A 230,686-nucleotide genomic window follows, 5' to 3' on the forward strand; every position below is an offset into this window, starting at 1 on the left:
TTTAGGGGTATCAATACGTACATCGGCACTTAAGCTAACTTTTTTACCTTCAGCATTGGTTGCAATAACGGTGACTTCATCGGTTTTATCATACAAGCCATCAATATCAAATTGCTCTTGCCCTGTTAGCCCATGTGACTCGTAGCTTTCACCTTCTTTAAATTGCAGCGGTAATACACCCATACCAATTAAGTTAGAGCGATGAATTCGCTCGTAGCTTTGCGCTACAACCGCTTTAACGCCTAATAAAAGAGAACCTTTAGCTGCCCAGTCGCGAGATGATCCCGTACCGTACTCTTTACCGGCCAAGATAATTAACGGAGTTCCGTTTTTTTGATACTCCATAGCTGCATCATAAATACTTGCTAAGTCATTTTCTGGCTGGGTACGTGTTACACCGCCTTCAGTTCCCGGTGCTAATAAGTTTTTAAGGCGAACGTTGGCGAAAGTACCGCGCATCATTACTTCGTGATTACCACGGCGTGAACCGTACGAGTTAAACTGGCCTTTATCTACGCCGTTTTCTTGCAGGTATAAACCTGCTGGTGCGTCAGCTTTAATAGCGCCCGCCGGGGAAATATGGTCAGTGGTTACTGAATCCCCAAGCTTAGCTAGACAGCGCGCACCTTCAATCGTCGGAATGCCCGGTGGTTCTACTTTCATGCCATCAAAAAAGGGTGCTTTTTTAATGTAGGTTGATGCATCGTCCCAATCATAAAGTTTACCATCAGGTATTTGAATTTGCTGCCAGCGGCTGTCACCTTCATAAACGTTAGCGTAGCTTCTTGCGAACATTTCTTTAGTCACTGTTTCTTTAACTAAGTCACTAACCTCTTTAACGCTTGGCCAAATGTTTTTAAGGTAAATATCGTTGCCGTTAGCATCCTGTGCGAGAGGTTCGTTGTATACGTCAATATCTGTTCTACCTGCAATAGCGTATGCAACAACAAGCGGAGGAGACGCTAAAAAGTTCATCTTAACGTCTTGGTGAATACGCCCTTCAAAGTTGCGGTTACCTGATAAAATAGAGCTGACCACTAGTTTATGTTTTTGAATCGCGTCTGATATTTCAGTTGCAAGTGGCCCTGAATTACCAATACACGTAGTACAGCCATAGCCTACTAAATTAAAGCCTAGACTTTCTAGGTCGTCCATCAAGCCTGCTTTTTCTAAGTAGTCGGTAACTACTTTAGAGCCAGGTGCAAGGGATGTTTTAACCCAAGGTTTTACATTAATACCTAATTGCTTCGCTTTTTTAGCGACCAAACCTGCGGCTAAAATTACACTCGGGTTCGAGGTGTTAGTACAACTGGTAATCGCGGCAATAACACATGCGCCATCGTTTAGCTCAAACTCTTGCCCTTTAAATTTAACTTTAGCGGCGCCCATAAACTGCGCTTCATCAACAGGTTCATCGGGGTTTGTTGCCGGGCCTTCACTTTCGATACGCGCTTGTTCTTCATCGCTTTTATCACGACGAGCCATACGCTCATCTTGAAAGCCTTTTAAATGCTCGCTAATAACTTTGCCAGCCTCATTTAAGGCAATTCTGTCTTGAGGACGTTTAGGTCCTGCAAGGCTTGGTACAACATCATCTAATTTAAGCTCGAGTGTGTCGGTGTAATTAGCTTCGTCGCCATCGTTACGCCATAAGCCTTGGTGCTTAGCGTAATCTTCAATGAGTTTAAGTTGCTTCTCATCGCGGTTTGTTAAGCGAAGATAGTTAATAGTTTCATCATCAATCGGAAAAATACCACACGTAGCGCCGTACTCTGGTGCCATGTTAGCTATGGTTGCTCTATCAGCGAGTGGTAAATCGGCAAGACCGTCGCCATAAAACTCGACAAATTTACCCACTACACCATGATTACGTAATATCTCTGTTACTGTTAATACTAAATCAGTTGCGGTGGTCCCTTCAGGTAGGCGGCCGCTTAGCTTCATACCCACTACTTGTGGGATGAGTAAGCTAATTGGCTGCCCAAGCATTGCTGCTTCGGCTTCAATACCGCCTACACCCCAACCAAGCACACCTAAGCCATTAATCATGGTGGTGTGAGAGTCAGTCCCTACAAGCGTATCTGGGTAAGCGAATTTTTTGCCGTCGCGCTCTTCATTAAAAACAACGCGCGCTAAATATTCTAGGTTTACTTGGTGAACAATACCGGTTGCGGGTGGCACTACTTTTAAATTATCAAAAGCGGTTTGCCCCCAACGCAAAAATTCGTAACGTTCTTTATTTCGGTCGTATTCAAGCTTTGCATTTAAATCAAAAGCACCCTCGTTACCATAGCCATCTACCTGTACCGAATGGTCAATCACCAGTTCAGCAGGCGATAACGGGTTTATTTTTGCAGGATCCCCACCTAGTTTTTCCATTGCGTCACGCATCGCGGCTAAATCTACAATAGCGGGTACGCCGGTAAAGTCTTGCATAACAACACGGGCGGGAGTAAAGGCAACTTCTGATGCAGGCTTTGCTTGAGGATCCCAATTGAGAAGGGCTTGAATGTCTTGTTCTTTAATGTTTGCGCCATCTTCGTTACGAAGGAGGTTTTCGAGTAATACTTTTAAGGAAAAGGGCAATCGTTTTGCTTTGTCACCAAGTCCTTTTAGAGAATGAATATGGTATTGCTCACCATTAATTGTGAGCTGATGTTGGGTGTCGAAACTATTATTCATTATTTGCCCCTTTATGAATTATAAAAATATTTTGAAGAGTGACCTCTGTAGTGCTTGAGTTGCAAAGTACATACCAGCGTAAAAAACCGTACTTAGAGAACGAAATTTATACAGTTACCATGATAGAGATGATGCTGAAAACTTTATTTTCAAGGATGATTTAAAAGAGGGAGGGGGGCCAAACGTTATTCGGTCCATACTGATACCTACTTGATTAAAAAAATGATCATTTTATCGCATTAAATAGCGCACTCACTGCGTTAAAAATTATTTTATAGAACAACTATATATCGTAATTTCGCCTCGTGATTACGCTATTTTCTTAGCGTTATAATAGCCCACTAATTTAATGCAATTGGTATAATTACTGTAACCAGCCTTGTTGCGTAACTTTAACACTCACACAAAGTAAAACCGGCCAAAAGTGCCTCTTAATACGGCAATAGTAAATGTAATGGTTAACTAAATAGGAATGTTAGAATGCGCAGCTTGTTGATTTATAGTTGGTTTAATTATCATCTTGGGAGTCATCATCTGCATAAAAATACAATAACGCCAAGTAAGTTCCATACGAGTTAATGCCTATACAGCAGGTTTAAACCAATGTTGGGATGTATTGACAGGCATGTAACCACCTTATTTTTATTATTTACTAACACGCCCTAGGTTATTGAAGAGTAAAAAGGCCAACTATATAAGTTGGCCTTTTTATATAAAAAGAGGGGGTTTTAAATACTTAACCAAATGAAATAGGACGACGTCCTGTTTTGTCATCTACTTTTGGCTTTTTAGTTCGCTTACGCTTACTTTTAGCAGGCTGAACTGTTGGTTGAGAGACCGCCGGCTTTGGTTCAGTGTGAGTTTGTACAGCAGGTTTTTCTGCAGGGATTGCATCCGCACTTAGTGATAGTTGAAAAAACTCACCATCAAACTCTAACACATCACCACTGTATAATTTTTTCCGTTTAATTGTACAAATTTCATGGTTAACACCCACATAGCCTTCAGTTATTAGGTTTTTAGCTTGGCCGCCACCTTCAACTAAGTTTAGTACTTTTAATAATTTACAGAGCTCAATCGGCTCTTCTTCTAATTCTATTTCTATGTATTCTTCGTTCATATTTGCTCTCGGTGGGGTAACGCACAAGCTTTAGTATAAAGGCTTGCAGCTACTTTTGCACCAAAGCAAGTGACTTTAGCTAATTGTAATAGGTAAATAGTTATGAAAGTTTTTATGTATTTTGTCTGTCTTTAAAAAAACTGAAGCAATTGAAGGTTAAGCTTTGCGGCAGTTAATTTTACGTATGGCCTGCTAATTGCTAAAACTTTGGCGGAATAAATATTTTTCATTAAATGGAGTAGGAAATGGGCGTAAGATTAGCAATGAAAAAAGAGCTAATGGGATTAGATAATTCAGGTATGTTAACTGCTGACGATGTTAGAGAGCACCTTGCTAATTCTGTAAAAAAGCAAGCTGATCAAGATGAGCGCGGTTTTTCTGTAATTTCAAAATTCAATGATACCCATAGCCGTTTAGTTAGTGGTGATGCCACGAGAAAAACAAAACTTGAATTTGAACGTCATCGTTTGTTTAAAGAAGTTTTATATACTCGTAAAAGTGTTGATGCTTGGTTAGATAGCCAAACAAATTAAATTGCCATAAATAGTTACCTTTAATAGACTACAATTGTAATCAAAAGGGGGAACTATGAAAAATGGATTTTAATATGTGTGTTGGCATTACTATTAGCTGCGTGCCAACAACCTACCGTGTATGTATTTAGTGAAAACTTGCAAGATGAACAGCGCAATCAGCTCGATGCTGCGCTAAAAGCACAATCGCTCCCTTATGAATATGTTGAGCTGCAAATTCAATCACCAAAGTTCAACACGCCCTAATATTATCAAGTGACAAAATTTACCCAAAAGAGACTGAGAAGTTAGCTACTATTATGCAGGGGATAGGTTACGAGCCACAAGTTAACTATACAACGCGTTCAAATCATTTTTATTGTGATGGCAATATAGGCTTTTATCTAAAAAATGCAGTGGCGGGTACAACCTTTGTTATGCCTAAAAAGTTACGAACAACTCAATGTAGCGAAGACAAGTACAATGATTTAGCGGTCAAATTTGCAAATGAACATGTTGAATTTACACTACCAAGTGGCGCAATAGTTAGGCTGAGTTGGGAGTATTTATATGGTTATCTTGTTATTAATTACAAAAATCCTTCGCAAACATACAGTCACTCACGACCACTTATAAATACGCCCTTTGGCGCCAAACCATCCGATACTTACAGGTTTACAGCTCACGTTAATAACCCCAACTGGCTTGATTGCTCACTACAAATTGTTTATATGGACTGAGTGATAGAGTTAACCGTGGGTTTCTATATGCTCACTTAGTTTTGCAATTCGTTCGCTCATGCCCTCGATAATACGGTCTTTAATTTTTTCACGTATAACATTAGGTAAACGAGTCAATGCTTCAGGAGTTATAGCGAGTACGATAGTGTCGCTTTTAGCTTGGGCATTGGTACTTCTTTGTCTGTTACCAATAAAGGCGCCTTCACCTATAAATTCACCGGGCTCAATGGTACCTAATTCTAATAAGTGATTATGCTTAAAGACTAAAAGGGCGCCACTTAGTACAATGTATAAATGTTTGTCGTTATCAAACTGCTTAAATAAAAATTGCTGTTGGTTAACTAAATACAACAGGCCAAACGATTCTAATAATATTTGACGTTCGTTGAGCGTAAACTCTTTAAAAAAGTGTAGCCTGTTTATAATTTCCATTTGTTTGAATAATGGAATATGTTCGATTAGCTTCATCAATAACCAAATTTGTTAGACACGTTTAATTAGCTAATATTGCGCTCTTTTAACTTACGGGTCAACGTGTTGCGTCCCCAGCCAATTTTTATAGCTGCATCTTGTTTATGGCCAGAACAATTGGCGAGAGCTGTTTTTATTAGCCGAGTTTCTAGTTGTGCTTGAATATCGGGCCAAATATTTTCTTTGCCTTGTTTAAGTTCGTGGTTAAGCCATTGTTGAAATGCATCAAGCCAATCACCTTCCTCTTGAATTGGCGACGCATCAAGGATCTCAGGCGGTAAATCTTGTTCTGTAACAAGTTCACCTGGCGCCATCACAGTAAGCCAACGACACGTATTTTCGAGCTGACGTACATTACCTGGCCAATTAAAGAGTTTAAGCTGCTCTGTTGCTTTAGGGCTGAGTACTTTGCTTTCTACTTGTAAGTCTTTAGCGCTTTTGTGCAAAAAATGTTGCGACAAGCGATCAATATCTTCAGTGCGCTCCCGAAGAGCTGGCAAGCGTAGGCGTACTACGTTTAAACGATGAAATAAATCATCCCTAAATTTACCTTGTTTAACTAAGTCTTCCAGATTTTGATGCGTAGCTGCAATAATGCGTACATCCACCTTTATGCTTTGATGCCCGCCCACACGATAAAATTCACCATCGGCAAGCACGCGCAATAAACGTGTTTGCACATCAAGAGGCATATCACCAATTTCATCTAAAAAAAGCGTGCCGCCATTGGCTTGTTCAAAACGCCCTTTACGCACACTATCAGCGCCCGTAAATGCGCCTTTTTCGTGGCCAAATAATTCTGACTCAACAAGTTCTTTTGGAATTGCGGCCATGTTAAGTGCAATAAATTGATTTTCTTTACGTGGACTATGATTATGTAAGGCGCTGGCGACCAGTTCTTTGCCTGTGCCAGACTCACCATTTATTAATACACTCATGCTAGAGGCTGACAGTTTACCTATTGCTCTAAATACCTCTTGCATAGCGGGTGCTTCACCAATTATGTGTGCACTTTTAGGTGGGGCCTGCTTACGTTTAGTTTTTTTTGTAGAGTTTGCTCTAAATGCACTTTCAACAAGAGCAACCGCTTCGTTTAAATCAAACGGTTTAGCTAAATACTCAAAAGCACCTTTTTGAAAGGCATTAACGGCCGAATCTAAATCTGAGTGCGCGGTCATTATAATAACCGGTAGCCCAGGGTTTTGCTCTGCAATAAGCTCAAGTAAAGCCATGCCATCCATGCCAGGCATTTTTACATCAGACACCAAAACAGCTGGTTGGCTAAACTTTAATGCACTTAATACATCTTGCGCATTAGCAAAGCTTTCCGTGTTAAACCCTGCTCGGGTAAGTGCCTTTTCAAGTACAAAGCGAATTGAGGCATCATCATCTACAAGCCAAACTGTTTTCATGCAAACTCCAAACATTAATCTGCAAAGGGCAGATAGATATTAAATTCAGTATGTCCAGGCCAGCTATCACATTCAATATAGCCGTCATGCTGATCAATAAGCGTTTGCGCAATAGAAAGTCCAAGTCCTGAACCACCTTCTTTATTGGTGATCATCGGGTAGAACAATGTTTCGCGTATGCTGTGGTCAATGCCTGGTCCGTTATCAGATATTTGGATCAACAAGGCTTTTTTAGGTGCTTTACCTGGGCGACGATGTTGATGGTTTATGCGGGTTTTTATTTTTATTTCACCGCCATCAACGAGCGCCTGTTGGGCATTACGAACAATGTTTAATACGACTTGTTGTATTTTGCCTTGGTCAATATATACATCAGGAATACTCGGGTCATAATCCTTCACTAAGCCAATATTAGAACAATTATCTAACGTACTTAGCCTGACAACCGACTCTAGGGTTTGATGAATATTGCCATAAGACTTTTGCGGTAGCTGATTTGGCCCTAAGAGCCTATCTACTAATTCGCGCAATCTATCTGCTTGCTCAATGATAAGCTCAGCGCATTGGTCTCTTTCTTGTTGATCAACTTCATACTGCAATAACTGCGCCGCTCCGCGAATTCCACCTAAAGGATTTTTAATTTCGTGCGCTAAGCCACGAATTAAGTTTCGTGCAGCTTGATATTGATGCATTTGGTTTGATGCTTGGTCGTGCTTTATTTCATCATCTGTTTGGCGCCATTCTAATAATATATATAACGTGTCTTTAAATTTAAGCTGTCTTGAGCTGACTGCTACCTTGGCATGACGAGAATCGCTAAAAACCACGTCAGCTCTATGTTGCTGGCAATCAACGCCATCAATTAATGAATACTGTTCAATACGTTTCAAGTCAATAGAATGGTAATTAAAAAGGCTATCGAAAGGTTGATCTAACAAGCGTTTAGTACCAAGACCAAGTAACTCACTCGTACTGGTATTAGCATAAACAACAGTAAATTTTTTATCGAGCAACATGACCGCTGTTGTTTGGTTTTGCCAGATAGCGTCAAGCAGTTCTGGGCTGAAAATTTCATTATTAATCATAGTTGCACCATTTTAGTGCGCTAATATTTACAGGCAATTAATATTAATAAAATGCACTGCTGCGCCTCAGTTTTAAACTTAAATTTAGTTCTTGAATGTTATACCAATCTGCTTAATTAAGTGAGCTATTTTGAGGTATGAAAACCGTGTCGATAACAGGGCAAAAAATTCGTTATTTAGTTGTTCTATATCAGAAATTTTTAACACAGTTAGCGTCAAGCTTAAGCCCTCAAATTGATCAAGTATTATTGCGGATTGGTATTAAGCCCTTTCTGCGCATAAAAAACACATAAGGTTGGCTCACGGCAATAATTTGGTTTTTATTATTCAACAGCTTTACTTGCAATGTATGTTCACCGCGTTCAACATCTTTTATAGCAAAGGTTGAATCATGACTAGCAGGGCCATGTGTTTGACCATCAACAAACAGCTGTATTGTTAACCCACTTTCGAACCGTGGTGTTATACGGCTGGTAACATATACCGTGCCTGTATTTTCATGAATTGTCTGATTATGCTCTGGTGACAAAATAGCAATGTTAAACGCTGCTTTTTGGGGTTGAGGTTGGTTATTTAAAATATAAGTATTGGTCGCAGGCATTGTAAGGTGCTGACTTGTAAGCTTTACCTCCGTCGCGCCTTTATGCGGTGTATCTGAGAGCACTAACACGCCATTTTTATCTTCCCAAGCGTATATTTTTTTTTCAGCAGCATAGCCATAATTACTTAATCCTAAAGTAATTGTTAGTAATAAAATGTAATTATTCACTCGGCGGTCCTGCGTTTTAGAGTAACTTTACTCTAGTGGAGATTGCTTTGATTTACCATTAAAAAAGCCCGCAGAGCAGCGGGCTTGAGAACACACATATTTTTTACAGCTTAATTAACAGCTGTAGTACATTTCAAACTCAACTGGGTGAGTTGTCATGTTAAGTTTTTCAACTTCTTTAGATTTAAGTGAGATATAAGCATCAATTAAATCATCAGTGAATACACCACCTTGAGTTAAGAATTCACGGTCTGCGCTAAGTGCAGATAGTGCTTCGTCAAGTGATGCTGCAACCGTTGGAATTTCTGCTGCTTCTTCAGCTGGTAAGTCGTATAAATCTTTATCCATAGCATCGCCAGGGTGGATCTTGTTTTTGATACCATCAAGGCCAGCCATAAGCATTGCTGAGAAAGCAAGGTATGGGTTAGCAGTTGGATCTGGGAAGCGTACTTCAATACGACGACCTTTTTCAGATGGAACCACTGGGATACGAATTGATGCAGAACGGTTACGTGCAGAGTATGCAAGCATAACTGGTGCTTCAAAACCTGGTACTAAACGCTTGTACGAGTTAGTAGAGGCATTTGCAAAAGCATTGATTGCTTTAGCATGCTTAATGATGCCGCCAATGTAGTAAAGTGCATCTTCAGAAAGACCGCCGTACTTATCACCAGCAAAAAGGTTTACACCATCTTTAGCAAGTGACTGGTGACAATGCATACCAGAGCCGTTATCACCAACAACTGGCTTAGGCATAAACGTTGCTGTTTTACCGTATAAGTGAGCCATGTTATGGATAACATATTTCATTTCTTGAATTTCATCCGCCTTTAATACCATTGTATTAAAGCGAGTAGCGATTTCGTTTTGACCTGCTGTTGCTACTTCGTGGTGATGTGCTTCTACTACTTGGCCCATTTCTTCTAGCACTAGACATGTAGCTGAACGCCAATCTTGGAAGTCATCAACTGGAGCAACTGGGAAGTAACCGCCTTTAACACCTGGACGGTGACCTGTGTTGCCATCTGCATATTCTTTATCTGAGTTCCAAGCAGCTTGCTTAGAATCAATTTTATACATAGAACCAGACATGTCTGATTTGTATTTAACATCATCAAATACGAAAAATTCTGGCTCTGGGCCAAATAACACAGTGTCTGCAATACCAGTTGAACGCATGTAATCTTCAGCACGCTTAGCAACTGAGCGTGGGTCACGTTCATAACCTTGAAGTGTTGAAGGTTCAACAACGTCACAACGAACAATTAGTGTTGTTTCTTCTGTGAAAGGGTCTAATTTGATAGAGTCTGCATCTGGTAATAAAACCATGTCTGACTCATTAATGCCTTTCCAACCAGCGATTGAAGAACCATCGAACATTTTACCGTCTTCGAAAAAATCTTCATCAACTTGATGATGAGGAATAGAAACATGTTGTTCTTTACCTTTAGTGTCAGTAAAGCGTAAATCAATGAACTTAACGTCATTTTCTTTAATAAAATCTAAAACCGATTGTGACATGTGTCCTCCAAGTGTGGGGTTTTGTTATTGCTGCATAATTGCTTTAGCATTTATTAAGCTGATTTTGTGCCATTTTTATAACTGCATGTTTATAAATTAAAAAAAATAAGTTGTTATAAAATTCAGCATAGTGGCGCACTAGTTTGGTGCGTAAAATATCCCTTTTGGTGCAATATTTACACGGTGCAATTTGCTGATAATTTAATCGCTTAAAATTAGCATAAACTAAATGCAAAAGAGTACCAAAAAGATCGGAAAAATAGCCAAAATGGCTGTTTCTCGAAAAAATATCGAAATTTAATTCATATAATTGTCATATATAAAACAGATACTTAGTGAAAGTATTGAGAAAGTTTTAAAATTTGTATTGGATAAACTTTCATCCATGTCATTAATGAGGGATAATATGCGCCCTTTTAAATCCTATGCTTGGACATCTCGTGAAAACGCAGATGAGTGCGTAGATCTTGCAGGATCATTGAGAATTTAATTTCTCTGAGTAAATATATGAGCATCGAAAAGTTAAGAAATATAGCGATTATCGCGCACGTTGACCACGGTAAAACAACACTGGTTGACAAACTACTTGAGCAATCAGGTACATTAGAAACACGCGGCGGTAACGAAGAGCGCGTGATGGACTCAAACGACATTGAGAAAGAACGTGGTATTACCATTTTGGCTAAAAACACAGCCATTTCTTGGAACGACTACCATATCAATATCGTAGATACTCCGGGACACGCCGATTTCGGTGGTGAAGTTGAACGCGTACTTTCGATGGCTGACTCAGTATTATTACTTGTTGATGCTCAAGAAGGTCCAATGCCACAAACGCGTTTCGTTACGCAAAAGGCATTCGCGCAAGGCTTAAAGCCAATCGTAGTTATCAATAAAATTGATAAGCCAGGTTCACGTCCTGATTGGGTTATGGATCAAATCTTTGATTTATTCGACAACCTTGGCGCAACTGACGAACAGTTAGACTTTAAAGTAATCTACGCTTCAGCAATCAACGGCTGGGCAACACTAGATTTAGACGAGCCATCAGAGAACATGGAACCTATGTTCAAGATGATCGTTGAAGAAGTATCACCACCGGATGCAGATCCTGAAGGTGACTTCCAAATGCAAATTTCTCAACTAGATTACAACTCTTATGTTGGTGTAGTTGGTATTGGTCGTATTAAACGTGGTTCTGTTGCTCCTAACCAACAAGTTACTATTATCAGTGCTGATGGCACTACACGTAATGGTAAAATTGGCGCAGTACAAAGCTACCTAGGTCTTGAACGTATCGAAACTGATAGAGCTTACGCTGGTAACATCGTAACTGTAACAGGTATTGGTGAGCTTAAGATTTCTGACACAGTTTGTTTCCCAGGAAACGTTGAAGCATTACCACCACTAAGTGTTGATGAGCCAACTGTAACAATGACATTCTCTGTAAATAACTCACCTTTCTGTGGTAAAGAAGGTAAGTTTGTAACGTCACGTAATATCCGTGAGCGTTTAGACAAAGAATTAGTACACAACGTAGCACTTCGCGTTGAAGATACTGCTAGCCCAGATAGCTTCCGTGTTTCTGGTCGTGGTGAATTACACCTAGGTATCTTAATCGAAAACATGCGTCGTGAAGGTTACGAGCTTTCAGTTTCTCGTCCAGAAGTTATCTTACGTACTGTAGATGGCGTTCTAGAAGAACCGTTTGAAACAGTGACTATTGACTGTCAAGACGAGCATCAAGGTTCTGTTATGGAACAAGTTGGCCTACGTAAAGGTGAACTTACTAACATGACTCCAGATGGCAAAGGCCGTATGCGTTTAGACTTCATGATCCCTAGCCGTGGTTTAATTGGTTTCCAAACTGATTTCATGACGCTTACTTCGGGTTCTGGTCTTATGTACCATACGTTCGATCATTACGGTCCTCACAAAGGTGGCGACATCGGTGTTCGTAAGAACGGCGTAATGATTGCAAACGCAACTGGTAAAGCACTTACTAACGCGTTATTCAACTTACAAGAGCGCGGCCGTTTATTCATCGGTCACGGTGTTGAAGTATACGAAGGTATGGTTATCGGTATTCATAACCGTGATAACGACCTTACAGTTAACGCCCTTAAAGGTAAGCAGTTAACTAACGTACGTGCATCTGGTACTGATGAAGCGCAAACGCTTTCTCCGCACCTTAACTACTCACTTGAGCAAGCGCTTGAGTTCATCGATGATGACGAACTAGTTGAAGTTACTCCACTAAACATTCGTATCCGTAAGAAACACCTTACAGAAAACGAACGTAAACGTGCGGGTCGTGCACCTAAGTCATAATCTATTAATTTAGAATAATGATTTTAAAAGCCGCTGTATTGCAAAATACAGCGGCTTTTTTGTATTTGATAAAACATCTCGAAGCTTTAAAGTCAAGGCAACTATTTGCGGCAAGGCTAGAGTCGCTTTTAGAAAAAAAAGTATTATTTCTAGGAGTACACTGCTAAATTGCTATGGGAGTTATTATGGAATTTGATGAAATAGTTTTAGGTGATAGAACTATTGCAGGTTTTAAATCTGATTTTGAGATTGACGTAATTCAGATTTTGAAACATTTAAATACTTGTGAGACCGCTTTTAAAAATTTCATACTTACAAATGAGAACCCTAAATTTAAGTGGGTTCAAGAATATGTATTTTTGTCTTTAGAGACTTCTGTTACTTCATTGAGGTTATTAGCCGAAGGTCATATTAATGCCGCTGGTAATACTATGAGAATATCTTATGAATCTCTCTGTATGTCTATCTTGCTTTCATCCCCAGTAAGGTTAAAAGTTGGTCGTGGTAAACAACAAAAAGAGATAGATTTTTATTCTGGCTATTTAAATAAAGATGCCTTCACTAAAGCGCACTTATCAATTGATTTAGTAGTAAGAAATGCAAGCGTGTTAGGCGTTACATCGGGAAAAGGTTGGCTCAAACAAGCTAAAGACTTTTATAATGGTTATAGTCATGCTTCTGAAATGGTATTTTCTTCTTTAGTACTTAAGTCCGGTAAATCGATTATAGGTGGTGGTTATAATGAAGAAAAACGAGAAATAATTTCAGCTCATTTAAAGCAAATTCATAAATTAGCCAAACAACTTCCAGAACTTATTAAGGAAATTTCTTTGCGTAATCAATTAAAATAATAAATAAAGTTATTCTTTGATAGGTAATTTTTTCGTTGGGTTTCGCTGCGCTCAACCCAACCTACGTGTTCAATTATTTTATTGGTAGTTACTTACTTTTTAGGGAGTAGGGTGATTTTGCCAAATACGTCGGCATCTATAAAGCCACGATTTCTGTCGCCATTTACTGGTTGTACTTCGTGTGAGCCCATAAAGTGCTCGCGCACGTCGCTGCCATCGTTATCGCAATACGCTAGCATAAAGCCGATTACTTGCTTTTCGCTAAGTGTAATAGGGGGGTTTTTAGCCCCTTCTTTATAATCATTTGGGTAGAGTTTTATTGCTACTTCCCACGTAATGTTAAAAGGTGCGGTGGTGTTGCGCTTCCAGTTACTCACTAGGTGGTCGGTATACAAATGGGCTTGTTTATCAGGTCCGTAATCGGCGGCTTGGTTATCAAGGCCAATATGGTACGCCAAAGCGGTGTGATTAAATTGGTGGTTTCCACCGGATGCATCGCTATCAATAAATACTTCAAGCGCATCGTCATCCCAATATTTATACGTTGGATCAGCGTGTGTATCTATTAAAACATCATCCACAATATCGGCTTGTAGATATAAATAGTTTTGATCCCACAGTAAGCGATAACGCCCTTTAAAGTCGGCATCGTTTGATGGTAGTGTGCCATCCATTAAATAAGGCATGTCGTGCCAAGTGGCTTTATTCCACGCATCTTCTGATACGCCATCAATAGTAATTGGAGTTGATGTATGTTCAACATCAATAGCCATTGCTGGCGTGCTTAATAAAAAGCTTAAGGCGAGTGCTAATTTTTTCATTAATTTCTCAATCTTATTATGTATTTTTATTGATGTAACACCATCTTAAAGTAGCTAAGTGATTAGTTACAGTGAAATACTTTCGCCTTCGTTTAAAATATACAGCGGTGTTTTAGCATCCATTTTTTTAACCATGTGCAATAAGCGCAGCAAGGCTGAATGACTGCTGTGGTCGCCCATTTTCCAACTTGAGTTACCGTATCCCCACGGTATCATTACTCTACAATTAAGCTCTTGTGCTGCATTAAGCGCGTCTTCTGGTGTGGTATGCACGTAACGGTACCAGTTAGGATCGTCTTTACTGTAGTAAGAAGCGATTGGCATTAAGCAAATATCGATATCGCCGTATTTTTGCTGTATATCTTTAAAGTGTTTTGAGTAGCCTGTATCGCCTGCAAAAAATAAGGTGCTACCGTTCTGTTCAAGTAACCAGCCATTCCAAAGGTCTTTATCGTGATCTTCGTAAATAAAGGGCACTAATACACGAGCGCTAAAATGATGAGCTGGCACGGCATTAATAGCTAAGTCGTCAATACTCGTTTTTGCATACCAGGCCATTTCGCTAATGTTAAATCCACCTGTTGGGAAGTTATCAGCCATTCCCAGTGGCGTTAAGTAGCGTGGTTTGTTACCTATTTCGGCTATATCTGCTTTATTAAAATGATCATAATGAAGGTGAGAATATATAACGGCATCTAAATTAGTTAGTTCGCTGTTAGTTAGCCAGTCACCGGGCTTACGATAAAACCCTGAGGCAAGTTTAAAGGCTAAATCAACAGGGGAGTCGAACTGCTCTTTTACAGGATCAAACACCACTTGCTGCCCGTTTGGTGTGCTGATCATAAACCCTGCATGGCCAAGCCAGCGAACAGTGTATCCGGTATTTAATTTTGGAGTTACTTGCCCCGCAATATATTGGCAGTTTTCACTTCCTTCTTCACATTGCAAATGAGTGTTGCTTGGATAGCAGTCATTTTCACAACTAATAGGGTACGTTTTTTTGCCTGGGTATAGATTATGGTAGCGCCCTTCGCGCTCACCATCTTTATGTAGTGGTACAACAGTATCAGGCCCTGCGATTCTTTCTATGTGATTAGCAGTTCCGCAAGCGGTTAGTAAGCTAGAGATAGCCAAAAGAGTTAAGGTACTTATTTTCATTGTAGTTTTTTATTTTAATTCTAATTTTATGAAAGTGTACCAAAAACGTTAGATTAATAAGTGGTTAAAAAGTAACAAAAAGTAAAAATAAATAAGCCTGCGAAATTGCAGGCTTATTTTTGTTTGTTTGTAATATATTAGTTAGCCTGCGCTATTCATTTGTTCAATAAATTTGTTTGAATCGGCAATCGATTTGTTCATGTCGTTCATTAACACTTGTATGTCGCGTTTAAGGTTAGTGAACTCGCCTTTAATAGCCGATACCGCTTGTGCGTTTAAGTTATGCTTTAAATATAAAACATTATCGTGAAGCGACGTTAATACTGGCTCCATTTTACTCTCTGCGCTGCGCATCGAGCGTAATAACTGTTCAAATTGACGCTTAGTCGCGGTTAGCTTTTTGCTGCTTTCACGCTTAAGTGATGCGCTTTTGTATTGCTCTAGCTCATCGCTCCACTCATCAAAAAGTGCTTCTGCTACGTCTTCTACTTTATTGATGTTAGTTGAGACTTCGTTTGCGGCTTTTAAGCTCGACTCGTAATCGTCGTTTAATTGATTGTAAGTGTCTTGTAGTTCGCCACCATTAAAATCGATTAGAGTAGTTAAGCGCTCTAGTGCCGATTTAAATTCTTCTTGAGACTCTTGCTGCGAGTCTTTGGTTTCTTCTACGCGATCGATAAGGATGTCGCGTTTGTGAATACCTACTTTTTCCATTGCAGAGTAATAAGCTGTTTGGCAACCTGACAAAGTAAGTGTTAGTACAAGCATTGAAACACTAAGTAATGTTTGTTTTTTCATCTGAATTCCTGTTTACGCGTGTTAGTGCTGTAAATTATGGCGCTGATTGTTATTATAATCAAAACCACATAAGCACAAGTCAATTGTATGAATGATAAGCTCTCCAATTACAAACAGCAAGTTAAGACCTTTATACGCCAGCAGCCAAGTTGGTGGATGCAGTATTTTAATCGCTGTATAGATGATCAAATAACGGTTAATGCCGGCTATTTAGCCTATGTAACGTTACTTTCTTTGATACCGCTTATTGCAGTGGGTGTTGCTATATTTTCGGCTTTTCCAGGTTTTGAGTCCACTCGTATGGAGATTGAGAGCTTTTTGTTTACTAACTTTGTGCCTACTTCTACCGATGTTATTAGAGAGCACATTAGCTCTTTTGCCGGTAACGCAAACCAAATGACCGCAGTAGGTATTGGTTTTTTAGCTGCAATTGCATTGTTGCTAATACGTAATGTGGATGCCACGCTAAACCGCATTTGGCGAATAAAGAAAAAGCGCCCGATGATGATTTCCTTTGCAGTATATTGGATGGTTTTGAGCTTAGGGCCTATGTTACTTGGTGCCAGCATTGGTGTTACCTCTTATATTGTATCTTTGGTATCGTTTGCTGATCAGGGTATTCCTGGGTTTAGCGGGTTTTTGTTAAAGCTATTGCCGTATGGTATTTCGATGGTGGGCTTTATTATGCTCTACACCTTAGTGCCTAATACGCGCGTATCGTTTAAAGCGGCGATACCGGGAGCATTATTTGCGGCACTTTTGTTTGAGCTAACTAAAAAAGGGTTTGCACTTTATATTAGCCATTTTCCTTCATACGAAGTGATTTATGGTGCAGTGGCGACGATTCCTATTTTGTTTGTTTGGGTGTATTTATCGTGGGTTGTTGTTTTGCTTGGCGCTGAATTTACAGCATGTATTAGCCCAGATGAAATACCAGAGATTGAGTTTGAAGATGACAAGCCAACAGTAAAGGACACAGTTTAAATGCAAGGGTTAATACAGCGCGTAAAGCATGCCAAGGTAGAAATTAATAATCAAGTTGTAGGCGAAATTAGCCAAGGTATACTGCTGTTGCTGGGTGTTGAAAAACACGACGATACGCAAACGGCCGATAAGCTTTTACACAAAGTAAGTAACTATCGTATTTTTACTGACGAAAACGACAAAATGAACTTAAGCCTCAAAGATATTAAAGGTGAGTTGCTGGTGGTTTCGCAATTTACCTTAGCGGCTGATACTAAAAAGGGTATGCGCCCTAGTTTTTCATCTGCGGCAACGCCAAGCCAAGCTAATGAGCTTTACGAGTACTTTGTTGCTCAAGCTAAAGAGTTGGGGCTTACAATAGCCACCGGTGAGTTTGGTGCCGATATGCAAGTAAGCTTGTGTAACGATGGACCCGTTACGTTTAACTTATCTGTTTAAGTTTTTTGGTTACCACGACAATATGATTCACGTAGCCCGTAATTTTTTGCGGGCTGACTGTACAGTCAAACACATCGAGTAATAGCTGCTTAAGTTGCTTTAATTGCGACTCATGTTGCGATAAAAAATTAATAAATAGCACACCGTTGTTATTTAAAGCCAAGTAGATTTTTTTATAAAATGCCTCTTCAAATAAAAATCGAGGTGCGTCTATTTGGCTAAATAAATCTAAGATAATCCAGTCAATATTTTGTGCACTTTTTAAAACCTGTTGTGCATCGGCGCATAGCAATTGATCATTTTTATTTGATGAAAAAAATTGAGTGTAGCAATCAATAATATCAGCGTTTTTTTCAACGGATGTTATGTGTGCTTTGGGGTATTTGTGTTGTAAATAATTACGAATAGCACCGCCGCCAAGGCCAAGTTCTAGCACCTTTTTTGGCGCGCTAAGAGCTTGCCAGTGCTTACCTAAGCACAATAAATGTGGAAAAAGTAATAAACTCGGGTCATTTAAATCAATAACAGATTGGAGTGTGTCGTTAATGAGTAACCAGCGCAACTGCTCATGACCACGTATCTGAATGTGATCGCCACTGCATTTATGCCAATAGATTAACTGACCAATGCTGTGGCTATTCTCAATAAACTGATCGCTTAGCAAGCCCGTCAGCGAATTTATATAATTGATTTTTTCTATCATATTCTCAGCATAAACTAGCACCGTTAAAGCGCAATGCCTTGTGTTATTAATTTTTAGATATTTTATGGACATCACCAAAGTCGTATTTGCAGTTTTTTAAAGATGGAGTATGGTATTTACAATAAAAATACCAAGCGATTTAATTATTTGAGCTTTCTAGCTTGTAGATAATCAATATGATTAGTATAGCGCCGTAGCCTTTTTGATTTTTATTTACGGCTTATATAACAACAGGAGTATGTATGTTTCAGGTAAGCACCCCACAAAGTAGCGAAGATTGGCAGGCGTATTACCAATTGCGCTGGCAGGTATTACGCGCGCCTTGGGGCGAGCCGCGTGGCTCTGAGCAAGATGATATGGAGCAAGATTCTGAGCATCGGTTTATAAAAAATAAAGAAGGTGAAGTGCTAGGCGTAGCACGTTTGCACTTTAACAATCATGAACAGGCACAAGTGCGTTACATGGCCGTTGCTGAAGGGAATCGTAATCAACATATTGGTAGTCGTTTATTACATGAGCTTGAAAAAATAGCATGGACGCAAAATGCTGATGAACTGGTTTTATTTGCTCGCGAACGTGCGCTTGAGTTTTATAAACGCCACGGTTACGAACTAAAAGAAAAAGCACATTTAGCGTATGGCGATGTACAGCATTTTAAAATGGTAAAGCAAAAGCCGTGTGAGCCAGGTTGGTTTCGTCACCCTAATTGGACGCAGGTACTACAAAATACGTGGCGGGAGTCTATTCCAATTAGTGACGCGATGGGCATTAAGGTAGAAAGCTACACCGATTGGCAATTTACAACCAGCGCCGACCTAGACGCTAACTTAAACCTACATAACACTATGTTTGCAGGTTCTATTTATAGCTTGGCCACGCTAACAGGTTGGGGCGCTACGTACTTAGCACTCAAAGAAGCTGGGCTTGAAGGTAATATTGTATTAGCCGATGCTAACATTAAGTACTTAAAGCCGCTTACTACCGACCCACGTGGCTGTGTAGATTTGCAAGCCTGCAAAGGTAAGTTGAGCGATTTAGAAACCGAAGGTAAAGCAAGCTATGTTGTGCCTGTTACTATTTATGATGGTGATAATATAGTTGCGGAGTTTGAAGGGCAGTTTGTAGTAAAAAAATAACTGTTTAGTTGTTCAAAACATTAAAAAGCCAAGCAATGCTTGGCTTTTTAATGCGTAAAACTTAGGGAAGTATTACAGCAGATCGGTTAATAATATACCTACACCAATACGTTCTATATCGGCATTATAGTCAATTAAGCTTTCGCCATAACCATTGAAGTATTGTGCATAACCACGAACTCGGCCCCATAATGGAAATGACCAGTCAAGCTGAATAGCACCACGATTGTCTGAATTTAAGTTATTACGCGACATAAAGCTAAATTCATGATCGTTAAGACGGTATGCACCGCTAAATTCAAAATAGCCCATGTATTTGTATATGTCTGGATTATCGTCGCCTTTAGCTTCTAAAACGTTGTCTTTTTCGTCCTCGGCTATGCGATACCAAGGTTTAAAACTAAAAACAAACCCTTCATTTTCCCAAATGAAATCAGCGTAAATACGGTTCCATGAGCGTGAGTTGGGCTGGCTACGACCATTTGATTGATGTGAAATACCTAAAACAATTGCCATTTCATCGCCCCAAAGTACATTTTCTGGGTCGAGGTAGTTTATCCAAAAAACTTCAGGTTCGTAGTTCGTTTCACGAAATGGTGAGGAGATTTCTGAATTATATATTTGCCAATATGATTGCAGCGTAAAACCAAAAAATAATGCTTGGTCTTCATCTGAAAAATCATCGTACAAAGGTACTTTAATAGAAAGCTGGTACTTTGCCTCTAAGTTATCGAGCGGTTCACCATCATTATCATCAGTTAATTCGTCGAAGCCATCGAAAGGACGATCATTGGGATGGGATACGTACGAAAGTGGTAAAATATAATTACGTTTATGTGGCGTAATAACATTACGATTTTTTTTACCCACTTCTTCACGTGCTTGGCGTTTATCAAGCGCGGTAAGTTGTTTGTTTTCTTCAAGAGCTGAACATTTTTTACGAAGATCGTCTAGAGTTTGTTTACCGTCTCCACCAATAACTTCGTTTAAAATACACTGTTTTACAAGGTTTATTTCGTTGTCTTGCTCGTTTGTAGCAACCTCTTCTTGTGCTAAGGTAGCTGTACTTATTAAGGCAGAAAGTGTGATCCAGTGGCGCCAGCTCATTGTAGTTCCTTTGTGAGTTTAAGTTATTGTATGCGTTAATTTAATTATAACGTCTTTTTACATATGTAACGGTGAACTTTTACTGAATTTTTTCTTATACTTCGTATTATACGTATTTGAGATAAACACAGATCAAAAGAAAAGCGGCCTGGGCCGCTTTCTAATGCAAATTAACTACTTTAGTTAATTTATACCAATTTTATTAAAAACATGATCATTCTAGCGTATTAAATAACTCACTAACTACGTTAAAAATTATTTATATAGAACAACTATGTACCATAATTTTAGCCTTGTTATTAAGCTATTTCCTTATCGCTATAATAGATCACTAATTTAATGCAATTGGTATTACTCTCACGCAATGAGAAGGGTGAGCTAAAGCTCAAATATGTTAGTAAAAAACTTATAAAGTTCGGTACCTTGGTTAACACTCGCTGAGGCAAAGTGCAAAATAGCAATTGCATCGCAATCAAGAGTGAGTGTTTGCAGTGGCTGCTCGCTTAAGTAGCGCTCCATGCGTAAAATATGTGCAATAGGCTCACCGGCTTTAATGTGCCCGCCAAGTGGGGCTATGTATTCAACCATACCGCCAATAGGGGCGTAATAAGCAAAGTAGTCATCTAAATTACATGCATAGCGAGTGATGTTAGCTGGCGTATGCGGTGCGTTTTGTAATACGCCTTTGTGATTTAAGTAACTTAAAATGCTGTTTGCATCGTTTAGTGCTTCTTTTAAGTCTATTTTTTCTTGGCTGCCTAGCTCTACCGTAAATGCTTCTACAGGTATTGATAATTCACGACCTTGCTCGCTAAGTGCATCACTTAAATGCCACCATGGGCAAAAGTTAGCTTCATCCATAGCGCCGTCAAAATCACTGGGGATAAGCAGTACATGTTCAATATTAAAGTAACGTGCGCTGTCGGTTGCATAGGTTGGGCAGTACAAATGCTTGCTGGAAATAGGGCCTGTGTGTAAATCGAGTACTATATCAGCCTGATGAGCGAGTTTTTGTAAGTTAAGCGCAATGCGTTTACCCGTATTGAGTAAATAAGCAGGGCCGTTAAGTTTGCTGTCTACTTCGTCAATAAGCGCCTGTTTGAAGTTACTTTTTAATGTAGCGTTGTCATACTGAGTATGATTTTGCGCAAACTGTGTCACTAAATTTTTATTGTAATGATACATGCGATTCCAATTAGTGCCCGTAATCGGATCGAACCTGCCAAGGGTAAACTCGCCAGATTTTTGATTACAACCAATCGGATTTGCATAAGGTACAAGGGTAATATCGCCATTAAGATTAAGGTGTTTTAATTGCTCAAGCAGCTGAAAAATAACTGCGTTACCTTGCACTTCAGCGCCATGCATATTGGCCTGAATGTAAACACTAGGCCCTGTACCATCGCCTTTTAAACGATACACAGGAATTGTAAGCGGTAAGCCGTTTGCAACTTCCCCTACTACAATGTTCTCTTGGCTAATGTGTGTTGTATTACTCATACTTATTACCTTAAATAATAGCTGGCATTTTCGGCTTGGCGAACACAGGTAAGTGTACCGTTTTGCAATGTGTACTCGGCGGCTAGCTCATGGCATAAAAAATACGGCATACTTTCGGTAAAGCCGTAAGCACCGCATTGGCTAAACACTAGCCAGTCGTGCTCATTTAAATCGCTTGGCAGGTTATGCTCACCTAGACAATCAAGCGCTGTACAAAGCGGGCCGTATAAAGTGACCGCTTGAGTTTTAGCACTGGATTCACGCAGTAACGCAGCAGGAAAATCTTGACTGGTAACAGCAGGGCGTAATAAGTGGTTTATACCGCCGCTTAAAATTACTTGTTCTTGATTATAGTTTTGTTTGCGCTCTACTACTGGGTTTGCGTAATGACCGCATTCGCCCACGGCATAGCGACCAAGTTCCATCCATAATTCTTCTACACCCGCATCATTTTTAATTTTAGCGAGCGCAGCAATTAAGTCATCCCAATCAAGCGTTGCTTCATTTTGTGTATAAGGAATACCTAAGCCGCCGCCTAAATCGAGAATTTTAAGGCTAATATTTAAATCGCTGGCAAGTTGACTAAGTGGTGCAATCATTTGTGACCACAAATCGCTTAGTTTTTGCGTGCTAAGCATGTTGCCCCACTGAAAAATATGTAAGCCGTCAAACTTAAGTGCAGGGTAGTTGGTTACATTGAGTGCTTGCCACTCATCACAACCCAAACCAAATGGTGTGAGGCTGTCGCCGCCCAGTGGGTTTTTTTCACCTTCAGGCCAGCGTAATTGTACACGCAGTAATACTTGTAACTGTGTATTTTGTAATTGTGCTTGTTGGTTTAACCAACGTACTTGATTGAGGCTTTCGGCTACGAATATACGCACGCCGCGCTCAATAAAGTGTTTAATTTGTTTAGGGCTTTTTGCAGGCCCTGTGTTGAGCACGCGCTGCGAGCTAATACCTTGTGCGAGTACTTGCTCAAGCTCACCTTTACTTGCTACGTCAAAATTAAAGCCAGCGCTGTCTAAGCTTTGAATTATTTTAGACAGTGGATTTGCTTTTACCGCGTACCATAGTTTTACATCGGTTTGCGCCACTAAACGCGCAAGATGCGTGTTTAGTTGATCTAGGTCGTAAACAAAAAAAGGTGTATCAAGTTGTTGTGTAATAGTATTTACAGCGGTTTTGATAGGCGTGCTCAAAAAGCTCATTATCGTAAAACCTCTTCAAGCAATAACGATGCATCGCTTTTCTCGTCGCGGTATTTAACTATTAACGCACACGACATGCTTAAGCCTTGCTCGCGCGCCCATTCGTTTGACGCAGGGCGAGAGCCCGGTATTACAATGGCGTATTCAGGGATTGGCTCGCCTTTATCAAGTTGGCGCTCGTTTACGCAATCGTATACTGGAATAGTTGCTGATAAACGTACGCCAGGGGCAAGTACTGCGCCTTTTTTAATGACTACGCCTTCAACAATAATGCAGCCCGCACCAATAAAGGCGTCGTCTTCAACCACTACTGGGCTTGCACCAATTGGCTCAAGTACACCACCAAGCTGAACTGCAGCACTTAAATGTACGTTTTTACCTACTTGTGCACACGAGCCAACTAATGCGTGGCTATCTACCATTGTGCCTTCGTCGATATATGCACCAATGTTTACATACGCTGGTGGCATAATAATCGTGCCTTTAGCCACATAAGCACCACGGCGAACACTTGAGCCACCCGGCACCATTCGCACGCCATCTTCAGTATTAAATTCTTGCGGAGCTAAGTTATGTTTATCAACAAAACCACCTGTAAACTCAGTATTAGTGCCATTTTTAAAGGCTTCTAAAATACCTTTTTTTACTTCTATGTTAGCTTGCCATTGGCCGCTTTCGTTTTGTGATGCTGCGCGTACAGCGCCCGATTCTAAATTATTTAATAGTTCTAACCAGCTCATTATAAAAACCTGTATTTAATGCCAAGATAAAATGGTGTTGTTTGCAGTTGTGATGCAATCGGTTTGAGTTAACTCAAGATGTGTTAAAGGTGGACGAAGTTGCGGGCTGCTTAAGCGGCCTTGCAAATGCATCAGTACCTTTACGGGAATAGGGTTTGCGACAGCAAATAGGCTATTAATAGCGCTTGACCACTGGGCAAATAAATTAGGGTGTTGACCACTTAAACAGCGTTTAACAAACTCGTGAGTTTGTTCAGGCCATGCGTTTGCAGCTACCGACACTAATCCTTTTGCACCGGCTTGTGCAAAATAAGGCATTAGCGCATCGTCGCCACTAAAAATAGCTAAATTAGGGGCCGCTTGGCGGTAAGCTTCAAACTGAGCAATACTGCCGCTCGCTTCTTTTAACGCCCATAAATTTTTATTGTTTTGTAAGTTTTGAATTGTTGCCGCTGGGATGCTAACAGCGCTTCGACCCGGTACGTTATAAAGCATACATGGGTGAGCGCTTGCATTAAGTAGGCTTTCAAACCAATGAGTTTGACCTATAGCACCAGGCTTTGCATAAAGCGGTGAGCCAAGTAAAAAGCTATGAATTGGTAGTGTATTACAGTAATTAACCCACTCAATTTGTTGCTTTAAGTTACTACCGCCCACAGCAACCATGAGTGGTACTGTTGGTTTTAGCTGGCATACGTGTTCAACAATGGCTTGTTGCTCTTTTAGCGTTAGTGCTAAACCTTCGCCCGTACTGCCAAGTAGCAAAATACCGTTATGTGCCGCTTCTTGATCGCTAACCAGCTTAGTTAACGTGTTGTAGTCAACATCGCCGTGTTGATCAAATGGCGTAACGAGCGCGGTCCACAGTGAGTAGTCGTTTAAATTGAAGTTGTTGATCATCTCTCACGAACTTATAATTTGTACCAACTTTATTAAAAACGTGATCATTTTAGCGATAACTAATTTAATGCAATTGGTATTATTCGAAGAGTTAAAAAGCTTTATGGAAGGAGCCGCATTAACGTCGTTCGAACTAATAATTCGAAGAGCGAATGGGCTTAAAATAATAGGGCGCACGGCCTTAATATTTAAGACCAGAAGCTCTCCACCAAACTAACAAGCTGCTTTTTATAAGCAGCTATTGGTGACAGTCGCTAGGGTTCAACCTAGTCGCCCGAAATAAACACCTCGCAAAAGTGGTTACTTCTCGGCGTTAATTCCCCTCACGTATGCTTACTGGAGTTTGCGCTCCTAACATACGCTACCTGAATAACGCACCTCTTCTAGCCCTTTGCACCTGTTTGTAGGGTAAAACTTACAAACCTGTGCAATTTAAATAGGGTAATTACGGCGATTAAAGCATTTTAGCCGTCTAGGTGTCAAGCGAATAAATACAGATTAATTCATCGAAAAGAGGGGTGGTTACGTATTAGGTGCTTTTCTCGTACACTAGCAATATAAGTAGTGAGGTATTTAATTAGTATGGAAAAATTTAGCGATATTTATAAGCGAGCGGTAGAGCGAAAAGGCTCTGAAAAAATGCTTAAGTTATTACTTGCAAAACCGCTATCTAAAAAACAACTAAGCACGTTAAGTGACGACGATTGGCTTGAAGAATTTACTCGAAAAGTATTTCAAAGCGGCTTTTATTGGTCAGTCATAAATAATAAGTGGGCAGGCTTTAGAGAGGTTTTTTGGGATTTTAGCGTTGATAAGTTATTAATGATGCCACCCGATATGCTGGAACAAAAAGCAACGGATGAGCGCATTGTTCGTAACTATAAAAAAGTAAAAACAATTACCGAAAATGCTTACATGATCCACGAAATAGCAGGGGAACATGGCAGTTTTAGTCAGTTTGTCGCTAATTGGCCAACAGACGATATTATTGGTTTGTGGGCGTATTTAAAAAAACATGGTTCGCGTTTAGGCGGAAATACAGGGCCTTACGCGTTGCGAGCACTTGGTAAAGATACATTTTTACTATCACGCGATGTAGAGAATTATTTGCGTGCCCATAAAATTATAGACGGCGGCTTACAAACTAAAAAGTCACTAAATGCAGCCCAAGCTTTTTTTAACGAAATGCAAAAGCAAAGCGGCTTAAGTATGCAAGAGTTAAGCTTAATTGTTGCTTATGGCGTAGGTGACAACCGTGTTGGTATAAGTCAGCAATAATAGGAATTACCATGAAATTAGTGCCAAGATACACAGACATTGCGGAAAACTTCGCGATTGAAGATTTCCCTGCAAGTGTCGCCTCTCCTCAGTTATTGCTGTGGAACGAGAGTTTAGCAAAACAATTTAATATTAACGTTGCGGCTGATTTGCGTGCCAGCACTTTTAGCGGTAACGAAAAACAGGCGATTCCTGCAGTAGCACTTGGTTACTCTGGGCACCAATTTGGACATTTTTCACCACGTTTAGGCGATGGGCGAGCGCATTTACTGGGCGCTATTAATGATGATAAAAACCAGTTGTGGGATATTCAATTAAAAGGCTCTGGTGCTACTCCTTACTCAAGAGGGGGAGATGGACGTTGTGCACTTGGTCCTGCTATTCGTGAATACGTAATGAGCGAGGCAATGCATGCGCTGGGAGTTAAAACCACACGCTGCTTAGCGGTTGTTGGCAGTGGCGAAACGGTTTACCGTAATCCGCCACAAGCAGGGGCTATCGTTACTCGCGTAGCAACGAGCCATATTCGTGTTGGTTCATTTCAATATTTAGCGACGCAAGGCGATGTTGAAGGGCTTAAAAATTTAGCCGATTTAGCTATAGAGCGACACTACCCAGAAATAACCGATACAGGTTCGCAGCGCTATTTAGCCTTTTTAGGCGCAGTGATTAAAAACCAAGTTAAGCTAATTGTGAGCTGGATGCGTGTTGGTTTTATTCACGGAGTAATGAATACAGATAATACGCTAGTAAGCGGAGAAACCATTGATTACGGCCCATGTGCCATGATGAACAGTTTTGATTTTGATACTGTATTTAGTTCTATTGATAAACAAGGCCGCTATGCATTTGGTAACCAGCCGAATATGGCTAACTGGAACTGTGCCCGTTTAGCTGAAAGTCTTATACCACTAATTCATGACGATGATGAGCAAGCTGTTTCGCTAATGACGCCACATATAAATAGCTTTGCTGAACAGTTTAATACTGAATTTACGGCTATGTGGGCAAAAAAGTTGGGCTTAGTCGGTATTGATGAAAATGATACAAGGTTAGTTGCAGAATTGTTAACATTATTAAAGGTTCATGAACTCGATTACACCAATACCTTTGATGCATTAACCGAGTCGTTAAAACAGGAAGCGCTTATTCCTGAAGCATTAGCGCAATGGGCATGTAAATGGCAAAGCCGGGTTGATGGAAATAGTTATACAGTAATGCGAAAAGCGAACCCTCGAGTAATACCACGCAATCACATCATTGAATCAATTATTACTGACTACAGCGAAATGGGGTCAAGTGCGCTATTAAGTGATTTTTTAAAAGTACTGAGCAATCCTTATAATGAAGTGAATAAGCTTGTCGATTTTCAGACGCCTCCTAAAAGTGATCAGGGGTATCGTACTTTTTGCGGTACTTAACTATTAATTTTAGATGTAAGTTTATGATTATAAATATTCATTTTTCATTTTTAGAAGTGTTCATTGATTGAGCAAAATAAATTCTAGTGTTATCATCCATTTTATAAGGATAAGTAAGTTTTGCTGTGTATAAAAGTGCATTTAACTGAATTGTTCCTGTTTTTGTCGCAGGCTATCGATTTATAAAAAAACCACAACTATAAATTATTTGCAGAGTAGGTAATATTTTTGATTTCACCTACAATGGGTGGTTGGATGTCGTTATAGATAATTAAAAAAATTTATAAACTTTATTATTCGTTAAGTATTGATTAACAAAGGTTCGGTTAGTCTGTATAAAACAGATTGAGCTAGTATTGATTAGCTACAATTTTTAATTGTTAAAATGGGAAGAAAACAATGAAATTAAAATCACTTACAATCGCAATTGCGTTAGCTGCAACTAGCGTATCTACATTTGCTGCAGATAAAGAAGAAGGTTTCTACATTGGCGCATTTGGTGACTACTATGACGCATCTTGGAAAAACATGCGTGCCCAAGCTGGTCTTGATGTAAATGAATCAACTGGTTGGGGTGTTGAAGCTGGTTACCGTTTCAGTGATTACTGGAGCGCACGCCTAGAATATGCAGACATGGATTTTAATGCTTTTGATAAAGTTGCTGGCAACCGCAACAGTATTGATGGCGAGCGTTACGGTATTGATGCTCTTTATCATTTAAATGGCGGTCCTTTCTACGGTCTTTTCGGTATTAAAGAAATGGACGTAGTAGATGACAACACATTCTTAAATGCAGGTGTTGGTTACCAACATTTCATTACAGATGGTTTATTTGTAAATGCTGAAACAGCTGTATACCAAGGTCTTGACCGTGGTTACACAGATGTAGGCGCTAAAATTGGTATTAACTACTTATTTGGCCAAAACTCAGCACCAGTTGAGCCAGTAAAACCAGCTCCAGAAGTAGTTGAAGTTGCAGTTGCTCCTTCAGACAGCGACAATGATAATATTTTAGATGCTGACGATAGATGTCCAAACACGCCAATGACTGACGCAGTTGATGGCACTGGTTGTACTTTATATGAAGATAAAGAAGTAACTGTAAGCTTATTAGTGACTTTCCCTAATAATACATCAGCAGTATCTACTCAGTACTTAAATGATATCGAAAAAGTATCTGAGTTCTTAAAAGAGTACCCAGGTACAACAGTGCTTTTAGAAGGTCACACTTCAGCTGTAGGTAAAGCAACTTACAATAAATGGTTATCTAAAAAGCGTGCTGATGCTGTAGCTAAGCAACTTGTTGCTGATGGTATTGCTCAAGATCGCATTACTACAGTTGGTTTAGGTGAAGAGCGTCTTAAAAATGATGCAAACACTAAAGCTGCAAACGCAGAAAACCGTCGTGTAGAAGCGCATATCAAAACTATCAAAAACGTTAAAGTTTTACGTTAATTAAATAGTTTGTAATAGAAACCCAGCCAAGCGCTGGGTTTTTTTATGTCTGTAATAAATTAATATTGGTTAATGGTAATGATTATTACTTAACAAGTATTCATGGGAATAGTTTTTACTACAACCACTATTCATAGTATTTATAATCGGTATAATCAGTTGCGTAACTGGATGGATTTTCATCTATCCATAAAAGCTTTATAATTACGCGTTAGAATACTATAAGTATTGGGTAACTTATTTGCGCTTGAAGCGCTACCGGATACTTTCACGTCACCAAGAGGGCAATATTGTGCTACAAGAATATCGTAAACACGTAGAAGAACGTGCCGCGTTAGGTATCGTACCAGCGCCATTAGATGCTCAGCAAACTGCTGATCTTATTGAATTAATCAAAACTCCACCTGCAGGTGAAGAAGAATTCATTTTAGATTTGTTTATTCAGCGTATACCAGCGGGTGTTGACGATGCTGCTTATATTAAAGCGGGATTTTTAGCAGCTATAGCTAAAGGTGAAACTAATTCTCCACTTGTTTCTAAAGAAAAAGCGGCAGAATTATTAGGTACAATGTTGGGCGGTTACAATATCGCACCAATGATTGACCTACTTGATGACGAAACACTTGCACCAATCGTAGTTAAAGGCCTTTCAAATACATTACTTATGTTTGATGCGTTCTACGATGTTGAAGAAAAAGCAAAAGCGGGTAATACATTCGCTAAGCAAATTATTGAGTCTTGGGCAAATGCGCAATGGTTTACTAATAAGCCAGCTGTTGCTGAAAAGATCTCAGTTACTGTATTTAAAGTAACTGGCGAGACAAACACTGATGACTTATCACCAGCACCAGATGCATGGTCTCGTCCAGATATCCCACTTCATGCTTTAGCAATGCTAAAAATTGAACGTGATGGAATTACACCAGACAAGCCAGGCGAAGTAGGTCCAATCTCTCAGCTTGAAGAATTAAAAACTAAAGGCTTACCACTTGCATATGTAGGTGATGTTGTTGGTACTGGTTCTTCTCGTAAGTCTGCAACTAACTCTGTACTTTGGTTCATGGGCGATGATATCCCATTCGTACCAAATAAGCGTGTTGGCGGTGTATGTCTAGGTAATAAAATTGCTCCAATCTTCTTCAATACAATGGAAGATTCAGGTGCATTACCAATCGAATTAAATGTTGATGAGCTTAACATGGGTGAGCAAATCGATATTTACCCGTACGAAGGTGTTGTTAAGAGCCACGGTACTGACAAAGTAATCTCAACTTTTGAACTTAAATCTGATGTAATTTTAGATGAAGTTCGTGCTGGTGGTCGTATACCACTTATCATTGGTCGTGGTTTAACTGATAAAGCACGTACATCACTTGGCCTAGGTCCAACTGATGTATTTAAAGTACCAACAGTGACAGAAGTTTCTGAAAAAGGCTTCACACTAGCGCAAAAAATGGTTGGTAAAGCGTGTAACGTTCCAGGTATTCGCCCAGGCCAATATTGTGAACCTAAAATGACAACTGTTGGCTCGCAAGATACAACAGGTCCTATGACACGTGACGAACTTAAAGACTTAGCATGTTTAGGTTTTTCTGCAGATTTAACAATGCAGTCTTTCTGTCATACGTCGGCTTACCCTAAACCAATCGATGTAAACACTCACCATACGCTTCCTGATTTCATCATGAACCGTGGCGGTGTGTCACTTCGCCCAGGTGATGGTGTAATTCACTCATGGTTAAACCGTATGTTATTACCAGATACTGTAGGTACTGGTGGTGATTCACATACACGTTTCCCATTAGGTATTTCATTCCCAGCAGGTTCGGGTGCAGTAGCATTCGCAGCAGCTACAGGTGTTATGCCTCTTGATATGCCTGAGTCAATTTTGGTTCGCTTTAAAGGTGAAATGCAACCAGGTATCACTTTACGTGACCTTGTACATGCAATCCCTTACTTCGGTATTAAAGAAGGTTTATTAACAGTTGAGAAAAAAGGTAAAATTAACGAATTCTCTGGTCGTGTACTAGAAATTGAAGGCGTTGAACACCTAACTGTTGAGCAAGCGTTCGAACTATCAGATGCATCTGCAGAGCGTTCTGCAGCAGGTTGTGCGGTTAAACTTTCTAAAGAGTCTATCGCAGAATACCTAGAATCAAACATTGTTATGCTTAAATGGATGATCTCTGAAGGTTACGGCGATGTACGTACTATTGAGCGTCGTATTACTGCAATGCAAGATTGGTTAGCTAACCCAGAACTAATGGAAGCTGATGCTGATGCAGAGTACAAGCATGTACTTGAAATTGATTTAGCTGAGATTAAAGAGCCCGTTCTTTGTGCTCCAAATGACCCAGATGATGCGCGCTTACTATCTGACGTTACTGGCGAGAAAATCGACGAAGTGTTCATCGGTTCTTGTATGACTAACATCGGTCATTTCCGCGCAGCGGGTAAATTACTAGATGGCTTTAAAGGTCAGTTACCAACTCAACTTTGGGTTGCTCCACCAACTAAGATGGATAAAGACCAGCTTACTGAAGAGGGTTACTACGGTATCTTTGGACGTGTTGGTGCACGTATCGAAACACCAGGTTGTTCACTTTGTATGGGTAACCAAGCACGCGTTGCAGACAAAGCAACGGTTGTGTCTACCTCTACACGTAACTTCCCTAACCGTTTAGGTAATGGTGCAAACGTATTCTTAGCATCAGCAGAACTTGCTGCTGTAGCGGCTATCTTAGGTAAATTACCTACTCCAGCTGAGTACCAAGAGTATGCAGCGAAGATCAATGCAACGGCTGCAGATACTTACCGTTACTTGAACTTCCACCGTATGCCTGCTTACACTAAAAAAGCAGACAAGGTTATTATTCAACAAGCTGTATAATTTTTAAAGTTTGTTTAAAAACCCGCTTCGGCGGGTTTTTTATTGACTAAAATAAATATTAGATAGTTCATGCTTCTTTTTTTGTATTTTTGTATTAACTCTGGCCTTAAGTTGTTTTTAAGTTGAGTAATAAAGCAAAAAATCCTCTCAATATGCATTAAAATCCTCACCAATATTCTCATTATTTTAGGCGAGATTTTATGACAGCATTAAACAACCAGAATTTACTGCAACTACGTTTTATTAACCAAGTAAATATTGATTTGGTTAAGCCTTCTTTTGATAACCTGCCTGCAAATCCATATGCAGATGGTGCTTTTCGTAAACGTCGTTATTCAGTAGTTAAAATGCAAAATGGTGAAATAAAGTTACAAAAAACCAAAGCATTTGTTCAAGACGATTCAATTAATACTTTTCAGGGTAATGTAGAGCGTACTTACGAAAACCTAGAGCAAAGTTTACTTGAATCAGAGGGTATGAAAAATATCGTCAATGAGTTTCGCCAACTTACCGGTATTGATGAGCAGCGCGATATTGAAATTCATCAGTTCCGCATGCTTGCCATTGATAGCGATACACCTGCAGCGCCAGAAGGCGTTCATCAAGATGGTTTTGACCATGTATGTATATGCGGCGTATCTCACGAGAACTTAGAAGGTGGCGAACTGCTTGTATACGAAAACAAGCAAGCTGAGCCTTGTTTTAAAATGGAAATAAAAGACGGCATGTTTGCATTAATAAACGACCGTCAAGTGTGGCACAACGCAACACCGATGAACAAAATTGATGCTAGCAAACCAGGTTACCTGGATTGTTTTGTATTAACGTCTTAAGGAATAAGCATGAACATAACGCAATTACGTGAGCAGTTTCCAGCATTAATGCAAGACGTTGATGGTAAATCGCCAATATTTTTAGACGGACCAGGCGGCTCGCAGGTACCAACATCGGTGCTTACTGCGATGACTGCTTATTTAGGTCATTATAATTCGAACTTAGGTGGCGCGTTTTTTTCAAGTGATAAAACGGTTGAGTTGATGGCGAATGCGCGCCAAGCCGCCGCTGACTTACTTAATGCACCTAGCTCACAACAAATTGTGTTTGGTCCAAACATGACCAGCCTCACATTTAGCTTTAGCCGTGCAATTTCGCGTGATTGGCAGGCTGGCGATGAAATAATTGTAACTAACGCTGATCATTTCTCGAATGTATCGTCGTGGCAACAAGCCGCAGAAGATAAAGGTGTTGTTGTAAATACTGCGCTTATTAACGAAGCTGATTGCAGCTTAGATATGGCGCAGTTTGAAAGCTTATTAAACAGTAATACTAAGCTTGTTGCGGTAACGTATGCGTCAAATACCACAGGTTCAATTAATAATATTAAACGCATTGTAGAGCTTGCTCACAGCGTAGGCGCACTTGTTTATGTTGATGCAGTACATTACGCACCGCATGAACTTGTTGATGTACAAGCACTTGATTGCGACTTTTTAGCTTGCTCGGCGTATAAGTTTTTTGGTCCGCATTTGGGTATGGTTTACGGTAAAAAAGAGCATTTAGATGGGTTTACACCGTACAAAGTTGAGCCAGCTAAAGACATAGCACCAGGTCGCTGGGAAACCGGCACACAAAGCTTTGAAGCAATGGCTGGTTTTATCGCGGCTGTTGATTACATTGCGGCGATTAGTGAGCTTGATGATAGCCATTCACGCCGCGAAAAGTTAAGCATAGCTTTTGCTAAAACTAAACAGCACGAAATGGCGCTTAGCGAACACTTTTTAACGCGCTTAGTTAATTATCCACGCATTAATTTGTTTGGTATTGATGATTTTGATCGCCTTAATGAGCGTACACCTACCTTTGCGCTAACTTTCGAAGGGCTTGAGCCACGCGCAGTTTCAGAATTTTTAGGCAAACAGCATATTTGTGTGTGGGACGGTAACTTTTACGCGCAAGGTTTGTGTAAGCAGTTAGGTGTACTCGACAAAGGCGGTGTAGTGCGTATTGGTTGTATGCACTACAACACCATTGAAGAGCTAGATCAGTTGTTTAATTTATTTGATGAACTGCTCGGTTAAATAATACTGATTTTGGTGCGCTAACTCTTAGGCGCACCATATATTTGTTCTGCTCGATTAAACAGTACCCACGATGTTAAAATATACTTATCGTTTGATACTGGCTTATTGCCTCTATGAGTATGTGTAAAGTAGCCAGGTGCTATTACCATAGTGCCTTTTTTAGGGGCTATTTTACGGTTTTGATAATAAAACTCTGTTTCACCACCTTCTTCTACATCGTTTAAGTAAAACATAAATAGCAACACGCGATGTAATGCTTCATTGTGCTGTAGCTGCGGATAAACTTCACTGTGCCAGTAAGGGTAGCCACCTTTGTTTACTTCGTATTTTTGCGCTTGAATATTGCCAAGTCTAAAAATCTGCTGCACTAAAACGGGGAGTTGCGGCTTTCCTACTTCTTCAAAATTAGCATGAGTTAAATCAACTACTTCCCCCGTTTTTGGATGATATACCTTTAAACCAAACGCCCCAATCATCATAAAAATATGCTCTTCAACATACTTAAAAACATGCTGTGCAGTTGTTTGTTGTATATGTTTTAATTGCTGAGCATATTCGGGGTGATTATTTAAGTGTAGATCGTGGCTGTCTTTTTTCTTTAGATCGACACCGCCCGATGTCACCCCTTGTCTTACATGCGGGCTTTGCGCGAATGTGGTAATAAATTCATCGCAAAAATCATTGCTTAGCGCGTTATCGTATACGCGAATAAAGTCCGTCATGAGTAACCTTTATATAATTATTATTGGATTTTTATGTTTATTGAAAAAGTGATGCCGCGCTTTAGTGAAACTGATGCGCTCGGACACATTAACAATACCGTACTCCCGGTATGGTTTGAAGTTGCACGTGCACCTATTTTTAAGTTTTTTACGCCTGATTTAAATCCACATGATTGGAAGTTGATAATTGCCAAAGTTGAAGTGTCGTTTGTAGGCGAATTATTTTATGGCCACGAAGTAACAGTAAAAACCTCTGTAGAGCATATAGGCACTAGCTCTTTTACGCTTAGGCAAGAAGCATGGCAACATGATAAATGCTGCGCAATAGGTAAAGCCGTTATGGTGAGATACGATTTTATCGCAAAATCAAAGCAGGCCCTTAGTATTGACGAAAAAACAGCGCTTAATGAGCATATATGCCAAAGAAGCTGACCTTGAGGAGCCTATATTTTATATAACCTCCGGCGAAGCTTAATTATTGTAAATAAATAATGGCAGCTGTAAATTTTTATCGAGAAATTTTAACGTATTTAGATTGAGTTACAGGCTTCAGTTATATACTATTTATAATATATATTGTTGCGCCGTCATAACAGAAAATGTTAATTCGGTAATTTGATTGGAGAATACATGTGGTAGCTATTGCCAATAACCAGCTTTTACAAGTTATTCAGCTCAGTGATGGTAAAGATTTAACCGCTGAAATTTTGCCATTTGGTGCAATAATTAAAAGCATAAAGTTTAAAAAGCAAGAAATGACACTTTGCGTCGATGACCCTCAATACTATCTTGAAAACCCATTTTACCTTGGCGCTACAGTAGGTAGATACGCTAACCGTATTGCAAAGGGGCGTTTCAGCTTATCTGGTACGCAGTATCAATTAGAAACGAACAACGGCCCTAATAGCTTACATGGCGGTGTTAAAGGCTTTAATAAAGTACTTTGGCAAGTAACCAAACAAACTGAAAGTGAAGTTGAGCTTTATTATTGCTCGCCCGATGGTGAGCAAGGCTTCCCCGGTGAGTTACAGGTTTGGCAAACGATTAGTGCTAAAAATGGCGAGCTTGCATTACGCTTTAAAGCTACGACTAACAAAGAAACACTCGTTAATTTTACTAACCATTGTTATTTTAACCTTGATGGCAGCGAATCAATTAATGATCATTCTGTTCAAGTAAATACCAGTCACTACCTTCCCATCGATAAAACCAGCATCCCGCTTAATGAAGCGGCATTAGTGACAGGTACTTGTTTTGATTTTACTAAACCAAGTCAAGTTGGGGAGGCATTAAGCGCCATTCATCCTCAGCTAGAAGCTGGAAATGGCTTTGACCACTGCTATATTTTTAATGATGACAGCAGTTTAAAGACGATGGCTACATTAATCTCGCCACACACGAAGGTTAATTTAACGCTCAAAAGCACTCAGCCAGGTATGCAGTTATACACCGCTAACTTCGTCGGTGCGCCGTTTAAAGCACGACAAGCTTTGTGTTTTGAAGCGCAAAATTGGCCTGACGCGCCAAACCGTGAAAATTATCCAAAAGCTAATTTATTACCTGATGAAGTTTATGAGCAGGTTATTATTTACGCATTTTCGTAATTAACTCAATATGTTGATGTTAATTTAAAGAAAATAAAAAGAAAAAATACGGTAATAAATAACGCCCTACAATCAAGGAAAAGGTTGCACTTCAGCTTGATTTAAAGTATTTATAATATAAATAGTATTTGAAACTATTTGCACTACCACAACGACACAACGACTACACACAATCAGGAGTTTTTAAAAAATGATAATTAACAATAAGTTATCGTTCAACAAGAAAACCGCGATCAGTATTGCTATCACTGGCATATTGGCAAGCGGAAACGTTGCAGCTCAAGGCGCTGAAGGCGATACGCCTACAGTAGTAAATGAGGATGTTGAAGTTATCGCAGTAACGGGTATCCGCAGCAGCTTACGTTCATCAATGTTAGATAAAAAAGCATCTAATGTTGTTACAGACGGGATTAAAGCAGAAGATCTTGGTAAATTTCCTGATTTAAACGTCGCAGAATCTCTACAACGTATTACAGGTGTAGCAATTGACCGCAGTGGTGGTGAAGGACAAGCGGTAACTATTCGTGGTTTTGGTCCACAATTTAATACTGTACTTGTTAATGGTCGTCAAATTGCGACAGACAGTGCAGGTCGTGAATTTAATTTTGATGTATTAGCCGCAGATCAAATCACCGGTGCTGATATTTATAAAAGTAATACAGCAACGCTTCAAGAAGGCGGCATTGGTGGTACGGTTAACGTAACTACAGCACGTCCTTTTGATTTTGGTGGTTTACATATTTTAGGTTCAGTTAAAGGTATGTACGAAAGCCTTTCTGAAGAAGTATCCCCATCAACATCATTTTTAATAAGTAATACGTTTAACGATGACAAGCTAGGTGTGCTTTTTGCCATCACTAATCAGCAACGTAAACTTCAAAATAACCAAATTTTAACGGCAGGTTGGCGCGGCGGCCAAACAATCTCTAATCCAACTGATGGTGTATTGTTTGAAAATGCCTATATTCCACGTAACTGGGACCAAGTTGTTGATGAGCAAGACCGTGAGCGTACAAATGCAAGTTTAGTACTGCAATATGCGCCATCTGACGATGTTACGATTACGGTTGATGGCATGATTTCAAAATTTGAAGTTGATTCAACAGTACGCGATTTAGCATCTTGGTTTGAACCAGACCGCGTAGGTAGCGCAACGATTGATCCAGAAACAGGCACGCTTTTAACTTTCTCTCAAGAAGTGGGTTTAGGTGCGCCAAGTGGCGACCCTGCAAGTGATTTTGTATCACACACGCGTAACTCACGTGATGTAACTAACAAAGCATTTGGTATTAATGTTGACTGGCAAGTAAACGAGTCACTAAAAGCAAAGTTTGATGTATCTCGCTCAACAGCTGAAAACGACCGTGCAGGTACTGACCGTTTTAATGTTGTAGGTATTATTAATAGCTATAGCTTTGATGGTACAGGCAGTGTTCCTACTGTTCAGCATGACGGGTTTGAAAATGGTTCACTCCCAGATCCTAGCCTTGCGCGCCTTCACTACAATGAAGTCGGTCTTCAGTTTACAGATGAAGATGAAATCACAGAAGTAAAAGCCGATTTTGAATACGTGCCAGATAAAGGCCCTGTAGATCGAATCAACTTTGGTGCTTATCGCCAAGAGCGTGAAAAATCAAGTTTTCAAGTTTATGGTACTCAATGTCAATTTTGTGGTTATGGGACGCAAGCACCACTTGATGCAATTGATTTTGAAGCCTATCAAGCAAGTAACTACTTCCCAGGTTTGATCGATACATTTTACACCTACGACGGTGATAAAATGCTTGATTATTTAGCCGATCAAGGTTTCCCAGTAGAGCCAACATTACAAAATAACCGCTACACAATCAACGAAGACATCACCAGCCTATACATGGACTTTACGCTTGGTTTTGACCTTGCGGATATGCCTGTAACCGTTAACTTAGGTGCACGTTATTCTGAAACTGATATTGAAGTAGCTGCAATACAGAGCTTTATTAGTGATGTAATCCCAACGACGGATGCAACTTTGTTTGCTAACGTATTTGGTCCGGCTACAAGCATTGAACAAGGGACTAGCTACTCAAACTTACTACCATCTTTAAATGTTAAGTTAGAACTGCAAGACAATATGATTTTACGTTTTGCTACGTACGACAGTATTACTCGTCCAACGATGTCGCAGTTATCACCAGCGACTACGTTTAACGAGCCTCGTCGTCAAAACTTAACGGCAAATGGTGGCAACCCTGCTCTTAAGCCATTCCAATCAGAAAACTGGGATATTTCTTACGAGTGGTACTACAACGATGCTAACTTATTTAGCTTTGCAGTATTTAGTAAAGAAGTTGACGACTTCATTGTCACGCTAACAGGTGCAGAAACATTTGAAATGTCTGACCGTTCGGGTCCTGATTTTGCGTGTACTACATGTACAGACCAAGCTGATGATGAACTCAATGGTAGTTCAGAGGTATACACAGTAACTCGCCCTCAAAATGGTGAGTCAGCTAAAGTAACGGGCTATGAAGTTGGTGTGACGCACATATTTGATAATGGCTTTGGTATTATAGCCAATGCCACAGTCGTAGATAGTGACATTAGCGTAGGCGCAGACACCACACAAACGTTTGCACTTGAAGGTTTAGGCGATTCGCAAAACTTAATATTGTTTTATGAGCAAGATAACTGGCAAGCACGTGTTGCATTTAACAACCGTGAAGGCTTTTTACGCTTAGTTGATAATGGCTTTAACGGTGAACCAGTGAACGTAGAAACTTACGGTCAGTGGGATATTAGTGCAAGCTACGATATTAACGAAAACTTCACTATTTTTGCTGAAGGCATCAATATCACTGAAGAAGAGCTAGTACAAACAGGTCGTTTTGCTAACCAAATCTATTCAGTAGAAGATAATGGCTCACGTTACGCGTTTGGTATTCGTGGATCGTTTTAATTGATAGCAGAGGCAGCGACTGCCTCTTAGTTTTCATTGCAGTGCATTATAAGTCCTGTTACTAATAAAGTTAGTAGCTATTTTGCACAAAATGAGACTAATTTAAACAAATGCCCGAAAGGGCATTTGTTGTCTAGCCGGTTATCAATAAAGTACTCAAAGAGTAGTCCGTTATGAATAAAACAATAAAAACAATCGCCGTAATTGGTGGCGGCACAGCAGGATGGCTGAGCGCTGCAATTATAGCTTCGTATCACCAAGGTAAAAATGGTGACGGCTTAAAAGTGATGTTGGTTGAATCGTCAGATATTCCAACAATTGGTGTAGGTGAAGGTACCTGGCCCACTATGAAAAACACTCTTCAGCAAATAGGTTTGCGTGAAGTTGATGTATTTAAAGCCTGTAACGCTACCTTTAAGCAAGGTGGTAAATTTGTAAATTGGACGCACGGCAACAACGATTTTTACTACCATCCATTTACTGTACCGCTAGGCTACGGCCGCATAGATTTAGCCCCTTATTTAGATAATGTTGAAGACTTTGCACAGCAAACTAATTTTCAACATGATATTTGCGAAGCAAGCTTAGCCCCTCGGGGTATAGCGCAAGGTGAATATCAAGGTAATTGTAATTACGCTTATCACTTAGATGCCGGCGCTTTTGCAGAAATGCTTAAACAGCATTGTAAAAGTAAGCTTGGCGTAGAGCATATTATTGGTACTGTTGATCAGGTAAAACTTGATGACGATGGTGCAATAAATGAGCTTACTCTAAAAGATCAAACCCGCACTATAAGCGCTGATTTATTTATAGACTGTACTGGTTTTTCATCATTGTTATTAGGCCAAGCGCTCAACGTACCGTTTAAAAAAATGGACCACGTGCTATTTAACGACAGCGCTCTGGCGATGCAAGTCCCTTATGATGAAAACGATGACTCCTTAGCCAGCCATACCATAGCAACAGCGCAAAACGCTGGATGGATTTGGGATATAGGTTTAACGCACCGCCGAGGTGTAGGGCATGTATATTCAAGCAAGTTTCTATCAGACGATGAAGCAGAGCAAAACCTAAGAAACTATTTAGGCGATGCAGCAAACTGTTTAACTGCCCGTAAGATTAGCTTTGAGTCGGGCTACCGTGAAAAGTTTTGGCATAAAAACTGTGTTGCCATTGGTATGTCGGCAGGGTTTGTGGAGCCGCTTGAAGCAACCGCTATTATGCTTGTTGAAATTTCAGCACGCTTTGTAGCAGAGCATATGCCAGCAGATACACAAGTAATGCCTATTGTAGCTAAACGCTTTAACGAGCAAATGGATTACCGCTGGCAGCGTATTATCGACTTTTTAAAGCTACATTACATGCTAACCAAGCGCCCAGAACCTTACTGGCAAGCACATGTACAGCCCGATACTATTCCACAAACCCTGCAAGAAGACTTACTTCTTTGGGGAAGCCGCGGTCCACTTATTCAAGACTTTCATGGCGCATTAGAGTTATTCCCTGCTGCCAGTTATCAGTATGTTTTGTACGGTATGGGCTTTAAGCCAGACTTTACTAAACAAGCATATTTGTATTCACAACATGCGCAAGCCAAACAAATAATTGAACGTAACAGCCAGCTTACACAGCAGATGTTACAAACTTTGCCGCCACATCGTGCTTTTATAGAGCAGTGGCTAGCAGCTAACCCAGTTTAAGGATGTGTAACTATGGCTATTAGTGAACTCGTAAACACTAAACACCAAACATTAAAAATTAACCCCAATGCAGCAGTTGAATACGCAAAAACGCAGCATTTAGTTAATTTAAGAGCAAATGAAATAGCAAAAGTAGCCTGCGACTTACCTATTTTTTTAGCCCGTAACGCACAAAATGGCAGCTACACAATATCAGCGTTAACAAGTTTTAACGCCGGGCAAAGTTTATTGGTGAATAACAACCAATGGCAGGCACTTTACACACCGGTATGTATGCAAACTCACCCTCTTCATTTAATGACCCGTGAAGCAAACAGTAGCGATTACTTTATTGCGATTGATGAGCAAAGCTCAGCTGTAAACTCGCAGCATGGTGAGGCATTATTTGATGCTAAAGGTAACCCAAGCTTATTTTTAAATTCGCAACAAAAGCTACTTGAGAGCGATTTAAAAAATGACTATCAAACGTATCAATTTACCCAGGAAGTAGTGCGCTTAGGGCTCATTAAAAATATTGATATTGTTTTACAGTTTGAACAAGGCGAAACCCAAACCATTCAAGGTTTGAGCACCGTTGATGAAGACAAACTGCAAACATTAGATAGCAATACCATTGCAGAACTACAAAAGAAGGGTTACTTAAGTGTGCTTAACAGCATGCTTATTTCACTGTTTCAGCTTAACGCCTTAGTGAAACTTCATAATCAGTATTCAGACCTCAAGCCTTTAAAGCAAATTAAATTAGAACTAAGTCGAGATTCACACGCGCTATAGCGTGTCTATTTTCACACACATATAAGAGACACACACATGTCAGATAATATTTTACAGCTGGTGGTTTTTGTTTTTGTCACCGCTTTAATTGGTGGCCTTACTTATTGGAAATGCCGAGGCCAAAATCGTAATAACGGACAAAGCCAAACTAAAGAGTACTTTTTAGCCGGCGGTGGCCTTACTTGGATGTTTGTTGCAGGTTCAATCACACTTACTAATTTAAGTACTGACCAGCTTGTTGGCATGAACGGTAACCAAATGGCCTTACTGGTTTGGTGGGAGCTTGCTGCAATTATAGGTTTAATTATTTTAGCTAAAGTATTCATCCCTGTTTATTACAAATATAACTGTACAACTACCACAGAGCTTTTAGAAAAGCGCTATAACAACAAACATATTCGCGCTGTTATTGGGGGATTATTCTTTTTAGGTAATGCACTTATTTATATGCCAGCGGTTATTTATTCTGGCGCGCTGTTTATGCAAACCATGTTTAAGGTTGATATTCCACTAATGTATATTGCCACCGCGTTTGCCATTATTGGTGCTGTTTATGCATTTTTTGGTGGTTTGCGGGCAGTTGCTGTATCGGATACCTACAATGGCATACTTGTACTGGGCATGGCTGTTTTAGTAGTCTTTTTAGCGCTTAATGCGATTGACTATGACTTTTCGGGTATTCCAGAGGAGCGTTTAACACTCATCGGCGATGCTGATTCACCTATTCCGTGGCCAACACTTTTAACCGGTATGATCTTTATTCAAATGTATTACTGGGGTACTAACCAAACAATTACGCAACGAGCAATGGCAGCGCCTAATGTTAAAGAAGCGCAAAAAGGTATATTTGCAGCAGCAGGTATTCGCTTTTTAATCGTCCCTGCAATTGTGGTATTACCGGGTATTATTTCGTTTAAACTTTATGGCGATATTGGCGACGCTGCTTATGGTCGAATTGTTGGTGATGTAATGCCTGCATGGTTAACTGGTGTATTTGCAGCGGCAATGGCGGCGGCAGTGCTGTCTACTTACAACAGTTTATTAAATTCAGCCACAGCACTATATGTGTGTGACATTCACGAAGCTTACTTTAATAAAGAGCCAAGTGTAGTAAAGCTAAGTGGTTACGTAACATTATTGCTAACGAGTTTAACGCTGGTACTTGTACCAATTTATCAGCAAGCCGACAGTATTATTAACTTACTACAGCAATTAAACGGCTTATTAAGTATGCCTATATTCTCTATTTTTGTAGTGGGCTTATTATTTAAAAATGTTGATGCCCGTGCGGGTATTGCAGCGGTAATTTTAGGCGTGGTTATGTACGGTATGCTTACGTTTGCAAACTCACCACTACATACCGACATTCATTACATTCACTTAATGCCAATTACACTCATTGTATGTGTGACTTTTGCATTAGTAGTAAATAAAGTGGTATTTGGCTTAAACGCGCAGTGGGCAGGTAAAACTCCTGATCTTGATGGCGCAACGCAGACGCTAATACAAAAATAAACTACAGATAAATTAAGCTATTAAAATCGGTCACAGGTAATTCTTGGCCGATTTTTTTATCCAGCAAAAAGAGAGTAATTGGATTTTTGAGTTAAGGTTAGTTTAATGTCTTTTATTGCAGTGGTACTTCCAGTGAGTTTATCTAACTATTTGTAGTGCAAAGGCTATCAAAAGCTAATTTATATGATATATACTATTATTATTGAGGGCCACTGTCTGACCGGTCGTATCTCAAGCAACGGTAAATGAGTTCACACACAAAATAACTGACTCACATACTCACATTATTTAACTCGTAATAGATTAAAAGGATAGGAGAATTATGGCCGATATTAAACCATTTTTTCGATTAGATAGCGCTAATAGCACGGTTATTTTCGACTGCCAAAGTAAAACACCGGCGTTATTGTACTTTGGTAAACGCCTATCTGAGCAAACAACCGAGGCAATGCTAACTCAACTTGCTACCCGTCAAGAAGTTAAATGTGCCGTGGTTGAAGAAGCGCCTATTTCTCTATCTCCGTTATTAGGTGAGGGCTTTACTGGTGCGCCAGGGCTTGAGCTAGTAAATGATTCAATTGCATGGTCAGTAGGGCCAGAGCTTCAAGAAGTGCGTCAGCCTTCAAGTGCGACCGTTGAGTTTGTAAGTGTAGATAAGCTTCGTGGTATTGAAGTCGTGCATAGCATTACACTTGATAAAAGCACTGACGTACTAAGTGCACATACTGTATTAACTAATTTAGGTGACTCACCACTGGGCGTTAATTTTTGCGCCGCGCCAACATTTCAATTGCCAGATAGCGTAAGCAAAATAGTGAGCTTTGAAGGTCGTTGGTCAAACGAATTCCAGCGTCAATCGGTTGATTTAGTCTTAGGTAGTTTTGTTCGCGAAAACCGTAAAGGCAAAACATCACACGATGTATTTCCTGGTTTATTAGTGCATAACGAAAATGCAGGCGAGCAACACGGGGAATGTTACGGCTTTCATTTAGGTTGGAGCGGCAACAATAAACTACGTGCAGAGCTTTTAGCTGAAGGGCGCCGTTATGTACAAATGGGCGAGCTATTACTTCCTGGTGAGCTTACACTTGCTAAAGGTCAAACGTATCAAAGCCCGAGTATTTATGGCTCGTTTTCAAGTGAAGGTTTTAGTGCGCTTTCTCGTAATTTCCATCGTTTTGTTAAAGCTAATTTACTTAGCCAAGCACAGCGCGAAAAAACACGCCCTGTGCATTACAACACATGGGAAGGTATTTACTTTGATCACGACGTAGACACGCTTAAGCAACTAGCCGACAAAGTAGCGCCGTTAGGTATTGAGCGTTTTGTACTTGATGATGGCTGGTTTAAAGGCCGCCGTGGCGACAATGCAGGCTTAGGTGATTGGACAGTAGATTACAAAATTTACCCAGATGGTTTATCGCCAGTCATTGATCATGTTAATAGCTTAGGTATGGAGTTTGGTATTTGGTTTGAACCAGAAATGGTTAACCCAGATAGTGATTTATACCGCGCGCATCCAGATTGGGTTTTAGGCTCCCAAAACAACGAACAGTTAAGTTTTAGAAACCAGCTAGTGCTTGATTTAACGCGCTCTGAGGTTGTTGAGTACTTATACAAAGCCATTGACGATATTTTAGTTGAATACCCAACCATTAAGTACATTAAATGGGATATGAACCGCGATATTAACCATGCGGGTAATTTTGATGGCAAGCCTGCTGTGCATCAGCAAACATTAGCACTTTATCGTTTAATTGATCGTATTAAAGGTGCGCACCCAGGGCTTGAAATAGAAAGCTGTTCGTCAGGTGGTGCACGTGTAGATTACGGCGTACTTGCACACACAGACCGTGTATGGACGTCAGATTCAAACGATGCGCTTGATCGCCTTGAAATACAGCGTGGATGTTCGTTCTTTTTCCCATCGTCGGTAATGGGTGCACACGTAGGCCCACGTGATTGTCATATCACAGGGCGTAATGTGAGCATTGAAATGCGTGCTGCGGTATCAATGTTTGGCCACATGGGCATTGAAATGGACCCACGTGAGCTGACCGATCACGAATACAATACACTCAAAGCGGCAATAGTACTTCACAAAGAGCATCGGGAGTTTATTCATAGCGCCGATTTATACCGCCTTGATAGCGACGATTTATCAATTAACTTTGGTTTAATCGATGAGCAAAAAACAAAAGCGTTATTTGCCTATAATAGCGTTCGCGAAACACCGCGTACAGCGCCTAATAAATTACGCTTTGTTGGCCTAGATACCGATGCACAATATACACTTAATTTAGTGTGGCCGGTAAAATTTGAAGAGTATCGCCCATCTTCTATTGCTGTGGTAAATGGTCAAACATTTACAGGTGAAGCGTTAATGCAGTTTGGCTTACAAATGCCAATTTCATTCCCGCAAACATCGCTTATTTTTGAACTTACAAAAGCGTAATTTTAAATATGGGCAGCAAAAAGGGAGCTAATTAGCTCCCTTTTTTAATCTGTCAAAAGTAACTTTTTACTACACCAGCTTTGATTCGATAAGCTCAAGCGCTTCTTCTAAAATAGTTTCTACTGCTTTTTTAGCCAGCTCTGGGTTACGTGATTTTATGGTATTTAAAATGTCTGCATGCTTTGCTACATCAGCGCCGGGTACACCTTTAATATGGTTAGTGTAGCGAATACTTACACGTAATGCGGTGCTAATAAACTCAGTCAATTGTACAAAAAATCGGTTGTTGCTGGCCACTAATATACTGGTATGAAAGGCAATATCAGCTTCGAGAGGATCATCTAATCCTTCATCGGCATCGGCCATACGCGCTAATGCATTATCTATTTCAACGAGTTGTTCAGCAGTTGCATTCACCGCTGCAAGCGCTGCAGCTTGAGGCTCAAGTGCTACACGGACTTGGGTAAATTCTTTTAATAAAGAAAGTGACGGTTTGCTGCTTAAAATCCAACGCAGTACGTCGGTATCAAACATGTTCCAGCTACTTTCAGGTAATACACGAATACCCTGCTTAGGACGCGACGAAATTAATCCTTTAGCAGAGAGCATTTTTACCGCTTCGCGAGTGGCACTACGGCTCACATCGTATTTTATACATAAGTCAGCTTCCGACGGCAGACCTTCACTTACAGGGTACACGCCACGCACAATAGCAAAACCCAAATCATGGGTTAGTTGGTGTGTTAAGTTTTGACGAGGTTGGCTTTTCATTGTGCGAGTTTCCGAGTTCATATTGCTAGATTATATATCATATATCATATTAATGTACGTAAGGATATGGTATAAACTTTTTATTAGTTAAGTATTTTAACACAGTAATAACAATTTGGTTTGGCCCTTTATGTTGTAAGTATCAGTTTATAAAGGGTTTAAATAAGATTTTATATGTGCTGTATGGAGAGTTGAATTTGAACACCCTCGCTCAATATCATAGTCTTTCTGGTAAAGTTATTTTTATTACTGGTGGTGCATCAGGCATCGGTAGAGCAATGGTCGAATCATTTACTAAGCAAAATGCCAAAGTTGCTTTTATCGATATAGACGACGATGCTGCGCAGGCGCTCATTAACAATCTCCCACAAGCTAACTTATGGTACAGGCAAGTTGATGTAACTGATTCCCATGCTCTGCAGCAATCATTAGTTGATGCGTGTGCTGCCCTTGGTAGCGTCAATGTACTGGTCAATAACGTAGCAAACGATCGCCGTCAACCTAGCGAAGACGTTACAGTGCAAGACTGGGATCAGTGTCTGCAAATTAATTTAAATCCAGCCTTTTTTGCTTCCCAAGTCGCTATGTCATTTATGCAGCGAGAAGGGGCGGGCAGTATTATAAACTTTAGTTCTATCAATGCCATAATGGGCCAACCGCAAATGGCCGGTTACGTTACCGCTAAAGCAGGTCTTATAGGCATGACTAAGGCACTTGCTCGTGATTATGGCGAGTTTGGTATTCGCGTAAATGCTATTTTACCTGGGTGGGTGGCTACCGACCGTCAATTAGCAAGCTGGTTTACAGAGGCCGAGCAAGTAAAATGGATGGAAGCTATGGCGCTTAAAAAGCTAGTTTCACCTGAGGATGTTGCTAATTTAGCGATGTTTTTAGCGGCAGATGAAAGCAGTATGATTACCGGGCAGGGCATTAAAATTGACGGTGGGAGACTTTAAAGTTTGACTACTTCATCTCTTTTTATAGCCGTTGATTGGGGTACCAGTCATTTACGTGCTTATTTGTGCCGCGTTAACGCAAAACAACCGCTTACATTACTTGAACAACGTGATGGGCCAGGTGTTGTAAAAGTTAACCAAGACTTTGAGCAAACGCTTCTTAGTGCTATCGAGCCTTGGAGTCAGCAGTATGGCAGCGTACCTGTATATATAGCAGGGCAAATCACATCAAGTATAGGTTGGTACGAAACGCCCTATTTAGAGTGCCCTATAAACCCTGAGAGTTTGCTTGATGCTGCTATTAGCTTTAATTGTGCAGGGCATACTATTAAAGCGTTGCCGGGTACTAAATGTACCCTACAAAATTCTTTATTTGATGTAATGCGCGGTGAAGAGCTGCAAATTTTAGGGTTTTTAAAACAAAACCCAGAGTATCAACAGGGTAAAATATTACTGTGTTTACCAGGTACACATACTAAGTGGGTACTTATAAACCATGGTGAAATAATCTGCTTTAAAACCGCAATGACTGGCGAGTTATACGATTTACTGTGCCACCAAAGTGTATTGATACCCAGTGACTGTGAAGAGGGCGACTTTGATTGGAAAGCATTTGATCAAGGGTGCAAACTCACGCTTGGCAGTGATAGTGGTAATTTAGCGCATGGTATTTTTAGTGTGCGTACTCGTCAGCTTTCAAAGGAGTTAACACCTGTACAAGCTAAAGCGTATTTATCGGGTGTGTTAATTGGCAGTGACGTACGAGCAGCACGCCATGCCAGTGAGTGGCAGTTGCAAAGTAATACACAAGTTGTGGTAGTGGGAACCAAACAGCTTAATAAATGTTTTTCTACGGCACTTAACCAAATAGGCGTTAAATGTGTTGAGTTTGACATTAAAATGGCTACGTTGAGCGGTTTTAATTTTTTATATCAATCAGCTTAATTAAGTGAGCGATTTTGAAGTAAGAAAATCGGGTCGATAACAAGGTGAGAATTTCGTTATTTAGTTGTTCTATATCAGAAATTATTCACATAGTTAGCGCCAGGTTTAAGCCCTCAAATTGACCAAGTGTTATTGCGGATTGGTATTATATAACCGAGAAAATTAAACCCCTTCATAATGATTAAATTATAAAGGGGTTTCGTAGAAAGCTTTTAGGGCTATTGCAGCCAATTTCTTTAGCGGTTATTAAGCAATTTTGGCCGCTTTGCTTTGTTCAATATAATTATTAAGGGTGGTAGTTTGGGTTTCACTAAAGCGCAGTCCTAACTTTGTGCGGCGCCATAATATGTTATATGCGTTTTGTGCCCACTCTTCATTTAATAAAAAATCGACCTCTGCTGCAAATAAGTTATGCCCAAAATCTTGACCTAAATCGCTTAGTTGTTTTGCATCACCCAAAATATTTATAGTGCGCGTACCATAGGTGCGTACAAAGCGATTTAGCAGTATTTGTGGTAACCAATTATAGGTTGTTTGTAATTGCGCTTTAAGTGCTTCTACAGAGCTAAAATCGCCACCTGGTAACGCACTATGTTTAGTCCAAGCTTCACTCATTTGCGGGTAAAAGTCTTCAAGCTTGTTAACCGCAGCTTCGGCAAGTTTGCGGTAAGTTGTAATTTTTCCGCCAAACACACTCAGTAGAGGTGTTTGTTTAGCATCACTCGAAAGCTCTAGTTTATAATCGCGAGTAACGGCTTGTGCATTAACTGATTCATCATCAAGTAATGGACGTACACCTGAAAAAGTATGCACAATATCTTGGCGTTTAATCGGAGTTTTAAAGTAGCTATTAGTAATCTCAATAAGGTAATCGATTTCTTCTTCACTAATTTTAACGTCTTGTGCCTCACCTTTGTGCTCAACATCAGTCGTGCCAATAAGTGAGTAATCATCTTCAAACGGAATAACAAACACAATACGCTGATCTTTATTTTGTAAAATATAAGCTTGCGGTTCGTTATGAATGCGTGGCACGACAATGTGGCTACCTTTTACAAGGCGAATATTTTGTGGTGATTTTTCTTCGAGTGCTTCATCAAAAAGCTTAGCAACCCAAGGACCCGCTGCATTTACTATGCCTTTAGCAGCAATACTATAATGCGATTTTGTACTTTGTTGCTCAAGCGTTACTTGCCATTTATCTTGCTCACGATGCGCTTTGACACATTTAGTTTGTGTGGCAATTACTGCGCCTTTTTGCTGCGCTGCAAGGGCGTTTAAAATAACTAAGCGAGAGTCATCAACCCAGCCATCAGCGTATTCAAAACCTTTAGTAATTGAAGGTTCTAGTACGCTATGCTCGCCAAATTTAATGCTCTTCGATGCAGGTAACGTAACTCGTTTTGCTAGGTTGTCATACATAAATAAGCCAATGCGGATCATCCATGCAGGGCGTAAATGCTTTTGATGGGGTAATCTAAACGTAAGTGGCCACATAATGTGAGGGGCATTTTTTAGCAGCACTTCTCGCTCGGCTAAGGCTTCTTTTACTAATCTAAATTCGTAGTGCTCAAGGTAGCGCAGACCACCATGGATCAGCTTGGAGCTGTTTGAAGACGTTGCAGAAGCTAGATCTGACTGTTCGCACAAAAGTACTTTAAGTCCTCTACCAGCAGCATCTGCTGCTATGCCTGTGCCGTTTACGCCGCCACCGATGACTAGTAAGTCATATTCGTTATCTGCTAATTTCACCGAGCACCCTTTTATTTATAATATAAATAATACATATAGCATCATAAAGCTGCTGTTTTCATTTGACAATAGAAAACCCAGTTTTTTATTTGTTAATTTTGACGCGAATCCACTTTCAATTTGGAGCAGTAAAGTGTGCCTTTTAAATCGAGCATTTAGCTAAGTTAAAAAAGACAAAGTGACTAAAGTATTAGCCTTAGCCACTTAGTATTTACTACGGGCAATTTTTATTTGTTAAGCACACTTGAGCTACACAGTGCTGCCATTTTGCATATAAATCATTACGCTCGTCGGCACTCATGGTGGGCTCAAAACGACGGTCACATGTCCACATTTTCGATAACTGCTCAGTTGATTCGTAAACGCCGGTTTGTAAGCCTGCTAAATAAGCGACCCCTAAAGAGGTGGTTTCGGTCACCGTTGGACGCTCTACTGTTGCACCTAAAATGTTTGATAGGAAGGTCATAACCCAATTGTTTTTTACCATGCCGCCATCTACACGAAGCACACTTGGCCGAAGGCCATCACGCTCCATCGCTTTTTGTAAATCTTTGGTTTGATAACCCACTGATTGCAAAGCAGCCGCAACAATAGTGCTAATTCCTGAGTCGCGTGTAAGACCTAAAATAGCGCCACGTGCATTTGGGTCCCAATAAGGTGCACCTAAACCCGTGAACGAAGGTACTAAAAATACACCATGATCGAGGGGGACATCTTTAACCATCGATTCACTTTCGCCAGCATGACTAAGTAGTTTTAAGCCTTCCACAATCCACTGCATAGTCGCGCCAGCCATAAAGATACTGCCTTCAATGGCGTAAGTTGGTTTGCCGTTTAGTCTATAGGCAACAGTAGTCAGTAAGCGGTTTTCTGAGGTAAGTGCTTTTTCGCCGGTGTTAAGCATTAAAAAGCAGCCAGTGCCATATGTACTTTTTGCCATGCCTTGCTCAAAACATGCATGACCAACAAGGGCTGCCTGTTGATCACCAGCAATACCGCATACACGAATTGGTGCACCAAAAATATCAGCGCTCGTTGAGCCAAATTCGTCAGCTGAGTCCATTACTTCTGGCAGCATAGATTCTGGAATATCGAATAACTCTAGAAGCTCTTGATCCCACTGCTGGGTATGAATATTAAATAACATAGTACGGGATGCATTCGTTGCATCAGTGCGATGTTCTTTACCACCTGTTAGTTGCCAAAGTAGGTAAGTGTCAACCGTACCAAAAGCCAGTTCGCCAGCGAGGGCTTGTTCGCGTGCGCCTTCAACATTATCTAAAATCCAACGAACTTTAGTGGCTGAAAAATAAGGGTCAAGTAGCAAGCCTGTTTTTTCGCTAATAGTTTGGCAAAGTTCATCGGTCGTAAGGCTTTCGCAATAGTCACTAGTGCGTCTATCTTGCCAAACAATCGCGTTATAAATCGTTTTGCCTGTTTTTTTGTTCCATACTAGGGTGGTTTCGCGTTGGTTAGTGATACCTATAGCGATAATTTCTTCAGGCTTTACATCTTGTTTAGCGAGTACTTCGCGACTAGTGCTAAGCACTGTTTGCCAAATATCGTTAGGATCGTGCTCAACCCAGCCGTTCTGTGGAAAATGCTGAGGAAATTCTTGCTGTGCTGTACCAAAAACGTCTGCATCTTTTGTAAACAAGATGGCACGAGAGCTTGTGGTTCCTTGATCAATTGAGAGTATGTATTTGGACATATTTATTAATATTATTTATCTTATATATAGCTAGATTGCCTTTAACGTTAGCTAATGGCAATGGTTTTTCTTAAAATATCTTACTAAAAAGTAAACTCGCCTGTTTTTATTGATAACTTTTAAAAAGCAGGGCGTTTTACTTTGAGTAAATTTTAAGTGCGAGCGCGACTATTTAAGAGAAACAGTCGCTTTTAGTGAGTTATTTAACTTGAAATCTGACGGACTATTGCAAGTAAATTCAACGCAGTTAACGCTGAACATAGCTGCTTGAGATAGATTTATTATCCAGAGCTCAGTTACTTAACGTGTGGTTTAGCTTGCTGCCAATCCATACCAGTGGAAAAGCGATTATCAAATCCGTGCCACTGTGGTAGTGGCTTACCATCAACAACAGCTTGGTCGCCGTTTTGTGGTAAATCTAAGTATTTACACTCACTGGCTATACCTTTTACGTGGCAATCCATCATAGCAAGCACAAAGTGTTTATTGATTTCGTTTAGTGTGCGCATAGACCACGATGGCTCGTAGTAATGGCCTATATCTAACTCACTGCTGCTTTGTGCAATAGCAGGGGCTGGGTGTGGTGCAATATTATGGCGCGCATTTTTGTAAGTAAGCATGTACTTATCTTCGCTGCCTGTTTGGTTATATAGGTTTTTAATGCCCTCATAACCCGAAATGTCATCTAAGTTACCAGCTATATAAAGCGAAGGTACTTTAATATTTGCCATTGCTTTGGCATCAAATATAGCGTGCTGTCCGCCCCACGGTGCAAAGGCAACCATGGCTTTTATACGTGGGTCTACTTTTGGGTTTTGGTATTGTCCACCAGCGCAGCTGTTGAGTAGTTGCTGTACTTGTTTAATCTGAGCTGGGTCTTTTATACCCGTAAACATGGCCGTAGTTTGCTCATTAAAAGCGTAACAACCACCTATCGTATTTACCGCGCCATAGCCACCCATTGAGTAACCAATTACACCAGCGCTTTTGTTATCTACTTGCTTACTTGCAAAGTTATTTTGCTCGTTGAAGTAATTAATAACAAACTGCTGATCGCGAGAGCGATTTATAAGCGTACTGAAAAAGCCAGAGAACGGCGCATTTTTAAAATCAACATCTGCGTTAGTTGAATCAGTATGATCAATCGCTACAACTATGTAACCGTGTGACGCTAAGTGCTCGCCAAGGTAGTACATAATTGTACGGTAACCGGTATAACCGTGCGAAAGCACAATGACAGGGTAGTGCTCTTTACTATTTATGGCGACATCACGCATTGCATCGGCTTGCAGAGTAAACTCTTTACCTGAGCGAGTTTGATCAGTGTAGCTGCTAAGTGGTGCTTTTGCTGTATTTGCAGCCGGATACCACACTTCTACTTTTAAAGGACGATCTTTTTGACCTTGTGTAGCGGGATCAAATTGCGCAGGGTTAACTAAACCAAGTGTTTGCACACCTACATTGTAGCTACCTTTAGCTGCAAGTTCTGGGAGTACTTCGCTAGTGATTGGCGGGTATAGCTGCTCTGGTTTATTAGATTCAGCAACAGCTACACTGGCAGATAAACTGCACGTAGCAAGTAATATAGCTTTTGAAAGCGCCTTGAGTGTGTGTGTCATTGTGTGTCCTTGTTGTGTATTTTTATTTTTTAATTAGTCAGTTCAGCCGACTCGACGGCATTGCTATATTGCAACTGCCATTGTGCTCGTAAGGTATCCATTATGTTCATAACTCGTAAGCTAGTACCCAGTGGTAATACGCTGCTTTGGGTTTGTTTTTGTAATATACACTGCGTGACATGTGCAATTTCAAACTTGAAATTTTCATTGTCGCTAAAGTTGTATTCAAAGTACTGAGGGTCTTGGTCGTTTATGTGTAGCTCTAGCGTTTGTGCACCTACAAACTGAGGTATTCGAATATAGCCAAGCTCACCATTAATACATGCTTCTGTTGGGCCATTTTGCTGCAGTGCGCTGGCAAGAGATGCAAATTGCCCATTACCGTAATCAACTATAGCAGTGCTTCGCTCATCAACACCGGTTGTGCTTTTATGTACAAAGGATTTGATGTGTTCAGGGGCTTTATTAAATACCACATCAGCAATCGAAATAGGATAAATACCTAAATCGAGTAGGGCGCCACCCGCTGTTACAGGGTTCATTAATCGATGAGTGTCGGCAAAGCTGCCAGGTAAACTAAAGTTGGCATTAACACTGTGTACATTACCAATAACACCTTCATTTAGGAGTTGTTGTAATTTTACTATGGCTGGTAAAAATCGCATCCAAACGCCTTCCATTAAAAAGCAGTTTTGTTGTTTTGCAAGCTCAGTGAGGCTTTGCAACTGCTTAGCATTAACGGTAATTGGTTTTTCGCTTAGCACGTGCTTATTGTGCTTTAAGCATTGGGCTATCGTTTTAAAGTGTTGATCGTGCGTATTGGCAATATAAATAGCATCTATATTTGGGCATTGCATAAGAGCTTGATAGCTCTCATAGCCTTGAATATTGTACGGTGTGGCAAATTCTTTAGCGCGCTGCATACTCGTTGATGCCGCGCCAATAAGCTGTGCATCACTACAATGTGCAATGCTTTTAGCAAAGGTGTGAGCTATATTGCCACACCCAATAATTCCCCAATTAACCTTTGCCATGCTTATTCCTTAAATTTATTTAAAAAGACGTAATTTGTAATCCTGAACCCGCTGAACATACGTAAATATCAGCATTTAGGCTAAAACGCTCAAAGTAATGCTTTTCTACCGCTGCTTTAATTAGTGGTACTTCAGCATCACGACACAAACATACAATTGCACCACCAAAACCACCCCCTGTCATACGTACTGCGCCGCGCTCGCCCATCGCTTCTTTACAAATTTCTACTAGGCCATCGGTTGCCGGTACGGTTACTTCAAAGTCGTGTTTAAGTGATTGGTGCGATGCTGCCATTAGCGTACGAAGTGCATCCATATCGTTATTTTGCAGTGCAGTAGTTGCTGCAATTACGCGGTCGTTTTCGCTAATTACGTGGTGTGCACGTTTATATTCGTTTTCGCTTAATGTCGCTTTTACTGCTTGCAAGCCAGTCATGGTTGCTTGGCGAAGTGTTTCTACACCCATTTTTACAGCAGCTTGTTCGCAGTCAATACGGCGCTGGTTGTATTCGCTATCAACTAATTTACGCGGGTAGTTTGAATTAACAATAACAATGTTTAAATCATCTGGTACTTTTACCGCCGTAGTCGCTAAGTTTTCGCAGTCAATTAAAAGTGCGTGACCATTCTCGCCTTTAGCCGAAATAAGCTGATCCATAATACCGCATTGGCAATGCATAAAGTCGTTTTCGGCTTCTTGGCCAAATAACGCAATTTTCTCTGGTGGTAAACCAAGCTGTGCAATATGGTTAAACATACCGCCAACAGCAACTTCGAGTGCTGCCGATGACGACAAGCCACTGCCTTGCGGCAAATTACTATCAATAAGTAGGTCAGCGCCACGTAATGTATGGCCTGCTCGTTTAAGTACAAAAGCCACCGCGCGAATGTAGTTACCCCATTGCGATTGGCCTTCAGTGATTTCTTCATCAACGCTAAAGCGGTCTTGCTCGCCTGGGTAATTTAAAGAGCGCACAGTGATAATATTATCGTCGCGCTGTTTAAACATAACTTGGGTACGAAACGCTAACGAACACGGTAAAACAAAGCCATCGTTGTAGTCGGTAAATTCGCCAATGAGGTTTACACGCCCCGGTGCTGCTGCAATACCTTGAGCAGGAGCGCCATACAGTGACAAAAATTGTTGTTGGAATTCGTTAAGCTTCATCTATGTGTCCTGCTGTATCTTTATAATGTGTGGTACTGGCTGCTTTTAAAATAGAAGCGGCGGTTTCTGCGCTTAAATCGCGTTGGCTTTCGCCTAGCATTTCGTAGCCTACCATGTGTTTTTTAACGGTAGCAGAGCGAAGTAGCGGCGGATAAAAATGTGCATGCAAGCGCCAGTGCTGCTCATCAGAGCCTCTATTGGCCGGTGCATTGTGCCAACCCATTGAGTAGGGGAAGCTGCAATTAAATACGTTGTCGTATTTAGTGGTTAATACTTTAAGAGCCTGAGCTAAAGAGTCGGTTTGTGCATCGTTTAGCTGGCTAAAGTTTTGAATGTTATCTTTAGTTACTAGCATTGTTTCAAACGGCCATGCAGCCCAAAATGGCACAACCACAAGCCAGTGCTCGTTTTCAAATACTACACGAGTTTGATCTGCTTGCTCTTTTTGCGCGTAATCGGCAAGCAAGGCTGTGCCATGCTTTTCATAATAGGCGAGCTGCTGGTTATCTTCGGCTTCAATTTCCGTTGATAAATGCGAATGCGCCCATACTTGACCGTGAGGATGAGGTTGCGAACAACCCATGATCTCGCCTTTATTCTCAAAAACTTGTACGCATTCGTACTGCTGTGCAAGCTCTGTGTAATTTTGTTTCCAAGTTTTTACTACTTCGTGCAATGCATTTTGGCTAAGCTCTGGTAGTGTTTTATTGTGCTCCGGAGAAAAACAAATTACGCGGCATTCGCCACTGGCTTCGTCGGCAATAAATAAATCGCTGCCTGACTCTAAGCTTTGTAATTGCTCGCTGGCATTAGGTGTGAGTGCGCCAAAGTCATTTCTAAATACATGGGTGTATTTGTAATCTGGGTTACTGTCGCCATTTGCACGGGTGTTGCCAGGACAAAGTGGGCAGCTGTCATCGTGTTTTGGTAATACGTTTTCGTTAACAGCTTCTGTTGCGCCTAACCATGGGCGATTATTACGATGTGGTGACACTAATACCCAACGACCCGTTAGCGGATTTTTACGTCTGTGAGTACTTTCTAATAAAGTCATATTAACTCTCCAACCCACTTGGGTAATTAGTTTGCCAGCGCCATGTGTCGTTTGTCATGTCGCTAAGTGTTAGTTCTGCGTGCCAGTTAAGTGTGTTTTGCGCTTTTGTGGCATCGGCGTAATTACAGGCAATATCACCTGCTCGGCGCGGTGCAATCTTATACGGAATATCTTTATTGGCTGATGCGCTAAATGCTTTAATCATATCAAGCACAGAATAACCTTGCCCTGTGCCTAAGTTATAAGCATGAAAAGCTGTGTCTGTTTTGTGCTGCATAAAAGCGGCAACGTGGCCTTTCGCTAAATCTAAAACGTGAATATAGTCGCGCACGCCGGTGCCATCTTCGGTGTCGTAGTCGTCACCAAAAATATTTACCACGTCGCGCTTACCTACTGCAGTTTGGGCAATAAATGGCATTAAGTTATTAGGAATACCATTAGGACTTTCGCCTAGTAAACCGCTTGGGTGTGCACCTACTGGGTTAAAGTAACGAAGCGCAATCCCCATAAATTGACTGTTGGCATTACATACGTCTTGCATGGCTTGCTCAACCATGACTTTAGTCCAACCATAGGGGTTAGTTGCGCGTATAGGATGCTTTTCGTCAATAGGGAGGTAGTCTGGCTCGCCGTACACAGTAGCCGATGAGCTAAATATAATATGGTTAACGCCTGCCTCTTGCATGCTCTGTAACATGCTTAATGTGCCCGACACATTATTTTGATAATAACGCAGCGGTTGCTCAGTTGATTCGCCAACGGCTTTTAAAGCTGCAAAGTGAAAAACAGCTTCGGCTTTAGTATGTTTTAGAGCGAGTTTAAATTGTTGCTCGTCTTGAATGTCACCCAAAATAAACTCAAACCGAGTACCTGTAATCTTTTCGAGTTGGTCAAGTACCCGCGCACTTGCATTAGATAAGTTATCATAAATAACAGGTGTAATACCTGCTTCATGCAATGCAATACATGTGTGGCTACCTATATAACCCATGCCGCCAGTAACTAAAACTTTCATGTTATTTCTCGAAAAGTATATTTATATGATAAATACTACTATTAAGGGGGTGTAAAAACAATAGTAATGATTAGAGCAAAATTCAAATAGAAGAATAAAAAACATTCGCTCATCAGATCCTCGCTTTATCAATTTATTTTATAAACTGATTCTATTACATGGCTAATTATCACGACGGTATTGGGGTGCTACGATAGCTGCATAATTTACTTTAAGACTGTAACTGGGCTTTAACTAACCACAACCCTGGTTAAGATATTTATTATCTAGAGTCCAGGTTAACTACTTTAATGTTGCACTGAGAGGGCATACACATGAAAAAAATCATTTTAATCACCGGTGCAACAGATGGCATTGGTTTAGAGACGGCAAAAATGTTACTAGCCCAAGGTCAGACTGTATTACTGCATGGTCGTAATATAGAAAAGCTTAATAATGTACAGACAATGTTAAACGAGCATTACCCGCAAGCAAGTACTCAAAGCTATGTGGCCGATTTAAGCGAAATGTCACAGGTACATTATTTGGCAGAACAGATAAGCGCAGATCATAAACAAATTGACGTACTTATTAATAACGCTGGTGTATTCAAGCTTGAGAACGTAACAACACCTGATGGCCTTGATGCGCGTTTTGCCGTAAATACATTTGCACCTTATTTACTGACTAAATTACTGTTACCACTATTAAATAAAAATGCGCGTGTAGTTAACGTATCATCGGCCGCGCAATCAAGCGTTAACCTTGATGCACTTATTGGTAATAAGGCGCTTTCGGATGGTGACGCTTATGCACAAAGTAAGTTAGCTATTACGATGTGGTCGCGCTATCTAGGACTTAAATTAAAAGAGGTAGGCCCGTTAGTTGTATCAGTAAATCCAAAATCGTTACTGGGTAGCAAAATGGTTAAAGATGCATACGGATTAGACGGTGGAGATCTAAAACTAGGAGCTGATATTTTTTATCGTGCTGCGCTTAGCGATGAATTTAACAACGCCACAGGTTTGTATTTTGATAACGATGCTGAGCGTTTTGCACCGCCACATATAGATGCATTAAACGAGACTAAAAACCAACAACTAGTTGATACATTAGATAGTGTTTTAGCACAGCTTAAATTAGGTGAATTATAATGAATAAACCTATACGTGGACTGCTGAGTGCGCGCTTTATGACAACTTTAAAGCCCTGCTACTGTGTTTATGAATCCAGTGGGTGATTTTGTAAAGTAATATAGATTTTTGATTGAAGACGAGTAAAGAGTTCACTGTTTACAGCGAACTCTTTTTTACTTTTTAGTGTTGTTCGGCTTGAAGTAAACGCTGGTATAGCCAATCTTTTAATTCTGAGCGAACATGCTTTAATTGATGCATTTGTTCATCGCTAATTGGCGCATCTTTAAGCTCCAATACTCTTATTTCTTTGTCTAACTTATCGTATTGTGTTGCCTTTTCGGCAAATTCAGAATCGTCAGTATTGAGTGTTGCAATGGCATTTAAATGATCTGGAAAGTCGTTTGTTAATGAGTGGTCTTCGCCTAACATATTCGCTCCTTAATAGGATATAAATGAGCTCACAAGTAAGTGAGTTGTTTAAGTGAATTATTACCTTCACATAATACACTGGGGTTTAAACAATCATAAATCAACCATTGCCAACTTAATTTGATATAGCGCAAACAACCGCTTTTACTTTTTAGCAGTTATTGTTTTTTCTAATAAGGGACTTCACCAAAGCAGGCAATAAAATGATCGATAAACGCACGTACTTTAGCGGTCAATAATTTATGGCTGGGGTATACAGCTGAAATAGTCGTATTAACTACTCGTGAAAAGCTTAGGGCTTGATATTATTGCTCAAGATGCGAGGAAGTAGAATAACCACAGAAGTTAAGCGACTATGAGTGGAATTAAACTTAAGTAACCTGAACTCTGGGCAATAAATCTATCTTGAGCTGCTATTTTAGTTAAAAGAGCAAGTTTTTAACGCTTTTTGCTAATTTATGTTGGTTAATTAATAGTGGTAGAATGCAGCGCTTAGTACCACTTGTGTGAAGTAGTGGTCAATAATTTATAAGGTCTGTTGTGTAATGCTGTTAATGATCGATAACTACGATTCGTTTACTTACAACTTAGTGCAATATTTTCAGCGTTTAGATCAAGACGTTTTAGTAAAACGTAATGACGAGCTAAGCATTGCACAAATAAAACAGTTAAACCCGAAACACATCGTGTTATCGCCGGGTCCTTGCTCACCTAACGAAGCTGGTATATCGTTAAGCGTGGTTGAGCAGCTAAAAGGGCAATACCCAATTTTAGGCATTTGTTTGGGACACCAAACCATCGCACAAGCTTTGGGTGGTGATGTCATTCGTGCTAAAAAAATTATGCACGGTAAAACATCGCCCATCGTTCATACCAATAAAGGTGTATTTAAAGGTTTAGCCAACCCATTAACGGTATGTCGTTATCACTCTTTAGTCGTTAAAGCACAAACACTGCCTAAAGAGCTTGAAGTAACCGCGTGGAGTCAAACCGAATTAGGTGAATTTGACGAAATTATGGGGTTACTCCATAAAGAGTTAGCGATAGAGGGAGTGCAGTTTCATCCTGAAGCTATTTTAACTGAACAAGGATTAGCACTGCTTGATAACTTTTTAATGCGCTTCTAATTTTTAATACCGATACTTATTTTATATTTACTAATGAATGGATGTTATGACTGAACTTGTAGCGCAACAACGAACAGCTAAAATACTTGACCAACGAGCACATGATTTATTGCTTGGTCATAGCTTTGCGCATCAGCAAATTGGTTTTATTCATACATTAGAAATAGAATATGGCGAGCCAATGAAGCAACGTACGTTGCTTCAAGTTGAGGTCGCAGCACAACATAAACGTCAGCAGAGCAGTACTGCGCATCATAAGTATCGAGCTCAGGCGAGTGAAGTACTTCACAAAGCAATAGAAACAGCTATTTTTAGGCAACTAAGCGACATGGATGCCGTAATCCTAAATACGTTAGGGATTGAAGATGGTATTGCAACTATTCTTGATCTTTTAGCGGTTAAGTCTGCAACTGTAGGGCGGCTAGAGCCTCTAGTAAACGATTTAAGCTGGCTTGGGCGTGAGTTAGTCACACTCGTTAATTTACCTTACTATCGAAAACAGCGTAGTAAAAACACCTCAGTAAAAGTAGATAGCCCCGCGCTTGCTCTGCGCTACATTGGCCTTGATAATTTACAGTTAGTCATACCTACTTTTGCAGTACGTCATTGGATGCCACACAGTACTGAACCATTTTCACTGCTAAAGCGCAGGCTACGTGATAGTGCAATGGCTAATGCGATTGCAGCACAAAAAATAGCGCAAATTAACAATGTAAACGATATTCATGCATTTACCCTTGGTATGCTTTTAGATGTAGGGCGAATCGCATTAGTGCGTTTATATTTAAAAACTTTTGAGCAAGTATGGCAACGTAAAGTACAAATAGCGCGCCAAGAGCAGCGCAAAGACTTGCACACTGCGTTATTAGAGTTAAAACCCGACCCGCTTTTTTTAACTACGTTACTTAATAACCAATCTTTAGCTATCAGTGCTAAAGTTATTGAGAAGATGAAATTTAAGTATTTGCCGTTTCAAGGGGTCATGCAGCAGTTGGTTAATGGAGTCGATAAGGGCGATACAATGCTACCTTTAACCGAGGTAATGTTAAAAGCGCGTTGCTACTCTCAATATCTAAATTTAAAAGAACACCAGCTTATTGAATCTGATGAAACAACAGCATGGTTTTCGTACTTTAAGTTCACTAAAACGGAACTAAAAACCCTCGAAACAAGTAATTTTACCAATCTAGCTATTCAAATTGACTAAAAACTTAAAATTTTTGTTAATTTTTTAGCGACTAATCATTCATTCTCACTCTATTGTTATATTGCATATTTAACACTTAAAGTGTGTGCGCCTCAGTGCTCATGCGGTTAGTTGTCTAAAAATGAACATAATTGACTATGCAAATAGTTATTCACTATCTATGAAATAATATCTTTAGCCCTTTATTTTAAAGGGATACATGAAAGTTTTTAACGAGACAGATTTAAGTAATTCTGAAATAATGTGCGTCTGAAAATTGAACCACAAAGCAATTTTGCGCAATTATCAGGTTACTGATCTTGCCTATAAAGTTGGTTACAAATAGTAACCAAACACCTATTTTGATGTTTTGTGTTGCTCACAATTAAGAGGAAATAAAATGACAGTCAATCGCGAATTATTTGATCACGTAATGGTTCCTAACTACGCACCTTCAAGCGTAATTCCTGTTCGAGGCGAAGGCTCTCGCGTATGGGATCAACAAGGTCGAGAGTTTATCGACTTTGCTGGTGGTATTGCCGTTAACTGTCTTGGCCATTGCCACCCTGCATTAGTAGGCGCATTAAAAGAGCAAGGCGAAAAAATCTGGCATCTATCTAACGTAATGACCAATGAGCCGGCACTTCGCCTAGCTAAAAAAATGGTTGATGCGACATTTGCTGAAAAAGTTTACTTTGCGAACTCTGGCGCAGAAGCAAACGAAGCCGCGCTTAAATTAGCGCGTCGTTTTGCACTTGATAAGTTTGGCGCAGAAAAATCACAAATCATCGCGTTCAACAAAGGTTTCCACGGTCGCACATTCTTTACCGTAACTGTTGGCGGCCAAGCTGCATATTCAGATGGTTTTGGCCCTAAGCCTGGCGACATTGTACATTGCGATTACAATGACCTTGCTGCATTTGAAGCACTTATCAGCGATAAAACATGTGCCGTAATGATGGAACCTCTACAAGGTGAAGGCGGTATTGTTTCACCAACTGATGAGTTTGCTCAAGGCGTTCGCGATTTATGTACTAAACATAACGCACTGCTTATTTTTGATGAAGTTCAAACAGGTGTTGGCCGTACTGGCGATTTATACGCATACCAAGGCTTAAACATAGTACCTGATATTTTAACTTCGGCTAAAGCACTTGGCGGCGGTTTCCCTATTGGCGCTATGATCACAACAACTGAAATTGCACAGCACCTTAAAGTAGGCACACATGGTTCTACTTATGGCGGTAACCCGCTTGCGTGTGCTGTTGCAGAAGCGGCATTTGATACAGTAAATACCCCAGAAGTACTGGCTGGCGTAAAAGAAAAAGCAGCATTATTTAATGAACTACTTAGCGCGGTTAACGAAAAATACAACGTATTTAGCGAAATCCGTGGCCAAGGTTTATTAATTGGTGCAGTAGTGAACGAGAAATACAAAGGTCGTGCAAAAGAGTTTTTAGTGGCAGGTACTGAGCAAGGTCTTATGTCATTAGTTGCTGGTGCGGATGTAGTACGTTTCACTCCATCTTTAGTAATTCCTGAAGCGGACATTCGCGAAGGTATGGCGCGCTTTGAAAAAGCAGTAGCAAGCGTAGTAAACGCATAAGCGACTTAAGCCAACCAATTAAGGGCAAGCACCGCTTGCCCTGCAATTCCTATTTACCGTTATTTATAAGGGAGCAAGCGGACTCATGATGATCCTTCGCCCAATCCAGCAAAATGATTATTCAGCATTACTGAAAATAGCCCACGAATCAGGGCATGGTTTTACGTCTTTGCCATTAAACGAAGAACTATTGCAAAAAAAGATTGACCATTCAGTAAGCTCTTTTGCTAAACAAACGTCACAACCTGGTGACGAAGGCTACCTGTTTGTTCTTGAAGATAGCGAAACCGGTGACGTTGTAGGTACGTCTGCAATTGAAGCTGCGGTAGGGCTTGATGATGCATTTTATCATTATCACTTAAGTAAAGTGATTCACTCTTCGCGTACATTAAACGTCTACAAAGCGGTTGATATTTTAACGCTATGTAACGACTACACAGGTGCTACAGAGCTTTGCACATTGTTTTTAAAAGATGGCTATCGTAAAAATTGTAACGGTAAGCTACTTTCAAAAGCGCGCTTTATGTTTATAAAACAGCATCAAGAGCGTTTTGCACAAACAGTGATCGCAGAAATGCGCGGTGTGTCTGACGAAAACGGCAGTAGCCCTTTTTGGCAGTGGCTTGAAGAGCACTTTTTCTCAATGGATTTTCCAACAGCCGATTACTTAACAGGTATTGGCCAAAAGGTTTTCATTGCTGAATTAATGCCTAAATACCCAATTTACGTAAACTTGCTAAGTAAAGATGCGCAAGCCGTAATAGGTAAAGTACACGACAACACTCGCCCAGCAATCGAGTTATTAAAAAGCGAAGGCTTTACGTTTAATGGCTACGTAGATATTTTTGACGGCGGCCCAACGGTTGAAGCCAAAGTAGATAACATTGCGACGATTCGTAATGCAAATCACTTTAACGTTGAAATTGGCGAAATGACTGGCGACACCATGGTGTTACTAGCGAACGAAAAGCTTGAAGATTTTAGAGCAACTGTTGCGCCAATGACATTTGACGAGCGCGCAAAAAGCCTTATTTTATCGCAAGAAATAGCAGATGCATTGCATTTGCAAGCTGGCGATATTGTTAGTGCAACCACGATTTAATTTAGGAGAAAGTATATGACTCATCCTGCACAATTTATAAATGGTCAATGGTCACAAGGCCAAGGCACAGAATTTAATTCGCTAAACCCTGCAAATAACGACGTTATTTGGCAGGCATCATCAGCAACTGCGGCGCAAGTAGATACCGCAGTAAATGCAGCGCGCGAAGCGTTTTACGCATGGGCTGATAAAAGCTTTACTGAGCGTTTAGAAATAATTAAAGCATTCGCAGCGCAATTAAAAGAAAACAGCGAAGAGCTCGCTATTACTATCGCACAAGAAACTGGTAAGCCACTGTGGGAAACGCGCACAGAAGCGGGTGCTATGGTTGGTAAAATTGCCATTTCTGAAAAAGCATTTTTAGAGCGCACTGGCGACGTAGAAAACGCAATGCCACTTGGCCGTGCGATGATTCGTCATAAGCCACATGGGGTTGTAGCCGTATTTGGTCCGTATAACTTTCCGGGTCACTTACCTAATGGCCACATTGTGCCAGCACTTTTAGCAGGTAACACGGTTGTATTTAAACCGTCTGAACTTACTCCTAAGGTTGCTGAGCTTACGCTTAAACTGTGGGAAAAAGCAGGCTTACCAGCTGGTGTAATTAACTTAGTTCAAGGTGAAGTAGAAACGGGTAAAGCCCTTGCTGCTCACAAAGGGATTGATGGCTTGTTTTTTACGGGTTCTTCGCGTACTGGTCATATTTTACATGAACAGTTTGCGGGTCAACCGGGTAAAATTTTAGCGCTAGAAATGGGTGGTAATAACCCACTTATTATTACTGACGTTGAAGACACTAAAGCGGTTGTTCACGATATTATTCAATCAGCGTTTATCTCAAGCGGCCAGCGTTGTACATGTGCACGTAAATTGTTTTTACCTAAAGGTAGCAAAGGCGATGCAATTTTAGAGCGCCTTATCACTGCAACTAAAGCGATTAAAGTAGGCAACTACGATGATGCAGACCAGCCATTTATGGGCTCTATGATCTCATCAGCGGCAGCAGCAGGCATGGTTAAAGCGCAAAACGAGCTTGTTGAGCTTGGCGCTCAAGTATTAGTAGAACTTGAGCACACAGCCAATACCGGTTTTGTAACACCGGGCATTATTGAGTGTACAAACATTAGTGACTTCCCAGATGAAGAGCATTTTGGACCACTTTTAAAAGTATTCCGCTTTGACGACTTTGACCAAGCAATTGATAAAGCAAACGATACAACCTTTGGTTTATCGGCTGGTTTATTAAGTGATAGTGCAGCAGATTATGACCACTTTTTACGTCGTATTCGTGCCGGCATTGTTAACTGGAACCGCCCAATTACTGGCGCATCAAGTGCAGCACCGTTTGGTGGTATTGGTGCGTCGGGCAATCACAGAGCAAGCGCGTATTACGCTGCTGATTACTGTGCATACCCAGTTGCTTCAGTTGAGCTTGAAAAAGTAGCGATGCCAGCAACGCTAAGTCCAGGTTTAAAAATAGATTAAGTACTACTTAATAACTACAAAAGCAGCTTCGGCTGCTTTTTTTGTATTGCTATCGTGCAAAGCTAGTAATTCGCGTCGCTTTCTGATTAAATCATGGCAATTAATTATTTTAAGGTGGTATAAAAAATGGTTTTAGATAGGCAAGGGTACGATGATTTGATCATGTATCTAACTCAAAATTTAGCATTGTTTGAGAAGCCAGGCGAGATAAAACCAGGTGCCCCAACAGTAATGGAATTAATTGAAGACGTCATTGCGCAAAATGTTATGCTTATTTGTGAGCAGCACACAGAGCTTAATACAGAGCAGCGTAGCTTAATTGTACGCGAAGTTGACGGCATAGTTTACGATTTAGAAGAAGTCCTCAGTAGTATCACCACACAGCCTGTCACGGTTGAGCAGCATGCATTTATAGATGAATTTGCTGGTTTAGTTAAAAACTTATTCGATAATGCAGTCTCGCAACAGTATTAATCAATTGCTTATATAGCCGCCTAGTACATTTTCATTTGCAACTGCGGCTAAGTTGCTTACAATCAAGAAAATATTTTTTGAGATAAGCACATGCAAGCAAATGTAAAATGGGTTGAGGGCGATACGTTTATCGGTCGTTCTAATTCTAATCATAATGTTGTTTTTGACGCCGGTAGCGATAGTGCCGCGCCAAGCCCTATGGAAATGGTTTTAATGTCGGTTGGCTGTTGTTCATCAGTCGATGTTGTCAGTATTTTAAAGAAAGCCAAACAAGATTTTTCAGACGTGCAAGTGCAACTCAGTGCAGAACGCGCCGAAACAGCCCCACGCGTATTTACTAAAATCAATTTACACTTTGTTGTTAAAGGTAATAATGTGTCTGAAAAACACCTTGCACGCGCCGTTTCCCTCTCTGCTGAAAAGTATTGTTCGGTTGCATTAATGCTTGATAAAACAGTAGAAATTACGCATAGCCACGAAGTTGTGCAAGATCAAGCAAAATAACGCTTTTTCCATAAGGAAAATTCGTATAAAATCCGCGAACTTTTCATTCTGCAGGTGCAGAGTTCACTAATTTATAGGTTGGTTTATTATGAACAAACCCTTCGATAAACTTAAACTTCATGGCTTTAACAATTTAACCAAAAGTTTAAGCTTTAGTATTTACGATATTTGCTACGCAAAGACCGAGCAACAACGTAAAGAATATATTGAATATATCGATGAGCAGTATAGTGCAGATAGACTAACCGACATTTTAGGTGAAGTTGTTGATATAATTGGCGCTAACATTTTAAATGTAGCGCGCCAAGACTATGAACCACAAGGCGCTAGTGTAACTATTTTGGTTTCAGAAGAACCAGTAGAAGAGCAGCAAAATTACGATGCTGACGAAGCACCAGGGCCATTACCTGATTCAGTTGTTGCGCACCTAGATAAAAGCCATATTTGTGTACACACATACCCAGAAGCTCACCCTGATGATGGTATTTGTACATTCCGTGCTGATATTGAAGTGTCTACTTGTGGCATTATTTCGCCACTTAAAGCGTTAAACTTCTTAATTCATAGCCTTGAGTCAGACGTGGTAACAATTGACTACCGTGTTCGTGGTTTTACCCGCGACATAAATGGCGTTAAGCACTACATTGATCATGCTATTAGCTCGATTCAAAACTTCATGACAGAAGATACTAAAGAAGCGTACCAAATGATGGACGTGAACGTGTATCAAGAAAACCTGTTCCATACCAAAATGATGTTAAAAGAAACCGACTTAAATACCTATTTATTCGGCCTTTCTACGGCAGATTTATCAGAGGGCGAAGAAGACGAAATTCGCTCAAAACTGACCCGTGAAATGCAAGAAATATTCTATGGCCGTAACCTGCCAGATACAGAATAATAGCAACGAATTAAATTAAAAATGGCGCTCAGTGAGCGCCATTTTTTTTGCTTTATTTTACAAGCAATAATTGTGTTTGTCGGCCATTTAAATACCAGACACCGCTTTTATCAAAAATAGCGTCCTCTTCTAGCATTATTCTTATTTCTTTGTTCCACTGTTTTATAAACACCGCATTGTTGAGCTCAATAGAGTAAGCCGTATTTAAATGCAGCGGATAGTCACCATCTCCCGGTACACCTTGCTGAGAATCCCACATACCTAATGTAGTACCAGCAGCGTGACCATGATAGCCAAGAGGATGAGTATAAATAGTGGGCTTTAATCCCTGAGCAATAGCGGCTTTTCGTGCTGCAGCTAACACTTCATTACCTGTTTTTCCTACCGCAAATTGATTGGTAAATATATCTTGTAGTTTATTACCGCTTTTTAGTGCTTCAACTAAGTAATTAGGCGCACTCGTTTCGTTTTCTTTGAGCACATACGCATGCTGCTGCGTGTCGGTATTTAAGCGTAAATAAGTAATACCAAAATCGACATGAAGTAAATCGCCGGCTTGTATAACGTTATCATCGTAGCCATTGGTAAAGCTTTCTTCATGATTAAACGACTTCGCATCGGCGCGCTGAATAGCAACGCTTGGGTGAAACCATGTTTGTAGTTTTAGCTCTTTTACGCGCTCTCTAAACCACCATACCAAGTCATCGCTAGTTGTTTTACCTACCGTAATTGTTTTACCCGAAAACCCCTCTGCAATAATATGATGGGCAATAGCCACAATGTGTTTATACATTTCAACTTCTTCAGGAATGCGTTGCTCTAACCACGCGACAGCAAGCGGCTCTGCAGAAATTATTTTATTGTGATAATTGGCGGGCAAGTTAGCCATTAAGGTTTTGTAATCGCCTAGCACAAGGCCATCGGCATGTGCCCAGTCGGTAGAAGTATTAAGCGCAATGTTACGAGGTTTGTATTGCTCAATAAGCGTATTGAGTGCCTGCCACTGGCTAGGTTGTGTTTGCTTATCCCAACCTTTTTTAAATACATTACCTATTTTATAAGGTGCAATAGCGTAAGCATCAACCTCACCTTGTTTATTAAGCGCAAATAGCAAAATAGTAGTGCGTCTGGCTGAGAGCCATGTTGCAGGCAGCATTGTTTTTAATATTGGATCTTCATTGTATTCGCGGCTTATAAGAAGCCACATATCAGTGTTGTGCTGCTTCATTAACGAGGGCATTAAGGTGTTAACCCTAAGCTCAGTTATTTTATTAATAAGCGCAGCGCGCTCTTTCATTGATAAAATTGTTGGGGGTTCTGAAGCTTGAACTAAAGGGCTTACAAATAGTGTTGCGAGCAAACATGCGCTTATTAGTAATAATTTATTGTATTGCATAGTTGGGCTATTTTTAGGCTAATTTATACTTAACATGCCAGAACCCACACTATAAAAAAATAATTTGAGACAAACCGTACAAACAAAAAAGCCCAGCTAATTAACTTAGCTGGGCTTTTTTGTATATAGCGTATTAATTAATCATGCTGTAAATAAGTGCAAATACAGCAAGTGAGCCAACCGCTAATATAAATAGCGTGCTTAAACGGTTACGGTATTTATGAAGTGCAGGCACTTTATAAACTGCAATCATTGGCATGATGAATAAAATCATCGCGATGATAGGGCCCGATAACTGATCCATCATATCTAAAATACTTGGGTTTTTAACAGCGCAAAACCAAATAGCTAAAAACATAATTAACACACCAATTTTATCGGTAACGCCAGCGCTTAAGCTTGTTTGTTTAGTTACTAAACCTGTAAAGCTTTCGCGTGCACCTAAAAAATGACCCAAAAACGACGATGTAATAGCAATAAAGGCAACAAGCGGCCCAAGTGTGGCAATAAACGAGTTATCAGTAATGTTAGCAAGATAGGACAGAACCGATACGTTAGCCGCTTTAGCAGCGGCCATTTGCTCGCCTGTAAGCGACAGCACGCAAGAGAACACAAATAACAGTACAAAGGTAATAAGTAGTAAGCTAGTGCGCTTTAAAATCGCCTCAGACTTATGTGTTGCTTGGTTACCGTAATGGCCGCGTTGCACGTTTACAAAGCTTGAGATAGCCGCTGCGTGGCTAAACGAAAATACAATAATAGGAATCGATAACCACAACGTTTTACCAAAGCTGCCCATTTCAGGCATGCTCATATCGGGCACTTGCCAGCTTGGGATTAAATAAAGTGATAAAAACAATAATATACCCACAAGCGGATAAACTAAGATAGCAAAGGCACGTAGCATTAAGCGCTCGCCGCCCATCATTAAGCTAATCATACCTGCAACTAATACACCCGAAAGTAATACGCGAGAAGGTGATTCCATCCCCATTTGATTAACCATAAAGCTATCCACAGTATTGGTTAAGCCCACACCGTAAATAAGCAAAATTGGGAATATAGATAAAAAGTACAACAAAGAAATTAATCGACCTGCAGTCACACCAAAGTGCTCTTCAACTACATCGGTAAAGTCGGCATCTTTATTTTTCGATGAAAGTACAAAGCGTGCTAAGCCTCGGTGGGCACAAAAGGTCATTGGGAATGCTAAACACGCCATAATAATTAATGGCCAAAAACCGCCAATACCAATATTAATAGGTAAAAATAAAATACCCGCACCAACGGCCGTGCCAAATAGACTTAGCGTCCATTGTGTATCGTGTTGGTTCCATTTTGAGGTAGAAGAGTGTGTGTTATTTATTGGTGCATTTGAAAGCGTTGCACCTTGAGGTGTTGTCATGTGTGTGCTCATCCATTATTTGTAATAATAATTGCGCCGAAGAATATAGTTTTTGACTAAATTTTTCATGTTTTGAGCTGGTTTTAGAATGAATTAGTTGTAGTGGTTTAGTGACTAACTGTCATGAATATGAAACACCGATTTAAAAGTGAGCAATGTATAAAGTAATAATTATACAATGTGTTGTTTATTTGAACGAAGTAACTGCTGTCAGGTTTTTTTGTATGAAACAAAGTTTTTTATACGCTGCAGATATTACATAATTTATCGCGATAAGAGCTTTAGCTTATTAGAGCGTGTTGATCTTTGGTCGTTGAATTTTCAACAGCATGTTTGCATGTAAGCCAACAAGGTAACGCAGGAGCTGTTACCGAGCTGGCTATGTTATAAATCTCGTGCCGGGATTAAATTTCCCCTAGATAGAACAAACTTTAATCTTGAGAGGTCACAGACCTTAACTAATAGCAAAAGATGATTTTTCATTTGAACTGCAAAGGTTACTTTTATTTACTTCTTTAGGCACTCGTTTTGCAGCCAGTTTTACGTAAAAAGCAGGCAATACAAAAAGAGTAAAAAGGGTTCCTATAAGCATTCCTGCTACTAATATAATGCCAATACTATTTCGGGCTTCAGCCCCAGCTCCAGATACCATTAATAATGGGAAGTGTCCAAGAACAGTGGCAGTAGTGGTCATTAAAATAGGCCTTAATCTAGTTGATGCAGATTCAATTACGGCTTCTATGCGGCTTTTACCTTGCTCTTGTAGGTGATTTGCAAATTCGACAATTAAGATACCGTTTTTTGCAATCAGACCAATGAGTGTGATTAAACCGATTTGAGAATAAATATTGATAGTCGTTAATTCAAAATACGACAGCATCAACGCGCCAGCCATTGCCAAAGGTACACTCCCAATTAACACAACTAGAGGGTCTCGAAAGCTATTAAATTGGATACTAAGCAGTAAGTAAACAATGACCAGTGAAATTAGCATAACGCCTAATAAACTATTACCTTGTTGTCTTATTTGTCTAGACTCTCCGGCATAATCAACAGTGTATGAAGGGGGGAGTAATTCTTTTGCGGCATTTTCTAATGCTGAAAGTGCCTCTTCTTTTGTGGAGTTAGGTAATACGGCTCCAAATATGCGAAAGGCATTTTGCTGTCCAAAGCTATTTAATTGTCTAGGAACTGTTGCCCATTTAACTTCAGCTATTGCAGATAATGGCACGCTGGTTCCATTAATTGATTTAATGTTTAAGCTTAGTAATTTTCCAGGATCTGACTTTACATTTCGGTCAATAACAGGGATTACCTGATAAGCTTTTCCTTGCGCATCAAATCGATTAACGTAGTTATTTGATAAAAGAACACTCAGTTGCTGATTGACATAAGCGAGATCCATTCCTAAATCGGCAATTTTATCGCGCTTTAATTGTAATTGTATTTGGGGTAAATCGATTTTTAAATCAGTGTCTGCGTATAAAAAGTGCCCACTAGCAAATGCTTTACCTATAAGTTGCCCCGCATAGCTTTGCATTATTTCAAAACTATCGCTGGACTTAACGACCATTTCTACATCGAATTGGCCCGCAGTAGGAAGTGGCGCTGGAAGAATGGGCAACGGGTTGACTCCAGGGGTTTTAGCCAAGCGTCCATAAACCTCAGGAAGAATTGATTTAGTAGTGTAATCTCGTTCGCTAGCACTTATAAATTCAATACCGCCAAAAGCACTATTGGTAAAAATGTTCTGCCACATTTGAGTTGTGCCGGGTATTTCTAATAAGCTATCAACCATGCCACGAATGTTATCTTCATTATAAGTTAACGATGACTCAGGGGGGGATTGTACAAGTACAAATATGCTGCTTTGATCCTCAACTGGCGCAAGCTCTTTTTGTGCACCTTGGTAAAATGGTATTATCATAAGGCTTAACGCAATTGCAGCAACAATCACTTGATTTCGCCACGACAATAAAAGAGTAAGTAACAACGCATATTTATTTCTTAGCTGATCAAATACCCAGTTTACTTTTTTTGTTAATTTAGTTTCTTGCCCTTCAGCAGGGATAACATACGCGCTCATTATTGGTGAAAGTGTGAGGGCAACAATGCCTGATATAAGCACTGATATTGCTAGGGTAAAAGCAAATTCTTTAAATAATACGCCGGTAAGTCCAGACAGAAAGCCAATCGGTAAATACACCATTGTTAGTGTGAGAGTCATTGATACAATTGGTACAAACAGCTCTTTGGAGCTTGTGAGCGCAGCGTCAATTTTAGATTTTCCTGCACGAATATGACGTGAAACATTTTCTACAACAACAATCGCATCATCAACCACCAAGCCAACAGAGAGAACAATAGCAAGCACGGTTAGTAAGTTTAACGAAAAACCGACGACATACATTGCGGCAATAGCACCTAATATTGAAATAGGAATAGTCACTAAAGGTACCGCTGAGCTTCTAAATGAACCCATCATAAAGAGAACAACAACGCCTACTAGAATAACCGTCTCAATAAGTGTTTTAAAAATCTCATTTAATGCATCGCGCATATATAAAGTACCATCATAGGCATAACCAATGCTGATACCATCCGGTAAAGTCTTATTAATTTTATCGGTTAATGCGTAAAGTGCGTCACCAACTTCAATTTCATTTGCACCTGGCTGCGGCCAAACTGAAATATAAACAGTATCATGCTGATTTAAGCGAGCACTTACCGTTGGCTGCTCAGAGCCAAGTTCAATATGGGCTACATCTCTCAGATATATAACATCATTATCTATACGTTTTACAATTAACTGCTCAAATTCATCGATACTTTTCAATTGTGTATTAGCGACCAGATCAATTTTTTGTTTATTAGTTTCTATATAACCTAGCGTAGCTATTGTATTATTTGCAGCCAACGCGGAGTAAATATCGTCAGCGCTAAGATCAAATGCTTCTAACTTTGCAGAATTTAAATGCACGCGCATCGCAGGCGTTCTACTGCCTTCAATTGCGACTCTTTGAACACCCTCAATATCTGTAATTATAGGAGTCACTTGCCTTGATAAAAAGTCGGTTAGTTGTGTAAGTGATTCGCCCTGATGCCCTATATTTAAATAAAATAGCGCATGAGGTCGATCGGTACGCTTAACGCTAACAATGGGATCCTCAGTATCATTCGGGAGCATATATTTAACTTGGCTAAGACGAGCAGTAAGCTGTGATAAAGCCCGAGTACTATCTTCGTTTAAATTTAAGTAAGCTGTTACAGTGCTATTCCCTGCAATTGTGACTGATTCAACATAATCAACACCTGGAACCGTAGCGGAAATACGTTCTATTGGTTCTGTAATAAAACCTTTAACTGTATCAGCTGATGCGCCTACGTAGTTAGTTGAAATAACTAAAGATGAACTTTCAATTTTTGGAAACTGTAGCACAGTCACCTTAAGCACTGACCAAATCCCAGCAATACAAATAATAGCGGATAAAACGATTGCAAGTGTTGGTTGTGTTATGAATCGATCCATAAAATGATTGTTTTTCATAATGATACCTTAGGAGATAACGTATCTTCCATAGCTACAGTACGCTCTGAATTAAGCAAGTATGCTCTTAAACCGTCACGCAATTTAAATGCTCCATGACTTGCGATTAATGCGCCTGAGGTTAAGCCATTGGTGATCATAACGAGATCCCCAATACGTTCGCCTAATTCAACTTGTGTACGCTTAGCGTATGTTTTTCCTTCCTCGTCTTTATTTAATAAATATACATAGTTCCCTAATTTACCTTTAATAACTGCTAAATATGGGATTGCAACAACCTCTTTTTTGTTGCCAATAGGTACCTTAATTTTAACGAGTTGATTTGAATTTAGTTTAGTATTTCCTAATGTAATTTTTGCACGGTATTTCAGCTGTCTTGAGTGTTTTGACATTTCTGGTGCAACAGAGGCAACTTGTGCAATTATTTCTGTCTGTGTGTCATCAAGTAGCGTTAATACTACCGGCGTATTAATTGCTAGCTCTGTATAGGTTTGCGGGAGAGAAAAATCGACCCACATATATTTTTCAATACCAATGAGCTGAGTTAGATTTGTATTAGCAGGTAAAAACTGACCGACTTGCAAGTCATGTATACCAACGCGGGCTGTAAATGGTGCTGTAATCACTTTTTTAGCAATTTTAGCTGAGAGTAGATTTATTTCTGCTTGGTATTGAGCAAGTAAAGCCGTTGATTCATCTAATTGCTGAGCGCTCAATTTATTTGAATTATAAAGGCTTTTATATCTCTTTACGGTGGTGTTTTGTAGTTCAAAGCGTGATTTAGCTATTTGCAGTTGTGCTTTTTCCTCCTCGTGTTCTATTTCGAGTAACGTATCGCCTGCATAAGTAATACCGCCAGATTGCAAATAGAGTTTTGTAACTTTACCTGCTGATTCATTAATTAACGATAATGTTTTAGGGGCTTTTACGATACCGCTAATATCTATATGTGACTGATGAGCAACTTTTTCTACATACATAGCTTCGACATTAGCCGATTGTTCATTGCCTATATTGCTGCGCGCATCAATGATGTTACTTTTAACTGCAAAGCTGCCCGCTATTAAAATTGCTAGTATGCCTGTCGTTGTAATCCATGGAATGAAATTCATAATTAGCTCCTTGTGTGCATCTAGTAGGTAATATGCTTGGGTGAAGTTTGTTTATGTAAAGTATCTTTGTATAAAGATATGTAATTAAAAAAATTTGTCAATAAACTTCACCCATTATTTTTACGCTACTTCTCTTTTATTACTAGATTGCTTTGCATGGGCAACAGCTAAATGCCCTGCAACACGCGCTGTATTGATCAAAACGGCACTGTTAGCTTTAGCTGAACGCCCTTTAGTTACTTCATCAATTGCTTTCATAATGTACTTAGTGACTTTATTTCCACTGATCCCTTGCGCTTGAGCCGAGCTAATTGCCGCGTTGATAGCATCATTAACATCATCACTATCAATGGCATCTTCGAGCTTAGTGGGTGTTGTAATTAATACACTGCGCTTATTATCAAGCAGCCATTGGGTTTCAATTATGTCGGCTAAAATAGATGCATCATCTATCCGTTGTGGTGCTTTATAGCCACTTGAGCGACAGTAAAATGCAGGGAAATCATCAAATTGATAAGATATAATAGGGACATTGTGGGTCTCTAAGTATTCAAGTGTTAAACCTAGATCGAGTATGTTTTTTGCACCAGCACATACAACGGCAACCCGTGAACGTGTAAATTGCATAAGATCTGAAGAAATATCCATCGTATTGTTTGCTCCTCTATGAACGCCACCAATGCCGGCAGATGCAAAAAAGCATATTCCTGCTAACTCAGCTGCAATAATAGATGAGGCAACGGTGGTTGCACCCAATTGCTTAGTCGCTAATACAACGGGTAAGTCACGCGTGCTGACTTTAGGTATATTTGCGGTTGTTGCAAATAACTCAATCTCACTTTCATCCATGCCAATTAGTAATTTACCATTAGCGACTCCAATGGTTGCAGGGATTGCCCCCGATTCACGAACTGCTGCTTCTACTTGTAACGCGGTGTGTTTATTTTCAGGGTAATCTAAGCCATGCGTTATAACATTAGACTCAAGTGCCACGACCGCAAGCCCTAACTCAAGAGCCCGTTTAATTTCAGGCTTAATAACAAGATTTATCTTTGTATTGTTCATTTTATTTTTCCTCTAATAACTTGGTTTTTTAATTAATTTATATTTTTGCTGAATAATATGTTTGTTATAAACACGTTGTCGCCAATTTTTCGGTTGCTCTGCATGCAGTGCGATTGAAATAAAGTCGTTATTGCATTTAAACTCTTTACTTATCAGTGCCGAAATTTTTTTCACGAGCCTATTCTTGGTAGAACTGGATACGTGAGAATCAAAATAATGTATGTTGATATGCGGCATGTTGCGTCCTTACGCTATTAATAATGAACGATGGCTCTCGTAAGAACCTTGAGATTGCACAATGCAATTAAACAGCTCATCAACACCTTGATGTTTTAATAATGCGTAATGATCTGCTTGTAAGTGTTGTGTTATCGCTTCTTTTTCGTTGTACTCAGGAATGTTTTCAATAAATGAATAATCATCTCCTTGTGCTTTAAATATCACTTTTGGTGCTTTTACTTGGCGTTCAAGCAACTCTGTGAATGTATATTTAAACTCATAAGTGCGCATGACTACTTCTATGATTTTACTGACAACATCTCGATTCAAAGTGCGATGATTCATACATACAAAGTCAATAAACTGTTGTTTATTAGTCACTGCCGATAAACATTGTTCTAATACCGGGCCTTGTATTTTTTGAAAGAACACTGAAAATAAAATGGTGACAAATGCAGGAGAAGTAAAACAAGGTGTCTGCTCTTTTTGTGAATACTGAGGTAGATTAGGTGAGCCAGGTGCAATGAGATAAAGTGCTTCCACGGTCTCGCCACTTGCTTCAAGTTGATGCGCCACTTCAAATGCAACACGCGCCCCAAAAGAGTATCCCCATAACGTATAAGGACCCGTTGGTTGCTCATTTTTGATTAGCTTGATATCAGCTTCTGCCATTTCTTGTATTGTATCGTAAGGAACTTCATCACAATTAAGGCCATGCGCTTGCACTGCAATAAACGTCGCTTCATCGGCCACTTTTTCAGCTAAAGGTTTTAAGCTCATTGGATACCCACCTAAACCAGGCCAGCAGAAAATTCGCGATTTTTGTGTAGAGTTATTTAAATTAATCAACCGACTATGTGAGCTGTTATCGTTTTGCTTAATATAAAGAGCAAGTGCTTCAATAGTGGGGGCTTGAAAGATAGCTTGCATTGGGATACTAATGCTCAACTCTTTATTTAAAGTATTCATAAATGTAACGGCTGTTAAAGAGTTTCCACCACTTTCAAAAAAATTATCTTGGACTGATACTTTGTCCCATTTCATCACATGGAGCCAAATATCAGCTATTTTCTCTTCTAATTTATTTCGAGGCTCAATGTAGGCTGCCTTATTTTCAATATTATTAAGTTTCTCTGAATTTTTTAGAGCGAGATAATCGACTTTCCCATTCGCTGTTTGTGGGAATTCAGCAAAAGTTATAATTTTATTAGGTACCATATAGCTAGGTAGCGAATTTTGTAAATCATGATTCAATATTTCAAGGGGGCCACGCATATGTATAGCGTCTTCTTTCATACCTTCACTGCGCTTTTGCTCTTCTGAAATTTTTCCACCAATGCAAAAATAAAATGGTTTCATTGTACAGTTCGCATCAGATAAAATTTCTTCAATACGATTGGCTGAAGGTAAATTATTACCAGATTTTGAGCTATAACCAGAAGACATTAAACCTATGTTTAAGTCGTTCATTTGTAACTGCTGTAACTTACGACCTAAATCAATATAGTGTCGCCAAGCCGTTGTAGAATGATTAAGTAAAGAAATACCAAAAGAAGCTCTATCATAGACTTGCTGATTAATGGCAATCACTTTTTTCTTTTCAATTAGCTGATCAGAAAGGGGTGTCAGCTGATTATCTTGAACGGTGTATTGTCCTGAATTTAAACCATCTACATTTTGAATTTGCACTAAGGTCTCAACATTTGAAAGCGAGTCAGTTTCGCTATGTTGGCTAATATCAAAACTTCCTAAGTAGGCGTCATCTTCGTGAACAGCTAAGTAATCTTGGTATTCATTGTCAAAACTAGCAGCGCCAACTGAAAGGCCAAACTGAGGTAAAATATGATCAAATAAGCCAAGCATATGGCCTGTTTCCATTTCTAAAACTTCTAATATATTATTTTGATATACAGGTTCTATAGCTGATTGCTTACCTAAAAAATGGCAAGTTAATTTAACCGTGCTTACAGGCGCTAATGAGCGTACAAGATGCAGGGTATGTAGTTCAGGGTGATAATAATAAATACCCGATTTTAAATTAAATAAATTATGTATTTCTAAAAATAACTGCGTAGCATACAGGGCGCCTGGAGATGCATAGCCATACTTGGGCAGTAAGCGTTGCTTGCTTTTAAACTGGCCAAAATATCTCATGATTTGACCAAATTCATCATATTCTAATGCGCTGACAGGGCGTGTAGGGATCTCTGATTTTTGTTTTTTGAGTAAGTTAAGTATTTCTTGCTCACACACATTTCCACCATCAAAGTAACGATAAGTTTTACGAGCAAAAACAGTTTCAGTTTGCTCTTTTGATGCATTTTTATTTGGTAAATTAAATACGGGTAAGTTTAACAGCGCTTGTGGTTGTCTAAATCCAGCATTAGAGAGTTGTGCTTTAACTTGTAATTTACTTTTTTTAGATTGATGGTGTTCACTCTGCTTGCCTTGATCCATTAAAGCGGCTTCACGATGATTTAATTCAATGCATGCAATAAGATTTTGAAAACCGGTACGCTGGTCATTTTTTACAACCATTGCGGCATTTTTTATCCAATCATGCTTTTCAATCGCAAGTCTAATTTCATCAAGCTCTACACGGTAACCACGTAATTTAATTTGATTATCGGCGCGACCTAAAAAGTGTGTGTTACCTTCTTTATCACGTTTTACAATATCACCACTGCGATAGAGCGTATTATGCATAGGCTCGCTATTGTGAGGATTAGATATAAATCTTTCGAGTGTTGTATCGTTACGGTTTAAATAACCTCTAGCAACCTGCACACCACTAATATAAAGCTCACCAGATTCACCCTCATCAACTAAGTTTAACTGTTCATCAAGTATATAGTAGTGAGTATTGGCTACAGGCTTACCAATGGTAATTGCATCAAACGCTTGCTCTAAAGTATGAGGCGTTACTTTATGGCTGGATGAATTTATTGTGCATTCTGTTGGCCCATATAAATTGATTAGATCTTTTTCAGGCAGTGTTTCAAAAAATTGTAAGGCGAGCTGTTTAGTAAGCGTTTCACCCCCACTGAACACGTGAGACAATGAGTTGCACAATTGAATACAAGGCGAATCAAGCAAGGCTTGTAAAAGGGTAGGAACACATTGCAAAACGGTCACTTGTTTTTCAATGATTAAATCAATAAGTGCAAGCGGATCGCGATACATTCCTACTTCACTTGTAACAACACAAATACCGATTGCATTAGCTAAAATCTCCCATTGGGCTGCATCAAAGCTAAAAGGCGTTTTTTGTACAATACGAGTTGATTGGCTAAAGCTATGCTCTTCTTTTAACCACAGAAGCTGATTAACAATACTGCTATGTTCAATGATGACGCCTTTTGGATCACCTGTGCTTCCAGAGGTGTAAATCATATAAGCAAGGCTATCTTGTGATAGTGGCGCATAATATGACGTATTATCATCAACATCATCTATTGAAATCACAGTAATGTCGCTGCTAACCAATGCAGTAATTTGCTCTTTTAAATGTGCTTGAGTTAAAACTAAGCGCGCTTTAGAGTCTTTTAGCATATAGCTAATACGTTTTTCAGGGTATTCAGGAGACAGTGGAAGGTATCCGCATCCTGCATAAATAGCTCCCCACACACCAAAAATTAAGTCAGGCGATGGATCGACAAACAAACCAACATATTCACCTTGCTTAGCACCATGCTGATGGAGTAAAGAGGCAATGTTAGCTGATTTTTTATCCAGCATTTTATAGCTCCAATCTCCTTGGTTACTAATTACTGCAGTTTCATCAGGTGTTTCAATAATTTGCTTTTGAATTAAATCAAACAATGTTCGAGTATCACTTTCTCCCAAAAAAGATATCTGATCTTGCTCAAGGTTTTCGGTTCGATTTAGTTGGTTATGTAGTTTCATTTCTATGCCTATTCCTTTATTTAAAATTTTATAGATGACTAATTTTTGAATTGCCTTGTTAAAAATGAGTACTACACATAACTCTCATGTAACAAAGTTAGGTAAAAGATAATACATACAATCTTAATGTCAAGTATCTTTGTGTGAAGATACTTGTTGTGATGAGTCTTGTCGTAGAGGTTGTTGTGAGTTATATTGGTTTATCAATTTAAATTAGAGTAGTAGATATGATGAAAAATGATCTTGTTGACGTCGTTATAGCCCAGTGGAATAAAGAAAGACCTGATTTAGACCCTTCGCCTATGGGAGTTATGGGCCGACTCGTTCGTACCGATGCAATGTTTAGCAAAGAATTACAAACTGTATTTGGCCGTTTTGGCCTCAATGGTGGCGAATTTGATGTATTAGCGACAATTAGGCGTTCAGGAAAACCGTTTACATTAAGTCCAAATCAACTATTGCAGACATTAATGCTAACCTCAGGCTCAATGACAAACCGTATCGATAAACTAGAAGCTAAAGACTTGGTTGCACGCAGCTCAGATCCTAACGACCGTCGAGGCGTTATGGTGTCTTTAACTGAGAAAGGTTTTCAATTGATTGATCAGGTTGTAGAGGAGCATATCGCAAAAGGGCAGTCTTTATTGTCACCTTTAGATAAGTCGGAGCAGCAGCAACTCGCAGTATTACTTAAAAAATTACTTTTAGGCCTTTCTAGCTCTACTTATAAATAAGGCCAGTTGGCCTTTCAGGAGCACAATTTGTTCTATCTAGGGCATGTTGATCTTTGTGGATTAAAATTTGTTCAATCGAGGAGCGATTTAATCGTGGCGCGAGATTTGTAACTTGGTAGCTTTGGTAACGCTCCTGCATCACCTTACTAACTTATCTTTATGTAAGAATAGGTAAATTCGCGCAAAGCTTCCGCGCCCTACTCACGGCTTTTATTTACATCTATGTAGCAGCAAAGAGTAAATCGCCCCTAGGACGAACCTAAGGGCTACGGATGTTTGGCACTTACGCTGCGTTATCGCCTATTTATGGGGAATAATCACACGACATAAACTCTGCCTCGCCTAACTACCAAACCTACAGCTGCAAAATTAATCACGAAAGCTCGACACGCTCTAATATAGATTCACTTTGTTTCTCAGATAGCGATGCACTTTTATCTACCATTGTAGGATAATCGGTATAACCGGTTTCGTCGCCACCATAAAACGTATCGGGATCTACATTATTAAAAGAAGCATTTAACTTAGTACGTTCTACCAAATCAGGGTTTGCTAAAAAGAGTGCCCCTAATGCCACACCATCGCATAAATTTTCATTTAACACATCTGATGCAATAGCAGGGGTTACAGGGCCATCTTGCCAAGATTTGTGAGGGTTTAATATAAGCTTACCTAACCATTGGTTACGGATCTGCTGAGTGTGCTCACGGTTAGCCGCTTCCATAATATGCAAATACGCCAGATCAGTTGGCAACTGACTAATAAGAGTTTGGTAGAGCACTGCACTGTCTTGTTCAATAATGTCATTGTAAGTATTGTCGGGAGAAATACGAATACCGACTCTTTTAGCACCAATAGCTTGTGTAACAGCCGCCACTACTTTTAGCGTAAATCTTAAACGGTTTTTGACGCTACCACCAAATAGATCGGCTCTATTATTTGTATTGCTTGCCATAAATTGGTGAAGTAAAAAACCATTTCCTGCGTGTATTTCTACCCCATCAAAACCTGCCTGAATCGCTAATTCAGCTGATTTTGCGAAGTCTTCAATGGTTGCTGTAATTTCATCTAATGTCATTTCTTTTGGTGTAGGGTAGCTCTTTGGCCCTGTTGGTGTAAAAGCGTCTCCGGTAGCTTTAATTGCTGAAGGCGCTATTGATTGATGAGCACTGGGGTATAATTCAGGATGCCCAATACGACCAGAATGCATCAATTGAGCTACAATTTTGCCTCCCCTTTTATGTACTGCTTCAGTAATGGGCTGCCAGCTTTTCACATGTTGTAAATTATGTAGCCCTGGGGAGTTCATAAAACCTTGACCAATTTGGTTAGGTTGAATACCTTCAGAAATAATTAACCCAGCTGTTGCTCTTTGAGCATAATAGGTTGCCATAAGAGGCGTTGCTAATCCTTCAGCTGTTGCCCTGTTTCTACTCATTGGTGCCATTACAAAGCGATTGCTTGCGTTGATTTTCCCAAAACGAGCTTCTGTAAATAAGTTGTCCATGTTTACTTCCTTTAACTAGTTTTTTTGTTTAGTGATGGTTCCAGATTAAAATTGGAACTTGATTTTTTAAACAGCTGTACTTGAGATATAACAATGGCTAATACAATAATGACAGCGCCTAATGTTTGACTCATCGTTAGCCTTTGCGAAAGAATAAAATAACCCAATAATGTTGCTGAGATTGGGCTTGCAAACGATATAAAAGACACCGTAACAACTGGCAGTTTTTCAATAGCTTTAAACCAAACTATATAAGCGAACAAGGCGCCAATGATACTTAAGTAGGAATAACCAATTATATTGTCCACTGTTAGGTTACTAGGTAAGCCTTCTTGTACTAATCCAATCGGGAGTAAAAATAATCCACCTACAACGAGTTGCCAGCCTGTAAAAGTATATAAATTAACGTCAGCAGGCTTGCCCCATTTTTTTGTTAATACTATTCCCGTGGCCATTGAAGCGGCACCAATTAAACCTGCAATAACACCTTGAACAGGTAAATTCATATTTGGTTCTAAGACCAACATCGCGACTCCAACAGCCGCAATTGCACAAGCAATAAATTGCCTTAAATTAAGGGTATCTTTAAAGAGTAGCGCACCAAGTATCATGACTATGATAGGTTGGCACGACATAACAAGTGCAGCTACACCACCGGGTAATAGATAGGCTGCTACAAATAAACAGTAAAAAAAGCCACCAATATTAAGTATGCCAAGCACGATAGAACGCACCCACCAGATGCCTTTAGGTAGCTTTCGACCAATCAGTACTAATAAAATACCAGCAGGTAAAGCACGAAGTGTTGACGCTATTAAAGGCATATCTGGCGGTAATAGCTCGGTCGTTACTATGTATGTACTGCCCCAAATTGTTGGGGCAATCATAGCAACTAACATCCAAAGTATTAGTTGTTTATTTGTCATACGGCCCCCACATCGGTCGTACCGAAGTAGCGATCTCCGAAGTCGCCAATTCCAGGTATCATAAATGCGTTTCCATTTAGATACTCTTCAATTGAAGACGTGACTATTTGAATTTTTTTAAATTGCTGAGTAACTTTTTGAATCCCCTCAGGGGAGCACAAAAGATTAACAAAAATGATATTTTCTTCTAAAACACCAGCATCTATAAGCACCTGAATAGCACAAATTGCAGAGCCGCCTGTCGCCAACATAGGTTCGAATATCAGCACGCGACATTTAGCGATATGATCCGGAAGTTTTGAATAATAAAGAGTTGGCAATTTTGTGACGACATCGCGTTGTATTAAAATTTTTCCAATGGGAATTTTTAAGTCAATATGACGCAGCTCATTTTCCATACTTTCACCAGCACGAACCACAGAAACGGCACATATTGGATCTGCAAACTGCTTGCCTTTGTATGTTTCTCCCACGGGAGTAGTTACATCGAGATCTTTAAATGGTACTAATTCTAAGCTTTTTTCAATCAGCAGACGAAACACTTGATCAGCATAAAAAATGAATTGGCTTTTACTAGCTACCTTGTCACGCATTTTTGCATGCAGGTATTTTAGTCTATTTGTTTGCGGTAACTCGGTCACACTACTTGAGAGTATTTGTGAGTCTTCTTTATATATTTGAATAACTTGATTTGCATTCATAACGCTCTCCCTATTTGAGTCTGCCAGATTAGGGGTGTTAATCTGGCAGTGAATTATATTAAGCATTGATCTCCGAAAATGCTTTTTCAGCTTCGCGAATGAATTTCTTCACCTTAGCGGCATCTTTTCTGCCGTCGCTACCTTCTAATCCCGTATGTGAATCAACTGCGGCTGGTTTAACCTTATAGATTGCATCAGCTACATTTTCAGGCGTTAAACCGCCAGCCATCATTAGAGGTTTTGGAGATCGTCTAACAAGTTCAGCGCTTACGTCCCAGTTATGCGTTAAACCAGTAGCGCCTTTAGCACCCGTTTTAGGGTTAAACGTATCAGTGATAAACATGTCAACAAAGTCAGCCATGGTATCAACAATTTCTAACAGCTCTTCAGCATTGTCTTCTTTCACAACAAGGCTTTTTAATAAGAAAAGATCAGGGCGCAGCTCTCTAAGCTTTTTCATTTCTGCCACACTAATATCACCGTGTAGTTGAACTGCTTTTACACCTAGCTCACTGCAATAACCGCTCACTTCTTCAGCATCTACCATATAGCTAATCAACACACCGGCTTGAGGCTCACTTAAGCCTTTAATAATGCTCATTGCATCTGTTTCAGAAATATCATCTTTTCCAGAAGGTAAGCGTAAAGGAAAGCCAAGCCACTCAATGCCAGACTCCAGCATTAGATTTGCTTCTTCTCGGTCGATAATGCCAGCTACTTGAATAATGTTTTTCATAATGTTCTCCAATTTAAAGTTAAAGGGTTGTAAAGAATCTCGACGTAAAGATATGTAAGAATTAACTTTGTGTCAAGTATCTTTATGTGAAGATATTAAATTAATATACGTTTAACTGTTTCATAGAGTTGTTGAAGACTGACGTTTTTATATCGTTATTATTTAAAAAGTTAACATAAGCAATGGCTTAAGTGGGTTTTCGAAGTGGTGCAGGGCGATTGGAAGCTTACTAAAAAATAGTTTGCGGCCTTAAAAAAACTTAACGTATTGAGCGTAAGTCTTAAATAAAAACAATATTTAGGCATTTAAAAAACTATATGGTGTGGGTATGGTTATCAAAACGTTAAGTTAACGAGGTCGTAAACGCGGACAAGAACAGTTGGCTTTGTCCGTGCCCCACCAAATTATTTTTAGCTGGTACAATGGCATTTGTATAACTATGTGCAGCAAGGGAGTATATGGAAAAGCAAGAAATAATAAGATTCATTAAGGATATACAATGTAAGTTTCCAGATGTGATCCCGCTAATGGATAAACACGAAAGTTGGGCGCTTGCTTTTCGCATGGAAGAGTTTGCAAACTTAACAACTTTTGCATTCAACGAAAATAAAGTCACCAACGCTCTAAAGCACTTGTCATATATGAGTCTAAAATTAGACTCTGCAAGTCCTGCTGAACTTGAGTACATAGACACTTATTACGTTGAGCACTTATTTTGCAAGGCCACTCCCATTGGAATTGAAATAGGTTGGCCACTTGTTCCTGACAAACTTAAAAAACTGTATTTAGATTTTCACGGACAAGCGCCTAAAATACGTTGAGAATAGAAGTAAGTCGTTTTTATTTAAAAATCAAAAATCTGCTCCGAAAAGTTGTTAAGTAGAAGCTATTGATCTGAACTTCATGAGAGATTTTTATTAAACTCCGTTATACTTCTTGCAATTGAATATGCCAAATGAAGTAAATAGGCCGCTAACTGCAATGAGTACAGAAATTCTTTTCCATACTATTTTTCTACACGAAACCAGTAAAACATGGGTTGTATTTGTCCATGGAGCCGGTGGTAGTTCGGCAATCTGGTTTCGTCAGCTTAAAGCGTATAAAAAAGAATATAATGTGTTGTTGCTTGATCTTCGCGGTCACGGCAAATCGAATAATCTACTACAAAACTTTGTTGATAATAATTATTCATTTAATAATGTCTCTAAAGACATTATAGATGTGTTAGATCATAACAATATCACCAGCGCACACTTTGTTGGTATTTCATTGGGCACAATTCTTATTCGAAATATTGCTGAAATTGCGCCGCAATATGTTTCTAGCATGGTGCTAGGTGGAGCGGTTACTCGTTTTAATACTCGCAGTAATACATTGGTTTATTTAGGTAATATTTTTAAACACTTCCTGCCTTATATGTGGCTGTATCGCTTATTTGCTTTTATTATGATGCCGAAAAAGCGTCATAAAGAATCTCGACTTTTGTTTGTTCGTGAAGCAAAGCGCTTGTGTCAAAAAGAGTTTATAAAATGGTTTAAATTAGCCATGGATGTAAATCCTTTAATGCAATATTTCAAAGAAAAAGACATTGATATTCCCATTCTGTACATTATGGGTAAGGAAGATCATATGTTCCTTGGCCCTGTTAAAGAAATGGTTAAGCGTCATAAAAACAGCGTACTGCAAACTATTCACCATTGTGGCCATGTCTGTAATGTGGAACGTCCTGACTTATTCAATCAGCATTCGCTTGCTTTTATCGCCCAGCAAAATCGTTAAGGGTTGTAGATAAAATAGGGATAGGACTTTCTTTTTTGACTTACAAAACTTAAAAAAGATCTAAATGGGTTAACTTAAAAGGAATTTAAATTGGAAGCGTTAAGTACAGCTAAGCAAGTTATTGATATCTTTTCGGCTTTATTAAGCCCTGTAATTGCCATCTCAGTAGGCTTTATTGCATACCAGCAGTGGAAGCTTAATGTTGATAAAGAGAAGCGTGAAAGTAACTCAAATAAACTGCATATTTATATAGTTGTAAAAAGGTTTTTGCGTAGTGTTGATATAAATCGTGTGGTCGATGATAAGTTATACGAAGAGCTTCAAGAGGCACTTGCCCTAGCTGATTTCTATTTTGACGGTATTGTTACCGATTGGTTATTTCAAGTAGACTCTGATGCATCAGCTTGGCTAAACTTAATGCGAATTAATTCATTACCTGATATGCAAGAATCAAACCCCGAGTTTACTCGTAATCTAAGGGAAATTGAGGAGCTAATTGATAATCTTCAAAAGTTTCATTGTGTGTTATTTGATGTATTTAAAGGTAGTATGATGTACTTAAAAACTAGTAAGTAGTTAATAAGGCTTGTTTCTTTTTCACCGTTTGCTAAACACTGCTTGATGACTCAAGGAGTAAAAGCTATCACTTGTCTTTTTAACAACTGATAGCTAACAGCTCGTAACTCTTAGCCCTTACTCTTCTATCGCACTCACAATAAAATACGGATTTAAGTACTCATCTTTGGTGTTATAAATAAGCGGGCTGCCATCAAGTTTAGTGACTTTAGCACCGGCTATTTCGGCGATGGCATGGCCTGCGCCTGTATCCCATTCGCAAGTTGGACCTAAGCGGGGGTAAATATCAGCACTGCCTTCGGCGACTAAACACAGCTTTAGTGAGCTGCCTTTAGACACCATTTCAACCTTATCAAAGCGTTTCACAAACTCGGCTAAATCGGGTGATGGGTGCGAGCGGCTGCCTACAACACGGATTAACCCTTTGTTAGGTTTGGTAGTTACCTTAAGCTCAATTCGCTCATCGCCTTTATCTTTAAATGCGCCAATGGCTTCGGCGGCTAAGTACGATACGCCAAGGGCAGGTGCATCTACTACGGCTAAAATAGGAGTGCCGTTTTTAATTAGGGCGATGTTTACGGTAAATTCACCGTTCTTTTTAATAAATTCTTTAGTGCCGTCGATTGGATCAACTAACCAGTAGCTTTTCCACGTTTGGCGTACATCCCAGCTTATGTCGGCGTTTTCTTCACTGAGTATTGGAATATCAGGTGTGAGCTGTTGAAGCCCTGCCACAATCAGTTTATGAGCTGCTAAATCGGCGTCGGTTACGGGGCTTTCATCGGCTTTGTACTCAACGTTAAAATCCTTTTCGTAAATTCCCATTATCGCTTGGCCTGCTTTACGGGCAAGGATGAGGGTTTCTTCTAGCAGTTCGGTTTGATTCATGGGGTTAACCTATATTATGTGCTTTTGTTTTAGATACGTTATCAGTTGTGTAACCGATTGGTCTAGGGTGTTTTTACTTGTATCTAAAATTATTTCTGGATTGTTTGGCACTTCGTAGCTTGAATCGATACCAGTGAAGTGTTTTATCTCCCCTGCGCGGGCTTTTTTGTATAAGCCTTTAGGATCGCGGCTTTCGCATACATCCAGTGGGGTATCGATAAATACTTCGATAAATTCGCCTTCGTCTACTAAGTTACGCACCATGTCGCGTTCTGCTCTAAAAGGCGATATAAACGCAGTAAGTACTAACAAGCCAGCGTCGGTCATTAGTTTTGCGGTTTCGCCTACGCGGCGTATGTTTTCAATGCGGTCTTCGTCGCTAAAGCCTAGATCTTTACACAAACCGTGGCGTACGTTGTCGCCATCGAGCAGGTAAGTGTGCGTACCTTGCTGATTAAGCGCCGCTTCTAGTGCGTTTGCTACGGTGCTTTTGCCAGAGCCTGAAAAGCCGGTAAACCATAAAATAGCGGGCTTATGTTTTTTTTGCTCACTACGCTGTGCTTTTGTCGTTGCGTAGTTATGCCAAACTATATTTTCATCCATAGTGAGAGTCTCTTATGCTGTAAGCGCAGGTATTAAAACGGAAATACCAGCGGGATCAGGGTTAATACCGTGATTGAATAAATAATAGAAAGGGGTAAGCCCATCACTATGTAATCTTTTAAGCGATAGTTACCCGCGCTATAAACCATTAGATTAGTTTGATACCCAAATGGCGATATAAAGCTGGCTGATGCGCCAAAGGCAACCGCCATAATAAACGGTAGCGGGTCTACATTAAAACCAACCGCGAGCGAGTAAGCAACAGGGAACGATAAGGCAGCTGCTGCGTTGTTAGTTATAAGCTCGGTAAATAATACGGTCATTAAAAATATGGCAATAAACGCGCCGTACGGACCAAAATCCCCAAGTACCATAAACATGGCGTCGGATATTTGCCCGGCAAGTCCGGTGCCTATCATTAATTTAGCAAGGCCAATGGCGCTACCTACAACCACCAATAACTCGATAGGGAAACGGCGTTTTACTTCATTAAGTTTTATGGTGCCGCTGAGCATTAAGCCAATCAGTAATACTAATAAGCCTTTAACCAGCGGCACTATGCCAATAATGCTTAAACCCAGTACTGCGGCAAAGCTTAGTAGTACAATATTTGATTGCTTAGGTGCAAGGTGGGCTTGTAAGTCAAACCCTGAAATATACACAAATTCGCGCTTTAAATTAGGCAAAGTGTAAAAGTTTTTGCCTGGTGCGAGTATAAGTGAGTCGCCAGCTTGTAATTGCACTTGCCCAAGGCCGCCTTGTAAGCGATCGTGCCCACGGCGAATGGCAATAACAGCAGCATGAAATTGCTCTCTAAAGCGGGCTTCTTTTACGGTTTTGCCAATAAATTTTGAAGATTGACTTACGACTACTTCTACTAAGTGTTCTATGTCTTTTTGATGATTCTCGTGCACTACTTTTAGGCCGTCGAAACGGGTAAGTAATGGCACCGATTTTATGTCACCTACAAACAGCAGCACGTCGTCTTTTTGAATAATTTGCTGTGGAGTGACTGCGCAAATGCGGCTCCCGTCGCGAATGATTTCAGCAAGGAATAAGTCTTTTAAATCACGCAGGCCGTTTTCTTCTACGGTTTGGCCTATTAATTTTGAGCTTGCTTGTACTTTACCTTCTAGGTAAAAAGGCACGACTTCTTGGTCGCTTTTACCGTTGTCGGGTAAGTATTTAAGCATTACTAAAATGGTAATTAGGCCTACGCTTAGCGCGCCCAAACCCACTAAGGTAAAGTCAAAAAAGCCCAGCGGTTCCATGCCCGCATCAACAGCAAAGCCATTGACGATTAAGTTGGTTGATGTACCAATAAGCGTAATAGTGCCGCCCAAAATAGCAGTGTACGACAGTGGTAATAATAGCTTTGAAGGGGAGTGATTAGGATTGTCTTTTATCGCGGTAATAAGCGATGCAACAACGGCGGTATTGTTAGTGAACGACGATAAAAAGGCGGTTGATAACCCCAATTTTGTTACCGATTTTACTAAACTACCTTTAGATAGTGATTGCGCTAACTTTTGAATTAGGGTGGTTTTTTCTATTGCGGTCGACACTAATACCAGTAATACCAAGGTAATAAGCGACGGGTTAGCGTAATTAACTAACATGCTTTCAAGATCAATTAATCCGGTTAAATAACTAGTACCAATGGCACTTACAAATAACCATGCTGGATTAATACGAGTGCCAAAAAGGCACCCGACTAAGGTAAGCATAATGCCTGTTAAAACGAGCTGTTCTACCATGCTTTTAAATTCCTAACAGGCTAAAGTTAACTTATAACTTAGAAATATCAAGCGCTTGCCAATGCGGAAAGTGCTTGCGTACTAAGCTGTTAAATTCAACTTCAAATTCGCTAAAGTTACTTTGCTGTGCTTGGCTTTGCAGTACTTGCTCAATCATACCCGCAGCAACTGTTAGGTTTGATAAGCGATCGATTAGGATAAACGAGCCTGTTTCGTGATTGCTGTGGTACTCGTCTGCCAAAATAGTTTCGGTTAGTTCAAGTGTTACAATCGCAATTTCGTTTAACTGTAATGAGTCGCTAGTGCCGTGCTCAAGCGTGTTCACATCAATTGTGTAATCAATCTTTTTAACAATAGCTGAGGTGTTTTTGCTGCCTAGTTTTAGGTTATAGCTTTTACCTAACACTAATGGCGACTCATGCATCCACACAATTTTAGCTTGCAACTGGTTAGTTACAGCGGCCGTTGAGTTTGCAGGTACTATTACATCCCCTCGGCTAATATCAATTTCGTTATTTAGGGTAACGGTAATTGCTTGGCCTGCTTCTGCGCTATCTAGGTTGCCATCAAAGGTAACAATTTCTTTAATGCTTGATGTTTTACCCGACGGTAATACTTTTATTGCATCGCCTACATGTATCTTGCCTGATGTAAGTGTGCCCTGAAAACCACGGAAGTTTAAGTTAGGGCGCACGACATATTGCACAGGTAGGCGCGCTTCAAAGCCTGTATCTGTTTCGGCTGCTGGCGAATCTTCTAGTAATTCTAGTAGCGGCTTGTCGGTGTAATACGGTGTATGTGCAGAGCGTGTTACTACGTTGTCGCCTTTAAGCGCCGACATAGGCACAAACTTAATGTTTGATACGTTAAGTTGCTCAGCAAATTTAAGGTAATCGGCCTTAATTTTTTCATACACGGTTTCGTCAAAATCAACGATATCCATTTTATTAACGGCAACAACAAACTGTTTAATGCCCAGCGAGTCACAAATAAAGCTATGGCGCTTAGTTTGTACTTGTACGCCGTAACGCGCATCAACCAAAATAATGGCGACATCGCTTGTTGATGCACCCGTTACCATGTTGCGGGTGTATTGCTCGTGCCCAGGCGTGTCGGCAATAATAAATTTACGCTTAGCCGTTGAAAAGTAACGGTACGCTACGTCAATGGTAATGCCTTGCTCACGCTCAGCTTGTAGGCCATCAACTAATAATGCAAGGTCAAGATCTTCACCTGCATTACCTACTTTTTCGTTATCTTTATGAAGGGCTGCTAGCTGATCTTCATAAATTTGGTGGCTGTCGTGCAGTAGGCGGCCAATCAATGTTGATTTACCGTCATCTACGCTGCCACAAGTAAGCATGCGTAATAAGCTTTTGTCTTGTTGGCGTGCTAGGTAGGCGTCTATGCCTATTTCTTTTACTTCGTTAAATGTATCGTTATTTTGGCTAGACATTAAAAATACCCCTCACGTTTTTTCTTCTCCATTGAGCCGGCTGAATCATGGTCAATAACACGACCTTCACGTTCAGATGACGTAGATAGCAGCATTTCTTCGATGATTTCGGTTAAAGTACTGGCTGTTGATTCAACTGCACCGGTAAGTGGGTAGCAGCCTAGTGTACGAAAACGTACAGATTTCATTTGCGGTACTTCACCTTCATTAAGAGGCATACGCTCATCGTCAACCATAATTAAAGTACCGTCGCGCTCAACTACTGGGCGATCTTTAGCTAGGTACAATGGCACCATTTCGATGTTTTCTTGATAAATGTATTGCCAAATATCAAGCTCAGTCCAGTTAGATAACGGGAAAACACGAATGCTTTCGCCCGGATTAACTTGGCTGTTGTAGGTATTCCAAAGCTCAGGACGTTGGTTTTTAGGATCCCAACGGTGGTGTTTGTCGCGGAATGAATAAACACGCTCTTTTGCGCGTGATTTTTCTTCGTCGCGGCGTGCGCCACCAAATGCAGCATCAAAACCATATTTGTTAAGTGCCTGCTTTAAGCCTTGGGTTTTCATTATGTCAGTATGTTTACCCGAGCCATGCGTAAACGGGCCTACACCCATTTCAATGCCTTCTGGATTTTTGTGTACCAGTAGATCAAAGCCGTATTCTTTAGCTATACGGTCGCGAAACTCAATCATTTCACGAAACTTCCAATTGGTGTCTACGTGTAATAACGGAAACGGAATTTTTGCAGGGTAAAATGCTTTACGCGCTAAGTGCAAAAGTACCGACGAATCTTTACCAATAGAGTAAAGCATTACTGGGTTCTCAAACTCAGCGGCGACTTCGCGCATGATTTTGATACTTTCAGCTTCAAGTTGCTGAAGGTGAGTTAAAGCCATTGTTAGTCGTCCTACTAAAATGATTAAAAGTTACAAATTTAAAATTCGGTTATGTATTTGATACATCTGTTAGCGGCTGTGCAAAGCTGCTTGTTTGCTCGTTTTCCCCAAACCAGGCTAGTTGCGAGTGCAGGGCGGCTACTTCGCCAATAATGAGTAGCGCAGGCGATATAATGCTGTTGCGCTGGATTAAGTCGGCAAGTTCGCCTAATTGGCCTGTTACTACACGCTGATTTTTACGTGTACCGTTTTCGATAATGGCAACAGGTGTGTCGGCTTTGCGGCCATGTTTTAAAAGCTCGCTTTGTATGTGCGGCGACTTAATTACGCCCATGTAAATAGCCAGCGTTTGATTTGCTTTTGCCAGCGATTGCCAATCAAGTTCTTGACCGTCTTTTTTACAGTGGCCAGTTACAAATTGGATGGCTTGTGCGTGGTCACGATGCGTTAGCGGAATACCCGCATACGCACTACAACCTGCAGCGGCTGTAATACCCGGTACAATTTGATAATTTACGTTGTTAGCAGCCAGTACTTGTACTTCTTCGCCACCACGGCCATAAATAAACGGATCGCCACCTTTAATGCGGCACACTTTTTTGCCTTGTTTAGCAAGGTCGACCAGCATTTGGTTGGTGTCGTCTTGAACAACACTATGATCGCCTAAACGTTTGCCTACACAAATAAGGTCAGCATCGCGGCGCACTAATTCCATAATTTCGTCAGAGACTAAAAAGTCGTATACAACCACATCGGCTTGTTGCATAAGTTGCAGTGCTTTAAGTGTTAAAAGCTCTGGATCGCCAGGGCCTGCGCCTACTACATATACTTCGCCTTCAGGTTCTGCTTTCGCATCTAGCATTTGCTCTAGTTGCTGCTGTGCGGCTTGGGTATCGCCGGTTTGTACTTTACTCACGACAGATGAGTCGAACACGCCTTCCCAAAATTGGCGGCGGTCTGAAAAATGCTTAAAGCGTTTTTTTACTTTGTCTCTAAAGCCACCGACAAGTGTTGCAAGTGGGCCAATATGATGCGGAATAAGGGTTTCGAGCTTTTCGCGTAAGCGACGTGCAAGTACCGGCGCTGTGCCCGCACTTGATATAGCAATCGTAATTGGGTCGCGGTCAACAATGGATGGAAATATAAACGTACATTTAGGTTGGTCATCAACCACGTTTACAAATACATTGCGGGCATTGGCAAGTTCAAATACGTTGTTGTTTACTTCATCGCGGTCGGTTGCTGCAATAACAAGCATTTTGCCATCGAGATGCGATTCATCAAAATAAGCATCAATAAGCGTTACTTCATTATTATGTGCATGCTCTTTTAGTTCGTCGCAAAACCAAGGTGCTACTAAAGTAACGCTTGCTCTCGCTTTTAAAAACGCGCGACATTTGCGTAGTGCGACCTCTCCACCGCCAACAACCAATACTGGTTTGTTGTCGAGTTTGGTAAAGATAGGTAAATACTGCACGTTAATAAGACCCCTAAACAAATTCAAATATAAGAAAACGCTTTATTCTGATGAGCAGAATATAGCGGCTATCAATAAGTAAAAAATAATTAAAACCATGTTGATATAACTAAAAGTTATAATAGGTGGGCTTTTTAGGCCTAAGAGTTAGTTAACAAGGGATTGCGATGAGTTACAAGTAAAATAATCAGCTTATAGTGTTTGGTTATGAGCTATAGCGAGTTTGATTTAATTTGTTAATATGGGGGTATATTAAATTTTGTACTTATACCAATTGCATTAAATTAGTGATCTATTATAGCGACGAGAAAATAGCTCAATAACAAGGCTAAAATTATGATACATAGTTGTTCTATATAAATAATTTTTAACGTCGTTAGTGAGTTATTTAATACGCTAAAATGATCATGTTTTTAATAAAATTGGTATTACATAGGCAAGGGAGTCTACATGGCACAACAACAAAAAGAAGCTGCATTAGCAGTAGCACTGATGGATTTAACAAGCTTAAATACCAGCGATACAACTACAGACATTCAAGCGCTTGTTAATAGTATAAATCCGACGTTGGGCACGCCTGCCGCCGTATGTGTTTATAGCGACTTTGTTGATGATGCAAAAATAGCACTCGCAGCGCGTGAGCTTAACCATGTAAAAGTGGCAACAGTCACTAACTTCCCAACGGGTGATGCACCAATAAGTGATGTAATTAACGAAACACTTATTGCAATAGAGCGCGGTGCTGATGAGATTGACTTGGTTATTCCTTATAAAAAGTTAATCGCGGGCGATGCTCAAACTGTACTTAACTATGTAAGCGAAAGTAAAAAAGCGTGTGGGTCGCGCGCCCAGCTAAAAGTAATAATAGAAAGCGGCGAGCTAAAAACTGACGCGCTTATTACTCAAGCCACAGAGCTTGCAATTGAAGGCGGTGCTGATTTTGTAAAAACCAGTACGGGTAAAGTCGCTGTAAATGCCACGCTTGAATCAACAAAAATTATGCTCAGTGCAATTAAAAATACTGGTAAGCATGTTGGCTTTAAAGCCGCCGGTGGTGTTAAAACAGTGGTAGATGCCAGTGATTATTTAGCACTTGCACGCGTAATAATGGGGGATGATTACCTGCAAGCAAAGACATTTAGGTTTGGTGCTTCAAGCTTACTGAATGATGTTTACAAGGTGTTGAATGAAACGCAGCAGTGATGAGGAAAAGCGTCAGTTAGAGCATGATGCGGCTAAATTGTTTTTACGCTGTTATGAGCAACAGCAAGGCATTCATATGCGTAATATTTGGCATAATGAGCCGAATAAACCTGACGTTAGTTGTTATCAAGAGAATGAACAGCTTGATATAGAAATTGCTCATCTATATGCCAGCGAAACAGAAGCGATGGCTGTTTTAGGACGCCCGCTGTCAATGCAAATGCAACGAGATTTGGCAGACATGGCACAAAAGCCAAGTGAACACAGATTGCGGGCTGCATTAGAGCGGTTGCTGAAACAAAAAGCGAAAAAACGTTACTATTCAGAGCGTACTTGGCTTGTTATTCGTAACGCGAGTACTATTTGGCGCAAAGCTGACTTTGAAGCTGTAATCAATGACCTTAACTTTCCAAGAACCTATCAATTTGAGCAAATTTGGTTAGTGTGTGATTTTTATCGTGGTGAGTTATTACGTGTGGATGAAAAACGGCCTATATAACAGCCGTTTTCAATTTTAAGCTTAAAGCTAATACTGATTAATTAAATTTAAACATGTTGCTTATACTTTCGAGGCTAGATTTGTTCGTTTTGGCAATACAACCACTGTCATCAAGTGACTTTTTGGTTGTTTCATCAGCTAAACCGGTTACTTTGAGTTTTTTGTCTTGCTGATACTCACGAAGCGCGATAACTGTTTTACGATCGTATTCAACATCTTGTGTTTCAAACTCTTCGTAGTCAGGCTGATTTCTTAGGTAACCCAAACAAACTAAGCTTAGGCGTGACATTGCTAAATCCATTTTTTCATAATGCGGCATTCTATGAGTGGGTACATCAACTGTTACAGCGCTCTTGCTGGCTGCTTTTGCGCGTTTAGTAGCTGGTGGCGGCGCAGTGTAACCCGGTGCTAACGTGTTGTTACTGTTATAGCGATAGTAGGTATCTGGAATTTTAGTTTCTAAAAACTCAACCGCTTTAATAATAACTTCACGCAGGGCTTTTTCTTTAGGGGTATCAGACCATCCACTAATATTGCCACCAACGAGTGCGCCACCAAAATTGGTTGCAGCGCCTGTGAAATCAAAATCTTTACTACCCCCTTCAACACTCGTTGCAGCTAAAATTCGTGATGTGCGAGTATCTATAAGGCGTAGATCAATTGCCATATGTGAACCCGAAAAACCGGCAGATACAGAGCTAAATACATCACCGATAAAGCCGCCACTGCCAACACTTGCACCAGAGCTATCGTCATCAAATTCTGTTACCGCAGCAATCACGACTATTTCAGCACCTTCAATCTCGCCATAAGCAGCACCCGATGAAGCGCTAACGCGACCTGAGGCTGCTAGGTCTTGTTCTGATAAAACAGCATCAAGCGCTTGGCGCTCTAAAACAATAAAGCGGTTTGTTGATACTAGAGCCGTAGTTAATTGATCAGCCATACCGTCGCCTATTTCTTTGCGCCACCATTTTGAGTTGTTAGATTTATCGGTAAAGCGTGCAACAGCAATACGAGCTTTAGGGCCATTGTATTGTTCTTGTGCAACTGCATTTATGTCTGGTGAGTTTTGACCTGAAGTGACATTTGTAGAGGTGCTTTGACAAGCGCTCAGAGTGGTCGTTAATAGTGCCGTTAATAATAGTTTTTGTGGTGCTTTTAACATATGACTGTCCTTAATTAATATGCTTAAAGAAAATGTTGTGCATTTCCTTCAATATTTATATTCATGTTAATTTAGTTAAATCAGTAGGTTAAAAATAGTACTGGTGCGAAATATTTAGTCACACAGGCGAAATTTATGAGGATTTTTCACGAAACTGTTTTGGGGACATGTTATATTTTGATTTAAAGCAGCGGGCAAAGTAGCTTTGTGAATTAAAGCCAACTTGCTGTGCTACTAAACCAATCGCAAGCTCACTATTTTTTAAAAGCTCTTGTGCAAATTCTAAGCGAATGTTTCGAATGTAATCGCTTGGTGTTAGGTTGTACAAGGCTTTCATTTTTAATTGTAAAGCGCGAGGGCTAAGATAAAGCGCAGCTGCAAATTCTTCCACGTTAAACGCTTCGTCTTGATAATGCTCTTTTACTGTCGTTTTTACACGCTCGGTAAATACATAATCTTTACTTTGCGCCATTTGTGGGTCGAGCTCGATTGTTTGTGATAAAGCAGGTAGTTGTTGTTTTAAATTTTGATTGAGTACTTCTCTAATCGTTAATAATCCTTGAACGCGGCTTAATAACAGCTGTGGTTCGAAGGGTTTACTTAAATAATCATCAGCAAGTAAGTCCAGGCCCTTTAATTTGCTGCGCGTATCAGCCTTTGCTGAAAGTAATAACACCGGAATATGGCTAATAGCCGTGTCGCTGCGCAGTGCTTTAATAAACTGATAGCCATCCATAATAGGCATCATTACATCACTTATTACCAAGTCAGGCATTTCGCTTTTACATAAAGCTAAACCTAGCTCTCCGTTAACGGCGTTTATACATACGAAGTTGCTAATAAAGAGTGACGTTAGTAAATCACGCATTTCATCGTTGTCTTCGATAATAAGAATTTTATTGTTTTTTACTGCACATAAATTATTGCTTTTAGATACAGCAAGAGCAGTAAGGTCAGAGGTTTCGTCTACTTGAGTTATTGGGAGTGAAATAGTGAAGCAACTTCCTTTGTTTAATTCACTTTTAAGTTCAATGGTTCCTTCATATTGCTCAACTAGCTGCTTTATAAGTGCTAAGCCAATACCGCTACCGCTTTGATTACTCGTATCTATGCGTGTAAATCGTTGGAAAACTGCCTCGAGGTGCTTTTTATCTATACCAACACCAGTGTCTGAGACTATGATGGTTAATATTTGTTTTTGAGTTAATAGCTGAAGTAATACTTTACCTCCGTTCGGGGTGTATTTTTGGGCGTTACTTAATAAGTTACTGATAATAGAAATTGTATGATTTGGCTCTAATTCAATGAGAATATTTTTTTGCGTTAAATCTTCAAGCTCGAACGTAATATTTTTTTGTTTAAATAAAGGAGTGAAATCTTCGATTAATTGTTCAACTACCGGATTTATAGCATAGGGTGTTACGTGTTTCACTGCAGTGCTTGGGCGCTGACTGAGCTGCAAAAGTTGGTTTATTTGATCCAATAGCTTATGGCTATTACGTTGAATCATCGCTAGTTTTTGTTGGGTGTCTGAATCTTTATGACTTTTTAGTAAACTATCAAGTGGCGCTAATATTAAGCTCAATGGTGTTTTAAGTTCATGGCTAACGTTATCTAATAGCTGGGTTTTTAAGCTGCTAAGTTCTCTCTCTTTTAAGTTTGCTTGCTCTGCAACTTTAGCTCTATACCTTGCTGTTATAATTAACCACATTATAAATAATACGATAATGATGTAAGTGACATAAGCAACATTGTTCTTCCACCAAGGTGGAGTAACCGTAAGCGCAACCATCGTTTTATCATCACTCCATTGGCCGTATTGGTCTTTAACTTTTACAATAAAGTGATAGCTTCCTGCGGGAAGTTGAGAATAACTAACTTGCCTCTGGTTTTTGTTTGCGTATAAAAACTGCTTATCTAACCCAGCTAACTTGTAAGCATATTGGTATTGAGAAGGGGGCTCTGCACTGTTTAAAGCAGAAAACTTAAAACCGATAACACCATCTTCTTCTTTAAAAAAGAGTCTGTCTGTATAGCTTATAAGCTTAGCCGCTTGAGTATTGGTTTTTATATATTGCTGCGTCGCGACTGACTGGTTATAAATAAGTAAGTCTGTAATAACGGGTTCTGGAGGTTTGGTTGCTAGAGTTAGTTTTAACGGATCAAATTGATTAAAACCATTAATACCACCAAAAAATAGCTCGCCGTCATTCGCTTGAAAAGCGGCGCCTAAAATAAAAGAATGGTGCTGTATACCGTTTGCGGGTAAAAAATGCTGCATTTGTTGAGTTTGAGGAGCGTAACGGGTTAACCCCTGATTACTGCTTAGCCACAAGTAACCGCTGCTGTCTTGTTTAATTGCAAAAATATTATCGTTAAGCAAGCCATCGAACTCTGTAATGTTTATTACTTTGTTTGTTTGGATATTTAACTTATTTAGCCCGCCAAAAGTACCTACCCATAAAGTGTTTTTATCTTGTAAATGCAAGGATGTAACCATGTCATGCGTTAAACTATTAGGCTTTTTAAGATCGCTTTGGTAATGGGTGAAAGTTTCATCATTTAAAGAAAATTTATTTAATCCTACGCGGGTTCCAGCCCATATCGCGTTGTTCTCACCGTCATAAGTAATACTAAAAACAGTATTATTTGAGATGCTATTTTTATCTGCGCTGTATTTAAAGTGTGTAACTTGCAATGTATTGGGATTAAATCGCGTTAATCCTTCATTACTGCCCAGCCACAAATTACCAATATGGTCGCCCTCGATTGCATAAATACGGTTACTGCTGAGTTGGTGACTTTGCATAGTAAAAGCTGAAAAGCTATCATTAACTGGGTTATAAAGCAGTAAACCACCTCCATACGTGCCTACCCATATGCGCTTATTGGCATCTTCATAAAGACTAAATATATTGTTATTAGTTAGGCCAATATTGTGGTTTTTATCTGCTTTATAGTGTTTAAATCCTGTGTCAGTGTGTTTGTTAAGTCCGTCGCGCGTGCCCACCCAGAGTATGTTGTTACTGTCTTTGAGTATTGCTCTTACAAAGTCATTCGAAATCGAAGCCGAGTTATTGCTTTGATGCTTTTGATGACCAAACTGAATCTGTCTTTTATCATAGCGATGTAACCCATAACCATCTGTACCAATCCAAATAATCCCTTTAGGGTCTTGGTAAAGTGACAATAAGTGGTCGTTAGCTAAGCCATGCTTTAAATTTGGAGAGTAAGTAAGTTGCTGAAACTGTTTACTTAATAAAATATCTTTAGTTTGATAATAAAGACCATGGCCATAAGTGCTTACCCATAGGTTTTTTTCATCATCAATAAGCATATCAGTTACCCAAACATTTTTGAGTTGCTCAAAGTTATAAAATGCGAGTGTGTTTAAGTCAAAAACACTTAGACCAGTTTTGCCTCCTATAATAAATTTGCCGTTTGGTGCTTTTTTTAATTGCCAGAGCTGTTTAGGGCTATTAGGTATGTATGTGAACTGATTTGTTTTTGAATCGAACTTAATAAGCCCAATATTACTTGCTAACCAAAGGTTTTTTTTATCATCAAAAAGCATATCTTTAAAAACAACATTTAATTGATTTTTGCCCTGATAAGAAAATAACTCGGTAGTACCTGTTTTTGTATTTAACCGAGTAAGTTGCCCTTTATCGTGACCAATCCAAATTGTTTCTGGGGAGTTAGAGGTTATTGTTGAAATGCGTTGGTTTGTAATAGGGGGGGTTGAATACTGGTTAAAAACACTAAAACTTCCTGTTTCAGTATTTAATAAGTTGAGGCCGTTGCTTGTCGTCGCAAACCAAAGTTGGCCGTTTTCTAAATTCAGGCAGTCTGTAATCCAGTTCCCTGAAATACTCGATTGTGAAGGATTGAATTTATAGTGTTTAAATTCATATCCATCGAATCGGTTTAAGCCGCCTTGGGTCGAAAACCAATGAAACCCCTTTTCATCAGTGGTACTGCAGGTGATTGAATTTTGAGATAAACCTTGTTCATTTGTATATGTATCTAAGTACAGTGGTAGGGCGAGCGAGCTAGTATGAAATAATAATAAAAGGCTGATGACTTTATATTTTATGATTGTTTTAATTGCTTTCACAGACTTCCTATCTCTTGTGAATCCCTTAGGGCGTGTTGACCTTTGTGGATTGAAATTTGTTCAATCTAGGGGCGATTTAGTCGCGGCGCGAGTTTTGTAGCCTAGTGGGCTAAGTAAAAACCGAGTATCTGGTCAATCATAAACTGCTTTTTAATCAATGTTAAGATTGATTTTTCAATGCAATGTTGAGATTTTGCATTGTGGGTATCTTTTAGGCTTGTGTTAATGAACTGCGTAAGTATAATAGGCATCCACTTTGCAGGGGCGTAGTTCCAATTGGTAGAACAGCGGTCTCCAAAACCGATGGTTGGGAGTTCGAGTCTCTCCGCCCCTGCCAGTTTTACTTGTGATTGAGTAGTCTGAGATTAAAAACCGGTTTAAATTAAGTCTGTTTTTAAGTTTAGATTTTAATGGATTAACCCTGCCGTAGTGTAGGGTTGTTGTGTCTGTAGTTAAGGTAATAATATTATGAGCACGAATGTAGAAACACCATCAAGTGCGATGGAGTCAGTAAAGTGGTTAGTAGCAATCGCGCTACTTGCAGGCGCAGTTGTTGGTAATCATATGTATGCAGATCAATCTGTATTACTACGTGCTATCGGCGTTGTTGTTGCAATAGCGGCCGGATTAGCAATTGCCTCACAAACATTTAAGGGACGTAACTTTCTTGCTTTCGCTAAAGAAGCTCGAATTGAAGTACGCAAAGTTATTTGGCCAACTCGCCAAGAAACTACCCACACGACATTAATTGTAATGGTTGCAACAGTGATTATGGCACTTATCCTTTGGGGATTAGATGGCATTTTATTCCGCGCTGTTGGCTTTTTAACTGGATTGGAGATCTGATCCCATGTCGGATGAGAACGAGAACAAAGAAATTAAATTACGTTGGTACGTAGTACAGGCTTTTTCTGGTTACGAAAAGCGTGTAGCACAAACGTTAATTGAACATATCAAAATTGAAGGTCTTGAAGCGAGCTTTGGTGAGATATTAGTACCAACTGAAGAAGTTGTTGAGATGCGTGCTGGTCAAAAGCGTAAGTCTGAGCGTAAATTCTTCCCAGGTTATGTATTAGTACAAATGGATATGAACGACGCAAGCTGGCACTTAGTGAACAGCACTGAACGCGTAATGGGCTTTATTGGTGGAACGTCTGATCGTCCAGCTCCAATTAGTCCTAAAGAAGCAGAACGCATTCTTAATCGTTTACAAGAAAATGCTGAAGCACCTAAACCTGCTACATTATTTGAACCAGGTGAAGTTGTACGCGTTACAGATGGACCATTTGCAGACTTCAGTGGTGTAGTTGAAGAAGTTGACTACGAAAAAAGCCGGGTAAAAGTATCTGTACTTATTTTTGGTCGTTCTACGCCAGTTGAGCTTGAATTTGGTCAAGTTGAACAAGATAAGTAATTGATTAAAAAAGCTTCGCCACTATTTTTTTAAATTTTGGCACGAAGCTTGAAAAAGGCCGCTGATTATCTTATAATCAGCGGCCTTTTTGTATTAAGGTAAAATTTATTTTTACTGTGCAAAAAGTACGAAACCAATTTTTAAACTGGGAAGCCGTTAGAGTACGCGTCCTCGCGCGCACAAGGCTGAGACCCACCAAATGAGGTATTTATAATGGCTAAAAAAGTTGAAGCTCTAATCAAGCTACAAGTTGCCGCTGGTATGGCTAATCCTAGTCCTCCAGTAGGTCCTGCACTAGGTCAACACGGTGTAAACATCATGGAATTCTGTAAAGCGTTTAACGCACGTACAGAGTCTATCGAAAAAGGCGCTCCAGTTCCTGTAGTGATCTCTGTTTACGGTGACCGTTCATTTACGTTCGACATGAAAACGCCACCTGCTGCTTACTTACTTAAGAAAGCTGCTGGTATCAAGTCAGGCTCAGGCCGTCCTAACACTGATAAAGTAGGCACAGTAACTCGTGCTCAACTTGAAGAGATCGTTGAGACAAAACGAACTGACCTTACAGCTGCCGATATGGACGCAGCGGTTCGCACTATCGCAGGTTCTGCGCGTGCGATGGGCTTGAACGTAGAGGACTAAGAAATGGCTAAATTAACTAAACGTATGCGTACTATCCGCGAAAAAGTGGAAGTAACTAAAGATTACGAAATCAATGAAGCAGTTGCTCTTTTAAAAGAGTTAGCGACAGCTAAATTCGTAGAAAGTGTTGACGTTGCCGTTAACCTTGGTATCGATGCTCGTAAATCTGATCAAAACGTTCGTGGTGCTACTGTACTACCTAACGGTACTGGTCGCGACGTTCGTGTTGCTGTATTCACACAAGGCGCTAACGCAGAAGCTGCGAAAGAAGCTGGTGCTGAATTAGTAGGCATGGAAGATCTTGCTGAGCTAGTTAAAAAAGGCGAGATGAACTTTGACGTTGTTGTTGCATCACCAGACGCTATGCGTGTTGTTGGTCAACTAGGTCAAATCTTAGGCCCACGTGGTCTAATGCCAAACCCTAAAACTGGTACTGTAACGCCTAACGTTGCAGAAGCAGTTAAAAATGCTAAAGCTGGTCAAGTACGTTACCGTAATGACAAGAATGGTATCATCCATACTACTATTGGTAAGGTTGATTTCACAGCTGAGCAACTTCAACAAAACCTTGAGTCACTAATTGTTGCACTTAAGAAGGCTAAGCCTTCTCAAGCTAAAGGTGTTTACTTGAAAAAAGTAACTATCTCTACAACAATGGGCGCAGGTGTTTCTGTTGACCAAAGCACTTTAACTACAACTGTAGCTTAATTTAGTGTTTACATGGCGTGAAATTTGTACTATAATTTCGCGCCATTTTGTTGATTAATTTATTAGTCGGCAAAGTAAAGAATTCGGGTTGAAGTCCATAATTTCGTTAAGCCTTAGGGTTTAACGATAAATTGGGCTTCCGTCCAAGACCGTAGGTGGCTCCGGCCTTAATATTCACCTACGTAGACGGTGTAGACCCCAGATAGATTTTTCCTAATCCTTCTGGCTCTCGCCGTAAAAAGCATCTCTACTTTGTTTGGTAGGGAAGAGTAAAACAGGGGAATCCGATAATCGGTATCCCCATTAAACCAGGAGTAACACCCATGGCTTTAAATCTTCAAGGCAAAAAAGCAATAGTTGCTGAAGTCAACGAAGCAGCCAATGGTGCTCTATCTGCAGTTGTTGCAGATTCTCGTGGTGTAACAGTTGGCGCAATTACTGCCCTTCGTAAAGAAGCTCGTGCAAACGGTGTTTGGATGAAAGTTGTCCGTAACACTTTAGCAAAACGTGCTCTTGAAGGAACAGATTTTGAGTGTCTTTCTGATTCATTTGTTGGTCCAAGCTTAATCGCTTTCTCATCAGAGCACCCAGGTGCTGCTGCGCGTATCTTTTCAGATTTCGCGAAAAAGAATGAGAAATTCGAGATAAAAACGGCCGCTTTTGAAGGAAATGTTGTTAATGCAGCAATGCTTGCTACATTACCTACATACGATGAAGCTGTTGCACGCTTAATGAGTGCTATGAAAGAAGCGTCTGCTGGCAAATTGTGTAAAACAATTGAAGCAGTACGTCTACAGAAAGAAGAGCAAGCTGCTTAATTTTAAGCTGTTTAATCACTTTCGGTGTAAAATTTATTTGGACGTAATGTCCGTTAATTATTAGGAAATTTGTAATGTCTGTATCTAAAGACCAAATCCTTGACGCAATTGCTGAAATGTCAGTAATGGACGTTGTTGCTCTTATCGAAGCAATGGAAGAAAAATTCGGCGTAACTGCTGCAGCTGCAATGGTAGCTGGTCCAGCTGCTGAAGCTGCTGAAGAGAAAACAGAATTTGACGTAATCCTTACTGGCGCTGGCGCTAACAAGGTTTCTGCAATCAAAGCTGTTCGTAGCGCAACTGGCCTTGGCCTTAAAGAAGCGAAAGCTCTTGTTGAAGCTGCTCCTACACCTGTTAAAGAAGGTGTATCTAAAGAAGAAGCTGAAGCACTTGCAAAAGATCTTACTGAAGCTGGTGCTGAAGTTGAGGTTAAGTAATTTAGCTTTTGCTAAGTTCGCTGCCTGAGAAATCAGGCAAGGGCTGGTGATTATTTAATCACCGGCCTTTTTGCGCTATAGAGTGATCCACTCTTTTAGTTCAAATAAAATCTGATTTTTTCTTTACTTTCAACGCTTTATAGTTTGCTAGTGTTAAAGTGGGATCTAATTAGAACAACAGTTAAATGTTGTAAAAATCTTGGCATAGCTGCCAGTTAAGTCTGTTCTTACAAGAACAGGTCGGGTCAAAGATCAGCAAGCTGAGGAACCCCATGGCTTACTCTTATTCTGAAAAGAAACGTATCCGTAAGGATTTTGGTAAACGTCCACAAGTTTTGGATATACCTTTTTTACTGTCTACACAGTTAGAATCGTTTAAAAAATTCTTAGTGCCGGACGCTGATGGCGATCATGGTTTGGAAGCTGCCTTCCGTTCTGTGTTCCCTATTAAAAGCTACTCGGGAAATTCTGAGCTTCAATACGTAAGTTATCGTATTGGTGAGCCAGTTTTCGATGTAAAAGAATGTCAAATTCGCGGTGTGACTTATTCTGCTCCACTTCGCGTGAAACTGCGTCTTGTTGTTATGGACAAAGAAGCTCCAGGCACAGTTAAAGACATTAAAGAGCAAGAAGTTTACATGGGCGAAATTCCGCTCATGACCGATACCGGTACCTTTGTAATCAATGGTACAGAGCGTGTTATCGTTTCTCAGCTACACCGTAGCCCTGGTGTATTCTTTGATAACGACCGCGGTAAAACTCATTCATCAGGTAAAGTATTATATAACGCACGCGTTATTCCTTACCGTGGTTCATGGTTAGACTTCGAATTTGATGCAAAAGATAACTTATATGTACGTATTGACCGTCGTCGTAAATTACCGGCGTCTATCATCCTACGTGCACTTGAGTACTCTAGTGAAGAAATCCTAGAAATCTTCTTCGACAACACGACGTTTGAAGTAGCTGACGGTAAAGTTCTTATGGAACTTGTGCCTTCACGTTTACGTGGTGAAACTGCCGCTTTTGATATCAAGAGCGAAGACGGTGAAGTATTTGTTGAAAGCGGTCGTCGTGTTACGGCTCGCCACATCAAGAGCATCGAGAAGAAAGGCATTAACCGCCTAGAAGTACCTCATGAGTACATTATTGGCCGTATTATAGCTAAAAACTACGTTGACGAGTCAACGGGTGAAGTTATAGCAAGCGCGAATGATGAACTAACTCTTGAGCTAATGGCTGAATTGGTTAAAGCTGGTTACACTAAAATTGATACGTTATATATCAATGAAGTGGACAGCGGTGCTTACATGTCAAATACATTGAATATTGACTCTTCAAGCAGCCGTTTAGAAGCACTAGTAGAAATTTATCGCATGATGCGCCCAGGCGAGCCACCGACGAAAGACGCGGCTGAAGCCTTATTCCAGAACTTATTCTTCTCTGAAGAACGTTATGACTTATCTACTGTAGGTCGTATGAAGTTCAATAGCCGTGTTGGTTACGATACAGACACAGGCCCAGGCACATTAAGCAAAGAAGACATCGTGTCTGTTATGAAAGTATTAATTGCTATTCGTAACGGTCAAGGCGATGTTGATGATATCGATCACTTAGGCAACCGTCGTATACGTAGTGTTGGCGAAATGGCTGAGAACCAATTCCGTGTTGGTCTAGTACGTGTAGAGCGTGCTGTACGTGAGCGTTTAAGCTTAGGTGACCTTGACGCAATAATGCCACAAGATCTTATTAACGCTAAGCCTATTTCGGCTGCTGTTAAAGAGTTCTTCGGCTCGTCTCAGTTATCACAGTTTATGGACCAAAATAACCCACTATCAGAAGTTACGCACAAACGTCGTATTTCTGCATTAGGTCCGGGCGGTCTAACTCGTGAACGTGCAGGCTTTGAAGTACGTGACGTTCACGTAACTCACTATGGTCGCGTATGTCCAATCGAGACTCCTGAGGGTCCAAACATCGGTCTAATTAACTCATTGTCTACGTACGCACGTACAAATGACTACGGTTTCTTAGAAACACCTTACCGTAAAGTGGTAGACGGTGTTGTAACTGATGAAGTTGATTACCTATCAGCCATTGAAGAAGGTCAGTTTGTTATCGCACAGGCGAATTCAAACTTAACTGAAACCAATGAGTTTGTAGATGAACTTATTCCATGTCGTCACAAAGGTGAATCTACCTTTATGGGTCGTATGGATCAGCAATATATGGATGTATCACCACAACAGGTGATCTCTGTAGCGGCAGCACTTATCCCGTTCCTAGAACACGATGATGCTAACCGTGCATTGATGGGTTCAAACATGCAACGTCAAGCAGTACCAACATTGAAAGCGGATAAGCCGTTAGTAGGTACAGGTATTGAGTTAACACTAGCGAAAGATTCTGGTGTTACTATCGTTGCAAAACGTGGTGGTGAAGTAATGTATGCTGACGCAAGTCGCATCGTTGTAAACGTACATGAAGAAGAACGCGTTCCTGGCGAAGCGGGCATCGACATCTACAACTTAACCAAATACACACGTTCTAACCAAAATACATGTATTAACCAAAAACCAACTTGTATGGTTGGCGAACCGGTTACTCGTGGTGACGTGTTAGCAGATGGTCCTTCGACTGACTTAGGTGACTTAGCCCTTGGTCAAAACCTTCGCGTGGCATTCATGCCATGGAACGGTTATAACTTCGAGGATTCAATCTTACTATCAGAGCGCGTAGTTGAAGAAGATCGTCTAACGACTATCCATATTCAAGAACTACAGTGTGTTGCCCGTGATACTAAATTAGGTCCTGAAGAGATCACTGCAGATATCCCGAACGTGGGTGAATCTGCACTAGGCAAGCTTGATGAATCAGGTGTTGTTTATATTGGTGCTGAAGTTAAAGGCGGCGATATTCTAGTAGGTAAAGTGACTCCTAAAGGCGAGACACAGCTGACACCTGAAGAGAAGCTTCTACGAGCTATCTTCGGCGAAAAAGCGTCTGACGTTAAAGACAGCTCTTTACGTGTACCAAATTCTGTAACTGGTACTGTAATTGACGTACAAGTCTTCACCCGTGATGGTGTTGAAAAAGACAAACGTGCGTTAGAAGTTGAAGATATGCAGCTTCGCGAAGCGAAGAAAGACTTCAACGAAGAGTTCCGTATTTTAGAAGCTGGCGTTTTAGGACGTGCTCGCAAGTTACTTGTTGATGCAGGCTTCGAAGAAGACAAACTAACGTCACTGAATGCTGAAAAACTACTTACTCAAAGCCTTGCACAAGAAGACAAGCAGGCTGAACTTGAGCAACTAGCTGCACAGTACGATGAGCTTAAAGCTGAATACGATAAAAAGTTTGAAAATAAACGTCGTAAAATTACCCAAGGTGATGACCTAGCACCAGGCGTACTTAAGATTGTTAAAGTATACCTTGCTGTTAAACGTCGTATTCAACCAGGTGATAAAATGGCGGGTCGTCATGGTAACAAAGGTGTTATCTCGACTATCGTACCAGTAGAAGATATGCCTTACGATGATAAAGGTCGTACGGTAGATATCGTATTGAATCCACTAGGTGTACCATCACGTATGAACATCGGTCAGATCCTTGAAACACATATGGGTCTAGCTGCACGTGGTATCGGTGAACGTATTGAAGAAATGATGAAAGAGCAACGTGAGCTTCATGAGCTACGTGAATTCATCAAGCAGGCCTACGAAATTGGTGAATCTCGCCAAGTAGTAGATATTGCTAGCTTCACTGATGACGAAATTCGTCGTCTAGCTGAAAACTTAAAAGGTGGTTTACCAATTGCTACTCCTGCATTTGATGGCGCGAAAGAAAGCGAAATCAAAGACATGCTTGAGCTTGGTGGATATCCTCGAAGTGGTCAGGTTACACTTTATGATGGCCGTACTGGCGATCAGTTTGAACGTCAAGTAACTGTAGGTTACATGTACATGCTTAAACTTAACCACTTGGTTGATGATAAGATGCACGCACGTTCTACTGGTTCTTACAGCCTTGTTACTCAGCAGCCGCTGGGTGGTAAAGCACAGTTCGGTGGCCAGCGTTTTGGTGAGATGGAAGTATGGGCACTTGAAGCTTACGGTGCTGCTTACACTCTACAAGAAATGCTAACAGTGAAATCGGATGACGTGAACGGTCGTACTAAGATGTATAAAAACATCGTTGATGGTAACCATAAAATGGAACCAGGTATGCCAGAATCGTTCAACGTATTGTTGAAAGAAATCCGCTCACTGGGTATCAACATCGAGTTGGAAGAAAATTAAGCCAATTAGGTGCTGCAGTTAACGCTGCAGCATCTGTTACGGCTGAATAGAATGTAGGGACGAGATTACCCGTCCTCAAGATTAACTCCGACAGGAGAGCTAAGGTGAAAGACTTACTTAAGTTTCTGAAGCAACAAAATAAGACCGAAGAATTCGATGCAATTCGCATTGGTCTTGCTTCACCAGACATGGTTCGTTCATGGTCATACGGTGAAGTAAAGAAACCTGAGACTATTAACTACCGTACTTTCAAGCCTGAGCGCGATGGCTTATTCTGTGCCCGTATTTTCGGCCCAGTGAAAGATTATGAGTGTTTATGTGGTAAATATAAACGCCTTAAACACCGTGGTGTGATCTGTGAGAAGTGTGGCGTTGAAGTTACACTAACTAAAGTGCGACGCGATCGTATGGGTCATATTGACCTTGCGAGCCCAGTTGCACATATATGGTTTTTAAAATCATTACCGTCACGTATTGGCTTAATGCTAGATATGACGCTTCGTGATATTGAACGTGTTCTTTACTTCGAATCATTCGTAGTGACTGAGCCTGGTATGACAACGCTTGAGCGTGGTCAACTATTAGGTGAAGAAGAATACCTAGATGCACTAGAAGAGCACGGTGATGAGTTTGAAGCGAAGATGGGTGCTGAAGCAGTGTTAGACTTGCTTCGTGAACTTGATCTTGCTCAATTAATTGCTGAGATGCGTGAAGAGTTACCAACAATTAACTCTGAAACTAAGCGTAAAAAAATCACTAAACGTCTTAAGTTAATGGAATCGTTCCACCAATCAGGTAATAACCCTGAGTGGATGATCATGACAGTACTTCCAGTATTGCCACCTGATCTACGTCCATTAGTACCATTAGACGGTGGTCGTTTTGCGACATCTGATCTAAATGACCTTTACCGTCGTGTTATTAACCGTAATAACCGTCTTAAACGTCTACTAGATTTAGCAGCACCAGACATTATTGTACGCAACGAAAAACGTATGTTACAAGAAGCGGTAGATGCGCTACTTGATAACGGTCGTCGTGGTCGTGCAATTACAGGTTCTAACAAACGTCCTCTTAAATCTCTTGCTGATATGATCAAGGGCAAGCAAGGTCGTTTCCGTCAGAACTTACTTGGTAAGCGTGTAGATTATTCAGGCCGTTCTGTAATTACAGTAGGTCCTACACTTAAGCTTCACCAATGTGGTCTTCCTAAGAAGATGGCACTTGAGCTATTCAAACCATTCATCTATGGCAAACTAGAGCGTCGCGGCATGGCTACGACGATCAAAGCAGCTAAAAAAATGGTAGAACGTGAAGTTCCGGAAGTATGGGATGTACTTGACGAAGTAATTCGTGAACATCCGGTATTACTTAACCGTGCACCAACACTTCACCGTTTGGGTATCCAAGCGTTTGAGCCTGTGCTTATCGAAGGTAAAGCGATTCATTTGCATCCATTAGTATGTGCGGCGTACAACGCCGATTTCGATGGTGACCAAATGGCGGTACACGTACCGTTAACAATCGAAGCGCAGCTTGAAGCTCGTGCATTGATGATGTCAACAAACAACATTCTATCTCCTGCGAATGGTGAGCCAATCATCGTTCCTTCACAGGATGTTGTATTGGGTCTTTATTACATGACTCGTGACCGCATTAACGCTAAAGGCGAAGGCGCGATATTTAAAGATCCAAAAGAAGCAGAAAAAGCATACCGCAGTGGCAATGCAGACCTTCACGCAATCGTGAAAGTACGTATTAGCCAATCAGTTAAAAACGAAGATGGTGTAGTAGAAGATACTATTACTGTTATCGATACAACTGTCGGTCGTGCAATTTTGTCTCTAATTTTACCAACTGGTATGCCGTTTGCGTCAATCAATCAGCCGCTTGGTAAAAAGCAGATTTCTAGCTTATTGAATGAGTGTTACCGTCGTCTAGGCCTTAAAGACACTGTTGTGTTTGCTGACCAAGTTATGTACACCGGTTTCCATTATGCAATGAAGTCAGGTGTTTCTATCGGTATTGATGACTTAGTTATCCCACCGGTTAAAGCACAGATAATTGAATCAGCTGAAGCTGAAGTTACTGAAATCAACCAACAATTCCAATCAGGTCTTGTAACGGCTGGTGAAAAGTACAACAAAGTTATCGATATCTGGTCACGTGTAAACGAAAACTTATCACGTGAAATGATGTCTAACTTGTCGAAAGACACGGTTATCAATGCAAAGGGTGAAGAAGTAGAGCAACCGTCATTTAACTCAGTGTTTATGATGGCCGACTCAGGTGCTCGTGGTAGTGCTGCACAGATTCGTCAGTTGGCGGGTATGCGTGGTCTAATGGCACGTCCAGATGGTTCAATCATCGAGACTCCAATCACAGCTAACTTCCGTGAAGGTCTAAACGTACTTCAGTACTTCATCTCAACGCATGGTGCGCGTAAAGGTCTTGCCGATACAGCACTTAAAACAGCAAACTCGGGTTACCTAACGCGTCGTCTAGTAGACGTTGCACAAGATTTGGTAATCAATGAAGATGACTGTGGCACAGAAGATGGCTTAACAATGAAACCGCTTATTGAAGGTGGTGATGTTGTAGAAGCACTTCGCGAACGTGTTTTAGGTCGTGTTGTTGCTGAAGATATTGTGATTCCAGGTACTAATACAGTACTTGTTGAGCGTAATGTCATGCTTGACGAAAAACTGTGTGATCTTTTAGAAGAGCATTCAGTAGATGAAGTTCGCGTACGCTCTGTTATCACTTGTGATAATGACTTTGGTGTTTGTGCTAACTGTTACGGTCGTGACCTAGCACGTGGTCATATCATCAACGCTGGTGAATCAGTAGGTGTTATCGCAGCACAGTCAATCGGTGAGCCAGGTACACAGCTTACGATGCGTACCTTCCACATCGGTGGTGCAGCATCTAGAGCGTCTGCAGAAAATAATGTACAAGTTAAAACTAACGGTACGTTAAAACTGCATAACTCTAAATATGTATTAAATACAGACGATAAGATTGTTATTACTTCGCGTTCAACGGAAATTACTATCATCGATAGCCATGGCCGTGAGAAAGAGCGTTATAAAGTACCTTACGGTGCGGTATTAACAGTTAAAGATAATGCAGAAGTTCAAGGTAACGACATCGTTGCTACTTGGGACCCGCATAGTCACCCAATCGTTCTTGAGCATAAATCAAAAGTATCGTTCAGCGATATTGATGACTCAAATACTGAAGCACAGACTGATGAACTAACTGGTTTAACCCGTGTAGTTGTTAAAGACCTTGCTAAAGTAAATACGAAAGAACCAAAGCTTATCATCGAAAGTGAAGAGCGCGGCTTGCAAGAAACACGTCTTCCTTCATTCACAACGATTGAAGTAATTGACGGCGTTACAGCAAACCCAGGTGACGTGTTAGCACGTATTCCGCAAGAAGGTTCGAAAACTCGTGATATCACGGGTGGTCTACCACGCGTAGCCGACTTATTTGAAGCTCGTAAGCCAAAAGATCCAGCTATATTAGCTGAAGTAACTGGTACAATTAGCTTCGGTAAAGAGACTAAAGGTAAGAAGCGTTTAGTTATTACTCCACCAGAAGGTGATCATTACGAAGAAATGATTCACAAGTGGCGTCAACTTAACGTGTTTGAAGGTGAGCAAGTGTCTAAAGGTGAAGTTATCGCCGATGGTCCTGAATCACCACATGACATCTTACGCTTACGTGGTGTGACTCATGTTGCTAACTACATCGTTAACGAAGTGCAAGAGGTTTACCGTTTGCAAGGCGTTAAGATCAATGACAAGCACATTGAAACAATTATCCGTCAAATGTTACGTAAATGTACCATTATACACGGTGGTGATACTGACTTCTTAGCTGGTGAACAAATCGAAGTGGCGCGCGTTAATATCGCAAACCGTGACCTTGAAAAACAAGGTAAGATCCCAGCTAAGTTTGAAATCCAATTAATGGGTATCACAAAAGCATCACTAGCAACAGAATCTTTCATCTCTGCAGCGTCTTTCCAAGAGACAACACGTGTTCTTACAGATGCGGCAGTGAATGGTAAGAGCGATGAGCTTCGCGGTCTTAAAGAAAACGTAATTGTGGGTCGTTTGATCCCAGCCGGTACCGGTTTTGCGTATCATCAAGAACGTATGGCTCGCCGTAAACAAAGCAAAGTAGTCGTAGAAGAGCAAACAGTAAGTGCAGAAGAGGCAACTCAAGCACTTACAGACGCTCTAAATGCTGATTTGTCTGGAAATCAATAAACTGTTCTTAATCAATAGATTAAGTAATCGTAAGGCAGTTATATGCTGTCTTGCGATTAGTTTAGGTTGACAGGTTAAACTTTGCTCATTAAAATTCCGCCACCCATTTACTTGTGTGCTTAATGCAGGCTCGTAAATAAAGGGCGGATTTTTTATTTTTTTCAGTAGTAATTTTAATTTCAGGAGCTATTTAAATGGCAACTATTAACCAGCTAGTGCGTAAGCCACGCCGTAGCAAGGTTACGAAAAGTAACTCAGCTGCACTAAAAGCGTGTCCGCAAAAGCGCGGTGTATGTACTCGCGTATATACAACTACACCTAAGAAACCAAACTCGGCGTTACGTAAAGTAGCACGTGTACGTTTAACTAACGGTTTCGAAGTAACTTCATACATTGGCGGTGAAGGTCATAACCTTCAAGAGCATAGTGTAATCCTAATCCGTGGTGGTCGTGTTAAAGATTTACCAGGTGTGCGTTTTCACACTGTTCGTGGTGCACTTGACTGTGCAGGCGTTAGCGATCGTCGTCAAGCTCGTTCTAAATACGGTGCAAAACGCCCTAAAGGGTAATTGTATTCCGTTAGTAAGGCCAAGCACTAAATATTTATAATTATTGTTTTGGGTGATTGACTCGAAAGAGCAAACCTGAATAAACCGGAGATACAAAATGCCTAGAAGACGCGTAATCGGTCAACGTAAAATTCTTCCAGATCCTAAGTTCGGATCGGAACTTCTTGCTAAATTCGTTAACATCGTGATGTTAGACGGCAAGAAATCTACTGCTGAAAAAATTGTTTATGGTGCGCTAGACGTGGCTGCTGAGAAATCAGGCAAGTCGCACCTAGAAATCTTTGAAACTGCACTTGATAATATCCGCCCACAGGTAGAGGTTAAATCTCGCCGTGTTGGTGGTTCAACTTATCAAGTACCAGTTGAAGTACGTCCAGTTCGTCGTAACGCATTAGGTATGCGTTGGTTAGTAGACGCTGCACGTAAGCGTGGCGAAAAATCTATGGGCTTACGTTTAGCTCAAGAAATCGTTGACGCTTCTGATAATAAAGGCACTGCGGTTAAGAAACGTGAAGACGTTCACCGTATGGCTGAAGCGAATAAAGCATTCGCTCATTACCGTTGGTAATCTGTCTTTAACCTTTAAGAGGATCATATGGCACGTACAACTCCACTTGAGCGCTATCGTAATATAGGTATTGTTGCTCACGTAGATGCAGGCAAAACCACCACAACAGAACGTGTTCTGTTCTACACGGGTCTTTCTCATAAGATCGGTGAAGTACATGATGGCGCTGCAACTATGGATTGGATGGAGCAGGAACAAGAGCGTGGTATCACAATCACTTCTGCTGCAACAACGTGTTTTTGGAAAGGGATGGATGCTCAATTTGACGCCCATCGTATCAATATTATTGATACTCCAGGACACGTAGATTTCACTATCGAAGTAGAGCGTTCTTTACGCGTACTAGATGGTGCGGTAGTTGTTCTTTGTGCTTCATCTGGTGTACAGCCGCAAACTGAGACAGTTTGGCGTCAAGCGAACAAATACGAAGTTCCGAGAATGATCTTCGTAAATAAAATGGATCGCACGGGCGCTGACTTCTTAGCTGTGGTTAGCCAGGTGAAATCTCGTCTTGGAGCAACGCCTGTTCCAATTCAGTTGCCTGTAGGCGCTGAGGACGACTTTAAAGGTGTTATTGACCTTATAAAAATGAAAGTGATTAACTGGAACGAAGCGGACCAGGGTATGACTTTCTCTTATGAGGCAATACCGGCAGAGCTTCTGGAATTGGCTGAAGAATGGCGCTCTCATTTAGTTGAAAGCGCTGCTGAAGCCTCAGAAGAACTAATGGATAAATACTTAGAAGGTGAAGAGTTAAGTGAAGCAGAAATTAAAAATGCTTTACGTCAACGAACATTAGCTAATGAGATTGTTCCAGTTACTTGTGGTAGCGCATTTAAAAACAAAGGCGTTCAAGCTGTGCTTGATGGCGTTGTTGAATATATGCCGTCACCAGAACAAGTGAAACAAATCCAAGGTATCTTAGAAAATGGTACTGAGGAAGAACGTCCGGCTAATGATAAAGCGCCGTTTGCTGCACTCGCTTTTAAGATTGCAACAGACCCGTTTGTTGGGACCTTGACCTTTTTCCGTGTTTACTCTGGTACTGTTAAACAGGGTGACACGGTATATAATCCAGTAAAAAGTAAGCGTGAGCGACTTGGCCGTATCGTACAGATGCATTCAAACTCTCGTGAAGAGATCAAAGAAGTTTTCGCAGGCGACATCGCGGCAGCTATTGGTCTTAAAGACGTAACAACAGGTGAAACACTGTGTGATCCGAATTCTATTATTACGCTTGAGCGTATGGAATTCCCTGAACCAGTAATCTCTATTGCGGTTGAGCCTCGCACTATAGCTGACCAAGATAAGATGGGTATCGCGCTAGGAAAACTAGCTGCTGAAGACCCTTCTTTTCGCGTACAAACTGACGAAGAATCAGGCCAGGTTATAATCTCTGGCATGGGTGAACTTCACCTAGATATCATCGTCGACCGTATGAAACGTGAATTCAGTGTTGAATGTAACGTTGGTAAGCCGCAGGTCTCATACCGAGAAGCTATTCGTTCAACTGTTGAAGTTGAAGGGAAGTTTATACGTCAGTCAGGTGGTCGTGGCCAATATGGACACGTTTGGATTAAACTTGAACCGATGGATATCACGGATGATGAGTCACCAATTTACGAGTTCGTTAACGAAACCGTAGGTGGCTCTGTTCCTAAAGAGTTCGTCCCTGCGGTAGACAAAGGTATCCAAGAGCAAATGTCTCAAGGTGTACTGGCAGGCTACCCATTACTTGGCGTTAAAGCGACTTTATATGATGGTTCATTCCATGATGTAGATTCGAATGAAATGGCATTTAAAATAGCAGGTTCACTGGCAATGAGAGAAGGGGCGCTTAAAGCTAACCCTGTACTTTTAGAACCAGTAATGAAGGTTGAAGTACTCACTCCTGATTCAAATATGGGTGATGTAGTTGGCGACTTAAACCGTCGTCGCGGCATAATCGAAGGCATGGAAGATGCATTAGGTGGGCTTAAGCAAATTAATGCGCAAGTTCCTCTTTCTGAAATGTTTGGTTATGCGACTGCTTTACGATCTGCAACTCAGGGCCGTGCCTCATACTCTATGGAGTTTGTGAAGTACGCTGAAGCCTCTAAAAATGTTGCAGATACAATAATTTCAGCTCGCGCTGTTATATAATTTTAGCTTGTCTGGCTCAATAGTGAGTCAGGCTTTAATTTCTTTATTAGGAATTTTTTAAGATGGCAAAAGAAAAGTTTGAACGCGTAAAACCGCACGTAAACGTTGGTACAATCGGCCACGTTGACCACGGTAAAACTACACTAACTGCAGCAATCACTAACGTACTTGCAAAAGTATACGGCGGTGTTGCTAAAGATTTCGCATCAATCGACAACGCTCCTGAAGAGCGCGAACGTGGTATCACTATTTCAACGTCTCACGTTGAATACGATACTCCTACACGTCACTACGCACACGTAGATTGTCCTGGTCACGCCGATTATGTTAAAAACATGATCACTGGTGCTGCTCAAATGGATGGCGCGATCTTAGTAGTTGCTGCGACAGATGGCCCTATGCCACAAACACGTGAGCACATCCTTCTTTCTCGTCAAGTTGGCGTTCCTTACATCATCGTGTTCATGAACAAATGTGACATGGTAGATGACGAAGAGCTACTTGAACTAGTAGAAATGGAAGTTCGTGAACTTCTTTCAGAATACGATTTCCCAGGTGATGACTTACCTCTAATCGCTGGTTCTGCGCTTAAAGCGTTAGAAGGCGAGAAAGAGTGGGAAGATAAGATTGTTGAGCTTGCAAACGCACTTGATTCTTACATCCCAGAGCCAGAGCGTGACATCGATAAGCCTTTCATCATGCCTATCGAAGACGTTTTCTCAATCCAGGGTCGTGGTACTGTTGTAACTGGTCGTGTTGAAGCTGGTATCATCAACGTAAATGACGAAGTTGAAATCGTTGGTATCAAAGAGACTACTAAGTCTACTTGTACTGGTGTTGAAATGTTCCGTAAGCTTCTTGACGAAGGTCGTGCTGGCGAAAACATCGGCGCACTTCTACGTGGTACTAAGCGTGAAGACGTTGAACGTGGTCAAGTACTAGCTAAGCCTGGTTCAATCAACCCACATACTACATTCACTTCAGAAGTATACGTACTTTCTAAAGATGAAGGTGGTCGTCATACTCCATTCTTCAAAGGTTACCGTCCACAGTTCTACTTCCGTACAACTGACGTAACTGGTGACGTACAGTTACCAGAAGGCGTAGAAATGGTAATGCCTGGTGATAACATCAAGATGACAGTAACTCTAATCGCACCAATCGCGATGGATGAAGGTCTTCGTTTTGCTATCCGTGAAGGTGGTCGTACTGTAGGTGCTGGTGTTGTAGCAACTATCGTAGCGTAATAATTAACTTTTAAGTTAATTGTTAGAAAAAGGTCACTCAGGTGGCCTTTTTTAATGCCTGAAGAAAAGTGTCATATGAAGGTGGCGCTCTTACCTTAGGCGTAGGTACTTTGTAGCAACGTTCAAAGCGTAATTATTAGCTTTAAAGTTAATTGTTATAAAAAGGTCACTTAGGTGGCCTTTTTTAATGCCTGAAGAAAAGTGTCATATGATAGTGGCGCTCTAGCCTTAGGCGTAGGTGCTTTGTAGCAACGTTCAAAGCGTAATTATTAGCCTAGCTAATTATTACCAAAAAGCCCGAGCTTAGTTTCGGGCTTTTTAATGTCTAAAATAAAGTGTTATATAAAAGCGGTATTCCTACTTTTGTTCCAGAGTGGCTTTTATTTAAATATTTACCTTCTAACACAGCTACATAAAATACAAAAAATTAATTACTAATCTAGCCGATAGGTTTGAGTCTTGATAAAGTTAAATTAGAGCCAGTTAAGGGGAATATTTATGTTGAACCAAACTCTATTTAGCGCCGAGCAGGTGAGAGATAACGAAGCGCTTGCAGCTAAAAATAGCCATTGTGATTTATTTACCCTAATGCAGCGCGCAGGAGAGGCTGTATATAAGCAATGGCAGTTATTTGATTCACAGCATACATTAGTCATTGTTGGCCATGGTAACAACGCTGGAGACGCCTATATTACTGCTAGGCTGATCAAGCAATCAGGTCAACTGGTAACAGTATGCGCAGCTGAGCCTAATAAAGCATTAACCGGTGATGCTGCAAAGGCGCAGCAGTTATGGATAGAAGCGGGTGGGGTGGTTTCTCATTTTACAAAAGATGCTCTTAATGAGTGCGATATCGTTATTGATGCGCTCCTTGGGACTGGGCTTAATAACGCCGTGCGCGATAATTTTGCGAATATAATTAACGCTGTAAATAACAGTGGTAAGCCCGTAATAAGCATTGATATTCCATCAGGCATTGAAGCAAATACAGGGCAGCCTTTAGGGTGCGCAGTACAAGCGACTTCAACCGTTACTTTTGTGGGTATAAAGCAAGGACTCACAACTACAGCAGGTAAACAATATAGCGGTAAGTTAGTATTTGATGATTTAGCAATTGGCGATGCGTTTACTTGTGTCGCTCAATCTTCAGGAACCCTTGTTAATATCAATAGCTATAAAGGAATAGCCACGCGGGCAATCAATAGTCACAAAGGAAGCCACGGTAAACTTTTATGTGTTGGTGGCAATCAAGGTACTGCAGGTGCAATTAGGTTAAGTAGTGAAGCAGCCCTTAGAACGGGTGCTGGCATGGTAAGGGTGTATACACACGAAAGCTCAATAACGCCTATTAGTATTGGTAGACCAGAACTTATGGTAAGCAGTAATAACTTACATCAAGCGCTAGAGTGGGCAAGCTGCGTTGTTATTGGCCCAGGGCTTGGGCAAGACGAGTGGGCACAACAAACATTCGATGAAGTAGTGCAATATTGCCAAAACAATAAAATGCCATTGGTTATAGATGCAGATGCCCTTAATTTACTGGCTAAGAAAGCTTCATCATATATGTTAAAGCAATGCGTACTTACGCCACACCCAGGCGAAGCTTCGCGACTGCTAAGTGTTAGCACCAATGAAATAGAATCAGACCGCTTTAATTATGCCCGCCTTTGTGCCAAGCGCTATAACGCGACTTGTGTATTAAAAGGCGCAGGAACATTAATAGATAATGCTCAGCAAACGTGGGTGTGTGAAGATGGTAATCCGGCACTCGCCGTTGGCGGCAGTGGCGATGTACTTACTGGTATTATTGGGGCATTACTTGCTCAAGGTTTAACTATTGATGAAGCAGCACGCTATGGTGTAACACTGCACGCTAAAGCTGGTGATATCGCAAGTGAGCGAGACGGGCAAAGAGGAATGCTACCCAGTGATTTATTCGCAATTGTAAGAGAGTTAGTTAATAAAGTGACGTGAGTTAAAGCGTCACTTTACATAACTAATTATTAGGCTGCAGTAAATCCCATTTTGTACCATATAGGTCTTCAAAAACCACTACGGTGCCATAGGGTTCTACTCTAGGCTCTTCGTTAAATGTAACGCCTTTAGAAAGCATTAAATTATAATCTCGCCAGAAATCATTAGTATGCAAAAATAAAAACACACGACCACCCGTTTGATTACCAATAGCGCTCATTTGTTCGGGTGTTGTGGCTTTAGCAAGCAGTAGATTAGTCCTGCTCGAATTAGCCCTGTTTGAATTTGGAGGTGAAATTAACACCCAGCGTTTACCATCACCTAAATCAGTATCTTCGACTAACTCAAAATTAAGCTTTTGAGTATAAAACTCAATTGCCTCGTCGTAGTCTTTAACAACTAATGCAATGCTGCCGATATGCTGTTGAGCGTTAGTCATGTTTGGTTTACTCCGTACTATTAAATAAATGTGCTTTTTATCATATTAGTTAGCGACTACGCAGGGTATATGCTCGTAGAGTGTAATTTTAACTAACTTGTAAGTTCGTCTTCATCATCTTCATCATCGGGTGGATCACCTGAGTCTTCTTTGCGTTTTCTTTGTTCTTGTTTTGCTTTTTGTACATTTTCGTATGTAGGTGGTGGGATAGGAATAATAGAAATAAGCGGAAAGAATGCTAAAAATAAATAAGCCCCCTTAGACATACTTTTACCCCACGTGACCATTTTGAGCATAGCCCAAACTACGAATGAAAATAACCCAGTCACAAGAGCAACAAAAACAAAGAAGATGAATATTTCGTTATTATTTAATAAATCCATTTAATATAAATCTTAGTTATACGTAACTTAGGTATGGGTATAAATTAAACAATATCAATGATTTTTATTCTAAAAAGCAAAAAACCAGCCGAAGCTGGTTTTTTATATAAGCGAGGTGCTTAAACGGTGATGTTTATCACATCATGCCGCCCATGCCGCCCATGCCACCCATATCAGGTGCACCAGCAGATTCGTCTTTAGGGATTTCAGCTACCATTGCTTCAGTAGTGATCATTAGACCCGCAATAGACCCTGCAAATTGTAATGCAGAGCGTGTTACTTTAGTTGGATCTAGGATACCCATTTCAATCATGTCGTTGTATTCGCCAGTTGCTGCGTTGTAACCGTAGTTACCATCGCCGCCTTTAACTGCGTTAATTACAACTGATGCTTCGTCGCCTGCGTTTGTTACGATTTGACGAAGTGGTGCTTCCATCGCACGAAGTGCAACTTTAATACCGTGGTTTTGATCTTCGTTGTCGCCAACTAAATCAACTAGCTTGCTCGCAGCACGTACAAGTGCAACACCGCCGCCAGGTACTACGCCTTCTTCAACCGCTGCACGAGTTGCATTTAATGCATCTTCAACGCGGTCTTTTTTCTCTTTCATTTCGATTTCAGTAGCAGCACCTACTTTGATTACTGCAACACCGCCAGCTAGTTTAGCCATGCGCTCTTGAAGTTTTTCTTTATCGTAGTCAGATGTAGCTTCTTCAATTTGTGCTTTAATTTGAGAAACACGACCAGTAATACCTGCTTCTTCACCAGCACCGTCAATGATAGTTGTATCATCTTTAGTGATAATTACGCGTTTAGCTGTACCTAGGTCTTCAACTGTTGCTTTTTCAAGCTCTAAGCCGATTTCTTCAGAAATAACAGTACCGCCAGTTAATACAGCGATATCTTGTAGCATTGCTTTACGACGATCGCCAAAGCCAGGTGCTTTAACAGCTGATACTTTAACAATACCGCGCATGTTATTAACTACTAATGTAGCTAGTGCTTCGCCTTCAAGGTCTTCTGCAATGATTAGTAGTGGTTTACTTGCTTTAGCAACCGCTTCTAATGTTGGTAATAATTCACGGATGTTAGATATTTTTTTATCTACAAGTAGAATAAATGGGTTATCTAGTTCAACAGTGCCTTTTTCTGGGCTGTTGATAAAGTAAGGAGATAAGTAACCACGGTCAAACTGCATGCCTTCAACAACATCTAGTTCGTTTTCAAGTGATTGACCTTCTTCTACAGTAATAACACCACTGTTGCGGCCTACTTTTTCCATTGCTTGAGCAATGATATTACCAATCTCTTGATCAGAGTTAGCTGAAATAGTACCTACTTGTGCAATTGCTTTAGTATCAGAACAAGGAACAGATAACGCTTTAAGCTCTGCAACAGCAGCAATAACTGCTTTGTCGATGCCGCGCTTAAGATCCATTGGATTCATGCCTGCTGCAACAGCTTTAAGGCCTTCATTAACAATAGACTGTGCAAGTACTGTAGCGGTAGTTGTACCATCGCCGGCTGCATCATTTGCTTTAGATGCAACTTCTTTAACCATTTGTGCGCCCATGTTTTCAAACTTGTCTTCAAGTTCGATTTCTTTTGCTACAGATACACCATCTTTAGTGATAACTGGAGAGCCAAATGATTTGTCTAGTACAACGTTACGGCCTTTAGGACCTAATGTAACTTTTACTGCGTTTGCCAGGATGTTTACGCCAGTTAGCATTTTAGCGCGTGCGTCACCTGCAAAAAGTACTTCTTTTGCTGCCATGTTTTAAATTCCTCTAAATTCTTAAATGTTTATAAACGAAAAGTAGGTTTAGCCTACAATGCCTAAAATATTATCTTCACGCATGATCAGGTACTCTTGACCTTCGATCTTTTCAACTTTTTCAACATATGAGCCAAATAACACAGTGTCACCGGCTTTAACTTCTAACGCTCTCACGTCACCGTTATCTAAAACGCGACCACTACCTATGGCTACAACTTCTCCGCGAGTTGATTTTTCAGCTGCAGAGCCAGTTAATACAATACCGCCAGCAGATTTTGTTTCTTCTTCTAGACGTTTAACGATTACGCGATCTTGTAAAGGACGAATGTTCATGTTTTTTAGTTCTCCTAACAGTTTCTGAACAGTACAGAAAAAAGCTTTTCTAATTTGCATTCATTAATGGGGGTAGAGTGAAAAATTCCAAGGGAAAAAATGATAAATTTTTAATCTTTTCGCTCATATTCACCATCAATAGTGGTCGGCTGGTCCATTTGCTGCTGTTCACGCGATGAATGTGGTTGTTGAGCAAATGGTGATGGCCCTTGTTGCATGCCTGTGCTCATTCTAACAGTTGCTTGGCTAGCAAGGCCTGCTGCCAATTTGTTACGAATGGCAGGGGTTAATAATAGTAGCCCAAATACGTCAGTCATAATGCCAGGAGTAAGTAGTAATACACCTGCAATTACAACGCATATTCCGGTAAATAATTCTTTAGCTGGCATTTGCCCTTGTGCCATTTGCGTTTGTACGTTTTGCAGGGCACTCATACCTTGTTGTTTAACCATCTTTGCACCTAAGATAGCAGTAATAACAACAAGTGCGATTGTTGCAAACCCACCAATCACATCGCTTACTTGAATCAGTAAGGCAATTTCGATAATAGGCACGATGATAAACAACACAAATAAAAATCTAAACATAACGCTCTCTAAATAATGACACTCAAAAGAGTTGATGAAATATAAATGAGGGTGACGAGGTCTCTTTTCAAGGTTAGGGCATAGGTATAGTCATTTTACTGATATTTAAGCGTCTACACATTGTATCGGCTATCAGATACTATGAAGCTAGACACTGTTAAATAAGTAAAGGTTCACAATGACTACGCAATTTAAACTGATTTTCACGATCTGCAAAGACGAAGACGAAGCACGTATACTTGCAAGGGCATTAGTTGAGCAAAAGCTTGCTGCTTGTGTAAATATTTTACCCAATGTGGGATCTATTTATATGTGGGAAGGCGAAGTGGCTGAAGCGACTGAAACTAAACTACTTATAAAAACGAAATCAGACAAAATGAACGATGTGTTTGTAACAATAAAAGCAATGCATAGTTATGAAGTTCCAGAGATACAAGTTATTGATGTTGCAACTGGAAACTTAGCATATTTTAATTGGATGGATGAGGTACTGAATTAATGCGTTTTTTCTTTTTATTATTGGTAACGCTATTAACTGCGCCTGTAAAGGCTACAACTAATAATGTGCTTGGTGATCTCCTTGGGCCTCCGCAACAGACTTTTTTACCTGTAGACCAAGCGTTTATGTTTGACTTTGATCAGCAAGGCAGCACCTTGTTTGTAGGTTGGGATATAGCGCCAGACTATTATTTATATAAAAAGAAAATAGAAATTATCGCCAAAGATGCAAACATTCAAGTAGGCGACTCCGGCAGTGGCGAAATTATTGAAGATGAATTTTTTGGTAAAACAGAGGTTTTTTTTAATTCCGCAAGTGTTATTAGTAAGCTAAGTAATGTTACCGACGGTGCCGTAGTTAAAGTGCGTTACCAAGGCTGTGCTAAAGCAGGGCTTTGTTATCCGCCAGAAGTTATTAGCATTCCACTTAGTGTAATTAATGGCGCGCAGGTTAAAAATGTAGAGCAAAATAACACTACAGATGAAGCAACAGCAGCTAAAAGTACATTTGCAGCACTTAATGAGCCTGCCACTGAACCTACAACAAATTCGGATGATGCCGAAAAAGAACTTACTTTTACTGAGCAATTAGCAAGTCAGGGCTTAATAACTAATTTACTCATATTTTTTGCTGTTGGTGTTGGCCTTGCTTTTACGCCATGCGTATTCCCTATGTTTCCTATTTTGTCGAGCTTAATTGCGGGTCAGCAAAACCTTTCAACTAAAAAAGCCTTTGCACTATCGTTTGTATATATACAAGGTATGGCTGTTACTTACGCAGCACTAGGTTTGGTTGTTGCAGCGCTTGGTGGGCAAGTGCAGGGGTATTTACAGCATCCATTTGTGTTAATCAGCTTTAGTTTATTATTTGTATTATTGGCTATGTCTATGTTTGGCTGGTACGAAATAAAACTGCCAAGCAGTATGATGAGCAAGTTAACTCAGGTAAGTAATAATCAAAAAGGCGGCAACTACGTTGGCGTATTTTTAATGGGCGTGCTTTCGGGATTAATAGCATCACCTTGTACTACTGCGCCACTGTCGGCGGCGCTCTTATTTGTTGCACAAAGTGGTGATTACTTAGTAGGTGCTTTAACACTATACGTGCTTAGTTTAGGTATGGGGTTACCACTTTTATTACTTGGTACATCTGGCGGTAAATTGCTGCCTAAAGCCGGTGGTTGGATGGAGCAAGTTAAAACCTTGTTTGGTTTTGTGATGCTCGTTGTGCCGCTTATATTACTTGGGCGACTAGTAAGCGCCGACATAATATTATTAATGGCAGGTGTGCTTGCATTAGCAACGGCACTGTACTTACATCATTGGCAAAGTAGCCAAGCACAAAGCAAGTTAAAAACTGCATTGTGGTTTGTTGCAACGCTATTAGTTATTACAGGCTTTACGTTAACAAAAAACTACTTTTGGCCGGTACAAGCGGTGCAAGTAAGCTCGCAAAGTAATGAGTTTAAACAGGTGGCTGATTTAGCTGAGCTAAAAGAAGCGGTTGCACAAGCAAACGACGATGGTCGAATGGTTATGGTCGACTTATATGCCGACTGGTGTGTGGCGTGTAAAGAGTTTGAGCATTACACGTTTCCAGATGCCAAAGTGCAAAGTGAATTTAGCCATTACCAGCTAATTCAAGTTGATTTAACTAACAGTGACAATAAAACAATTGAGCTAATGGAAGAGTACACCGTGTTTGGTTTACCTAGTATTTTGTTTTTTAATACTCAAGGGCAAGAGCTTAGTATGCAACGAGTGACTGGCTTTTTAAACGCTGATGATTTTGCTAAACACCTAGCTATAGTGCGCGCCAGCGCACAATAATAGTGCAATAGTGCCACCTATACTGATTAAGTGGCACCTTCTTTATTCTTCTGATACCTGTACCCATCACACTGATAAGACCAGTATTTTGCTGCTATTTACGTCGAAATCACTATAATAGTTGGTTAACGTGAGAAATTGTTGCTACATTGCTTTTTCTACTTACTTAAAAGTGAAAAATTAGTTAGTAACCGCTTAACTCATTACTTATAGGATATATCGCGTATTATGGCTGCAAAATTTAACCTTTTAGTTATAAATGGTCCAAATTTAAACATGCTTGGCAAACGTGAACCGGACAAATACGGTTTTCAGACGCTCAGTGAGATTATGAACGAACTAACCAGTGCTGCTGATAGTCTAGATGTTAAGTTAACGCATTTTCAAAGTAATAGTGAGCAAGTACTCATCGAACGAATTCACGATGCTTGGCAAGCGGTTGATTACATAATTATCAACCCAGCTGCATTTACGCATACTAGCGTCGCATTACGTGATGCACTGTTAAGTGTTGATATTCCGTTTTTTGAGGTGCACTTAAGTAACGTGCACGCACGTGAAGCCTTTCGTCATCATTCGTATTTTTCTGATGTGGCACAAGGCGTGATATGTGGATTAGGTGCAATGGGTTATCACGCAGCATTAAATGCGGCAGTTAACCGGTTGCAAAACGCAATTTAATTTTAAATTAACACACAAACTAACAGGCGGGTCGTGTAATGGATATTCGCAAGATAAAGAAGCTTATCGAATTAGTAGAAGAATCAGGTATTGCTGAGCTAGAAATCACTGAAGGTGAAGAATCAGTACGTATTAACCGTAACAATATGAGCGCAGGCCCAGGTTACCCGCAATTTGCTCCACAGCAATATGCACCAGCGCCAGCAGCACCAGTTGCAGCGGCTCCTGTAGCTGTTGAAGCAGCAGCACCAGCTGAGCCTATGGGTCATCAAGTTAAATCACCAATGGTTGGTTCTTTTTACTCAGCTGCGTCCCCTGAAGCGCCAGCATATGTAGAAGTAGGTCAACAAGTTAAAGTTGGCGATACACTTTGTATTATCGAAGCTATGAAAATGATGAACCAAATTGAATCAGATAAAGCCGGTACAGTAAGAGCTATCTTAGCTGAAAATGGCGAGCCAATAGAATTTGATCAACCTCTATTCATCATTGAATAATAGCGTAACCTAAAAGGCCAACTCTAATGTTAGATAAAGTAGTCATTGCAAACCGAGGTGAAATTGCACTTCGTATATTGCGCGCCTGCAAAGAGCTTGGGATCAAAACGGTTGCTGTGCATTCAACGGCAGATCGCGATCTTAAGCATGTATTGCTTGCAGATGAAACCATCTGTATTGGTAGACCTTCAGCAACTGAAAGTTATTTAGATATTCCGCGCATTATTGCTGCGGCTGAAATAACTGACGCTGTAGCGATTCATCCTGGTTACGGTTTCCTTGCAGAAAATGCTGATTTTGCCGACCAAGTTGAGCAAAGTGGTTTTGTATTTATTGGCCCTCGTGGCGACACTATTCGTCTTATGGGTGATAAAGTGTCTGCTATCGCAGCAATGCGTAAAGCAGGCGTTCCATGTGTTCCTGGCTCTGACGGCCCAGTATCAGATGATAAAGAACGCAACATGCAAATCGCTAAGCGTATCGGTTACCCGGTAATCATCAAAGCTGCTGGTGGCGGTGGTGGTCGTGGTATGCGTGTTGTTCGCAGCGAAGCTGAACTTATTGATTCAATTGCATTAACACAGCAAGAAGCTAAGCAATTCTTTGGTAATAGCATGGTTTACATGGAAAAATTCCTTGAAAACCCACGCCATATCGAAGTTCAAGTATTAGCTGACGGCCAAGGTAATGCAGTACATTTAGGTGAACGTGATTGTTCTATGCAACGTCGTCACCAAAAGGTAGTTGAAGAAGCGCCAGCACCAGGAATTACTGCTGAAACGCGTAAATTCATTGGCGAGCGCTGTACACGTGCATGTATCGAAATTGGATACCGTGGTGCAGGTACGTTTGAGTTTTTATACGAAAACGGCGAATTTTACTTCATCGAAATGAATACACGTATTCAGGTTGAACACCCTGTTACTGAAATGGTTACTGGTATCGATTTAGTGAAAGAGCAGTTAAAAATTGCAGCGGGTCAACCGTTATCATTCACTCAAGACGACGTTGTTATTCGTGGTCATGCTATTGAGTGCCGTATTAATGCTGAAGATCCTGAAACGTTTATCCCGTCACCGGGTAAAATTACCCGTTTCCATCCAGCAGGTGGTTTAGGTATTCGTTGGGACAGCCATATTTACGCTGACTATACGGTTCCACCGCATTACGATTCAATGATTGGTAAGCTAATTACTTACGGTGAAAACCGTGACGTAGCTATTGCCCGCGCGCGCAATGCACTTAACGAGCTAGTAATTGACGGAATTAAAACTAATACTCCTTTGCATAAGAGAATTCTTGCAGATGAAAACTTCCAAAATGGTGGCACTAACATCCACTATCTTGAGAAAAAATTAGGGTTATAATTCTAGCGTTTTAAAAAACCGGCTTAGGCCGGTTTTTTTATGCCTGAAACTGCAATTTATCGCCTTAAATAAATATTCTGGTATGATTGGCAAACATGCGCTTTTAAGTAAATTTTTGAGGTAGTAATGACGCGTAGTTTTGAATCACACCTAAATGATGAAGTGGCAACCGTTACTATGGGGAACCAAGTTGCAGCTATTATAGAGCAAGGTGCGGTGATTTATTTACATGGCGATTTAGGAGCTGGTAAAACCACGTTTACCCGTGGCGTAGTGCAAGGCTTTGGCCATACTGGTAAGGTTAAAAGCCCCACATATACGTTAGTAGAACCTTATGAGCTTGAACAAGCAAATGTTTATCATTTTGATTTATACCGTTTAGGCGACCCTGAAGAACTCGAATACATGGGAATACGCGATTATTTTTCAGCAAATGCAATTTGTGTTGTTGAATGGCCTGAAAAAGGTGGCGAATTTATTCCTGTGCCTGATTTAGATATTACCCTAAGCTATGTGGGTAACGAACGTAAAATTGTTATTAATAGTGCGAGTGATCGCGGTGTAGCAATTGTCGAAAAACTAAATAAAAAAACAATAAATTAGTGAAGGCAGTAATTATCAAATGAGTCGAGGTGCAGTTAAACTCTTTATTTACCTTATGGTTATTACCATAAGCCTGCCGCTGTGGGCGAAAAATACTATTAATAGCGTACGTGTATGGCCATCTCCAGACAGTACGCGTGTGGTGTTTGATTTAAATGACAAGCCCGACTTTAGTTATTTTATGCTAAAAAACCCTAGCCGCTTAGTGGTCGATTTAGAAAATACTAGCGAGTTAAAAATACTGCCAGGTGTACCACCAAAACATCAAATAGTGAGCAAGCTACGCTACTCAAAACCTAAAAATAAGCACAGTGTACGGTTAGTGTTTGAATTAAACGCACCAGTAAAGCCTGTTGTGTTTGCTTTAGCACCTACTGGTCCTTATAAAAATAGACTCGTTGTTGATTTATATAATAAGAGCCAAGCAAAAACTGTTGTATCACCTGCACAAACAGCGGCTAAAAATCGCCAATTAAGTCAAGAACGCGACATTGTTATTGCAATTGATGCAGGCCATGGCGGCGAAGATCCTGGCTCCATAGGTCCATCAGGCACGTACGAAAAAACAGTCACATTGCAAATAGCAAAGCGATTAGAGCGCATGATCGACGGTGAGCGCGGTATGATTTCACGTATGGTACGAAGCGGTGATTATTTTGTAAAACTCAATACGCGTACTAATCGAGCGCGTGAAAAAAAGGCCGATTTTTTTGTTTCTATTCATGCAGATGCATTTACAAGCCCAGGACCAAATGGTGCCTCTGTTTGGGTGTTATCATTAAGGCGTGCTAATTCAGAAATAGGTAAATGGATAGAAGATAAAGAAAAGCACTCTGAGCTTTTAGGTGGTGCTGCTGATGTGATGAAAGATGCCGCTAATGAAAAATATCTAGCACAAGCATTGCTTGATATGTCGATGGACCATTCGATGAAAACTGGCTTAAGTGTAGCCGACGAGGTGGTTAAAGAGTTGCGTAAAGTTGCCAAACTGCATAAAAAAGATCCGCAACACGCCAGCCTTGCTGTACTTAAGTCACCAGACATTCCATCTATTTTGGTAGAAACGGGGTTTATATCTAACCCGCGAGAAGAAAAATTACTTAAAAGCGCTAATCATCAAGAGCGTTTAGCTAAAGCGATATTTACTTCAATTAAAAATTATTATTTAAAAAATCCACCTGATGATTCTTTATTTGCCAAATTAAAGTCGCAATACCCAACAAAACATAAAGTACGCCCTGGAGAGTCTTTGAGTATGTTGGCAAGTCGTTATGGCATTACGGTCAGTAAATTAAAGCAAGTTAATAAACTAAGCTCTAATACTTTATTTATTGGGCAAGAGCTTGATATACCGCAAAGTTAGTCATTATTATCAGCGCAATGTTTGCTAGGAAGTTCCATGAATATTGAAATATTACCCGCGCGTTTAGCCAACCAAATAGCTGCAGGCGAAGTGGTCGAGCGTCCAGCGTCGGTAGTAAAAGAGCTAGTCGAAAATAGTTTAGATGCTGGTGCTAACCGTATTCAAATAGATATAGAGCGCGGCGGCCATAAGCTTATTCGTATTCGTGATAATGGCGCTGGGATAAGTAAAGATGAGCTAACGCTCGCGCTTTCTCGCCACGCAACAAGTAAATTAAAATCACTTGATGACCTTGAAAACATTTGCTCACTTGGCTTTAGAGGGGAAGCACTTGCGTCAATTAGTTCTGTGTCGCGTTTAACGCTGAGCTCAAAACCAAAAGAGCAAGAAGCAGCTTGGCAAGCTTTTGCAGAAGGCCGCGACATGGCCGTGCAAGTAAAGCCAGTAGCGCACCCCGATGGCACAACCATTGAAGTAAAAGATTTATTTTTTAACACCCCAGCACGTCGTAAATTTTTACGCACCGAAAAAACTGAATTTAACCATATTGATGAGTTGATAAAGCGTATTGCGCTTAGTCGCTTTGATGTCTCTATTACACTAACTCACAACGAAAAAGTAGTAAGGCAGTATCGTGCCAAAACTGATCCCTCTCAGGCTATAACACGCGTAGCACAAGTTGCAGGCAAGGCCTTTGCCGAGCAAGGTTTGCATATTCAATCAGGAGAAGGCGGTTTACAGTTGCATGGTTGGGTGCTGCCTGTAGGCTCAGCGAACACTACTCAGTACACTTATGTGAATAATCGCATGATGCGCGATAAGCTTATTTTACATGCGATACGCCAAGCGTTTGAAGAGGTGAGTGGGACGCAAGAGCTACCTGGGTTTGTTATTTATATTGATATTGACCCACGACAGGTCGATGTAAATGTTCACCCTGCTAAGCATGAAGTGCGTTTTCATCAAGGGCGATTAATTCATGATTTTATATTGCAAGCTATTAAGCAAGTTGTAGTACCTTTGCAAGGTGAGTTTGTTAGCGAGTCAGTAAGCACTGAAACTGAATTTTCTTCTGTGTTCACAAGCCCAACACATAGTAGCGGTAATAATATAGAGAGCGATGGAGTATTTGATTACCCTAAATCGCAATTACAGCCCTCTTACTCTGGAAGTGCTGGTAGCTCAAGTTCGTCTTCAGGTACTAGAAGTGTTGGCGGTGCATACCGTGCAGCACCAAGTACGAGCCATCATGACGTAAATGCGTTTTATCAAGGAGTGAGTGAGCAACACGCTGCGCATTTTGACAATACAGCCAATATATCTGCAGCACAACACCAGTCAGTATCTGTTGATAATGTCTTAAAAGCTGTTTCTATTATAAGTGTTAGTGAAGGAGTGTGTGTCTTTAGTGAAGAGCAGCAATTGTATTGCTCACATTTTAAATATGCATTAGTTGATGATTGGCATAATCAAATTAAAGAGTTCGGAAGTTTAGAAGGGAAAGCCCTTTTGTTACCTGTGCGGGTAAGCCTAGACAAAGAAGATTGCTTGCTTATAAAGGCTCAGCAATCGTGGTTTACATTACTTGGTTTTGAACTCGTAATAGAAAAACAGTTTGTAATGGTTAAAAAATTACCAGCGTGTTTATATTTACTTGATGTAAGTACAGCAATAGGTGAGCTGCTTGATGCATGTAAAGCGGGACTCGAAAATATAGAGAACTGGTTAGCGTGGCAGATGAAATGTGTACCAACTCGATTTTATTTGAGCAATGTATTTTTAGCGCAACAAATACGCTTACAAAATAATCCGCAAACTATTGAACGCTTACGCGAAAAAGCAGTTAAAATAGAGTTAAATCACTATTTAACGCAATTAGATTAAGGTATCAGTGTTGAGTAATTTACCAGTTATATTTTTAATGGGTCCAACTGCTGCTGGTAAAACAGCATTGGCTATCTCACTGTGCGAGCATTTAAATACAGAAATAATCAGCGTTGATTCAGCGTTAGTGTATAAAGATATGAACATTGGAACTGCAAAACCCGATGCAGAAGAACTTGTTAAAGCTCCACATCATTTAATTGATCTACTTGACCCGAGTGAAACGTATTCAGTTGCAGATTTTAGGCGCGATGCAGTGCAAAAAATTGACGAATTCCATAGACAAGGTAAAGTGCCTGTATTGGTTGGGGGTACAATGTTGTACTTCAAATCTTTAATTGATGGTTTATCGCCTTTGCCTGAAGCAGATGCAGTAATAAGAGCAGAATTAGAAGCACAAGCTAAAGAATTTGGCTGGCCTCATTTATATAAAGAATTAGCTAAAGTTGACCCTAAAGCAGCTGAAAAAATGAGTGAAAATGATTCACAAAGAATTAATCGCGCTTTAGAAGTTTACCGATTAACTGGTAAAACCATGACTGAGTTGCAAAAGCAAAAACAGCCACCTTTACCTTATACTTTTCATCAATTTGCGATTACACCGCAAGAACGCAGTGAATTACATGCGCGAATTGAAGAAAGGTTTAAAATAATGATTGATCAGGGGTTTGAAAATGAAGTTTCGACCCTATATCTACGTAAGGATTTACACCCCAATATGCCTTCTATTCGTTGTGTAGGTTATAGACAAATGTGGGATTACCTTGCGGGTGAGATAGACCATGATGAAATGGTTTTTCGCGGCATCGCTGCTACACGTCAATTGGCCAAACGTCAATTAACTTGGTTGAGAAGCTGGCCTGATGTTACTTGGTTAACAACAGGTGATGAAGAAAACTTGCATCGTGTAGTAAGTTCGCTAAGCTAGTAGTAGTTGAACAAAATTTAGCTTTGTTAAATAAGTTCAGCCACTTAATTATAATAACACCTAGAACGAAGGAATAATAACATGGCAAAAGGCCAATCGTTACAAGACCCATTTTTGAATGCACTACGTCGTGAGCGCATTCCAGTATCAATCTTTTTGGTAAATGGCATAAAATTACAAGGTAAAATTCAGTCATTTGACCAATTTGTTATTTTACTTGAAAACACTGTAAACCAAATGGTATATAAACACGCAATTTCAACAGTTGTACCTGCTCGCGCAGTCAACTTCCAAGGTGTTCAAGGGGATGAGAGCACTGAAGAGCCAGAAGCTGGAAACTTTTAATTAGGAGCGTAATGCTTGTTTGACCGCTATGAATCCGGCGAACAGGCAATTTTAGTTCATATCGACTTACCTAAAGAAGGAGATCGTGAAGATCTTCATGAATTAGAAATGTTGGTATCCTCTGCTGGTGTTAGTAGTTTGGCGGTTGTGCAAGGCAGCCGTCAAGCACCACATCCGAAACTATTCGTCGGTACCGGTAAAGCAGAAGAAATAGCTGAAATTGTCAAAATCCACAATGCAGATGTCGTTATTTTTAATCATCAACTCAGACCGTCACAAGAGCGTAACTTAGAACGCGTTTGTGAGTGTCGTGTACTTGATAGAACGACGCTAATTCTTGATATTTTTGCCCAACGTGCACGTACCCATGAAGGTAAGCTGCAGGTTGAATTGGCACAACTTCGCCATATGTCAACTCGATTAATTCGAGGCTGGACCCATCTTGAACGTCAAAAAGGCGGGATTGGCTTGCGTGGGCCAGGTGAAACCCAACTTGAAACCGACAGACGATTACTTCGTGCTCGTATTCAAAATATTCGTGCGCGTTTGGCTAAAGTAGCTGTACAGCGCGAACAAGGTAGGCGAGCTCGTACACGTAATGAAATACCTACTGTATCGTTAGTGGGTTACACGAATGCGGGTAAATCTACGTTATTTAATCGTATTACACACTCAGACGTATATGCGGCCGATCAGTTGTTTGCAACGCTTGATCCAACTTTACGCAAGCTTGAATTAGGTGATGTTGGCCCCGTTATTTTAGCGGATACGGTTGGTTTTATTCGTCATTTACCGCATGACTTAGTCGCGGCTTTTAAAGCAACGCTTACTGAAACTCGTGAAGCTGATTTACAGCTACATGTAATTGACGCAGCAGACTCTCGTCTTCAAGAAAATATTGAACAAGTACAATCGGTGCTTAAAGAAATTGAAGCCGATGAAGTACCACAGCTATTAATTTATAATAAAATTGATGCGCTAGATAACGCAGCTCCCCGTATTGATCGCGATGACGAAGGACAACCTATAAGGGTGTGGCTTAGCGCCCAGACTGGTGAAGGCTGTGAATTACTTAGTGAGGCCATTAGTGAGCTACTTGCTAAGAAAATGTTTAACGAAACCTTATTTCTTACGCCATTGTATGGTCGCCTAAGGGCTGCATTATTTAGTTTAAACGCAGTGCATGAAGAGCGATTTGATGATCAAGGTAATTGGCTGTTAGATGTTAGAATGCCTATGGTTGAGTGGAATCGTTTAATTAAAGAATTTGGTCCTGAAATTGCTGGTTTTATCAGCCGTAATTAAAAATTGACGTTTAAATGTCGGTTTTTGTATGAGAAACGCGGTAGATTTGTTAGATTTAACACAATTTCCTAATTTATTTAGATAACAATGGAGTATAGCTATGGCCTGGAATGAACCGGGTAATAATGGCAATGACAAAGATCCGTGGAATAATAAAGGCGGACGTGATCAAGGCCCACCTGATTTAGACGAGGTGTTCCGTAAATTTAGTAACAAGTTCGGCGGCTTATTTGGCGGGAAAAAATCCGGCAATGGTAGCGGTGGTGGACTTGGCGGAGCCGGTATTTCATTTATACTTATTATCGCCGTTATTGTATGGGCGTTAAGTGGTATTTACACGGTAAAAGAAGCCGAGCGTGGTGTGGTTCTTCAATTTGGCAAATATGACCGAATTGCAGATCCAGGTCTGCGTTGGAAAATGACGTTTATTGAAACAGTGATCCCAGTCGATATTGAAGCAGTTCGTTCACTATCAGCTACTGGCTTTATGTTAACTGAAGACGAAAACGTAGTAAGCGTTGAGTTTCAGGTGCAATACCGAGTTATTGACCCATACCTTTACAAATTTAGTGTAACTAATGCTGATAGCAGCTTAGAAGAAGCATTAGATAGCGCACTGCGCTATGTTGTGGGCCATGCCAAAATGGACCAAGTTTTGACTAATGGTCGTGAGGTTGTTCGTCAAAATACATGGGATGAGCTTAATAAGATTATCGAACCATATAACTTGGGTTTAATTGTAACTGACGTTAACTTTAAAGATTCTCGTCCGCCAACTGAAGTTAAAGATGCATTTGATGATGCAATTGCTGCACAAGAAGATGAAGAACGTTTCATTCGTGAAGCAGAGGCCTACGCCCGTGAAATTGAGCCTCGTGCACGTGGTCAAGTAACACGTATGACGCAGGAAGCTGAAGGTTACCAAGAGCGTATAACTTTAGAAGCACAGGGTGAAGTGGCTCGGTTTGAAAAGTTATTACCTGAATATCAAGCAGCTAAAGAAGTTACTCGTGAGCGCTTATACATTGATGCAATGGAAGAAGTGTTAGGGAGTAGTTCTAAAGTATTGGTTGATGTGAAAGGTGGTAATAACATGATTTATTTACCGCTTGATAAGATCATGGATAAGCAAGGCACAGCAACACGTGTTGCTCTACCAAGCTCAAGTGATATTCAAGATTTACGTAATAAAGTGAATACATCACGCAATAGCACTGTTAATGGTGGTAATGACCGCTTTAACAATGATCGCTTTAATGAAGGGAGATAAGCATAATGAAAAACTTTAGTTTAGTAATACTATTAGCTGCCATTGTGATGTCTTTCTCGTCAGTCTTTGTTGTACCTGAAGGGCAAAAAGCAATTGTTTTGCTATTTAGCAAAGTACAAAAAGACAGTGAAGACAGTGCTGTTGTTTACAGCCCTGGTTTACACTTTAAAGTACCGTTTTTTAGCCAAGTACGACGTATTGATGCGCGTATTCAAACATTAGATGGTACGCCAGACCGCTTTGTTACAAGTGAAAAGAAAGACTTAATTGTTGATTCATTTGTAAAATGGCGTGTAAACGATTTTAGCACTTTTTACTTACGTGCTCGTGGCGATAAGCAATATGCTGAAACGTTACTTGAACAAAAAGTAAATAATGGCTTGCGTACTAACTTTGGTACGCGAACTATTCGCGAAATTGTATCAGGTGAGCGTAGCGAGTTAATGGAAGAGGCGTTAGTACAAGCTTCTGAAAGTGCACGCGAGTTAGGTATTGAAGTACTTGATGTGCGTGTTAAGCAAATCAACTTACCTCAAGAAGTCAGTAGCTCTATTTATCAACGTATGCGCGCTGAGCGTACTGCCGTTGCAAAAGAGCATCGTTCTGAAGGTCAAGAAAAAGCTGAAACTATTCGTGCCGGTGTCGATCGCCGTGTAACGGTTATGCTTGCTGATGCAGAGCGTAATTCTCGTTCTGTACGTGGTCAAGGTGATGCAGACGCTGCTGGGATTTATGCAAATGCATATAATAAAGACCCTGAGTTCTTTAGTTTTGTACGCTCGCTAGAAGCATATAAAAAGACTTTTAAAAATAAGCAAGACGTTATGGTGCTTTCACCAGATAGCGACTTCTTCCAATATATGAAAGGTGCTAAAGCTCAATAAGCTTTACATTAAGTATTTAAAAGTTAAAAGCCTCGCATTTGCGGGGCTTTTTGTTAATGGGTATTTAATAGTTTAAATTACTGTTATTTATGTGGTTATTAGCTATCGTTTAGGTTTAAAAAAAACTACGCGGAAAAAATAAGCTGAACAGGGGTGATCTTTACTTTAGTTTTCTGGTAAAATCTCGTCCTAATTTTCTCTAAGTGAATTTACAATGGGTAAAAACGTTGTTGTATTAGGCACCCAATGGGGTGACGAAGGTAAGGGTAAGGTAGTTGACCTCCTTACGGACAAAGCATCTTTAGTAGTTCGTTATCAAGGTGGCCACAATGCGGGTCATACTTTAGTTATCGAAGGTGAAAAGACGGTTCTACACCTTATTCCATCGGGTGTATTACGTGACAATGTTAAATGTGTGATTGGTAATGGTGTAGTTTTATCACCAGAAGCGCTAATGAGAGAAATTGGCATGCTTGAAGAGCGCGGCGTACCAGTACGCGAGCGTCTTTTAATAAGCGAAGCATGTCCACTAATCTTGCCTTTCCATGTTGCATTAGATGTAGCCCGCGAAACTGCTCGTGGCGATAAGCCAATTGGAACTACCGGTCGTGGTATCGGTCCAGCGTACGAAGATAAAGTGGCGCGCCGTGGTTTACGTGTAGGTGACTTGTTTAATCCGGAATTATTTGCAACTAAATTAAAAGAAGTTCTTGAATACCATAACTTCACTTTAGTTAACTACTACAAAGTAGATGCTGTAGATTTCCAAAAAACGTTTGATGATGCAATGGCTGTTGCTGATATCTTAAAAGCAATGGTTGTAGATGTAACTGAGCTTTTAGATCAAACGCGTTTAGCAGGCGAAAACATTTTATTTGAAGGTGCACAAGGTACGTTACTTGATATCGATCACGGTACTTACCCTTATGTAACGTCTTCAAATACTACCGCTGGTGGCGTTGCGACGGGTGCAGGTTTTGGTCCATTAAACCTTGATTACGTTCTAGGTATTATTAAAGCGTACACGACACGTGTTGGTTCAGGTCCTTTCCCTACAGAGCTTTACGATGGTCTTGATAAACAAGATCCAGTTGGTAAGCATTTAGGCGATAAAGGCCATGAGTTTGGTGCAACAACAGGTCGACTTCGTCGTACTGGTTGGTTAGATGCAGTGGCTATGCGCCGTGCAGTTCAAATCAACAGTATTTCAGGTTTTTGTTTAACTAAGCTTGACGTTTTAGATGGTTTAGAAACACTTAAAATCTGTATTGGTTACAAGCTCGAAGATGGTACAGTTACTAACGTAACGCCATTAGCAGCTGAAGGTTACGATAAAGTAACACCAGTATACGAAGAGATGCCAGGTTGGTCAGAGAACACAGTTGGTGTAACAAGTCTTGACGGTTTACCAAAAGCTGCAATTGACTACATCAAGCGTATTGAAGAAATTACGGGTGTTCCAATTGATATTATTTCTACAGGTCCTGATCGTGTAGAGACTATGGTACTTCGCAACCCGTTTGCGTAATTACTATTAGATTAAAAAAAGCTGCCTAGTGCAGCTTTTTTTGTGCCTAAAATTCACTTTGGAACGATCTTTGTATAGTATTTTGTAGATATCATTTTTATATGTGGCGAATATGCGTTTATTATTTTGTAATTCAATGTTGGCAATATCGCTAACATCACTCTCTTTACTCATAAGTGGCAATAGCTTAGCTGAGGAAACATCTGCTGCTGTGCCGTTGTACACTGAGCCTGAGTTGATTGCATTGATAAATAAAAATGTCCATTTACAGCGCGTAAAGGCTGATGATTGCCAGTTAGTGCAAGATATAGAAGCACGAGCCAATAAAATGGCGTTACCGTCTTATCAGTTTTTATATGGCGATATGCTGGCTTATAACGTATGCGTTGATCGCAATGTAGAGTTAGGTGTGTATTATATGCGTAAAGCTGCTCAGCAGGGCTTAGCGGCAGCATTAGAGCAACTAGGACGTTACTACGACACTGGCCGATTAGTGCAACAAGATAAAGCGATGGCAATTACTTATTTACGTGAAGCTTCATCGCAAGGCAATTTAAAAGCTCAATTGCGCTTGGTTAAATTATTTAATGATGGCTTTGGTAGTCCACGAGACTTTGAAGATGCGTATCGATGGTTGTTTAACTCTATGGTAGCAGATAAAGCAACCCATCAAAAAATTGAACAATCACTTACTCAATTAGCTGAAAAAATGCCAGCAAGTGTGGTTGCTCGAGCTCGTCTTCCTATTTAATGGCTTTAAAAAACAAACCCTAACTTTTTAAGTTAGGGTTTTTTAGTTTTTACAGACTGTAAAAGTATTTAACTGTCTTCTTTAGCCTTTGTTTGCGGGTCTTTTAAAACTGACATTTTAGGCGGCTGTAATGCAACAACGCGTTCGCCTTCTTGCGGCGGTTTTTCCATGTTGATTGTAAACGGTCTGAGCTTAATTGGTGTATCCTCATCACTGTCTTTATCACCAATGAGAATAAACAGTGGTATAGCCTCAGGGTTCATTTCTAGATATTGCTCCCAGCTAAATTCATCAGAAATACGTGTTGAACTAACTTTACCACCTTTAGCTATAATGCTGCTTAAGCGTGCATATGACCCTTCGTCACCAAAAAGTATTTGTCGTGATAAAAACGTTGCGCTGTCTTTATTTGCTTTTGCGTGCGACGTTGAAGAGCGCAATGAGAATACATTTTTCTCATTAAGTAAGTGAGAAAAATATTGGACGCCCAACGCGTTGTGATGACGATTAGGTGAGAGTGCTAGTACACTGCGAATAGTAGTTAGTGGTAAATAGCGTTCGGCGTGCTCCGATTGCGGGTTACCGTAATAACACGCTAAGCCATCCATACGTGCCATTCTACAGTTTTCCCATGCTGGGTCTGATAAATGAACAGGAATATTTTGATCTTTTAAGCCTCGGCCAATGGCACGTGCAACATGGTTTGCACCAATAATCAAAATCGTATTTGGCGATGGTTGGCGTACACCTAAAAGTTTAGCAACAGGAATCGCAGTTAAGCTCTGTAGTACAACGGTAATTATAATTACTGTAAATATGAGAGGTACCATTTTTTCAGCATCAGCAACACCAGACTCCATCATACTAAGTGCAAATACCGACCCAACGGCAGCGGCGACTATACCGCGTGGAGCTATCCAAGCAAGTACCAAGCGAGACTTCATTGGTAGGTCAGTACCAAAGGTCGAAATAGCAATACATAATGGGCGTGCAACAAAAAGTACGATGGCTAAAAATATAAATACATCGCTGTCGAGCATCATTAAATCAGAGAGCTGTAAGCGTGCTGCAAGTAAAATAAACAGCGTTGATATTAATATCATCGACAAGTCTTCTTTGAACTCAAGTACAGAATCTATTTCTAAATCGTCTTGGTTAGCAAGCCAAATGCCAAATACTGTCACAGCTAAAAGACCCGATTCATGGCTTAAATAGTTTGATACAGAAAAACTAATGAGTACTAACGCTAAAATTCCAAACTTATGTAATTCAAATGGTAGCCATTCGCGGCGCATTAATAGTGTTGTTAGCCAGCCTGCAGCAACACCAATACTTAAACCAACGCCGAGGGTTTTAACTAAAGCAATAATAGTGTGGCTAAATACTTCGCCTTGGCCTACAAGCATTACGGCTTCAAATACTAATACAGCAAACAATGCGCCGATTGGGTCTATTACAATACCTTCCCAGCGTAGTATGCGGTCAATGTCTTGTGTTGGGCGCATTGAGTTTAATAGCGGTGCTATCACAGTAGGGCCTGTTACAACTAACACTGCACCTAATACTGCAGCTACACGCCAATTAAGCTCAAGTAACCAATAGGCGCTTAGGCTAATAATAATACAGGTAGTAAGCATGCCGATTGAGCAAAGGTTTCTTACAACTTTTCCAATCCCTTTTAATTCTCTGAAATGCAGAGTAAGTGAACCTTCAAATAAAATGATTGCAACGCTTAGTGATACAACTGGAAACAGTAAATCACCTAACAATGCATCAGGGTCTAAAACACCACTAAATGGCCCAAGTAAAAGACCAGTAAGCAATAAAAAAAGAATAGCGGGTACTCTAAATGCCCACGCGACCCACTGGGCAAGTACAGAGCAAAGTGCGATACCGGCTATATAAATTGCTGACATAGATTAAGAATTCCTTATTTATGACGATATATTTTAAAAGTATAACTTTTGTTAATTATTAATACAGGGGTATACACGGGAAATTCAAATATTACTAATCAATTTTAGCTGCTAATAAAAGATTAGTGATCTTTAATTTTGGATCTTGGATGCAAAGACTTTATAAAAGCACATTAACTACTATTATCTTGTTGATTTATAATGAAAATATATGTTTTATTATTAATGTGTAATAGCTCTGTTTGAATTTTAGCCTTGATCTTACTGTGTAATTTAGCGTATTATACTTCGAGTTCGAATTATTAGTTATCTAATTAAGATTGTTGGTTGAAATAGTAGAACGTTAATACTACGGTCATTTTTACTGCTTATAATCATGTTTTGGATACTAAATTAGTATCTGAACGTTAAAATTTTATTTTCCGAATTCTTAAGTATGGTTTTACTGGACAAGTTTGTTTATTTTTTTTAACAAATAAAGGTTTGAGTTGAACTATTACTTTTCAATATTTAATCCCCATCGTGGCGATTAAATCTCGGTCCTTGAGTCTTCACCCTATCTGTTGGTGTATCAGACTCTAGAGGCTCTATGTATGTTGTTAATAGAAAAGCCACACACAGCTTTTTACAGCGATGCATAAACAACACTTTTAAACTTTCTTATTGGTACTGCTCATAACACTGGGTGGGTGCTACTTTATATCTGAGCTTAAATTTAAAACAACGTTTTAGATTTGGCCTTTTCGTGTGCGTTTAAAAGTGCTGTCAAACGATAAATAAATTCGAAGCAAGGTTTTATACCTAGCTACTTAGTTTTAGCTCACGAGTAGTGAGCGCAAATAAAATGGAAAGTTGAGCATTTATGCAAAAGTTAAATTGGCGACGCATTGTACTTAAAGTAGGCAGCGCTTTAATTGCACCGGATCACGATGGCTGCCGTTCACGTTATATATTAACCATCGCACAGTTTATTGTTCGTTGCCGTGCGCGTGGTATTGAGGTGATCCTAGTTTCGTCTGGTTCGGTAGCGGCTGGCGCGCACTTGTTTCCATCAGATAAACCACGTTCAGTTGTAATGAAAAAGGCAATGGCGGCAGCAGGCCAAACAGAAATGATTGCCATGTGGGACCGTTTTTTCGACTTTCCATCTGCGCAATTACTACTAACTCATGGTGATTTACGTGATCATGAGCGTTATCAAAGTATTCGGGAAACCGTATTTACGTTACTTGAGCACGGTGTGCTACCAATCATCAATGAAAATGATGCTGTGACAACAGACGATTTACGAGTAGGTGATAACGATAATTTATCCGCTATGGTTGCCGCTGCAGCAGATGCAGATGCTTTACTGATTTTTTCGGATGTTGATGGGTTATATGATAAAAATCCTAATTTGCACGACGATGCTGTTTTATTACCTGAAATAAAATCAATTGATGAATCTATTTATGCTATGGCAGGATGTGCTACGAGTGCTGTAGGCACCGGTGGTATGAAAACCAAAATAGAGGCTGCGGAAAAGGCAACATCACACGGTATAGCCACTTATATTATTAATGGCTTTAAAGAAGAAACATTTACTCGATTATTAGCTGGAGAAAATCCAGGTACTATTTTTTCGCCATACGAAAAGCCAATGCAAGATTCTGTACATTGGATGACACATACAGCAAACGAGCAAGGTGAAGTTGTTGTTGATGGGTCGTTTGATGAGTCATTAGAAGGTGAAACTGGGTGTATTCGCGGCGATGAGATCGTTGAAGTACACGGTGAATTTGCTATCGGTGATACCATTTTAGTACGAAGTGAAGACGGTACGCGTCTAGCTAAAGCGACCGCAAATTACAGTAGCTGTTTGTTAAACTTTATTGCAGACAACGAACAGAGTGAATTCAGCGAAAAAATGCAGGATTCAATTGGACCAGTTATATCTGAAAAACATATCGCATTATTGGAGAAGTCATGAGTTTAATTACGGACATTTCACGTCAGGCAGCTAAAGCTGCACATACACTTGCTTTACTCGATACCGAGACTAAAAACCAAGTATTAGTTGAAATGGCAGCGGCATTAAGAGAGCAAAAAGCATTTATAATAAAAGAAAATGAAAGTGATTTAAGCGCAGCACGCGACAATAACTTAGCTGCCTCAATGATCGACCGCTTAACGTTAAACGATGAGCGTATTGAATCAATGGCACAAGGCATTGAAGTTATAGTAAGCCTTGATGATCCTGTTGGTCAGCTACGAGATATTACCGAGCGTCCAAACGGTATCAAAATTCGTAAAATGCGCGTACCTCTTGGCGTTGTATGTATGATTTACGAAGCACGCCCGAATGTGACAGCAGACGCTGGTGCATTATGTTTTAAATCAGGTAATGGCGTAATTTTACGTGGCGGTAAAGAAGCACTTAGAAGTTCACAAGCTATCGCAAGTGTGATGCATAGCGTACTTGAAAAGCATAACTTACCAGTATCACTTATTTCAGTGATTCCAGATCCAGATCGTGCGCTATTAATGGAGTTAATGCAGCAACGCGAAAGTATTGATTTAATTATTCCACGTGGCGGCGAAGGCTTAATCAACTTTGTTACTGAAAACAGTACGATTCCTGTAATTCAGCATTACAAAGGTGTTTGTCATCTATATGTGGATAAAGATGCAGATCTAGAAGTAGCCCTTAACTTACTACTTAATGGTAAAACGCAGCGTACCGGTGTTTGTAATGCACTAGAGGGCTTAGTTGTTCATCAAGATGTGGCAGATGAGTTTTTAAATCTGTGTGCAGTCGTATTACGCCAAGAAGGTGTGAAAATAAATGCAGACAGTTTTGCAGCTAAATATTTTGATAACGCAACCGTTTTAGCTGATGATGAATTTGGTGAAGAGTATCTAGATTTAGAAATTGCTATTCGCGTTGTTCCAAGCTTTACGGCAGCAGTTGAGCATATTGCACAGTTCGGTTCAAACCACACCGAAGTGATTTGTACTAAAAATCAAACTGCCGCAGAGTTATTTCAACGCAGTGTTGATGCTTCTGTAGTAATGGTTAACGCGTCATCTCGCTTTTCTGATGGCTCACAATTGGGTCTGGGTGCGGAGATTGGTATAGCGACCTCCAAGCTTCATGCATACGGTCCAATGGGGCTTGAATCACTCACTACTGAGAAGTACTTAGTAAATGGCGAAGGCCAAGTTCGTGAATAAATTAACGATGTAAGTAATAAAGCCGAGCATTGCTCGGCTTTGCTGTATTTGTGGTTTATTTTAATTTTTTTATCCAATCACTTGCTGGTTCTGGCTTATGCAAATGATAGCCTTGCATAATTACTTCAGGGTACTCTTGGAATAAATCAAAGTGGGACTGATTCTCTACTCCTTCGGCAACAACTTTCAACTGAAATAGCTTTCCTAAGCTAACAATCATATCAATAATTAATTTATCGTTGTTATCAGTCGGCGCATCAAACACAAATGAGCGGTCTATCTTCAATTCTTGAATAGGCAATTGTTTGAGGTAGGTAAGGCTTGAATAACCCGTACCAAAGTCATCAATGGATACACGAACACCTAAGTTTTTTAGGTATTGTACCGCCTCAATGGCGGACTCTATGTGATTGAGTAAGGTGCCTTCAATAATTTCGATAGTTAACTGGTTTGGTTTTATTTCGTAAAACTCTATTTTAGTTTTTAATAATGATAGGAAACGTGCTTCATGAAAGTGTCTACCACTAATATTTACCGATAAGCTCAGTGTTGAATGACGATCATCTAACTGTTGAATAAGCGACAAAGAATTTGTAAGTACCCATGAGTCTAGTTCATAAATAATGTCTGACTCTTCAGCAATAGGAATAAACTCAGCGGGGCTAATAAAGCCTTTCTCAGGATGCATCCACCGTAAGAGCACTTCGCCACCTTTTAACTTTTGCTGACTATCAAATTGAGACTGAACATAAAGTGTTAATTCATTTTGCGATATTGCTTTTCGTAAGTCTTGTTCAATTTCAAAGCGGCGCTTTGCCTGTTCACCAAAAGAGTTATCAAAGAAAGTGACTCTATTACCGCCTTTTTCTTTTGCTTTATAACAAGCAGCTTCGCAGTTTCTGATCGTTTCAATCGCATTTTCCCACTGATCTTCTCTAGGGAAAATATAGGTGCCGATGCTAATTGTAATACTTATTTGTTGATCATCAATTATGAAAGGCTCGTTAATAACTCTTAATAACTCTTGTGCCTTATGTTCTGCAATTTCTTGTGATCTTAGTCGACCAACGCCTTTGTCAACACTACTCAAAGCGGCAAATTCATCGCTGCCTAAGCGTGCAATAACGTCTTTTTTATCAAGTTTATTATGGATACGATTGGCAAGTTCTTTAAGAACTTTGTCGCCTGCTAACAAACCAAGGCCATCATTAATTGAGTGAAAGCTGTCTATGTCTATTATATAAATATAAGCGTAGTTATTGTCTAAAGAACATCGCTGTAATTGTTGTTCTAGCTGCTTTAGAAAACCGTTTCGGTTAGGTAAAGCGGTTAGCTCGTCATGCCAAGTAAGGTAGTCAATGCGTTCTTGGGTTACTTTCAAACTCGAAATATCACTAAATACACCAATGAAATGAATATTTGTGTCTTGTTCACCTTTTACCATACTTAGTGTCAGTAATTCAGGGTATAGCTCACCATTTTTACGACGCGTAACGAGCTCTCCGCTCCAATAACCGGCTTTGTTAGCGTGTTGCCAAACATTATTGAAGCTTATACCTGCTTGGTTATTTTGTTTTAGTTTATGTAACTTAATATCTAGCGCTTCGGCTTCAGTAAAGCCTGTGATACGGCAAAAGGAAGGGTTAACAGCAATTATTTTACCATCGGAATCAGTAATAACAACACCATCGGCAGTACTCACCAACGCCTGATAGAAAAGCTTTTGTTTAGATGATAATTGCTTAAGCTCCTCTTCTCTTTCACTTAATTCTTGTGCTAGAGATTCTATTTCAAGGAGCTTATCGTGCAGGTCAAAGTTCTTCTCTATAAGTCGGTCTAACATACCCTGAGATGTTATGTGAGTACGAATCCTGGCTCTTACTAAAGCAAGTTTATAAGGCTTGTGGATATAATCAATAGCACCTAATTCAAACCCATGTTCTTCTGAGTCTTCAGTGGTCAGTGCTGTCACAAAAATAATGGGGATTCCTTTGGTATTTTGGCGTGATTTTAATATTTCACATACTTCATAGCCATCCATACCCGGCATCATTATATCAAGCAAAATTAAATCGGGGCGTGTTGATTCTATAAAAGCTAGGGCTTGTTCGCCGCTAATAGATACTCTAACGTCATAGTCAGCAAGTAACCCTTCAACTAGTACATGAAGATTGTTTGGCTCATCATCAACAATTAGCACTAAAGGTTTTTGTTTTTTATCTTGAGCTTCACTAGTATTTTTAGCCGGATACATCGAATGCACATTCAATCCTTTTGAGTCTTTAATATCTAATCTAGCTTAGTTTTTTACGCTTGGCTAATTTAAATTGTCATCACGAAATTGGCTTATCAACTCTAATACTAATTGATAGTCAAATTGATTTATTGCCGACTTAAGTCCGAGTAAAGGATGGGGAGATTTCAAAGTGAAGCCATTTAAGCTTCTTACTAAGCCGCTAGGAATTGGCTTTGAGTTAATTGTTAATTCATAAATTTTATCAATAAGGGTTGTAAGTTCGCTTGCATTTTCATTGCCCTCTAAACTGACATCTTCGCTAAGGCGTTGAGTTGTTAGATACTGTTTAATTGCATGCAAAGTAATTACAAATTGCTCACTAAACAGTGAAAATGAAACAACTTCTTTATTACGTATTTGAGATTCAATTTTTTTAGCTAGCTGCTCTAAAACTTCTAATCCTAAAGTGCCCGCTAAACCCTTTATTGCATGAACATGGCGGGCAAGTTCAATATTATTATTAGTTTCTTGTAGCTTTTGAAACTTTACAATAAAGTTTTCATAGTCTATCGCGAACTGTGTAATCAATTTATTTAGCAAACGTTCATTATTATCTAAGTTATCAAGTGCTAGAGGGATATTAATGAGTAAACCACTTTGGGGCGTTGATAAATTCTTTTCAAGGCTTTGAAATAGCATATCAAAAATGAGGGGCTTGGTTAAAAAGTCATTCATACCTGCATCAATAGCTGCCTTTTTATCCTCAGGAAGTACTGCCGCGGTTAATGCAACTATTGGTAGCGTTTCACCATTTTCTCTAATTTTACTGGTGGCTAAAATACCATCCATTACTGGCATTTGAATATCCATAAAAATAATGTCGAATATATTGTTTTTAACACACTCAACGGCTTCCAGCCCGTTCATTGCCGTTACAATGTCTAGATCTAATTTTTTTAACATTGCAGAGGTGATTTCTATATTCAGAGGGTTATCGTCAACAATGAGTGCTTTTATACCAGTAAATTTAATCAAGTTATCAGGCTTTGGGGTGATGCTTGCTTTGCTTTCAGATGCAAGTAATTTTAAGATATCCGACTGTTTGTAACTGTTATTTATAATATGTACATTTTTTTGTGTTGGCTGGGTGTGAGGCTGATTGGTATCTGTAATTATTATGATGATTTTTAAATTGTTTTTAGATAGCTGACTGCTTTCAGTGAGTTTTTGAAGAATAATACTGTTTTTGGCTTCTTCTTGCGTCAATGACAAAATGACAATATCAAAAGGAGAGCTTGGTTGAGATATTTTAGCGAGAGCGCGTAGCGGCTCTTCTGTTGTTTCGGGTGTTATTCCAACACTGCTGAGTAAAGACACAAGTTGGGCAGCTTGTTCTTTTTGTGGCGTAATGAGTAAGGCTCGTTTTTTTTGTCTGTGTTGTGGTGAAAGTTTAAATGGTAAGGTGAAATAAAACTCACTGCCTTTATCTTTTTCGCTTCGAATTTGAATTTTTCCACCGAGTACTTTTGTAAATTGTTGGCTAATAGTTAACCCAAGCCCCGTGCCACCGTATTTGCGAGTAATAGAAGCATCACCTTGATAAAAAGAGTTAAATACTTTCTCGACCTGTTCAGGTTCAATTCCTACGCCTGTATCTTTAATACAAAACCTTAAATCAATTATATTTTTTTGTTGGGATATTGTTTCTACAATTAACTGAATTTTCCCATGTTCAGTGAATTTTATTGCGTTTCCGACGCAATTATTGATGATTTGGTTCAGATGAAATGGATCCCCTATCAGCTCTAAATGTGGGTCAGCATGTAGATTAAATTCAAGTGCTAAGCCTTTTTGATTCGCGGTATCTTTAAATAAATTGCCTGTGTTTTTTACAATAGAGTCGAGAGTAAATGGTATTTCTTCTATTTTTATTTTTTTTGATTCAAGTTTAGAAAAATCTAAAATATTATTCAGGATATGCAGTAAATTATGTGCACTTGAATATGCTTTGTCTGCGTAATGTTGCTGTTTAGTAGGTAAAGTACTGTCTCTTAAAAGCTGTAGCATACCTAATACGCCATTCATTGGTGTTCGCAGCTCGTGACTCATATTTGCCACAAAGTCACTTTTTGTTTTGTTAGCACTTTCGGCTTGTGCTATCGCAACTGTAAGCTCTTTGTTCATAGTCTCCATTTGGATATTTAACGCCTGCGTTTCAATCAGTAACTCTTTGGTTTGCTGATTTTTTTGATACAACATATTTGCTGCTTTTATTACTGCGGATATCTCGCTTTGATTATGATGGTTTTTATTGAGCGTAACTTGTTTTTCATTACTCATATCGTTTAGTAAAGTGGTTAACTGAGTAATTGGTTTAATGACCGATCTAAAAATAAAGTAGCCGACTGATATAACAATAATCGTAATTAATAAAGCGAATAAATTCGCTTGTTCTGTGTAGCTTATTAGGTGGGAGCTGAGCTGTTTTTCAGTTTCATTAAATTTCAGTTTTTCAGTTTTTTTGACTTGATTAGCTAAATAGAGTAATTCGTTTTCAATACCAGTAAGCACAACATTAATCGAAAAAGTGTAGCTACGTGTCAGCAGCATTAATTGGCTGTAGGCTTTCTTTAAGTTTGTAATCGTGTTCATGGAGACACTGCTTATGCTAGGTGCTTTCGCTAATTTTGAGTGTAAATGCTCAAGGTTTTTATTAACATTTTGTGCTTCGTCAAAATTAGGTTTATACAGGTAACTTACTACCGCGTGCTCTAGGTTGCTTATAGTAAGCAATATATCGCTAAAAATAGCTTTGCTTTTAGGGGAAGCTTGCGTTTCTAATTTCGTTATCTGTATTTTTAGATCTGTAATAGGTTGTTTAAATTGCGTTATGTAAAGTTGCTCTCGTTTAGTTCGATTCATCACAATTTGATTGAACGTGTCTTGATAGTTACTTAGGTAGTCACCAAGTCTGTTTAGTGCACTTTGATACTCTAAAGAATGCTCTACAGAATTGCTTTTTAAGAGATTGAGGTTTTTATTTGCTTCATTTAAATAAAGGTCGAATTTTTCGATTGTATTTTGGTTTGCTTTATCAACATAAGCAATCGCCTGACTTTGCAGTGAAATAACATCATTTTCTAAACGCGTTACACTTTCATTTTGCATCAGTGCATTGTGTTGTGCTTTTTGTAAGCTTAATAATGATTTTTGTGAATAATTAAATAAATAGCTTTGCAGTACTAATAAGCTCATAAGTAAGCACAAAGCTAAAATTATTTTTGATTTTATCGAACGAATTTTCATTAGCGACTAATTAACTCATGCCATTTTTGCAAACTGTAATCGTAGGTTGGCATAACACTGTTCCATACTGCAACATTACTGAAGCGTTTGAGATAACTACCTCCATTTCGTTTCTCTCCTGCTTTTATCGTTATATCACCGTTGGTATTTCGTAAGTCTATTTCAGTTGCTTTACCATCGTACCAGTAGTCCCATTCAGAAGAACTTAGTAGTGGCTTTGAGCGTTCAGGGTTGCTAATGTAATAACCTTGACGAGCTATAAAAGCCCCCGGCCAACCTGATAACCACCAATTCATATAATCGTAAGCAGCATCTTTAACACTATTTTGTGTTTGTGACGATAAGCACATCACACCGTGCCAGCCTCTGTAACCTTCTTTTGGAGCGGCAAAGCGCACGTTAACACCTTGGCTATTAAGTGCGGCTACTGCTGGTGAGAACATGCTCTCTATATGCGCACGTTTGCTCTTCATAAACTCGATTGATTCTGGCACAGAGTTCCAGTACCCACTAAAGTGACCTTGGCGTTTAAAATCAAGTAATATACTAAAGAGTCGATCCATTTCTGAACGCGTTATTGAACCGATATTATTAAATTTTATGAGGCCTTTGCTTTGTGCAGCTAAGGCCAAATCGAATAATCCGATAGTAGGGGCATTTACAATGGCTACTTTTCCTCGGTTCGTATCATCTAATAGCCAACTCCAGCTTTCTGTTTCGTAAGCTATACCTGGTTTAATGAAATCAGTGTTGTAACCAAAAGAGTCAACATTGTGCACATAAGGCAAAAAGCTTATGTGGTCGCTTTCGTGCTCGCTTAATGTGCCATCGGGTTGGACATTTAATAATTTATACGGAGCATCGCCTGCACCAACATTTGCATTTTCGGTGAGCTTTCCTGTTTTAGTGAGATTGTTAATTTCATTAAAGTAAGTGAGTCGTTTTTTTTCTATTGGCTGTATAGAGCCTGCATTCCACAGCACATTTATGCTATTTGACCATTGTTCGTATAGATCAAAGGAGCTAGGGTCCATTGATGCTCTTTGTAAAACGGCTGCACTGCCTGCGGGTGTAAATTCGATATTAATACCCAAGTCGCTCATCGCTTGTTTTCGAATAGCATCTTGTAATGTGACATGCGTACCAAGGACTCTTAAAGTGACTTTTTTTCGGGCAAAAACATAAGGAGCATGCGTAATCGCGCCAGCAGTCAAACCAATAACAGCAAGTTTTTTTAACGTTGAGCGCTTAGGGGTGTCCATGATAAGCCTAAAGCATTAATACATATGACATTATATATAGCTAATAAGTTGTAAAGACTCAAGTTGAAAGTTATAAAAATTAGTTAGAAAAGAAAGTAATTAACACTACGAAAAAATAGTTTTTGTTTTTTGATGAGGAGTTAGGAAAGTGGTGGAGCTAAGCAGGATCGAACTGCTGACCTCCTGCGTGCAAGGCAGGCGCTCTCCCAGCTGAGCTATAGCCCCACATTCCTAAATTACGATTTACGTAATTACTTGGCTGCTGAGTTCCAAGCGGGACGAACTTTAAATTTTTTTATAAATTTGGTCAAGTATTTTTTCGCTAATTTTTACTGTTTATGACAAATTTTGATAGACTCGGCTTAATTACAAACTAAAACGACAAAAAACATGAAAAAAAGTGTTCTAGTGATGATGGTTTTACTCGCAGGTTGTGCGTCAAGTGACGGGCCTCCTTTTGAAATAAACAACAAACAGTTTCATGAAAAAAAAGATGCGCAAGGTAATAAAATTTTTGCTTATATTGTTTCAGTAAAAGCTAAGCATCGTGAAAACTTTAATCTTGACCGTGGTCCTAATAACAGACCAAGTCGTGGTGAGGTTAAGCAATATATTGAGCAAGAGCATTTTGAAGAGTCGAGTGTTTTAAAGTTGCAGCTAGAAGACCAAGCTGTTGAGTTATTAAATCAAGAGCTAAAAGAGCGTCAGTATTGCGATAACGAACACGAAGTCAATGACGTTATATGGCGAGATTTGAGTGTGCAATTAAGAGGACGTTGTTTGTAATATGTTGGCTGATAAAACTAAGTTAGCAGAGCTTTTAGCGCACCTAGATATTAATTACGATGTAATAGAGCATCCGCCGCTGCATACTAGCTTAGCGGCTGATGAGTTTATGATTGAGCGCCCAGGTACACGTCTTAAAAATTTATTTTTACGTGACAATGAGGGTAAGCGACATTTTTTAGTTATTACAGCGCACGATAAACAACTCGACTTAAAGGTATTGTCAAAGCAGCAAGGTCTTTCACGCTTAGGGTTTGCATCAAGTGAGCGGCTAGCTAAATATTTAAAAGTGGCTCCTGGGTGTGTATCTATGTTGGCTCTTTTAAATGATAAGCAAAACGAAGTGAGCTTATGGGTTGACCAAGATATTTGGGGTGGCGATTTGTTCCATTGTCATCCATTTGAAAATATCCAAACATGGTTGCTTAGCAAGGCTGACTTAGAAACTTTTTTTAATTACACAAAGCATCAACCGCGAGTTGTATTTTTACCCTCAAAATAAGCCCACACAATTAACGATAAACCGCATAAGCAAACCGCAAGCAGCGTAAACATAAACGCTGTTTGCCCATAATGTTGGTATACCACACCGGGTAATAACGACCCTAATGCACCACCACTGTAATAAAATGATACATACCCGCCATTGGTTACGCTTGGTGGGGCTTTACTTATTTTGTTAACGAGCGGCGCTGCAGTTGAATGGATTACAAACATTGCCCCACAAAACAAAGTAAATGCGATTAAAAATAAGCTAAGTTGGTGGCTCATTAATAAAATAATACTCACACTATAAAAACCAAATACAGCGACTAAAAGATGCCAAGCTGAAGGTGTTTTTTTAAGCAACCAAGGTGCAGTAATAGAGGCGAGTGCACCAATTAAATAACCACTGTAAACTAAACCTATGTCACGAGTATTGGTAATTAAAAACGTGTTTTGTAATATAAACGGTAAGTAATTAAGTAGTGCAGCGAAACAAAAAAACATACAAAAAACGGCGCCATACACTTTAAGTACAGCACCTTCTTTAAGTTGTTTAAGGTAATCTAGAGGGGAGAGCTGCGACGGTGTAGCTGGGTTTGAAAAGCGAGAATGCTTAATTGTTAAAGCCAAAAAAATAAGCATAAAAGCAATAACATAATAAAAACTTTGCCAATGCCACAAATCGCTAAACAAAGCGGCGAGTACGCGGCCAAAGTAACCTCCAACTATACTGCTACCAATATACAGAGTCATATTTTTTTGAAGGGCATCTGCGTTGTAGCTCATGCCTATATAGCTGGTCATTGCTGTTAAAGCTGCTGGAAGCGTTAAACCTTGTAGAAATCTAACCAAGAGCAAAAGTTCAAAGCTCGGTACATAAATGAAAAGCAGGCTACTAAGTCCTAAAAATACCATTGCAATACGCAATACGAGTAATGGGTTGCGTTTTGCTAAAAGTACACCATAAACAAGTGGTGCAATGGCCAAGGGTAGCATAGTTGCGGTCATTAAGCTGCCAGCTACCGCAGGGGCTACATTAAACTCATTCGCAAAAAGACTGAGTAAGGGCTGTGGCGCATAAAGTACAAAAAATATAAATACCGAGCAAACGAGTAGGTGAGGTAAACGCATTATATGCCTTGTACATTTGCTGATTGGTTAGGTGGCATTGTATTAAAAATTGCTTTTAATTCATAATTAAAAGCACGCTCTTTGCGCTATATCATGGTTTGTTTTAACTAGTTTGTTAGATTAATGTCGATAGCGCTGTTATTTAGACTCGTTGGTGATTAAAATAACCTTAATATTAGTTTTTAGTGGAACAAAGCCATGGGTTCATTACAAGACCAATTGCTTCAAGCAGGATTAACAACATCGCATAATGCTAAAGTTGCTAAATCAGAAAAACGTAAGCAACAAAAAAAGCAAAAGAAAGGGGCGACTAGTAACCCAAGTGATCTGCAAAAGCACATCCAACAAACCAAGCTAGAGCAGCAAAAGAAGGCTGAAGAGCTTAACCAAACACGCCAAGTTAGCTTAAAGCAGCGCGAACAAGAAGCGCGTGTTAAACAAATTTTAGAGCATCACAACCAAGACGCTATTCGTGGTGAGCGCACGTTTAATTTTACTTATCAAAACAAAGTAAAAAATATCGATGTCAACGAGAAAACGCAAAAAGCGTTATCGGGTGGTCGTTTAGCTATCTGTGTACTAGAAGGGCAATTTTACGTTTTAGACGATGAACCAGCGCGTAAAGTGGCTGAAGTTGACGAAAAGTATATTGTTTTTCATGTAGAGCCTGAAAACAAGCCAAAAGATGAAGACGACCCATATGCAGACTTTGAAGTACCAGATGATATAGTTTGGTAATAAGTTATTAAGGGGAAGCTCATTTTTGTTTGTTACGATAGATAAACGAGTAGAAACGGGTTAGCAGTTTTTGGTTAAGTTGATCGTCTAGCGTCGTTTCGTACGTATGCTTTTTATTTGATTGTTTACTACAATCAATAGAACAGTTTTTTCTAACCGTCAAAAAAGAAGAGTAAATACAATGAGCAAGATGAAAACACTACTATTAGGTGCAGGTATTACTTTAGCTGCAAGCTTTTCGTTTAATGCAGCTGCTGCTGATGGCGCTGCACTTTATACCGCTAAAAATTGTCAAACCTGTCATGGCGCTGAAGGTAAAGCACCAATTATGGGTATGTACCCTAAGCTAAATGGTCAAAATAAAGACTACTTAGTAGCGCAAATGAAAGACATTAAATCAGGTGCACGTAACAACGGTATGACCATGGCCATGAAAGCCATGGTTGCAACGGTAACAGATGAAGAGTTTGACGCAATTGCAGATTACCTCGCTAACGTAAAATAATTTACGCAGTTATACCATTTGAATGCAATTGGTATTTTAGCTTTATAAACAGCCACACAATAGTGTGGCTGTTTTGTTTGGTGTTTGCTATAAAATAGAGACTGCTTTAGACTTCTAAACATCTGTTCGTACAGATTGATAATGTACGTTTTAAAAGGCTTATTATGTTTGATTTACCCCAACTCGATTTAAAAAATAAAGTATCAGCACAAGAGTGGCAACTTCGTGTTGATTTAGCCGCATGTTATAGACTGGTAGAGCACTTTCGTTGGGGGGATTTAATCTATACGCATTTATCAGCACGTTTGCCTGGCACCGACCACTACTTAGTGAATGCCTTTGGTTTAACCTTTGATGAAGTAACTGCCTCTAATTTAGTGAAGGTCGACTTAGACGGCAACATTATTGACGATACGCCATTTAGTATTAATCCAGCTGGTTTTACTATTCACAGTGCGATTCACGAGGTACGCGAAGACGCTCATTGTGTTATTCACCTTCATACTAAAGAAACAATCGCAGTCGCTACACAAAAAAATGGTTTATTACCGCTTAGCCAATATTCAATGTTTTCACTGCCATCGCTTTCTTATCATGGCTACGAAGGGCTTGCAGTAAACGACGACGAGCGAAAAGTGCTGCAAGATGATTTGGGCAGCACTAACCATATGTTATTGGTAAATCACGGTGGCTTAACAGTAGGCCCAACGGTAGGCGATGCGTTTATGCGCTTTTATGATTTACAGCGAGCGTGTGAAATTCAACTAGCGCTACAATCAAGCTCGCAAGAGGTGATTGAAGTACCGCAACCTATAATCGACAATATTTATAATCAAGCAAACGTAGTACACAGTGGCAGCACCGGCGGGCAACTTGCGTGGCCTGCAATGTTACGAAAAGCGTATCGACTTGACCCTAGTTTTGCAAAATAACCCATAGCGGTTAATAAGGAATTTTAATGAAAGTAAATCGCGTTGAAGTATTTGATATTCACTGTCCTGATAGGCCTTCTTGGACACCTGTGTTTGTACGAATTCATACTGACGAAGGTATTAGTGGTGTTGGCGAAGCCGGCCTTGCTTACGATTTAGGCCACAGTGCTGCAGCGGCTATGATTAAAGAAATGGCCGACGCCTTTTTAATCGGCCACGACCCATTTCAAACAGAAAAACTATGGTCACGTATGTTACGTGAAAGCTTTTGGGGTTTAGGCGGCGGACCTGTTGTATATGCTGCAATGAGCGCAATTGATACCGCACTTTGGGATATAAAAGGTAAAGCGCTTGGTTTACCTGTATACCAGTTATTAGGCGGTAAAGTTAACGACAAACTACGCACTTACGCATCGCAATTACAGTTTGACTGGGATAGCGAATTTAAAGCGCTAGTACAACCGCAAGAATATGCAGAAGCGGCTTTAAAGGCGATGGCCGAAGGTTACGATGCAGTAAAAGTAGATCCAATTCAGTACGATAAAGACGGTAATACTTATTATGACCGTACAAAAATAATTTCACGTACTGAAATGAAGCTATACCGTGCGCGCATGCAAGCTATTCGCGAAGCAGTAGGCGACGAAGTAGACATTATTTTTGAATGCCACAGTTTACCAGGCGTGACAACAGCCATTCAGTTGGGTGAAATTGCAGAAGAATTTGACTGTATGTACTTTGAAGAGCCAGTTAACTACCTAAACCATTCATTGCATGCAAAAGTAGCAGATAAAGTTAATGTGCCAATTGCTGGTGGTGAACGTTTGTATAATCGCTGGGGTGTGCGCCCGTATTTAGAAGATCAAAGTATTGATGTTCTGCAACCTGATATTGGTTTATGTGGTGGCTTTACCGAAACTAAAAAAGTATGTGATTACGCAGATATCTTTGATGTGCGTATTCAGGCTCACGTATGTGGCGGGCCTGTTGCAACAGCAGCATCACTGCACTTAGAAACGGCTATCCCTAACTTTTTGATTCATGAGCACCACACTTATGCGATTAAAAAGTGGAACCGCGAGTTATGTTTACAAGACCCACAACCTAAAAATGGTTTCTTTGAAGTGTCAGAAGAGCCAGGGTTGGGTATTGAGCTAAATGACGAGATTGTTATGCGCTCTCAGCGAGTTGAAATTAAGTAGCCAATGCGTTGAGATTGATAATATTACACTTTAAAAAATAAACTATTAAAAATAAGTTAGACCGACTATTTCAGCCGGTCTAATTTATTACTAAAAATGTCACTAGTGCTTTTTATTGTATGATCTGCTGCTCACTCTACATTGTCTTCTAAATTTGAAGACTCTATTTTTTTTCCTTTATAAATAGTAAACGTTTTTCCGCCAAAGCGGACTTTTCCGCGTTTACGTTCTATCAATGCACTGGGTATTATTTCATTATTAAGTATTTCAACAAATTGCTTTCGTGCGCGATGGATTTGAATATTAACGTGACTTTCACTAATACCTAAATCTTTTGCTAGTTTTTTTACTTGCACCCAACCCTGTACATCAGCCTCAAAATTATTTTGCATGTCATTTAATTTATATCGTGCTAATAGCAAGGTTAAATAATGATGAGAACGCACATCAAAGTCTAATGTAACTTTATTTTTTTTGATTTTTAGTTCGGCTAACTCTTCATCGAGGCTTAGGCTAAAAATGAACTCTAAATTATTATTAGGCTGTCTTTTGAGTTCAACTGTTTTTTCTTGCATGGTGGATTCAGCCTGAAATAAGCACCAACTTTGTCCGCCGATATATAAATTTTGACCATCACTCATTAGGGTCAGAAGGTGATCTTGCATAGTTTCATAATACCAACAGTGCTGCTGTGAGTCGAAAAAGACAATCACTTCAGGTTGCTTATTGTCAGGTAAAAAATGGTATTGCTCTAGAAAAATGACGTCTTCATGCGAGGCATTTTCTGGTAACAATAAGTCTCTTGGTGGGTCGACGCAAATAACTTGATACACAGCATTATTTACTTCAGAAAAACGGATATTATCGCCTTTTTTTAAAGGTATATTTTGATTTTTACTGATTTTTTTATCGTTTAACCAAACGCCATTTTTGCTTAAATCATTTATACACCATTGCTCATTTAGCCATTCAATTACGGCATGAATACGTGTAATTTCAGGAAAATCAAGCAAAGTATCTACAGAGTGTACTAATCTACCAAAGCGGTGGAAAGCACGTAAATAGAATTTACTCTGGGATTCTATATGTTTTAAAACAGCCATGGTTCATCCGTTTTTTCTTATTGATATAATTTATTATACTTAAATAATATCAATAGATTGTAATTATTTAATCTTTGAAGTTACACTAACCATTAAAATGTAAATATTATTGAGTTGCAGTGTGTTTAAATTAGAAGAGCATTACCATAAGCTAAACGTTTTAGCACAAGGAGGTATGAGCAAAGTCTACCTTGCTACTGATTTAAAGTTAGATCGCCAAGTTGCGCTCAAAGTAATCGATTTATCATCTTCAGTTACAGATCAAATACTATTAGAGGCTAAATTATTAGCTTGTTTTAATCATCCAAACATAGTCCAGATTTATAAGACCATCCAGTATGGTGAGCAATTGGTTCTTGAAATGGAATATGTTAAAGGTACAACACTTGAACGTTTGTTAAAAAAACAAGTATTAACTGCACAAGAAAAGCTAGCATTATTAATTGATATAAGTGAAGGGTTGTTAACCATTCACCAGCAAAATATTTTGCACCTTGATTTGAAGCCAAGCAACGTTTTGGTCAATGAAAGTGGTTCAGCTAAAATCGCTGATTTTGGTATTTCACAGATAAAAGATACTTTGCAATCGGAAGAAAACATGAGCTTTGGCAGTTTAACAGCAATGTCTCCAGAGCAGCTAAATGATCAACCGTTAGACTTTAGAAGTGATTTGTTTTCATTTGGATTAATTGCTTATCAATTATTCGCTAATCAACATCCATATAGTGCGCAGGCTTCTGACCTTACTAATAAGTCTATAGCAGAGCAAATAAAAAATAATAAATGCAGCGCTAATGCATGCGCTATTACGGGTATCCCAGAACCATTGGGGCTACTTATAAACCGTCTTCTTTCTTATAATGTAAAACACCGACCGTCATCTTGCGTAGAAGTTACTGATGAATTAAAACGTATTTTATTGTCGTTAAATGGTAATAGTGAAACTGTTTCTATGGCAGACATTCATTTAGCTAGCAAACACAAACAAAGGAATAAGTGGGGCATTTTTGCATTATTGTCATGTATTACCATCAGTTTACTCAGTGTGAGCATTTGGTATTGGCAAGCAAATAAACCCAAAACTTACGTTGCAGTGTTACCTGTCGAATTTAGTAAAACAACCAAACTCTTAGATGCTCAAAAGCAAGTGCTTAACTTGGCAATTAATGATGCTATAGCGCATTACTTATTAAATCACTCTGATTATGCATTAATCTCAAAAACTGAAATACGACAAACTCAAAAATTATTAGGCAAAGACACAAATTTAGCCACTTTAGGCCAAGCACTTAATTCGGATCAATTACTTGTTACGCACTTAGATTGCACTCCACTTTCTTGTGATATCAACTTAAGCCTACTGAATGGGGGAAATGCGACGCTAATTCGTGAAGAAAGAAGTGCAAGTGATACTGAAAATTACATGGGAATTTATAATTTAGCGAGTAGTTTTGTTGAAAAATTATACACAGGTAATGTTGCGAGTAGGCAAACACTAAAAAAAGAGAGTGAGTTTTTAGATCAATATGTGAATTTAGTACGCGTAGTGTCAAATAATTCGCGTGATGCGGAATCTTTAATGGCAGATGCTGAGAATTTGATTTTACACAGCCCCGAGTTTACACCTTTATATCCACTGTATCGTAAAATCGTACTTCGTCAGTATGATAAAACACATGATCCCGAAATTATAAAAAAATTAAAACAAACCTTAAATACTTTACCTCGTACTTATCGTAATAGTGCTGCTTACTTAATTGATATGTTAGAAGTTCATCAGCATGTTAAAGATAAGTATAATGCGGAAATTGTGATACAAAAAATTCAGGAGTCAGATCTTGAAGAGTTTCAAAAACAAACATTACTAGCAATTTACTATAAAAGAAATGGTGATTTAGCGCGTTCCTTAACGCATGCAAAGCTCGCTTATAAAATAAGGCCAACACTTGTTGCAACACGGAATCTAGCTATTGCCCACCTTATGCAAGGCAATAATCAAAAAGCAGCAGAGTATTTATCAAAAATACTTACCTACACACCTAATGATTTTATTACGCTACAGACGCTCGCAGATATTTCATTGTTATCAGGTGACCTAGCGGAAGCTGAAATTAACTACCAGCGATTAATTTCAGCAGGGACTGCTATTTCATCAACATATTCAAATTACTCTATTGTGTTGTCTTTAAAAGGGGAGTTAAAAGATGCATTACACCATGCCCAAAAGGCAGCAGAACTCTCCTCTATAAATAGTACGCAACAGCTCAATCTAGCTGATATTTTATATATGTTAGATAAAAAGGAACTGGCTTTTGATATTTATAAAAAGATAGATCGACAGATAGCAGACGATACACAAGTTGTTGAGTTATTATTAGAAAAAGCGCAAGCACAGGTTCATTTGAATAAAGGGCAAGAAGCGATGATCAGTATCGATCGTGCTTTAGCTCAAAGTTCTGAATTAAGCGAAGTATACTTTGTGAAAGCTATGATTCAGGCCATTTTAGGAGAGAAGTACTCAGCGGTTGCATCTGTAGAGCAAAGTATTAAAAAGGGATGGAGCCCCACTTTTTATCGACTTGGTTGGTTTAAACCGTTATGTACAGAGAGTAAGTTTCAAAAACTCTTAGGCAAAGAGAATTATGATTCTCTCTGTACATAAAATTCCTAGTGTGGTTCCATGTCTTGAAGAATCACTCGCGGATCTTGAGAAAAATAACGCATTGTTGGTTCTTGATTAGCTGTGTTTTTAGCGACAAGACGGAAGTTTACTTCATAGTCTGCGCTCTCACTTAGCATACCTGAAACAGCTTCGTCTGGATTGTCAGCAAGTTCTGTTGCTAGCTGAGCAGGCAATGCGTGGGCAGGAATGATACTTGAGATAGACACTATAAGTGATTGACCGCTATTGGCCACAATACTTGTTAATTGATAATTAAAATTATCTTTAGCATCAGAGAAGTAGGTGCCATTTTCAGCGAATTCCCATCCTAGACAATCAACCAATTCATAATATAAATTGACGGCTTGACCTGCCTTTAATGCTTTATAATCAATACAAATATTTTCACTATCTCCGCCTGTAGGGCTAGAAATGTTCCATTGTCCATTTTCTGTAGGAATAACTCGAAAGCTAAGATTATTCATTTTAATATCCTGTTTTAGGGTTAATAAATGTCATTATAGTTGTTTTGCAGGTTAAATAACCTGCGGTTAGTTAAAACGCTATGCTCCAGTGAGCATAGCGTTTTTTTTATATAAATTGCCATTGAGTAAACTAATTATTTACTCGGCAATTAACATCATTTATAGCTTGGGTTGCCTTGCTATCAAGATGGCGTACAAAACATTGTTCGTCTTTAATCATTAACTCAAATTGATCGGGCATGTTGAGTTGCTTGCCCATAATCGGGTTACCCAAAGTGTCTTTTTGATTAAGTCTATCGAGCGTTACCGTACTACTTGTTAAAAATACGTCATCAGCTAATTGTATCTGCTGACTATGAAGTAGTAGAGCTATAACCTCGGCTACAGCCTCACTATTTGGCTCTACCAATAATGCATGTTGCAGCTTAGGTGTCGACTCAGAGCTTTGTGCTGAGCACCCAGTAAGCGTACACATTATGATAGCTGTGATTATTAGTAAACGCATTTGCATAGCCTACCTTATGTTATCGCTGAGAATAATATTTTGATTAAGCATTGTTTGCACTCGGGTATCTTCTACCTTTGGTGAATCATCTACAATTGATGGAGCAAAACCCTGCTTGCTACTGGTAGAGCTTGGCGCAGGACAGCTCTCTGTTGTGCGATAGCTAAGTGCCGTTTTGAGTAGTGCTTCATTAGCATCACCTAAGGAAGTAGTAAAATCATCTGCAACGGCACAGCCTGCTATTAATACAGGCTGGAGTGCGTTATCTAATGTATTTTGTGGTGCAAAACCATCTGAAAATTCACCAAAGCCTTTATTGTTCTCGCCGGTAAATTGAATGGTGAAATAAGTTGTATCGCAATTATCTGTTGGGTAAAAGCCATATGGTTTTCCACAAGTACCTGAACCCACTTGAATCACCTCTACATCTGCGCCGCGTAGACCATTAATAATGGCTTCACTGGCAGAACAAGTGCTGCTGGTTGTAAGCACAAATACACGATTTAAGTCAAGTGTTGGCAAAGGTGTACCCGGTGTAATACTTGGGTTGCTCTCAAATCCCACAAATTGATTGGTAAAAGACATTGGGGTAAGTGCTTGCCCTGTTATTGGGTTGGTATTTGGGTTTTTATCGTTAAAAATAGTACGTTCAAAAACCTTACCTTGTGTATTACTATTACCTGCAATCATATAAGCAATTTGGCTTGCCATTTGTAAAAGCCCACCACCGTTATAGCGTATATCGATGACTAAGTCTTTAATGTCGCTTGCAGCAAGTTGGTTAAATGCGTTGTATAGTTGCTCTTCAGCAATTGCATTATGGCTATTAAATTGAAAATATCCAACCTCTCCATTTGCTAAGTCAGTCCGTACATTACTTACCGGTTGCGAGGTTATATTTTGCGACGTGAGGGTAACAGTACGGTTTTCGTTGGTGTTGATATCTTTAAATACAAACTCAGTTACTTTACCTGTTTGCGTAGGGAATAAACCTGCATTAATAACACTAACATCATTTGATGAGTTGGTATTTACAAAATCAATAGCATCTACTTCAACTAACTCAAATCCACGTGTTAGGTTTTGGTTACTTGCCGGAGTATTGGGCTGCGTATAACTTATTATGGCTTGGCGAGGTGCGCTAGACGCTAGAATTTTTATATTGAAACCGTAGCCATAACTTACGCCTGCTTGATTTTGGCGTTCCCACTCATCGGTAGGTAAATTAAAATGAAAGTTATCCTTTTTTGCACCCGATTCGGTGAGTTCATTGGTTTTTAGTTGTTCAAAGTAATCAAGGACTCCACTCGTAAGAGCTGGGTCAGTGTCGATAATTTCATCATACCAAAGGTATGTTTCGTTACTCCATGAACGTAGCCAGTTCTTCTCATCACTTGCTTGGCACTGGCCTTTAAATTGACTAGCGCGAGCAAATTCATTGGCGGTCCAAGTTGTTGTATTTGAGCCAATAGGAGTGACACTATTACTGTCATTTAAACTTCCGCCACCGCCACATGCGCTTAAGATGCTAATAAGTGTTAAAGGCAGAATGGTTTTTGCAATATTTAACTTCGTAGGAATGAACATGTGAAGGCTCGCTTTTTATACTATTACGTAAATATAGCGGTTTTTATTTATACTAGATAGAGATGTTTGGCATTTTTGTAGCTTAAATGGTGCCAGATGTGATCGCTGTTACACAACCCCAAATGAGCATGCCATAAATTGTTATAGCTGGAGTTAATTTGGCAAACGGGGAAATTACTGGCAAACATAATCCGTTGCTCACCAAAATGCTGAAAAATAATATCAAAACACGTAATTTGCTGTTGGTTATTTAGCGACAGAAGCTCAAACCCTGAAAACTTAATTGCAACGTTACAATTTTTGGCTAATAGTTCAATACCTTGTTGCCAAAGTACTATATTGCTTGGTAATCCAGCATGATTAATTACAATCTGTAGATGTGGGAGTTGCTTCGCGTAATACGCTAATTTTTTTACTATTGGTATATTTTCAAGCTCAAGCTGCGCTTCAAAATGCAGATTCAAGTGGCTTAATATTTTAAGATTATCTAAGCAAAAGCTGTTTAATAAGCGTGCTGCATCATTGCCTTCGGTAATATCTCTGATCCCGGCTAACGTTGGGTGTATAAGGTTTTTTAGCGTACGTTCAAATGACTCACTGTCTTGATCAATTTGTATAAAGCTAATCGCTTTATAGGCAATATTACTTAAGTGTTTATCAAGCCATTTTAACTCATTAATAGGTGCGCTGTTATCAAATCCAGCTTCTATATGCACTAAGCCAGAAAGTTCGAAATCAGTGCTTTCAATAAGTTGTTCTGCGCTAATTTGCTGTTTTATTTTATCTAAATTTGGCCATGTTGGCGGATTGGCGCCCTGTAACCATAAATACTGACCCTCAATTAAATTAAAGAAATGGACATGCGGGTCAATTATTTTTTTACTCATTGGGCAGTATAGCCACCGTCAATACTTTGTAGGCTGCCAGTAATAAAGCTGGCATCGTCGCTTGCTAAAAAGCTCACAAGAGCGGCAACTTCGTCGGCTTGCCCCAATCGGTTAAGCGGTTGAAGGCTTGCTTCTTCGGCAACTATCTCGGCCTTGTTTGCACCACTTTTTTTACAGTACGCATCTATTGCGTTATGAAATAGCGGGGTCTCTATCGTGCCAGGGCATACGGCATTTGCTCTAATATTGAAACTCGCGTAATCAAGCGCTGTTGTTTTTGCCATAGAGGCAAGGGCGTGTTTGGTCAGGTTATACGCAAAAGAGTTTTGCTTACCTATAAGCGCCTGATCGGAAGCGACTAATATAATAACGCCGTTATTTTGCGCTTTCATGCTAGGCAATACACTTTGTACTGCCGCATAAGCGCCTTTAACATTAAGCGCAAACAGTGCATCGAGAGTTTGCTCGTCGGTGCTTTGTATATTTGCGCTTAAATGCTTTCCTGCATTAGAAACAAGTACGTCTATTCGTTGCGATTGCTCGTATATAATATTAATACAGCTACGTACGGCTGTTACATCACTGACATCGCACTGATGGAATATACCGTATTCACTAGGCTCTATATCGAGGTTATGAACTTGGTAACCACTGTTTAGCAAGCGTTTAATTACTGCTAAACCAATGCCTTTTGTTCCGCCAGTAACAATAGCAACTTTAGCCATATTTGATCCTAATTAGTAAAGGTGATTAGTGAGAGTGGCCACAGCCGCCTTCAGCGTGCACATGTCCGTGAGAAACTTCTTCACTTGTTGCTTCACGTACAGAGATGATTTCCACATCAAATGTTAGCGTTTTACCCGCAAATGGGTGGTTTAAATCACAATCTGCGTTAAAGCGACCTACTTTAACAATAGTCACTTGATGACGACCTTGGTTAGAACTTACCATTGCTGTCATACCTGGTTTCCATACTTTAACGTCGCCTTGTAAGTGCTTAAGCGGGATGCGTTGAATTAAGTCATCAACACGCTCGCCGTACGATTCACTTGGCTCTAGCGTTACACTAAACTTCTCACCAGCTTGTTTGCCTTCAAGTGCTTTTTCTAAACCAGGAAGCATGCCTTCGCTACCATGAATGTAAGTGAGTGGTGCTTCGTTTGTGCTGCTTTCTACTTGTTCAGTGCCTTCACTGAGTGTGTAGTGAAATTCAACAGCTGAATTTTTACTGATTTGCATGCTTATCTCTTTAAATTTGACTATGTTGAGGCTGATTTTACGCGAAATATACTTGTTTATAAACTTAACGTGGCTGATTTAGTGTTTTTTGTAAATCTAGCAGTAAATCTTTTTTTATTGGTGCTGCTTTTTGCTTTTCAGCCTGGGGTATAAACAGCACTAATTGAGTGCCTGGCTTTAAAATGCTTGATGCAGAGAGCTTATTCCATTTTGCCAAGTCGCTATGAGGGACATCATAAAGCTGACTTATACTCCAAAGGCTATCGCCTGACTTAACTTCGTAATCTATTTCAATGGTGGGAATCGCAATCTCTTGGTGCTCTAAATAAGGGCTAATTTTGTAATCAACAGTTAATGTGCTTGGCAGAGTTTTAGGTTGTCCAACTAATAACTTTTCTCCAACGCCGATTAAATTATTATTTTTATTATTAAGTTGTTTTAGAGCTTTTACCGACATACTAAAACGCTTAGCGATACCATAAAGCGTGTCGTTTTGTTTAACGATGTACTCTCCAGCAAAGTTTGATTTAAAAAACTGACTTTTTAATAATGCCTCTTGCTCTATAGGAAGCAGTAAAGTGTGCGGCCCGTTAGGTGAGCTTTGATTTTTTAAGTACCCCTGATTGATTGCATGTAACTGCTTGGAGCCTATACCAGAGAGCTTAGCAATAACTGAAAAGTCAAACTGCTGGCCTATATTCATCTGTGTTGTAAATGGCTTATATGCAAGCTTTGGGCGCTTAATGCCTTTTTGTGGGTGTTTAACTAAATAGCTTAAAGCGAGTAACTTGGGGACATAGTCAGCGGTTTCTTTTGGCAGACTGAGCGACCAGTAATCGCTGCTTTTACCGCGCTTTTTGTTTTTTTCGATTGCGCGTTTAACACGGCCCTCACCACTGTTATAAGCGGCCAAAGCGTGTAGCCAATTACCATCAAAGCGTTTATGCAAGTAGCTTAAGTAATCAAGTGCAGCATCGGTTGAAGCAAGTACGTCTTGGCGCCCGTCATACCATTGGTCTGACTTAACTCCAAAGTGATGCGCCGTTGCGCCAACCAGCTGCCAAACACCAACAGCTTGCTGTGATGAGGCTATCGTTGGTCTAAAATCGCTTTCTACAAATGGTAGTAAAGCGAGCTCCATAGGTAGTTGCTTTTGCTCAATTTTTTTTACTATGTGATACAGGTACGGCGCTGCGCGTTTGTTTACAGCACGTAAGTAATTGGGTTGCTTTAAATACCAATTTATACGTTGCTTTAAAGCTCGGTTTTGATCAATTTTAAAATGCAGGCTCTCGGCAATGTGAACCCATAGGTCAGTTGCTTTGGGAGAAGGCTTTTTAATGTTTACTTTTTTATGTAGTAATACTGTGTTCTGAGGCTTTACTTGAGCATCTTCAATTATACGTTGATCCGATTTGTCTAAAAAAGTGTGTTTTGGCTCAAAGTGAGTAAATATTTTTGGCGTTTCTTGAATTTCTGATTCAGTTGTTTCACAACCGAATAGAAATAAAACTAAAAAACAGAGAGACAAGCTGCGCATAATGTTCACTTTTGTAAATTCCTTTTACTATTTTAACACAGTCCATTGTGTTGAGTTATTTTGCGTTTTTCGCGCGAGCTAATCCTGATTGCAAAAACAAATTGCTCGATTTTGCATTTAAAGATTCTTCTGTGTAAGGTTTCATTACTTTTTCAGGAAACGATAACACAAGTTGTTCTATCGTTTGATCGTTGTTTTTGTTCACATGCTCAGTAATAGCGGTTAGAAATGCTAACGGCTGTTTGAGTTGAGCTCTGTCAAGTATACCACCATGCCCAGGTATAATCAGCGCAAGATTTTCATCGTCAATGTATTGTTTAAGCAGCGTTTGCCAGCTTTTAAATTCGCCGTGCCCAGGATAAGGGAGCCAGTCAACAATGTCGCCACCAATTAAAATACGACCGCTATTAGTTGTGAGTGTTAAGTCACCACTTGTGTGGGCTTGATGAGCGTTTAAGGTTACTTTAAAACCCCCTAAATCAAGAGTTTTATTTTCATCAATAATAATTTCTGGCGACTTTAGTTGATATTCTTGCCAGCGAAAAAGGCGTTTTTTTGCAAGCTCCAACTTTTCACGCCATTGTGCTTGTTCTACTTTTGAAATACCTGCTAAGCGTTGGTAACTCAGCTCTATACTTTTCTCGTAACTATCGAGTTGGTCATTAAATGCTTTTTGGTAGCGATTAAAATCGCTATTTACTTGCTGATGCACAATTAGTTTTGCATCAGGGTAGAAGTGTTGCATAACCGCCATACCGAGTAAATGATCATCGTGGTAATGCGAAGCAACTAAGTAGCATAATGGTGTTTTTAGGTGTTTTTTTAGGTCATTAGCTAGCTGTTCCACAGCAGCAAAATTACCGCTTGCATCAACAAGTAGTGCACACTTGTCACCTTCGATAAGTACTTGGTTAGAGTCGTAAAAACGCAGCTTTTTTTCTTGTTCTAAAAATTGGATATTAGCATTAATAGTTACCCAATTGACTGCGCCATAAGTTGTTGGCGCTACGAGTAATAAAGAACATGCTAGTAGTAAGTATTTACATGAAGCGATTATATAAGATAGGTTTAACTTCATCCTGTGTCTCTACGCTATTATTTAATTATGCTAATAATAAACAAAAAGCGCAGTTTGCGCTTTTTATTTTTGATGTGAGGGGTCATTTGCCAAATGCTGACTTAGTTTGTCAACGAGTTGGTCTTGTTGCTGTTGCTCAACTGTAGCCTGTGTTTTTGCTTCTAGCAATTCGTGGCTTAAGTTTAACGCTGCCATAAGTAAGGCTTTTTGATCATTTCGAACTGAAGAGCGTTGTTTCATTTGCTCCACCAAATCATTAAGGTTTTTAGCTGCTGCTATTAGTGCCTCTTCTTGTCCTTCAGGACAAGCAAATTGCTGCTCTTGACCTAGCAATTCAACAGTGACCCGCTGGTTTTGCAGCTCAGACATTAGCTAGCCTGTTGTGCACTTTGTAATTTATCAAGAAGACCAGATAAAGTTGTGCTGGCATCTTTTTGTTTTTCTTCGTTTTCAATAGCTTCTAGCTGTAATAGTTCGTTTTCATCTGCTAGTTTGCTATTTTGTTCTTTTAAGTTTGAAACATCAGTTAGCAATTGATTATTACGATCAATTAGTGAATCGATCAGTTGTTCGAGTTGTTGAAGAGTATTGTTATTCATAAAGGCGCTCATATAACTGTAATTAATGTCATGCAAATGTAAAGCAAAGTGTATTGATTTGCCAGCATTTACGGTGGTTTTAGCTGATTTTTCTTCTGCGTTAAGGGATAATTCAGCGTGAAGGCTTTTTCATTCATAAATGGTTCACTCTCAGTTGCCAAAGTATAGTGCTTATGGTTCACTGTTTTTTATTAAATAGCGTATGGCGAAAATAAATAATGCTTAGTTATAGACACTCATTTCATGCTGGTAACCCTGCCGATGTACTCAAACATTTAGTGTTAGCGCAAGTACTAGGTTATCAAACAATTAAAGATAAACCACTTGATTACATAGACACACACTCAGGCGCAGGTTTTTTTGAATTAGCCGCAGCTGATTCGCAAAAAACACAAGAATATCAAGATGGTATAGAAAAGTTGTGGCAGCATAAAAGTGAACACGCTGCGCTTAATGAATATATAGCGTTAATTAAATCGTTTAATGAAACAGATGAACTTGCATTTTATCCGGGCTCACCAAAGATTGCTGAGCACTTTTTACGTCGTCACGATAAAGGATGGTTTTTTGAGCTGCATCCGCGCGATTTGTTATTACTTGAAGAGAATATGCAAGGTAAACGATCTATTCGTGTACGTGGTGAGAATGGATTTACTGGATTGGTAGGCCTTTTGCCACCTGCTTCACGCAGAGCATGTGTATTGATCGACCCACCATATGAAATTAAGGATGATTATGAAACGGTTGTTACTACTTTAATCAAAGCGTACCAGCGTTTTTCGACAGGTACTTATATGATTTGGTATCCTGTAGTGGATAGGGAACGTATTGATAATATGGAGCAAGGTTTAATAGATTCAGGTATGCGTAATATTCAATTATTTGAATTGGGCACTGAAGATGACACCGATGTACACGGCATGACCGCATCTGGCATGATAGTCATTAATCCGCCATGGAAACTAAAGCAAACTATGGATGCAGTGCTACCAGAGCTCATGACTTTATTAAGCAAGCCGAGTGGCTTTTATCGTAGTGAACAATTAGTAAATGAATAGCTGAAATGTTAAATAAAAAGCGCTGTGCAATACAGCGCTTATTTTTATGCCTTATTTTTTAACGTATTTAGTTAAAATAACAATACGTTGACCATCAACTCGCCCTTCAATATGTTCAGGATTACTCGTTAAGCCAATATTGCGTACTGCGGTACCGCGTTTAGCGGTAAGGCTACTGCCTTTAACGTCTAAATCTTTAATAAGTGTAACGGTATCGCCAGCTTGAAGTACCACACCGTTGCTATCAACATGTTTAACATCGTCATCTTCCGCAAGTGCTTTTTTAGCCCAAGCAAGTGTATCTTCTTCAAGGTAAATCATGTCGAGTGCGTCTTGTGCCCAGCCATTATCAGGCGCTAAGCGCGAAAGCATTCTGTAAGCTACAACTTGTACTGCGGGTGTTTGGCTCCACATGCTGTCATTTAAACAGTGCCAATGTGTTGGTGTTAATTCGCTACTGTTTTCGATTTGATCTTTACAGGTTTGACATGTGTAAATACATTTATCTGAATGAGTTTCTGTCACAGGAGGTACTTCGTATACAGAAAGGTTTTCGGTTGCTGCACATAATTCACATTGATTACTACTGCGTTCAATTAAGGCTTTTTCAATACTCATGAAGGTTCTTATTTAAGTGAAGTTTACATTTGGCGTTATTATACCCTAGCAAGGCTGCTGAACGCTATAAGCCCCTTGGTTTTGTAAGGGTATATTATTCATGCGGGGGGGGGAATTTCTGAACCCTAGGCCTGTTTATCTTTCGAGGTTAAATTTGCAGCAGTCAGTTTGGTATTTAGGCAAGGCAGAGCCTATGGTGTGTGGCTATTCCCATAAATAGCCCCACGATTGAACAAATTTTAATCCGCAAAGGTCAACAAGCCCAGTTGTTTATTCTTTTTGTAAGGCGTTTATGCAATATATGTAATGTGTCTGTGGGAGGTTTGATAATAAAAACGATGGCAATAGATCACTATTTTTATATTTAGTTGAGCATCCTTTTATATGATTTACTTTTAGTTGTTTGCAATGATTAAGATATTTTTACTATACTTTTAATTTGTCACATGTATTAAAGTAACTATATAAGTGCTATTTGCACACATGAACTTACAGGCTAAACCTATTGAAAGTGTCTAATACACCAACTTTAACTCCTACTCTTACGCAGTATGTAGCAAGACAACCCATATTTAATGCTGAAAAAGAGGTTTTTGCGTATGAGTTGCTGTATAGGAATTCATCAAATAACGCCTTTCCAGTAGGTACAAGTGATGAACATGCAACGAGCCGTTTATTTTTTAATACGCTTATGTTGGTAGGTGCTGAAAAGCTTACTGCGCATCAACTGGCATTTATTAATTTATCAACGGATGCATTACTCGATGACTTCCCTAAATTATTAAATCCTGAAATGACGGTTATTGAAATTGTAGAACGCACAGTGAATATAGATGAAGTAGCTAAACGTGTTACGTCATTAAAAAAAGAGGGATACACTTTTGCACTTGATGATTATGATGGCGATGCAAAGTGGGAGCCATTATTAGCACTTGTTAGTTATATAAAAATAGAGGCCGATGAGCCCATAATAAAAACTAATATGCACGTAAAAAAGCTTAAGCGTAAATACCCTCACTGTAAAATTATTGTTGAGCGTATAGAGACACACGAGCAGTTTAAAGTACTAAAAACTGCTGGATGTGACTTATTTCAGGGGTTCTTTTTTGCTCGTCCAGAAATGCTAACTTACAGTGGTATCGATCCTTCAAAAGTTACTGTGTTTGATTTACTTAAATCAACGTCAAAAGAGTCTTTATGTTTTGAGGAGATACATCAGCGTGTAGCCAGAGATGTTGGTATTACCACGCGTATTTTGAAATTAGCTAATGCACGCTCAGGAAATAGTAATTTAGTAATTACGTCTATTTCGCAAGCTGTAGTGTATCTAGGCGAAGACGTTATTCGCCAGTTTGTCCGCGTACTAGCTCTCAGTGACTTAGGTATAGATAAACCGACAGAGCTCACTAAATTTGCACTTGTGCGAGCAAGGTTAATAGAGTTAATTTTAACTGAAGAAAGTCGTGATTTGGCTCAGCAAGGCTATTTAGTTGGGTTGTTCTCAATGCTTGATGCCATTTTGGATATTGAATTAAATAGTATTGTTAAAGAATTTACACTAAACAAAGATATCACTGATGCTTTATTACATGGCTCTGGGGTGCTAGGCGATTGCTTAATTCTTGCCAAAGCTATCGAAAATAAAAACTGGTCATTAGTTGATACAACCTTAAAAGAAATCAATCCACAGCTCCCAATTGAGAAACTTTATAACTTTGTTTTAGAGTCGATGCTTTATAGTGATGATGTAATAGAGGTTGTGGTTGATTAAATATGCGTAATTGGTTGTCGGTTATAAGTGTAGTGGTTGCTCTTTGTTTATTGTTTCCTGGTATTACAAAACCAGTATTAACAATAGAGGGCAACATAGATAAATCAAAGTTAGCGCAAGCGGGTATTGAAATGCTGGCTGAAGAGGGCGATGGCCGGACTCGCAGCATGCTAATGATGTTCTCGAATATGCTAGGGCTTGATAAGTTAGAGGGCGAGATTAGCGCCTATAACAAAACACAAAGTATTTTAGGTACAGTTAAAGAACTTGCTAATAATAACAATTTACTTGTAGCTGCTTTAGTGGGGTTGTTTTCTATTGTTATTCCAAGCTTGAAGCTGCTATTACAATTGCTTTATTGTTGCCTACCTTTGAATGGGTTTAAGCAAAAGCTCGGTCTGGTTATTTGTGCATTAAGTAAGTGGAGCATGGTTGATGTATTTGTTATTGCATTAATAGTGACTTATCTAGCAGGTAACGCTCATGGTAAAAGTGGTGAGCTACTTGTTATGAATGCACAATTTGGTGAGGGCTTTTGGTATTTTAGCGCATATTGTATATTTGCAATTATAGCGAGTAACTTAATTAAAACACCTGATAAACCGCAGTCTACATAATTAAAGTATTTGTGGTTGCCGTTAGGTTATCTTACAATCATTTTAAAATTTATTAAAAGGCATAATGTTGCAACGTTTTTACTCTAGTTTACTCATGATAACTTTACTGCTCACTTTTGTGGGTCAGGCAGTTGCGTCTGTAGCTATGGTATGCGAAATGCCACATATGCCAACAAAAACAGCAATGCATGCCCAAATGCCAATGACACACAGTAGTGATGCAACAGCTGTTGCTAGCATGTCTGAAAATATGATGCAGATGGATTGTTGCGACGACGAAAGTACGCCACAAAATGATTGCAAATGCCCTATGAGTGGCTGCGCTGCTAATTCAATGCTTAATGTTGATACTTTATTTAGCGTTATTTTACTTGAATCTGAAAAAGTAAATATAAGTGTATTTACTACACAAATTAATATACCTCGTTCACTCTACCGTCCTCCTATGTCTGCTTAATAGCAGGATAGGTGTAATATCAATTTTATTGAAAACATGCTCATTTTAGGAACTAAATAACTCTCTAACTGCGTTAAAAATTACTTATATAAAGCAACTATACTGCGTAATTTTTTCCTTTTTATAGAGCTATTTCCCTACCGCAATAATAGATCATTAATTCAATGCAATTGATATAAAAGGTTTTTGTAAAACTCCTAAACACCTTTTTTGCTTCCTAATTTAAGATTTTCTTTTATTTTTAGATGGAGCAGGTGATGAACCACGCTGTAAGTATTAAAGCCGTATTATGTAGTGTTGTGTTATTTAGCACAGCTGTTAATGCGCAAAACAATTCAAATAACCTAAATATCGATACGCTAAAGCAAGCCCGCAATGAGCGAACGCTTAGCTTAACGCAAGCGCTTAATTATGCATTAACGCATGAGCCATGGCTAAAAGCGAGTGGCTACCAAGAAGATGCCGCAATAGCGCAAAGTATTGCCGCAGGCACCTTACCCGATCCTGTTTTAACGGTTGGCTTACTTAACTTACCTACTAACGGTTATGCGTTTGATCAAGAAGGGATGACGCAGCTTAAAGTCGATTTGAGCCAAAAGTTTAGCCGAGGGAATAGTTTAGCACTTAAACAAAAGGCATTAGCTCAGTCTGCTCAACAATATCCTTGGCAGCGCGCCGATCGCTTAGCACAAGTAAAAGCAATTGTGATTGAGTCGTGGTTAAACGCGTATCGTGCTCAGCGAAGTATTGCTTTAATTGAGCAAGATAAAGGGCTATTTACTCAGCTTATTGAAATTACCGAAGCAAGCTACGCAAGTACCTTAGGTAAAACACGCCAGCAAGATATTATTCGTGCGCAATTAGAGCTCACTCGCCTTGAAGATAAGCTGGTTATGCTTGAGCAGCAATTTGAAAGTGCTAAAAACCGTTTAGCACAGTGGTTACCTATGAATATGCTTATGCAGCCTTTAAATGCCGAATTTACTAAAATCACAGGGCTGGTTGATTTTGCAAACATTGAATTTGATAAATTAATACAGTTGCTTATGGCGCATCCCGCAATTATTGCGATAGACAAAACCGTCACCGCAAAGCAAACCGAAGTTGCGCTCGCTAAGCAAAGCTACAAACCTCAAATGGGCGTTAATGTGGGTTATGGTTACCGAGATGATACGCCTATGGGGGAGTCGCGAGCTGATTTACTTTCGGTAGGGTTTAGTATTGATTTGCCATTGTTTACTGATAACAGACAAGATCAACAGGTTAAATCGGCTATTGCTAGTGCAGAAGCTACTAAAACACAAAAGCTGGTGGCGCTTCAAAAACTCAAAGGCATGTACTTTAAGGAGTTTAGCCAACTCGTTCGTTTGCAAAAACGCGATGCGCTTTATCAAAGTACGTTATTACCGCAAATGTCAGAGCAATCTCAAGCAACACTTAATGCTTATACGCGCGACGATGGGGATTTTTCTGACGTGATGCGCGCGCGTATTAGTGAGCTTAACGCCAAAATAGACGCGCTTAATATTCAAGTAGATCAGCATATTATTACCGCTCGCCTTAATTATTATGCAAGTAGCTTAGACCCCCAAGTAATGAGCGAGCAAACTGGAGAATTACACAATGAATACTAATTTAAAGTTACTTGTTGCTGCCTTAGTTGGTGCGGGCGCATTTGCGTTAATTGGCGCCTTAGTAATGCAGTTTTTACCTAGTAACTCGGCAATGCATGAACAGCAAAGTGCTGAAAAACAGCCCTTATATTGGGTAGCCCCTATGGATAGTAATTACAGGCGTGACGCGCCAGGGCTGTCGCCAATGGGAATGGATTTAGTCCCTGTATATGAAAACGATAGCAATGCTCAGGATGGACCAGGTGCAGTAACTATTTCGCCTGCAGTAGTTAATAACTTGGGGGTAAGAACCGCCAAAGTAGAGCTTAAAACACTTCACAGCGATATAAATACTGTAGGTTATGTGCAATATAACCAAGACCAACTTATTCACATTCATCCGCGTGTAGAAGGCTGGATTGAAAGCTTGTACGTTAAAGCGCAAGGTGCCCAAGTTAAAGCCGGTGAGCCTTTATATACTTTGTATTCACCACAATTGGTGAACGCACAGGAAGAGCTTTTACTGGCGGTGAATCGTAATAATACCGTGTTAATTCGCGCAGCAAAGGCACGTTTAGAGTCGTTAAATGTGTCTGATGGATTTATCGAGCGCTTACAAAAAAATAAAACGATAATGCAAAATATTACTTTTTACGCAAAGCAAAGTGGTGTGGTAGATGAGCTAACAGTACGAGAAGGCTTTTACGTTAAACCAGGCACATCAATGATGAGTATTGCTCAGCTTGATGAAATTTGGGTAGAGGCAGAAGTTTTCGAGCGCCAATCAGAGCTAGTGAGCGTTGGTTTACCTGTAACAATGACGCTTGATTACTTAAAAGGTCAAAAGTGGGAAGGTAAGGTTGATTACATTTACCCCGCGCTTGATGCTAAAAACCGGACTCTGCGTGTAAGGCTCAGGTTTGAAAATGCAGATCATCGGTTAAAACCAAATATGTTTGCACAAGTGAGCATTCACGCTAAAGCGAGTAAAGCGCAATTTACAGTCCCTAAAGAAGCGGTAATTCGCACGCAGCATCAAAACCGTGTGGTTATTGCATTAGGTGAGGGGCGTTTTAAATCAGTAGAAGTAGAAGTTGGGCAAATTAATAGTAATGAAGCGGTCATTTTGTCAGGTGTAATGACAGGTGACACGGTAGTGACCTCAGCGCAATTTTTAATAGACTCTGAGTCAAGTAAGAGCTCCGACTTTAAACGAATGGAAATACCTAGTTCTGGTATTAGCTCAGGTATGGGGTCGGATTCTGGTTCAGGCTCTAATATGAACATGGATATGCAGCCACAAAGCGCCACGGTTAACGGCACTATTAATGCCATAGATATACAAAATCGCATTATAAATATTAGTCGAGAAGCCATTGAAAAATGGAATCGAGAACCCGCCACAATGGACTTTTTATTAGCGCCAGATATTGATATTAGTCAGTTTGAAAATGCCCAGTATATTAATTTTACTTTTAGCATTATTAATGATGAATTTGTAATCACTAAAGCGCAAAACGCAGAGCTGATTGATCATTCTACTATGCAACCTATGCAACACAGTTCTCACTAGGAGTCATTATGATAACTGCCATTATTCGCTGGTCTGTTAGCAATCGCTTTTTTGTGTTGTTGCTTACATTAATTTTACTAGGTGGAGGGTTGTTTGCGATAAAAAATACGCCCGTGGATGCCTTGCCTGACTTATCTGATGTTCAGGTCATTATAAAAACTACTTATCCGGGGCAAGCGCCGCAAGTAGTGCAAGACCAAGTTACATTTCCTCTCACTACAGCAATGCTTTCTGTGCCGGGTGCGCAAACCGTAAGAGGTTTTTCATTTTTTGGTGACTCGTACGTTTACGTTATTTTTGACGAAAAAACCGATTTGTATTGGGCGCGTAGCCGAGTACAAGAATACCTAAGCCAAGTAGCAAACCGATTGCCCGATAGCGCTACGCCAGAGCTTGGTCCTGATGCAACAGGCGTAGGTTGGATTTACTTATACGCACTAATTGATAAAACAAATAAACACGATATTAGTCAGCTACGAAGCTTACAAGATTGGTTTTTAAAGTTTGAGCTACAAACCGTACCAGGAGTCTCTGAAGTGGCTGCTGTTGGTGGCATGGTTAAGCAATACCAAGTCAATGTAGAGCCCGATAAATTACGTGCATATGGTATCCCGCTTAGCCTTATTCAAACCGCTATCCAGCAAGGCAACCAAGAGATGGGCGCCTCAGTAGTTGAAATGGCTGAAGCTGAATACATGGTAACAAGCACCGGCTACATTAAGAGTGTTGCCGACCTAGAAGCTATTCCGCTTGGCGTAAACGCCAACGGTACTGCGCTGCAATTGCGTGATGTAGCTGATATTAGAGTCGGGCCGCAAATGCGCCGTGGTATTGCAGAGCTAAATGGCGAAGGCGAAGTAACTGGCGGCATCGTTATTATGCGCTATGGCGAAAATGCACAAAAAACTATTGAGCTGGTAAAAGAAAAATTAGAATCGCTTAAAAAGGGATTACCAGAGGGCGTTGAAATAGTCCCTGTGTACGATCGCTCCAACTTAATAAATAACGCGGTAGATAATCTAACGAGTAAGCTAATTGAAGAGCTGATTGTAGTTGCTTTGGTGTGTGTGGTGTTTTTGTTTCATGTGCGCTCATCATTGGTGGCAATTATTACGTTACCGCTTGGCATTTTAACGGCATTTATAATTATGTATTGGCAGGGGATTAACGCCAATATTATGTCTTTAGGGGGAATTGCAATAGCGATAGGCGCAATGACCGACGGCGCTATCGTTATGATTGAAAATATGCACAAACATATGGAAAAAACGCCCCTTACCAACGAAAATCGCTGGGAAGTTGTGGCTAAATCGGCGAGTGAAGTGGGTCCTGCATTATTTTTTAGTTTATTAATTATTACCGTCAGCTTTATGCCGGTATTTATTTTAGAAGCGCAAGAAGGACGTATGTTTGCGCCACTGGCTTACACTAAAACCTATGCTATGGCAGCGTCTGCTGGGCTTGCGATTACCTTAGTGCCGGTATTAATGGGTTACTTTATTAGAGGTAAAGTTATTTCGGAGCAAAAAAATCCAGTTAACCGATTACTCGTCGCAGCGTATCGCCCACTACTTAACTGGGTGCTTAAATTTCCAAAAATGACATTGGTACTCGCGGTGGTTGTTTCTGTTATTGGCTTTTATCCGGTAAACAAAATTGGCAGTGAATTTATTCCGCCACTTGATGAGGGCGACTTAATGTATATGCCCACAACGTATCCTGGTTTATCGGTAGGTAAAGCGCGCGAAATACTACAGCAAACCGACAAGCTAATTGCCACAGTACCCGAGGTTAAAACCGTATTTGGTAAAGTTGGGCGAGCAGAAACAGCAACAGATCCTGCGCCGCTTACAATGATAGAGACGTTTATTCAGTTAAAACCAAAAAACGAATGGCGCGAGGGGATGACTCTTGAAAAACTAAAAAAAGAACTCGACGGTTTGGTTAAGTTTCCGGGGTTGACGAACGCGTGGGTAATGCCAATTAAAACACGTATTGATATGCTCGCAACCGGTATTAAAACTCCCGTGGGCATTAAAGTTGCGGGACCAAAGTTGAGTGAAATTCAAAAAATTGGTCAACAAATAGAAGTGCTTTTAAAAGATGTGCAAGGCACCGCATCGGTTTATTCAGAGCGAGTAGCCGGTGGACGTTATATAAAAGTAGATATAAATCGTGAAAAAGCCGCGCGTTATAGTTTAAACATTAGCGACGTACAGCAAGTTGTATCTACTGCAATAGGTGGCACAAACGTAACACAAACGGTAGAAGGGCAAGAGCGCTACCCAGTTAATTTGCGTTACCCGCAAGCATACAGAGACTCGCCAGAAGAGCTAATGTTGTTACCTATTGTAACGCCTACAGGGCAGCGTATAGCACTTGGTGATGTAGCTGATGTATTTATTGAAGATGGACCGCCTGGTATAAAAAGCGAAAATGCACGTTTAAACGGTTGGAGTTTTATTGATATAGATGGCGTTGATATTGGTACTTACGTTGAGCACGCTCAGCAAGTGCTCGATAAAGACCTAATACTACCTGCTGGCTACTCAATTACGTGGGCTGGGCAGTATGAATACATGCAGCGCGCTAAAGACAAACTGACTTATGTATTACCACTTACATTAGCGATTATTATTTTATTGCTTTACCTTAATTTTAGAAGCTTTGCTGAGGTCACAATTATTATGGCTACGTTGCCACTAGCAATGATTGGTGGCGTATGGCTAATGTATTTAGAGGGCTTTAACTTTTCAGTTGCAGTAGGTGTGGGCTTTATTGCCTTAGCTGGGGTAGCGGTAGAAATTGGGGTCATTATGTTGGTGTATTTAAACCAAGCCTATCAAGAAAAGTGCCTCGAAGCAGAGCAAGCCGGAAAACCGCTTAGCTTAGTGCAATTACAGCAAGCTATCATTGAAGGTGCAGGGCTTCGAGTACGCCCAGTTATGATGACAGTTGCGACAATTATTATTGGCTTACTGCCTGTGCTTTATGGCACGGGCACCGGAAGCGAAGTAATGAGCCGAATAGCAGCGCCTATGGTTGGCGGTATGGGCAGTGCAATTGTACTTACTTTACTTGTTATTCCTGCGGTTTACCTACTGTGGCGTAAGCGAGATTTGTAAAAGTATTAGGGAGTAAGTCAAGTATTTATTCCCTACATACCAGAGTTGTTTTTAGAATACCTTCATTATCGCTAATTAGATGTTTTTAATTTGTTAGATTAATGATAACTCATTATGTTCATTTGTTTTTTTTTGTGAATAATGAACGGTGGTTTTATTTAAGGAACGAATAATGAAGTATTTACACTGGCAGCATATTATACAAAAAGCACTGTTTACCTGTTTTTATTTACTCACACTTAGTTATTCGTGTTTTACGTTGAGTAATTCAAGTTTTACTCTCGCTGATTTTACCTTACGGCCCCCATTCGGTGGTATTAGTTATGCCCCTTTTGCACCAACTAATTTTAATTATAGCAAAAGTGATAACGCTATATCTGTCTCTTGGGATTGGGGAGTTAATGATGGTGGCGAACTGAATACTTTTTCTGCAAAAATTTTCAATGGAGCTCTTGAAAGCCAGAGTAAAAATACTTTCAGTATTCTGCCTTGTAATGGTAATTGCAATCTTACTACGCACTTTGTTGTTGAAGTATCTGAAGCTGGCGGTGCTTATAGGGTTGTTGCAACAACTACAGGAAAAATTTACCACTTTGCATTAACTAACTATGCCAGCTACCGGTTTAGAGTTAAAGCTGGGACTGATTATTCTAAAACAGAGGTAGGGCCAAGGAAAATTATTTATAGTGATTACTTGGTAGGCCCTGTTATTACAGCTCCTGCAAAACCTAAGTTAGAAAAACCCAGTATTACTCCTGCCTCAGAATCAATCCTTTCCGGTACGGCAATATCAATTAGTTCAAGTTACACAGTCAAGTATAAGCTAGTTAATAACGGTACAAGTTGCGATAACGGTAGCTGGCTGAGCTATACAAGTGCATTTAATTTAACGCGCAGTCAACGCGTGTGCGCTAAAGCAATAAAGTCAGGTTGGCCTGATAGTGATGTGGTGCTTCAAGATTATACAATTTTGGAACAAACCTCTCAGTTTGCAGCGTTGGCAGCAATAACGCCTAATAATGAGTTGGAGTTCGAACAGGTGGGGTCGCCAACGGTTAGTGGTGTGGGAGCTATTAAGGGTCAAGCCGGGGTTGATGGTGGCGCAGCAACCTACCACATTCCTATTGAATTACCGCCAGGGCGTGTAGGCATGCAGCCGGAAGTATCGCTCAATTATTCATCACGAAGCGGTAAGGGTATAGCCGGTGTGGGTTGGTCATTAACAGCAGGTTCAAGTATTACACGCTGCGCTGCAACTTATGCACAAGATGGTTTTAGTCAAAACCCACAATACAACAGTAATGACCGTTTGTGCCTAGACGGTCAACGTTTAATCGCAACATTAGGCTCTTATGGTAATTCAGGCACTGAATATCGCACAGAAATAGATAGCTTCACTCGCGTTACGCAAAGCGGTTCTCTTAATGGCACGTCGACGTGGTTTAAAGCCGAATATAAAAATGGGCATGTTGCTTATTTTGGTAAAACCAGCAATTCACGCTTAGTGCATGGTGGTAAAAGTACTGCGTATTCGTGGTTAATTGAATATCAACATGATGCTACTGCGAAAAATTATATTCATTATAAATATGAAGAGTTTGGAGTCGGTGAAACGCTATTAAGTGGAATAGCTTACACAGGAAATGGTATTAGTTCAAAAGGGAGCCAATCAATTACTTTCGCTTACGAAAGTAATAACAGGTTTAAAAGTGGTTATATAGCAGGAGGAAATTACTCATCATCACAGCAGCTAAAAGCAATTAATGTTGAAAATAATGGCCAAGTAGTTAGGTCTTATGACTTAACTTATACCTTAAGTCGAACTTCAAATAGAGATCTATTAAATAAAGTTCAGCAGTGTGAAGGTGCAGATAATTGTTTTTCAATAACGAACATTGATTGGAGTGATAATAAACAAACAGTTGCGTTAAATACGCTAAGCTTGGCTAATGGAGAAAGGCTATTTCCTAATATTTTAAATTTATTTGAGCATATACCTCAAGGCGACTTAAATGGCGATGGAGTAAGAGATTGGCCAGGAGTTTACCTTAATGCTGAGGCTGAACTTTCTTCATATAACAATTTGGCGTTTAACCCTTGCTATCAAAACAGCTATAACAGGCAATTAATTTGCGTTGATGGTGACTTTAACATGGATGGTAAAAGTGATGATTGGTCAAATGTTAATGGGCTAATGGTAATTAAATATACAAATGGTGGAATGGTCACTACTAATGTAGAGCTAGGAAATAGTGCCAACTTGGGCATAGCTGATAGTCACCCTGTTCATATAGCAGATTACAACGGTGATGGATGGCCTGACCTGATGGTTTATGATTCATCAAATTCAGGCGGGGTGTCTTTAAAACTTTATTATCACACGGGTTTAGTTCAGCGTCCATATAGTGAAAGTCAGTATATAGGTAGTTATGGTTTAATACGTAAAGGAACATCCAATATACTAGGACGAGGCTTTCAATTTATGGGAGATATGACAGGTAATGGTCTGCCCGATATAATAAAAACTGACAGCGGTGCTTCAAGAGATAACCCTTATCCACAAGCTATACCAACTAGTTTATTAGTCAATAGCGGCAGTGACTTTTCAAATGTTGGTTTAGATGATTTAGATATACTTTATAATGGTGATTATCAAGATTTACATCCGGTTTTTTCATATTTTATTGATATAAATGGGGACGGGTTAAGCGACTGGATTGGGTGGCGTACAACACCGTCGATAAAGTTAGTTGCTAGACTAAACATTGGGGGAGGGAATTTTGCTCAAAACGAAATTAACTTAGGTTCTAACCCTTTTGAAACTCGTTTTTCGTATATACGACTTAGCAATAATGAAGTTGACACAAGGTATATTCCTAAATTTATGGGGGCATTTAAAGTACAAGATATTAATAATGATGGGGTACCAGAGGTACTTGTACCTGGTGAGAGGATATATGAATCATGTGCGTTAATACCAAGTCAAATTGGAGGGACTAAAAATCGTTGTGGCGATGAACTATACGGCTCGCGATTTAGCTCTTCAGATGTTGGTTCTATAACTTCAATCAACAGTGAGTCGGTTGATAATAGCATTTATAGATTTGATGCTATTTATTTTGAACAGGGAGTAGGTAATAGTTTTTCAGTTCGAAGAGAGCCAACAAATTATCTTGGGCATGCCTATCAATCAACTTTTATTGATGTGTTTGGTACAGGTATCCCTTCCCTAGTTTTTAATCATAGAAGAAATTATTCAGCGGGGAAATTAACAACATTTAATGATGCATCTCTTGGTAATGAATTTGTGCAATATAAAAGTGATTACGGAATTTTTATAAGTAGAAATTATGGCTCAGGTAGTGGAATTACAAATAGCGATTATGCACCAGCAGATCTCATTGAAAGTGTTGAAAATGGCTTAGGTGTTAAATCACAATGGCGTTTAAGGCCGCTTTCAAGTAATGAACTTGATTACGATTTACTCTCGAGCGATATAGTTAATGGTAATGGATACTTTAATTTTGCCTCATCAATGTATGTAGTAACTAGTTTTAAACAAAGTAATGGGGTTGGCGGTACGAATGAGCGCAGCTATAATTATTTAGGTTCTGTTTATAATGCCCAAGGCCGTGGTTTTATGGGCTTTAAAAGCATTATAGAAAAAGATGTAAGTCGAGGGCTCGTTACACAATCAGACTTTAAACAAGTCTTTCCGTATCAGGGTAAGTTAGAACGCCAAGCTACTTTTGCGGTAAATGACTATAACGTGCGAAGTTATAATTTATTACAATCAGCAAGTCTGGAAGCTAATGCATTAAGTTATTCAAGTACTGACTGGCAGGATAACCTGAACCATACTATATCAGGTGTTTATAATGTATATCCTCGTTCTACAACGCAGCTAACGCGAGATCTTGATTCTAAAAGTGTTGTTACATCTACCAATAAAACCATAATTGGAATTGATGAATATGCAAATGTAACAGCCAACTCGGTAGAGATTAATGACGACTGGGGAGTATATACAACATCCCAAACTAGTACTTATCAGAACGATAAAAGCAGTTGGTGGTTAAATAAACTCACTAATAAAACAGTGACAAAAAACGCAATTAAAGAGCGTAATAGTAATGATCCAATAACGAATGTAACACTCGATCAAAAAACATCTAATACAACTGTTTATTCTCAATATCATAGCAGTCGTCAGGCTGGTGTAGTCGAAATTAGTGGTAAAATAGGCTCAGCTATTTCGGGTAATGGCAGTACAGTTACGACTGCTTTTAATGATTACGGCTTACCGCACCTTGTAAGTCAAACAACCAAAGTACGCAACAGTAGCGGCAGTTGGGTTGACCAAACGCGGACGACATCAACTACGTACAGTAAAAATGGCATCAGCGAGGCAAGCGACGGCTATTTCCCCCACAAGCAAATCAATGCTAAAGGGCATATAAGTTATACCAATGTGAACCCCGCCACGGGGCAGGTAACCCAAACACGCCAACAACTCAGTGGCAGTAATTATCAAGTAACCAACTATGGCTATGATGATTACAACCGTCCGTACAGCGTTCAAACTGCGGGTATGCCCATTCAGTACAGTGCAGTACAAACACCGGATACACAAGCTCCCGAACACGCAGCTTTACAAGTCTTAAAGGTGGCAGCCGGGCAACCAGCCCAAAAAATCTATATAGATAAGTTAGGTCGTACACTACGCACTGCCGTACAAGGTTTTGATAGCGATTGGATATTCAGTGATGTTGTTTATAACAGTGTAGGTTATAAAACATTTGAATCTGTACCACATAAAGAGCATGCCTCAGTATTTGGTACATTTTATACCGCACACGATACACTCGGTCGCGTAACTGAAAAAGTAACCAATCAACATTGCGGTGATATGACTACAAACTACGAATACAGCGAACTTGCCACAGGCATAACAGTTTATGATAGTTGTTATGGCATCACGCTAGATATGTCGCGTACTTACAATAGCCTTAAGCAACTAATGCAAACAACTGATGCAAACAATGGAATTACACGTTATAGCTATAATGGGCAAGGGTTACCAATCGTTATTCAAGATGCTAACGGCAATAACATTGTGGCAATGTACAATGCACTTGGTCAAAAAGTACAGGTAAACGATCCAAATCAAGGTATCACTAATTTTCAATATAATGGTTTTGGTGAATTACAACATGAATCCCGAGCGGATAATAAAACCATCAGTTATGTAACCGATGTACTTGGGCGCGTTACACGACGCACCGCGACAGGTGAAAATACGTTAACGTATAGCTATGATGGCGCTACCTATGGCCTAGGGCAGTTAAATCAAGCGGCAGGTAATGGCGTAACAAAAAATTACGCATACGATAGTCGAGGCCGTCCTAGTAGCCAAACTATTATTGGTAGCGGTAAAAGCTACACAACAACCACATTTTACGACAGTAACTATGGCCGTGTAAAAGGGCTACGTTACCCGAATAACCTTACCTTAGAGTACATTTATAACGATGCAGGCTATCAAACGCAGGTAAAAAATGCCGCCAGTGGTTATGTGTTTAAAACTATCACTGAACATGATGTGTTTGGTAATATATCACAGGGGACATTAGGTAATGGGTTAAGTGAAAATACCGCTTACAGCCTTAAGAATGGTCAGATGATCCTTAAAACCATTGCTAAAAATAATAGCAATATCATGAGTATTAATTACTCAGCGTATGATGGCTTTGGTAATTTAAAAGCCGTTGATATCACCACGGGGAGTATTGGCAACCAGCACAATTTTAGTGAAAGTTACAGCTACGATGCACTGCACCGTTTAGAAAGTAACGCTGTTAATGGCATTACCACGATTGACTACAGCTATGATGCGGTGGGCAATCTGTTATCTAAATCGGATTACGCCTCACAATACGATTACACTAACGGTGCAACAGGTGGGCCGAATGCAGTAAAACGTGTGCTACGCAACGGCAGTTGGAAAGTATTTAGTTATGATGCACGTGGTAATATGACACGGGGCGACGGCCTTACAAGTGCCAGCTACAACGCGATGGATAAACCCACACAAATTATAAAAAACGGTAAAACCCTCACCTTTACCTATGGTCCACAACACATGCGCTTTAAGCAAGTGAATGGCAGCGTAACCACTTTTTATAGCGATAAGTTGTATGAAGAAGAAATCGACGGCAGCAACACCACATGGCGAGCTTACATAGACGACATAGCCGTTATAAGCCAAACGACAGGGGTCAGTGCAAGCATTCGATACACTCACCGTGACCGCTTAGGCAGTGCACGCGTATTTACCGACCATAACGGACAAGTAGAAGCAGAGCGAAATTTTGACCCATTTGGTAAACCACGGCTAGCCAGTGGCGGCTTAAAAGCATTTGGAGATTCAAAACTCGGTGATATGGCGGATGCCAAAACACGAAGAGGCTTTACTGACCACGAACATTTAGATAATGTAGAGCTCATTCATATGAACGGGCGGGTCTATGATTACAACCTTGGTCGTTTCTTGAGTGTTGATCCGTTTATTCAAGCACCGGGCAATAGTCAGTCGATTAACCCATATAGTTACGGTATGAATAACCCCTTAGCTGGGACAGATCCTACGGGCTACCTATTTTTCCTAATTCCAGCGATTGTTGAAATAGGTGGTGGTGCTCTCGCTTTATATGGAGCATGGGAAGGTGGACAAACAATTGGTAATGCCATAAATGATATATCTAGTGGTACACAATCCACTTCAGACGTTTTAGTCAGTGCTGGTAAAAGTTTAGCTGTAGATGCAGCAATGTCAGCAACGGGCGCTAAATTAGCTAAATTGGCTCCAAAATCATTAACTGATAAGGTAGATAACTTAGTTAATGGAAAAGGTAACGGTGCTGAAAACTCTCAGTCAGCTAGTAGTAATAAGCCTGAATCAACGACTGAGATTGGTGCAAATAGTAATACAGAAACTGTTTATCATGGCACTGATAGTGACTCTGCAAATAGCATTACAAATGAAGGGTTGAGCGTAAGTAGAAATCAAAATGCAGATCATCTAGCTGATGAATCAGGCTTTTCCGTTACTTCAGATAAACAAGAAGCTATGGATATGGCCGAAGGAAAAACAGCTATGAGGAATGCAGATCAAAATAGAACAGATTTGAAACCTGCTGTTGTTTCTGCAAATAAGAGTGACTTACCAAATATGAAAACTTCTGCGAATGCAAAAGCTGGTGAGACATATGATAATGCCAATGAGTCGAAAATATCGAGGGATGATTTTGATAAAGTTGGCCCTGATGTGTTTAAAAAAGAAGACTTATAAAGGATAGTTATGAAATCAATACAACTTAATATTAAAGAAGGTGGTTTCGATAAACTACAAGGACTTACCTTTGAACCAGAAGTTGTCTTTTTAAACTTACGGGAAATATTTCCTGAAGTTGATAAGGTTGAAGTAGATGAATTCAGCTCGCGTATAGCGTGGGCTGAAAGTGAGTTGGAAAATAAAGAATCAAAGCAAAGCGAAAAATTTCTAAGAACAATTATTAATGATTATAAGGCTAATTTACCAGCTATATCCTTTAAAATTAAGAATGGTAAACAAACTGATATCGATGGAATAGTGTTTAAATATGGCATTCGTTTTTTTGGTAATAAAGAGTACCGTGAAGGAAATATTCCTGAAGGTTATATTGAGAAATTAGAAAGCTTTCTTAGTAAGTTTTCTCTAAAATTAACCAAGTCATAAAGGGAATAACCATGCTTAAGAAACTACTCCTCGCCTGTGTTTTGTTATCAAGCACACAGGCGCTAGCGGCAGTGAAATGCCCAGAAGCAAAAATACAGATATTGAGACCAACTGCTGAAAAAGAACACAAATAAACCAGACATCCACTCAAAATTTCTCACTTTTACGCTCAAAGTACTACGCTTTATTTAGTGTAAAAAACAAGCAGCGCTAAATAAACCAGACATCCACTCAAAATTTCGCACTTTTACGCTCAAAGTACTACGCTTTATTTAGTGTAAAAAATAAGCAGGATGTCTTATGGCCATCGCAAGAAAACGACAAATAAGTTTGGTTGATACAAAATACTACCACTGTATTTCGCGTTGCGTGCGCCGTGCTTTTTTGTGTGGTGAAGACCACTTTACTGGTCAATCTTACGAGCATCGCAGAGGCTGGGTTGAAGATAAGTTACTGGAATTAGCAAAAATATTTTGTATTGATGTATGTGCTTATGCCGTAATGAGTAATCACACCCATTTAGTATTGTATGTTGATGATAAGAAAGCGAATAGGCTGAATGAAAACTTAAGAAGACACCCATCCTAATGTTTGTATTTTTTATATTTTGCGCTAACTTTTAATTAGTGCAAAATATAATCAGGGTGTCACATGGCCATCGCAAGAAAACGACAAATAAGTTTGATTGATACAAAATACTACCACTGTATTTCGCGTTGCGTGCGCCGTGCTTTTTTGTGTGGTGAAGACCACTTTACTGGTCAATCTTACGAGCATCGCAGAGGCTGGGTTGAAGATAACCCGAATTCAGGTTCCAAGTGCACCAAACCTTAAATCACTAATTAATAAAGACTTCTTCAGCTGTCTGATAATTTAGTATTTTCCTTGGGCGAGTATTAATTTTCATTACAACCTCTTGGAGTTGTTCATTAGTTATAGTTGAAAAATCAGTTTTCTTTGGGAAATAACGCCTGATCAGACCGTTTGTATGTTCATTTGTTCCTCGTTGCCACGAACAATAAGGATCAGCAAAGTAAATAATAAAATCTAGTTCTTCTTCCAAAGCTTTAAATTTCGAAAATTCTTTTCCATTATCCAAGGTCAGAGTTAACTGTTTATGCTCTGGAATCTCTTTAAACATCTCTACTGTAGCCGTATTGAATGACTCAGCTTGCTTAGTCTCTATTTTTTGCGCGATTAAATATCGAGAGCTACGGTCAACATGGGTTACAAAAAAACCAGAGCCCTTTTTGCCTTCAATTAAATCACCTTCCCAGTCACCTATTCGGCTTCTTTCTTCGACTATTTTTGGTCGTTCGCTAATACTTACTCTATTCTTAATTTGCCCACGTAAATCGCCATATTTACGTTGTTTACGTCTTTTTTGATGCCTCTTAGCTAAGTCTTTGTATAGCTCTCCACCTGCTTTAAAATCCTTAATCACCCATTGATAGATTGTTTCATGGCTGACATGCATTAATTCATCTAACGGGTTATCCTTCTTAAGCCGACCTGCTATAGCATCTGGAGACCATCCCATTGCTATCTTACTCAGCACAAGCTCGTACAGTGCCTTATTGTTTCTTTTTCTTGCATGCCTAGAGACCTTCCTTCTTGCCATCGCTTTTTCGTGCGCTGCCTCATCGAAATAATCATAGTAGGGTGGCTTATTTCGCTTAACTTCACGCATGATAGTTGTATGGTGTCGATTTAATAGTTTACCAATGGATCGGCAGCTTTCGCCACTGTTGAATCGATAGTAGATAGCTTTTCGTTCGAAACTGTTAAGATGTTCATAAGACATTCTGAATTCCCTCGATAATGAGTTTGGTCGCACTTACTACATTAGCAAATACTTCAGAATGTCATATTTATTGGTGGGTTATGGTCAGTGGTGCACTTGCATAATGAATTCGGGCCTGTGCTGTATGGCACAGGTACAGCAAGCGAAGTAATGAGCCGAATAGCAGCGCCTATGGTTGGCGGTATGGGCAGTGCAATTGTACTTACTTTACTTGTTATTCCTGCGGTTTACCTACTGTGGCGCAAACAAGGACTTAAATAATATAAAGCAACAAGACGATAGAGCTGTGCAGTGCGGTTACTTCCCACGCATTGCTCTATAAAAATTACCTATAATTTGTAAGTTGTTCTATTAAATAGCTAGTTATTACTCATATTTAAATTAACCAACTGTTTTTAAATACCTTTTTAATTGGCACGCTTTACGCAACATTGTACTTCAGTCAACTAAATAAGGAATGCACATGCAAATTAAAACAATTAAAGAGGTATACGATTGGACCATTTTGTTTCATACGCAAATGGCGGCTAATTTTCATAGCGTAAAGGATTTACTCGATGAACATAATGCAATGCTGGTGGACTACTACCTAAATTATGAAAAAAAACTCGCCGAAGATTTGGTCGGGTTTAAAGCGATAACCGAAATAAATACGCTCGATACGTACTGTTATGAATATTTTGCTAAAAATCCTGAGCTAATTACTTTTGAAGACATTAGTAAAGATCAGCAATTTGATGAAGAAGTTATTCAAGGCTATTTAGCACAGCAACATCAAAAAGTAATTGAGTTATACGAATACTTACTTGAATGCGCCGAAACCCAAAGCGGACAAGAAAAGCTTCAACAAATATTAGAGCTCGAAAAGCAAGGCATAAAGCAAATGATGCAAAGCACTAACCGTCATATGGATATGTAGCTGAAAAAGCGGGGTATTACTGATCCTACTTTTGATATATGTTAGTTTTAGGAGCAATCAAGCGCTATACCCACTTTCTTTAAGTAACGCTGTTCTTGTATTAAATCAGCTTGTAGTAGTGTGTGTTCTTGCAAGTAGTTATCGCAAAATTTTATAAATAAGCCGGTGCTATTTGCGCTAATTTCCATATTGGGTTTTTGGCTTACTTGGCGTTTTTGATTAAATAGAATCGCTAAACGCAAAATAGTAATAAGCTTGAGCACTTGCTGCTGAGAAATAGTTATGAATTCAGGTAACTCATCGAGCCTAATTTTTTTCCGGTAAAAGCGAATCAACGAACTTAATATTACCTGTTCTTGTTGGGTAAAGCCGGGCAGCTGGCTGTTAGCAACAATATAAGCGCTGTGTTTATTAATACCCGAAGAGTTAATTGATAGGCCAATTTCATGAAGACTAGCAGCCCATGTTAACAAGGCAATATCATCATTGTTATCAAGCTGCCACGGCGCTTTAAGTTGCTCATAAAGCCAAGTTGCAGTGTTAGTAACACGGATTGCATGTGCTTTATCTACAGTGTATCTATCACTTACGTTATTAATGGTATTGCTACGAATGTCTTTATCGGCCAACTTTTGCTGCATTTCATGTAATAAACCTTCACGTAGCGAAAAATCACTATAAGTTAGTTCTTTAATCAAAAACTCTCTAAAAATAGCAATGAGTATCGCTAAACCGCCACAAATACTTTGCTGTCGTTCCGGTGTTAAACCTTCAATGAGTAAATTATCACTATGTCTGGCATTTATGAATTGTTGTTTAAGGGTGACTAAATCATTGTAGGTTATACAAGGCTGATGCGGATTTTGGGCGCCCACCATAGCCAAAATAGATTTAATAGTGCCAGATGTACCAATAACGTTTTGCCAACCCTCATTGATGTAATTAGCAAAAATAACCTCTATTTCTTGTTCTGCTTTTATCTCTGCTTTATTAAAGCGTTTGGCGTTTATTATGCCGTCACTAAAAAATTGCTTGGTATAACTTACGCACCCTATATTTCGGCTTGTGAGTAACTTATGTTTAAAGTGCTTACCTATTATTAGCTCGGTGCTGCCGCCGCCAATATCAATTACTAAGCGGTTTTCTTCATTGTGTACATAATGCGCGACACCTTGATAAATGAGCCGTGCCTCTTCTTGCCCTGCAATAACATCAATATGAAATGGAAAGATCTTACTGGCTTGTGTTAAGAACGCATGGATATTTTTAGCTCGTCTAAAAGTATACGTTGCAGCTACTTTTACATTACATGCAGGGAAGTCTTGTAGAGTATTTGCAAATTGTTTAAGCACTATTAAGGCACGATCAATTGCTTGCTGGCTTAGCCTAAATTTATCGTCTAGCCCGTCAGCTAAATATACACGTTGCTTTTCTTTATGCAGAATTTGCAGTGTGCCATCCACTTCACGGGCAACCACTAAATGAAAGCTATTAGAGCCTAAGTCGACAGCGGCAATAGAGGGGTGATCATCCATTATTATAGTTACCTTCCCACTTTTTTAGGTGGTCATAAATCGCTATTTGCGAGCGGATTTTTTTACGGTTTCCACGTCTTACATAGGCATTTTTTTGTTCGCTATCGATTAAGCGTGCTTTTGTGCGGTCTTTAAATTGCAGTTCTAGAATATCAATAATGAGCTGCTTTAATTTCGCATCTAAAATAGGCACGCCCACCTCAACGCGGTGATCGAGATTACGGGTCATCCAATCAGCAGATGAAATATAAACTTTGTCGTTTGCGTTATTACCAAAAACCATTACCCTTGGGTGTTCTAAAAAGCGATCTACAATGCTTATTATTCTTATATTGTCGCTAAATCTAGCTACCCCTGGTATTAATGAACACATGCCACGTACAATTATACGTATTTTAACGCCGCGACGACCAGCGTAGTAGAGTTTATCAACAAGCTGTTTATCAACAAGGTTGTTTACTTTAATAGTAATTTTACCTGCACAACCGTTCTCTACATGCTGAATTTCTTTATCGATTAAATCAAGTAAAGTGTCACGAGCATTTACAGGTGACAGCATTAAGTATTCAAAATTAAAAGGTTTGTAGCTACTTTCTATAAATTTAAATACGCTATCGCATTCCTCGCAGATCCCAACATGTTTTGTGAATAAACTAAAGTCGGTATAGATTTTTGCTGTTTTTTCGTGAAAGTTACCAGTGCCAATGTGTGCATACTTTACTATTTGACCTTTCTCTTTACGATGAATAATACATAACTTACTGTGTACTTTTAACGCGGGTATACCAAAAATCACTCTAATACCTGCGCCGCTTAATATCTTTGCCCACTCGATATTATTTTGTTCATCAAAGCGAGCTTTTAGCTCGACCATTACAGTGATTTGTTTACCATTTTTAGCGGCATTGATGAGTGATGATATCAATCGAGATTTACTGGCAACGCGATAAATATTAACTTTAATTTGCGTAACTTTTGGGTCGAATGCTGCTTGACGCACATACTCTAGTAAGTGGTTAAATGTGTGGTACGGATAATAAAGGAGAATATCTTGTTCGCTAATAGCATCAAATACGCTGGTGTGTTTATTAAATGCAGCGCTTTGTAATGCCGGCAGCGGTTTATTTTCAAGGTACTGACGCCCTACATTAGGAAAGGCTATAAAGTCTCTAAAGTTACGATAACGGCCTGCTGGGATAAGTGCGTCGTGATGAGTTACGCTCAGGCGCTTTTTCATTACTTTAAGCATATTATCAGGCATGGTTTCGTCATATACCAAACGAACGGGCTCTGCGTAAATACGCTGTTTGAGGCCTTTAGACATTTTATCTAATAAGCCCTCTTCTAGTTCGTCATCTAGGTTATATTCTGCATCGCGAGTAAGCTTAATTGAGTAACCTTGAATTGTTTTAAAACTAAAAAAGCTATTAAATACATCATTTAAAAAATATAAAATAACGTCATCAAGCATCACAATAGTTTTATGGCGACGAGTTTTTTCAGGCGGTAAATTTATAAATCTTGGCACGCGGTCTGTGGGTACTTCGAGCATAGCGTAATGGCTTTTTTCGTCACACATTTCTACGAATAGATAGGTCATGGTGTCGTTGACGTAATCTGAGTAATCTTTATTTTCATCAAGTAATATGGGCGAGATATGCTGTAGTACATTGTCATTAAAGTAAATTTTCAACCAATTTAAATGGAATTCGCTTAGCTTTTCAGGACGATCAACATGGATGTTATGTGCGGTTAAGTCACTTAAAATTTGCTGATGAACTTGGTTAAATTTTTTACCAAGCAATAATACTTTTTTTTGTACTTGGCCTAAAAGAACTTCGTCTTCTTCAAAATTAGCATCAGGTAGTTTGCTTAATAAAATACGGCGCTTAACATCGGCCACTCGAACTCTGAAAAACTCATCAAGGTTATTTGAAAAGATACCTAAGAAACGCATACGCTCAATGATTGGGTTACTTTTGTCTTTTGCTTCTTGTAATACGCGCTCGTTAAACGATAGCCAGCTTAACTCTTTTGCAAAATATTCAATAACTTGCGTTTTTCCTGTATGGGCATTCATATTTTATTCCGCGATTAGATGCTAAATAAAATATAGTGCAAGTTCATGACATTAAAATGACATGCGTGTCAGGTTTATGACACGCATTAAGGAAGGTTAAACGTCTTCAACATCAACAATCAAATCGCTAGTTATCGATTCGAGAGCATCAATTACTTCATCTTTATTCATTCCATTAGGTAACGTTATGGTAGCTACGGCGCTAAAAATAGGGACTCCCCAGTTTGGGGCGCTCTGTTGCCTTGAGTTTAAATGGGTAATGTTAGCGCCCTTATGGCGAATAACACTGGCAAGTTCTTGTACTATTCCAGGGCGATCGTTTCCTGTAATCACAAAGTTTAGCTGTTCAAGTTCAACATGTTCTATTTCTGTATTGCCGGTTTCAATACGTACATCAAGCTTAGGCAATGCGTTTAATGCATTTTGAAGTGATTGTAAATGCTCTTCAGCGACCTCTAGCTGTATGATCCCCGCAAAGTGACCAAGCAAATGACTTAAGTTACTGCTGAGCCAATTACCGTTATTTTTTAAAATAATGGTTGAGATGCTTTCTACTAAGCCAGGGCGATCTTTCCCTAAAATTGTTATAACCAACTGCTTCATAAATAATTCTCTTTTTTAAGCCCAAAGAAGGTAAATGCATAGGCATTAAGTGTTTATCTAACTTAAATCTAAATATTATGGGTTGTTTTATAAACGATAGGTTCAAACCCTAGAGTTGTGCGCGTCTAGCAATGTGCACTAAGTGCTTAGCTCATTGCTATTGTTATTTATTAGGCGCCTTTCAGTATTGACCTCGATAAATACTTTGTCCAATAAATTTATAATTAAGTTCACTTATAAACTATTCGTTTAATGCAAAATATGCAATGAATTAAACCACCTTATTATTAGCTGGCTAAAAAGGTTTATTGTTACCGCTGTAACAATACTGTCATCTTGATGAAATATAATTTATGCAACGTTAAGATTTAAGGGTGTTTTGATGACTTCCAATCCGAATAAGCCGACTTTTAATACGGATCGAAGCCGTCTATTTAAAGATCGGTTTGCCAAGTTTGGCATAACCGCAGGTGGAGTAATGGTATTAATAGCGCTGCTATTAATTTTTTTCTACCTCCTTTATGTAGTACAACCGATTTTTGAATCAGCAAAAGTTGAAAAGCGCGACAGTTTCAATGTTGCCAATGCAGATCAAATTGTTGGTTTAGGTGTTGAAGAGCAAACAGAAGTTGCTTTTTTACTTAGCAAGCAAGGCAGTGTAGATTTTTACAATGTAGAAAAAGCTAGTTTTGGTAAAAAACTTAAAACACTTGATGTAGAACTACCAAGTGAAGTGAGTAGCTTTGCGACCAGCGCACCGTTTCAGGGGCAATATGCCTATGGCTTACAAAACGGTTCGGTGGTGATTGTTGCACCTAAATTTTTAGTCACGTTTCCAAATAATGAACGTAAATTAACGCCGCGAGTTGATTACCCACTTGGCGAAATGGCGCTAGAAGTAGATGAAGAAGGCGCTGCTATATCGCGTTTTGCATTTAGTCATTATGAAGATAAAACAGCTGTTGTGGCATTAACGGCTGACAAACGTGTTTTGTTTAGTAGCTTTGTAGCTGAAGAAAACATGTTTACTGGCGAGGTAGAATGGGTTGTTGAACGTACTGAGTTGAACATTGAAGGGCGCGTCGATGAGCTTTTAATTTCACCTGATACAACGCGTACTTTTATTCGTTCAGCTAATCAAATTTATGTATACGATACACGTGATTCAAGCGACGTTGAGCTAATTCAATTACTTTCGGCAAATGAAGAAAATGCAAATATAGTATCTGCACAATTACTTGCCGGTGCTAACTCATTGATGCTTGCTAATGATAATGGTGAGGTTTCACAATGGTTTGAAGTAAATACTGAGACTGGTCGTGAATATCAAAAAATCCGCTCATTTGAAACAAGTAAACAAAGTAAGTTAAATATATTTACAGAGTTTTATCGCCGAACTTTTTTTACTACCAGCAGTAATGGCGAACTTGGTGTGTACTATACAACAAGCGAAGCCAAATTATGGCAAGGCAAGGTGAGTGAAGGTGCTATTAAAGACTTTGCTATTGCACCACGCTCTAACGCCGCATTAATTTTAGCTGACAATAAACTTACGGTACTTGAAATACATAACGAACACCCTGAGGTAACCTGGTCTGCGCTATGGGAAGAAGTATGGTACGAAGGCTACCCTGAGCCGGGTTATATTTGGCAGTCAACATCAGCAAGTGATGACTTTGAATCTAAGTTTTCACTAGTACCTATTTCGTTTGGCACAATAAAGGCAGCATTTTATGCCATGTTATTTGCGGTACCTATTGCACTTTCTGCAGCCATTTATACAGCCTACTTTATGTCGAGTGAGCTTCGTAAGGTAGTGAAACCAACCGTAGAAATAATGGAAGCATTACCCACTGTTATTTTAGGTTTTTTAGCTGGCCTTTGGTTGGCTCCTTTAATTGAAGAGCATTTGCCAGCCATTGTTGGGTTATTAGTATTACTACCGTTGGGCATTTTAGGTACGGCATTAGGCTGGACAAAGTTGCCAGCAAGCATTCGCCATAAAATACCAGAAGGTTCTCATTCAATCATCCTTATTCCGGTTGTGTTACTTATTGGCTGGTTTTCGTTCGCAATGAGCGAAACAATTGAGCTGTGGATGTTTGATGGGAATGTTCGTCAATATTTAACGAATGAATTAGGCATGACGTTCGATCAGCGAAACTCGTTAGTTGTTGGTATTGCGATGGGGTTTGCGGTTATTCCTACTATATTTTCGATTGCTGAAGATGCGGTATTTAGTGTGCCAAAACATTTATCAAACGGTTCATTAGCTCTGGGAGCTACTCAGTGGCAAACGCTTGTGCGTGTTGTATTACTAACAGCCAGCCCAGGTATTTTTTCAGCAGTAATGATGGGGTTAGGCCGTGCAGTTGGCGAAACAATGATTGTATTAATGGCGACAGGTAATACACCTATTATGGATTGGAGTATTTTCCAAGGCATGCGTACTCTTGCGGCAAATATTGCGGTGGAAATGCCAGAGTCAGAAGTGGGTAGTTCACATTATAGAATTTTGTTTTTAGCCGCTTTTGTACTATTCATATTCACCTTCATTTTTAACACAGTGGCTGAGTTTGTTCGTCAGCAACTACGTGAAAAATACAGCTCAATGTAAGTGGAGAGACACGACATGATAAAGCAGTGGTTTAGGTCTGGTTCTCCTTGGATTTGGATGACCGGTGGTGCAGTGAGCATCAGTTTAATTTCAGTGCTAGGTATCCTAGCAATGATAGCCTGGAAGGGATTAAGTTTTTTTTGGCCTTCTCAAGTTGTACAGTTTGAACTTGAAGGGTCAATTGCAAAACAAACCGTAATAGGTGAAATTTACGACCGTGAACTTGTTCCTAAAGAGCGTTTGACGGCAACGGGTATTGATGTATCTGCATTCGATAAAGAAGAGTTTGAACGTTTACTGATAAAAACGGGTAATCGGGAATACGTAGATTTAGATTTTCGTTGGATATTAGAAACTGACATAAAAGATAAATCAACGCCAGCGGCACTTGCAGTATTCGAACGTAGCAAAAACGGTAACTTTTATGGCTATGTAGAAAATGTAATTAAAGATGGCAAGCCGGTGGCTGGCGATAAAGTAGAAATACTACATGAGCTTGTTGAACGTGCTGTTGATTTAAACGATGAGGCACTCGATTTACAAAATGGCGATATAGGCCATATTAACTATGAGCTTGAACGTCTTCGTTTAAAAGAAAAGGGCTACTTACTCGATAACGCATTAACTGATGAACGTGTTGCTGAGCTTGCTCAAGCACGTGCTGAATTACGTGCAGAGTATGGTGTACTTGAAAAAGATTTATTTGCACTACGTAAGCAAGCTAAACGTGACTACGTAACCGTAAAAGATATGCGCGGTGAAATTGTTACTATTCCTATGTACCAAGTACTCGATGTTTGGTTTCCAAACGACATGGGCTTTTTTGCAAAGTTAGGGCACTACTTTGTACAGTTAGGTAAGTTTGTATCTGATGACCCACGTGAAGCAAATACCGAAGGCGGCGTTTTTCCTGCTATATTTGGTACAGTGTTTATGGTTATGTTGATGGCTGTAATCGTGACGCCGTTTGGTGTTGTTGCTGCAATTTATTTGCACGAGTATGCAGCTAAAAATGCAATCACTAAAATGATTCGTATTGCGGTGATTAACTTAGCGGGTGTTCCTTCAATTGTATACGGTGTATTTGGCCTTGGCTTTTTTGTATACATGTTAGGTGGCAGCTTAGACCAATTATTTTATCCAGAAGCTTCACCAACCCCAGTATTTGGTACACCTGGTGTAATGTGGTCGGCGTTAACGCTCGCTATACTGACTTTACCTGTTGTTATTGTATCGACTGAAGAGGGTTTATCTCGTATTCCTAGTACTGTGCGCGATGGTTCACTCGCACTTGGCGCAACAAAAGTTGAAACGTTATGGCGTATAGTAATTCCAATGGCAAGTCCTGCAATTATGACCGGTTTAATATTGGCAGTTGCACGTGCTGCAGGTGAAGTTGCACCACTAATGTTGGTGGGCGTTGTGAAAATGGCACCTACATTACCACTGGATGGCAACTTCCCGTACTTTCACTTAGATAGAAAGTTCATGCATTTAGGTTTTCATATTTACGATGTTGGCTTCCAAAGTCCTAATGTTGAAGCGGCGCGTCCGCTGGTATACGCAACGGCCTTTTTATTAGTGTCGGTGATTATTACGCTTAACATAACGGCTATTGGTATACGTAATCATTTACGTGAAAAATTCAGATCGCTTGAACACTAATTTGTAAAGATTTTATAGGTAACAAACATGATTACAGTCGCTCCACAAGTAAACCAAGCAAATATAGGCTTGAAGTTAGATTTAGAAAACTTAACTGACGATCAAAAAGCGTTAGAGATTAAAAATCTCGATCTTTACTACGGTGATAAGCAAGCACTTAATAAAGTGAATATGAACATTCCTAAAGGTCAAGTAACCGCGTTTATCGGCCCATCGGGTTGCGGTAAATCAACATTGCTGCGCTGTATCAACCGCATGAATGATTTGGTTGATATTTGCCGAATTGAAGGTGAGATATTACTTCATGGGCAAAATATATATGATAAAAGTGTTGATGTAGCCGCACTTCGCCGTAACGTAGGCATGGTATTTCAGCGTCCGAACCCATTTCCTAAATCTATTTATGAGAATGTGGTATATGGACTACGCTTACAAGGTATTAAAGAGAAACGTAAATTAGACGAAGTAGTAGAGCAGTCGCTTCGTGGTGCAGCATTGTGGGATGAAGTAAAAGACAGATTACACGATAGTGCGTTTGGTTTGTCGGGTGGTCAGCAGCAACGTTTAGTTATTGCTCGTTCAATTGCGATTGAGCCAGAAGTGTTACTATTAGATGAGCCTACATCAGCGCTTGATCCAATTTCAACGTTGGTAATTGAAGAGCTTATTAACGATTTAAAAAACAAATTTACCGTTGTTATTGTTACACATAACATGCAACAAGCAGCGCGAGTGTCTGATCAAACAGCCTTTATGTATATGGGTGAATTGATTGAGTATTCAGATACAAATACCTTATTTACAACACCAACTAAGAAAAAGACCGAAGACTACATTACCGGTCGTTACGGTTAATTAGCCCGTTATAACGTGTTGTATAAGATTAAGAGAGAAGGCAATTATGGAACATAATATTAATAAGCATATTTCTGGCCGGTTTAATCAAGAGCTAGAAAATGTACGCAACCATGTATTAAGCATGGGCGGCCTCGTTGAACAACAACTAAGCAGCGCACTTGACGCCGTTAGTCGTAACGATGCAGAGCTTGCTCAAAAGGTGCGTCAGAACGATTACAAAGTAAATGCTATGGAAGTGAACATTGACGAAGAGTGCACTCGCATTATTGCTCGTCGTCAGCCCGCAGCCAGTGATTTACGGTTAGTAATTGCAATTGCAAAAACGATTGCTGATTTAGAGCGTATTGGCGATGAAGCAAAGCGCATTGCAAAAGTGGCATTGGATTCATTTACTAAAGATCAGCAAGATTTATTAGTTAATATTGAAAATATGGGTCGCCAAGTATTAAAAATGCTTCATGATGTGCTTGATGCGTTTGCGCGTATGGATGTACAACGTGCATTTCAGGTTCACAAGGAAGATGCAAAGGTAGATAGAGAGTATGAAGCCATTACACGTCAAATAATGACCTATATGATGGAAGATCCTCGCTCAATCCCGAAAATTATGGACTTAGTGTGGTCTGTTCGTTCGCTTGAGCGTATCGGAGATCGTTGCCAAAATATTGCGGAATATATTATATATTTCGTAAATGGCAAAGATATTCGTCATACATCTCAAGAAGATATAGAAAAATCTCTATAAATTTAATTATTTCATTCTTTTGTATTAAAGCGGCCTTGTGTCGCTTTGTGCATTGTTAGCACAAGTGAAGCAATAAAAAGCATTCACAATCGTTGTGAATGCTGTAAAATTCATGCTGCAAAGCATATCAATTTGATTAAAGGGTCAGTTATGCCTACAAACGCGTTTTTAGGAGTATTTGCAAAATCTCCTATCAAACCTATGGAAGAACACATCAAGAAGGTTCATCAAGCAAGTAAAGCTTTGATACCTTTTTTTAATCACGTATTTAAAGAAGAGTGGGTACAAGCAGAAGAGCTTCGTATCACTATTCGTAATTTAGAGCGTGAAGCCGATGATATGAAAAGAGATATACGTTTACAGCTACCGCGTGGATTATTCATGCCGGTAGAGCGTACAGATCTGCTCGAATTAGTAACCCAACAAGACAAAATTGCTAATAAAGCGAAAGACATTGCTGGACGTGTGATTGGTCGTGAAATGACCATTCCTAAAGTTATGCAAGTTGATTTTCTTGCTTATTTAACTCGTTGTGTAGATGCAACTAAACAAGCATCTAAAGCAATTAATGAGTTAGAAGAATTGCTAGAAACTGGTTTTAAAGGTCGCGAAGTGACCTTAGTAGAAAAAATGCTAGTAGAATTGGATGCGATAGAACAAGACACGGATGAAATGCAAATAAAAGTACGTCGCCAACTGCGAGTTGTAGAAGGTGAGCTAAATCCAATTGATGTAATGTTTTTATACAAAATCATTGAGTGGGTTGGCGAGCTTGCAGATATTGCAGAGCGCGTAGGATCACGTCTTGAGCTGATGTTAGCTCGTTAATTTAAAATCAGTTCAATTACGAAAGATTAAGGTTACACAATGGATATCATTGCATCTTACGGCACGGTATTAATTTTAATTGCCGCAGCAGTCGGCTTTTTTATGGCTTATGGTATTGGCGCGAATGACGTTGCTAATGCTATGGGTACTTCAGTAGGTTCTAAAGCGCTTACAATCAAACAAGCAATTTTTATTGCGATGATTTTTGAATTTGCAGGTGCTTACTTAGCAGGTGGTGAGGTTACATCAACAATCCGTAAAGGAATTATTGATGCAGCACCATTTGCAGATATTCCTGAGCTTATGGTTCTGGGCATGATTGCTTCTTTATTTGCAGCCGGAACATGGCTATTAATGGCTTCGTTCCTAGGTTGGCCGGTATCAACTACTCACTCAATCATTGGCGCAATCATTGGTTTTGCGTTAGTTGCTGTTGGTACTGAGGCAATCCAATGGGATAAAGTAGGTGGTATTGTTGGTAGTTGGATTATAACACCGGCTATATCAGGCTTTATTGCATACTTAATATTTATGAGTGCGCAAAAGCTTATTTTTGATACAGACGCTCCACTTAAAAATGCTAAACGTTATGTACCGCTTTATATGGGTCTAGCGGGCTTTATTATGGCTTTAGTTACAATTAAAAAAGGCTTAAAGCATGTTGGCATAGATTTAGGTGCTGTTGAAGGCTATGCACTTTCTATCGCTATTGCGGTTATTGTGGGTATTATTGGTAAAATTGCTATTTCTCGTTTGAAGATTGATCCTCAAGCGGATAAGCAAATGCAGTTCAACAATGTTGAAAAAGTATTTGCTGTATTAATGGTATTAACTGCATGTTGTATGGCATTCGCCCATGGTTCTAATGACGTTGCTAATGCTATTGGTCCACTAGCTGCTGTTGTAAACATTGTTGAAAACAATGGTGAAATTGCTAAGAAAGCCGCTATTGCATGGTGGATTCTACCGCTTGGTGGTTTTGGTATTGTGGCCGGTCTTGCTATTTTAGGTAAAAAAGTAATTAAAACAATTGGTGAAGGCATTACACATTTAACGCCTAGCCGTGGTTTTGCTGCTGAACTAGCTGCTGCTTCAACGGTTGTTATTGCATCAGGTACTGGTATGCCAATCTCTACTACTCAGACCTTAGTTGGCGCGGTATTAGGTGTAGGTATGGCACGTGGAATTGGGGCACTTAATATGGGCGTAATCAGAAACATTGTAGTTTCTTGGGTAATTACGTTGCCAGTTGGTGCTGCCCTTGCTATTGTTATTTTCTACGTACTAAGAACCGCTTTTGGGGTTTAACAAAAAAGTACTTAAAGACTTTTAGCTTGAAAAGATCTCAACGCCCTAGGTGTTGGGGTCTTTTTATTTGTGGAAAGAAAAAATGACCAATCTTCCAAGCATCAAACAGCTACAGTATTTATTAGCTGTTCATCAACATCAACACTTTGGGCGTGCCGCGAGCGCGTGCTTTATAGGTCAATCCACTTTAAGTAGTGCGATTCAAAACCTTGAAGAAACACTTGGTTGTCAGCTCATCGAGCGAGAAAATCGCAGCCTTATGTTTACCAGCATCGGCGAAGAAGTTGTAGAGCGTTCTCGTAAAATAATTAATGATACAATTAGCTTAAAAGAGCTGACTAAAAGCTTCTTAACTCCCCTCAGTGGTAAGTTAACCGTGGGTGTAATACCGACTATAGCGAGCTTTATTGCTGCGCCGCTCTATCACTTTTGCAAACAAACTTTTTGCGACTTAGAGCTGGTATTGATAGAAGACACGAGCGATAAACTACTCGACAAGCTCGAGCATGGTCATATTGATTTAGCGCTATTAGCCTTACCATACGAAACGGATAAGTTTCATACTCAAATTTTGGCAAAAGATCATTTTAGCTTAGTGCATCATAAAGAATATATGCCTGCAAAGGGGGTAGAGGACTTTAATTTGCTACCAGATGCGAGTGTATTCTTACTGGAGCGTGAGCATTGTATGACAGGGCATGCGCTTAGTGCGTGTCACTTAAATCGTGCTAGTTGTATTAATCCATTTGAAGCAGCAAGCTTGCATACTTTGCTTAGCATGGTTGAACATCAACTTGGCGTGACTTTTTTACCGCAAATGGCAATTAATGCAGGAATTTTAGATAATAAAAATATGACAGCGACACCATCGCAAAGCGACGCATACCGTGATATCGGTATATTGTGGCGTAAAACAACGGGACGAATTCGCGACTTTAAATTATTTAGTCAGCAGCTTGAGGTGTTTTTACAACGCCAATGTAGTTTGGAGTTTAATAAAACAAAGTGATTTAAATCTTAAAGCAGCCTAAAGAGGCTGCTTTTGATCATGGTTATGGTGTTCAAAAGGTTCTAGCTCCGGTAAAAATAATAAATAGATCCACACCACTAAATTAAAATAAGGCATGCAACCTAATACTGTAAATACTCGAATTGGGTAGCCCTTTATGCTCGCGTATCGATAGCATTGATACGCTATTGCAAAGTGAATAAGTAGTAATAAGATAATCAATTGCGTCATATTTATCTCCTCAAACCTTATTTTAAAACAGCCCGTGATTTAGGGTTCTGTATTTGCAATAGGTAATGTCATGTTTGTTAAGCGTAATCCTTTAAATAACGTGACATTCGTATTGTGATGAGGAAAGTATAGGTAAAAAAGATAATAATGATAGTAATAAAATGCTTAAAATTGTTTATTAATGCTTAATATGAGCTAGGTTATTGTTGGTAAAAAACTTTATTTTTTAAAATATTTTCAAGCTCTGTCTTTACTTTTTCAACCGCCATAGGACGTGCAATAAAGTAGCCTTGTCCGTAATCCACACCAATCTCTTTTAGTGCAAAAAATATATCTTTATTTTCAACATACTCAGCCACAGAACGCTTATCGAGTGACCGGCTTATATCATTAATTGCTTTTACTAACGCTAAATCGATGGGGTCGTTAAGCATGTCACGTACAAATGAGCCGTCAATTTTTACATGCTGTGCGGGAAGCTGCTTTAAATAATTAAAAGTACTAAAGCCGGTACCAAAGTCATCTATAGAAAAGTGACAACCTAAGCTATTGAGCTTCTCAATCATCTTACGTGTTGCTTTTAGATTATTAATACTTGCAGATTCAGTAATTTCAAAAATAATACGAGTAGGTGATACTTGATATTTTTCTAAGCTTGACTCTATAAGCGGCAGTAATCGTTCATCTAAAAATGATTGTGCTGATAGATTAATTGCGACTTGATTTAATTCTGGGTGTTTTTCAACACAAGCAAGCGTGTTACGAATTACACATTGATCCATCAAAAATGTATCGTTTAACATTTCAAGCGATGGAATAAATTGATTGGGGTACACAAGTTTATCATTGAGCTTTAATCGTAGTAGTACTTCAAAGTAAGCAACTTTACTTTGTTTGAAGTCCCAAATAGGCTGATAATGGAGCTCTATATTATCTTGTTGTAATGCTTGGCGGATTTCGTGACCCCATTCCAAACCTGTTTGCAATGTCTTATTTTGCGAGTCTTCTTTTGAATAACAGTGGACTAAATTTCGACCTAAATTTTTAGCTATATATAAGGCGATGTCGGCTTGTTTTAAGCACTCATTGGGATCGCAATTTTTAGATGTAATTTGAGCTAAGCCAATAGAGCAGCTTATTGTGTAAACTTGATCCTCTGATTTAAAAGTATGTTGTTCAATTGCGATACAAACACCTTCGGCCACTAAATGCGCTTCTAATAAGTTCATGTTTGTTAAAATAACAGCAAATTCATCACCGCCAATACGGCAAACAAGGTGTTCATCACCGATATTGTCTTTAAACAGTTGAGCCACTTCTTTTAAGACAATATCGCCCTGGTGGTGGCCCTTACTGTCATTTATTATTTTAAAGTGATCAAGATCGATATAAATAATAGCATGTTCTATATCATCGAAAGTGTGCTTTGGTTGGCAGATACGATTAAGTTGTTGATCAAAATAATAGCGGTTATGTAAGCCTGTAAGTGGATCGTGATGCGCTAAATGGCGTAACTGTAATTCAGCTTGCTTTCGCTCATGAATATTGTCGATTGTGGCGGTAATTGTTGCTGTATTACGACTATTTTTGATCAGTTGAAACCTGCATTCTACCCAAATTTGAGTGCCATTTTTGTGCTGTAACTTAATTTCTATTTGTTGCTGATTTTCACCCCCCCTAAAATATCACAAATCGTATTTTGTAATTTTTCTTGGCATTCATTAATACAAAATGCGGTTAAAGGTTTTTGCAGTGTTGGTTTTACGCCATGACCACTTAGTGTTTCCCAAGCTGGATTTATAAAGCGTATTTTACCTAGTTGATCAAGTTCAAGTACCACTGTATTTAAGTGTAATAGAATGCGTTGGTGGGCTGAGAATAACTCTTTATATTTCACTTCACTTACACTCAATTGCTCAACTTTGTTGGCAAATTCAGCATAACTGACCATAAAGTCTTCTCGACGTGCTGCGTGGTCACATACTTTATTTAAAAAAGAAGGGTCGTAGGGGGCACGAATAAAATCGGTAACACCTGATAATAAGAGCTGCTCTGCATAATTTGCATCATCATTATCTATAATTGTTACAATTGCCTGTTTTGGGTTATGTTGCAAAATCTCTTCTACTAAAACACTCGACGTTTCAGCTCTTGCGGCTGTGGCATCTAACAGTACGATGGCAAATTTTTGCTGGTAGTAAGCGTTTAGCGCTTCTTTGCTTGTTGTTGTATGTGTAATTGCAAAGTTTAGCTTTAGTTGTGCGCTAATATCATTGGCTTTATCTTGCAGTGGCTCAAGTAATAAGAGGTTTAAGCGGCTACTTTTTTCTAAATGTGTCGACAGCACATTAGCCAAAACCTGTGGCAGCATGTCTTGTTGCTCAAAAGGCAGTACGGCATCAATACCATAACTACGCGCAGTTGTTTCTGCGATGCGTTCACAATAAATGGGAGGGATGAGTAGTATCGGCGTATTCTTTGGTGTTTTTAATAAACCCGAACGGATCATCCGTGAAAAGCGCCAACCATCTATTTTACCGACATTGAGGCCCGTGATAATAATATCAACAGGCTGTTGCTTTAATAGTTTTAAAGCTTGTTGGCTGTCTTGTACTTCAATAAAAGCAAAAACATTCAGGCTCTCTAAAGTGGCACGAATAGTAAGGCGTTCAGCACGACTTGCGTTTAATATTAGCAATTTAAGTTGCTCTACCACGTATTTCTCAACCCATATTTATTTAACCGAATAAGAATAGTGATTTTTTGATTGAAGAACAAGAAAATTAATGGTCATTCGTAGGCTTGCGTACTTCAATTTTGCAGAATATAAGGGGATTTCTTGAGCTTGATAGGCGATAGATATACACTTGGCGCGATTTTAAATGATGTGGATTACTAACTATGCGCGTAGCTGATTTTAGCTTTGACTTACCTGATGAATTAATAGCTCGCTTTCCTAAGCCGGATCGTACGAGTAGTCGTTTACTTAGCCTAGATGGGCCTAGTGGTAGTGTAGAACACAAAGTCTTTAGTGACATACTTGAACTGGTAAATGAAAACGACTTACTGGTTTTTAATAATACCAGAGTAATCCCTGCACGCATGTTTGGTCAAAAAGCATCAGGTGGTAAAGTTGAAGTATTAGTTGAACGCGTACTTGATGAACATCGTGTGCTTGCACATGTCCGTGCTAGCAAATCATTAAAGCCTGGTAATGAAGTTATTTTAGAAGGTAAGGCCAAGGCAATAATGGTTGCACGGCATGACACGTTATTTGAGCTTGAATTTGATCACAGTCAAAACGTACTTGATATATTAAACGACATTGGACACATGCCATTACCGCCTTATATCGACCGTCCTGATAACGAGGCAGATCGTGAGCGCTATCAAACAGTTTATGGTGAAAAACCAGGGGCAGTGGCAGCGCCTACTGCTGGTTTACATTTTGATAAACAGTTAATGGCTGCATTAAAGGATAAGGGCGTGCAAATGGCTTTTGTTACCTTGCATGTTGGTGCAGGTACTTTTCAGCCAGTGCGTGTTGACAGTGTTGACGATCATATAATGCATTCCGAATACATTGAAGTGCCAGAAGATGTGGTAGCGGCTGTTGCAAAAACTAAAGCGAAAGGTGGGCGCGTTATTGCCGTTGGTACAACCTCAGTGCGTTCATTAGAATCTGCAGCAAAAGTACATGGTGGCAAGCTAGGCACTTACTTTGGTGATACAGATATATTCATTTATCCGGGTTATCAGTTTAATGTAGTGGATGCCATGGTTACTAATTTTCACCTACCGGAATCAACGCTTATAATGTTAGTGAGCGCCTTTAGCGGGCAAGACAACATTATGGGTGCGTATAACACGGCAATTGAACAGCAGTATCGTTTTTTTAGTTATGGCGACGCGATGTTTTTAACACGTAAATAGTTAAGTAACCGGCCCTATTGCAAGTAAATTCAACACAGTTAGCGCTGAAAATAGTTGCTTGAGACAGACTTATTATCCAGGGTTCAGGTTAAGTATTAAATTATCAGTAAAAATGATTACAAACCCCAGTTAAGTTGCTGGGGTTTTTTATTTGAATGAAGTTATCAGTATTGAATTTACCGCAGCTAATAGTATTGGCTGGTCAAAAAGGGTAGAATCGAGCGGTTAAATTATAGCTTGTTGGACTGTTTTTCTGACATTGAGGATGATATGAAATTTGAATTAGACCGTACTGACGGAAAAGCGCGCCGTGGCCGCTTGATTTTTGACCGTGGTGTAATAGAAACACCTGCATTTATGCCTGTTGGTACTTACGGTACTGTAAAAGGTATGACGCCAGATGAAGTAAAAGCGACTGGTGCACAAATTTGTTTAGGTAATACCTTCCACTTAATGCTTCGCCCAGGTACTGAGATCATTAAGCAGCATGGTGATTTACATGACTTTATGAACTGGGATTTCCCTATTTTAACTGACTCAGGCGGTTTTCAGGTATTTAGCCTAGGCGCAATGCGTAAAATCACTGAAGAGGGCGTATTATTTCAATCACCTGTAAATGGTGATGAAATTATGATGTCACCTGAAAAATCGATGGAAGTACAACGCGATTTAGGTTCAGATATTGTAATGATATTTGACGAATGTACGCCGTATCCAGCGACTGAAAAAGAAGCTAAAGATTCTATGGAGCTATCTCTTCGTTGGGCTAAGCGCTCTAAAGAAGGTCATGGCGACAACCCATCTGCTTTGTTTGGTATTATTCAAGGTGGTATGTACCCAGAATTACGTGCACAATCACAAGCCGGTCTTGAAGACATTGGTTTTGACGGTTATGCATTAGGTGGCCTATCAGTAGGCGAGCCTAAAAACGAAATGATTAACATTCTTGATCACTGTGCGTTTAAAATGCCAGAAGACAAACCTCGTTACCTTATGGGTGTAGGCAAACCAGAGGACTTAGTTGAGTCGGTTCGCCGAGGCATTGATATGTTTGACTGTGTTATGCCAACGCGTAATGCACGTAATGGTCATTTATTTATTACCACAGGTGTGGTTAAAATACGTAACGCAGTGCATAAAACAGATACAGGGCCACTTGACCCTGAGTGTGATTGCCATACGTGTGGGAATTATTCACGAGCTTATTTGCATCACCTTGATAAATGTAACGAAATTTTAGGTGCGCGACTAAACACAATTCATAATTTACGTTACTATCAACGTGTTATGGAAGGTTTACGCAATGCAATTAGCGAAGGTAAATTAGAAGAATTCGTAAAAGATTTTTATGCTCGCCGAGGCCAAGATGTGCCAGAGCTAGCAGATATAAAAAATTAAACTTTAAAAATTAAAGAGGAAGTATCATGAGTTTATTTATTTCAAACGCACAAGCAAGTACAGGCGCAGCAGCGGCAGGCGGGGGCACTATGCAAATGCTAATTATGTTAGCTATTTTTGGTTTAGTTTTTTACTTTTTGATTTATCGCCCACAAGCTAATCGTGTTAAAGAACACAAAAGCCTAATGAATGCGATGGCTAAAGGTGACGAAGTGCTAACTCAAGGTGGCTTAGTAGGTAAAATAGTTAAAATTTCTGAAGATAAAGATTTCATCGTTATCTCTTTAAATGAGCAAGCAGAAGTAACAGTGCAAAAATCATCTGTATCTGCAGTATTGCCAAAAGGCACAATGAAGTCGCTATAAAAATAATAAGGACGACCCCGTGTTAAACAAGTTTCCGGTTTGGAAGTATTTACTTGTTTTAGCTGTGGTAGCCATTGGCCTTTTATATGCTTCTCCAAACTTGTATGGTCGCGATCCGGCTATACAAGTTTCAGGTGCTAAAGGTGCTGATGTTGATCTCAGTGTTGTAGACAAAGTAAACGAAATCCTCAAAAAAAATAATGTAACCGCTAAATCGACAATACTTGAAGATGGACAAATTTTAGTTCGTTTAAAAAATGTTGAAGAGCAGTTAAAAGCGCAAGATTTACTGCGTGATTCGCTTAGTGATGATTACATTTCTGCTATTAATATGGCACCCGCTCAACCAGCTTGGTTAAAAGCGGTTGGTGGCAACCCAATGAAGTTAGGCCTTGATTTAAGTGGTGGCGTTCATTTCACCATGGAAATCGATATGGCAACAGCGGTTGATAACCAACTTGAGCAAATGGAACAAGATTTTCGCAGTGATCTGCGCGAAGAAAAACTACGTTACCGTAGTGTTCGCCGTGTAGCTGGCTCTGAACGTATGCGTGTAGAAATGCGTACCGAAGAAGACAAAAATGCTGCAGAAAGTTTCTTAGAAACTCGCTACCCGCTAAACGTTTACATTGATGATAGCAGCAACGATAAAGCATTTTTTGCAACAATGAGTGAGCAAAAACTCAAAGAAATTCGTGACTACGCTATCAAGCAAAATGAAACGATTATTCGTAACCGTATCAACCAAATTGGTGTTGCAGAGCCTAACGTACAACGCCAAGGCGCTGAGCGTATTATTGTTCAACTACCCGGTATTCAAGATACAGCACGCGCTAAAGAAATTTTAGGCGCGACAGCAACACTTGAGTTTCGTGAAGTAGACGAAAACGCAGATATTAGCGCTGCTGCCCAAGGTCGTATCCCAGCGGGTACTGAAATGATCATGAGCCGCGACGGTTACCCTGTTGTACTTAAAAAGCGTATTATTTTAGAGGGCAGCCATATTACGGGCGCGCAATCTGGCGCTGATGAATACCAACGTCCGCAAGTAAGTATTACGTTAGATAGCAAAGGTGGGGCAAAAATGAATGCCTTTACCAAGCGTGCTATTGGCAAGCGCATGGCAACGGTATTTATTGAATACAAGCCATCAGGTAAAAAAGATGCAGACGGTAAAGCACTTCCACCTATCAAGGTCGAAGAAGTAATTAACGTAGCAACAATTCAAGCTCGTCTTGATCGCTCGTTTCGTATTACGGGTATTGATAACCCTGCTGAAGCGCATAACTTAAGTTTGCTACTTCGTGCAGGTGCGCTTGTAGCACCAATTCAAATTGTTGAAGAGCGCACAGTAGGTCCAAGCTTAGGACAAGAAAATATTGAAGCGGGTATGACTGCAGTTGCACTTGGTTTTGCGTTTGTACTTGTGTTTATGCTTGTGTACTACAAAGGCTTTGGTATGGTTGCAAACCTTGCGCTTGCGGCTAACTTAGTACTGATTGTTGGCGTTATGTCTTTAATTCCAGGCGCTACACTTACGCTACCAGGTATTGCGGGTATTGTATTAACCGTAGGTATGGCGGTTGATGCCAACGTACTTATTTTTGAACGTATACGTGAAGAACTGGCCGATGGCCGTAGTCCTCAACAAGCGATTCATTTTGGTTACGATAGCGCATTTAGCACTATATTTGATGCCAACATCACGACACTAATTGCTGCCATTATACTGTTTGCAGTGGGCACAGGTCCGATTGCGGGCTTTGCAGTGACACTTGCGATTGGTATTTTAACTTCAATGTTTACAGCCATCGTTGGTACCCGTGCGGTAATCAACTTATTTGTTGGTGGTAAACGCATTGATAAACTTTCGATTTAAGGAGCAGACATGCAAATTTTAAGTTTGGGTAGTAGAACCCTTCGTTTCATGTCTCTTCGAAAAGTGGCTATGGGTTTTTCGACGTTACTAATTTTAGCGTCGTTTGCATCAATTTTTGTTAAAGGCTTAAACTTTGGTTTAGATTTTACAGGCGGTACTGCTGTAGAAGTTGGTTTTTCACAACCTGCTGACCTTAAAAAAGTACGTGATGCGCTAGCTGAAAATGGCTTTTCCGATGCATCGGTACAATTGTTTGGTTCAAGCCAAGAGATTTTAGTTCGCTTAGCGCCACGCGGTAGCGATGTAAAAGCGGAAGTAATTGGTAACCAAGTAATCGACGCACTTAAAAAAGCAGACGACAGCGTAGTAATGCGCCGTATTGAGTTTGTAGGCCCAAGTGTAGGTGAAGACTTAAAAGAGCAGGGTGGCCTAGCCATGTTAACTGCACTTATTTGTATCTTAATCTATGTTGCATTTCGCTTTGAATGGCGCTTCGCTGTGGGTGCGGTAGGTGCACTATTACACGATGTTATTATTACTGTAGGTTTGTTTTCTATATTAGGTTTAGAGTTTGATTTAACTATATTGGCGGCAATTCTTGCGGTAATTGGTTATTCACTTAACGATACCATTGTTGTGTCGGACCGTATTCGTGAAAACTTCCGTAAAGTACGCATTGACGACACAGTTGAAATTATTGATATTTCACTTACCCAAACACTTAACCGTACACTTGTAACATCAATCACCACTATTTTAGTATTGATTGCCTTGTTTGCATGGGGCGGACAAACTATTCATGGCTTTGCAACTGCATTGTTATTTGGTGTGTTTATTGGTACTTATTCTTCTATTTATGTTGCCAGCTCTGTTGCACTTGCAATGGGCGTAAGCAAAGAAGATTTAATACCAGAAGTAATTGAAAAAGAAGGTGCAGACCAAGACGCTATGCCGTAATGGTTGTGTAACTGTTAAAAAAACCGCTCTGTTGAGCGGTTTTTTATTGCGTGGCGTTTATTTCAGTGCAATAAAATTGTAATACAGGCTTGCTACTTTATTATTCTTATCAAATTATAATTAGAGTCCGACGTGACCGTACAACACAAAGTTTTAGAATATATTTTAAATAATGCTGAAATAACGACATTATTTCAGCCTATTTTTAATATATCTAATCAAAGTATTATTGGTTACGAAGCGCTCAGTCGCGGTCCTAAAAATAGTCCACTTGAAATGCCGAATAAGTTATTTGAAGTGGCTCATCAGCATGCATTAATTTCAGAACTTGAATTATTATGTCGCTCTAAAGCAATCGAAAACTTTGTAAAATTAAACCTCCAAGGCAAGCTCTTTTTAAATGTAAGCCCTAAAACTTTACTCGATCCGTGTCACCCCAAAGGCGAAACGTTGCATTTAATTGAGCAATTTGGATTAGCTGCGAACAGAGTTGTGATTGAGGTTACTGAGCAAGAGAAAGTTGATGATGGGTTTTTACTTTTAAAAACAATTGCTCATTATCGAGAGCTTGGTTTTACCATTGCTATTGATGATTTAGGCGCTGGCTACTCAGGGTTAAAGCAGTGGTCTGAGTTATGTCCAGATTTTGTAAAAATAGATCGCTATTTTATTGATTTTTGTGATGAGAGTGATGTTAAAAAAGAGTTTTTAAAATCAATCACTATACTTGCTAAAGCAACTAATACAGCCGTTATTGCAGAAGGTATTGAGCGTCCGGAGGAGCTGGCGTTAGTTGAGAGCTTAGGCATTAGTAACGTACAGGGATTTTTACTCGAAAGGCCCAGTTTACGACCAAGTTATGACTTTAGTTCTGAGCAAATACAAGCACTAACATTTAAAGCAAAGGCGCTCTGTGAGCAATCAATGGCAATAGGGTATCTTGCTTTAACTCAGTCAGCAATTGATAGCGAAACACGCTGTAAGGATGCTCACAAGCTATTTGAGCAAGACAAATCAATTATTAGTATCCCAGTATTAAATCAAGATGACCAGCCAATTGGTTTACTTCATAAAGATCAGCTAACGGAAGTATTTGCGGCCCCCTACGGGCACGCACTTTATGATAAACGCCCAGTTACAGAATTAATGGACAAGCAACCATTAGTCGTTGACGAGAATCAAATGCTTGATGTCGTAAGTAAGCAAATAACAGATCAGGATTTTGATATACGCAGGCATATAGTTATTACACGCAATAATAAGTACTTGGGATTAGCGCCCCTGAGAGATATTTTAAAACATATTACCGAAGAAAAAATTCGCCACGCACAGCACGCTAATCCGCTTACTATGCTACCAGGTAATGTTGCTATAAATGAAGCTATAGAGCAAAGGCTGCGTAATAAGTTAAAATTTTCATTAGCTTATATAGACCTAAATCACTTTAAACAATTTAATGACTTATACGGTTATGCCAGCGGTGATAGTGTAATTAAATTATTAGCCGATGTAACAGTGCAAGCTTGCACAAACAGTGCTAACTTTGTAGGACATATTGGCGGTGATGACTTTATGGTTGTGTTTGACCAAAGTGATGCAGTTACAATTTGTAATACAATTATTGAACGGTTTGAATTGCAGTCACAGCTATTTTTTACTCCTGAGCATATTAAAAGCAAAGGATACTGGGCTACAAATCGCGAAGGTGAAAAGCAATTTGTCCCTTTACTGACCTTATCGATTGGTTTGGTTGAACCTGATTTACAACAGTGTAAAAATAGTCATCAAGTAGCTGCATTAGCGACTGATGCTAAAAAAGAGGCCAAACGATACCGTCATAGCTATCTTTTTATCTGTAAGCGAAGAAGGCCTACACCAGCGGTGGTGCGTTTAGCAAATAGTAAAAAGGTAGTTTAACAAAGTAGGTGATTATTATGTTGCCATTTAAGTATCTGGTTAGCGTTGTAAGCTTGTTTGTGTGTAGTGCTATAGCAAGCGAAGTCAATATTATTAATGTCCCTCAAGATCAACACTCGCATTTTACGCGTGACGACTACCTCAATGAATTACTCTCAAAAGCACTTATCAGAGCCGATTACTCAGCTGAAATAAATTTAGTGCCAGTTCACCCTCATCAACAACGAAATCTTATGGCACTTGATGGGAACGCCCTTGATTTATATTGGAGTATGAGTAGCCCTGAGCGAGAGTCGTTGGCGATTGCAATTAAAATCCCTTTATTTAAAGGGTATATTGGTAAAAGAGCACTGCTTACGAATACAAAAAATGTAGATAAATTTAAAGGTATTACCTCTGTTGAGCAATTATCAATGCTTATTGCAGTGCAAGGTCATGATTGGCCTGACATGCGGATATTAGTTAACAATGGACTAAGTGTTAGGCCACTTTCTAATTTAAACTCGATGTTTGCATTAACAAGTCAGGGGCGGATTGATTATTTTCCGCGCTCATTCATCGAAGTTAATTCAGAGCTTATGGATTTAAAAGATAAGAATTTAGTAATAGTGCCAGATTTATACATTAGCTATCCAACTGGGCTTTATTATTTTGTCTCAAAAAATAAACCCGAACTGGCTCAAGCGATTGAAAAAGGGCTTAAAATCATGCAAAAAAATGGTGAATTTGATGCGCTATTTTATGAGTATTTCGCGACAGAGCTTAATTCATTACCTTACACAAAAGGTAAAACAATAGAGCTTAAGCTTGATAACCCTTATTTTTAGACACAAAAAAAGGAGCCTGAGCTCCTTTTTAGTATACTGTTGTACCAATCTACTTAGGTAGGGAAATTTAATTCGTTAAATTGTTCAAATACTTATGCAGATTCGTATTAGTAGCATTAAATTAGCGAAGTAACGACTCAGTTAATACTGGGCGAATTTCACGAATAATCGCTTGAGTCAATTTTGGTGAACCACAGATGATATTACCGCTGTGGCTATAGTTATTACCACCAGCAAAATCTACAACCATACCGCCGGCTTCTTTAACCATTAGTTCGCCCGCTGCAGAATTCCACGGTTTTAAACCAATTTCAAAAAATCCATCAACACGACCCGCTGCAACGTATGCCATATCTAGTGCAGAACAACCTGCGCGACGAATATCAGCAGTGTGTACAAACAATGCTTTAAATGCTTCAGTGTATGCATCCATGTGGTTTTTATTTTTGAAAGGGAAACCAGTAGCAAGTACAGTGCCCGCAAGAACGGTAGTTTTGCTTACACGAAGACGTTTGCTGTTAAGCTGAGTGCCTTGACCACGAGAAGCAGTGAAAAGCTCACCACGAATTGGATCATAAATAACAGCTTGGTCCAAACGACCTTTAACTTTAAGTGCGATAGAAACCGCGTAATGAGGGATGCCTTTGATGAAATTAGTTGTTCCATCGATAGGATCTACAATCCATTGGTAATCATCATCCTTTCCTTTATGCTCACCTAACTCTTCACCAACAATCGAGTGAGTTGGGTAAGATTGTAAAATAGTGTCACGAATTACGGCTTCAGCTTCTTTATCAATGTTAGTTACTAAGTCGTTAGCGCCTTTTTGTTGCACTTCAACTTTTGATAAATCTTCACTTGCGCGAAGTAAAATTTTGCCTGCGTTACGCGCAGCGCGAACCGCAATGTTTAACATTGGATGCATGGAGTTACCTTTGGGTTGTAAAAGAACGTTTATATATTTCAGCCGGCGTATTTTAGCGATTTCTGCCATAAAGTAAACAATAAACCCTAAATACTTTTGTGTGTTTTTTATACTTTATTGTTCTGCATATATATTTGCGGCTGTATAAAATTTAAATAAATCTAAAAAACCACTTTACCTAAAGTTAACTTGAGGTTTTATTGTGTTTGCATACTTAATCAAGAAGGACACATTATGTATTTAGAACATGTCAATTTAGTGGTTAATAATATTGAGGATATGATTAAATTTTATCAAGCGGTATTCCCTTATTGGTCAATCCGAAGTGAAGGTAGGGGCACTTGGCATGGTAAACCAAGGCGCTGGGTGCATTTTGGTGATGACACACAATACATTGCAATGAGCGATCATGGTGAAGGTGAAAACCGAGATTTAGCAGGCCATCAATTAGGTTTAGCGCACTTTGCTTACGTTACCCAAAATTTAGATGCAGTAGTAAAGCGTTTGCAACAAGTTGGTTTTAAAATAGATAAACAAGGCGGTGACAACCCATTTAGAAAAAATGTTTATTTTATCGATCCGGCTGGATTTGAAGTAGAGTTTGTAGAATATTTAAGTGATATACCAAGCGAGCGAAATAACGATTTATAATAAAACGTCAGGCAGTAACTTAGGCTTATTCATCTTTCGAAGTTGAATTTTAAGCCGTGTGTTTGGTTTTTAGTAGAACACACCTATGTGGTGTGCTTATTCCCTATAAATAGGTAATAACAACGTATAAATGCCAAACACAGGCTAACGAAAGGCTCTACCTAGGACTGCAGTTAGCACTGAAAATAGTTGCTTGAGATCGATTTATTATCCAGAGTTCAGGTTATTTAGGTTACAAATTTCGGGCAGCAATTAAACGCACCTAATTAAGGCAATATCTGACCTTAAAGGTCAATCGACTCTAACGCGCTGCTAGATAAATTATAATGAGCGGTTATTATTAACGCCAAGTTGTGTTTTTAGCTCGTTTGCAAAGCTCATAAACTTCTCTTTTATGGTGCGTTTTATTTTAACTTCAACCGCTCCCATTACTGCTTTACCTTCAATATGAATAGTGGGCCCTTGGCGCTTGTTAAGCGATACCGACTTGTTTTCAAGGCTGCTTAAAATACAAAACATTTTAGAGACTACATTTACATGCTCTGGTACATAAATTTCATCGCTACCAAAAATACAGTTAACGTGAATCGTTACATTTTGATGGGTAAAAATGGCATCAGTAAAATCAAGCACTACAGAGCCCATAAAATTGGTTAAGTATATATTTTTTGGCACAACCCATTGACCGCTGCGCTCGTTAGAACCCAAAATGCTGCGTAGCGTAAAATCATCATCGCTGTTTTGCTGTGCACTATAATGTGGAGTAAATTGCGATTGTTTTTCTGCTTTATATTGCTGATCGGTATTAAGTGTTAAGTCTTCAACTAGGATTAACAAAGCTTCATTACTATTTGCATCCATAGCCTCATCTAAGCGTCTTTCAAATGCATCCACTGAAATAACGCCATGGCTGTAATTATAAATTAATTGATCTATCACTTGTTCGCGTACTTGCTCTATTGGGCGGTCTTCAACTTTTACAGACATGGGTATTCCTTATTATATTTACTATTGGTGGTGAGTAAGCAAACGGCGTACCAAATATAATTTCAATAATTATCAGAGGCTTAATTTTTCAGTCTGTTTTTAGTTTTGTTATATTAACGATAGATTAACCAAAACAGCAATTATCTAGCTATTTTCACAATGTGAGAAAGTTTTACCGGTGAGTCTGTAAATAGTTACACGGCTATAACATGAGATTAGTTGATTTAAATTTCCAACCCATTGAATTTAAATGTTAAATTTAGTTGGCCTAAAGTTCGCATTAGTTAAAGTGTCTTTAATCAAAAGGAGAAAGATTATGAAAACATTTAACAAATCTATTATCGCGGCTTTAGTTCTTGGTACTACGGCTATGAGTGCCCAAGCAAACAGCTGGGAAAACGAAAGTAAAGATGCTTGGATTGATGGTAAGGCAGAAACAGTGCTACTTATGAACACTAATCTAAACAACTTTGACATTAACACTGATGTAAAAAATGGCAAGGTAGTACTTACAGGTAAAGTTGATAGCGAAATTGAAAAAGAGTTAGCAGAAGAACTTGTACTTAGCCTAGATGGCGTATCCGATGTTGAAAACAGCCTGACTGTTGTAAAAAACATGGATACCAAAAACACAGACAAAGACATGATGGATGATGGTGATAACGACCTAACAGACGCTAAAATCACCACCGTAATCACAACGCGCTTCCTATTTGACTCAGAAGTTGGTGGTACAGACATCGATGTTGATACCGATAACGGTATTGTAACTCTAAACGGTTCTGTAGAATCTGAAGCTGAAAAACAGCTAGCGGTTAAAATTGCCAAAAATGCTGAAGATGTGCGCGACGTGGTAGATAAATTATCTATCGTTGCTGAATAATGCACTATACTCAAAGCCCAGTGAATCTGGGCTTTTTGTTTTTTAATTTTAAAGGAGTTAAGTTATGGATATCATTCGTATAATATTGTCAGTTTTATTACCGCCACTAGGTGTATTTTTGCAAGTAGGCTTAGGTATGCATTTTTGGTTAAATATTTTATTAACACTGCTAGGTTATTTCCCAGGGTTAATACACGCCATTTATATTATTGCTAAAAAGTAACGTTGTGTTATTTGTATTATTAGTTGTGTAAGTCAATTTTAAATACAGCTTAAATAGGCACTTTTAATTGGCTTGCATGAATCCCTTCTCCTAAATTCCTCATTTTTACACATTACTCCCTCATAAAAGATTACTATTTAAGCAGTTAGCTTACTGATTGTTAAAATAAAGGTTTTTAGTAGTGACAAGCCCCCAAAAAGTTTTTATACTGCAACCCGCTTTAGTCGCTCTGTGACTGAACGCTTCAAAAATTAACTGCCTAGCAGTTATATAAAAGTTGGCCCCTTAGCTCAGTTGGTTAGAGCACACGACTCATAATCGTTAGGTCCCCAGTTCGAGTCTGGGAGGGGCCACCACTTTTAAAAGCTTTCCAAGTAAATACCTACTAACAGAAATTACCCTGTGCTACCTCTGTGCTACTTTTCAATATAGCAAATTAACGTAATCTTGTAACTTTTAAGGCTTCTTATATCCTGTGAGCGTATTTTAACTATGTGCGGTCAATCATTGAGGAATTTAAAGTGGCAATTGATTATCTGTTGCCTTGGAGTATTTGTTTTGTAATAACCTGTACTGGACAAAAAAGATGTAAAACTAGTATGATGGGCACTTGATTAGGGATAAAGATTACAAGGTAATAGTGGAAATAGCCTTTAGCTCAAAAGAACTCAGAGATTCATGTTGCCAATATTTAAAGCTTAAAGAGTTGGTAGGGGATTTTACTGAAACGTTAATGTCTCTCTTTGAAGATATAAAAGCTTGTAGTTCTTTTGGTGAATTAAAAATTCTATTATCTGTCCCATATTTTTTTCAAAATACCATGTCACCTGAACGCTTGATTATTAATATTACCGATACCGTAGAATTAGCTTTTGTAGCCAACAACAGCTATGTTTCTAAAGAAGCTGATTGGGATTATGTTACGCACTTAAAATTAGTAGAAATTTTGGACGAAGGAAAGCAATATGCAAAATTTTCAGCCTAACTGGTGTTCTCCACCTGGTGCAACAATTCAAAGTTTAGCAAAGAAAAGAGCTTTTTCTGATGAAGAGCTAATGAATCATTTGAATTTGGAGAATGATGGTTTAGAAAACCTTTTGAGGGGGTTTTCTAAGCTTACTTCAGAAATTGCAGAGAGACTTGAGCATATTTTCGGAGTTTCAAAATCTTTTTGGATAAATAGAGAAGAAAATTATTTTCAATCATTAGTACATCAAGCTAACGAATGTGAAAGTTGGTTCAATGAATTACCTGTTTCGGATTTAGTTAGTAGAGGTTTTCTAAACAAAAATACAACTAAGCCTTATAGAATTGCACAGTGTTTAGATTTTTTTGAATCGAAAGCAATTGATGAATGGGAAAGTTTATATAAATCCCGAACTGAGCAAGTGGCATTTAGAACATCAAACTCCTTTGATTCGCAACCTTTGGCGGTTACAACTTGGTTGAGGTTAGCTGAAATACATAGTGCAGATCAAATTACGAAAAAACTTAACAAAGAGCTTCTCAAAGAAAGCTTAAATAATATTAAGTCATTATCTCGGATTGCTGAACCTAGCCGATTCTTACCCAAATTAAAGTCTATTTTGAATGAATGTGGGGTTAAAATTGCTGTTGTAAAGCCTATTAAGGGATGTAAGGCGAGTGGGGCTACTTTCTTCAAAGAAGGCACACCAATAGTTGCATTGAGCTTTAGGCATTTAAGTGATGATCATTTCTGGTTTACTCTTTTCCATGAACTAGGCCATGTTATCTTACATAGCCATACACAAGTATTTATTGAGGTAGCTGGAGAAACTACGGATTCTGAGGGTATTGAAGCTGAAGCAAATGAATTTGCCATGTCGTCATTAGTACCAGAAAAAAATCAGGCTTACTTATTTAGCCTAAGGCATAAAGATTTTGCAAAAATAATGCGCTTAGCTAGAGACCTAGATCTTTCACCAGGAATATTAGTTGGCCAACTTCAACATAAGGGACTTGTGCCATACTCTCATTTGAATAAATTGAAAAATAAATATAAATGGGGTTAGTTTACCCCCTAAAATACTTATATGACGTCGTATTTTTTTGCCAATTACACAATGCATCTTCTAATATTTGCATTTTAAATTTGCCCAATTCTAATGCATCACCAAGTTCAAATAATTTTTCCTCAAATATTTGTTTGGTCCAATCCATCGTATAATTTTCACCATATAAAATTCTAGCTCCCTGAATTGGGCCTGTTGAGCCATCTAAATATAACTTTTTAGGTGCTGCGTCAATAATACCTATCTTTGCTAGCATTGTAAGATAATCAAAAGCACCGGTTCTACCGAAAGACTTCACTGATAATACTGATCGGTAGAGATATTCAAAAAGGTCTAACTTTTTTTCTGCTGCAAGATGCTGTGCTTCACAAAACTTAGCATCATGGCTGCTACCAACCCATGTGACGTAAGAACTAAAAACTTTAGTTAAAGACCTATTAGAATTAGGTTTCAAAGATTCGTATTTTCTATGATTTCCAAACTTCCTTGTTTCACCATCACTTATCATTTTTGGATAGCAGGCTTGATACCATTGGTCAAAAGCTTCAATGCCTGAATTTATCTTGTTCCATGACCATATCTCCCTTTCACCATAAGAACCATAAATATCAGCACATAGTTTGAATCCAGAATCAGGGTTTTTACCAAAATGGGTAAATAAAAAAACTAACCATGATGCTTCATCAATATTATCATTCTTAAAGTAATAAATAGCAGCTCTAATTGGGTCAAAAGCTGTCTTTAGAGGATCCAAGCGATCTTTAGAAATCGGTCTGCACTTCAATATTTCTATATAATCAACTCTTCGAACACTATCAATTAACTGTAAAACTAAAGTGTTTCTAACCTCTTCCGATTCAATAATAGAAATCTTTTCTTCTTGAGTATTATAATCAATCAGTTTTTTGTGCAACTTCTGTGCAGTATCGGTTTCATTATTTCTTAATAACAATTTAATTAACTCCCTGTGAATTCTTACATTTTTCTGCTTGAATTTTAGTATCTAAAATACTTTTATAACTTACGCATTCAAATTTATCTTTTAATGAGTTTAATGAGACTACATACTCTTCAAAACTCAAGTTACCTTTACCAAATTTTCTTTTTTCACCAAAAGAGAATAATAAAAGTAAAATATCTATCCAGTACCTGTCTAGCTTCGTTTTGATTATCTCATCAGCAGTTATGTCTTGCTGTCGAATTTTCTCTTCAAGTTTTAATATTTCACTCTTTATCAAAGAGAAGTTCATCACTCTTGGCATTTTAGCCATCACAGGAGCTTCGTCTGTCCAACCCTTATTTATAAAGCTTTTTACATCGGCTAAGTTCTCTTCGTAGACATGAAGGCTACCGACATAATGATGGTACTGGCCTATTTCTACACCCAATTCTATGGAGATAATTTCTTGTAGCATAGTAAATACAAATATATCGTGAGGCAGCCCTTTATAGGCGTCATTTGACCTCATGTTTACATACATGTTGAGTCTTTCATTTCTGATCATAAATTGCCAACTGAGGGTACAAGGAATATCTTTATAAGAATCAGCTGTATCATGTGCACCAAACAATTGAATTACAGCCTGTCTAGTCGTTGGCTTAACTTTGAGGCGTTGTAGGACTTGGTCGTATTGATTAAACTGTCCATCATAGTCAAAAATTCTTTTTCCATAAGCGCCATGAACACGACCGTCGTCTTCTGCATAATTGATGTAGTCTTTCAAATAATAAGATATAAACTCTGAAGCTTCAGAGCCCGATAAGTACCAAAAAAATTCCCCCAAGCAGCTGTAGATTGTTTGTTTTATGTCTGTTCTACTTAATCTAGCTACTGGATTAGTTAATGTGATTAAGCAACTATCATATTCAATAAAGTCACCCTTGGTAGCTGAATGCTTGGTGCCCTTCTTCATTAACAAATCAAAAGTATTTAGGAGGATATCATCGACTGATGCTCCCTCTATGTGTCTATCGCTCATTTGAATGTCCTTTTACAGTAGCATTCAACTTACACCACCACATAGTTAATATAAAGATATAACTTAACGATCGCAGTTCTAAAACTAATATAGAGTTACGAAATAAATAAGGTACTACTTTAAATAAACTTCAGTAATTTCAGACCTGAAATGACCCAGCTCTTGCGACACCGTTTCGAGAGCAATAGCTCTCGCTAAACCTAAGCTTTTTAGCTCAGCCATTCTCTCTTGTGCGTAGCTATGCCTAAGGCCATGACCGCCATTAGAAAAAAAGAGTGTGCGGCTAGATGCTTTTGAGAATGAGCATGACCATTTATGACCACCACCAATATCATAACGTTGCAAATAGTTAATTTCCCTATCACGCACTGTTACAGGCTGCGCTAAACGCCTTTTTTCTAGTTGGGATGCCAATGCGTTAGGTATTAATACATCGCGGACAAGACCGCCTTTACCTTTCACAGTATAAATACAACCTTCCCGACCGAGCCATTTACTATCAAGGGTTGGACGGCTATCGGCTTTACGCTCCGATGCTTTGGCAATTGTTAAAAGCTCATACGCTCTTTGCTATTTTTTAACTGAGAGTTAAATATAATTAAATTTTTAGCCACTATTGATGGAAGTGAAATAATGCTGTTTTTAGCAACATTGCTAGTCAAAAGTGAAATTTAAGTGTTTATGTAAATTAATTTATTGTTAGTATTAGGTTATGTTTATTGGAGTTTTGAAAGCCATTCATTCTGGGAATTGCATAGTGCCAAAGTTTCAGTATAAGTTTAAAGCATTCGTTATTGCTACTATTAGCGTATTGCTAGTTATGTTGATTGACTACCCATTAGAGGTTGTTTCTAAAAAAGCTTTTTTGCGCTCTCAAGTAAAGGCTGATTTTAATTGGTTTAAAAGCGATTTAAATAAACAGTTAAAGCAGCTTAATGACTTTTTTGTTGAAAATGACAACCTTACTCCTTCTTGTACCCCAGCAACGTTGTTAGCACTGCGTAAAGCGCACTTTAATATTCAAAATATAGCTGAACTAGGGATTAGAGACCCTAAAGGTAATTTAATTTGTACGAGTTGGCAAAAACTTAAAAAGCCTATGAAAACATCCGGAATTAAACCAACTAAATCTAAACGATTACGCTTTTTTGGGCCTATTGCTGCTAATTTTATTGGTGAAACCGCTTTAATTATCGCTAAAACCAGAAGTGATGGATACGAAATTAATGCATTGCTACCGCAATCGCTGTTAAATCGCCGTATTAATGAACTCGATAGAAATTATACTTATGTTGCTACTGTTGATGCTAGAAAAGGTAAAGTAGTAACAGTGGTTGGGGATTATACTTTACCGATTAACTACCCGCTATTTCCATTAACAAAACCGCTTACTGTAAAAGGTGTCGTATTTGATGATGCAAAAAAACATTTTTTAATTATTGAGCCACTGAAATATTTACCACGCCTTGCCTTAATGATAGCGATTGATGAAAACGTACTATACGAAGATGTGTATTACCCCTCATATAGCCATGTTGCTTTGTATATCATTATTTTTTTGTTGATTTTCATTTTTACTGAGGTGTATCAACAAAACTACCAAAGTAGAAAAAGTGAATTGCGAAATTATTTAAAACAAGGGCGTTTTGTTAATTATTATCAACTCATTTGGGATTCGAATATAAAACAGTTTGCTGGGGCTGAAACATTGGTTCGTTTAAAGCATCCTATTGAAGGTGTTTTAACACCAAATCGTTTTTTACCTGATATCGAAAGCAATCATCTGAATATAAGCCTTACCTATGCTGTAATTAAAAACTTAATAGCAGACTCAGCAGAGTTAATTGGTTGGGATAGCAATATAAAAATAAACATTAATATTACAGGTGAGCATTTAAAGGATGCTTATTTTAAACAGTTAGTTTTTGCGTTAAACGCTGTTATTCCTCACTTGGTTCTGGAGCTGACAGAAAATGAGTTAATTGATTTAGACGATCAAGAAGTCATTCAGACTATGCAAGACTTCAAAGATCAAAATATTCTAATTGCAATTGATGACTTTGGAACTGGTTATGCGGGCTTACAGTATCTCAAGGCATTGCCTTTAGACATATTAAAAATTGATAGAAGTTATGTCAGTGCTATAGGCACTGAGTCACAACTGGCTATTTTGCTTGATGCATTAATTGAGCTTGCTAAAACGATTGGAATTGATGTTGTTGCTGAGGGGGTTGAAACCCAAGAGCAAGCTGATTACCTTTTATCAAAAGGGGTATTTTTACACCAAGGTTGGCTTTATCACAAAGCGAGCCCTGTGAGTCAGATTATTGGTAACCTTGAGAAGCGCATACTTTAAATTTAAAAAAGTTTTGTGCAACAGTAATGCAGCGTCATCGAATGTTTACTCGTTTTCTAAAAATACGTTCTAATTTTTTCGATATACATCATGATCCATATCGTAAATATTGACGCTTAAGCTATCAGAGTCTCTGCAGTAGGTTTTTAAACATGCGAGTAGGTGCTCACTTAACATTTGTTTTTGTTCTACCGTTCGCCCTGCCATTATATGCACTTGAATATGAATAAACCCTTCTTTACCTATACCTAGTTGGTATTGTTGGTATGCAATTGCGCGTGTTTTAATTGTTTCTAAATCAAAAAGTCCGCTTTCAAAAGTACTGTTATGAATTTTCTCTACTAGTACTTGTGGTAAAACAGGGAGGTCTTCTGAGTGTTCAATAATAATATGCGGCATTTAGGCGTTTCCTATTATGAGTTACTGCATTAGCGAGGGTTAATTGTATCAAATACAACAGGGTTCGCTAAACCTAGGGCTATCTAAAATCTTTACTTTAAACTAATTTAGTCGTATTTATTTTTGATGTTAGTATAAAACAAACAGGTGAACCTTTGCTTAGTGACGTAGATGCTAAGTTACCTATTATAGATAAGGATAAGTATGAAATTACCACAAAAATTTAAACGTTTAGCTTTACTTGCAGGTGCGGTAGTTACGTTGAGTGCTTGCTCTGATGATGTTGCGTCGGTAAGCCTTGGGTTATTTACAACTAAAGATGTCGTGGTTAATTCGCAGCAAGATCCGATTATTAAAGGTGTTACGTGCCACATTAGCCATATTGAAGCTGATTTAGACTTTTCTGATCCGTCTGATATGTCAATTGCGTGCCGTCAAACGGGGCCTATTACAGCACAGCAGCTACAAGAAATTGACCGAAGTAAGTCGGGCGAGGTGGTATTTAAATCATCTAAAAGTATTTTATTTAAATCTTTAAAGGTGCGTCGTATTTACGATGCTGAAAACCGCACCTTATTGTATTTATCGTACTCAACGAAAGAATCCAGTGGCAGCCATCATCATGCGCTATCAACAGTGCCGCTATATAATACTCAAGCGTGGGAATGGGCGCTTACACAAAAAAACTAAACTAGCACCTAAAACTTATAAGAGCACCTTATGTTAGCTTTATTTAAATCGGCACCATTATTGGAAGATCAAGAACAGCAATGGCTTATTGATACGTTTATTTGGGCGGTAGAGAATTTTGATGCGGAGTACTTTACTAAGCAAACAAAAATAGTATTGCCGACAGCAGCGTTTTTTCCTGATTCGGTATCAAGTATTGAAGAAATGGCGACTAACGTTTTTACCCGCGTTACTAATTATGCAGGTATGAGCGCGTGGCCTATTCAGTTAGTTGCACCTCAGCAATTGCAGCCTCAGGTTTTTCCACACTTTGAATTTAGCAATGAAATACGTGGAGAAGGCAGCCATTTAATTGTGCCGCCAAGCCATAAGGTCAGCATTTCTTTTAATCCTAATCAGATTAATCAGCCACAAGATTTAGTAGCAAGTTATGCGGGTACTCTGGCCACTATACTTATTCATCACGTTGGGGTGCTACCGCCAGGTGGTAGGGAGTATTTACCACAAGCTGCCGATGCGCTTGCCTGTTTTTTAGGGTTTGGTGTGATGATGAGCAACACGGTGTATCAGTTTAAGGGCGGTTGTGGTTCTTGTTACAACCCATACGCTAACCGTGAAGCTAAGCTAAGTGAAACACATACGGTATTTATGCATGCCCTTATTAGTTACTTTAAAAACGATAAAGTCTCTAAAAAACACTTAAAACCGCATCTGCGTGGTCAGTTTAAAAAAGCACAAAAAGAAATTAAAGCATTGGTAAATAACTCGGCCAACCCGCTGTTATTAGCTTATTCACCAAACTAGCAAGGACTTGCGTGGAATACTTAGATGAATTTTTACTGATTGTTATTGCTCATTTTTTTGCAGTAGCAAGCCCTGGGCCTGACTTTGCCGTTGTGCTCAAGCAAAGTGTGCAACAAGGTAGGTGCAATGCATTGTGGACAAGCGCCGGTGTTGGCGCTGCTATTTTACTGCACGTTGCCTATTGCGTGTTAGGTGTAGCGCTTATTTTAACGCAATCGCCTAGTTTATTTATGGCGCTTAAGTACCTTGCTGGTGCATATTTAGCGTATTTAGGCGTACAAGCTCTTAGAGCTGCAAAACCGCCTGCAAGTAATGAAGGCGAGGCTGCAAAAAATGTTGAAAACAAAACCGTTCAAGAGGAACCTGTTTGGGTTGCTTTTAGGCGCGGCTTTTTCACCAATGCATTAAATCCAAAAGCCACGTTATTTTTTATGTCGTTATTTACACTCGTGATTAGTCCAACAACACCTACTAGCGTGCAGATCGTTTATGGCGTGTACATGGCACTGGCTACTTGGGTGTGGTTTTCAATGCTTTCAATAATGCTTTCTAGAGATAATGTGAGGGGCTTTTTCCAGCAGCGTGGTTATTGGTTTGACCGTGGAATTGGCGTTATTTTAATTGCCCTTGCAGTACGTGTTGTTATTTAACTTATTTAAAAAGCGCAGGAGATAAAATGCCGTTATATAATTTTTCGTTTGGCTCTAATATGTCATCTAACCGTTTGTTGGCGCGTTTACCGAATGTAAAGCGTGTAGGAACAGCGGTACTTAAAGGTTACGAGCTTACTTTTGATATGTTATTTAAAGATGGCTCAGGTAAGTGCAGTATTTGTCCAAGCAATAAAGAAGATGCGTTGGTTTATGGCGTTATTTATGAGCTTAATGAAGAAGAAAAAACCATTTTAGACAGTATTGAGGGCGCAGGTTACGACTGCGTAGATATAACCCCAACGCTTTTAACGGGTGAGACTGTAGCCGCACATTGTTATATAGCTAATACCCATGACAGCGATGTACTCCCATACGATTGGTACATAAAACACGTTCATCGCGGCGCACTTGAAGCAGGCGTACCAAAAGAATACAGTGATGCAATACTCAATAGGCCGCACAAAAGCGATACCAATAAAGAGCGTGCCGAAATTGAATTTGCAGTTCATCAAAAATAATAAAATAGGATTGATATGAAATTAACCAAATTAGCCGCAATTGCATTACTAGCAAGCACTACGTTTAGTAGCTGGGCACAAGTCGATACCAACAAAATTGACGACGTTATTAAAGCGTCAATGGCACGTTTTGACGTACCAGGTATGGCAGTCGCCATTGTTGAAAACGATAAAGTGATATTTGCTAAAGGCTTTGGAGTAACTAATCTCGATACCAACAAAAAAGTAAACAAAGACACCTTGTTTGGTATTGCTTCAAACACCAAAGCGTTTACAACAGCGGCACTTGCCAAGTTGGTTGATGAAGGGAAGTTGAGCTGGGATGACCGCGTAATTGATCATTTACCAGAGTTTAGATTGTACGACTCGTACGTAACACGCGAAATGCGTATTCGTGATTTATTAAGTCACCGCAGTGGGCTAGGGCTTGGGCAAGGCGATTTAATGATTTGGCCAAGCACGGATAAGCCCGTTGATGAAATTTTAGCGGGATTACAGTATTTAAAACCAGCGAGCAGCTTTCGTAGTAAGTACGCTTATAACAACTTGATGTTTGTTACCGCTGGCGAAGTGGTTGCACGTGTGTCGGGTATGAGCTGGAACGATTACATCGAAAAAAATATATTACAACCGCTACACATGGACAACTCACGCGCAGGTTTTTCACGCATTCCAAAAAGCAATAAAAACTGGGCTACAGGTCATATTCCTATGGATGGCTCGCTTCATCCCTTTTTTGTGAACTACCTAGAAGACTTTAGAGGCGCAGGCGCCATTGCTTCAAGTGTAAGCGATATGAGTCAATGGCTTCGTACGCAATTAGCGGGCGGTAAAATGCCTAATGGCGAGCAGCTGTTTAGCGAAAAGCAACAAGCGCAAATGTGGCACCCACATATTACGTCTATGGCATCTAAAAGCGCGTTTGAGTCGTACCATCAGCAGTTTAGAGGATATGGGCTAGGTTGGAGCATTGAAGACTACCACGGCTTTAAAAAGCTAGGTCACGGCGGTGGTATTTTAGGTATGGTATCGCAAGTTACTTTATTGCCTGAGAAAAAACTCGGTATTGTTATTTTATCTAATCAACAAGCTTTTGGTGCGCTTTCGGCGGTAACCCATGAAGTACTTGAAGATGCGCTTGAACTTGAAGATAAAGACTGGGTTGAAGAGCTAGCTAAAAGCCATTTTGAAAGAAAACAAAAAGCGTACGCTAATGCAAAACCAGAAGCACCTGCTGACTACCAGCCACAATTACCAAATATTAATTACACCGGTACATTGCACGACAATTGGTATGGTGATGTGATTATTGAGCAGCTCGATAGTAAATTACACATTGATTTTACGCATACTAAACGTTTAAAAGGCACTCTTGAGCACTATACTGGCAATACATTTATTGTTAAGTGGGATGAAAAGCTACTTGAAGCAGATGCGTTTATTACCTTTGATATGGATGTTAGTAATCGTGTAAACAGCGCTAAAATGCGTGCAGTATCAACACAAGTGACCGACTTTAGCTTTGATTTTAGAAACCTGCATTTAAAAGCAAAGTAGTTAATAGTTTTGATATTTAAAGTGTTGATATAAACCAAAGTCGCAAAGCCACCAGCCGGTGGCTTTGTTATATTAAGTTTTTACACCTTGTAAGGGACTTTTTATGCGTACCGCTGTTATTTCTCATCCTCATTGCCGTAAGCATAAAATGATAGACGACCATCCTGAGTGCCCAGAGCGCTTAGATGCAATTACCGACAGATTATTAGCCAGTGGCGTAGATGTTGGCTTAACACACCTGCAAGCACCTAAGGCCGAGCGTGAGCATTATTTACTTGCTCACGATGAAGCTTTAGTTAAACACGTAGAAACTACACTACCAACGGAAGGACTCGCTAATTTAGATGGCGATACTTGGCTGTGCCCCGATTCGTTTAAAGCGATTGAGCGTGCAGTAGGTGCGGGGTTGTTAGCTGTTGATGAAATACTTGCCGATAAACTCGATGCTGCTTTTTGCTCAGTACGCCCGCCAGGACACCATGCTAATAAAGAGTCATCATCTGGGTTTTGTGTGTTTAATAACTTAGCTATTGCCGTTAAGTACGCACAAAGCAAAGGGGTTAAACGCATTGCTATTGCGGATTTTGATGTACACCATGGTAATGGCACACAAGACATTTTTATTGATGACGAAAATGTACTGCTTTGTTCGTTATTTCAGTATCCGTTTTACCCAAATACAGCAGTTAAAAATAATAGCCATATAGTTAATTCACCTCTGCCAATTGCTAGTAATG

188 protein-coding genes, 3 tRNA genes, 4 pseudogenes and 1 riboswitch (2 of these 196 running past the window's edge) are annotated in these 230,686 nt (G+C 39.6%); of the genes and pseudogenes, 115 read left to right on the top strand and 80 right to left on the bottom strand.

The genetic code is table 11. The features are described from left to right. Both acnA and LOS73_RS01005 read right to left on the bottom strand, forming a co-directional pair. Nucleotides 1–2,682, bottom strand: partial view of an aconitate hydratase AcnA gene (gene acnA / locus LOS73_RS01000; protein ID WP_457934332.1) — the 5' portion only. It extends 63 nt beyond the left edge of the window; 2,682 of the gene's 2,745 nt are visible here — the first part of the coding sequence; the start codon lies at nt 2,680–2,682; its stop codon lies off the left edge, out of view. A gap of 736 nt (nt 2,683–3,418) precedes the next feature. Continuing rightward, nucleotides 3,419–3,802, bottom strand: a complete 384-nt coding sequence (locus tag LOS73_RS01005; RefSeq protein ID WP_008133330.1) for an RNA-binding S4 domain-containing protein — start codon at nt 3,800–3,802, stop codon at nt 3,419–3,421. 245 nt (nt 3,803–4,047) lie between these two features. On the opposite strand from LOS73_RS01005, the gene LOS73_RS01010 reads away from it, so the two are divergent. Next, nucleotides 4,048–4,335 carry a hypothetical protein gene (locus LOS73_RS01010; protein ID WP_007582180.1) on the top strand — a complete coding sequence of 96 codons (288 nt, stop codon included), beginning with the start codon at nt 4,048–4,050 and terminating at the stop codon, nt 4,333–4,335. A 72-nt stretch (nt 4,336–4,407) separates the two neighbouring features. After that, nucleotides 4,408–5,054 (top strand): annotated as a pseudogene (locus LOS73_RS01015) (hypothetical protein). A gap of 9 nt (nt 5,055–5,063) precedes the next feature. Here the strand turns inward: LOS73_RS01015 and LOS73_RS01020 are convergent. The 5 genes from LOS73_RS01020 to glnA all read right to left on the bottom strand — a co-directional run bounded on the left by LOS73_RS01020 (nt 5,064) and on the right by glnA (nt 10,312). Continuing rightward, a complete protein-coding gene (locus LOS73_RS01020; RefSeq protein WP_008133336.1) occupies nt 5,064–5,522 on the bottom strand; it encodes a Crp/Fnr family transcriptional regulator in 459 nt (152 codons plus the stop codon). 29 nt (nt 5,523–5,551) lie between these two features. Continuing rightward, complete coding sequence (gene ntrC / locus LOS73_RS01025; protein WP_008133337.1) at nt 5,552–6,937, bottom strand: nitrogen regulation protein NR(I); 1,386 nt, start codon at nt 6,935–6,937, stop codon at nt 5,552–5,554. A gap of 14 nt (nt 6,938–6,951) precedes the next feature. Then, a complete protein-coding gene (gene glnL / locus LOS73_RS01030; RefSeq protein WP_008133339.1) occupies nt 6,952–8,022 on the bottom strand; it encodes a nitrogen regulation protein NR(II) in 1,071 nt (356 codons plus the stop codon). A 238-nt stretch (nt 8,023–8,260) separates the two neighbouring features. After that, nucleotides 8,261–8,791, bottom strand: a complete 531-nt coding sequence (locus tag LOS73_RS01035) for a DUF4124 domain-containing protein (RefSeq protein WP_457934333.1) — start codon at nt 8,789–8,791, stop codon at nt 8,261–8,263. Nucleotides 8,792–8,905: 114 nt separating this feature from the next. Then, the gene (gene glnA, locus LOS73_RS01040; RefSeq protein WP_007376208.1) at nt 8,906–10,312 is read right to left on the bottom strand and encodes a glutamate--ammonia ligase; all 1,407 of its coding nucleotides are present in this window, start codon (nt 10,310–10,312) and stop codon (nt 8,906–8,908) included. Nucleotides 10,313–10,819: 507 nt separating this feature from the next. Here glnA and typA point away from each other — a divergent pair. Further along, nucleotides 10,820–12,643 (top strand): translational GTPase TypA, encoded by a 1,824-nt coding sequence (gene typA, locus LOS73_RS01045; protein WP_007376210.1) that lies wholly within the window; start codon nt 10,820–10,822, stop codon nt 12,641–12,643. Nucleotides 12,644–12,828: 185 nt separating this feature from the next. Next, complete coding sequence (locus LOS73_RS01050) at nt 12,829–13,494, top strand: hypothetical protein (protein ID WP_007376211.1); 666 nt, start codon at nt 12,829–12,831, stop codon at nt 13,492–13,494. A 92-nt stretch (nt 13,495–13,586) separates the two neighbouring features. Here the strand turns inward: LOS73_RS01050 and LOS73_RS01055 are convergent, their stop codons facing one another. The 3 genes from LOS73_RS01055 to LOS73_RS01065 all read right to left on the bottom strand — a co-directional run bounded on the left by LOS73_RS01055 (nt 13,587) and on the right by LOS73_RS01065 (nt 16,271). Continuing rightward, nucleotides 13,587–14,315 (bottom strand): CBM9 family sugar-binding protein, encoded by a 729-nt coding sequence (locus LOS73_RS01055; RefSeq protein ID WP_007376212.1) that lies wholly within the window; start codon nt 14,313–14,315, stop codon nt 13,587–13,589. Nucleotides 14,316–14,381: 66 nt separating this feature from the next. After that, a complete protein-coding gene (locus LOS73_RS01060; RefSeq protein WP_457934334.1) occupies nt 14,382–15,473 on the bottom strand; it encodes an MBL fold metallo-hydrolase in 1,092 nt (363 codons plus the stop codon). A 141-nt stretch (nt 15,474–15,614) separates the two neighbouring features. After that, entirely contained in the window at nt 15,615–16,271 is a 657-nt protein-coding gene (locus tag LOS73_RS01065) for a DUF2959 domain-containing protein (protein WP_007376214.1), read from the bottom strand. Nucleotides 16,272–16,358: 87 nt separating this feature from the next. Between LOS73_RS01065 and LOS73_RS01070 the strand changes: the two genes are divergently transcribed. Both LOS73_RS01070 and dtd read left to right on the top strand, forming a co-directional pair. Next, nucleotides 16,359–17,255 carry a virulence factor BrkB family protein gene (locus LOS73_RS01070; protein ID WP_457934335.1) on the top strand — a complete coding sequence of 299 codons (897 nt, stop codon included), beginning with the start codon at nt 16,359–16,361 and terminating at the stop codon, nt 17,253–17,255. Beyond that, complete coding sequence (gene dtd / locus LOS73_RS01075; RefSeq protein ID WP_024597209.1) at nt 17,256–17,693, top strand: D-aminoacyl-tRNA deacylase; 438 nt, start codon at nt 17,256–17,258, stop codon at nt 17,691–17,693. On the opposite strand, the gene LOS73_RS01080 is transcribed toward dtd, so the two are convergent. Further along, entirely contained in the window at nt 17,677–18,396 is a 720-nt protein-coding gene (locus tag LOS73_RS01080; RefSeq protein ID WP_457934336.1) for a spermidine synthase, read from the bottom strand. The two genes, dtd and LOS73_RS01080, sit on opposite strands and share 17 nt — an antisense overlap. A gap of 242 nt (nt 18,397–18,638) precedes the next feature. Here LOS73_RS01080 and LOS73_RS01085 point away from each other — a divergent pair, with 242 nt between their 5' ends. Further along, complete coding sequence (locus LOS73_RS01085; protein ID WP_007376219.1) at nt 18,639–19,532, top strand: bifunctional GNAT family N-acetyltransferase/hotdog fold thioesterase; 894 nt, start codon at nt 18,639–18,641, stop codon at nt 19,530–19,532. A gap of 72 nt (nt 19,533–19,604) precedes the next feature. Here LOS73_RS01085 and LOS73_RS01090 read toward each other — a convergent pair whose 3' ends face one another. The 5 genes from LOS73_RS01090 to dapA all read right to left on the bottom strand — a co-directional run bounded on the left by LOS73_RS01090 (nt 19,605) and on the right by dapA (nt 24,990). Further along, on the bottom strand, nt 19,605–20,639 hold the full coding sequence (locus LOS73_RS01090; RefSeq protein WP_033029237.1) for a phospholipase A: 1,035 nt from the start codon (nt 20,637–20,639) through the stop codon (nt 19,605–19,607). 378 nt (nt 20,640–21,017) lie between these two features. Beyond that, on the bottom strand, nt 21,018–22,139 hold the full coding sequence (locus LOS73_RS01095; RefSeq protein WP_033039468.1) for a succinylglutamate desuccinylase/aspartoacylase family protein: 1,122 nt from the start codon (nt 22,137–22,139) through the stop codon (nt 21,018–21,020). A 5-nt stretch (nt 22,140–22,144) separates the two neighbouring features. After that, complete coding sequence (locus LOS73_RS01100) at nt 22,145–23,350, bottom strand: PLP-dependent decarboxylase (protein ID WP_342865596.1); 1,206 nt, start codon at nt 23,348–23,350, stop codon at nt 22,145–22,147. Further along, complete coding sequence (locus LOS73_RS01105) at nt 23,350–24,090, bottom strand: 2,3,4,5-tetrahydropyridine-2,6-dicarboxylate N-succinyltransferase (RefSeq protein WP_033029229.1); 741 nt, start codon at nt 24,088–24,090, stop codon at nt 23,350–23,352. Before LOS73_RS01105 ends, LOS73_RS01100 begins: the two co-directional genes overlap by 1 nt. A 15-nt stretch (nt 24,091–24,105) precedes the next feature. Continuing rightward, on the bottom strand, nt 24,106–24,990 hold the full coding sequence (gene dapA, locus LOS73_RS01110) for a 4-hydroxy-tetrahydrodipicolinate synthase (protein ID WP_033029227.1): 885 nt from the start codon (nt 24,988–24,990) through the stop codon (nt 24,106–24,108). 190 nt (nt 24,991–25,180) lie between these two features. Then, a riboswitch (Lysine riboswitch) is annotated at nt 25,181–25,381 on the bottom strand. A 191-nt stretch (nt 25,382–25,572) separates the two neighbouring features. Between dapA and LOS73_RS01115 the strand changes: the two genes are divergently transcribed. The 6 genes from LOS73_RS01115 (at nt 25,573) to LOS73_RS01140 (ending at nt 34,112) form a co-directional block, all read left to right on the top strand. Then, nucleotides 25,573–26,268, top strand: coding sequence for a DNA-3-methyladenine glycosylase I (locus LOS73_RS01115; RefSeq protein WP_033029225.1), 696 nt, complete (start codon nt 25,573–25,575; stop codon nt 26,266–26,268). Between the two features lie 11 nt (nt 26,269–26,279). Next, complete coding sequence (locus LOS73_RS01120) at nt 26,280–27,689, top strand: protein adenylyltransferase SelO (protein ID WP_457934337.1); 1,410 nt, start codon at nt 26,280–26,282, stop codon at nt 27,687–27,689. Nucleotides 27,690–28,088: 399 nt separating this feature from the next. Then, nucleotides 28,089–29,144 carry an OmpA family protein gene (locus LOS73_RS01125; protein ID WP_007376227.1) on the top strand — a complete coding sequence of 352 codons (1,056 nt, stop codon included), beginning with the start codon at nt 28,089–28,091 and terminating at the stop codon, nt 29,142–29,144. A 292-nt stretch (nt 29,145–29,436) separates the two neighbouring features. After that, nucleotides 29,437–32,034 (top strand): bifunctional aconitate hydratase 2/2-methylisocitrate dehydratase, encoded by a 2,598-nt coding sequence (gene acnB, locus LOS73_RS01130; RefSeq protein WP_033029220.1) that lies wholly within the window; start codon nt 29,437–29,439, stop codon nt 32,032–32,034. Between the two features lie 200 nt (nt 32,035–32,234). After that, nucleotides 32,235–32,867: a 2OG-Fe dioxygenase family protein gene (locus LOS73_RS01135; protein ID WP_007376232.1), complete on the top strand. Its 633-nt coding sequence runs from the start codon at nt 32,235–32,237 to the stop codon at nt 32,865–32,867. 9 nt (nt 32,868–32,876) lie between these two features. Next, nucleotides 32,877–34,112 carry a cysteine desulfurase-like protein gene (locus tag LOS73_RS01140; RefSeq protein ID WP_033029218.1) on the top strand — a complete coding sequence of 412 codons (1,236 nt, stop codon included), beginning with the start codon at nt 32,877–32,879 and terminating at the stop codon, nt 34,110–34,112. A 20-nt stretch (nt 34,113–34,132) separates the two neighbouring features. Here the strand turns inward: LOS73_RS01140 and LOS73_RS01145 are convergent, their stop codons facing one another. Next, the gene (locus LOS73_RS01145; protein WP_033029215.1) at nt 34,133–34,837 is read right to left on the bottom strand and encodes a 2OG-Fe(II) oxygenase; all 705 of its coding nucleotides are present in this window, start codon (nt 34,835–34,837) and stop codon (nt 34,133–34,135) included. 33 nt (nt 34,838–34,870) lie between these two features. On the opposite strand from LOS73_RS01145, the gene LOS73_RS01150 reads away from it, so the two are divergent. The 7 genes from LOS73_RS01150 (at nt 34,871) to LOS73_RS01180 (ending at nt 45,823) form a co-directional block, all read left to right on the top strand. Then, nucleotides 34,871–35,269 carry an acyl-CoA thioesterase gene (locus LOS73_RS01150; protein ID WP_033029213.1) on the top strand — a complete coding sequence of 133 codons (399 nt, stop codon included), beginning with the start codon at nt 34,871–34,873 and terminating at the stop codon, nt 35,267–35,269. A 200-nt stretch (nt 35,270–35,469) separates the two neighbouring features. Beyond that, entirely contained in the window at nt 35,470–36,441 is a 972-nt protein-coding gene (locus LOS73_RS01155) for an aldose epimerase family protein (protein WP_033029211.1), read from the top strand. Nucleotides 36,442–36,631: 190 nt separating this feature from the next. Then, nucleotides 36,632–39,379, top strand: a complete 2,748-nt coding sequence (locus tag LOS73_RS01160; RefSeq protein WP_007376241.1) for a TonB-dependent receptor — start codon at nt 36,632–36,634, stop codon at nt 39,377–39,379. 173 nt (nt 39,380–39,552) lie between these two features. Further along, a complete protein-coding gene (locus tag LOS73_RS01165; protein ID WP_457934338.1) occupies nt 39,553–41,079 on the top strand; it encodes a tryptophan halogenase family protein in 1,527 nt (508 codons plus the stop codon). Nucleotides 41,080–41,091: 12 nt separating this feature from the next. Further along, nucleotides 41,092–41,853 carry a SapC family protein gene (locus LOS73_RS01170; RefSeq protein WP_457934339.1) on the top strand — a complete coding sequence of 254 codons (762 nt, stop codon included), beginning with the start codon at nt 41,092–41,094 and terminating at the stop codon, nt 41,851–41,853. 36 nt (nt 41,854–41,889) lie between these two features. Then, a complete protein-coding gene (locus LOS73_RS01175; protein WP_007376244.1) occupies nt 41,890–43,368 on the top strand; it encodes an SLC5 family protein in 1,479 nt (492 codons plus the stop codon). A gap of 322 nt (nt 43,369–43,690) precedes the next feature. Beyond that, a complete protein-coding gene (locus LOS73_RS01180) occupies nt 43,691–45,823 on the top strand; it encodes an alpha-galactosidase (RefSeq protein ID WP_457934340.1) in 2,133 nt (710 codons plus the stop codon). A gap of 69 nt (nt 45,824–45,892) precedes the next feature. Here the strand turns inward: LOS73_RS01180 and LOS73_RS01185 are convergent, their stop codons facing one another. Beyond that, on the bottom strand, nt 45,893–46,594 hold the full coding sequence (locus tag LOS73_RS01185) for a FadR/GntR family transcriptional regulator (RefSeq protein WP_007376246.1): 702 nt from the start codon (nt 46,592–46,594) through the stop codon (nt 45,893–45,895). 197 nt (nt 46,595–46,791) lie between these two features. Here LOS73_RS01185 and LOS73_RS01190 point away from each other — a divergent pair, with 197 nt between their 5' ends. Then, entirely contained in the window at nt 46,792–47,550 is a 759-nt protein-coding gene (locus tag LOS73_RS01190; protein WP_007376247.1) for an SDR family NAD(P)-dependent oxidoreductase, read from the top strand. Between the two features lie 3 nt (nt 47,551–47,553). Continuing rightward, nucleotides 47,554–48,495 carry a 2-dehydro-3-deoxygalactonokinase gene (locus LOS73_RS01195; protein WP_457934341.1) on the top strand — a complete coding sequence of 314 codons (942 nt, stop codon included), beginning with the start codon at nt 47,554–47,556 and terminating at the stop codon, nt 48,493–48,495. A 246-nt stretch (nt 48,496–48,741) separates the two neighbouring features. Here LOS73_RS01195 and glpD read toward each other — a convergent pair whose 3' ends face one another. From glpD to galE, 7 genes are all read right to left on the bottom strand, one after another. After that, nucleotides 48,742–50,247, bottom strand: coding sequence for a glycerol-3-phosphate dehydrogenase (glpD, locus tag LOS73_RS01200; protein ID WP_008133395.1), 1,506 nt, complete (start codon nt 50,245–50,247; stop codon nt 48,742–48,744). A gap of 214 nt (nt 50,248–50,461) precedes the next feature. Next, nucleotides 50,462–51,958, bottom strand: coding sequence for a glycerol kinase GlpK (glpK, locus tag LOS73_RS01205; protein ID WP_149605724.1), 1,497 nt, complete (start codon nt 51,956–51,958; stop codon nt 50,462–50,464). A 296-nt stretch (nt 51,959–52,254) separates the two neighbouring features. Then, the gene (locus tag LOS73_RS01210) at nt 52,255–53,577 is read right to left on the bottom strand and encodes an alpha/beta hydrolase family protein (RefSeq protein WP_033039434.1); all 1,323 of its coding nucleotides are present in this window, start codon (nt 53,575–53,577) and stop codon (nt 52,255–52,257) included. A gap of 29 nt (nt 53,578–53,606) precedes the next feature. Then, the gene (locus LOS73_RS01215; RefSeq protein WP_033039433.1) at nt 53,607–54,611 is read right to left on the bottom strand and encodes a Gfo/Idh/MocA family protein; all 1,005 of its coding nucleotides are present in this window, start codon (nt 54,609–54,611) and stop codon (nt 53,607–53,609) included. A gap of 19 nt (nt 54,612–54,630) precedes the next feature. Then, nucleotides 54,631–55,779, bottom strand: a complete 1,149-nt coding sequence (galK, locus tag LOS73_RS01220) for a galactokinase (protein WP_033039431.1) — start codon at nt 55,777–55,779, stop codon at nt 54,631–54,633. After that, nucleotides 55,769–56,833, bottom strand: coding sequence for a UDP-glucose--hexose-1-phosphate uridylyltransferase (locus tag LOS73_RS01225; protein WP_457934342.1), 1,065 nt, complete (start codon nt 56,831–56,833; stop codon nt 55,769–55,771). Before LOS73_RS01225 ends, galK begins: the two co-directional genes overlap by 11 nt. Before the next feature lies 1 nt (nt 56,834). Beyond that, nucleotides 56,835–57,848, bottom strand: a complete 1,014-nt coding sequence (galE, locus tag LOS73_RS01230) for a UDP-glucose 4-epimerase GalE (RefSeq protein ID WP_024593405.1) — start codon at nt 57,846–57,848, stop codon at nt 56,835–56,837. Between the two features lie 314 nt (nt 57,849–58,162). On the opposite strand from galE, the gene LOS73_RS01235 reads away from it, so the two are divergent. Continuing rightward, the gene (locus LOS73_RS01235) at nt 58,163–58,981 is read left to right on the top strand and encodes an SDR family NAD(P)-dependent oxidoreductase (protein ID WP_008133404.1); all 819 of its coding nucleotides are present in this window, start codon (nt 58,163–58,165) and stop codon (nt 58,979–58,981) included. A gap of 162 nt (nt 58,982–59,143) precedes the next feature. Here the strand turns inward: LOS73_RS01235 and LOS73_RS01240 are convergent, their stop codons facing one another. Beyond that, a complete protein-coding gene (locus LOS73_RS01240; protein ID WP_007376258.1) occupies nt 59,144–59,392 on the bottom strand; it encodes a YdcH family protein in 249 nt (82 codons plus the stop codon). A gap of 545 nt (nt 59,393–59,937) precedes the next feature. Here LOS73_RS01240 and LOS73_RS01245 point away from each other — a divergent pair. The 8 genes from LOS73_RS01245 (at nt 59,938) to speD (ending at nt 67,777) form a co-directional block, all read left to right on the top strand. After that, a complete protein-coding gene (locus tag LOS73_RS01245) occupies nt 59,938–60,519 on the top strand; it encodes an anthranilate synthase component II (protein ID WP_007376259.1) in 582 nt (193 codons plus the stop codon). A 46-nt stretch (nt 60,520–60,565) separates the two neighbouring features. After that, the gene (locus tag LOS73_RS01250) at nt 60,566–61,726 is read left to right on the top strand and encodes an HDOD domain-containing protein (protein ID WP_457934343.1); all 1,161 of its coding nucleotides are present in this window, start codon (nt 60,566–60,568) and stop codon (nt 61,724–61,726) included. 379 nt (nt 61,727–62,105) lie between these two features. Then, complete coding sequence (locus LOS73_RS01255; protein WP_457934344.1) at nt 62,106–63,311, top strand: aspartate aminotransferase family protein; 1,206 nt, start codon at nt 62,106–62,108, stop codon at nt 63,309–63,311. Nucleotides 63,312–63,396: 85 nt separating this feature from the next. Further along, a complete protein-coding gene (astA, locus tag LOS73_RS01260; protein ID WP_008133413.1) occupies nt 63,397–64,413 on the top strand; it encodes an arginine N-succinyltransferase in 1,017 nt (338 codons plus the stop codon). A 15-nt stretch (nt 64,414–64,428) separates the two neighbouring features. Continuing rightward, on the top strand, nt 64,429–65,898 hold the full coding sequence (gene astD / locus LOS73_RS01265) for a succinylglutamate-semialdehyde dehydrogenase (protein WP_007376263.1): 1,470 nt from the start codon (nt 64,429–64,431) through the stop codon (nt 65,896–65,898). 126 nt (nt 65,899–66,024) lie between these two features. Beyond that, entirely contained in the window at nt 66,025–66,372 is a 348-nt protein-coding gene (locus LOS73_RS01270) for a DUF3802 family protein (protein WP_007376264.1), read from the top strand. A 90-nt stretch (nt 66,373–66,462) separates the two neighbouring features. Further along, on the top strand, nt 66,463–66,876 hold the full coding sequence (locus tag LOS73_RS01275) for an OsmC family protein (protein ID WP_457934345.1): 414 nt from the start codon (nt 66,463–66,465) through the stop codon (nt 66,874–66,876). A gap of 88 nt (nt 66,877–66,964) precedes the next feature. Further along, nucleotides 66,965–67,777, top strand: coding sequence for an adenosylmethionine decarboxylase (speD, locus tag LOS73_RS01280; protein ID WP_007376266.1), 813 nt, complete (start codon nt 66,965–66,967; stop codon nt 67,775–67,777). A gap of 52 nt (nt 67,778–67,829) precedes the next feature. Here speD and LOS73_RS01285 read toward each other — a convergent pair whose 3' ends face one another. The 7 genes from LOS73_RS01285 to LOS73_RS01315 all read right to left on the bottom strand — a co-directional run bounded on the left by LOS73_RS01285 (nt 67,830) and on the right by LOS73_RS01315 (nt 80,427). After that, a complete protein-coding gene (locus tag LOS73_RS01285) occupies nt 67,830–69,173 on the bottom strand; it encodes a M24 family metallopeptidase (protein WP_457934346.1) in 1,344 nt (447 codons plus the stop codon). A 133-nt stretch (nt 69,174–69,306) separates the two neighbouring features. After that, nucleotides 69,307–70,578, bottom strand: coding sequence for an aromatic amino acid transport family protein (locus LOS73_RS01290; protein ID WP_457934347.1), 1,272 nt, complete (start codon nt 70,576–70,578; stop codon nt 69,307–69,309). Between the two features lie 454 nt (nt 70,579–71,032). After that, nucleotides 71,033–74,125 carry an efflux RND transporter permease subunit gene (locus LOS73_RS01295; RefSeq protein ID WP_457934348.1) on the bottom strand — a complete coding sequence of 1,031 codons (3,093 nt, stop codon included), beginning with the start codon at nt 74,123–74,125 and terminating at the stop codon, nt 71,033–71,035. After that, nucleotides 74,122–75,237 carry an efflux RND transporter periplasmic adaptor subunit gene (locus LOS73_RS01300; protein WP_007376271.1) on the bottom strand — a complete coding sequence of 372 codons (1,116 nt, stop codon included), beginning with the start codon at nt 75,235–75,237 and terminating at the stop codon, nt 74,122–74,124. Before LOS73_RS01300 ends, LOS73_RS01295 begins: the two co-directional genes overlap by 4 nt. Nucleotides 75,238–75,357: 120 nt before the next feature. Further along, nucleotides 75,358–76,302 (bottom strand): pseudouridine-5'-phosphate glycosidase, encoded by a 945-nt coding sequence (locus tag LOS73_RS01305; protein WP_007376272.1) that lies wholly within the window; start codon nt 76,300–76,302, stop codon nt 75,358–75,360. Between the two features lie 12 nt (nt 76,303–76,314). Further along, nucleotides 76,315–76,476: a tautomerase family protein gene (locus tag LOS73_RS01310; protein ID WP_007376273.1), complete on the bottom strand. Its 162-nt coding sequence runs from the start codon at nt 76,474–76,476 to the stop codon at nt 76,315–76,317. Between the two features lie 72 nt (nt 76,477–76,548). After that, nucleotides 76,549–80,427 (bottom strand): amino acid adenylation domain-containing protein, encoded by a 3,879-nt coding sequence (locus LOS73_RS01315; RefSeq protein ID WP_457934349.1) that lies wholly within the window; start codon nt 80,425–80,427, stop codon nt 76,549–76,551. Nucleotides 80,428–80,654: 227 nt separating this feature from the next. Here LOS73_RS01315 and LOS73_RS01320 point away from each other — a divergent pair, with 227 nt between their 5' ends. Then, nucleotides 80,655–81,161 carry a MarR family winged helix-turn-helix transcriptional regulator gene (locus LOS73_RS01320; protein ID WP_008133426.1) on the top strand — a complete coding sequence of 169 codons (507 nt, stop codon included), beginning with the start codon at nt 80,655–80,657 and terminating at the stop codon, nt 81,159–81,161. A 373-nt stretch (nt 81,162–81,534) separates the two neighbouring features. Here LOS73_RS01320 and LOS73_RS01325 read toward each other — a convergent pair whose 3' ends face one another. Genes LOS73_RS01325 through LOS73_RS01340 form a run of 4 tightly spaced genes read right to left on the bottom strand, consistent with a single transcriptional unit; the run spans nt 81,535 to nt 85,031 of the window. Beyond that, complete coding sequence (locus LOS73_RS01325; protein WP_033039416.1) at nt 81,535–82,668, bottom strand: alkene reductase; 1,134 nt, start codon at nt 82,666–82,668, stop codon at nt 81,535–81,537. Nucleotides 82,669–82,679: 11 nt separating this feature from the next. After that, the gene (locus tag LOS73_RS01330) at nt 82,680–83,594 is read right to left on the bottom strand and encodes an EamA family transporter (RefSeq protein WP_033039413.1); all 915 of its coding nucleotides are present in this window, start codon (nt 83,592–83,594) and stop codon (nt 82,680–82,682) included. After that, a complete protein-coding gene (upp, locus tag LOS73_RS01335) occupies nt 83,591–84,295 on the bottom strand; it encodes a uracil phosphoribosyltransferase (protein WP_457934350.1) in 705 nt (234 codons plus the stop codon). The genes LOS73_RS01330 and upp overlap by 4 nt, the downstream gene beginning before the upstream one ends. A gap of 58 nt (nt 84,296–84,353) precedes the next feature. Then, nucleotides 84,354–85,031, bottom strand: coding sequence for a phosphoribosylanthranilate isomerase (locus LOS73_RS01340; RefSeq protein ID WP_008133429.1), 678 nt, complete (start codon nt 85,029–85,031; stop codon nt 84,354–84,356). A 458-nt stretch (nt 85,032–85,489) separates the two neighbouring features. On the opposite strand from LOS73_RS01340, the gene LOS73_RS01345 reads away from it, so the two are divergent. The 3 genes from LOS73_RS01345 (at nt 85,490) to LOS73_RS01355 (ending at nt 87,386) form a co-directional block, all read left to right on the top strand. Continuing rightward, nucleotides 85,490–85,852 (top strand): DUF7674 family protein, encoded by a 363-nt coding sequence (locus LOS73_RS01345; protein ID WP_096793895.1) that lies wholly within the window; start codon nt 85,490–85,492, stop codon nt 85,850–85,852. Nucleotides 85,853–86,012: 160 nt separating this feature from the next. After that, entirely contained in the window at nt 86,013–86,810 is a 798-nt protein-coding gene (locus LOS73_RS01350) for an alpha/beta fold hydrolase (protein WP_457934351.1), read from the top strand. A gap of 90 nt (nt 86,811–86,900) precedes the next feature. Next, nucleotides 86,901–87,386 (top strand): hypothetical protein, encoded by a 486-nt coding sequence (locus LOS73_RS01355; protein WP_342865583.1) that lies wholly within the window; start codon nt 86,901–86,903, stop codon nt 87,384–87,386. Between the two features lie 117 nt (nt 87,387–87,503). On the opposite strand, the gene cysQ is transcribed toward LOS73_RS01355, so the two are convergent. Genes cysQ through cysG form a run of 6 tightly spaced genes read right to left on the bottom strand, consistent with a single transcriptional unit; the run spans nt 87,504 to nt 94,466 of the window. Then, on the bottom strand, nt 87,504–88,274 hold the full coding sequence (gene cysQ, locus LOS73_RS01360) for a 3'(2'),5'-bisphosphate nucleotidase CysQ (protein ID WP_457934352.1): 771 nt from the start codon (nt 88,272–88,274) through the stop codon (nt 87,504–87,506). Nucleotides 88,275–88,283: 9 nt separating this feature from the next. Next, nucleotides 88,284–88,877 (bottom strand): adenylyl-sulfate kinase, encoded by a 594-nt coding sequence (gene cysC, locus LOS73_RS01365; protein WP_002958870.1) that lies wholly within the window; start codon nt 88,875–88,877, stop codon nt 88,284–88,286. Nucleotides 88,878–88,909: 32 nt separating this feature from the next. Continuing rightward, nucleotides 88,910–90,634 (bottom strand): SLC13 family permease, encoded by a 1,725-nt coding sequence (locus tag LOS73_RS01370; protein WP_149594501.1) that lies wholly within the window; start codon nt 90,632–90,634, stop codon nt 88,910–88,912. A 31-nt stretch (nt 90,635–90,665) separates the two neighbouring features. Continuing rightward, the gene (gene cysN / locus LOS73_RS01375; protein ID WP_033039400.1) at nt 90,666–92,090 is read right to left on the bottom strand and encodes a sulfate adenylyltransferase subunit CysN; all 1,425 of its coding nucleotides are present in this window, start codon (nt 92,088–92,090) and stop codon (nt 90,666–90,668) included. Continuing rightward, on the bottom strand, nt 92,090–92,989 hold the full coding sequence (cysD, locus tag LOS73_RS01380) for a sulfate adenylyltransferase subunit CysD (RefSeq protein ID WP_033039398.1): 900 nt from the start codon (nt 92,987–92,989) through the stop codon (nt 92,090–92,092). The genes cysN and cysD overlap by 1 nt, the downstream gene beginning before the upstream one ends. A 49-nt stretch (nt 92,990–93,038) precedes the next feature. Continuing rightward, nucleotides 93,039–94,466, bottom strand: a complete 1,428-nt coding sequence (gene cysG, locus LOS73_RS01385; RefSeq protein ID WP_457934353.1) for a siroheme synthase CysG — start codon at nt 94,464–94,466, stop codon at nt 93,039–93,041. Nucleotides 94,467–94,916: 450 nt separating this feature from the next. Here cysG and deoC point away from each other — a divergent pair, with 450 nt between their 5' ends. Further along, entirely contained in the window at nt 94,917–95,669 is a 753-nt protein-coding gene (deoC, locus tag LOS73_RS01390) for a deoxyribose-phosphate aldolase (protein ID WP_457934354.1), read from the top strand. After that, entirely contained in the window at nt 95,653–96,168 is a 516-nt protein-coding gene (locus tag LOS73_RS01395; protein WP_457934355.1) for a hypothetical protein, read from the top strand. The genes deoC and LOS73_RS01395 overlap by 17 nt, the downstream gene beginning before the upstream one ends. Nucleotides 96,169–96,205: 37 nt before the next feature. Here LOS73_RS01395 and LOS73_RS01400 read toward each other — a convergent pair whose 3' ends face one another. Next, a complete protein-coding gene (locus tag LOS73_RS01400; RefSeq protein ID WP_342863105.1) occupies nt 96,206–97,336 on the bottom strand; it encodes a CsgG/HfaB family protein in 1,131 nt (376 codons plus the stop codon). Nucleotides 97,337–97,469: 133 nt separating this feature from the next. Continuing rightward, on the bottom strand, nt 97,470–101,453 hold the full coding sequence (locus LOS73_RS01405) for a hybrid sensor histidine kinase/response regulator transcription factor (protein ID WP_457934356.1): 3,984 nt from the start codon (nt 101,451–101,453) through the stop codon (nt 97,470–97,472). A 260-nt stretch (nt 101,454–101,713) separates the two neighbouring features. Here LOS73_RS01405 and LOS73_RS01410 point away from each other — a divergent pair. The 14 genes from LOS73_RS01410 to LOS73_RS01475 all read left to right on the top strand — a co-directional run bounded on the left by LOS73_RS01410 (nt 101,714) and on the right by LOS73_RS01475 (nt 120,550). Further along, nucleotides 101,714–101,790, top strand: a tRNA-Trp gene (locus tag LOS73_RS01410). Between the two features lie 131 nt (nt 101,791–101,921). Next, nucleotides 101,922–102,299, top strand: a complete 378-nt coding sequence (gene secE / locus LOS73_RS01415; RefSeq protein ID WP_002958877.1) for a preprotein translocase subunit SecE — start codon at nt 101,922–101,924, stop codon at nt 102,297–102,299. Nucleotides 102,300–102,303: 4 nt separating this feature from the next. Further along, complete coding sequence (gene nusG / locus LOS73_RS01420; protein WP_007378450.1) at nt 102,304–102,867, top strand: transcription termination/antitermination protein NusG; 564 nt, start codon at nt 102,304–102,306, stop codon at nt 102,865–102,867. A gap of 213 nt (nt 102,868–103,080) precedes the next feature. Then, nucleotides 103,081–103,509: a 50S ribosomal protein L11 gene (rplK, locus tag LOS73_RS01425; protein WP_002958879.1), complete on the top strand. Its 429-nt coding sequence runs from the start codon at nt 103,081–103,083 to the stop codon at nt 103,507–103,509. A 3-nt stretch (nt 103,510–103,512) separates the two neighbouring features. Continuing rightward, nucleotides 103,513–104,217: a 50S ribosomal protein L1 gene (gene rplA / locus LOS73_RS01430; RefSeq protein WP_007378451.1), complete on the top strand. Its 705-nt coding sequence runs from the start codon at nt 103,513–103,515 to the stop codon at nt 104,215–104,217. A gap of 323 nt (nt 104,218–104,540) precedes the next feature. After that, entirely contained in the window at nt 104,541–105,035 is a 495-nt protein-coding gene (gene rplJ / locus LOS73_RS01435; protein ID WP_007378452.1) for a 50S ribosomal protein L10, read from the top strand. Between the two features lie 74 nt (nt 105,036–105,109). Next, nucleotides 105,110–105,472: a 50S ribosomal protein L7/L12 gene (rplL, locus tag LOS73_RS01440; RefSeq protein WP_002958882.1), complete on the top strand. Its 363-nt coding sequence runs from the start codon at nt 105,110–105,112 to the stop codon at nt 105,470–105,472. A 272-nt stretch (nt 105,473–105,744) separates the two neighbouring features. Continuing rightward, nucleotides 105,745–109,770, top strand: coding sequence for a DNA-directed RNA polymerase subunit beta (gene rpoB, locus LOS73_RS01445; RefSeq protein ID WP_007378453.1), 4,026 nt, complete (start codon nt 105,745–105,747; stop codon nt 109,768–109,770). A 104-nt stretch (nt 109,771–109,874) separates the two neighbouring features. Then, nucleotides 109,875–114,050, top strand: a complete 4,176-nt coding sequence (gene rpoC / locus LOS73_RS01450) for a DNA-directed RNA polymerase subunit beta' (RefSeq protein ID WP_007378454.1) — start codon at nt 109,875–109,877, stop codon at nt 114,048–114,050. 194 nt (nt 114,051–114,244) lie between these two features. Then, on the top strand, nt 114,245–114,619 hold the full coding sequence (gene rpsL, locus LOS73_RS01455; RefSeq protein ID WP_002958885.1) for a 30S ribosomal protein S12: 375 nt from the start codon (nt 114,245–114,247) through the stop codon (nt 114,617–114,619). A gap of 97 nt (nt 114,620–114,716) precedes the next feature. Then, a complete protein-coding gene (rpsG, locus tag LOS73_RS01460) occupies nt 114,717–115,187 on the top strand; it encodes a 30S ribosomal protein S7 (RefSeq protein WP_010555004.1) in 471 nt (156 codons plus the stop codon). Nucleotides 115,188–115,214: 27 nt separating this feature from the next. Then, on the top strand, nt 115,215–117,329 hold the full coding sequence (fusA, locus tag LOS73_RS01465) for an elongation factor G (protein ID WP_457934357.1): 2,115 nt from the start codon (nt 115,215–115,217) through the stop codon (nt 117,327–117,329). A gap of 62 nt (nt 117,330–117,391) precedes the next feature. Next, nucleotides 117,392–118,576: an elongation factor Tu gene (gene tuf, locus LOS73_RS01470; protein ID WP_058230523.1), complete on the top strand. Its 1,185-nt coding sequence runs from the start codon at nt 117,392–117,394 to the stop codon at nt 118,574–118,576. Nucleotides 118,577–119,074: 498 nt separating this feature from the next. After that, nucleotides 119,075–120,550 carry an NAD(P)H-hydrate dehydratase gene (locus LOS73_RS01475; protein WP_457934358.1) on the top strand — a complete coding sequence of 492 codons (1,476 nt, stop codon included), beginning with the start codon at nt 119,075–119,077 and terminating at the stop codon, nt 120,548–120,550. Nucleotides 120,551–120,572: 22 nt separating this feature from the next. Here LOS73_RS01475 and LOS73_RS01480 read toward each other — a convergent pair whose 3' ends face one another. The 5 genes from LOS73_RS01480 to LOS73_RS01500 all read right to left on the bottom strand — a co-directional run bounded on the left by LOS73_RS01480 (nt 120,573) and on the right by LOS73_RS01500 (nt 124,072). Further along, complete coding sequence (locus LOS73_RS01480) at nt 120,573–120,989, bottom strand: VOC family protein (RefSeq protein ID WP_457934359.1); 417 nt, start codon at nt 120,987–120,989, stop codon at nt 120,573–120,575. A gap of 92 nt (nt 120,990–121,081) precedes the next feature. Next, the gene (locus tag LOS73_RS01485) at nt 121,082–121,285 is read right to left on the bottom strand and encodes a hypothetical protein (protein ID WP_457934360.1); all 204 of its coding nucleotides are present in this window, start codon (nt 121,283–121,285) and stop codon (nt 121,082–121,084) included. 223 nt (nt 121,286–121,508) lie between these two features. Next, nucleotides 121,509–123,149: a chaperonin GroEL gene (groL, locus tag LOS73_RS01490; protein ID WP_165723678.1), complete on the bottom strand. Its 1,641-nt coding sequence runs from the start codon at nt 123,147–123,149 to the stop codon at nt 121,509–121,511. Nucleotides 123,150–123,197: 48 nt separating this feature from the next. Then, nucleotides 123,198–123,485, bottom strand: a complete 288-nt coding sequence (locus LOS73_RS01495; protein ID WP_457934361.1) for a co-chaperone GroES — start codon at nt 123,483–123,485, stop codon at nt 123,198–123,200. 110 nt (nt 123,486–123,595) lie between these two features. Then, nucleotides 123,596–124,072, bottom strand: a complete 477-nt coding sequence (locus LOS73_RS01500; RefSeq protein WP_342863192.1) for an FxsA family protein — start codon at nt 124,070–124,072, stop codon at nt 123,596–123,598. 178 nt (nt 124,073–124,250) lie between these two features. On the opposite strand from LOS73_RS01500, the gene cutA reads away from it, so the two are divergent. The 15 genes from cutA (at nt 124,251) to LOS73_RS01575 (ending at nt 139,806) form a co-directional block, all read left to right on the top strand. Then, on the top strand, nt 124,251–124,571 hold the full coding sequence (gene cutA, locus LOS73_RS01505; protein WP_007375930.1) for a divalent-cation tolerance protein CutA: 321 nt from the start codon (nt 124,251–124,253) through the stop codon (nt 124,569–124,571). Then, nucleotides 124,571–126,400: a protein-disulfide reductase DsbD gene (locus LOS73_RS01510; protein WP_457934362.1), complete on the top strand. Its 1,830-nt coding sequence runs from the start codon at nt 124,571–124,573 to the stop codon at nt 126,398–126,400. The genes cutA and LOS73_RS01510 overlap by 1 nt, the downstream gene beginning before the upstream one ends. A gap of 228 nt (nt 126,401–126,628) precedes the next feature. Next, entirely contained in the window at nt 126,629–127,081 is a 453-nt protein-coding gene (gene aroQ / locus LOS73_RS01515) for a type II 3-dehydroquinate dehydratase (protein ID WP_007375932.1), read from the top strand. A 38-nt stretch (nt 127,082–127,119) separates the two neighbouring features. After that, complete coding sequence (gene accB, locus LOS73_RS01520) at nt 127,120–127,578, top strand: acetyl-CoA carboxylase biotin carboxyl carrier protein (protein ID WP_007375933.1); 459 nt, start codon at nt 127,120–127,122, stop codon at nt 127,576–127,578. A 26-nt stretch (nt 127,579–127,604) separates the two neighbouring features. Next, a complete protein-coding gene (gene accC, locus LOS73_RS01525) occupies nt 127,605–128,945 on the top strand; it encodes an acetyl-CoA carboxylase biotin carboxylase subunit (RefSeq protein ID WP_007375934.1) in 1,341 nt (446 codons plus the stop codon). Between the two features lie 126 nt (nt 128,946–129,071). After that, nucleotides 129,072–129,548: a tRNA (adenosine(37)-N6)-threonylcarbamoyltransferase complex ATPase subunit type 1 TsaE gene (gene tsaE, locus LOS73_RS01530; protein ID WP_457934363.1), complete on the top strand. Its 477-nt coding sequence runs from the start codon at nt 129,072–129,074 to the stop codon at nt 129,546–129,548. Nucleotides 129,549–129,567: 19 nt separating this feature from the next. Next, a complete protein-coding gene (locus LOS73_RS01535) occupies nt 129,568–130,911 on the top strand; it encodes an N-acetylmuramoyl-L-alanine amidase (protein WP_033038180.1) in 1,344 nt (447 codons plus the stop codon). 36 nt (nt 130,912–130,947) lie between these two features. Then, a complete protein-coding gene (gene mutL, locus LOS73_RS01540; protein WP_342865902.1) occupies nt 130,948–132,795 on the top strand; it encodes a DNA mismatch repair endonuclease MutL in 1,848 nt (615 codons plus the stop codon). Between the two features lie 10 nt (nt 132,796–132,805). Continuing rightward, nucleotides 132,806–133,723 carry a tRNA (adenosine(37)-N6)-dimethylallyltransferase MiaA gene (miaA, locus tag LOS73_RS01545; RefSeq protein WP_457934364.1) on the top strand — a complete coding sequence of 306 codons (918 nt, stop codon included), beginning with the start codon at nt 132,806–132,808 and terminating at the stop codon, nt 133,721–133,723. Between the two features lie 81 nt (nt 133,724–133,804). After that, nucleotides 133,805–134,068 (top strand): RNA chaperone Hfq, encoded by a 264-nt coding sequence (gene hfq, locus LOS73_RS01550; protein WP_007375939.1) that lies wholly within the window; start codon nt 133,805–133,807, stop codon nt 134,066–134,068. Between the two features lie 15 nt (nt 134,069–134,083). Further along, nucleotides 134,084–135,373 carry a ribosome rescue GTPase HflX gene (hflX, locus tag LOS73_RS01555; RefSeq protein ID WP_007375940.1) on the top strand — a complete coding sequence of 430 codons (1,290 nt, stop codon included), beginning with the start codon at nt 134,084–134,086 and terminating at the stop codon, nt 135,371–135,373. Nucleotides 135,374–135,473: 100 nt separating this feature from the next. After that, nucleotides 135,474–136,643, top strand: a complete 1,170-nt coding sequence (hflK, locus tag LOS73_RS01560) for an FtsH protease activity modulator HflK (protein WP_007375941.1) — start codon at nt 135,474–135,476, stop codon at nt 136,641–136,643. A gap of 5 nt (nt 136,644–136,648) precedes the next feature. Then, nucleotides 136,649–137,527, top strand: coding sequence for a protease modulator HflC (gene hflC / locus LOS73_RS01565; protein ID WP_007375942.1), 879 nt, complete (start codon nt 136,649–136,651; stop codon nt 137,525–137,527). Nucleotides 137,528–137,741: 214 nt separating this feature from the next. Continuing rightward, nucleotides 137,742–139,055 carry an adenylosuccinate synthase gene (locus LOS73_RS01570; RefSeq protein ID WP_007375943.1) on the top strand — a complete coding sequence of 438 codons (1,314 nt, stop codon included), beginning with the start codon at nt 137,742–137,744 and terminating at the stop codon, nt 139,053–139,055. Between the two features lie 112 nt (nt 139,056–139,167). Beyond that, nucleotides 139,168–139,806, top strand: coding sequence for a tetratricopeptide repeat protein (locus tag LOS73_RS01575; RefSeq protein WP_007375944.1), 639 nt, complete (start codon nt 139,168–139,170; stop codon nt 139,804–139,806). Nucleotides 139,807–139,874: 68 nt separating this feature from the next. Here LOS73_RS01575 and LOS73_RS01580 read toward each other — a convergent pair whose 3' ends face one another. Further along, nucleotides 139,875–141,722 (bottom strand): cation:proton antiporter, encoded by a 1,848-nt coding sequence (locus tag LOS73_RS01580; protein ID WP_007375945.1) that lies wholly within the window; start codon nt 141,720–141,722, stop codon nt 139,875–139,877. 862 nt (nt 141,723–142,584) lie between these two features. On the opposite strand from LOS73_RS01580, the gene proB reads away from it, so the two are divergent. Together proB and LOS73_RS01590 are read left to right on the top strand one after the other, a co-directional pair. Beyond that, a complete protein-coding gene (gene proB / locus LOS73_RS01585) occupies nt 142,585–143,691 on the top strand; it encodes a glutamate 5-kinase (RefSeq protein ID WP_007375946.1) in 1,107 nt (368 codons plus the stop codon). After that, nucleotides 143,688–144,935 (top strand): glutamate-5-semialdehyde dehydrogenase, encoded by a 1,248-nt coding sequence (locus tag LOS73_RS01590; protein ID WP_007375947.1) that lies wholly within the window; start codon nt 143,688–143,690, stop codon nt 144,933–144,935. The genes proB and LOS73_RS01590 overlap by 4 nt, the downstream gene beginning before the upstream one ends. Before the next feature lie 55 nt (nt 144,936–144,990). Here LOS73_RS01590 and LOS73_RS01595 read toward each other — a convergent pair whose 3' ends face one another. The 4 genes from LOS73_RS01595 to LOS73_RS01610 form a co-directional block, all read right to left on the bottom strand. Next, nucleotides 144,991–147,189 carry a two-component system response regulator gene (locus LOS73_RS01595; protein ID WP_033038184.1) on the bottom strand — a complete coding sequence of 733 codons (2,199 nt, stop codon included), beginning with the start codon at nt 147,187–147,189 and terminating at the stop codon, nt 144,991–144,993. A 63-nt stretch (nt 147,190–147,252) separates the two neighbouring features. Further along, the gene (locus tag LOS73_RS01600) at nt 147,253–150,426 is read right to left on the bottom strand and encodes a response regulator (RefSeq protein ID WP_457934365.1); all 3,174 of its coding nucleotides are present in this window, start codon (nt 150,424–150,426) and stop codon (nt 147,253–147,255) included. 50 nt (nt 150,427–150,476) lie between these two features. After that, on the bottom strand, nt 150,477–151,739 hold the full coding sequence (locus LOS73_RS01605; protein WP_457934366.1) for an ABC transporter substrate-binding protein: 1,263 nt from the start codon (nt 151,737–151,739) through the stop codon (nt 150,477–150,479). A 149-nt stretch (nt 151,740–151,888) separates the two neighbouring features. Continuing rightward, nucleotides 151,889–151,964: transfer RNA gene (locus LOS73_RS01610), tRNA-Ala, on the bottom strand. 165 nt (nt 151,965–152,129) lie between these two features. Between LOS73_RS01610 and LOS73_RS01615 the strand changes: the two genes are divergently transcribed. Together LOS73_RS01615 and LOS73_RS01620 are read left to right on the top strand one after the other, a co-directional pair. Then, a complete protein-coding gene (locus LOS73_RS01615) occupies nt 152,130–152,525 on the top strand; it encodes a hypothetical protein (protein ID WP_457934367.1) in 396 nt (131 codons plus the stop codon). A gap of 1 nt (nt 152,526) precedes the next feature. Continuing rightward, nucleotides 152,527–153,027, top strand: a complete 501-nt coding sequence (locus tag LOS73_RS01620; RefSeq protein ID WP_457934368.1) for a prolyl-tRNA synthetase associated domain-containing protein — start codon at nt 152,527–152,529, stop codon at nt 153,025–153,027. On the opposite strand, the gene LOS73_RS01625 is transcribed toward LOS73_RS01620, so the two are convergent. Then, entirely contained in the window at nt 152,994–154,142 is a 1,149-nt protein-coding gene (locus LOS73_RS01625) for an MFS transporter (RefSeq protein WP_457934369.1), read from the bottom strand. The two genes, LOS73_RS01620 and LOS73_RS01625, sit on opposite strands and share 34 nt — an antisense overlap. A gap of 198 nt (nt 154,143–154,340) precedes the next feature. Between LOS73_RS01625 and LOS73_RS01630 the strand changes: the two genes are divergently transcribed. The 4 genes from LOS73_RS01630 (at nt 154,341) to LOS73_RS01645 (ending at nt 157,519) form a co-directional block, all read left to right on the top strand. Beyond that, on the top strand, nt 154,341–154,880 hold the full coding sequence (locus LOS73_RS01630) for a DUF2058 domain-containing protein (RefSeq protein WP_002957867.1): 540 nt from the start codon (nt 154,341–154,343) through the stop codon (nt 154,878–154,880). Nucleotides 154,881–155,061: 181 nt separating this feature from the next. After that, complete coding sequence (locus LOS73_RS01635) at nt 155,062–155,385, top strand: c-type cytochrome (protein ID WP_033016362.1); 324 nt, start codon at nt 155,062–155,064, stop codon at nt 155,383–155,385. Nucleotides 155,386–155,549: 164 nt separating this feature from the next. Beyond that, nucleotides 155,550–156,317, top strand: coding sequence for a class II aldolase/adducin family protein (locus LOS73_RS01640; protein ID WP_010554363.1), 768 nt, complete (start codon nt 155,550–155,552; stop codon nt 156,315–156,317). 26 nt (nt 156,318–156,343) lie between these two features. Continuing rightward, nucleotides 156,344–157,519, top strand: coding sequence for a mandelate racemase/muconate lactonizing enzyme family protein (locus LOS73_RS01645; protein ID WP_007375956.1), 1,176 nt, complete (start codon nt 156,344–156,346; stop codon nt 157,517–157,519). A 131-nt stretch (nt 157,520–157,650) separates the two neighbouring features. On the opposite strand, the gene LOS73_RS01650 is transcribed toward LOS73_RS01645, so the two are convergent. Beyond that, nucleotides 157,651–158,622 carry an FHA domain-containing protein gene (locus tag LOS73_RS01650; RefSeq protein ID WP_007375957.1) on the bottom strand — a complete coding sequence of 324 codons (972 nt, stop codon included), beginning with the start codon at nt 158,620–158,622 and terminating at the stop codon, nt 157,651–157,653. A 121-nt stretch (nt 158,623–158,743) separates the two neighbouring features. Between LOS73_RS01650 and LOS73_RS01655 the strand changes: the two genes are divergently transcribed. Next, nucleotides 158,744–161,284: a protein kinase domain-containing protein gene (locus tag LOS73_RS01655; RefSeq protein WP_457934370.1), complete on the top strand. Its 2,541-nt coding sequence runs from the start codon at nt 158,744–158,746 to the stop codon at nt 161,282–161,284. Between the two features lie 5 nt (nt 161,285–161,289). Here the strand turns inward: LOS73_RS01655 and LOS73_RS01660 are convergent, their stop codons facing one another. The 10 genes from LOS73_RS01660 to zapB all read right to left on the bottom strand — a co-directional run bounded on the left by LOS73_RS01660 (nt 161,290) and on the right by zapB (nt 169,204). Continuing rightward, the gene (locus LOS73_RS01660) at nt 161,290–161,769 is read right to left on the bottom strand and encodes a hypothetical protein (protein ID WP_457934371.1); all 480 of its coding nucleotides are present in this window, start codon (nt 161,767–161,769) and stop codon (nt 161,290–161,292) included. Nucleotides 161,770–161,899: 130 nt separating this feature from the next. Continuing rightward, complete coding sequence (locus LOS73_RS01665; protein WP_457934372.1) at nt 161,900–162,280, bottom strand: hypothetical protein; 381 nt, start codon at nt 162,278–162,280, stop codon at nt 161,900–161,902. A gap of 3 nt (nt 162,281–162,283) precedes the next feature. After that, on the bottom strand, nt 162,284–163,861 hold the full coding sequence (locus LOS73_RS01670) for a S41 family peptidase (RefSeq protein WP_457934373.1): 1,578 nt from the start codon (nt 163,859–163,861) through the stop codon (nt 162,284–162,286). Nucleotides 163,862–163,908: 47 nt separating this feature from the next. After that, complete coding sequence (locus LOS73_RS01675; RefSeq protein ID WP_457934374.1) at nt 163,909–164,748, bottom strand: amidohydrolase family protein; 840 nt, start codon at nt 164,746–164,748, stop codon at nt 163,909–163,911. Next, complete coding sequence (locus LOS73_RS01680) at nt 164,745–165,473, bottom strand: SDR family NAD(P)-dependent oxidoreductase (protein WP_007375963.1); 729 nt, start codon at nt 165,471–165,473, stop codon at nt 164,745–164,747. The genes LOS73_RS01675 and LOS73_RS01680 overlap by 4 nt, the downstream gene beginning before the upstream one ends. A 25-nt stretch (nt 165,474–165,498) precedes the next feature. Beyond that, nucleotides 165,499–165,987, bottom strand: coding sequence for an FKBP-type peptidyl-prolyl cis-trans isomerase (locus tag LOS73_RS01685; RefSeq protein ID WP_007375964.1), 489 nt, complete (start codon nt 165,985–165,987; stop codon nt 165,499–165,501). Nucleotides 165,988–166,051: 64 nt separating this feature from the next. Then, nucleotides 166,052–167,527 carry a LysM peptidoglycan-binding domain-containing protein gene (locus LOS73_RS01690; protein ID WP_457934375.1) on the bottom strand — a complete coding sequence of 492 codons (1,476 nt, stop codon included), beginning with the start codon at nt 167,525–167,527 and terminating at the stop codon, nt 166,052–166,054. Between the two features lie 55 nt (nt 167,528–167,582). Next, nucleotides 167,583–168,605 (bottom strand): MBL fold metallo-hydrolase, encoded by a 1,023-nt coding sequence (locus LOS73_RS01695; RefSeq protein ID WP_457934376.1) that lies wholly within the window; start codon nt 168,603–168,605, stop codon nt 167,583–167,585. 63 nt (nt 168,606–168,668) lie between these two features. Continuing rightward, entirely contained in the window at nt 168,669–168,974 is a 306-nt protein-coding gene (locus LOS73_RS01700) for a cell division protein ZapA (RefSeq protein ID WP_008138870.1), read from the bottom strand. Next, entirely contained in the window at nt 168,974–169,204 is a 231-nt protein-coding gene (gene zapB, locus LOS73_RS01705) for a cell division protein ZapB (protein ID WP_007375968.1), read from the bottom strand. The genes LOS73_RS01700 and zapB overlap by 1 nt, the downstream gene beginning before the upstream one ends. 218 nt (nt 169,205–169,422) lie before the next feature. Between zapB and LOS73_RS01710 the strand changes: the two genes are divergently transcribed. Further along, nucleotides 169,423–170,262 (top strand): 23S rRNA (adenine(2030)-N(6))-methyltransferase RlmJ, encoded by an 840-nt coding sequence (locus LOS73_RS01710; protein WP_007375969.1) that lies wholly within the window; start codon nt 169,423–169,425, stop codon nt 170,260–170,262. A gap of 51 nt (nt 170,263–170,313) precedes the next feature. Here the strand turns inward: LOS73_RS01710 and LOS73_RS01715 are convergent, their stop codons facing one another. Beyond that, nucleotides 170,314–170,880: a PhnA domain-containing protein gene (locus LOS73_RS01715; protein ID WP_007375970.1), complete on the bottom strand. Its 567-nt coding sequence runs from the start codon at nt 170,878–170,880 to the stop codon at nt 170,314–170,316. 505 nt (nt 170,881–171,385) lie between these two features. Between LOS73_RS01715 and LOS73_RS01720 the strand changes: the two genes are divergently transcribed. From LOS73_RS01720 to LOS73_RS01765, 10 genes and pseudogenes are all read left to right on the top strand, one after another. Then, entirely contained in the window at nt 171,386–172,651 is a 1,266-nt protein-coding gene (locus LOS73_RS01720; protein WP_007375971.1) for an EAL and HDOD domain-containing protein, read from the top strand. Nucleotides 172,652–172,653: 2 nt separating this feature from the next. Continuing rightward, on the top strand, nt 172,654–173,268 hold the full coding sequence (locus tag LOS73_RS01725) for a paraquat-inducible protein A (RefSeq protein WP_033016366.1): 615 nt from the start codon (nt 172,654–172,656) through the stop codon (nt 173,266–173,268). Nucleotides 173,269–173,362: 94 nt separating this feature from the next. Continuing rightward, on the top strand, nt 173,363–173,725 hold the full coding sequence (locus tag LOS73_RS01730) for a hypothetical protein (RefSeq protein WP_306304990.1): 363 nt from the start codon (nt 173,363–173,365) through the stop codon (nt 173,723–173,725). Nucleotides 173,726–173,982: 257 nt separating this feature from the next. Beyond that, nucleotides 173,983–175,359: a TolC family protein gene (locus LOS73_RS01735; RefSeq protein ID WP_008138875.1), complete on the top strand. Its 1,377-nt coding sequence runs from the start codon at nt 173,983–173,985 to the stop codon at nt 175,357–175,359. Continuing rightward, nucleotides 175,349–176,911, top strand: a complete 1,563-nt coding sequence (locus tag LOS73_RS01740) for an efflux RND transporter periplasmic adaptor subunit (RefSeq protein WP_457934377.1) — start codon at nt 175,349–175,351, stop codon at nt 176,909–176,911. The genes LOS73_RS01735 and LOS73_RS01740 overlap by 11 nt, the downstream gene beginning before the upstream one ends. Nucleotides 176,912–176,919: 8 nt before the next feature. Further along, nucleotides 176,920–180,036 (top strand): efflux RND transporter permease subunit, encoded by a 3,117-nt coding sequence (locus LOS73_RS01745; protein WP_457934378.1) that lies wholly within the window; start codon nt 176,920–176,922, stop codon nt 180,034–180,036. Nucleotides 180,037–180,208: 172 nt separating this feature from the next. Beyond that, nucleotides 180,209–187,387 (top strand): SpvB/TcaC N-terminal domain-containing protein, encoded by a 7,179-nt coding sequence (locus LOS73_RS01750; protein ID WP_457934379.1) that lies wholly within the window; start codon nt 180,209–180,211, stop codon nt 187,385–187,387. A gap of 9 nt (nt 187,388–187,396) precedes the next feature. Then, on the top strand, nt 187,397–187,813 hold the full coding sequence (locus LOS73_RS01755) for a hypothetical protein (RefSeq protein ID WP_149613242.1): 417 nt from the start codon (nt 187,397–187,399) through the stop codon (nt 187,811–187,813). 300 nt (nt 187,814–188,113) lie between these two features. Beyond that, nucleotides 188,114–188,377, top strand: a pseudogene (locus LOS73_RS01760) (Mobile element protein); the annotation flags it as partial. Between the two features lie 87 nt (nt 188,378–188,464). After that, nucleotides 188,465–188,611 (top strand): annotated as a pseudogene (locus tag LOS73_RS01765) (Mobile element protein); the annotation flags it as partial. A 40-nt stretch (nt 188,612–188,651) separates the two neighbouring features. On the opposite strand, the gene LOS73_RS01770 reads toward LOS73_RS01765, so the two are convergent. Next, on the bottom strand, nt 188,652–189,617 hold the full coding sequence (locus LOS73_RS01770; protein ID WP_457934380.1) for an IS30 family transposase: 966 nt from the start codon (nt 189,615–189,617) through the stop codon (nt 188,652–188,654). 96 nt (nt 189,618–189,713) lie between these two features. On the opposite strand from LOS73_RS01770, the gene LOS73_RS01775 reads away from it, so the two are divergent. Together LOS73_RS01775 and LOS73_RS01780 are read left to right on the top strand one after the other, a co-directional pair. After that, a complete protein-coding gene (locus LOS73_RS01775; RefSeq protein WP_457934981.1) occupies nt 189,714–189,878 on the top strand; it encodes a hypothetical protein in 165 nt (54 codons plus the stop codon). 202 nt (nt 189,879–190,080) lie between these two features. After that, nucleotides 190,081–190,536, top strand: a complete 456-nt coding sequence (locus LOS73_RS01780; RefSeq protein WP_033032128.1) for a hypothetical protein — start codon at nt 190,081–190,083, stop codon at nt 190,534–190,536. Nucleotides 190,537–190,583: 47 nt separating this feature from the next. Here LOS73_RS01780 and LOS73_RS01785 read toward each other — a convergent pair whose 3' ends face one another. The 3 genes from LOS73_RS01785 to LOS73_RS01795 form a co-directional block, all read right to left on the bottom strand. Then, nucleotides 190,584–192,071, bottom strand: coding sequence for a Ppx/GppA phosphatase family protein (locus LOS73_RS01785; RefSeq protein WP_033032126.1), 1,488 nt, complete (start codon nt 192,069–192,071; stop codon nt 190,584–190,586). Beyond that, nucleotides 192,064–194,151 (bottom strand): polyphosphate kinase 1, encoded by a 2,088-nt coding sequence (ppk1, locus tag LOS73_RS01790; protein WP_033032124.1) that lies wholly within the window; start codon nt 194,149–194,151, stop codon nt 192,064–192,066. The genes LOS73_RS01785 and ppk1 overlap by 8 nt, the downstream gene beginning before the upstream one ends. A 96-nt stretch (nt 194,152–194,247) precedes the next feature. Then, complete coding sequence (locus tag LOS73_RS01795; RefSeq protein WP_007375981.1) at nt 194,248–194,754, bottom strand: glycine cleavage system transcriptional repressor; 507 nt, start codon at nt 194,752–194,754, stop codon at nt 194,248–194,250. 382 nt (nt 194,755–195,136) lie between these two features. Between LOS73_RS01795 and LOS73_RS01800 the strand changes: the two genes are divergently transcribed. The 7 genes from LOS73_RS01800 (at nt 195,137) to LOS73_RS01830 (ending at nt 203,784) form a co-directional block, all read left to right on the top strand. After that, nucleotides 195,137–197,371: an ABC transporter permease subunit gene (locus tag LOS73_RS01800; RefSeq protein ID WP_033032122.1), complete on the top strand. Its 2,235-nt coding sequence runs from the start codon at nt 195,137–195,139 to the stop codon at nt 197,369–197,371. Between the two features lie 15 nt (nt 197,372–197,386). After that, entirely contained in the window at nt 197,387–199,036 is a 1,650-nt protein-coding gene (gene pstA / locus LOS73_RS01805; protein ID WP_033032120.1) for a phosphate ABC transporter permease PstA, read from the top strand. 27 nt (nt 199,037–199,063) lie between these two features. Then, entirely contained in the window at nt 199,064–199,891 is an 828-nt protein-coding gene (gene pstB, locus LOS73_RS01810; protein WP_008138889.1) for a phosphate ABC transporter ATP-binding protein PstB, read from the top strand. 46 nt (nt 199,892–199,937) lie between these two features. Next, a complete protein-coding gene (gene phoU, locus LOS73_RS01815) occupies nt 199,938–200,639 on the top strand; it encodes a phosphate signaling complex protein PhoU (RefSeq protein ID WP_007375985.1) in 702 nt (233 codons plus the stop codon). A 150-nt stretch (nt 200,640–200,789) separates the two neighbouring features. Continuing rightward, the gene (locus LOS73_RS01820; RefSeq protein WP_007375986.1) at nt 200,790–201,467 is read left to right on the top strand and encodes a TIGR00153 family protein; all 678 of its coding nucleotides are present in this window, start codon (nt 200,790–200,792) and stop codon (nt 201,465–201,467) included. A 39-nt stretch (nt 201,468–201,506) separates the two neighbouring features. Next, the gene (locus LOS73_RS01825; protein WP_007375987.1) at nt 201,507–202,775 is read left to right on the top strand and encodes an inorganic phosphate transporter; all 1,269 of its coding nucleotides are present in this window, start codon (nt 201,507–201,509) and stop codon (nt 202,773–202,775) included. A gap of 82 nt (nt 202,776–202,857) precedes the next feature. Further along, entirely contained in the window at nt 202,858–203,784 is a 927-nt protein-coding gene (locus tag LOS73_RS01830) for a hydrogen peroxide-inducible genes activator (RefSeq protein ID WP_007375988.1), read from the top strand. Nucleotides 203,785–203,802: 18 nt separating this feature from the next. Here the strand turns inward: LOS73_RS01830 and LOS73_RS01835 are convergent, their stop codons facing one another. Both LOS73_RS01835 and LOS73_RS01840 read right to left on the bottom strand, forming a co-directional pair. Then, nucleotides 203,803–204,015 (bottom strand): hypothetical protein, encoded by a 213-nt coding sequence (locus LOS73_RS01835; protein WP_007375989.1) that lies wholly within the window; start codon nt 204,013–204,015, stop codon nt 203,803–203,805. Nucleotides 204,016–204,215: 200 nt separating this feature from the next. Then, nucleotides 204,216–206,731 (bottom strand): annotated as a pseudogene (locus LOS73_RS01840) (EAL domain-containing protein). 185 nt (nt 206,732–206,916) lie between these two features. On the opposite strand from LOS73_RS01840, the gene queA reads away from it, so the two are divergent. The 7 genes from queA (at nt 206,917) to LOS73_RS01875 (ending at nt 215,291) form a co-directional block, all read left to right on the top strand. Continuing rightward, the gene (queA, locus tag LOS73_RS01845; RefSeq protein ID WP_149606822.1) at nt 206,917–207,948 is read left to right on the top strand and encodes a tRNA preQ1(34) S-adenosylmethionine ribosyltransferase-isomerase QueA; all 1,032 of its coding nucleotides are present in this window, start codon (nt 206,917–206,919) and stop codon (nt 207,946–207,948) included. 270 nt (nt 207,949–208,218) lie between these two features. Further along, the gene (gene tgt / locus LOS73_RS01850) at nt 208,219–209,346 is read left to right on the top strand and encodes a tRNA guanosine(34) transglycosylase Tgt (protein WP_457934381.1); all 1,128 of its coding nucleotides are present in this window, start codon (nt 208,219–208,221) and stop codon (nt 209,344–209,346) included. A 26-nt stretch (nt 209,347–209,372) separates the two neighbouring features. Beyond that, a complete protein-coding gene (gene yajC / locus LOS73_RS01855) occupies nt 209,373–209,711 on the top strand; it encodes a preprotein translocase subunit YajC (protein ID WP_007375993.1) in 339 nt (112 codons plus the stop codon). Nucleotides 209,712–209,730: 19 nt separating this feature from the next. Next, a complete protein-coding gene (secD, locus tag LOS73_RS01860) occupies nt 209,731–211,590 on the top strand; it encodes a protein translocase subunit SecD (protein ID WP_007375994.1) in 1,860 nt (619 codons plus the stop codon). Between the two features lie 9 nt (nt 211,591–211,599). Continuing rightward, nucleotides 211,600–212,547, top strand: coding sequence for a protein translocase subunit SecF (gene secF / locus LOS73_RS01865; protein ID WP_007375995.1), 948 nt, complete (start codon nt 211,600–211,602; stop codon nt 212,545–212,547). A 132-nt stretch (nt 212,548–212,679) separates the two neighbouring features. Then, nucleotides 212,680–214,464: a GGDEF domain-containing protein gene (locus tag LOS73_RS01870; protein ID WP_008138895.1), complete on the top strand. Its 1,785-nt coding sequence runs from the start codon at nt 212,680–212,682 to the stop codon at nt 214,462–214,464. A gap of 17 nt (nt 214,465–214,481) precedes the next feature. Then, the gene (locus tag LOS73_RS01875) at nt 214,482–215,291 is read left to right on the top strand and encodes a substrate-binding periplasmic protein (protein ID WP_007375997.1); all 810 of its coding nucleotides are present in this window, start codon (nt 214,482–214,484) and stop codon (nt 215,289–215,291) included. Between the two features lie 121 nt (nt 215,292–215,412). On the opposite strand, the gene suhB is transcribed toward LOS73_RS01875, so the two are convergent. Then, entirely contained in the window at nt 215,413–216,216 is an 804-nt protein-coding gene (gene suhB, locus LOS73_RS01880) for an inositol-1-monophosphatase (RefSeq protein WP_007375998.1), read from the bottom strand. 234 nt (nt 216,217–216,450) lie between these two features. Here suhB and LOS73_RS01885 point away from each other — a divergent pair, with 234 nt between their 5' ends. Continuing rightward, nucleotides 216,451–216,867 (top strand): VOC family protein, encoded by a 417-nt coding sequence (locus tag LOS73_RS01885; protein WP_096793846.1) that lies wholly within the window; start codon nt 216,451–216,453, stop codon nt 216,865–216,867. 321 nt (nt 216,868–217,188) lie between these two features. On the opposite strand, the gene LOS73_RS01890 is transcribed toward LOS73_RS01885, so the two are convergent. Next, entirely contained in the window at nt 217,189–217,854 is a 666-nt protein-coding gene (locus LOS73_RS01890; RefSeq protein ID WP_457934382.1) for a LiaF domain-containing protein, read from the bottom strand. Nucleotides 217,855–218,170: 316 nt separating this feature from the next. Here LOS73_RS01890 and LOS73_RS01895 point away from each other — a divergent pair, with 316 nt between their 5' ends. From LOS73_RS01895 to LOS73_RS01915, 5 genes are all read left to right on the top strand, one after another. After that, nucleotides 218,171–218,737 (top strand): BON domain-containing protein, encoded by a 567-nt coding sequence (locus LOS73_RS01895; RefSeq protein WP_007376001.1) that lies wholly within the window; start codon nt 218,171–218,173, stop codon nt 218,735–218,737. Nucleotides 218,738–218,801: 64 nt separating this feature from the next. Further along, entirely contained in the window at nt 218,802–218,960 is a 159-nt protein-coding gene (locus tag LOS73_RS01900) for a YqaE/Pmp3 family membrane protein (protein ID WP_002957822.1), read from the top strand. A gap of 279 nt (nt 218,961–219,239) precedes the next feature. Further along, nucleotides 219,240–219,316: transfer RNA gene (locus tag LOS73_RS01905), tRNA-Ile, on the top strand. A 284-nt stretch (nt 219,317–219,600) separates the two neighbouring features. Further along, nucleotides 219,601–219,945 carry a hypothetical protein gene (locus LOS73_RS01910; RefSeq protein ID WP_457934383.1) on the top strand — a complete coding sequence of 115 codons (345 nt, stop codon included), beginning with the start codon at nt 219,601–219,603 and terminating at the stop codon, nt 219,943–219,945. Next, a complete protein-coding gene (locus tag LOS73_RS01915) occupies nt 219,926–220,993 on the top strand; it encodes an ImmA/IrrE family metallo-endopeptidase (protein WP_457934384.1) in 1,068 nt (355 codons plus the stop codon). The genes LOS73_RS01910 and LOS73_RS01915 overlap by 20 nt, the downstream gene beginning before the upstream one ends. A gap of 1 nt (nt 220,994) precedes the next feature. On the opposite strand, the gene LOS73_RS01920 is transcribed toward LOS73_RS01915, so the two are convergent. From LOS73_RS01920 to LOS73_RS01930, 3 genes are all read right to left on the bottom strand, one after another. Further along, complete coding sequence (locus LOS73_RS01920; protein WP_457934385.1) at nt 220,995–221,945, bottom strand: alpha-glutamyl/putrescinyl thymine pyrophosphorylase clade 3 protein; 951 nt, start codon at nt 221,943–221,945, stop codon at nt 220,995–220,997. 1 nt (nt 221,946) lies between these two features. Beyond that, entirely contained in the window at nt 221,947–222,972 is a 1,026-nt protein-coding gene (locus LOS73_RS01925) for a thymidylate synthase (protein ID WP_457934386.1), read from the bottom strand. Nucleotides 222,973–223,086: 114 nt separating this feature from the next. After that, nucleotides 223,087–223,434 carry a hypothetical protein gene (locus LOS73_RS01930; protein WP_457934387.1) on the bottom strand — a complete coding sequence of 116 codons (348 nt, stop codon included), beginning with the start codon at nt 223,432–223,434 and terminating at the stop codon, nt 223,087–223,089. Nucleotides 223,435–223,729: 295 nt separating this feature from the next. On the opposite strand from LOS73_RS01930, the gene LOS73_RS01935 reads away from it, so the two are divergent. Further along, entirely contained in the window at nt 223,730–225,328 is a 1,599-nt protein-coding gene (locus tag LOS73_RS01935) for an EAL domain-containing protein (protein WP_337119503.1), read from the top strand. Between the two features lie 69 nt (nt 225,329–225,397). On the opposite strand, the gene LOS73_RS01940 is transcribed toward LOS73_RS01935, so the two are convergent. Further along, entirely contained in the window at nt 225,398–225,727 is a 330-nt protein-coding gene (locus tag LOS73_RS01940) for a 5-carboxymethyl-2-hydroxymuconate Delta-isomerase (protein ID WP_007376008.1), read from the bottom strand. A 204-nt stretch (nt 225,728–225,931) separates the two neighbouring features. On the opposite strand from LOS73_RS01940, the gene LOS73_RS01945 reads away from it, so the two are divergent. From LOS73_RS01945 to LOS73_RS01970, 6 genes are all read left to right on the top strand, one after another. After that, nucleotides 225,932–226,417: a CreA family protein gene (locus LOS73_RS01945; protein WP_007376009.1), complete on the top strand. Its 486-nt coding sequence runs from the start codon at nt 225,932–225,934 to the stop codon at nt 226,415–226,417. 30 nt (nt 226,418–226,447) lie between these two features. After that, nucleotides 226,448–227,221 (top strand): hypothetical protein, encoded by a 774-nt coding sequence (locus LOS73_RS01950; protein WP_457934388.1) that lies wholly within the window; start codon nt 226,448–226,450, stop codon nt 227,219–227,221. An 11-nt stretch (nt 227,222–227,232) separates the two neighbouring features. Further along, complete coding sequence (locus tag LOS73_RS01955) at nt 227,233–227,871, top strand: LysE family translocator (protein ID WP_457934389.1); 639 nt, start codon at nt 227,233–227,235, stop codon at nt 227,869–227,871. 26 nt (nt 227,872–227,897) lie between these two features. Continuing rightward, nucleotides 227,898–228,392 carry a gamma-glutamylcyclotransferase family protein gene (locus tag LOS73_RS01960; protein WP_033031034.1) on the top strand — a complete coding sequence of 165 codons (495 nt, stop codon included), beginning with the start codon at nt 227,898–227,900 and terminating at the stop codon, nt 228,390–228,392. 15 nt (nt 228,393–228,407) lie between these two features. Further along, complete coding sequence (locus tag LOS73_RS01965) at nt 228,408–229,949, top strand: serine hydrolase (RefSeq protein WP_457934390.1); 1,542 nt, start codon at nt 228,408–228,410, stop codon at nt 229,947–229,949. Nucleotides 229,950–230,052: 103 nt separating this feature from the next. Further along, nucleotides 230,053–230,686 carry the 5' portion of a histone deacetylase family protein gene (locus LOS73_RS01970; RefSeq protein ID WP_457934391.1) on the top strand. It continues 284 nt past the right edge of the window, so only the first 634 of its 918 coding nucleotides appear in the window; the start codon lies at nt 230,053–230,055; its stop codon lies off the right edge, out of view.

Source organism: Pseudoalteromonas sp. SCSIO 43210 (assembly GCF_054133285.1).

What these genes read in the sequence shown, in the direction of transcription:
- LOS73_RS01650 (WP_007375957.1), bottom strand. Translation starts at nt 158,622, where the DNA reads ATGGCTGTTTTAAAACATATAGAATCCCAGAGTAAATTCTATTTACGT.
- cysC (WP_002958870.1), bottom strand. Translation starts at nt 88,877, where the DNA reads ATGGATGAAAATATAGTTTGGCATAACTACGCAACGACAAAAGCACAG.
- LOS73_RS01895 (WP_007376001.1), top strand. Translation starts at nt 218,171, where the DNA reads ATGAAAACATTTAACAAATCTATTATCGCGGCTTTAGTTCTTGGTACT.
- LOS73_RS01500 (WP_342863192.1), bottom strand. Translation starts at nt 124,072, where the DNA reads ATGTTTAGATTTTTATTTGTGTTGTTTATCATCGTGCCTATTATCGAA.
- glpK (WP_149605724.1), bottom strand. Translation starts at nt 51,958, where the DNA reads ATGTCCAAATACATACTCTCAATTGATCAAGGAACCACAAGCTCTCGT.
- dtd (WP_024597209.1), top strand. Translation starts at nt 17,256, where the DNA reads ATGCAAGGGTTAATACAGCGCGTAAAGCATGCCAAGGTAGAAATTAAT.
- LOS73_RS01510 (WP_457934362.1), top strand. Translation starts at nt 124,571, where the DNA reads ATGCGTTTTTTCTTTTTATTATTGGTAACGCTATTAACTGCGCCTGTA.
- cutA (WP_007375930.1), top strand. Translation starts at nt 124,251, where the DNA reads ATGACTACGCAATTTAAACTGATTTTCACGATCTGCAAAGACGAAGAC.
- LOS73_RS01080 (WP_457934336.1), bottom strand. Translation starts at nt 18,396, where the DNA reads ATGATAGAAAAAATCAATTATATAAATTCGCTGACGGGCTTGCTAAGC.
- LOS73_RS01085 (WP_007376219.1), top strand. Translation starts at nt 18,639, where the DNA reads ATGTTTCAGGTAAGCACCCCACAAAGTAGCGAAGATTGGCAGGCGTAT.
- LOS73_RS01125 (WP_007376227.1), top strand. Translation starts at nt 28,089, where the DNA reads ATGAAATTAAAATCACTTACAATCGCAATTGCGTTAGCTGCAACTAGC.
- LOS73_RS01915 (WP_457934384.1), top strand. Translation starts at nt 219,926, where the DNA reads ATGCAAAATTTTCAGCCTAACTGGTGTTCTCCACCTGGTGCAACAATT.
- LOS73_RS01160 (WP_007376241.1), top strand. Translation starts at nt 36,632, where the DNA reads ATGATAATTAACAATAAGTTATCGTTCAACAAGAAAACCGCGATCAGT.
- LOS73_RS01600 (WP_457934365.1), bottom strand. Translation starts at nt 150,426, where the DNA reads ATGAGCTTATTAGTACTGCAAAGCTATTTATTTAATTATTCACAAAAA.
- LOS73_RS01660 (WP_457934371.1), bottom strand. Translation starts at nt 161,769, where the DNA reads ATGAATAATCTTAGCTTTCGAGTTATTCCTACAGAAAATGGACAATGG.
- LOS73_RS01645 (WP_007375956.1), top strand. Translation starts at nt 156,344, where the DNA reads ATGAAAGTAAATCGCGTTGAAGTATTTGATATTCACTGTCCTGATAGG.
- LOS73_RS01675 (WP_457934374.1), bottom strand. Translation starts at nt 164,748, where the DNA reads ATGAGTAAAAAAATAATTGACCCGCATGTCCATTTCTTTAATTTAATT.
- LOS73_RS01770 (WP_457934380.1), bottom strand. Translation starts at nt 189,617, where the DNA reads ATGTCTTATGAACATCTTAACAGTTTCGAACGAAAAGCTATCTACTAT.
- cysQ (WP_457934352.1), bottom strand. Translation starts at nt 88,274, where the DNA reads ATGAATCAAACCGAACTGCTAGAAGAAACCCTCATCCTTGCCCGTAAA.
- glnA (WP_007376208.1), bottom strand. Translation starts at nt 10,312, where the DNA reads ATGTCACAATCGGTTTTAGATTTTATTAAAGAAAATGACGTTAAGTTC.
- LOS73_RS01135 (WP_007376232.1), top strand. Translation starts at nt 32,235, where the DNA reads ATGACAGCATTAAACAACCAGAATTTACTGCAACTACGTTTTATTAAC.
- astA (WP_008133413.1), top strand. Translation starts at nt 63,397, where the DNA reads ATGATGATCCTTCGCCCAATCCAGCAAAATGATTATTCAGCATTACTG.
- galE (WP_024593405.1), bottom strand. Translation starts at nt 57,848, where the DNA reads ATGAAAGTTTTAGTTACTGGCGGCATGGGTTATATAGGTAGCCACACA.
- LOS73_RS01710 (WP_007375969.1), top strand. Translation starts at nt 169,423, where the DNA reads ATGCTTAGTTATAGACACTCATTTCATGCTGGTAACCCTGCCGATGTA.
- LOS73_RS01315 (WP_457934349.1), bottom strand. Translation starts at nt 80,427, where the DNA reads ATGAAACTACATAACCAACTAAATCGAACCGAAAACCTTGAGCAAGAT.
- LOS73_RS01105 (WP_033029229.1), bottom strand. Translation starts at nt 24,090, where the DNA reads ATGAGCTGGTTAGAACTATTAAATAATTTAGAATCGGGCGCTGTACGC.
- LOS73_RS01240 (WP_007376258.1), bottom strand. Translation starts at nt 59,392, where the DNA reads ATGTTAGGCGAAGACCACTCATTAACAAACGACTTTCCAGATCATTTA.
- LOS73_RS01020 (WP_008133336.1), bottom strand. Translation starts at nt 5,522, where the DNA reads ATGAAGCTAATCGAACATATTCCATTATTCAAACAAATGGAAATTATA.
- LOS73_RS01950 (WP_457934388.1), top strand. Translation starts at nt 226,448, where the DNA reads ATGTTAGCTTTATTTAAATCGGCACCATTATTGGAAGATCAAGAACAG.
- hflC (WP_007375942.1), top strand. Translation starts at nt 136,649, where the DNA reads ATGAAAAACTTTAGTTTAGTAATACTATTAGCTGCCATTGTGATGTCT.
- LOS73_RS01300 (WP_007376271.1), bottom strand. Translation starts at nt 75,237, where the DNA reads ATGAATTTCATTCCATGGATTACAACGACAGGCATACTAGCAATTTTA.
- LOS73_RS01115 (WP_033029225.1), top strand. Translation starts at nt 25,573, where the DNA reads ATGGAAAAATTTAGCGATATTTATAAGCGAGCGGTAGAGCGAAAAGGC.
- LOS73_RS01695 (WP_457934376.1), bottom strand. Translation starts at nt 168,605, where the DNA reads ATGAAGTTAAACCTATCTTATATAATCGCTTCATGTAAATACTTACTA.
- LOS73_RS01395 (WP_457934355.1), top strand. Translation starts at nt 95,653, where the DNA reads ATGAAACGCAGCAGTGATGAGGAAAAGCGTCAGTTAGAGCATGATGCG.
- LOS73_RS01180 (WP_457934340.1), top strand. Translation starts at nt 43,691, where the DNA reads ATGGCCGATATTAAACCATTTTTTCGATTAGATAGCGCTAATAGCACG.
- LOS73_RS01615 (WP_457934367.1), top strand. Translation starts at nt 152,130, where the DNA reads ATGAAAAAAAGTGTTCTAGTGATGATGGTTTTACTCGCAGGTTGTGCG.
- glnL (WP_008133339.1), bottom strand. Translation starts at nt 8,022, where the DNA reads ATGATTAATAATGAAATTTTCAGCCCAGAACTGCTTGACGCTATCTGG.
- LOS73_RS01245 (WP_007376259.1), top strand. Translation starts at nt 59,938, where the DNA reads ATGCTGTTAATGATCGATAACTACGATTCGTTTACTTACAACTTAGTG.
- LOS73_RS01070 (WP_457934335.1), top strand. Translation starts at nt 16,359, where the DNA reads ATGAATGATAAGCTCTCCAATTACAAACAGCAAGTTAAGACCTTTATA.
- LOS73_RS01595 (WP_033038184.1), bottom strand. Translation starts at nt 147,189, where the DNA reads ATGTATCCGGCTAAAAATACTAGTGAAGCTCAAGATAAAAAACAAAAA.
- zapB (WP_007375968.1), bottom strand. Translation starts at nt 169,204, where the DNA reads ATGAATAACAATACTCTTCAACAACTCGAACAACTGATCGATTCACTA.
- groL (WP_165723678.1), bottom strand. Translation starts at nt 123,149, where the DNA reads ATGGCAGCAAAAGAAGTACTTTTTGCAGGTGACGCACGCGCTAAAATG.
- LOS73_RS01535 (WP_033038180.1), top strand. Translation starts at nt 129,568, where the DNA reads ATGAGTCGAGGTGCAGTTAAACTCTTTATTTACCTTATGGTTATTACC.
- LOS73_RS01825 (WP_007375987.1), top strand. Translation starts at nt 201,507, where the DNA reads ATGGATATCATTGCATCTTACGGCACGGTATTAATTTTAATTGCCGCA.
- LOS73_RS01250 (WP_457934343.1), top strand. Translation starts at nt 60,566, where the DNA reads ATGACTGAACTTGTAGCGCAACAACGAACAGCTAAAATACTTGACCAA.
- LOS73_RS01140 (WP_033029218.1), top strand. Translation starts at nt 32,877, where the DNA reads ATGAACATAACGCAATTACGTGAGCAGTTTCCAGCATTAATGCAAGAC.
- dapA (WP_033029227.1), bottom strand. Translation starts at nt 24,990, where the DNA reads ATGATCAACAACTTCAATTTAAACGACTACTCACTGTGGACCGCGCTC.
- LOS73_RS01005 (WP_008133330.1), bottom strand. Translation starts at nt 3,802, where the DNA reads ATGAACGAAGAATACATAGAAATAGAATTAGAAGAAGAGCCGATTGAG.
- tsaE (WP_457934363.1), top strand. Translation starts at nt 129,072, where the DNA reads ATGACGCGTAGTTTTGAATCACACCTAAATGATGAAGTGGCAACCGTT.
- pstA (WP_033032120.1), top strand. Translation starts at nt 197,387, where the DNA reads ATGATAAAGCAGTGGTTTAGGTCTGGTTCTCCTTGGATTTGGATGACC.
- LOS73_RS01150 (WP_033029213.1), top strand. Translation starts at nt 34,871, where the DNA reads ATGTTTATTGAAAAAGTGATGCCGCGCTTTAGTGAAACTGATGCGCTC.
- LOS73_RS01965 (WP_457934390.1), top strand. Translation starts at nt 228,408, where the DNA reads ATGAAATTAACCAAATTAGCCGCAATTGCATTACTAGCAAGCACTACG.
- LOS73_RS01635 (WP_033016362.1), top strand. Translation starts at nt 155,062, where the DNA reads ATGAGCAAGATGAAAACACTACTATTAGGTGCAGGTATTACTTTAGCT.
- LOS73_RS01745 (WP_457934378.1), top strand. Translation starts at nt 176,920, where the DNA reads ATGATAACTGCCATTATTCGCTGGTCTGTTAGCAATCGCTTTTTTGTG.
- secF (WP_007375995.1), top strand. Translation starts at nt 211,600, where the DNA reads ATGCAAATTTTAAGTTTGGGTAGTAGAACCCTTCGTTTCATGTCTCTT.
- LOS73_RS01945 (WP_007376009.1), top strand. Translation starts at nt 225,932, where the DNA reads ATGAAATTACCACAAAAATTTAAACGTTTAGCTTTACTTGCAGGTGCG.
- LOS73_RS01960 (WP_033031034.1), top strand. Translation starts at nt 227,898, where the DNA reads ATGCCGTTATATAATTTTTCGTTTGGCTCTAATATGTCATCTAACCGT.
- ppk1 (WP_033032124.1), bottom strand. Translation starts at nt 194,151, where the DNA reads ATGAATGCCCATACAGGAAAAACGCAAGTTATTGAATATTTTGCAAAA.
- LOS73_RS01835 (WP_007375989.1), bottom strand. Translation starts at nt 204,015, where the DNA reads ATGACGCAATTGATTATCTTATTACTACTTATTCACTTTGCAATAGCG.
- LOS73_RS01800 (WP_033032122.1), top strand. Translation starts at nt 195,137, where the DNA reads ATGACTTCCAATCCGAATAAGCCGACTTTTAATACGGATCGAAGCCGT.
- LOS73_RS01100 (WP_342865596.1), bottom strand. Translation starts at nt 23,350, where the DNA reads ATGAGCTTTTTGAGCACGCCTATCAAAACCGCTGTAAATACTATTACA.
- LOS73_RS01475 (WP_457934358.1), top strand. Translation starts at nt 119,075, where the DNA reads ATGTTGAACCAAACTCTATTTAGCGCCGAGCAGGTGAGAGATAACGAA.
- LOS73_RS01065 (WP_007376214.1), bottom strand. Translation starts at nt 16,271, where the DNA reads ATGAAAAAACAAACATTACTTAGTGTTTCAATGCTTGTACTAACACTT.
- LOS73_RS01715 (WP_007375970.1), bottom strand. Translation starts at nt 170,880, where the DNA reads ATGAGTATTGAAAAAGCCTTAATTGAACGCAGTAGTAATCAATGTGAA.
- LOS73_RS01350 (WP_457934351.1), top strand. Translation starts at nt 86,013, where the DNA reads ATGAGTACAGAAATTCTTTTCCATACTATTTTTCTACACGAAACCAGT.
- LOS73_RS01885 (WP_096793846.1), top strand. Translation starts at nt 216,451, where the DNA reads ATGTATTTAGAACATGTCAATTTAGTGGTTAATAATATTGAGGATATG.
- LOS73_RS01120 (WP_457934337.1), top strand. Translation starts at nt 26,280, where the DNA reads ATGAAATTAGTGCCAAGATACACAGACATTGCGGAAAACTTCGCGATT.
- secE (WP_002958877.1), top strand. Translation starts at nt 101,922, where the DNA reads ATGAGCACGAATGTAGAAACACCATCAAGTGCGATGGAGTCAGTAAAG.
- LOS73_RS01225 (WP_457934342.1), bottom strand. Translation starts at nt 56,833, where the DNA reads ATGACTTTATTAGAAAGTACTCACAGACGTAAAAATCCGCTAACGGGT.
- rplK (WP_002958879.1), top strand. Translation starts at nt 103,081, where the DNA reads ATGGCTAAAAAAGTTGAAGCTCTAATCAAGCTACAAGTTGCCGCTGGT.
- LOS73_RS01235 (WP_008133404.1), top strand. Translation starts at nt 58,163, where the DNA reads ATGAAAAAAATCATTTTAATCACCGGTGCAACAGATGGCATTGGTTTA.
- LOS73_RS01270 (WP_007376264.1), top strand. Translation starts at nt 66,025, where the DNA reads ATGGTTTTAGATAGGCAAGGGTACGATGATTTGATCATGTATCTAACT.
- LOS73_RS01735 (WP_008138875.1), top strand. Translation starts at nt 173,983, where the DNA reads ATGAACCACGCTGTAAGTATTAAAGCCGTATTATGTAGTGTTGTGTTA.
- LOS73_RS01370 (WP_149594501.1), bottom strand. Translation starts at nt 90,634, where the DNA reads ATGGTAGAACAGCTCGTTTTAACAGGCATTATGCTTACCTTAGTCGGG.
- LOS73_RS01685 (WP_007375964.1), bottom strand. Translation starts at nt 165,987, where the DNA reads ATGCAAATCAGTAAAAATTCAGCTGTTGAATTTCACTACACACTCAGT.
- LOS73_RS01620 (WP_457934368.1), top strand. Translation starts at nt 152,527, where the DNA reads ATGTTGGCTGATAAAACTAAGTTAGCAGAGCTTTTAGCGCACCTAGAT.
- LOS73_RS01820 (WP_007375986.1), top strand. Translation starts at nt 200,790, where the DNA reads ATGCCTACAAACGCGTTTTTAGGAGTATTTGCAAAATCTCCTATCAAA.
- tgt (WP_457934381.1), top strand. Translation starts at nt 208,219, where the DNA reads ATGAAATTTGAATTAGACCGTACTGACGGAAAAGCGCGCCGTGGCCGC.
- LOS73_RS01175 (WP_007376244.1), top strand. Translation starts at nt 41,890, where the DNA reads ATGTCAGATAATATTTTACAGCTGGTGGTTTTTGTTTTTGTCACCGCT.
- LOS73_RS01215 (WP_033039433.1), bottom strand. Translation starts at nt 54,611, where the DNA reads ATGGCAAAGGTTAATTGGGGAATTATTGGGTGTGGCAATATAGCTCAC.
- rplJ (WP_007378452.1), top strand. Translation starts at nt 104,541, where the DNA reads ATGGCTTTAAATCTTCAAGGCAAAAAAGCAATAGTTGCTGAAGTCAAC.
- LOS73_RS01640 (WP_010554363.1), top strand. Translation starts at nt 155,550, where the DNA reads ATGTTTGATTTACCCCAACTCGATTTAAAAAATAAAGTATCAGCACAA.
- LOS73_RS01575 (WP_007375944.1), top strand. Translation starts at nt 139,168, where the DNA reads ATGCGTTTATTATTTTGTAATTCAATGTTGGCAATATCGCTAACATCA.
- deoC (WP_457934354.1), top strand. Translation starts at nt 94,917, where the DNA reads ATGGCACAACAACAAAAAGAAGCTGCATTAGCAGTAGCACTGATGGAT.
- LOS73_RS01830 (WP_007375988.1), top strand. Translation starts at nt 202,858, where the DNA reads ATGACCAATCTTCCAAGCATCAAACAGCTACAGTATTTATTAGCTGTT.
- LOS73_RS01730 (WP_306304990.1), top strand. Translation starts at nt 173,363, where the DNA reads ATGATAACTTTACTGCTCACTTTTGTGGGTCAGGCAGTTGCGTCTGTA.
- phoU (WP_007375985.1), top strand. Translation starts at nt 199,938, where the DNA reads ATGGAACATAATATTAATAAGCATATTTCTGGCCGGTTTAATCAAGAG.
- LOS73_RS01580 (WP_007375945.1), bottom strand. Translation starts at nt 141,722, where the DNA reads ATGTCAGCAATTTATATAGCCGGTATCGCACTTTGCTCTGTACTTGCC.
- LOS73_RS01925 (WP_457934386.1), bottom strand. Translation starts at nt 222,972, where the DNA reads ATGAGCGATAGACACATAGAGGGAGCATCAGTCGATGATATCCTCCTA.
- LOS73_RS01740 (WP_457934377.1), top strand. Translation starts at nt 175,349, where the DNA reads ATGAATACTAATTTAAAGTTACTTGTTGCTGCCTTAGTTGGTGCGGGC.
- hfq (WP_007375939.1), top strand. Translation starts at nt 133,805, where the DNA reads ATGGCAAAAGGCCAATCGTTACAAGACCCATTTTTGAATGCACTACGT.
- rpsG (WP_010555004.1), top strand. Translation starts at nt 114,717, where the DNA reads ATGCCTAGAAGACGCGTAATCGGTCAACGTAAAATTCTTCCAGATCCT.
- nusG (WP_007378450.1), top strand. Translation starts at nt 102,304, where the DNA reads ATGTCGGATGAGAACGAGAACAAAGAAATTAAATTACGTTGGTACGTA.
- LOS73_RS01345 (WP_096793895.1), top strand. Translation starts at nt 85,490, where the DNA reads ATGGAAAAGCAAGAAATAATAAGATTCATTAAGGATATACAATGTAAG.
- upp (WP_457934350.1), bottom strand. Translation starts at nt 84,295, where the DNA reads ATGAATGCAAATCAAGTTATTCAAATATATAAAGAAGACTCACAAATA.
- LOS73_RS01670 (WP_457934373.1), bottom strand. Translation starts at nt 163,861, where the DNA reads ATGTTCATTCCTACGAAGTTAAATATTGCAAAAACCATTCTGCCTTTA.
- LOS73_RS01255 (WP_457934344.1), top strand. Translation starts at nt 62,106, where the DNA reads ATGACAGTCAATCGCGAATTATTTGATCACGTAATGGTTCCTAACTAC.
- LOS73_RS01290 (WP_457934347.1), bottom strand. Translation starts at nt 70,578, where the DNA reads ATGACAACACCTCAAGGTGCAACGCTTTCAAATGCACCAATAAATAAC.
- LOS73_RS01690 (WP_457934375.1), bottom strand. Translation starts at nt 167,527, where the DNA reads ATGCGCAGCTTGTCTCTCTGTTTTTTAGTTTTATTTCTATTCGGTTGT.
- LOS73_RS01185 (WP_007376246.1), bottom strand. Translation starts at nt 46,594, where the DNA reads ATGAAAAGCCAACCTCGTCAAAACTTAACACACCAACTAACCCATGAT.
- rpsL (WP_002958885.1), top strand. Translation starts at nt 114,245, where the DNA reads ATGGCAACTATTAACCAGCTAGTGCGTAAGCCACGCCGTAGCAAGGTT.
- LOS73_RS01165 (WP_457934338.1), top strand. Translation starts at nt 39,553, where the DNA reads ATGAATAAAACAATAAAAACAATCGCCGTAATTGGTGGCGGCACAGCA.
- LOS73_RS01050 (WP_007376211.1), top strand. Translation starts at nt 12,829, where the DNA reads ATGGAATTTGATGAAATAGTTTTAGGTGATAGAACTATTGCAGGTTTT.
- tuf (WP_058230523.1), top strand. Translation starts at nt 117,392, where the DNA reads ATGGCAAAAGAAAAGTTTGAACGCGTAAAACCGCACGTAAACGTTGGT.
- LOS73_RS01750 (WP_457934379.1), top strand. Translation starts at nt 180,209, where the DNA reads ATGAAGTATTTACACTGGCAGCATATTATACAAAAAGCACTGTTTACC.
- LOS73_RS01680 (WP_007375963.1), bottom strand. Translation starts at nt 165,473, where the DNA reads ATGGCTAAAGTTGCTATTGTTACTGGCGGAACAAAAGGCATTGGTTTA.
- LOS73_RS01305 (WP_007376272.1), bottom strand. Translation starts at nt 76,302, where the DNA reads ATGAACAATACAAAGATAAATCTTGTTATTAAGCCTGAAATTAAACGG.
- LOS73_RS01590 (WP_007375947.1), top strand. Translation starts at nt 143,688, where the DNA reads ATGAGTTTAATTACGGACATTTCACGTCAGGCAGCTAAAGCTGCACAT.
- galK (WP_033039431.1), bottom strand. Translation starts at nt 55,779, where the DNA reads ATGAAGCTTAACGAATTCCAACAACAATTTTTGTCACTGTATGGCGCT.
- LOS73_RS01275 (WP_457934345.1), top strand. Translation starts at nt 66,463, where the DNA reads ATGCAAGCAAATGTAAAATGGGTTGAGGGCGATACGTTTATCGGTCGT.
- LOS73_RS01330 (WP_033039413.1), bottom strand. Translation starts at nt 83,594, where the DNA reads ATGACAAATAAACAACTAATACTTTGGATGTTAGTTGCTATGATTGCC.
- cysN (WP_033039400.1), bottom strand. Translation starts at nt 92,090, where the DNA reads ATGTCTAGCCAAAATAACGATACATTTAACGAAGTAAAAGAAATAGGC.
- LOS73_RS01630 (WP_002957867.1), top strand. Translation starts at nt 154,341, where the DNA reads ATGGGTTCATTACAAGACCAATTGCTTCAAGCAGGATTAACAACATCG.
- LOS73_RS01940 (WP_007376008.1), bottom strand. Translation starts at nt 225,727, where the DNA reads ATGCCGCATATTATTATTGAACACTCAGAAGACCTCCCTGTTTTACCA.
- fusA (WP_457934357.1), top strand. Translation starts at nt 115,215, where the DNA reads ATGGCACGTACAACTCCACTTGAGCGCTATCGTAATATAGGTATTGTT.
- astD (WP_007376263.1), top strand. Translation starts at nt 64,429, where the DNA reads ATGACTCATCCTGCACAATTTATAAATGGTCAATGGTCACAAGGCCAA.
- LOS73_RS01785 (WP_033032126.1), bottom strand. Translation starts at nt 192,071, where the DNA reads ATGGATGATCACCCCTCTATTGCCGCTGTCGACTTAGGCTCTAATAGC.
- LOS73_RS01665 (WP_457934372.1), bottom strand. Translation starts at nt 162,280, where the DNA reads ATGCAAATGCGTTTACTAATAATCACAGCTATCATAATGTGTACGCTT.
- rplA (WP_007378451.1), top strand. Translation starts at nt 103,513, where the DNA reads ATGGCTAAATTAACTAAACGTATGCGTACTATCCGCGAAAAAGTGGAA.
- LOS73_RS01170 (WP_457934339.1), top strand. Translation starts at nt 41,092, where the DNA reads ATGGCTATTAGTGAACTCGTAAACACTAAACACCAAACATTAAAAATT.
- LOS73_RS01625 (WP_457934369.1), bottom strand. Translation starts at nt 154,142, where the DNA reads ATGCGTTTACCTCACCTACTCGTTTGCTCGGTATTTATATTTTTTGTA.
- LOS73_RS01400 (WP_342863105.1), bottom strand. Translation starts at nt 97,336, where the DNA reads ATGTTAAAAGCACCACAAAAACTATTATTAACGGCACTATTAACGACC.
- LOS73_RS01095 (WP_033039468.1), bottom strand. Translation starts at nt 22,139, where the DNA reads ATGAGTAATACAACACACATTAGCCAAGAGAACATTGTAGTAGGGGAA.
- LOS73_RS01495 (WP_457934361.1), bottom strand. Translation starts at nt 123,485, where the DNA reads ATGAACATTCGTCCTTTACAAGATCGCGTAATCGTTAAACGTCTAGAA.
- yajC (WP_007375993.1), top strand. Translation starts at nt 209,373, where the DNA reads ATGAGTTTATTTATTTCAAACGCACAAGCAAGTACAGGCGCAGCAGCG.
- aroQ (WP_007375932.1), top strand. Translation starts at nt 126,629, where the DNA reads ATGGCTGCAAAATTTAACCTTTTAGTTATAAATGGTCCAAATTTAAAC.
- LOS73_RS01890 (WP_457934382.1), bottom strand. Translation starts at nt 217,854, where the DNA reads ATGTCTGTAAAAGTTGAAGACCGCCCAATAGAGCAAGTACGCGAACAA.
- rpoB (WP_007378453.1), top strand. Translation starts at nt 105,745, where the DNA reads ATGGCTTACTCTTATTCTGAAAAGAAACGTATCCGTAAGGATTTTGGT.
- suhB (WP_007375998.1), bottom strand. Translation starts at nt 216,216, where the DNA reads ATGCATCCAATGTTAAACATTGCGGTTCGCGCTGCGCGTAACGCAGGC.
- LOS73_RS01325 (WP_033039416.1), bottom strand. Translation starts at nt 82,668, where the DNA reads ATGGACAACTTATTTACAGAAGCTCGTTTTGGGAAAATCAACGCAAGC.
- speD (WP_007376266.1), top strand. Translation starts at nt 66,965, where the DNA reads ATGAACAAACCCTTCGATAAACTTAAACTTCATGGCTTTAACAATTTA.
- LOS73_RS01875 (WP_007375997.1), top strand. Translation starts at nt 214,482, where the DNA reads ATGTTGCCATTTAAGTATCTGGTTAGCGTTGTAAGCTTGTTTGTGTGT.
- mutL (WP_342865902.1), top strand. Translation starts at nt 130,948, where the DNA reads ATGAATATTGAAATATTACCCGCGCGTTTAGCCAACCAAATAGCTGCA.
- accB (WP_007375933.1), top strand. Translation starts at nt 127,120, where the DNA reads ATGGATATTCGCAAGATAAAGAAGCTTATCGAATTAGTAGAAGAATCA.
- LOS73_RS01145 (WP_033029215.1), bottom strand. Translation starts at nt 34,837, where the DNA reads ATGACGGACTTTATTCGCGTATACGATAACGCGCTAAGCAATGATTTT.
- LOS73_RS01485 (WP_457934360.1), bottom strand. Translation starts at nt 121,285, where the DNA reads ATGCTCAAAATGGTCACGTGGGGTAAAAGTATGTCTAAGGGGGCTTAT.
- LOS73_RS01090 (WP_033029237.1), bottom strand. Translation starts at nt 20,639, where the DNA reads ATGAGCTGGCGCCACTGGATCACACTTTCTGCCTTAATAAGTACAGCT.
- rplL (WP_002958882.1), top strand. Translation starts at nt 105,110, where the DNA reads ATGTCTGTATCTAAAGACCAAATCCTTGACGCAATTGCTGAAATGTCA.
- LOS73_RS01210 (WP_033039434.1), bottom strand. Translation starts at nt 53,577, where the DNA reads ATGACACACACACTCAAGGCGCTTTCAAAAGCTATATTACTTGCTACG.
- LOS73_RS01320 (WP_008133426.1), top strand. Translation starts at nt 80,655, where the DNA reads ATGATGAAAAATGATCTTGTTGACGTCGTTATAGCCCAGTGGAATAAA.
- LOS73_RS01900 (WP_002957822.1), top strand. Translation starts at nt 218,802, where the DNA reads ATGGATATCATTCGTATAATATTGTCAGTTTTATTACCGCCACTAGGT.
- LOS73_RS01780 (WP_033032128.1), top strand. Translation starts at nt 190,081, where the DNA reads ATGCAAATTAAAACAATTAAAGAGGTATACGATTGGACCATTTTGTTT.
- LOS73_RS01340 (WP_008133429.1), bottom strand. Translation starts at nt 85,031, where the DNA reads ATGAAAAACATTATTCAAGTAGCTGGCATTATCGACCGAGAAGAAGCA.
- LOS73_RS01570 (WP_007375943.1), top strand. Translation starts at nt 137,742, where the DNA reads ATGGGTAAAAACGTTGTTGTATTAGGCACCCAATGGGGTGACGAAGGT.
- LOS73_RS01725 (WP_033016366.1), top strand. Translation starts at nt 172,654, where the DNA reads ATGCGTAATTGGTTGTCGGTTATAAGTGTAGTGGTTGCTCTTTGTTTA.
- accC (WP_007375934.1), top strand. Translation starts at nt 127,605, where the DNA reads ATGTTAGATAAAGTAGTCATTGCAAACCGAGGTGAAATTGCACTTCGT.
- LOS73_RS01795 (WP_007375981.1), bottom strand. Translation starts at nt 194,754, where the DNA reads ATGAAGCAGTTGGTTATAACAATTTTAGGGAAAGATCGCCCTGGCTTA.
- ntrC (WP_008133337.1), bottom strand. Translation starts at nt 6,937, where the DNA reads ATGAAAACAGTTTGGCTTGTAGATGATGATGCCTCAATTCGCTTTGTA.
- cysD (WP_033039398.1), bottom strand. Translation starts at nt 92,989, where the DNA reads ATGGCTTTAACTCACCTTCAGCAACTTGAAGCTGAAAGTATCAAAATC.
- hflK (WP_007375941.1), top strand. Translation starts at nt 135,474, where the DNA reads ATGGCCTGGAATGAACCGGGTAATAATGGCAATGACAAAGATCCGTGG.
- LOS73_RS01480 (WP_457934359.1), bottom strand. Translation starts at nt 120,989, where the DNA reads ATGACTAACGCTCAACAGCATATCGGCAGCATTGCATTAGTTGTTAAA.
- LOS73_RS01605 (WP_457934366.1), bottom strand. Translation starts at nt 151,739, where the DNA reads ATGGACACCCCTAAGCGCTCAACGTTAAAAAAACTTGCTGTTATTGGT.
- LOS73_RS01295 (WP_457934348.1), bottom strand. Translation starts at nt 74,125, where the DNA reads ATGAAAAACAATCATTTTATGGATCGATTCATAACACAACCAACACTT.
- LOS73_RS01055 (WP_007376212.1), bottom strand. Translation starts at nt 14,315, where the DNA reads ATGAAAAAATTAGCACTCGCCTTAAGCTTTTTATTAAGCACGCCAGCA.
- LOS73_RS01010 (WP_007582180.1), top strand. Translation starts at nt 4,048, where the DNA reads ATGGGCGTAAGATTAGCAATGAAAAAAGAGCTAATGGGATTAGATAAT.
- pstB (WP_008138889.1), top strand. Translation starts at nt 199,064, where the DNA reads ATGATTACAGTCGCTCCACAAGTAAACCAAGCAAATATAGGCTTGAAG.
- LOS73_RS01700 (WP_008138870.1), bottom strand. Translation starts at nt 168,974, where the DNA reads ATGTCTGAGCTGCAAAACCAGCGGGTCACTGTTGAATTGCTAGGTCAA.
- queA (WP_149606822.1), top strand. Translation starts at nt 206,917, where the DNA reads ATGCGCGTAGCTGATTTTAGCTTTGACTTACCTGATGAATTAATAGCT.
- typA (WP_007376210.1), top strand. Translation starts at nt 10,820, where the DNA reads ATGAGCATCGAAAAGTTAAGAAATATAGCGATTATCGCGCACGTTGAC.
- LOS73_RS01060 (WP_457934334.1), bottom strand. Translation starts at nt 15,473, where the DNA reads ATGAAAATAAGTACCTTAACTCTTTTGGCTATCTCTAGCTTACTAACC.
- LOS73_RS01285 (WP_457934346.1), bottom strand. Translation starts at nt 69,173, where the DNA reads ATGCAATACAATAAATTATTACTAATAAGCGCATGTTTGCTCGCAACA.
- LOS73_RS01755 (WP_149613242.1), top strand. Translation starts at nt 187,397, where the DNA reads ATGAAATCAATACAACTTAATATTAAAGAAGGTGGTTTCGATAAACTA.
- proB (WP_007375946.1), top strand. Translation starts at nt 142,585, where the DNA reads ATGCAAAAGTTAAATTGGCGACGCATTGTACTTAAAGTAGGCAGCGCT.